This is a genomic window from Bacillus sp. FSL K6-2841 (genome assembly GCF_037976435.1).
GTDB lineage: Bacteria > Bacillota > Bacilli > Bacillales > Bacillaceae > Bacillus > Bacillus pumilus.
On the sequence record NZ_CP150266.1, the window covers coordinates 2,471,496 to 2,702,181 of the forward strand.

The following is a 230,686-nucleotide window of genomic DNA, read 5'->3' on the forward strand; positions in this document are numbered from 1 at the left end:
CAGGCACCGGTCCTCGTCATATCACATTCCATCCAACGAAACCTGTGGCATATGTGATGACAGAGCTAAGCTCAGAGGTGATTGTGCTTCGTTACTTTGAAGATGGTCATTTCGAAGAGATCCAAACGATCGCAACCATTCCAAGCGACTTTACAGAGAACAATCAAGGCAGTGCCATTCACGTCTCTTCAGACGGCCAATTTGTTTATGCAGGAAATCGCGGCCACGACAGCATTGCGATTTTTAAAGCAGACACTGGCGGCCAATTAAGTCTTGTCGAGATTGCTTCATCTGAAGGAAACTGGCCTAGAGACTTTGTTCTTGATCCAACTGAAGAATTCCTCGTTGGTTCAAACCAAGAATCTAGCAACCTAGTGTTATACAAACGCGACAAAGAAACAGGACGACTCACTGTCTTACAATCAGACATCTCAGTCCCTCATCCAGTTTGCGTGAAATTTTTAGGATAATGAAAAAAAGCCTCCAACTGTGGAGGCTTTTCTTTATGCAGACGGCATCCCGCCATCTTCAAGTTTTTGATCAATCAGAGACGTATCGGTTTTTTCACCGAACCATTTTGACAGCCTGTCCTTCGCTTTTCCTTTCACATCATCATCAATGTAGACCGCTACTTGAATCAGAGCAAATGTGATCGCGCCTAAATCATCTGTATAGCCGACACCAATCAATGTATCGGGAATAAGGTCAATTGGAAGGATAAAGTATCCGAGCGCCCCAATAATAAGGGTTTTTGCTTTGACAGGTACTTCAGGTTTTTGCAATGTATAGTAAAGTAATAGCACAGCATAGACAAGAGAGACACCAGCTTTTTGTGCCGTCTTTTTTAACTTTTCCCAAAAGGCATGATCATTAAAATGCTTTTTCGAACGCTTCAATAGTTCTTTTTTCTCAGAACGATTCATCATATCGCCTCCATCTACAGCATAGCCCTTTTCCCTTCGTTATACAAGATATCTGCCATTTCGACAAAACAAAAAGCAGCAGAAAGCTGCTGCATTCTACTGCTCTTTGTAAAACTTTTCGATTGCCTTATCGATGTACACCCATCCTTTATAAGACACATGAATCGTATCTTTAAAGAAATAAGGATCGTACTCATGCTTAGTCAAATCTGCAACTTCATACCCATTATCGCGAATTTGACGATTGATTTTCTCATAATACTCTGTGCGCCCCTCTTTTGGGAAACCAGTATAATCATACCATTTCCCGTTAACAGGAATCGTCACAAACAAAGGCTTCGCCCCTGCCTGTTTTAAAATATCCAGCATGATTTGAAAATCTTTGTACTCTGGTGATTCCGCATAAGAGTGATCTTCACGGGAATCCTTCATCTTTTTCATGATCGGTTTCAGCTTGCGGTCAAACAGTTTTTGATTAATATAAAACGGGTTGTCCCCTGCTCTTTTCGCACCAAAAACGCTCGCTTCTTTTTCAAGCTCAGTCCATGTTTTTCCTTTGACTGAAGGAGATGGTTGAAGCTTACGTTCATGTCCCGATCCAATGGTATAGTACATGTCTTTCTTTTGAAGCATGCCATAATACATTTTGGCAATAGGAGAAATCGCGCCATAAGCGAATTTGTTCTCAGAAAGCTCTGCTTTAAAAAGCTCTGTGATGACCATGTCGTTCTTTACTGCTTTAAACGTCATGATTCTCTTGATCAGTTCTTTTTTCACAGCTGGATCAATTTCTTTATTATAAGCGAGATTAAGCGCTTGAAGCGCTGAATAGTTCGGTGCAAAGTGATTCTCGTCTGATCCCCACTTTACAAACCACTGCGGAGACACGATAAATACAAGCTTCTTCCCTTTTAGTTCATCCATATGCGCTGCAAAGTTCATCGCATGAATTAATGATTGCGATCCACCTTTTCCAATAAGATAAGGTGTAAACCCTTGAGGATTCTCATGAAAGAAATTTGAAGGGTGATATGGATCAAAACGTGATAGTTCAGAAGATCCATAGATCGGCAAATAAGTTGGATCTTTTAGCATTTCATCTTGTAAATAAAGCCCTTGGAACATCCCCGGATCTAATTCTGTGGCTGACTTTTGTAATTTGTCTTTTGGGATCAGATGTGAGAGCCATGCATTTGGTACAAGAAGAACACCAATGAATAGAACAGCCGCTAAAATAAGCGGCCCAAAAAAACGCTTTTTCATTACTTCATCTCTGCCAGCTGCTCAGCAATGTGATTCGGTGTATCCCACACATCACGATCAAACTCTGTAATCGGAACAGTAATTCCAAGTTGACTTTCGATAGCCATAAGTAATTCAACTGTACCAAATGAATCTAGAAGACCTTCGTCAAAAATTGCAATCTCTGGATTTTCTTTTACAACGTCGTCCTGACAAACCTCTGCAATAATACCGTATACTTGATTTTTAAATTCCATAATTTTCTACTCCCTTAATCATTAATGATGAAATGGTTTTCCTGAAAAAATGTAAAATCCGAAACAAATCACATGGAATGTAATAATGATCGACACAACCATTGTGACCTTGTTATCCGGCCACCACTTGTGTTTTTTATTCCATTTCTCAAATAAATTGTAACCGGACATCACAACTGCGTGATATAGTCCGTAAATAATATATTGAAGTGCTAGACCATGCCAAGCACCCATCAATAGAAAGAGGACAAAGTACCCAATATTTGATACAGCCATACGGTTCTTGATCCACTTCTTTTTTGTCATAAAGAACACAAATCTCATAAACACGTAGTCTCTGAACCAGAAAGACAGGGACATGTGCCAGCGATTCCAGAAGTCTTTAATATTCCGGCTGATAAACGGTTTGTTAAAGTTTTCTGGTGATTTAATGCCCATGATATAACTCACACCAACAGCGAACGCTGTATAACCAGCAAAGTCAAAGAACAAATACATACTGTACGCATACATATACGTTAACTGTTGAACAAAGTGACTGCTGCTAATGTGATGAATATTCATCAGAATATACGTGTGAATCAAATAACCAATAATGAACTTATATAAGAAGCCGATAAAAATTTTATGAATACCCGCGTATAAAAGATCACTGTACGCTTCCTTTTCAGGCGGCGTATCCATATCCTTTTCAAACCGGCGGTAACGATCAATCGGACCTGATGAAATCGTCGGGAAAAAGACAATGAAATAGACCAAACGATGAATCGGAATTTTCTTCTTAATCAAGCCGTCTCTTGTCTCGATAATTAACTGAACACCTTTAAATGTTAAGTACGAGATCCCTAAAAAGCTCAACCAGTTCATTGGCGGCGGTTGATGCGGCTGATGAGTTAAAAAGAACGGTAAAACCTTTGATAGTACAAGCGGCAAAATCGATGCAACCACTGCCATATAGAAGACAGACGCCCTGTTCGCTTTCAACCGGTACGAAAGGTACAACCGGATGATCAAGACTTGCCACACTGTAAATAAGAAGAGAAGCAGCGCGCCATGTGCATCCTTTGAGAAAATAAGAGCGAGTGCCACAACCGTTGCAAACATGTTGTAGCCCTGCATTCTTTTGCCGCGTAGACCAAGAATGATCGTCGGCAAAAGAAGAACACCAATTAGAATGAAGAAAAAGAATGAACTAAATGGAATCATAGAAGAACCTCTTTCGCGATTCTTTTACGGTCAACCTTCCCATTTGGCGTCATGTATAGCTGCTCAAGATAGACAAACTTTCTTGGAATCATGTACGCAGGCAGTGAATCCGCCATTTCTTTCTTAATTGCACTTGTCAGCTGATATTCTTTTTCAAAAGAATGCGCTGCAGGAACAATGGCTGCAATCAAGTACTCCACATGACCGTTTGGCTGGAACGGCACAATCACACAAGCATTGACATACGTTGTCTCGCTCACATGATATTCAATTTCTTCAAGCTCCATCCGGTATCCGTGCAGCTTTATTTGATAGTCCAGACGACCGTGGCACGTAATCAAACCATCCTGCGCCACACCTGCGTCACCTGTGCGGTATGCAGGGCGCCCTTCGTATTCAAAAAATACTTTCTCCGTTAAAGCTTGTTCACCTAAGTAGCCTCTCGTGACGCTTGGCCCCACGATGACAATTTCCCCTTTTTCACCATCAGGAAGGCTCTTGCCTTCTTCATCTAAAATGACGATATCTGTATCAGGCTTCGCATAGCCAACTGGTAAGGAATCGTGCTGATCAAGAATGGCCTGCGTGACTTCAATCGATGTAATCGCAACAGTTGCTTCAGTCGGACCATACGTATTAAAGACCTGCGCCTTTGGAAAACGCTCAAGGAGTGCACTTGCTACAGATACAGGAAGTGCCTCTCCGCAGAACAAGAAAACTTTCAACTCTGGTAAAAGCTCCCCTGTAAAGGAAGGATCCATTAAGCACATTTGCACAAAGGAAGGTGTTGATGTCCACACTTCAACGTCAGATTGACCAAGTGCTGCAAACATATCCTTCGGCTTATTCACAAGATCTTTCACTAAACAGTAAAGCGTGCCGCCTGATTGAAGCGCTGGATACAAATCCATCACTGATAAGTCAAAAGAAAACGGTGCTTGATTTAAGAACGTGCGCCCCTCACCAATTGGGAAGTCTCTACACATCCACTCTGTAAAGCTTTCTAAATTATTGGCTGTTACCTGAACGCCTTTCGGTTTTCCGGTACTGCCAGACGTATAAATGATGTAAAACACATCATCCTGTTGAACCCACTGCGATGATGGCGGTGCTTCTTTTTCAAGAGCTAAAAGCGATGCCGCACTTTTCACCTCAATGTGTTCTTCTACATCTAGTACATTCTGCTCATTTGCACAAATCAATAGACTGGCTTTTGAGCTTTCAATAATTGAGACGATACGCTCTGCAGGGATTGAAATGTCGACCGGAATGTATGGTCTACCTGATTTCACACTGCCTAAAAAAGAAATCAGCATCTCTGGCTCCATATGACCGTATACAATGACAGGTGCACTATCTGTAGCGACCGAATCGATTGCACCAGCCATTTGGTCTGATAGATGCCAAAGCTCATCATATGTGATCGAAGCATGTTGAGAAACAAATGCTGGCTGTGTTGGTTTCGTTTGTTGGTATTCATGAATCGTGTGTAATAGTTTCATAGTTTAATCTCCAATTAAAAATCGTTGTAAATGAATGATCCCGTATTTGCTGTATGGAATCCGTAAATAAAGAACAATAATAGCAAAATAAGTAAGTAAAAGCTTGTATATCCTATCCATTTTACAGACTTATTTTCTGATAGCTTTTTGAATAGCATATTGATAACCTCTTTTCTTTTGACACTTATAGAGACGCATGGATCATCAAAAGAGTTTCATATCAAACCATAAAATTTTTAAGAAAATGCTAAAAAATGTCGAACCTTAGAACGTCTCTTTTGCGCAAAGCTGTCTTATTGTAACAAAGATTTAATGTATTTGAAATGAAATTCGATCTTAAATTTGCCTTAAAATTGCTGAAAGCTGTCGAATAAACACAAAAGCCACCTAGTTTACCTAGATGGCTTTGATTTCAATTACTTCTTATATTTATTGACTTCGAACATGAGTATGTTTTTGAACACCACATAATCCTTTTTACTTTCAAAGGGACCTTTATTGTTGTCATGCTCGTCAATTTCATAAAACCCTGGTCCTTCTCCTGCATCACGCTTTTTGTACCATGATAGGAAAGCGTTGACTTCTTTCATGGAGAGGTCATACTCTTTCTGTAAGCCATTGACCATTGTGATGATGAGGAGAGCATCGCCATCTTCATTTGTTGCATCGTCTTTAGGCGGTGTGGTTGGTTCTTGGTCTTTGTCTCCTGGATTTGTAGAATCATCTTTTGGTGGTGTTGTCGGTTCTGAATCTTTGTCACCGGGTGTGTTTGATGGAAGTTCCAAGTCTTTTAAAGAAATAGAGATAACTGATTTATAGTTTTTATCAGCAATATCAGTATAATTCAAGTTTATATTATATTTACGTCCTCCTATTACATATAACATATCCCCTATAATAACTGATGAAGCACCAACACGTATATCATTGTTAGGTACAACTACTTTCACCATTTCTTCTTTTTCAGCATTATAGACATACAATCTATTAGATGAAATGCCTGGTAAAATCATATTATCTTTATAAGTAACTCCACTCAGATATACTTTTTTAAATCCTTCTTTTTTTGCAGACCAACTATCATTAGAAACATCAAATTCAAAAATTTCACTATTATTGTTTTCTCCAATAATATAGAACTTCCCTTTCAAAACTAGACCAATTGCTCTTTGTGTTTTAAATGATGGTGAAGCTTCCTTTTTCCATTTGTTTTCTGTTAGATCATAACTAAAAAATTCATTGCCACCTAATACATAAATTTTATCTCCCATAACACCAACTTGAACATTATAAGCACCTTTAGAAGGACTTTCAAAAGGAATATCAGTTAAAACTTCCCACTCGTCTTTTTTTGTATCGTACACTTCAAATTTATTGAAGGAATTTTGGTGATTTCCTGCTAGAACATAAATTTTAGACCCCACAACAACAGATGCTGCTCCCCCTCTCCCACTAGGCATATCTTTCCTTTTCGTCCATTGGTTAGTAGAAGGGTCATATTCTACTGTTTCATTAAGAGCATTATAGCCACCAATTACGTATATTTTCCCATCTACAGCATTAGCTACAGCTCCAACTCTTGCTGTTGGCAAATCAGCTAATTGATTCCATTCATCCTTAGCCGCATGTACCATTTGAATTGACTGCGTGAATGAAAGGATTACTAGTAACATCATGACGATCCATTTTTTCAAAAATAACACTCCCTTTTCATTATCTTACTTCTTCATTATCGGAGCGTTTTTTTATTTTTATAGAATAATTGATCTTTTTAAAGAGAAATTAATAGAAAAAAGCATCGGAAAAGTGACTTACTAAAGAGTCGCTTAAATAATAGGTTCAATCAAAAACTGTCTAAGTCTATAATCAAAGAACAATAAAAAAACCCATGATTTCATGAGTTTCTCATCAGTCCATTATTAGAAAATCCGTTAAAAGGCAAGCGGGTTCTCCGTTTTCATCTAGCCCCCAAAGCTTGGATACATCCCGTCACCGAAGCCTGTGGTAAACATGGCAATGTCCACCTTGTCATGAAAACGGGTGACGAGCCAGTCCCATGTGTGCTTGTAGTTTTGCTCAAGCGCTTCTGCAAATTCCTCGTAAAGATAAAAAACATTGTCCTCTTTATATCGCTTATCCTCATAAGCTTGAAGATATAGTGCTGCCTCCGCATCCATGAAACAGCCCATTCCCGTATTCACACCGTAACCGAAAAACTCGTCTTCTTTCAAATTTTTGAGATCCTGTCCTACTCTTGTGGCAAGCTCCCATTTTATTGCTTGCTCGTTTGGAAACTTGATCATTGCATAGGCTACTCGTTCGTCTCCGCTTTCCAAACGCTTAACTACCAGTATAATAGGATATTTTCCTAGAGTAACTTTCCTCGTAAACGATTGGTCCCCTTCTGAATCAAAAGGATCACAGGCAACGATATGACCGCCCGTGATCTCGATATAGCCTAACTGTTTAGCAAATAATTGATGACCCTCTTGACTGCTTGTCTCTCTATTTCTATATAACAGGTGTGTTGGATTGATGTTGTACAAGTGATCATTCCTTTCATTGTTTTTCTGGGGTGTTTGGCATTATGTATTTCCCCCCCATTTAATCCATCAATAAAAAAGCTGTAACGAGTTAAGCTTCATCTCCATTCTCGTCCATAATGCAAGTTCTTACTTAAAACTCAATTCATCTTCTCCTTCTACTATACACCTTACTTTTTTTAGTTGGCGAAAGAATATTCTCTCTTTTGCATATTTACCGCTTTACAATGCCTTTTTCATTAGGAAGGTTAATTTAAAAATGCCCTTCCAATGGAGGGCTGTGCTATTAACTATTTTCTTTTGAGTATTTCTTAATCAATGCTTCGCTAATCCTGCTTACGATATAGATCGCAACCGCTAAAATCAGCATCAATGGAAACATGCTTAAACGATCATTTGCAACATATACAATGATCCCCACAATGATAGCCACTACGATTGCCGTTAAAAAATGCTTCACCGCCATCTCACTCCTTTGTATAAATCATATACATTTTATTACACAAAAGGTTTAATTGAAATTATTTCCATAAAATCAGTAAGTTTCATTTGTCCGCTCTTAAAGTAGATTGCTATCCCCCTTATGTTGTTCGCACAATCTCCATATGTTAAAATCAACTAAAATATCTATTTAATGGATCGATCAGGAAGTCATTAAGTGTCACAGCAAAGCACGCCATCCAAAATGTTATTAATTACTTTACCCGGCGCTATTATTGCCCTTGTGATGATCTTAGGGAAAATTGATACACCTGTAACAAATGTTTTATTTTATCTTGTGGCTTTTAGTGTGATGGGTTTAGTTGTTTCAAGCTTAGTAAAAGACTACAGAAAAAAGAAAAATTAACTCCTCATCTTGGGAGCTGTCGTTTATGCAGCTCCCTTTCTTTATGTGGACGCTTAATTGCTTCGAGTACTAACAGAAAGTAAAGGAGAACGGAATGAAAACCCTTGATGTCATTGAGTTGAAGAATGGAATTGACCAAACGCTGAACAAGTTGAAGCAGCAATCACATAATGTTAAGTCCCTAGAAAAACAAATCAATCAAATCATCTCTTTAGATGGCGCATTAAAGGGAGAAGCTGGACAAGCGATAAAAGATTTTTATATGGAGTGTCACATTCCCTTTTTGCAATTCTTTCAGATCATCATTGACGAATACAGCGGCGAACTAAAAAAGACAAAACAGGCACTCCATGCTTTTGAATCAAACCCGAATGGTTTTATCTCTCAATCATTCATTGAACACGAGCTTGACGAAGGGTTAAAAAAAGCGGAACGGACCATTTCTGATATCTTATCAGATGTGAATCAAGCCCTGAGCAGGATCAGCCATATTGAGCATTTGCCTCATGTAGACGAATCTGCTTTCCAACAAAGCTATCAAAAAGCATGGCTTGAGACGTCCAAAACCATTGGACTACTTCATGCATTTGACAGAGAACAAACAAGTGCTTTAAATGAAACAAAAAGTTCCCTTCACATAATGAAGCAATACATAGATACTTTAAGCAAGATGTTCACTGGCCCGAAAATTGAAATTACTAGTTATCAAAAAGGCTCTATCTTCAAAGATGGAAAAGAAGAAAAAATCAGCAGCAACATCAGCGGATTGAATGAAAAAATAGACAACCCTAAAGAAAACCCAATGATGATCATGCTGAAGAAGCTGAATGATAAAGAGCGATCAAATGTGGATACGATTTTAAATAGGAAACCGTCTAATAAAATCAATCAAGACGCCGTGTTCGTAAATGGAAAAGTATATAATACAAATGAAAAGATTGACTTCGCAAATGCCAAAACAGTTGACGTTATTCGAGATGGAATGCTCTATCGGTTACGAATATCGGATCAAAACAAAGTGAAGATTGAAAGCATCACAAAGATTTCCGACTTGAAACAAACCTCAAACATCTTAAATACAGCGGTTGAATTTACAGGAATAAATGATGCCATTCGAGTCATCACAGGGAGAGACCCTGTCACAGGTGACAAAGTCGCTGACATGGACCGTCTAGTATCAAGCTTGTACATGATACCAGGAGCTAAAATCGCTAAAGTTGGAAAATACGTATTTAAAGTAACGAAAGGAGAGAAAGTAGCCAAGAAGATTGTCAAAACACCTTCCTTCGGCAAACACTCCGTACCAAAAGGTCCGTATCGTGAAGTAAATGGTTTCCCTGTAAAAGTAAAACCAGGCGCTCAAGAAAAACATATTCCTGATGCACCTAACTATAAACAGGAGATAGCTAATGGAAAGAAAAAAAGCATCTTTTACGGGGACAATAAAAAAGCACAAGAATTGCTTGATAAATATGCTGGTAAAGGAGAAATGATGGAAAACGGTAGAGAAGTTGTCAATTTCGGTCAAAAAATAGGACAGACCTATGACTTAAAAACTGGGAAATATATAGAGACTACAAGAGGTACTATACATTATTCAAAAAACGGTGCTCATATAGTCCCTTCAAAACCATTAGAATGAATGAAAAGGATGATTAACTATGGAATATAACTCTTTAATTAAAACATTAGATGAAAATGGAGGGAAAGAACTTATATTAGATTGGAAAAATGGATTAAAGATCGTTGGTAAACCAGACACACTATATGAATCAGATAATGGTTTAGAAGACGATGATGTAAATTATACAGAATACTATGCTGTTGCTTTTAGGGTAATAGAAGTTTTGACCCAGCCTACTCATAATGAAAGCAGTATATATGATTGGATTAGTACAGGAAAAAGCTCATTAGTAGAAATTTCTCTTTATAAAGAGCCACCAAATGCAGTATATTTAGCAGACGGTCAAAAATTATGGGAAATGGACAGTGATAATTAACAAAGGAAAGCCCCTCCAAATTGGAAGGGCTTTTCGTTTGTTTTTGCTTCACCTCAATATATTTAGTAGTAACCCTACATATAAACCCATTTTCAATTTATACATTTTTGATTTTGATCCATTTACGTTCGTAGTCATTGAAGAAGCTAATCAAAAATCAGCCACCCATCTTGATAGCTTCTTTGATACAAAAATAGGGAACGGAAATACTTAAAAACAAGTTCGCCCCCAATCCGCTCCCAAAACCTTAATTTGAAGCGATAAACAACCTTATGTTCCAAGAAACAAAAAAGCCTGAAATCCTTTCATATCAAGGATTTCAGGCTTTTAATTTAGTACGTCCCAGGAGAGATTCGAACTCCCGACCGACGCCTTAGAAGGGCGTTGCTCTATCCAGCTGAGCTACTGGGACATGTTGTTATGTAGTGTTTTTTTGGTGAGTACCTCACCGACAAGATTTATTATATTACTATTGTTCTTTAAAGTCAACGGTTTTTCGAAAGTTTTTTCATAAGGGGCAAATGCTGCACCCTTATGAAATACCTTCCAATGTGACAGTGTTTTCGAGGTCTTGTATGGCCTCACCTTCGTCTGTGAAAAACTGTACGTTCGCTTCGCTTCCATCTAGTGTCAGTATAGCATAGCTGCGCTCTTTACGCACTCTTGGTAGATGCACGCTGCCTGGGTTAATGAGCAGTTTTCCTCTTAGCAGCTCACTGCCTGGGATGTGCGAGTGGCCAAAGCAGATAATGTCTGCGCCTAGCTCTTCTGCACGGTAGTAGACTTGAAGCAAGGATTGTTTGATGCCATGCAGATGTCCGTGAGTGAGAAATAGTTTTCCGCCTCCATCAAGTGGGAGCAGGAGCTCTTCTTCAAAATCGCCCATAAAGTCACAATTTCCTTTGACGACTTTGTATCCTTCGAGTGCTGGGTGGTTCGTGTCGAGTTCTGAATCTCCGCAGTGAATCATCATGTCCACTTCAGCTGCATGCCGTTTGGCAATGGTTTGAAGTTCATCTGTGAGTCCATGACTGTCACTAATGATGAGTATCTTCATGGCTTCATTCCCCCTTATTCATTTGCGTCTAGCAGTGATGAAAGCTTTTGAAGCGCGACCGCTCGATGGCTGATCTTGTTTTTCTCCTCTGGTGATAATTCGGCCATCGTCTGGTCTTTGTCTTTGACGATGAAAATCGGGTCATATCCGAAGCCGTTTTCGCCGATTGGTTCCTCTGCGATAAAGCCTTCTACTGATCCTTCTACCGTTTTTGTTTCTTTACCCGGTATGCTGACAGCTAGGGCACATCTGAATCTAGCTGTGCGGTCTTCTTTTTCAATGCCTTGAAGTTCGCTCAGCACTTTTTCTACATTCTCAGCATCATTTTTATGTTCACCAGCGTATCTGGCTGAATAGACGCCAGGTTTTCCGCCAAGATAATCAATCGACAAACCGGAATCGTCTGCAATGACCATTTCACCCGCTTTGGCTTGAATCGCCTCGGCTTTGATAATGGCATTTTCTTCAAAGGTATGTCCCGTTTCTTCAATTTCTTCAGTAAAGCCGATGTCTACTAGTGTTTTGACCGTGAATCCTTTTGGCTCAAGAATGGCTTTGAATTCTTTCGCTTTGCCCGCATTGTGCGTTGCAATGATGGCTGTTTTCATCCTGATCAAACCCTTCTTTTTATTCGATGACTTCTCCTGTCACTGCTTTTTGCTTTTCAATTAATTCTTTGATGCCCTTTTCGGCTAAATCAAGCAGTCCGTTTAGCTGCTCTCTTGAGAATGTCGCTTCTTCGCCTGTCCCTTGAAGTTCAACAAAGCGTCCAGCGCCTGTCATGATGACATTCATATCTACTTCAGCTGAAGAATCTTCTTCATAATTTAAATCTAACAGAAGACCCTGCTGAGAATCAATTCCGACGGATATCGCCGCTAAATAATCAGTGATCGGGTTTTGTTTGATGACACCTTCTGCTCGAAGCTTTTGAATCGCAAGCGTCATGGCAACAAAAGCACCTGTAATGGATGCTGTGCGTGTGCCGCCGTCTGCTTGAATGACATCACAGTCAATCCAAATCGTGCGTTCGCCAAGCTTTTCTAAGTCAACGACTGCACGGAGTGCTCGTCCAATTAATCGCTGAATTTCCATTGTACGTCCTGTCACTTTTCCTTTAGATGATTCTCTAATGGTTCTTTGAGCAGTTGCTCTTGGAAGCATGCTATATTCTGCTGTAATCCAGCCTTTTCCTTCTCCTCTTAAAAAAGGAGGTACGCGGTCTTCGATGGATGCGTTACAAATCACCTTCGTATTTCCCGCTGAGATTAAGACAGAGCCTTCTGGATGCGTAATGTAGCCTGCCTCTATTTCAATTTTTCTTAATTCGTCATAGTGTCTTTCATCTAATCTCATGATTTACCTCCGTTACAATATACATTCCGCGCGTATGCCAGCGGGGTTCTCCTACTAACTTTGACAACCTCGGCTCGTTCTAATCGCTTGGAATAAAAAAGAGGCAGCGAATATGCATGCCTCTTTTTCTCCATTATATCAATGTGTGCCGTTAAAAACTACCTGTATTCACTTGTTCTGGTCGTGAAACCGGCTTTGTCAGCTCTGTTCCTTTTTCGTTCACAAGCTCAGCCTTGCCGTTTACCTTAACGGATACGCTTTTGACGTCAGGCAGCTCTGTTAATGTGAGCACAATGCTATCAAGAACTTTTTGTGAAATCACCTTTTTCTTTTCATCTGCGCTGCCGAAAATGGATTCGTTGAAATCAAGTGTCACATGTCCGTCTTTTACTTTCGGGATATCATTCAGCTTTACATCTTGATCAAAATCTGTGAGCAAATGGCTTTTTTTGCTTGGGCCAGAGACGAGCTCATGAATGGCTGCTGTAATTTGATCATCCTCATCTTTTGGCGCTCTTTTGGTCACTGGAACATAGTACGTCTGTTCATCAGATTCAGCTAAGTAATACACCGTCACTGGCTTTGTCGATGTCATATCAGCGGCAGCCTCATGCTGAATATTAATACCGTCTTCTCTGCTTAAATCCTCTGAAATTGGTGTGCCATTCACAGGCATTTCTTTTAGTTCATGACCATTCATTTTCAATTTGACTTTGGCAACGGAATCAAACTGCGTTAACGTCCAAGTGACCGATTGCAGGATGCGCTGTTCATCTTCTTTTTTATAGTTTTTGAATTCATTTGAAAAATCCACTACGGCCGTTCCGTCTTTAATGTCGACTGAGACACTCGTGTCGGCCGGCAAAACAGCCCGGAATCCATTTGGCATAAGGTTAGAAATCGGTCCTCCGTCCACGAGGTATTCAAGGGTTTGTTTGGCACTTCCTTCATTTTTCGGCAGCGGAATGGATTGAGAGACGACATACCCGTTTTTATCAATTAAATATAATTCTCTCATGACTGTATCTGCCTTCTTCTCTTCTTTTCCTTCTTTCGCTGTTTGTTTATCTTCTTTATTATCTTTCACATATGTGACGTTTTGTGGCGGGTCAATCTCTGTTTTCGCTTGGTCTGTTTGAAACAATCCGCATCCTGACAAAAGCATGGCTGACGCGATACACGTCACAGCTGCTGTAGATCCTTTTTTCAGCATACTTCACCCTCCTCTAGTAGTTTGTACTACTATGTATACGAGCTCCCTCTGCGGATTAGACCCTTTTCATAAAAAAATAACCCACCTCAAGAAGAAGCGGGTTATTGCTGATAGACGTGTTCGAGTGAAACGGTTTCGACTTTCCCTGGCAGGTAGCCAAACCAGTCACGAGCGATGTTTTCAAAATTTTGCTGCTGCCCTGTTGTATAAAATGTATGGACAGGTGCTTCTTGAGACGTGTTTAACAGCCCTTTATAGGAAAGAATTGTACTCGCTTCCCTAGCGGTCTCATCCCCTGATGAAATGATGCTCACATCACTGCCCATAAAGCGCTGAATCGACTCTTTTAAAATCGGGTAGTGCGTGCAGCCAAGAATAAGTGTATCGATTCCTGTTTCTTTCATCGGTTCAAGGGAATCTTTCACCACTTCATCTGCTGTTTGATCTAAAAATGTACCGCTTTCCACAAATGGGACAAGCAGCGGACATGCCAGACTTTGAACCGCTAGTCCTGCTTTTAGAGATAGCAGAGCTTCTTTGTATGCCTCGCTTTTAATCGTATTGGCCGTACCAATGACACCAATCTGCTGATTGTTTGTCACCTTGATGGCTGTGCGGGCACCGGGCTGAATCACGCCAATGACCGGAATATCAAGCGTTGCTTTGATTTCATCTAGTGCGATCGCCGTCGCTGTGTTGCATGCGATGACGAGCATTTTAATATGATGATGTCTTAATAAGTAGTGTGCCATTTCCCAAGTATATTGAAGAACCTCTTCTTCTTTTCGAGGGCCATACGGGCACCGTTTTGTATCGCCTACGTAAATGATTTTTTCTTTTGGCAGTTGTCTCATGATTTCCTTTGCAACGGTTAAACCGCCGACGCCGGAATCAATGACGCCGATTGGTTGATCCAACAAAATCGCCTCATTTTCTTTTCATTTGCTGCTGTAGTTTCGTTAAGGATTGATTGAAAGCGATGGCTTCTTCTTCTGAGAAAGCCCCTAGAAGTTCACTGACGTATTCTTGGCGTTTAACAATCACTTCTTGAATGATCCGCTCGCCTTCAGGCAATAAATGAATGCGAACCACGCGGCGGTCAGAAGGATCTTTTACTCGTTCGACAAGTTCACTTTTTTCCATTCGATCAATTAAGTCGGTGGTTGTACTGCAAGCCAAATACATCTTTTGTGATAGCTCACCTATTGTCATATCTCCGAATTCATAAAGCCACTGAAGCCCTACAAATTGAGGAGGTGTAATCGTATATTGATTCAGGATTTCTCTGCCTTTTTGCTTAATAATTGCCGCAATATGGCGCAATGATTTTTCAATCTCTGCTACATGGTCGAACTCATTCGTTTCCATTTCATTGATACCTCACTATAGCATCTCACTTTGATTAAAACGTACATTCCTATTTTCCTCGTTTTTCAGAGAAAATGCAAGAAGAGACTCATGGAAACCATATAGAAATAACCGGTTCCTCCCTGGTGTGGAAGGAAAACCGGCTGACTTTAGAGCTCTAGCTCACCCATACGCAGAAGCTCGACTACGGCCTGTGAACGACCTTTGACTCCTAGCTTTTGCATGGCATTCGAAATATGATTTCGAACAGTCTTTTCGCTAATAAAAAGCTCGCTTGCAATTTCTTTTGTTGTTTTATCTTGGACGAGCAATTCGAATACTTCTCTTTCTCTTTTGGTTAATAGCGGCTTGGATTGAAACTCTTTCTCCTTCAAGTATTGTAACCCTCCTTGCTAAGGTGAGAGCTCTAGTCTCTATAGAATGGGATTCTGTATAGTCGAGATATCATATGCCGGCTGCCCGAGGTAGGTGACGTTAAAATCGAGAATTCCCGCATATGAGCGTCCATTTTGTGCGCTTTTATCCGCACAAAAAAAGGACGAGTCTCCTACCCGAGACATCGTCCTTTTCATACACGTATTTAAAAGATAGAAATGGCACCTGTTAACAAAGCGATCAATGTTGTAAAAAGGGCAGTTAACACGGTCCATAGCAGGGCGTACCTTTGCAAATCGCCAATATCTTTGTTCAGCATACTGACAAGAAGGAGCGTTGAAGCCACAAGAGGGCTCAGCAAGTGGACAGGCTGTCCGATAATAGAAGCGCGCGCAATCTCCACCGGATCAATCCCGTATGCTGCACCCGCTTCAGCTAAGATTGGCAGCACACCGAAATAATAAGCATCATTTGAAAGAACAAATGTAAATGGCATACTCGTTAAAGCGACAATGAGTGGAAAGAATGAGCTGTAGGAATCCGGAATCATGTAAATGACCAAATTAGCAATGGACTCCACCATTTTTGTTCCCGAAAAAATTCCTGTGAAAATTCCAGCTGCAAACACAAGAGTAATAACCGTTAAGGCATTTCCTGCGTGCGATAAAATTCTCTCGCGCTGATCTTCAACCTTTGGATAGTTGATCATGAGCGCGATGACAAATCCAATTAAGAAGAGAACTGGAATCGGTACGATATCTAAAACAAGTGTCGCCATCACCGCAATTGTCAAAAAGAAGTTTACCCAAATGAGGTTTGGTCTTTTCATGTCTTCGACGCCATCTTCAATTGACGCTGCCAATTCAGGGGAGATCGAAATCTCTTCTTTGTACTGAATCTCTGCGATCCCAATTCGTTTCCGCTCTTTTTTCCCGAGCACATAGGCAGTAAAAAGAATGAATAGACCGCCAGCTACCATCGTTGGAATTAATGGAATAAAAAATTCAGCTGCATCCAAGCCAAGTGCAGCAATTGCACGAGTAGCAGGACCACCCCATGGGGTCATACCGCTCATAATGCCTAATGATAATAATGAAATCGTCCCTAAAATCAGCGGGTTCATCCCAATTCTTAAGAAAAGTGGCAGCAAAGCTGATACGGTAATCATGTACGTTGTCGTCCCATCCCCATCTAATGCAACAAGCATGGACAAAATCGCTACCCCAAACGCAATTTTGACAGGATCCCCTTTCACAATACGTAAAATGAGTTTAATCAGTGGATCAAACAGACCTGCATCCAGCATGACACCAAAGAATAAAATGGCAAATAATAATAAAGCAGCAGACGGTGCAACCGTTTTGAGTCCATCAAGCATCATATCCCCTAATCCACTGTAAAACCCACCGATCAATGCAAAAATGATCGGCACAACGGTTAATGCCACCACCGGATGCATACGTTTTGTCATAATAAGAAATGTAAAAGTTACGACCATTAAGAGTCCTAAAATAGCTAGCACTTTATATCCCTCCATCCTCTTCTTTGCGCAGTCAGCAAGCGCCCCTTTGCACTTGCGACCTAAATGTTAGCGCTTTCTATTTCAAGGATATAATAGCTCTTTTTATAATGAAAATATTGATTTTTTCGTATATTCTATAAATTTCTTTTATAATCAACCTTGCTGGCTTCTTAAAAACTCTATGAATGCTTTCACAACAGATAAATGAAGGGAGTCTGGCTGGTACATAAGCCATGTATCTCTTAAAACAGGCTGGCCATCTTTATACGAAAGACCTTTTACAAATAGCTCATCACTTGGTCTGAGGCAAATTTCTGGTACAATGGCGTAGCCTAAACCGTGCTTGACCATCTCTTTTGATGTATCCTGGCGGTCTGTCTCCATCGTCACAAGCGGAGGCATGGTAAACGTTTCCTGCCACCATCTGTTAATCAATCGTTTTAATGAACTATCTGTATGATAGTCAATGAGCGGAAGCTTTGGGAGGTCCTTTAGCTGGATTTCTGATTTTGAAATGATACAAAGCCGCTCTTTATCAAGCAAAAACCGCTCTCCATTCCAATCGTAATCCCCTCTTAAAATCCCTAAATGGACACTTGATGTGCCTAATAAATCCATGACTTTCGTGCTCCAGCCTGTATTCACCATGAATTGAACATGTGGATACTGCTTAGAAAATTCTCTTAAAATTTCCGGCAGCTTATACTGAGCAAAGTTGCTTGAGACCCCTAACCGGATTGTCCCTTTGACCTTTTTTTGCATGTTGAGCATGCCATCTTTTGTTTGCTGAAGCTGTTTGAGCATGTCATTTGCATATGCAGCCAAGTACTCGCCTTCTGACGTAAATTCAATCCCTCGTTTTCTTTTAAAGAAAAGCTTCATATCAAACTCCTCTTCAAGCTGCTTCAACCGATAGCTTAAGGCAGGCTGAGAGACAAATAATTTTTCCGCCGCTTTTGTGATGTTCTTTTCTTCATAGAGCACCTTTAAAAACCGCCAGTCTTTCTCATCCATTGTGTGCCCTCCTTTTTCACTAGTTATAAAAAATTTTTATTGATTCCTCTTAAAATAATGTATTTAACTTATTTCTTATTATACTTTACCATTTTGATTAGATAAACAGTTCATTAAAAATTGAGGGTGAGAGCAATGAGAAAAGTTCCAATCACAATTATGCGAGGCGGTACAAGCAAAGGGGTATTCATTCAAGCAAACGATGCACCCTATGAACACGATGAGCTCGAGGCATTTCTTTTAGACATTATGGGCAGTCCTGACCGGCTGCAGGTCGATGGGATCGGCGGCGGTAATTCTTTAACAAGTAAAGTAGCCATTATTGATAAAGCCACACGTCCAGATGTGGATGTGAACTATACGTTTGCACAAGTCAGCATCAATGAGAGATATGTCGACTTTAAAGGGAACTGCGGGAATATCTCATCAGCGGTTGGACCATATGCCATCATTAAAGGACTTGTTCAAGCGGTTGAGCCCATTACGACTGTACGTATCCTCAATACCAACACCAATAAAGTCATTGTAGTAGAGGTTGAGGTTGAAAACGGCGAAGTGAAATTTGAGGGAGATGTAGAAATTCCAGGAGTAAAAGGGACAGGATCTCCCATCTATCTATCATTTGAAAAACCTGAAGGCGCTGTAACAGGTAAAACCTTTCCGACAGGGAACCGCATGGATACGATTCAGACAAAATTCGGAGAGATTCCGATCTCGATCGTTGACATCGCAAATCCCATTGCCTTTGTCCGAGCGAAGGATCTTCATTTAAAAGGAACCGAATTGCCTGAGGAATTTTCAGACGCATTACTGGATGATTTAGAAGAGATTCGTTCCATCGCTGCTGAAATGTGTCACTTTGCGCCAAAAGACATGGCAACATTACAGTCACCAGCCGTTCCGAAGCTTGCGATTATTAGCGAACCTGCTGATTATGTCGATACAAATGGAGTGATGAGACGAGCAGCCGATATGGACATCATCGTACGCATGCTATCAATGCAAAGACCACACCAAGCGCTTGCCATTACCGGCTCTGTCTGTGTGTCAGCCAGCTATTTTATGGAACAAACACTCCCTGCACAGCTTTATGATGGACAACATGATACGCTTCGAATCGGGCATCCTGCCGGAATTATGAAAACAGACATTGACGTGTCTCAAAACAGAGTCAAAGTCATTCGAACCGCAAGAGAAATTCTAGACGGGGTTGTCTTTACGAAACAAGATTATATTGTGCAGCCTCGTATAAAAAGAGAAGCCTGAAGCAGACGAGAACATCGTCTGCTTTGATATTGTTGACAAAGGGCTAAAATGATGTTTATTTTAGTCCTTTGTCTTCTTTTCAGCGTGATAGAAAACCTTTGCAGTCTAGGAAGGACGAGTAGCGGAGCGAATGAAACATTCGTGAGCACCGGCGCGCAGACCTGACAACGAATGCGAGGGTTTGTCTACACGCTGGAAGCAGACGAGAAGACGTCTGCTTTTTTTAATGTTGAAGCGGGGCATCAATATCTCCCGCAGAATGAGCTTTGATCTGTCCTTTATCATCTTTTAGCTGAAGATGACCAAAGCGGTTAACACCGCTGCAAATGCCTTCTTTCCATGTTTGTTTTTCACGATCTAACGAAATGCGAAGCGGCTTATTGAGTCGATATAACCGTTTGTTATAGAGGGCAGTGAGTGCTTCAAACCCTTCATTCTTCCAGCGTGTATGATATTTTTCAAAAGCCGTGGCAAGGTCCTTCACAAGCTGATCGGCTTTTACCTCTGTCAGTTCAGATAAGCAAATGGTTTTGTACGGGACATGCTCCGGCTTCGTTTCTACATTGATACCGACACCAATATAAATGGCGCTGCGGTCTGCTTCTATTAATGTGCCGGATACCTTTGCTTCATTAATGAGAATATCATTCGGCCATTTGATCGCCAGCTGATCGTCCGCTCTTATGAGTGGTTTCAGCACATCATAGATTGCTAGTGCTGTCAGCGGAGCGATCGTTGATTGAGTGGAGAGTTCTTCTGGCGGCATGACTGTCATGGTTACCGCCACATTCCCTAAAGGCGTTTCCCATGGCCTGCCTAGTCTGCCTCTTCCTGCTGTCTGCTGGCGTGCATAGATAGCAAATGAGGGCTTTTCTCCTTGCTGCATGAGCCTTTTCGCTTCATTATTTGTACTATCAATGGTGTCATATTGAAAAATCTTCATGTGTTCTCCTCTTGTTTTTTCTTGATATGATGCTTTTATTATAACAAAATGAAGTGTGCACGTTGATAAGGCAGCATGCTACTCATTTCGCTGCGCCTGAAATGTCTTTTTTTCTTCTTCAGTAAATGGGACAGATGTGCCTGTATCTTTACTAATTTGCACCATCGTGACTGACCCTGTAAAGCATGGTTCCTGCCGCTCATTTTCTCCTAAGTAATGAAGAATGAGTGAGCTTGAGCCTACCTTTTCCGGCTTGACATACACACGAAGCCTCTCTCCAATCTCTACCTGCTTGATGTAATCACATTGCAGATTAGCGACGACTGTCATGGTCTCTCTCACACGTTTCATCCGTTTATCAACAATACCTGTTTTTTGAAAAAAGGCAATGCGCGCCTCTTCAAAATACACAAAAGGGGTGACATTGTTCATATGGCCAAACATATCCGTTTCTGAAAAACGAACAGTGGTTTCGACATAAAATCGAAAGGATGCCCTCCACTCTTCAAACGGCTCTTCAATATATGACGGCAATCTCACTTGATCATCTCCTTATTTGGAAACAAAACGCCTCTCCCGTATTGGAAGAGGCGTTTGTTTATATGTTGCATCCAGCCTCTTAAACACTCATCATGATTGGCAAAGAGGACTGAATGTGATGTTATTCTGCGTGATCACTTCCGAAGAAGTTACGGAATGCTTGTAAAGTTGTATCTCGGTTAAGTGCAGCAATTGACGTTGTCAGCGGGATTCCTTTCGGACAAGACTGCACACAGTTTTGGGAGTTCCCGCAGTTCGCAAGACCACCGTCTCCCATAATTTCTTCTAAACGGTCAGACTTATTCATCGCACCTGTCGGATGTGCGTTAAATAAACGAACTTGCGAAAGCGGTGCAGGGCCCATAAAGGAAGACTTATCATTCACGTTTGGACAAGCTTCAAGGCAGACACCACATGTCATACATTTCGAAAGCTCGTATGCCCATTGACGTTTTTTCTCAGGCATTCTTGGTCCAGGACCAAGGTCATACGTGCCATCGATCGGTACCCATGCTTTCACTTTTTTCAAGGAATTGAACATCCGGCTTCTATCAACCTGCAAGTCTCTCACAACCGGGAATGTCTTCATCGGCTGAAGACGAATCGGCTGGTCTAACTTGTCAATCAAGGCTGTACATGACTGGCGCGGTTTTCCATTAATGACCATAGAACAAGCTCCGCACACCTCTTCAAGACAGTTCATATCCCAGTTGATTGCCGTTGTTTTTTCCCCTTGTTTATTGACCGGGTTCCGTCTAATTTCCATGAGTGCGGAAATGACGTTCATATTTGGGCGGTAAGGAATTTCAAATTCTTCATCATAAGGCTTTCCATCTGCTGTATCTTGACGTGTGATTATGAATTGAATCGTGTTTTTTTCACTCATCTTATTTCTCCACCTTTTTCTTCGAGTAATCTCGTTTACGAGGTGCAATTAACGATACATCGACGTCCTCATAGTGGAATGCTGGCTTTTGATTTTTTCCTTTGAACGTAGCCATCGTTGTTTTTAGGAACTCTTCATCGTTTCTCTCTGGGAAGTCCGGTTTATAGTGTGCGCCTCGGCTTTCATTCCTGTTGTAAGCCCCGATCGTAATGACTCTTGCCAGTTGAAGCATGTTGTCAAGCTGACGTGTGAAGGCAGCGCCTTGGTTGCTCCATGAAGCTGTATCATTGATGTTGATCTTTTTGTAGCGCTCCATTAGTTCTTCGATCTTCTGATCTGTTTTTAAGAGTTTGTCATTGTAACGAACGACTGTGACGTTATCCGTCATCCATTCTCCAAGCTCTTTATGAAGCACGTACGCATTTTCTGTTCCGTCCATGCTCAGGATGTTGTCCCATTTCTCCTGCTCTTTCTTCACAGCGCTGTCAAATGTTGCAGAAGATAGGTCTTCCGCAGACTTTTCAAGACCGCTAATGTACTTCACAGCATTCGGTCCAGCGACCATTCCGCCGTAAATGGCAGAAAGCAGTGAGTTTGCTCCAAGTCTGTTTCCGCCGTGCATAGAGTAATCACATTCTCCGGCAGCAAATAGACCTTTGATATTTGTCATTTGATCATAATCAACCCATAATCCGCCCATTGAGTAATGAACAGCAGGGAAAATTTTCATTGGAAGCTTACGCGGGTCATCACCCATGAATTTTTCATAGATTTCAATGATACCGCCAAGTTTAATATCAAGTTCTTTTGGATCTTTATGAGAAAGATCGAGATATACCATGTTCTCTCCGTTGATGCCAAGCTTTTGCTCGACACATACGTCGAAAATTTCACGTGTAGCGATATCACGCGGTACAAGGTTTCCGTATGCTGGATATTTTTCTTCCAGGAAGTACCAAGGCTTCCCGTCTTTATATGTCCAAACACGTCCGCCTTCACCACGAGCCGATTCACTCATGAGACGAAGCTTGTCATCTCCAGGGATCGCTGTTGGGTGAATTTGAATGAATTCTCCATTTGCGTAATGAGCCCCTTGCTGATAGACGATGGATGCAGCAGATCCAGTGTTAATCATGGAGTTCGTTGATTTTCCGAACACGATTCCAGGACCTCCTGTTGCCATGATCACTGCATCTGAACGGAAGGATTCAATTTCCATTGTCGTCAAGTTCTGCGCGACAATGCCTCGGCATACTTCCTCGTCATCTAACACAGCGCCAAGGAATTCCCAGCCTTCATTTTTCGTGACAAGTCCTGCTACTTCATAGCGGCGAACCTGCTCATCAAGTGCATATAATAGCTGCTGACCTGTTGTAGCTCCAGCAAATGCTGTACGGTGGTGCTGTGTTCCCCCGAAGCGGCGGAAGTCCAATAATCCCTCTGGTGTTCTGTTAAACATTACACCCATCCGATCAAGTAAATGGATAATGGACGGCGCTGCTTCACACATTGCCTTTACTGGCGGCTGGTTGGCTAAGAAGTCTCCGCCATACACCGTGTCATCAAAATGTTCATAAGGTGAATCCCCTTCACCTTTTGTATTCACCGCTCCGTTGATTCCGCCCTGTGCACATACAGAATGCGAACGTTTTACAGGTACGATTGAAAATAGTTTAACAGCTGTTCCCGCTTCTGCTGCTTTAATAGTTGCCATGAGACCAGCTAAGCCGCCTCCGACAACGATGATGCTAGAATTACTCATTGTAGCCCCTCTCCCTCTTCTACTAATCTATTTCCTCTTAAACAAAAGCGAAAATTGCTCTTAGCCCTACATATGAAAGCGCTATAAATATACCTAATGTCACATATGTGGAGATTCTTTGTGAGCGTGGTGAAACAGTAATTCCCCAGCTGACAGCAAATGACCACAAGCCATTAGCAAAGTGGAAAATAGTAGATAAAACGCCGACAATATAGAAGCCTAGCATAAATGGAGAGCTTAAAATATTCGCCATCATGTCATAGTTCACTTCAGCTCCAAGCTGAGCTTGAATTCGTGTTTCCCATACATGCCAAGTCACAAAAATCAATGTGATGATACCTGAAATCCTTTGCAGTCTGAACAACCAGTTTCTTAAGTAACTGAAGCGAGACGTGTTGTTTTGTGCCGTAAAGGCTATGTACACCCCATAAACAGCATGATAGATCAGTGGTAAGAAAATCACGAACAGCTCAAGTGCATATCTGAATGGAAGCTGTTCCATAAAGTGTGCAGCTTTGTTAAACGCCTCTGGTCCATTCGTCGCAAAGTGGTTCACCACTAAGTGCTGAATTAAAAATAGACCGACCGGAATGACGCCAAGCAAAGAATGCAATCTCCGATAAAAAAATTCTTTGTTCCCCGACATTACTTTACCCCCTAGTAAAAAGTGCAATTGCTGAAAATTGTCTTACCCCCGCTTCTTTCAATTGTAAGCACTTTATTCAAATTTATTGACAATTTCATTTTACTCCTATGTCAAAAAAGCGTCAAGAAACCGCGTACATAAATTAAAATTTTCCGAAATTTAAAAGTTTTAAATCAAAATTCGTTTTACTACAATAAGAATTTCTTAGACTTCAGGGAAAACTCTGTCATCATATGCTCACATAAGCTATAATAAATTGTTGAAAGAGGGGAGCCGTACAATGAATAAATTCGAATCTAACTTAGAACAGCTAAAAGAAATTGAAGTCAATGGATTTGCCTACGAGCTGATACGCGAAGTTCTGCTGCCTGATATTCTTGGTCAGGATCATTCATCTATGATGTATTTTGCGGGTAAGCTGCTTGCTCGTAAATTTCCTCAAGAGTCATGGGAGAAGATCCCCGAATTTTTCCATGATGCCGGATGGGGAACTCTCACGATGGTCCATTCGAAAAAACAGGAAATTGAGTTTGAGCTCGAAGGTCCACTTGTATCAAATCGACTCACCTATCAAAAGGAGCCATGCTTTCAGATGGAAGCAGGTTTTATTGCTGAACAAATCCAGCTTCTCAACGAGTACGTGGCTGAATCTTATGAACAAGTGAAAAAGCGTGCTGATAAAGTCATTTTAACCGTTAAATGGGATTTAAGAGACCCAAGCTAACTCTCTTTATGAAAGGCGCAGACTTCAGGTCACGCCTTTTTTTGTTTGCCTTCTTCTATCATAGCATACTTAGTGAATGGGTTTGCGGCGGTTTCGAATATAAAAAAGAGGTGCACTCTTTCATGAGATACACCTCCCGCCTTTTTAAGAATGCGCAGCTACCTTTGATAAATCAAACGCATCATGCAATGCTTCAACTGCTTTGACCATATCGTCTCGGCCAACCACTGTTGAGACTTTAATTTCAGACGTACTGACCATTTTCACTTGGATGTCTTTTTCTGCTAACACAGCAAACATTTCAGCGGCTACGCCTGGATTTGAAACCATACCAGATCCAACGATGGATACTTTGGCTAATTTGCTTTCTGTCTCGATCTGTTCGTAGCCGAGTGCTCCTTTATATTCTTCTAACACTTCAACTGTTTTAGACAAATCATCCGTTTTCACAGAGAAAGAGATCGACGTCTGATTGGTGCTTGTGACAGACTGAATGATGATATCGACATTGATATTTTGCTTCGCAAGTGTCGTAAAGATGGTCGACAATGTGGTAAGACCGCTTGAAAGACCGCACACCGTCACGCGTGTAATTTGATCCTCAAACGCAATGCCTCTGACGACTAAATTTTGTTCCATGGATGATTCCTCCTCAATTAACGTACCCGATTCATTTTCAATACTAGAACGGACTTCTAGCGGGACTTGATAATTTTTCGCAAATTCGACAGCTCTCGGATGCAAGACACCAGCTCCTAAATTAGCCAGCTCTAGCATCTCATCATATGAAATACCTGCAAGTTTCCGCGCGGCCGGTACATAACGCGGATCTGTCGTAAACACACCTGGTACATCTGTGTAAATATCACATTTATCCGCTTTTAGTGCAGCAGCAAGTGCCACAGCTGTTGTATCTGATCCACCGCGTCCAAGCGTTGTGATATGCAAATCATCTGCAATTCCTTGGAAGCCAGCCACAACAACCACTTTCCCAGCACTTAATTCCTCTTTTATTCTTGATTCATCAATATCGACGATTCTTGCGTTACCATGTACTTGCTCTGTTTTCATACCAGCCTGCCAGCCTGTAAAGGAAATGGCATCATAGCCTTTTGCTTGCAGCGCCATCGTTAATAAGGAAATGGTCACTTGCTCTCCAGTTGCGAGCAGCATATCCATTTCTCTTTTGCTCGGATGATCTGTGAGTTCTTTCGCTAGGTCTACTAGAACATCCGTTGATTTACCCATTGCCGACACAACCACAACCACATCATGTCCGGCCTCGCGTTCAGCGATGACCCTTTCTGCAGCATTGCGAATTTTTTCTGTCGATCCAACAGACGTTCCGCCAAATTTTTGTACAATTAGTCCCATGTCAACCACCCTTTTTCAAAAGATCACGTGTGAGAGAAGAGGCAAGAAGCGGCTTTGGAGACTGCCTGCTCACTGCAAATAAAAAAAGCAATGAGAGAACAGATCTCCCATTGCTTTATAATCATCATCAAACGATGCAAACAATGAGATAGCCCTCCAAGAAATAAATTCTTGACAGCCCTACATTTCTTCAATGTACAGCCAGCGAATAAAATGAGTGGATTTTATTCACTTCGGCGACGCTCCCCTTTCAGCCCTCTTCCTAGATCCCATCGATCTCTGAAGGCTTACTCTTGAAGTTCGCACCTCTATCTTCAACAAACAACACGTTCATTTATTAAATTTAGTCACAATCTTAACAGACTTTTGGAAAAAGTACAATCTATTTTTTTAAAGCTTCCATTAAAAGCTCGGCCGTTTGTTTTGGGATGCCAGCCTCCTGAAAATCTTGGATAGAGGCTTCTTTCATCTTTTTGACAGAGCCAAAATGTTTAAGAAGCTGTTTTTTACGCTTTTCTCCGATACCTGGCACATCGTCTAAAATAGATTGAAATGCATTTTTTCCTCGCAGCTGCCGGTGAAAGCTAATCGCGAACCGGTGCACTTCATCTTGAATGCGCTGCAATAAATAGAAGGCCTGGCTATTCCGCTCCAGTGCAACAATTTCCAGTGTATCGCCCATCATCAGATTCGACGTCCTGTGCTTTTCATCTTTTACTAGACCTGCTACTGGAACAGACAGATTCAATTCATTTTCAAGCACATCTATCGCTGCATTGATCTGTCCCTTTCCTCCGTCAATTAAAATCAAATCTGGCAGCGGAAGCTCATCCTTTAACACGCGGGTATATCGCCTTCTAATGACTTCACGCATCGATGCATAATCATCTGGACCTGTGACGGTTTTAATTTTGTATTTTCGGTATTCCTTTTTATACGGCTTCCCGTCCTGAAAGACGACCATGGCAGAAACCGGGTCTGCACCTTGAATATTCGAGTTATCAAATGCCTCAATCCGGTAAGGCATATAAATATTCAGCGCATCTCCAAGCTGCTTCACTGCACCAATGGACCGCTCTTCATCACGCTCAATGAGCGAAAATTTTTCTTTCAAGGCGATTTTAGCATTTTGATGGGCAAGTAAAAGCAAATCCTTTTTCTTTCCTTTTTTCGGCTGATGAACGTTCGTCTCAAGCAATTGTTCAATCATCTCTTGATCTACGCTATCTGGCACCAAAATTTCCTTCGGCAGAAAGTGATTGTTCTTTTCATAAAATTGCCCCATAAAGGTGAGAAACTCTTCCTCAGGGTCTTGATACATAGGAAACAGGCTGACATCGCGTTCAATCAATTTTCCTTGCCTGATGAAGAAGACTTGGACACACATCCAGCCCTTGTCATAGGCATATGCAAAAACATCTCGATCTGATAAATCGCTCATCGTCATTTTCTGCTTTTCCATCGTAGAGTCGATATATGCGATTTGATCTCTCAATTCTTTTGCGCGTTCGAATTCTAATTGTTCGGCGGCTTCTTCCATCTTTTCGGTAAGTTCCTTTTTGATTTGCTGATGTCCTCCGTTTAGAAACCTTATGATTTCGTCCACGAGCTGCTTATTCGTTTCTTCAGAAATGTCATACACGCATGGCGCGAGACATTGTCCAAGATGATAATATAAACAGACGCGATCAGGGAGGGTGGCACATTTTCTGAGAGGATATAAACGGTCGAGCAGCTTTTTCGTTTCACGTGCTGCCTGTACATTCGGGTATGGTCCGAAATATTTCCCTTTGTCCTTTTTCACATGACGGGTGACGATCAATTTAGGATGTCGTTCATTCGTAATTTTAATAAAAGGATACGTTTTGTCATCCTTGAGCATGACATTGTATTTTGGGTCGTATTTTTTGATTAAATTTAGCTCTAAAATGAGTGCCTCGATATTAGAAGAGGTGACAATGTATTCAAAGTCCTCAATTTCACTGACAAGACGCTGCGTTTTGGCGTCATGAGATCCAGTGAAATAAGAGCGTACTCTATTTTTTAAGACCTTTGCCTTCCCCACATAAATGACTGTATTTTGTCGATCTTTCATTAAATAGCAGCCTGGTTGATCTGGCAAGACCGATAGCTTTTCTTTGATCAGTTTGTTCATATTTTCATCCGTCCTTGTTTTCCTCTTTCACTCCTTCTAGTGTATCACGAACATTTGTTTTATACCATATTGAAAGAAAAGCGGCTCTCGTCTTTACGAGAACCGCTTCAGTGAGTATGCCGCTCGGGCATAGACAGGTTTATAGATGTTTGTTAACAAGCTCAGCAAGTGCTTCTTTTGGTTTGAAACCAACAGAAGTTTCTACCACTTCACCGTCTTTTAAAACAAGAAGTGTTGGGATACTCATTACGCCGTATTTACCAGCAGTTTCTTGGTTATCATCTACATCAATTTTTACAATTTTCATTTTATCGCCCATTTCTTGATCAAGTTCTTCAAGAACTGGAGCAATCATTTTACAAGGTCCGCACCATGGTGCCCAAAAGTCCGCAAGAACAACACCTTCTGCAGTTTCTTGTGAAAATGTTGCGTCAGTAGCTTTTACGATTGCCATTATTCATTCCTCCAATGTAAATTATGCTTTTTAGTATAGCATCTACCAATGTGACTTGCGAATGAAATGCTTACGAATCATTTTTTATGAAATGAATTAAAAAACAAACCGTATAATCGCACCAATGACAACAATTGCACCGATAATCATGAGAATCGTTCTAAGCATATAAATAACTCCCTTTCCGCTTCGTTTACAATGTATGATGCCCCAACATCCTTCTCATCAAACATCTAAATATGCGATCAAGCCAGATCGATCGTGATCATCACCACAGACATTGGCGGCAGATCTATGGTCAACTCACCCGGTTTTACAGCAAATTGCTGAAAGTCTGCTGGCTGGACAGCATGAGGATCATCAAATGTGTTGTGCGCATTCATGCGATCTGCTGTCAGCACACGGCCCGTAACTTTCGTTTTTGCATCCAAACCTTCAATGGCAAGGGATACTTCGTTTTGTTCATGCGGATTCAGGTGACAAAAGCTAATATGCATCTTATCGGACGAACGCGAAGCTGACACACTAACCTGAGGTATTTTTTCACCGCTTCGTTCATAAGGTGTTGACACGAATTCCACTTCAAGTGCTTCCTCCTCTTGATGCACTTGAAACATGTGAAACACATGATAAGTAGGCGTCAGAAGCATCTTTTCGTCTTTCGTTAACACCATTGCTTGCAGCACATTGACCGTCTGGGCAATATTCGCCATATGAATCCGCTGGCAATGACGATGAAAGATATGAAAATGAAGGGCACAAACAAGTGCGTCTCTTAGTGTGTTTTGCTGATACAAAAATCCTGGATTCGTACCTGGTTCTGGGTCATACCATGTTCCCCATTCATCAATGATCATCCCGATTCGCTTGTCTGGATCATAACGATCCATAACCTCTCCATGATCCACGACAAGCCGTTCCATCTCATAGGCTTTTTTCAATGTGATAAACCATTCATCTTCATCAAATTCAGTCGCTGACCCTTTCTTCTCCCACGTACCAGGTACGGTGTAGTAATGCAAACTGAGTCCATCCATCCAAGGTGCGGCCCGCTCCATTAATACTTTTGTCCAATTCACATCATTTGAATTGGCGCCGCATGCAATTTTGTATATGGTCTGACCTGCAAACTCTCTTACATACGTTTGATAACGTTTATATAGATCTGCATAGTATTCAGGCGTCATATTCCCGCCGCATCCCCAGCTTTCGTTGCCTACACCAACATAGGTCAGGTCCCAAGGTTCTTGTTTTCCATTTTGAATGCGCCAATCAGACATAGGTGTTCCCTTTGGAAATGTGATGTACTCGACCCAGTCTGCTAATTCTTGAACAGTCCCACTTCCCACATTTCCGCAAATATAAGGCTCACATTCAAGCAGCTCACACAATTTCATAAACTCATGCGTACCAAATGCATTGGATTCAACGGTACCACCCCAATGAGTGTTCACCATCGGCTTTCGTTCGCTCATATCTCCCACACCATTTGCCCAATGATACTCGTCTGCGAAGCAGCCGCCCGGCCACCTAAGCACCGGAATATGTAGTGCTTGAAGGGCTTTTAGCACATCGGTACGAATCCCCTCAATATGATCAATCTCAGAATCTTTTCCGACCCAAATCCCGTCATAAATCCCTCTTCCTAAATGCTCTTGAAAATGTCCATAGATGTGTTTAGAAATACGTCCGATCACGTCATTGACTTTTACTGTCCCCTTCACTTGTCAACCGCTCCTTTGTGTATTGATTACATACAAAAAAACCCAGAATACCTAGGCATTCTGAGTGTATGAGCGTTACGAGTGGATATTCATCTTTTTTAACTCTTCATTCAAAAGCGGTACCACTTCGAACAAATCACCGACGATTCCGTAATCGGCAATTTTGAAGATCTCGGCTTCTGGGTCTTTGTTAATCGCCACAATGACTTTACTGTTAGACATTCCGGCTAAATGCTGAATCGCCCCTGATATCCCGCATGCAATATAGAGATCAGGTGTGACGACCTTGCCTGTTTGCCCAATTTGCAGGGCATAATCACAGTAGTCTGCGTCACAGGCGCCACGCGAGGCACCGACTGCTGCGCCCAGCGTCTCAGCGAGTTCATTCAGCGGTTCAAACCCTTCCTTACTCTTGACCCCGCGTCCCCCGGCAACAATGACCTTTGCTTCAGATAAATCTACACCTTCTGACGTTTTTTTAATGACTTCCTTCACGATCGTTCGCAGGTTCTGAATATCGACAGAAACCGGGGTAATGTCTCCGCTTCGTGAGGCATCCCGCTCAAGAGGTGCCACGTTGTTTGGGCGTATGGTTGCCAAAAGCAGACGATCTGTTGAAATCACTTTTTCGAAGGCTTTTCCAGAGTAAATCGGTCTTGTGAAAACAAGATGTTCTCCGGTAACGCTTACATCAATTGCATCTGAAATTAGACCAGTTTGCAAGCGTGCAGCTATTTTCGGCGACAAGTCTTTTCCAATAGACGTATGTCCAAAGAGGACCGCATCTGGGTCAACCTGATCTAATATGGCTTGAAGTGCCTGCGTAAAACCATCTGACGTATAATATGAAAGGTGCGGATGCTCCACAATCATGACATGATCCGCTCCATAGTAAAGCAGTTCATTCGCTTGGTCTTTGACGTCATCCCCTATTAACACGCCAATGACTTCACCGCCATCTGCCACTTGATGAGCGGCAGCAATGGCTTCAAATGTCACATTTCTTAATTTACCGTCACGACTTTCTCCAAGTACAACAACTTTTTTACTCATCTTTCAAGTTCCCCCTTGTTCTCGTGATATCGTAAAGTGGATGTTTAGATGACCTTTGCTTCATTTCTTAGTAAATCTGTCAGTTCTTTGACTTGATCCTGAAGCTCACCGCTCAGCACCTTGCCACCCTCTTTTTTCTCCGGTAAGAAACGTTCAATTGTTTTGATTTTATATGGGACATCATCTTCATCGAGATCTAAATCATCAAGTTCCAACTCTTCTAAAGGCTTTTTCTTTGCCTTCATAATGCCAGGTAATGATGGATAGCGAGGCTCATTGAGACCTTGCTGCGCAGTGACGACAAGCGGAAGCTCAGCAGAAATGACTTCCACATCACCTTCTGCATCTCGTTCAATCGAAGCAGAGCCGCCGTCAATTTGAATACTTGTGATGGTTGTGACATATGAAAACCCAAGTAATTCAGCAAGACGCGGGGCAACCTGACCAGAGCCCCCGTCAATTGCCACATTCCCTGCTAAGATCAAGGAAGCCTCTTTGTCTTTTAAATAATGGTAAAGAATCGTAGAAGCTGAATATTGATCCCACTCTTCTAAGTCGTCTTCCACATTTAATAAAACGGCTTGATCGCAGCCCATAGCAAGCGCTGTTCTCAGCTGCTTTTCCGCATCCTCACTGCCAACTGTCACAACGGTCACTTCTCCCCCGTGCTCGTCGCGAAGCTGGATCGCTTCTTCTATGGCGTACTCGTCATAAGGATTAATAATGAACTCTGCCCCATCTTCTTGAATTGCACCAGACTGGATGGAAATCTTCTCTTCCGTGTCAAACGTACGCTTCATCAAAACAAATATATTCATTCATTTCTCCCCCTTGTGTCGTTTGAATCCCTTATTCCCCTTTAAAATTCGGTTTGCGTTTTTCAATAAAGGCTTGGATGCCTTCTTTGGCGTCATTCGATTGGAAAATTTCACCGAACTTTTTGGCTTCTAGCTTCATACCGCCATCATATGAATACAATTTTGTCGCATTCAATAAATCCAGCACATACTCGAGTGATTTTGGACTTTTCGTTGCAAATTTTGATGCAAGTGTTTTGGCAGCTTCGAGCGCCTCTTCCTCTGTTTCTGCCAGCTTTGACACAAGTCCACAGGCGAATGCTTCTTCACCTGTAATCGGTTCAGCTGTACCCATCATTTCTAGCGCTTTAGCAGAACCAACATAGCGCGGCAGGCGCTGCGTACCGCCGAATCCTGGAATGATACCTAGGTTTAGTTCAGGCAGTCCAAGCTTCGCATCTTTTGTTGCGATCCGGATATCACAAGACATAGCAAGCTCAAGACCCCCGCCTAATGCAGCTCCGTGAATTGAAGCAATGACCGGTTTTGGACATTGTTCAATCCGCTCAAAGACCTGCTGCCCTCTGTCTGCAAGGCTTGAATAGTCAGACTCTTCCTGTAACGTCGTAAATTCCTTAATATCAGCACCTGCTGAGAAAAATCTTCCTTCTCCGTGGATCACAATGGCTCTTACTTCTTCATTTTGTTCGAGCTGTTCAAACATGTCATTAAGCTCGGTGAGCAGCTGAGAAGATAAGGCGTTTGCTGGTGGATGCTGAATCGTGATAAGTGCTGTCTGCCTTTCATGATGTAAGCTGAGTATCTTTTCCATGTCAATCATCCTTTTTCAAAATGTCTTTAAGATTGATGTATTCCGTTTAAGAGTAGATCACGTACGTTTTCTGCGAGTGCAGGAAGATCATATTTTTGATCATTCATGACCCATGTTGTAGCGGTTTCATCAATCGTCCCAAATACCATTTGTCTCGCTAAGCGGACATCTAGATTTTGTCTAAATTCTCCTGTTTTCTTTCCTTCTGCTAAAATGGATTCGAGCATATTTAAATACCCTTTCAGCACCTCATTGATTTTTTGCCGCAGCTCAAGGTTTGACTGCCTGAGTTCAAGCTGTGTCACAAGAGCCAAATGATGATTTTGCGCAAGCATACGAAAATGCTCCTCAATGAGTAGTAGAAGCTTTTCTTTCGCCGACGGTTTCTTTTGAATATCTGTTTCCATCCGTTCGATGAATTGTCCCATTTTTTCTTTGAACAATGAAATCAAAATATCCTCTTTATTTTTGAAATAAAGATAAATGGTTCCGTCTGCTACCCCTGCTTGTTTCGCAATCTTTGACACTTGTGATTGGTGATAGCCATTCTCTGCAATCACCACAACTGCTGCATCAATAATTTGCATGTACTTCGGTCTTTTCTGCTTCAATGTGCTTCGTCCCTTTCTGGATTGAATGAGTATTCATTCATAACTTTATGTTAAAAAGAAACGGGCGATTTGTCAAGTAATCTTCTTCTTTCTTTTCCACCTTTAGCATAACAGACCAGACGGTCAACATTCAAATCATCCGGCCGGTAGACCGGATGATGCAGCCGTTATGTTTTCGGTTGATCGGCAGGCGTTTCAGATGATGAAGCGTGCTTTCTTTTCTCTTCTTCAATTAATACTCTGCGCAAAATCTTCCCGACGGCTGTTTTAGGCAGTGACTCTTTAAATTCATACACGCGCGGTACTTTAAATGAGGCAATTCTCGTCCTGACAAAGCGATCAAGTTCGTCCTCTGTTAAGTAGGCATTCTTTTTCGGTACAATAAATGCTTTCACTGTTTCTCCTCTGTACGGATCTGGAATACCTGCGACGACGACTTCTTGTACAAGCTCATGCTCATAAAGAGCTTCTTCGACTTCTCTTGGGTAAATATTATAGCCGCTCGCAATGATGACATCTTTTTTCCGGTCGACGATATAGAAAAAACCGTCCTCATCCATATACCCTATATCTCCGGTGAAAAACCAGCCATCTCGTAATACAGCCTCTGTCTCCTCTGGCTGATTCCAGTATCCTTTCATGATCTGAGGGCCTTTAACAATAATTTCTCCATGCTCATATGGTTCTTTCAGGCCTCCGGTTTCCTCGCAATAAATACCGGCATCTGTATTAGGCCAAGGACAGCCAATGCTGCCTGTTTTGTTCGCTCCCCATAAAAAGTTAGAATGAGTCACAGGTGAGGTTTCTGAAAGTCCATACCCCTCCACTAAGCGTCCTCCGGTTAATTTTTCAAAGCTTTGTTTGACTTCAAGAGGAAGTGCCGCTGAGCCGCTTAGACATGCAGTGATGGACGACAGGTCATACTTTTCAATGTTCGGATGATGCAGCAAGGCGATATACATGGTTGGTGCGCCTGGAAATAGCGTCGGCTTCTGTTTTTCAATGGTTTTGAGGGTATCAGCGACATCAAAGCGTGGAAGAAGAATCATTTGATGTCCTTCTTTGACAGCAAGATTTAAGACGGTCGTCATTCCGTAGACATGAAAAAACGGAATGATGCCGAGGATGCGTTCTTTCCCCCTGTTTGTTTTATACATCCAGGAAGCGCACATTTCAGTATTCGCTAAAATATTTTCATGTGTGAGCATGACCCCTTTTGGTAAACCGGTCGTTCCGCCTGTATATTGCAAAACAGCGATATCCTCTTTCGGATCAAAGGCAAGTGCGGGTATCTGCTGTTCACCTTCCGATTCTTTCATAATCTGCACGAAGTGATGAATGGTGTCATTTTTCTCGACTTGGATGACCATTTTATTTTTTCTTCTTTGCACAATAGGAAACAGTATGTTTTTCGGGAATGGTAAATAATCTTGTAGTTTGGTAACGATTAAGTGCTCCACACTTGTCAGCGCTTTCATTTTATAAGCCTTTGGATACAACAGATCAAGCGTGATCAGCACTTTGGCGCCGCTGTCTTCCATTTGGTATGCCAGTTCTTTCTCCGTATAAAGCGGGTTTGTTTGAACAACGATGCCGCCTGCTATTAAAACAGCATAATAAGAAATGACCGATTGAGGACAGTTCGGCAGCATGATCGCTACTCTGTCGCCTTTTTTCACGCCAATTTTCATCAGATGACTGGCTAGTTTCAATACGTCTTCTTGCAGCTGTTCATAGGTGATGTTCTTTCCTAGAAAATGAATGGCTGTATGCTCAGGTGCAGCCTCTGCGGAGCTGAATAAGTAAGATTGTAATGTTTCATTTGGGATGGTGAGTTCGTGGGGAATTTGATTCGGGTAATGCAGAAGCCAACGTTTATCTGACTGCATAAAAACCCTCCTTCCTGAACTTTCGTACTATTATATTATAGCAAACTTTTCCTTAGGGCAGTTTGCTTTTTTCTAATAGAGCTTGGTTCAATTGCACATGTTTACTTTTTCGCCGGTGTTTCGATAGAAGCTCTTTTTCCTTCATGATGCCACTGTTCATATAAACCGCCGATGGCACGAAATGATTCGTTCACTCTATCCACGATCTGTTGATGGATACTCGGATCATTCGGTAAATGCGTCTGGATGTTGTCGACTTGATGCTTTTTCATCATGTCGATGTAAACCGTGAGAAAAATGGTATCTTCTAAAATCCAGTAAATGACTTCATCTGCCACTTTTGTTCTTTTATGCAGCATTTGAATTCCTCGTTCATATTGAATGAGGATATAACCACTCGAATCGATTTGAATATAGGGACTCAAATCATCAAAAAATCCTGACGTTTGAAATGGACGTGCCATATATGGTTCGTATATGTCTCTTGGAAGGGATGTCATTTGAAGACAAGTATCAATGCGCTTGATCAGTTCGTCTTGTTGCAGAATGTGCTTCATGTCATTCGCCGCCTTTGATGAGATAAAAGCTGCCAAGGGATTCCCTGACAGCTTTCTAACGTTGTTTTTTTCATTTCACAGGAACAGATAAACGGCACCAATGACTGCAAAAGTGCAGGCAACTACGATTAATACTTTTGCTAGCTTTTCCATGTCGTCTCCTTAAATGCCGGCTGCGACTACGTAAGACAGCCCAACTGAAATGATGAGTGAAATAAACCCGACCGCTCTATTATCATTTTCAATCTCTTTGTCTACTTTAAAACGCGGTGTTAAAAATTCAAAAATGAAATAGCTGACAAGCAGCATCACAAAGCCGTATACGCCCCATCCAACCATTTGAAGAAGGGAATTGTGCTGTGCGATTGAATGCTGAAACACATTCGCAATCCCAAAGATCTTCCCGCCTGTTGCCATGGCAACAGCTAAGTTCCCCCGCTGGATCTCTTCCCAGTTCTTATAAGAAGTGACGAGTTCAAAAATGGTTAGAAATAAGACGAGACATAGGACGGCCACACTATAATAGGCGGCAATTTCCACAAGTTCATTTTCCCAAAAGGCTTTCATGCGTTTTCTCCTTTTTACTTTAATTCGACGATGGTGACGCCTGATCCTCCCTCACCTTGTTCGCCAAAACGAGCATTTTTCACACTTCGGTGCTGTTTCAATAATTCCTGAACCCCTTTTCTAAGGGCGCCAGTTCCTTTACCGTGAATAATAGACACGCGAGGATAACCAGCTAATACAGCATCATCTAAATATTTTTCGACTCTGCTTAAGGCATTTTCATAACGCTCGCCTCTTAAATCGAGTTCAAGCGAGACATGATAATCTTTCCCTTTGACTGCCGTGATGGCTTTTTCTTGCTTAAATTCAGGTGCTGATTTGATAAATTCCATGTCTTTTTCTTTTACCTTCATTTTTAGAATGCCCATTTGGACACTCCATTCTTTGTCGCCTGTTTGTTCAAGCAGTGTTCCTTTTTGTCCGAAGGTAAGCACTTTGACTTCGTCGCCTGACTTCAGCTGTCTTACTGCTTTTTTCGCTGGCTCTGGCTTCTTCTTCCTGTCAAACTCAGGAACAGCTTCTTCAAGACGCTTTCGCGCATCGATGAGTTCATGCTCTTTGAATGAGCGGTGTTCACTTTTTATCGAACGGAGCTCTTGAATGATATCTTCTGCTTCTTTTGATGCTTGATCAATTTTCTCTTTCGCTTTCTGTTCAGCTTCTTCAAGCAGTTTGTCTTTTTGCTCATTCCATTCAAGAATTTGTCTTTGCAATTCTTTATGAAGCTTTTCTGCTTCTTTTCTATAGACTTCTGTCTCATGCAGTTCTTCTTCTGCTTGTTTCTTGCTATCTTCTAATGAAGCAATCATTTGGTCTACTTCATTATGCTCTGCATGCATATCCGCTTTTGCCCGGTCTATGAGGTGATCTGGCAAACCAAGACGCTTTGAAATTTCAAATGCGTTACTTCGACCAGGCACACCGATGAGCAGGCGGTACGTTGGTGATAAGGTTTCGATATCAAACTCCACGCTTGCATTCGTGACGCCTTCCCGGTTATACCCATATGCCTTCAGCTCGGGGTAATGAGTCGTTGCAATGACACGTGCATTTGTTTGATGCACTTCATCTAATATGCTCATCGCAAGTGCCGCACCTTCAGCTGGGTCTGTTCCTGCCCCTAATTCATCAAATAAAACGAGAGAGTTAGAAGTCAAATGCTTTAAGATATCGACAATATTGACCATATGAGATGAGAACGTACTCAAGCTTTGTTCGATGGATTGTTCGTCTCCAATATCAGCAAAAACTTGGTCGAACACAGCCACTTCAGAGCCTTCTTCAACTGGAATATGGAGGCCCGCCTGTGTCATCAGCGTCAATAGACCCAGCGTTTTTAAGGTAACGGTCTTTCCCCCTGTATTTGGTCCAGTGATCACGATTGTTGAAAAATCTTTACCGAGCTCAATATCATTTGCGACAACTTGATCCCGAGGCAATAGAGGATGTCTTGCTCGTTTTAAATAGATTTCTCCTTGATCATTCACAGCAGGTTTTGTGGCTTTTTCTGCCTTTGCATATTTAGCTTTAGCAAAAATAAAATCTAGCGTTTGCAGCTCCTTTACATTGTGAAGCAGTTCCCCAATGTGCTCTGACACACTCTCTGTCAGCATTTGCAGGATCTTTTCAACCTCTTGCTTCTCTTTTAAACGGGTTTGCTGCAAGGTGTTATTTACATCCACGACCACTTGCGGCTCAATAAAAAGGGTTGCCCCTGATGAAGACTGGTCATGAACAATGCCGCCGTAATTCGAGCGGTACTCTTGTTTCACAGGAATAACAAACCGGTCATTACGAATGGTGACAATTGTGTCTGACAGCATTTTCGAAGCCGATTGTGAACGAATCATCGCTTCTAATTTATCACGGACCTTTGATTCTAGTGAGCGTAATTGAATGCGCAATGAACGAAGTGCTGGGGTTGCATGATCAAGCACTTCTCCATTATCACCAATACAGCTTTCGATTTCTTTTCTGATTTCAGGCAGTAATATGAGCGTCTCAGCATATGTATGAAGGCGCGGTATGTCTACTCCATCATCATACATGGACGTGAGAAAGTGCTTCATATTTTTCACCGCATATAATAGTCCTGCGATTTCCATCAGCTCAGAAGGGCTTAATGTACTTCCGATTTCTGCCCGTTTCACTGCGCGTCTAATATCTGTTAACCCGCCAAATGGCGCTGACCCCTTTAAACGGATCACATCTTGCGCTTCTGCTACCTCTTCCAGCAAATGCTGAATGGTTTCTATATCCGTCAGAGGTGTTAAATCCTGCGCTCTTTCTTTTCCTAATGTGGATGCGGTATAAGACATCACTTTTTCTTTTACTTTATGAAATTCTAATGATGCTAACACTTTTTGTTGCAGCATGGTCCAGCCTCCTAACGACTACCTGTCACGCGTTAAAAACTTTTTGATCTCGTTTAGAGTAAAAGTATTCACGACATTTGCTTTTGGTGTCCAGCCCTTTCTTGCAGCTGTTACACCGACTTCCATATGTTCCAGCATGGCGATGTTGTGCGCATCTGTATTGATCATGATGTTCACACCCGCTTCATTTGCTTTGATTAAATGCTCTGTTTTCAAATCAAGTCTTGACGGATTGCTGTTGAGTTCAAGTGCAGTGCCTGTTTTCTTCGCAAGTTCTATGAGCTGATCTATATTTAAGGCATAGCCATCCCGTCTGCCGATCAAACGGCCTGTTGGATGTGCAATTAAATCGACATGCTGATTACGCAAGGCATTTTCAAGGCGTTCCATAATGACTTCTTCCGGCTGAGAGAAGCTAGAATGAATAGACGCAATGACAAAATCCATGTCTTTTAAAAAGTCATCATCATAATCTAACGATCCATCCGGCAGGATATCCATTTCGACCCCTTTGAAAATGTGAAAATGCTCGAATTCCTGATTAAGCTTATCAATTTCTTTTGCTTGCAGACGCAAACGTTCTTTTGTTAAGCCGTTTGCTACTTTTAAATATTGCGAGTGGTCTGTAATCGCCATGTATTCATAGCCTTTTGCGATACATGCTTCCGCCATTTCACGAATAGAGAAGGCTCCGTCACTCCATGTCGAGTGCATATGAAGGTCGCCTTTGATATCTTTCAGTTCTACAAACTGCATACTTTCTTTATACGTATCAATCTCTGCTCCGGTTTCACGAATTTCTGGAGGAATGAGCGGAAGTTGAAAATGTGCATAAAAAGCGCTTTCGTCTTCAAACGTTTTTACATCTCCAGTTTCAATCGTTTCCACACCATATTCGCTAATGCGCTCTCCGCGTTCCTTTGCAAGCTGACGCATTCGAATATTGTGATCTTTTGAGCCAGTGAAATGGTGCAGCGTAGTTGCGAATTGGTCTTCTGTCACAAGCCGGAAGTCGACACTGATCTCAAAATCAAGGGCAAGCACAACAGATACCTTCGTATCACCGCTTGCGATCAGATCTTTCACATCATCAAGTGCAACGAGCTGCTCTCTGACTTGCTCAGGATTGTCTGTTGCAATGATATAATCTAAATCTTTGACGGTTTCGCGAGCACGTCTTAAGCTGCCGGCTCTTGAAAAACGGATGATACCTTTCATCTCTTCAAGCGCGTGATCAATCCGCTCTGCCACATCTAATGCAAATCCAATTGGCAGTCGTTCCGGCTGCTTTCCTGCTTCCTCAAGAGCTGCGAGAATCTTTTCTTCTGTTTTTTTGCCGAAGCCAGCAAGCGCTTGTACCTTTTCCGTTTCGCATGCTTCTTTTAGAGACTGTGCATCATGGACGCCAAGCTCTTGGTAAAGCTTAGCGATCTTCTTCCCGCCGAGTCCTGGCAATTTCAAAAGCGGGACAAGTCCTTCAGGCACTTCCTTTTTTAATTGTTCGAGGGTTTCTGATTGTCCTTTTTCGATATACTCAGTTATCACAGCAAAGGTTCCTTTTCCAATGCCGGGTAATGCTAATAGATCATCTATTTGAGAAAGGCTGCGGTCATCTTGTTCCAGTGCCGCTGCTGCTTTACGAAAGGCAGAAATTTTAAAAGGATTATCTCCTTTTAGCTCCATATATACTGCAATTGTTTCAAGAAGTTTGATAATATCTTTTTTATTCATCTCTCATCCTCCAGCCGCTTTGGCATCTTCCTTTATAAATATACAAACTTTTCCTTCATCCTACAACTTTCTGTCATGGAATGAGAAAAAACTTCTCCAAGAAAGGAGAAGTTTTTAAACTCCATACGTCGTCCATAAGTCTTTGACAAGACCGGACAGATAAGGGGTGTTGCTTACGATCGCATCTGCTAATATGGATTTACTCAACATTGTTTGCAGTGCATCGACTGGAAGTAATGCAGCGACAAACAAAAGAATAAAAACAAATAGATAGGTTTCAAGAAATCCTAAAACACCGCCAAGCAGTTTGTTGACCTGCTTAATCACAGGTATACTTGCAATGGTTGTGAGCAATCCGCCAATGATGGCGAGCAGGATTTTGGTCAAGATAAACAGAATGATAAACGCAATGGTATTATAATAAGCTGTTTCTAGATTCCCACTAAAGAAAGCGAGCTGCGCTTGACCGCCGCTAAAATTAGGTGCTGGAATCCACGTAAGCTGTGGTGCAAGTGACTGATAAAACATGGAAGCCACTAAGATAGAAACAACAAAGCTGATCAATTTAATAAATTGAAGAATAAACCCGCGTTTTAGACCGACAAGCGTTCCCATAAGAAGCAAAAACAAAATGATGATATCGATCACGGTAATTTCATTCCTTTTCTCTAAGCTGATTCTCTAGTTTTTCGTATTGCTCTTTTAATTTCAAGTAGTCGTGGACGACATTGACTGCTGTCAGTACAGCTAATTTGTTTATATCAAGGTATGGGTTTTTTTCATTTATTTCTCTCATTTTATCATCAACAATTGAAGCAACGTGTCGCATATGCATCTTCGTTTCTTGACCGATGATCGTAAAGGACTGTCCGTAAATCTCAACTGTTGTTTTTGTTGTTTTCGTTTTACCGCCGTCAGACAACGTTTCTCCTCCATTCCACGAGAATCCTAGTCTCTATCATAACATGTTTAGACATTGAATGGAAAGACGAGCCCTTCCCTGTTATGGTACACTTTAGAAATCAATGATATCAAGGTAAAAAGGAGTTATCCACTGTGCCACAATCCGTCTTAAAAGCAACATCAGAAGACCTTAAAAAGATGAAGAGCGCGTATGCGCACCACTTAACTGATACGTTACCACCAGGCGCCCTTTTTCAAGCAAAGGTTCCTGGCTGTACGATTACAGCCTATCGATCTGGAAAAGTGCTGTTTCAAGGTCAAAAGGCAGAAGCTGAAGCCAGTCAATTCAGCCATTTACAAACTGCTGATCCGAAAAGTCCAAAAGCACCTGCTGTCACAAAATATAGTCCGCCGTCAGGGATTGCTTCTATGTCCGTCATCGGTTCAGATGAAGTAGGAACAGGTGATTATTTTGGACCGATAACGGTCTGTGCCGCCTATGTTGATTCAAGCAAGCTTGCTCTCATGAAAGAGCTTGGCGTAAAAGACTCAAAAGGCCTAAAAGACCCGCAAATTATCAACATTGCCAAAGATCTCATCAAAACCATTCCGTTCAGCCTTCTTGTACTCCGAAATGAAAAGTATAATGCGATGCAGGAAAAGGGCATGAGCCAAGGAAAAATGAAGGCGCTCCTTCACAACCAAGTCATCACCTCTGTGCTGGAGAAATTAGATGGGAAACAGCCTGAAGCTATTTTAATTGACCAATTTGCAGAACCGGGTATTTATTTCAAGCATCTTGCTGGAAAAAAAATTATTCGGGAACGGACGTACTTTAGCACAAAAGCAGAAGGCATTCATTTGTCAGTTGCTGCGGCTTCCATTATTGCAAGGTACGCTTTTTTAATTGAAATGGATAAGTTATCTAAAGCAGCAGGGTTTGACATTCCAAAAGGAGCCGGCCCTCATGTAGACAAGGCGGCTGCAAAGCTCATCAAGCTGCACGGCGAAGAGGCTTTACGTCAATTTACAAAACTGCATTTTGCCAACACACAAAAAGCAAAAAAATGGTTATAAAAAAGAGCTAGGCCCATATGGCCTTAGCTCTTTTTTCTTTAACCGCGCAAGACGGCTTGATACGTATCTTCTAATGCTTTCAATACTTTCGTATGAACTGCGGTGACTTCTTCCTCTGTCAAAGTTTGTTCCGGATTTAAATATTGGAGAGAGAATGCAACAGATTTCTTGCCTTCTTCCATGTGTTCACCTTCATACACGTCAAAGACGGATAGATCAGTCAGTAAATCCCCGCCTGCCTCATAGATGACACGCTCCAGCTGTCCGCTTGAGATATGCTGATCTACAACAAGTGCAATATCTCTTGTCACAGCAGGGAATCTCGGAATCGCTGTATATTTCATATCCTTCGATTCCGACGTCATCACATCTGTTAAATCAAACTCGAAGACATATGTTTCTTTTAAATCTAATTCCTTTTCAACGACTGGATGAAGTGCAGCAACAAACCCAATGACTTTTCCATTTAAATGAACATCTGCTGTCCGACCTGGGTGAAGACCTTCACGCTCTGCTTGAACATATGTGATTTGGTCTGATACACCAAGCTTTTCAAATAGACCTTCTGCAATTCCTTTCGCTACATAAAAATCGACAGCTTTTTTCTCGACCTGCCAAAGATTTTTATGCCATAAACCTGTCAGCGCACCAGCGACATGTTCTTTTTCCACCGGTTTTGCCCCTTCAGCTTCTGCTAAGAACACAGAACCCGTTTCATAAAAACCAAAGGAATCAGCTTGTCTTGCCAAGTTATATGCAACTGAATCAAGTAAGTTTGGCAGAAGACTTTGTCTGAGCACACTTCGTTCCTCACTCATTGGCAGGGAAAGTCTTGTTTTATAAGCTGGATTCAATGCAAAGGCAGTAGACTTATGCTGATTTGTCAATGAATACGTGATCGCTTGAGAAAGACCTGCGCCTTCTAAGAAACGTCTCACCTTTCTGCGTTTCACTTGATATGGCGTGAGACCGCCAACTGTACCAGCTGTCGCAGGTAGTGTAGATGGAATATTATCGTAGCCGTATAATCTCGCAACTTCTTCAATGAGATCTTCTTCAATCGTGATATCCATTCTGCGAGAAGGAACCGTTACGACAAGAACGTCATTTGATTCGCCTACTGTAAAGCCCAGTTTGTTGAAAATTTGAATCATATCTTCTTTTGAAATGCTCATGCCAAGCACCTTGTTCACACGCTCAGTAGATACGTGGATGACATTCATATTTATTTCAAGGTGGTTTTCCTCCACAGTCCCGCTTAGCACTTCACCACCAGCATAGATGCTGATCAATTGCGCCGCTCTTTCGGCTGCAGATTTCGTACGCTGCGGATCAAGTCCTTTTTCAAATCGTGTGCTTGATTCACTGCGAAGCCCTAAGTCTCTAGATGCTTGACGGACTGTTTGACCGTTGAAATATGCCGCTTCTAAAAGAATTGTTGTCGTTTCATCACGCACCTCTGATTCAAGACCGCCCATGACGCCTGCGACAGCGTGCGCTTTCGTTCCGTTAGTGATCACAAGATGCTTTGATGAAAGTGTACGCTCTTGCTCATCAAGTGTTTGAATGCTTTCGCTATCAGTCGCTTTACGTACGACCACTTGCTTTGAACCAAAGCGGTCATAATCAAAGGCATGAAGCGGTTGACCGTATTCAAGCAGTACAAAGTTCGTAATATCGACGACGTTGTTAATTGGGCGAATGCCTGCATTCATCAATCTTGTTTGAATCCAAAGCGGTGCTGGTCCAATCTTTACATTTTTAATGACCTTCGCTGCATAAAGTGGATTCGCTTCTTGATCTTCAATTTTCACCGAAATATAGTCTGCTGCTTTTTCTGAAGACGTGTCATGTGCTGTATCAGGAAGTTTGGTGTCTTTCCCTAAGATGGCTGCAACCTCATAGGCGACACCTAGCATATTCAGAGCATCCGCACGGTTTGGTGTTAAGCCAAGCTCAAGTACTGCATCGTCTAATTGAAGTGCCTGAAGGGCATCATCCCCGGGTTTGACGTCATTTGGGAAAACAAAAATACCTTCTGCATATTCCTTTGGTACGAGTTTGCTTTCGACACCTAATTCTTGCAGAGAACAAATCATGCCATGAGACTCTTCGCCGCGCAGCTTTGCTTTTTTAATTTTAAAGTTCCCAGGAAGGACTGCGCCAACCGTTGCGACAGCCACATATTGACCTTTATCCACATTCGGAGCCCCGCAAATAATTTGAACCGGTTCGTCTTCTCCGATATCCACGAGACATTTATTTAACTTGTCGGCATTCGGGTGCTGTTCTCGCTCCACGACGTGTCCAACGACAACTCCTTTAATGCCTTCGCCTTTATATTCAACGGCTTCCACTTCAATTCCGCTTCTTGTGATTTTCTCTGCTAATTCATCCGGCTGAATGCCTTCTAAATCGACATAGTCTTCTAACCATTTATATGAAACAAACATGTTGATTTCCTCCTCTTAGTCCTGCTTGAATTGCTTTGTGAATCTAATATCATTTGTGTAGAAATGGCGAATATCATCAATGCCGTATTTGAGCATTGCAATCCGTTCAACACCCATTCCAAAAGCAAAGCCTTGGTAAGTTTCTGGATCAAATCCGCTCATTTTCAAAACATTTGGATGAACCATCCCAGCTCCTAAAATTTCAATCCAGCCTGTTCCTTTACATACAGAACAGCCTTTTCCTCCGCATTTAAAGCAGGACACATCCACTTCAACAGATGGTTCTGTGAATGGGAAAAAGCTTGGACGCAGTCTAATTTCACGATCTTCACCAAACATTTTTCTTGCGACTGTCTCAAGCGTACCTTTTAGATCACTCATGCTAATATTGTGATCGACAACAAGCCCTTCAATCTGCATGAATTGATGTGAATGAGTCGCGTCATCGCTGTCTCGTCTATATACTTTCCCAGGGCAGATGATCTTCACAGGACCTTGTCCTTTATATTTTTCAAGTGTACGTGCTTGAACTGGTGACGTTTGTGTTCTGAGCAGTGTATCCTCGGTAATATAGAAGCTGTCCTGCATATCACGTGCCGGATGCTCCTTTGGAAGATTCAGCGCCTCAAAGTTATAATAATCCGTTTCTACCTCAGGACCTTCCTCAACGGTATAGCCCATGCCAATAAATAAATCTTCAATATCTTCGACAACAATCGTTAATGGATGTCTTGCCCCTATTTTGATTGGGCTTGCTGGCAATGTAACATCGATCGTTTGAGACGCAAGTTTCTTCTTCACTTCTTCTTTTTCCAGCTGCTCATTTTTTTCAGCAATGGCACCAGCAATCTGCTCTCTCACTTCGTTTGCGAGTGCGCCCATTTTTGGTCTTTCTTCTGCGGAGAGCTTGCCCATTCCGCGGAGTACTTCTGTGATCGGTCCTTTTTTCCCTAAATATTGAACACGAATGTCATTGACTTCTTTGAGCGAGCTAGCTGCTTCAACCTTCGCTATCGCTTCTAATTCAAGCTGTTTTAACGTTTCTTGCATGAGTGTAATCCTCCTTTTGATATACAAAACCGCCTGGATAAACGGCTGTTTGATCGTTTGAAGACAATAAAAAAACCCGTCCCCTCTAGAAAAGAAGGGACGAGTTGTGGTCGCGGTACCACCCTTGTTAAGCACAAATATATGTGCGAATAAGCTTCATTGACATAACGGAATCAAACGAATCCGGTTCACCTTTACGCAAAGCTTGCGGTCCCGGTGACAACTCCAGAGGTGAATTCCTGTTTCAGCATTCCTTAAATGCACTTTCAGTCTACGATGCATTCTCCCTATAAGGCTGCTCCTTGAAACAATCTTCCTCTATCATGGTTTTTAAAATATTAGTTTCATTATAGTGAAAATGAGCGCATGTTGCAACACTATCCACGCAAATGATAAACAAGTACAGCCGCTGCAACAGCCACATTTAATGATTCTGCCTGGCCATACATTGGCACATATAAATTGTGGTCTGTCATTTGCAGAATCTCTGGGTTTATACCCGCTCCTTCATTGCCAACAATCAATGCAAACGGACCTTCTGCCGTTACGCTTCTATACGCTTTCGCATTGTTTAGCGCACTTCCGTATACAGGAATGTCTTGCTCCTTACATGCTGGTATGATCTGCTGAAGGCTTTGCTTTAAAATTGGCAGGTGGAAATGCGACCCTTGTGCGGAACGGAGCGTTTTTCCGTTATACGCATCAACTGTTCCATCGCCTAAGATCACAGCATCAAGACCAGCGGCATCTGCTGTCCGAATGAGTGTGCCTAAATTCCCTGGGTCCTGCACTGCATCTAACAGAAGAAGTCGTTCATACTTCTTTTCTTCAAATACAGGAACTGTACAAACTGCCGCGATGTGCTGAGGCGTTTCCGTTTCGGTCATGGCAGAAAAGGCTTCCTCGCTCAGTTCATAAAGCTCAATGTCAGGATCGATATGAGAAGGAAGCTTATCAGGCGATGTGACCATTAATTCTTTCACAACCCCGCTCTTCAATGCTTCTTCTACTAAGTGGATTCCCTCCACGAGAAACAGCCCCGTTTTCATTCGTTCTTTTTTTGTATGGAGCTTTTTCCACTGTTTAATGTTTGTATTTTTTGCTGATTCTATATATTTCAAGCGACTTTAACTCCTTTAAATATCATGAATTTATTATATCTCATGCACACTACATAATAAACCGTTCTTTGAGACAGAATAGGGCTATTACCATCAAAAAAGGAGTGTGGGCAATGGATTTTAATTTAAGAGGCGCAGTCATTCAAAACATCACTGGCCATAATCAAGAGCAGCTTGAGCATACGATTTTAGATGCCATTCAAAGCGGTGAGGAAAAAATGCTGCCAGGTCTTGGCGTGTTGTTCGAAGTGCTATGGCAAGAAGCATCAGAAAACGAGAAAAACGAGATTCTTGAAACATTAGAGCAAGGCTTAAAGCCTCATCAGCAGCAATAAAAGAAGCCGGTTTGCTATCATAAGCAAACCGGCTTTTTCATTTAGCCAGTGATCGGTGTTTCCATCCGAAGCGCTGGATCACGCCAAATGTCGACCCACTTTTTAATTGCAAACACAATAATCACAAATCCTAAGATCAGCATAATGATCGACAGCACCGCATTCAGCACGCTGTAACCTGATGCCTCGGGATTAAGATATACATTTGCTACCATCCAATAGCCCGCATAATTCACTGTCACATATAAGTAAGCAAGTGGAATTAAACAAGTCAGCATATATCGCCTTTTATCTGCAATTTTTAATACAACGGTTGCTCCGATAATAAGACCGACCGATGCCATTAATTGGTTTGACACCCCAAACAGCGCCCAAATCGACCCGATGTCTCCAGAGTAAAGCAAGTACCCCCACATAAAACAAGCAAGCGCACTTGCGAACACCGACCCAGGGACCCAGTCATTTCGTTTAAGCGGTTTATAAGCTTCACCAAAGAAGTCTTGAATTAAATAGCGTGCCACACGTGTCCCTGCATCAATAGCGGTTAAAATAAAGACGGCTTCAAACATAATGACGAATTGGAAGAAATAAGACGCCAAATGACCAAAGAACGGAATTCCCGTAAAGATATACGCCATTCCTACAGCTAATGTCACAGCTCCACCTGTTCTTCCTTCTAAATCAAGACCAATTTCCTTACTCAGCTGCGGAAGGTTCTCGACACTCATCCCAAGTGTTCTGAACACTTCTGGCGTACTGTTGATCGCAAAATAATCGCCTGGATGAAGAGCCGTAGCGGCAATTAACGCCATAATTCCAACTAGACATTCTACTAGCATTGCGCCAAACGCGACAGGCTTCATATCACTCCAGCGGTCAAGCATCTTAGGCGTTGTCCCAGATCCAACAAATGCGTGGAAACCAGATATGGCACCGCAAGCAATGGTAATTGAAATAAAAGGCCAGACAGGACCAGCTAAAACAGGACCTCCTCCATTCACAAACTCCGTAAAGGCTGGGAATTGAATCGTTGGATTGACGACAAAGATTCCAGCAATCAAGGCGATAAAAACACCTATTTTCATAAAGCTGCTTAAATAGTCCCTCGGTGCGAGCAGCAGCCATACCGGCAATGCCGCAGCAAAAAAAGCATAGATCGGCAGAGCAAGGGCAAGCGTTTTTGTATCAAGTGTTAAAAGATCGCCAAGTGCCGTGCCTTGAATATTCGGCCCAAGGAATACACCAACCATCAGCAAAATAAATCCCGCAGTTGTGGCTAGTTTTAAATTGCCTGTCTTTTTATAATAAAGACCAACTCCCATCGCAATTGGAATCGTGATTCCGACTGCAAATGTCCCCCAAGGGTTACGTTCTAATGCATGAAGCACCACCATAGACAAACCTGCCATTGTGATCGTAATGATAAACAGCATCGCAAGCCCTGTACAAAATCCTGCGACAGGTCCTAGCTCTTCCTTCGCTACCTCTGATAACGATTTCCCCTTTTTTCGCATCGACGCAAATAAGACGACAAGATCATGTACAGCTCCGCCAATCACTGCGCCAATTAACAGCCACAGGAGACCCGGTAAATACCCGAATTGTGCAGCTAAAATCGGCCCCACTAACGGACCGGCAGCTGCAATCGCAGCAAAGTGATGCCCAAATGTGACCCATTTATTAGTTGGTACATAATCTTTCCCGTCCTCTAATGTGTGAGCAGGTGTAAAATGATCGTCTGTCACCTTTAAGACATTGACCATCATAAATGTGCCATAAAGACGATAGGCAATCGCTAAAATACACATAGATGCTATGACAATTGTAACCGCATTCATTTAACCATCCCCTTTGCACAAACAATTTGTTACAAATATAACATAAATTGATTGATTTTTCTTTCTTTTAAAACCAAGTTGACAAATGTGAATAATATGTTTATTCTTGAGGTAGCTTCACCTACTTCCATAAACTCTCTTTTGACAGGGCATTCTTTAGGCTCTGTCCTTTTTATTGCTTTCATCTTACAAAAATAAAAGCCAGATCACATGTGCCTTATTCACTAGAATATTTTTTCTTCTTCTGTCAAAAACAGTTCTTTTGACGTAATGATAAAACAGCGTTCATTTCCTGGGAAATTCAAAGAAATAAAAAAAGCCCTTCCCCTATACTGAGGAAAGGCATTCTTTCTTAAGAACCGTACGTGATTTGTTCAACCGTTTTTTGATCAAGTCTTTTGATCACTTCTGTTAAAAGCTTCACTGCATTTTCATAATCATCTCGGTGAATCATCGCTGCATGGGTATGAATATATCTGCTTGGTATCCCGATCGATAGTGATGGCACACCATGACCAGTTAAATGGATGCCGCCAGCATCTGTCCCGCCGCCAGGCATGGAGTCATATTGGTAAGGGATGTTCAATTCATCCGCTGTTTGGACAACAAAATCTCGAAGCCCTTTATGAGATACCATCGAAGCATCAAATACAACAATCGTTGGCCCTTTGCCAAGTTTGCTTGTTGCTTCTTTTTCAGTAATGCCCGGCGTGTCTCCTGCTACACCAACATCAATGGCAAACCCTATATCAGGCTGGATTGTAGCCGCTGCTGTTTTGGCCCCGCGCAGGCCAACTTCCTCTTGTACAGTTGCAACACTGTAAGCAATATTCTCATGCTGAGTATTGTGTAAGTTCTTCATGACATCAATCGCTACTGCACAGCCGATACGGTTGTCCCATGCTTTTGCAAGGAGCATTTTTTCATCATTCATCACTGTAAACTCAAAATAAGGGACGATTTGATCTCCAGGCAGAACGCCCCATTCCATTGCCTGTTCTTTGCTTGATGCACCGATATCAATAAACATATCTGTAATCTCAATCGATTTTTTTCGAGCTTCAGGTGACAAGACGTGCGGCGGCTTTGAGCCAATCACACCTGTAATGTCTCCCTTTTTCGTTACAATGGTCACACGCTGCGCGAGCATGACCTGTGACCACCATCCGCCGACAGTTTGGAAGCGAATGTAGCCCTTGTCATCAATTTTTGTCACCATGAATCCTACTTCATCTAAGTGACCAGCGAGCATAATTTTAGGTCCGTTTGCGTTTCCTTCCTTTTTAGCGATTAAGCTGCCAAGGCGGTCACTAGAGACTTCATCTGCATATGATTCTATGTATGTCTGCATGACTTTTTTGACATCACGTTCATTTCCTGGAATCCCTTTTGCATCCGTTAGGTCTTTCAGCATAGTTAATGTTTGATCTAGCTTTGTCATTCCATATATCCTCCTTTATCTTCATGGTGCATTCTTATTATACAAAACCTCTTTCGTTCAATACGATCTTTTTATGAATATTTTTTCGTTTTCCGAAATATTTTTTAAAAAAAAGTTGAAACCTTTTGCCCTTTTCATTCGTAGTACATCAGATAACGGTATTGGAGGTGCATCCTGTCATGTTTGTAATCCTCATTAGACTAGCTCTTGTTGCACTGCTTGTCTACATCTTCTACATGGCGGTAAAATTCTTCTCAAACCCGAGAAGAAAGCTGAAACAAGCACAATTAAAAGAAGGCTTTTATTTTATGGACGAACAGCAAAATGCACGTAAAAATTTTAATTTCGTCTATAAAGGTGTCTTGTTTGAAGGGGAAAAGCATGTTCCTTCTAAGGATCATCCTCTGTTTGTCCACTCCATTTACGTTTGGACGGAGTCACCTGAGAAGCTAAGTGAATTTACATTAGAAGACTTTGAAAAATTGGAGGAAAACATCATCGAACGTTATCCTCAAACAAAAATTGATTGGGATCAGCCCATTAAAAAAATCAAACAAAAAAAAGGAGCAGACACGCCGTCTTGATGGCGTCTGCTCCTTTTTCAGATGAACTTGATATATCCTAATATGATCAACTGCACCATGATTAACACTGGCATGCCAATTTGAAAGGCAGGATGTTTTGTTTTATGACGAAAATACTGCATCCCTAGATACGATCCAGCAGCCCCAAAAAGCACGGCAGCACTCCATAAGTGCGCCTCTGAAATTCTCCATTTATGCGCTTTTGCCCGGCGCTTGTCCTCTCCCATGAGAAAGAAACCATAGCCATTTACCAAGATCAGCAGCACAATCAACGCGATATTCATTCATTTCACCTCACATGATGAGCAAAAAAGATCACCCCTCAACGGAATGATCTTTCATATGACTTACTTGTCTAGTTGTGCTTTTGCAGCATCAGCAAGCTGATTGAATGCACTTAGGTCATTCACAGCAAGGTCAGCAAGCATTTTGCGGTTTACTTCGATACCAGAAAGCTTTAGGCCATGCATTAAACGGCTGTAAGAAAGACCGTTCATACGAGCTGCAGCATTGATACGAGTGATCCATAGTTTACGGAAGTCACGTTTTTTCTGACGACGGTCACGGAAAGCGTAGTTTCCAGATTTCATCACCTGTTGGTTTGCTACTTTATATAATCTATGTTTTGAACCGAAATAACCTTTTGCTAATTTAAGAACCTTTTTACGACGCTGACGCGACACAGTTCCGCCTTTTACTCTTGGCATTGTAATTCCCTCCTATGATTCCTATTCCAGATTACTTGATGTTTGCAAGTTGTTGTTTAATACGTTTGAAATCTCCAGCACTTACGATTGCGCTCTTACGCAATTTACGCTTTTGCTTTGTAGATTTGTTAGCGAACAAGTGACTTGTGTACGCATGAGAACGTTTAAGTTTACCAGAACCTGTTTTTTTGAAACGTTTAGCAGATCCGCGGTGAGTTTTCATTTTTGGCATTGGATGTTTCCTCCCTCTGTTACTTTACTTTTCGACTTTTGGTGCAAGCATGAGGAACATGCTACGTCCGTCCATCTTAGGTTTTGTTTCTACTGTTGCTACTTCAGCGCAAGCTTCAGAGAAACGGTCTAACACGCGCTGTCCGATTTCTTTATGCGTAATCGCACGGCCTTTAAAGCGGATAGAAGCTTTCACTTTATCGCCCTTTTCAAGGAATTTGATTGCATTGCGGAGCTTCGTGTTAAAATCATGTTCATCGATTGTCGGGCTCAACCGAACTTCTTTTAAGCTAATGATTTTTTGATTCTTACGTGCCTCTTTATCCTTCTTCTGCTGTTCGAATCGGAACTTACCGTAGTCCATGATTCGGCAAACAGGTGGTTTTGCATTTGCAGCAACTAACACAAGGTCAAGATTGGCTTTCGTAGCAATTTCCAGAGCTTCCTGGCGGGTTTTAATCCCCAGCTGATCGCCATTTTGTCCGATCAAACGAACTTCACGCGCACGAATACCTTCATTAACTAATTGATCTTTGCTAATAGTGAGCCACCTCCATGAGATTTTGAATTGAGTTCACAATTCATTTTGACCATTTCGTTGTATGTTTTACAGGCAAACAAAAAGTGTGGGCATATAAAACACCCACACTGCGAACATTTGCATGAAAAAATAAATGTACGGTCAACCTGTCAACTACAAACACGTGTCAATCAGGTGAGAAGCGGGTGCTTCTGCTTGTGATATCTATTCAATTCGTTAATTATTCTACACAATTTTCATTCGTCCGTCAAGTAACCGAACTCTTGAAACAACTTTTTCATCTTAGCATGATTAAACGAATAGGGCAAGGCTTTTTCAAAACAATGACGCCATCAAAGAATGAATTGCATAAAGATTGGGATGACAATGACGGTCACAACTCCTACGACCACAACGGCGATACTTGCCATGGCCGCCTCCACTTCACCCATCTCAATCCCAACAGAGACGCCAAGTGCATGTCCTGATGTACCGAGTGCAAGCCCTTTTGCCACTGGATTTTTAATTCGAAACCATTTTAAGAAGAAAGCACCTAGTGCATACACGATGACTGCATTAAATATGACCGCAAAGGCTGTGATATCTGCAATTCCGCCAATATCCTTTGCAATCGGAAGAGCAATCGCAGTCGTCGCTGCCTGCGGGAGCATACTTTTCATTACCGCTGCATCAAGATGAATTCCTTTTGCTACGACATACACAATTGTAATGGAACAAAGTGATCCTACAAAAATAGCGGATAAAATCTGCCACCAATATTTTTTTAGCAATGCACGCTGCTTATAAAGCGGGATAGCGAAAGCAATGGTCGCGGGCTCTAAGAAAAACTTAATAATCTTGCCGCCCTCATTATAATCTGCATAGGAAAAACCGCCAATTTTTAAAAATAAAATACCTAACACCATGGCCACAAAAAGTGGTGTAAATAAGAAGAAGCCTTTTGATTTTTTAAATAAGAATGTACCGATTCCAAAGGCGACTAATGAGACGACTATACCAAAATAAGGACTCATCGTACTTGTACCCATCCTGCATCTCTCCTTTAATGCGTACTTGAAGCTGGTTTATTAGAATGAGAAGGAGTCGATTTGCTCTCCTTTGTCTCTTTACGTTTCTGTGGTTTTTCTGATAATTGCAAGAGAAGCTGCGAGAATAGCCCTGTCGCTGCAAGTAACATAATCGTTGCAATGATGATGACACCAACGACTTGCACACCTACTTCTTGCATGACACCTAGTGATTGAATAACCGAGATACCAGAGGGAACAAATAGAAAGCTAATGAGCCCTGTCAATGATGTACCTAATTGCTCCACTTGCTCCAGTTTGACGATTTTCGTTGTCAGCAAAACAAATAATAGAACTAGACCAATCACAGATGCAGGCATCGGAATTGGTAAATACATTGAAATGAGATTAGAAACGAACATTACGGTTGCAAAGATAAATGCTTGAGATAGAAATCCATATACTTTAGTGGCACTCATGCCCCTTCACCTCTTTCTTCGACTGCCCTCAGTATAAGGCATGAAATAAATGAATGAAGCGTTTACAATCAAACTCGCCAGATTCAATGAATGAAATGCAGAAAACGAGTATTGAAATACAAATAAAAAAAGCCGTCCTATTCTAGCAGGAGCGACTTCTTTAGTTCCTTGGCGTAAGTACGGCTGACTGGAATAATCGACCCGTCTGTCATATGCAGATTATACGTCGAATTAAACCACGGCTGTACTTCTTTCATATGAGAGGTGTTCACGATATAGCTTCGATGAACCCTCATAAAGTAAGCCTCAGGGAGTTTCTTTTCAATGACCACAAGCGGTTCTGTGACCTCGTACATGTGATCCTTTGTTTTCACAACCTTTTTCCCCTCACTAAGCCCTACATACATGATCTCTTCTACTTGCAGAATGACAATTGAATCATCGACTGAGATGGCTAATTTTTGCTGATGGGGAATTTTCTCATCTGACAGCTGATGGTCTTGCGTCTCAACAGACTTCCACTTTTTAAACTTTTGGATCGTCTGCAATAGCCGTTCTTCATCAAATGGTTTTGTTAAATAATCAAGCGCACTGACCTCAAACGCCTTTAGCGCATATTGATCAAAGGCTGTGGCAAAAACAATCGCTGGCGGATCTGACATCCGGTTGAGTCTTTTGGCAATATCAAATCCATTTTCACCTGATAAATCAATGTCTAAAAAGAGCAGGTCCGGCTTATGATCCACCATCCGGTCAAAAGCAGATTCTATATTTTCTGCTTCCTCTATTTGAACATCCTCTTTCGTTCTGCGTAATAAGTATTTTAATTCGTCTCTTGCTAACACTTCATCATCTACGATTAATACGTTTATCAACGAAAATCATCCTTTTTTACATAGTCCATTGGAATGCGGAATGAGATGTCAGTGCCTTGGCCGCTATGAATAGATAGAGCGGCTTGTCTGCCAAAAATCCCTCTTAACCGCTGATCTAAATTGAAAAGAGCGGTACCTGTTCCTTCTTTGGATTCAACAGGTGCTTTTAATAGCTGAGCCATCTTGTCATTCTCGATTCCTTGTCCATTATCCGTCACTTTCATATTGACATGCCCATCTTTCATCACAGCGGATACGATGACTTCACAGCTCGTTTGATGTTTAGGAAAAGCGTGTCTCACTGCATTTTCAACAAGTACCTGAAGCACAAATGGCGGAATCATCACCTGCTCAAGCTCCTTTTCAATTTGAAAGGTCACGTGGTATTTATTTGGAAACCTTGCTTGTTCAAGTGACAAATATGCTTCTACATGCTGCATTTCTTTATGAAGTGGAATAAGCAGCTGGCGGGCGCCTTGCAAATTGGATCGAAAATAAATACTCAGCTGCAGCAGCAGTTTCCTAGCCATCTCTACATTCGTTCTGCACAAGACAGAGATGGTATTAATGGCATTAAATAAAAAGTGCGGATTCACTTGCGCTTGAAGCGCTTTGATCTCTGCATCTTTTAGCAGGCGGCTTTGGGTTTCTGCCTCTCCAAGCTCAAGCTGTGTGGAAAACAGCATCGCCAAGCCTTCTGCAAGCTCCTCCTCTACCCTGCTTAATCCGACCGGAGAATTAAAATACATTTTTAACGTTCCGATCGTTTGACCATTAGAGGTGAGGGGCAGCACAATCGCCGCTTGGAGCGGGCAATGGGTGACTGAACAATTGATTTCGTCTTTCGAATGCGCCTTCATAATTTTGCCGCTCATCAATACTTGTTTCGACAGTCCTGTAATCAGGCTTTTCGATGGAATATGATGATCCGTCCCATCTCCAACATGCGCTAAAATCTTTTCTGTATCGGTTAAGGAGACCGCATCTGTTTCTGTTAATCGATGAATGATCTCCGCCACACTTTTACATGACTGTTCATTTAACCCTTGACGGAAGAAAGGCAGCGTTTGATCGGCGATTGAAAATACACGGTGTGTCTGCATCGCCTTTGCCTGCTCTTCTTGCCGAATGACTGACTGTAAAATCGATAAAAAGATAAAGCTGCCAATTCCATTCACAAAAATCATCGGCAAAGCAATGATACTTACAAGCCCCCAAGCATCAGCAAATGGCTTTGCAAATAGAAGGATAATGATCATCTGCAAGGATTCCATTGCCACACCAAAAAGTGCGGCTTGGCGAGGTGTCACCATTCGATTCTTCCGCTTAAACCTGCTGCCGACATAGCCTGCAATCACACCGGCTAAAATCGAAGAAATCGCACAGCTGAGTGCCGTGCTTCCTCCTAATGAATAGCGATGAATCCCAGCTAAAAGCCCTGCGCCAATGCCAACAAATGGCCCTCCTATTAATCCGCCCATTTCGATCCCCATAATTCTCGTATTGGCAATCGAACTTGATGAGCCGAGATGATAGGAAAACTCATGATTCATGACCATCTGCTGTTGGATTTCAATTCCTGTGTAATTGCTGATAATACTAAAAGAAGCAAAAATAAAGACAAGGACTGCCTTTTTTCGAAACCCTTCATTATGAAGTAATAGATTGCGAAAACCCTTCACATGGGCAAGCACAAACCCTAAAATAACGATGATCCCAACACGCTCGATCATCATAATAATTAAATGAAGCAAACCTGCCACCTCAATTGATGTATGTATTATTTACTGTCTTTCTATTTTATCATGTGCGGTCAATGTTCAAATATCTCTCAAATCTTTTCTTTATTGCTCTCATCTTCTATTGTAAAATGAACTTGAGCCGTCACTTGCAATTGAAGGTAACACATACATAACAAGGGAGAAGATCATGAAAGCCGTATTTTTCGATTTAGATGATACTTTGCTTTGGGATGAAAAAAGCATTCACACCACTTTTCAGGAAACATGCCGCGAAGCGGAAAAGAAATATGGACTGAATCCAGAAACATTTGAACAGATTGTTCGTGAAGAAGCAAGAAAGCTGTATTCGTCCTATGAAACATATGATTATACTGTCATGATCGGAATTAATCCTTTCGAAGGACTGTGGTCCAATTTTAGTGAACCGATTAGCGAAGGCTTTCAAAAATTGAATGCCCTTGCTCCAGAGTACCGCAAGAACGCTTGGACCAATGGCTTAAAAGAAGCAGGAATTGACGATGAGGCATTTGGACAATATTTGGCTGATTTCTTTGCAGCCGAGCGGAGAAAACGCCCCTTTGTCTATGAAGAAACGTACCCTGTTTTAGACCGCCTGAAAGGCAGCTATGAATTGCTCCTTTTAACAAACGGAGATCCTAGTCTTCAAAAAGAAAAACTGGCCGGTGTTCCTGAGCTTGCACCTTATTTTAATGAAATTGTGATTTCAGGAGATTACGGAAAAGGCAAACCTGACCCTGGCATCTTTGAGCACTGCCTTCAGCTGTTAAATCTAACAAAAGACGATGTGATCATGGTTGGAGACAATCCAAAAACAGATATTCTTGGGGCATCTCGCGCTGGTATTCAAACCATTTGGATCAATCGACATGGTAAAAAGAATGAAACAGATGTAACGCCAGATTATGAAATCAAAGACTTACATGAATTGTTTGATATATTAAAATAGAACAAATGAAAAAACACCCTTCTCCTGACGAGATTGGGTGTTTTTTGTGGGCTCAAACTACACAATTCCTGCTAGACTTTGCGCTTGCTTGTCTAAACTGCGGGCTGCTTCTCCTATATTGATAAATTCCTCGTTTGCCTGCTTCACAAGATCACGATTTGTAAACACCGTTGTTTTGGCCCGGCTCGTTCCGCTGCTGACCTTCTCTACTTCCGCATGAATCGCCTTTACATATTGATCTACTTTGACGATCGCTTCTTTTGAATTAGTTGCAAGCTTTCGAATTTCTGCCGCCACTACACTAAAGCCATTTCCATAGGAACCTGCGTGGGCTGCTTCGATCGCCGCATTTAATGCAAGGAGCTGGGTTTGTGAAGAAATGCTGTTAATCGTTGTAGCGATGGAGCTGATGGACTCTACCTGCTCTGTTAATCCTTTTAGTAAGCTCATATTTTGATCTGTTTCGTTTGCTATATGATCAAAGGAGACATTGACTTTTTGACTATGCTGGATGCCCACTTCTGCTCGCTCCATTAATTTTGCAGACATCTCCTTTAAATCGTCTACGACCTGTTTCATCGTGTTTTCTCTCTCTGTTATGTCTGTTGCGACTTTCACAACACCCACTATGTTTCCCTCTTCATTACGGACAGGTGTATAGGTTGCTTCAAGCCATAAGCTGTCACCATTCTTCGTCATCCGCTGCACCTTTTCCTGAAAGACTTGCCCCTCTTTCAAACGCTTCCAAAACATTTGATAGCTTGCGTGCTCTGCAATATGACGAGGACAAAACTGTCTATGTTTTAAACCAATCATCTCTTGCTTTGAATATCCCATGGCTTTTGCAAAAATATCATTGACCCATAGGACTTCTCCTGTCACATCAAATTCAATCATCGCCAGTGAGTGTTCCAATGCACGAAGTACTGCTGATCGCTCCAATACTTGTGATGATAAAGTGTTTGTTGTTTGCATCATCGCTTTCATTCCCCCAATCTAACTCGAACCAATAGTACATACTTACCCATACTTTCGTACTATCTAAACGTATCATTCAAGGGACTGGATCACCAGTGGAGGATTTTTCCCAAGAAAAAGCCAGTGATCTAAAGAGAAAGATCACTGACTGCTTCGTTTGAAAAAGATTATTTTTTCGCTTCTGCCACTGCATGTTTCACAAAGGCTTCAAGATCCATCGTTTCTGAATCTTGCTCTCCGTATTTTCTAACATTGACAGCGCCATTTTCTGCTTCTTGATCTCCGACGACGAGCATGTACGGGATCTTTTGCATTTGCGATTCTCTAATTTTGTATCCGATTTTTTCATCACGGCTGTCAAGCTCTACACGAAGACCTTCAAGCTGCAAACGTTCTTGTACTTTTTTCGCATAGTCTAAATGGACAGACGGTGAAACCGGGATGACTTGGAATTGTACAGGTGCCAGCCAAGTTGGAAGGGCTCCTTTGTATTCTTCAATTAAGAAGGCTACAAAACGCTCCATTGTAGAAACAACACCTCTATGAATCACGACTGGACGATGGTGCTTGCCATCTTCTCCGATATATGTGAGATCAAAGCGCTCTGGAAGTAAGAAATCAAGCTGTACAGTAGACAATGTCTCTTCTTTTCCAAGAGCTGTCTTCACTTGAACGTCAAGCTTCGGACCATAAAATGCCGCTTCGCCTTCTGCCTCATAATAGTCATGACCAAGCTCGTCCATTGCATCCTTTAGCATCGATTGCGCTTTATTCCACATGGCATCATCGTCGAAATACTTCTCAGTATCTTCTGGATCACGGTAAGATAAGCGGAATGTGTAGTCATTCAAGCCAAAGTCTTGATACACTTCTTCAATTAGGCGAACTGTACGAATGAATTCGTCTTTGATTTGATCTGGACGAACAAAAATATGTGCATCGTTTAATGTCATACCTCGAACACGTTGAAGGCCGGATAAAGCACCTGACATTTCATAACGGTGCATTGTACCAAGCTCTGCAATACGAATTGGCAATTCGCGATAGCTATGCGGCTCGTTTTTGTAAATCATCATATGGTGCGGACAGTTCATCGGACGAAGAACAAGATCTTCGTTGTCCATTTCCATCACAGGGAACATGTCTTCTTGATAATGCGCCCAGTGCCCTGAAGTTTTATACAATTCAACATTTGCAAGAACTGGTGTATACACATGCTCATAACCAAGGCGTACTTCTTTATCAACAATGTAACGCTCAATAACGCGGCGGATCGTTGCGCCTTTTGGCAGCCAAAGCGGTAGACCTTGACCTACCTTTTGAGAGTTCGCAAACAGTTTCAACTCTTTTCCTAGTTTACGATGATCTCGTTCTTTCGCTTCTTCAAGCAGACGTAAATGCTCATTTAGATCATCTTTGCTGAAGAAAGCTGTACCGTAAATACGCTGAAGCATTTGATTGTTGCTGTCACCTCTCCAGTATGCACCTGCAAGGCTTAACAGCTTAAACTCTTTGATTTTTCCTGTTGATGGCAAGTGAATGCCGCGGCAGAGGTCAAAGAATTCACCCTGCTCATAAATCGTAACAGCTTCACCTTCTGGAATCGCCTCTAACAGCTCAAGCTTTAATTGATCACCAATCGCTTCAAAGCGTTTTTTCGCTTCTTCTCTTGATACTTCAATTCGCTCGATTGGCAGATTGCTGTTAATGATTTTTTTCATTTCTTTTTCAATCTTTGGTAAATCTTCCGGTGTGATGGCAACATCGATGTCCACATCGTAGTAGAAGCCATTTTCAATCACAGGACCTACGCCAAACTGAACGTGATGCTCTTTTCCATACAGGCGTTTGATTGCCTGTGCTAGCAAATGAGCTGTGCTGTGGCGCATAATGTCGAGCGCTTCATCACTTTTATCTGTAATGATCTCAATTGTTCCACTTTCTAATAGCGGCGTACGCAGATCTATTTCTTTGCCGTTCAATTTACCGGCAAGCGCTTTTTTCTTTAGGCCTGGGCTAATTGATGCCGCGATGTCTTCTGTTGTAGCTGTTTTGTCAAACTCCTTGACTGCTCCATCTGGAAATGTAAGTTGAATTTGTTCTGACATCTCTGGTCACTCCTTTTTTTGGCAATATAAAAACCCCGCCCCCTGGAAAGGGACGAGGTTGAATAAAACGGAATCGTGGTTCCACCCTTTTTCCCGTATTTGCAGCTTACTTTTTCATAAGCAAACACGGCTTGTGGTTCGATAACGGGAATTCCCGTCAGCCATTACTAAAACGTTCACAGCTGATGTTCAAAGGTGGTAAAGCAAATGGTCCTCTGCTAGGAAGCTTTCAGCCGCGGCTTCCCTCTCTTTAAGCGGGTGTTCATTTGTTCATGTCCTTATCAATACGGTCTCTGTATGAAGTTACACCGTATTATAAAACGTTTTTTCGTGAAAATCAAGAAAGCTTTTCACTTTTCTGTTCCAAATGGTCATGGACAAATTGAACATTGTGTTCTTGAAATGAATGAGCCGGGAATACCTCAACCCTTTCTTGAAAAATATTTTGAATGGTCTGTACCATCGAGTGACCTGTATCATTTGTAAACAGGTCAATCTTTTGGGGCGCTATGGATACGAGTGGTGCAATCAGCTGCGAATCAATATACATTGGATGCTCTCTTACAAACTGTCTGTCTATGTATTGTTTTTGATCACGCTCAGAAGCGTACCGAAATTCCCAAATCATCAGGCGATCCTGATGCACAACATGTACTTTTTCGAGCTTTGGTTCTTTTGCCATCACATAGTCTCGAAGCGATTGAATGAAGTTTTGATATTCTTGTTCCATTTTGTATTCTTCAATGGAGACTTCAACATAGTTCTTCAGCCTCCTGTCATACTCTGACAGTCTGAATGTCATAAATGAACCAATTGAAAAAATACCTTGCTGTAAAGAAATCGTCTCAAGCTCCTTTGTTAACAGGGCTTCTCTTGACGGTTCTTGATGAATGCCGGGAATATCATCTAAATCCCCATTCATGATGCTGTGGGCGATGGAAAGAATTTGGTGCTGCTCTTCAGGATCTTTAAATAAATACGTGTTTTCAAGAATGCTGCGCATGCGCTCATTTTCTTTGCATTCCAAAAAAAAGTGAACCAGTAATGGCCGCACAATAGGCTCAAGTCCTTCTTTTGATTCCTTCGCCTCTATGAGAAGCCGGTCTTTCCCTTGTTGAATTGACATGTGATGCCGACTGTCCAAGTGTTCAGCAAGATGTAAAAAAGCGGCGGTATCATATTCATCTTCAAAGATTATTTCAAGCATGTTTGTCCCCCCTAACGACATCTGTTACATATATATGGGGAGAACATAAAAAATAGACGCCTAAAATAAATCAGGCCTCTTTCTTTTTAAAATAAGTGGAACTGAGATAAAGATCAGATAAATCAAACAAACGATTGCTAAGGCGGCATAATTGCCGCTGACAAAGCTTGATCCAAGGACATTTAATGCCACTGTACCCGGTATTAACCCTAAAAAGGTAGCTGCCGTAAATGCACGATAATTCGCACGTGAAGCTGCTGCCGCATAGCTGACAAAGTCAAAATGGATTGGGGCAATACGCAATAACAAAATGTAAAGAAAGCCATGCTCCTGAATGCGGGATGTCACCGCTCTCAGCTTCCGGCTACTTGATTCTGTTTCCTTCTTTTTGGAGCGAAAGGTTGTGGCAAGCAGGAAGGAGCCTGTTGCCCCGGCGGTAGCACCGACGAGAGCATAAATCGTCCCAAGAACACTTCCAAAGGCCAAACCCGCTGCCAGCGAAAAGACCGTAAGTGGGACGAGAACAAACGGGCGAAAAAGAGATAAGAAAAGAAAAACAAAGGGGGCCAGCAATCCAAATTGAAGCACCCAATTCTTCACATCTTTCGGTGCCAGCTGAAGATGCTGTTTGTTCAGCCACCAAAGTAAAACAGCGAGACCTGCAATCACGAGAAAAAGCAGCCATTTTCTTTTGTTCATTTCATTTGCTCCTCCTTCACGTGATAGACGTTTTTATAAATGACGGCGGTTTTCTCCTTCGAGCAAGACTGCCTCTGCTAAATAGAGAATCCGTTCCATTAAACGAGCGGCTTTGACCTCTTCTTTTTCCCCGCGCTGTGAGTACGTAAAGTGATGCTTCAGTTCACTTGGTGAGAAATTAGAAGAGAAGAAAGTCGGCAGCTGCTCTGCCATACGGTATTGTAAAATCGTTCCGAGCAGTTCATCACGAACCCAGCTTGTCATCGACTCTGCCCCAATATCATCAAGCATTAGAATAGGGGTGGATTTGACCATGTTCAATTTTGATTCTAATGTATGATCGGCTAACGAATTTTTTAACTCTCTCACAAATTCAGGCACGTACACAAGGAGAGATGGATATTCCTTCTCCGCTAACTGCTGCGCAATGGCTGCCAGAATATACGTTTTTCCTACTCCAAACTTCCCGTGTAAATATAAGCCCTTCCCTTTGCCCGTCTCATCATAGCTTTGCAGAAATTGTCCTACTTTTTGAATGACTTCCTGTCTTCCCACAACGTTCAGATCAGCAAACGTTGCTTGAAGAACATTTTGCGGAATGTACATGCTTTTCATGAGCTCTTGCTGTTTTTTCTGTCTATCGAGCCGCAGCTTGACTGGACAAGGGGAATATTCAATATCAATACTCTGACCTTTGATCACAAGCTTCGGGTGATAACCGTCTAAAATCGCATTGACGTTCTCTTCATCTAAGCAATATGAACAGCCCTTCGACTGCTGCACATATTCAAAAAGCCGGTTCAAGCTGCGATTGATCATGTCTTCGTGTATGTCTTCTTGGTGCTCCTGTAAAAAGGCTTTTACGTTTTCATCAGATAACACACTCTCTTTAATCTGATTGTATCTCACACGAAAATCTACGCGCCCTTTTAGCTGTTCAAATGAACGACCGATCGGTTTCATCCTCATCTCACCTCATCTTAATGTGCATTGTACTTTTTCATATTTTTAAACTGATCTAACAGTTTTTCTTTTTCTCGTTCGAGGTCTTCTGTCGATAGGCTGTCTGTTTGTTCTTTTGCCGGCTGTTCTTTCGTTTCAGTTTCTTTCATCCAGTCAGGAAGCTTCTCTTCACGGACAACTTTCCCTGATCCGTACGTGCTGCGCTGCTTTTTCTGCTGCGCCCACTCTGTCATTTGCCTGTTCTCTTCTTTGGCAATTTTCATGGCAGCCGCTACGGTTTTAATTTTCTTTCTCACCCAATGAGCGGCAATTTTTTGCATATATGTTTTCGACAGCTTCATATCTGTTTTCAGTAATGTATAGTAGATCAAAACGTTCATGACACCTGGCTCCAGCTGCTGCTCAAGCATAATATCTTCGACAATTCTTAAGTCGGCATATGTTGGCTCAATGCCGTCAGCCATATCTTTTAGCAGCTCCCTAGGCGAAATATGATCAAGCTTTTCAATCAATTTTGCATCTGGCGTATCTAATACCGGCGCTTTTGAAGCATCTTGACGCAAGTGTCTCGGCTGTTTTTGATCAATGAGTTTTGGCTGCTCGCCTCTGTATTCAATTTGGTACCAGTCTCTTGCTGCTTTTCTCAGTTCTTCTGTTGAGATCATTTGATCAGAACCGCAGGCACCTGCTACAATATTTTGCATTTGAAGCGGGGTGATGCCGTATACAACCGCTAACTTCTTAATGGTTTCTTTCACCTGCTTAGTCAAAGCCTTTCTTGGAATCATCATATCAGACATGCCTGCTAACAATAGATCGAAATCAAAGGAATCGTCTGAGAGCGGAGCAGGCTGACTCGATCCAACGGTCACATATTCATAGCCTTGATCAAGTGATGACGCCTGATTGATTTCTTCTGTCATCCTGCGTTCACCTGGCTGCAATACGTGAAAGACTTCTTCAAACGACCGCGAGATGTTCCTTGCCTCTGCTGGAACACCAGGATAAGAGAAATAATCACGAAGCTGCATATATTTCGCTTTCTCTACACGATGGTACAGCAGGACATTCAGCATACCATCTTGGAAAAACTCATCTGGTCTTAGCGGCGGTACAAGCTCATATGTAAACAGTCTGCCTTCTTCCGTTTCCTGTTCATATGTGCGCAGTAAACCAATCGCTTCAAGCTTTAAACGTTCCTCAAAAATATCATTCAAATTCGTTTGCAGCATGACCATGAGCTGCCGATGAGGTGCGGGTTTCCCCCACATACGATTTTGTTCCAGCTCTCCCCACAGCGTCATATATAAGCTGAAAGCGGACATGCCTATAAGCGGCTGATATAAAAGAGTGATGAGCTGTCTATCGATGTCACCGAGCAATGAAGCGCTTTTGACGACATACGGATCGACGGCTAGCACTTCCTTCCAATGCTCTGTCATATGCTGATCCTCCCCATGAATTGCAATTGTTTCTATTGTACACCCTTTTTACGTTTTACGCTTTACGCAGGAAAAAGAGCGTGAAGAATCTTCAGCTCTTTTTTAGCGTTCTTTCTTTAATAAATCTTTTAATTCATCAATAAAGACATTGATATCTTTAAACTGCCGGTAAACGGAGGCAAACCTGACGTAAGACACTTCATCAATTTTTGCCAGCTCGTCCATCACCATTTCACCTACAAGCTCACTTTTCACTTCTGACATACCTTGATTACGCAGTTCTTTTTCGATATTAAAGCAGACATCCTCCAGCTGCTTTAAAGCAACTGGACGCTTTTCACACGCTTTAATGAGTCCTCTCAGCATCTTTTCGCGGCTGAACTCTTCACGAATTCCTTCTTTTTTCACCACAATCAGTGGTAATTCTTCTAATTTCTCAAACGTCGTAAAGCGATATTGGCAGCTTTCGCACTCTCTTCTACGACGGATGGATTTCCCTTCATCTACTGGTCTTGAATCAAGCACCCTTGTACCAAGGTGCTGACATGTGGGACATTTCATTTCATCAGCTCCGATCTATTCTTGGAAGTTGTTTGTCTAGTTCATCATAAAGGGAAAAAACCGTTTTCTCACTATAGCCAAAATCTGTTGGCAGTGCTGTTTCTGTTGTCACATTAAAATCGACAGCTGTTTCAAAAGGACGAATTGAAATGACAGTCGCTACGAGAAAGGCTTTTTTCGGCATTGTGATGTTGGCGCTGATTTCACCTCGTTCTGCTGAAACAGATGTCACTTGATAGGAAGCGTGCCCGGAAAGCATGGCTTCCAGCGCTTGAAAAACTTGCGCATTCGTCGATTTGTAGTAATGGCTTTTCAGTTCTGATAGTGGATGCTCGTCAGATGTTTCTGTATGGTTTGACATGAACCGTTTGAACTTTTGCCCTAAAGTCATATACGTATCCCCTTTGCCATAATACCTCTTCTTTATTTTATAAAAAAAACCTTTGTTTTCCTAGAACAAAAGTATAGGCAAGTTGGGGAATGTTGGATTTTCTCTATCAAACAAATATAAAAAGGAGCATAACACAAAGGCATTTCAATGCTTTTGGCCAGCTCCCATTGCGATCTTTTTTTATGTTTACAGTGCTTTGGCTTGTGCCTGTTTCACTTGTACAGGTCCCATGCCTCGAGGAATTTCAATGTTTTCTCTTGTTTCAGCGCCTAATTCATCTCCGATATGATCTGCTGCAATATTCGGATCTAGGTCGCCGCAAGTATAAACATCTATGCTCGCATAACCATGTTCAGGAAAGCTGTGAATTGTCAGATGAGATTCAGAAATAATGACAACTCCACTTACTCCTTGAGGTGCAAATTTGTGAAAAGCAACCTCTCTTACTTCAGCTCCTGATTTCAAAGCTGCATTTACAAACGTTTTTTCAATAAAATCCATGTCGTTCAGTTTATCACAGTCGCATCCCCATAACTCGGAGATAACGTGACGTCCGATTGTTTCCATCATGGACCCCCCTTAAACAAGAATGAAAGAGTGAAGTTCTAAGCAGCCGGACCGGACATATACCACGGGGGAAAGTTAGTCCAAAGAGGTCCTAACCCTTTAAGTATACCCGAATGAGTCTGCGAACAAGAAGTTCACGAAAAATAGTATACTTTGTTTAGACCCATTTTGCAAGCTGTGTTTTCAATGGGATTTTCTCTCATTTCTTGAAAAGGGACGTTCGTCTTCTTCATTTCAAACAGCAGAAAGCTCTTTCATCTGCGATCCGACAAACTTCACAAGATCCACCACTCTGCATGAATAACCCCATTCATTGTCATACCATGCAAGAACTTTTACTTTTCTATCCCCCATCACCATCGTTGTCAGTCCATCTACGACAGCTGAATAAGGGTTCGTATTAAAGTCTGTAGAAACAAGCGGCTCATCCGTGTAATCTAAAATACCGGATAGAGAAGTTTTTGATGCATTTGAGAAGGCTGCATTGACTTCTTCTGCTGTGACATCTTTTTTCAAGTCAACGACAAGATCAACCATCGATACGTTGGAGACTGGCACGCGCAGTGCAAGTCCATGCAATTTCCCTTTCATGTGCGGCAGCACTAAAGAAAGCGCTTTAGCGGCACCCGTCGTAGTTGGAATAATGGACTGGGCACATGCTCTTGCCCGGCGCAAATCCTTATGCGGGTTATCGATATTTTTTTGATCATTTGTATACGCATGAACCGTTGTCATTAAACCGTTGTCGATGCCGAATTCATCATCTAACAATTTGACAACTGGTGCTAAACAGTTTGTTGTACAAGATGCGTTTGAAATAACGACGTGCTTTTCAGGATCAAGATCATCCTCATTGACACCCATTACTATTGTAACGTCTTCATTTTTACCTGGAGCTGTAAGTACGACCTTTTTCGCTCCGGCATCTATATGGCCCATCGCTTGATCTTTTGAATTGAATTTTCCTGTTGCTTCTATGACGATATCAATCCCAAGCTCTCCCCACGGAAGCTGCTTTGGGTCTCTGTTATTGAGCAAAAGAACTCTTTTCCCATTTACAATCAGGGCGTCATCTTCTGCTGTCACATCGCATTCGTAACGTCCATGATTTGTGTCATATTTAATTAAATGTGCTAGCGTTTCGGCAGGATAGCTTGCGTTCACCGCTACAATTTGAATTTGATCATCAAGCATTGCTTTTCTGAAGACCATGCGTCCAATTCTGCCAAATCCATTGATCGCTGCTTTTACCTTCATGAACAGGTCACTCCTCTATTATGTGTTATACTCAATAAATTTATTTATGAAATTAGTATATCACATTAGAATGTAATTGCCAGTATATAAACGTATATTTTCTAAAAAGGGCTGTTCTTTTCAAAGGAAATCAGAATAAAGCATAAAAAAAGAAGAGTACGTGTATGTACTCTTACTTATCTGTATGTTCCCATTCATTTAATATGTTCTGTAATTGCTTTCTGATAAAAGCGAGATCTTGTGTATTTTCAATCACCCGGTCTGCTTTCTTACATTTTTCCTCAAGAGGGTGCTGAGAGTGAATCCGATTCAGTGCTTCTTCCGCACTAAGGTCGTTTCGATTCATGAGTCGTGATAGCTGTAATTCTGGTGTTGTATATACCACAATAATCCGATCGACAAGACTTTCCAGCTGACTCTCAAATAAAAGCGGGATATCCAGGACAACAAATGTTTCTTGGCTGTCGATTCCTTCATCACGCTGCCTGAGCATTTCCTTTCGCACTTCTGGATGAACGATTGCATTTAGCTGCTTTCTTTTCTCTTCATTAGAGAAGATAATGGCTCCCAGCTGCTGCCGGTCCAGCTCTCCATTTGGGAGGAGGACACCCTCACCAAAGGTTTGAACGATATGATGAAGGGCGGGTGTTCCTTTGGCGACCGCTTCTTTTGCAATCACATCTGCGTCCACAACCCGTATGCCATGCTCTTTTATCATCTGCGAGACTGTGCTTTTTCCGCTAGCAATCCCGCCTGTTAATCCAATGACAAGCGTCAATTGATTTCCTCCTTTTACAGCTTCCAAACCCCAATTAATATGAGCAGAAGCCCTGGTAAACATGCGAGTTTATCGATCCAGCGCCAATTTGCCAAGTAATGACCGGCTCGGAGCCCGATACATACAAAAAGTGAGCTCATCACTGCGACCGTGATACTCATGACAATGGGAGAAAAGCCTAGAATCGCTGCGCCAATCCCTGCGCCAAATGCATCAATGGATAAAGCAATTCCAAGAAGTAACGCTTCTATTCCATTAATCGTCCCAGATCGGTCAATATCTGCACTTGTCGGCTTTCTTAAAATGTGAATGACAAGCCCAAGCGATTGGACTTCCACATTAAGCAATGTCTTTTCATGAAGAAGCAAATCGCGCTCTTTCGCTGGTTTATAAAATTGATACAGGACCCAAAGACCAATGGCAATTAAAATGCCTCCCCCCAGTTTATCGGTCACTGAGACAGGGAGAAATGTCGTCAGCAGGCTGCCAATCAGCATAGAAATGAGCAGCACAATCCCTGAGCAGCATGCAATAATGACGATGGCTTTAAATGGGATTCTCATTTTGCGAAGACCATACGTAAAACCTACAGAAAAGCTGTCAATGCTGACTGCAATAGCTAAAAACAGGAGCGAAATCGAAATCATACCTGAACTCTTCCTTTCTGTTCATGCAACGATGATCAAGAGTCTCTAGGCGTTCTTAGACTCTTCTCCACTATATGAAGAGCAGGTGGGCTGTGTGTCAGTCTACACCTTGCTGAAAAATGAATGTTTTTTATCGTATGCATCGCAAAAAGGAAGCATGCCCATGGTTAAGCTTTATTGGGGACGTTTTTGGCAGGTCACACAAAAGTGCGTGCCGCGCCCTCCGACTACTGTTTTCTCAATAATGCTTCCGCATGTTTGGCAAGGCTCTCCCCGCCGGTCATACACAAGAAGCTGCAGCTGAAATGTGCCAATATCTCCTTGTGAGTTGATATAAGAACGAATCGTACTTCCGCCCGCATCTACCGCCACTTGAAGCGTATCGATGATCTGTTTGTGAAGCACTTTGCAGGATTCCAGGCTGAGCTGATTCGCTTTCGTTTCTGGATGAATCCCTGATTTAAACAGGACCTCATCTACGTAAATGTTACCAAGTCCTACGACAATCTTTTGATCAAGCAGCGCTGTTTTGACCACGCGGGTTGTTTTTTTCAATTGCTCCCATAAATACTCAGGAGTGAACTGTTTATCAAATGGTTCATATCCTAGCTGTGATAGCGGGAGTTCCTTTTCCTCTTCACCCGGCTGAAATAAGTGCATTGTGCCAAATTTACGCACATCATGGTACCGAAGCTCCGTCCCATCTGTAAACGTAAAGACAACGTGTACGTGTTTATCATAAGGCTCATGCGCTTCATGTACACGGTATTTCCCTTCCATTCTTAAATGGGAGACCATCACATAATGTTCTAAATGAAAGAGGAGGAACTTCCCTCTTCTTTCAATGGTTTGTATGGTTTCTCCTACCATTCTTCTTGCGAACTCTTCCGGCTCCCCAGGACGTTTGATGATGTTTGGCCATTTGATATCGACCGTTTCAATCGTCTTTCCTTCGACTAACCGCTTGAGAGTGCGCCGGACGGTTTCAACTTCTGGTAATTCCGGCATGCTCCTCGCTCCTTTTTCTCTCTATGATTTATTTCGCATCGTACCAAGATGGACCTGAAGCAAAATCAACTTTTAGTGGCACATCAAGCTGAAGTGCATTTTCCATGACTTCAGGAACAATCTTTTCAAGGATCGCAATTTCTTCTTTTGGCGCTTCGAAGATCAATTCATCGTGCACCTGTAATAAAAGATTTGTTTGCAGGTTTTCTTCTTTGAGCCTTCGCGCCATATCAATCATCGCCTTTTTAATAATATCGGCGGCGCTGCCTTGGATTGGTGTGTTCATGGCTGTTCGTTCTGCAAAGCTTTTAATATTAAAATTACGGCTTGTGATGTCCGGGATATATCGTCTGCGTTTAAGAAGCGTCGTGACGTAGCCTTTTTGTTTCGCTTCCTGGACGATTTCTTCCATATAGGTTTTCACGCCTTTAAAGCTTGTTAAATAGCGCTCGATAAATGCGGCTGCTTCTTTTCTTGTGATCCCAAGGTTTTGAGAAAGTCCATAGTCGCTGATTCCATATACAATACCGAAGTTTACTGCCTTGGCTTGTCTTCTCATAGCGGAAGTCACTTCTTCTTCTGAGACATGGAACACATCCATCGCTGTTTTCGTGTGAATGTCCATGTCCCTCGTAAATGCTTCGATCAAATTTTCATCTTGTGAAATATGAGCAAGTACACGCAGCTCGATTTGTGAATAGTCAGCTGCAAACATGAGCCAGCCTTCTTTTGAAGGAACGAATGCTTGACGAATCTTCCGTCCTTCTTCTAAACGAATCGGGATGTTTTGAAGATTTGGATCTGTTGAGCTTAATCTTCCTGTTTGCGTGAGTGCTTGATTAAATCTTGTATGCACTTTATGGGTATCCTTACGCGTAACTTTCATTAACCCTTCTACATAGGTCGATTGCAGCTTTCCAATTTGTCTGTAGTGCAGAATGGACCGAATGATTTCATGCTTATCTTCAAGCTTTTCAAGCACATCTGCAGACGTCGAGTAGCCTGTTTTTGTCTTCTTAATAACTGGGAGACCTAATTTTTCAAAAAGGATGACACCAAGCTGTTTAGGAGAATTGATGTTAAACGTTTCTCCTGCTAAGCGGTGAATGGTTTCTTCATATTCTTTGAGCTTTTTCGTTAATTCCTCACCCATTTTCTCTAGGCGTTTTATATCTACCTTTACTCCAAGAGATTCCATTTCACCTAAGATGAGTGCTAGCGGCAGCTCTAAATCTTCATATAGTTCATGCTGATCATTTTTTTCTAATGCTTCTAGTGTTAAATCATGCAAGGCTGAGATCGCCGCTGCCTTTCGTCCAAGATGTTCTTTCAGTTCATCTTCAGGTGGAATCGCCTGTTTTGCTCCTTTTCCGTATACTTTTTCATCAGAAAGAGCGATATTCAGACCATACTCCTTCGCTACACTTGCGACGTCTTCGTATGATTTCTGCGGGTTGACGACGTAGGAAGCGAGCAGAACATCATTGTCGACACCTTTTAGGTCTACATCATGCCATCTGAGAGCGACAACTGCTCTTTTTGAATCAAAGACCCATTTTTTCTTCGTTTCATCCTGTACCCATTCTTTAAATGCATCTGATTGAAGTGCATCTTCTTTCGTCATAAAAAACGCACCATTTTCATTATGGATCGCAAAACCGATCAAATCCGCTTCGTGATAATTATCTCCAAGCTGTTCTACCACAAGGGCTGCATGATCTGTCAGCATGTCGCCTCCTGCAGCTGTCATTTTCTTCACTTCTAAAGCATCTACTTCAACCTGTTCATCTGTTTCTGGTGCTTCTCCTAGACGCTCTAGCAGCGTTTGAAAGCCTAGTTCTTTATAAAGAGAAATCACTTGATCCATGTGTGGACCTTCGTAGGCGAGATCTTTGCTCGACACATCGATAGGTGCTTCTACGAGAATGGTTGCCAGCTCTTTACTCATGACTGCTTGCTCTTTATATTCTTCAAGCTTTTCTTTGAGCTTTTTCCCGCTCACTTCATCAATATGTTCAAGCAGGTTCTCGACTGTTTCAAACTGCTTTAACAATTTAATGGCTGTTTTTTCGCCTACACCTGGGACGCCTGGGATATTATCTGATGAATCTCCCATCAGCCCTTTCATATCAATGATTTGATCTGGTCGCAGACCATATTTTTCTTCAATATGAGCAGGTGTATAGTATTCTACTTCTGTGATGCCTTTTTTCGTAATAGCCACTGTCGTATGATCAGTTGAGAGCTGTGTTAAGTCTTTATCTCCTGAGAAGATTTTGACTTCAAAGCCGTCTTTTTCTGCCTCGACAGCCAATGTACCGATAATATCATCTGCCTCATATTGAGGAAGCTCGTACCTTTTCACCTGATAGGCATCTAATAGTTCACGGATGAACGGCATTTGTTCTGATAGCTCTGGCGGGGTTTTTTGTCTTCCGCCTTTATATTCTTTAAATGTCTCATGGCGGAATGTTGTTTTTCCCGCATCAAATGCGACGAGCATATGAGTTGGCTTCTCGTCCTCCAGCATTTTCATTAAGATCATCGCAAACCCATAAATAGCATTTGTATGTACGCCTTTATCATTTGATAATAGCGGCAAAGCAAAAAAGGCTCGATATGCGAGACTGTTTCCATCCACTAACACTAATTTCTTTTTGTCTGTCATGTTTTAATCCTCCATCGGCTGAGCCATCTCAGCCGTCTCTTTCACACATTGTATCTTCATTTTATCAAAGTTTATTTTGAAAAGAAAATAGTCGAGCCTGCATAAAAAAGGGACGAAAACAACAAGTGTTTTCGTCCTTCCAAAATTGGCTCCTTGGATGAAGGGGTTCCTATTCATCCTATCAATGAATGTTTAACAAAACATGAATTCATTGTAAAGATCATGTAAATTTTAACGTGACTTTCCTTTTTTCTCTATGTCTATTTCAGGCTCACTGTAAAAGTCGTTCCTTTACCTTGTTTGCTGCGGACAGAAATTGTTCCTTCATGCGCCTCCACAAGGTGTTTGACAATGGCAAGGCCAAGACCTGTACCGCCTGAATTCCTGCTTCTATCTTTATCAATTCGATAAAATCTCTCAAATATTCTTGGAATCTCACTTTTCTTCATGCCGATTCCTGTATCTGCTACATCAAATTCATAGGCACCTTTTCGCGGTCTTGCTGTGATGGTGACACTACCTCCCTCTGGTGTATAGGTAAGGGCATTATTAACGAGATTGAGGAAGATTTGCTTTAACCTTAGCGGATCTGCCATGACATAGACCGGTTCTTTTGGGACACGTACATGTAGTTGAATGCCTTTTTCTGTAGCCTTTTGACTTAACAGCACTTGAATCTCTTGGATGATTTCTGTCGCATTGGCTTCTTGAATATTCAGCTTGAATTGCTGCTGCTCAATTTTAGAAAGATCAAGTAAGTCTTGAATCAATGTTTCTAGACGGACACTCTCCTTTAAAATAATAGAAAGGAATTCTGTCAGTGCTTCTTTGTCATCAATTGCGCCATCAAGAAGGGTTTCAGAAAATCCTTTAATCGACGTAATCGGTGTTTTTAACTCATGAGACACATTGGCGACAAAGTCTTTTCGCATCTGCTCCAGCTGCTTCGTTTCTGTCACGTCATGAAACACGAGGACAATTCCTTTCCATTCATCGTCTGCACTTAAAATGGGTACACCATCCACTTGGAAGTAGCGGCGTTCAATGTCAACGGCTAGACGTAAAAACTTCCGCACCTTCGTTTCTGTCATGAAAATTTCGTCAATTAATTCGATAATCTCTTCATGGGTAAACGCTTCGTGATACAGCTTGTGCATGTAAATGTGCTTTTGTACCTTAAACTGCTTGCGGAAGGTTCGATTGACGAGGTGGATATACCCCATCTTATCAATCAATATAATCCCCGCTCCAATATTTTCAATGACCGTTTGCAGCCGGTCTCTCTGCATTTCACCGGCACTTGTCATTTCTTGAAGACTTCCCGCCAAACGCTTCATGGAAGTATTCAGTTCACTTGTTTCAATCATCAGCTCTTCGTAATTATTCGTATCATAGTTCCCGCGTTCTAGCTGTTTGGCTACCTTTGTCGCATAATCAATTGGTTTCACATATTTCATCGACATGCGGTACCCGAAGAAAACAATGATGATGATCGCCGAGCCAAGACAAAAGGCTAAGGCAAGCCAAAGCTGGCCGTCAATTTCATTTAAAGGCTCGTATGACGCATGGAGAAATAAATAACCCGCCGGTTCGTTTTGTTTTAAGATCGGGACAGCATAATGGAACAGCGCATCTTTCTCATCGTCAATAACGATCCCTTTTGTTTGGAGACGTTCATTGTTCAGTGTGTTTTGAATGATGGCCTTTTGTTCTGCTTGACCCGTTGTATGTATGATATTCCCCTTTAAATCCACAATCGACGCATTCATATCAAAATGCTGCTTTGCCTGGTTGAGGACCTCTTTGTTTTGCTTCGCCTTTAGATCATCACCATTCATAGAAGACAGGAGAAAGCTCGATTCCTTTTCCATTCGTTCCGTTAATTTTGTTTCATAGAAAACATGGAACATGTGATCCAAAAAAAGACCAAGTGCCACAAACACAATAAAAAGGAGAAAAATGAGTCCCGAAAACAGACGGGTTCTAATTTTACTCATTTGGCTTTGGCTCCTCCAATTTGTAGCCTAAGCCGCGAATCGTTTTAATGTATGTTGGTTTTTTCGTGTTCTTTTCAATTTTGTCCCGCAAGTGGCTAATATGAACATCCACAATACGAGTGTCACCTGCAAAGTCATAATTCCAAACGGCACTTAGCAATAAATCACGCGTGAGGACACGTCCTTTATGCTTCGCCAAATAAAGCAGCAGTTCAAATTCTTTTGGCGTCAGCTCTAGACGTTCTTCCTGGAAATAGACCTCGTAGTGTTCTGGTAAAATACGCAGTTCACCAATTTTGATTTGATCTGCAATCATCTCTTCCTTCTCCTCTTGTGTGGGGGCAGGCTGAGATTGCTGTGCTCTTCTCAAGATGGCTTTTACCCGAGCACCTACTTCTCTAGGACTGAATGGCTTTGTCATGTAATCATCGGCCCCAAGCTCAAGACCTAGCACCTTATCAAATTCATCGTCCTTTGCTGTCAGCATTAAAATAGGGAACATCATTTTTTGCATTCTCAGTTGTTTGCACACTTCAATGCCGTCCATCTTCGGAAGCATTAAATCTAATACAATGAGATCAGGTTGTTCACTTGCTGCTTTTTCAAGCGCTTCTTCCCCGTCTCTTGCTGTGACGACATCATAGCCCGCTCTTTCAAGGTTATAGCTTAGAAGTGTTACAATCGATTCTTCATCATCCACAACTAATATTTTTTTATTCATGTTGTGCCTCCAATTAGTGATTTCCCCTGCATCCTTTTTTGTATCTTATGTGAAAAGCGAGAAGTCATGCTTTCTCTTTCATTTTAACGAAAGCTTAACAAGAGAACAATTTAAAATTTCGACAAGATTTGTTTTGTAAACAAAAAGAAGACTCCTCATCAGAGAAGCCTTCTTTTTTATTCATACTAAGACAATACTTTCATGACATTCTTAACAGATTCAACAGAACGGTCAAGCTGACTTCTTTCTTCTTCTGTCAGCTCAAGCTCGATGATCTGCTCAAGGCCATTTCCACCTACGATTGTTGGTACACCTAGGTAAATGCCTTCGTAGCCATATTCACCTTCAAGGTAAGCAATCGTTGGCATGACGCGTCGCTGATCTTTAAGGATCGCCTCAACCATTTCGACTAGTGAAGCAGCAGGAGCATAATATGCACTACCGTTACCTAATAGGTTGACGATTTCGCCGCCGCCTTTTCTTGTTCTTTCAACAATTGCATCAATTCGCTCTTTAGGAATCAATGTTTCAAGCGGGATACCGCCTGCATAAGAGTAACGAACAAGAGGAACCATGTCATCGCCATGTCCGCCAAGCACAAAGCCCGTCACGTCTTTAACAGATAGGTTTAATTCTTGAGCTACGAACGTACGGAAACGTGCTGTATCAAGAATGCCCGATTGTCCAATGACTTTTTCTTTTGGTAATCCTGATTCTTTATAAACTGCATACGTCATTGCATCAACAGGGTTTGTTAATACAACAATGATGGCTTCTGGAGAATATTTAACGATTTCGCGTGTCACGCTGCGCATGATTTTTTCATTTGTTGACACGAGATCGTCACGGCTCATTCCCGGCTTTCTTGCAATTCCCGCCGTAATGACCACGACATCAGAACCGGCTGTATCTTCGTAGTTAGAAGTTCCTGTAATGTTTGCATCGAAGCCTTGAACAGGACTTGCTTCCAGCATATCAAGTGCTTTCCCTTTTGTTGGGTTCTCAAGCTGCGGGATATCGACTAATACGACGTCCGCTAATTCTTTTTGAGCCGTTAGAAATGCTGTAGTTGCTCCAGTAAAGCCCGCTCCGATAACAGATACTTTTTTACGCTTGTTTGCCATTTCCTTTTTCCCCTTTAACTTTAAAGTTTAAGAATCAAGACAAGTTTTTGATGAGCTCGTCAGCAAACTCAGAACATTTCACTTCTGTTGCGCCATCCATTAATCTAGCAAAATCGTAAGTGACGACTTTTGATGCAATTGTATTTTCAACAGATTGAATCACTAGATCAGCTGCTTCCTGCCAGCCTAGGTGCTCAAGTAAAAGCACGCCTGATAGAAGAACAGAAGATGGGTTCACTTTATCAAGACCAGCATATTTAGGTGCTGTTCCGTGAGTCGCTTCAAAAATAGCGTGTCCTGTTTCGTAGTTGATGTTCGCACCTGGTGCGATACCAATTCCACCAACTTGTGCTGCAAGAGCATCAGAGATGTAATCTCCGTTTAAGTTCATTGTTGCAACAACATCGAACTCAGCTGGACGAGTTAGGATTTGTTGAAGGAAAATATCTGCAATGCTGTCTTTGACAATAATTTTGCCAGCAGCTTCTGCTTCACTTTGCGCTTTGTTTGCCGCATCTTTTCCATCTTGTTCTACAATACGATCATATTGTGCCCATGTAAAGACCTTGTCGCCAAACTCTTTTTCAGCCACTTCGTAGCCCCAGTTTTTGAAGGCACCTTCTGTAAATTTCATGATGTTTCCTTTGTGAACAAGCGTCACAGACTTACGGCCTTGGTCAATTGCATATTGGATAGCCGCTCTGACAAGGCGAGAAGTTCCTTCTTCAGAAACTGGCTTGATTCCGATACCTGATGTTTCTGGGAAACGGATTTTGTTAACACCTAATTCGTTTTTCAAGAAGTCAATTAACTTCTTCACTTCGTCTGATCCTTTTGCATACTCAATGCCAGCATAGATATCTTCTGTATTCTCACGGAAGATGACCATATCTGTGTCTTCTGGACGTTTCACAGGAGACGGTACGCCTTTGAACCAGCGAACTGGACGTAAGCATGTGAATAGATCAAGCTCTTGTCTAAGTGCCACGTTTAATGAACGGATTCCTCCGCCGATTGGTGTTGTCAGTGGTCCTTTGATCGCGATTAAGTATTCACGAATGTCTTCAAGTGTTTGCTCAGGAAGCCATTCTCCAGTTTTATTGTAAGCTTTCTCACCGGCATATACTTCTTTCCAAGTGATTTGCTTTTCTCCTTTATATGCTTTTTCTACAGCTGCTTCAAGTACTCTTGATGCTGCTTTCCAAATGTCAGGACCGATTCCGTCCCCTTCGATAAACGGGATGATTGGATTATTTGGTACATTCAATACGCCGCCAGTAACTGTAATTTTTTCGCCTTGTGACAATGATATTACCTCCCAGGTTATGTAGTGAATATTTGAAACTTCTTGGCTTGATGTCTGCAAGCGAAGAAGTTTTTCACGTGATTCGTTTTTTGTTGATATAGAGGCTGATTGGCCTTCCCGAGATCAGCCCCTGCTTATTCTATAAACATTAGTCTCTTTCACTGATCGGAACAAACGTTTGAAGATCAGGTCCAATATAGTCAGCTCTTGGACGGATGAGACGGTTGTTGTCATACTGCTCTAGAATGTGAGCAATCCATCCAGAGAATCGGCTGATCACGAAAATTGGTGTAAACAAGTCATGATCAATCCCAAGACTGTGATATACAGATGCAGAATAAAAATCAACATTTGGTGGAAGATTTTTCTCTGATGTCACGATTTCCTCTGCGCGAACAGACATTTCATACCATTTCGGTTCGCCAGTCAGGTTTGTTAAACGCTGGCTCATTTCTTTTAGATGCTTTGCACGCGGGTCACCTTGACGGTATACGCGGTGGCCAAAGCCCATAATTTTTTCTTTCTTCTCTAGCTTACCATGAATATAGGAATCTACGTTTTCAACTTCACCAATTTCTGAAAGCATCTTCATCACGCCTTCGTTGGCTCCGCCATGAAGTGGTCCTTTCAGCGCACCGATAGCCGCTGTTACACCAGAGTAGATATCTGATAGTGTAGCAACACATACACGTGCTGTAAATGTCGATGCATTTAATTCGTGATCCGCATGTAGAATGAGTGCCTTATCAATTGCCTCAATTTCTACTGGTGACGGCTCTTCGCCATTTAGCATATACAAGAAGTTTGCAGCATAGCTGTATTCTTCTTTTGGCTGTACAGGCTCAAGTCCCTTACGAATACGTGAAAATGCAGCGACTAGTCCAGAAATTTTCGCCTGTAAGCGAATGGCTTTTCTGTAATTCGCTTCTTTGTCCATAATCTCTGATTCGTTATCAAGTAATCCTAGTAAGGATACCGCTGTACGAATCGCAGACATTGGATGAACCCCATCCAGCGAATACGATTTAAAGTGCTCAATGATTTCTTGCGGAATGTGAGCATTTTCGTTGAGCTGCTGTTTTAACTCACTCAGCTCTTGCTCATTCGGCAGCTTTAAGTGCCATAACAGGTAGACAATTTCTTCGAATGTAGCTTTTTCAGTTAAATCATCGATATTGTACCCTACATAAGTAAGAGTATCATCAATAATTGAGCTTACGGATGAAGTTGTTGCCACAATACCTTCAAGACCTCTTGTTGCTGTCATGTTCAATCTCCCCTTTTTAAAAAGATTCCCCTTCGTTGCAGAATTCTCGCTTTTTGAAAGCGCTATCCAATCCGAATAAGACGGCAGGTTCAGAAAAGAAAATGCTTACATTTACCTATACGGTTAGAGCGCTTTTAGCCTCATATCTCTTGTGTGATCAATGAGTTCAAAATTAAGCCTATTCCCATTATAAACAATAATCAGACATTTGTTAAATGTTTAACTATAATTTTTTTTGATATTTTTTTTTCCAGTCTTCCATATAAGGCATGGAATAAAGGGATTTTGCTTCTTTTATTATATTTAATTATGTTTTTTTGCAAAAGCTCACACAAGAAAAAAATAAAAAAGAAAGTGGCATGAACCACTCTCTTTTCAACCGCTGAAAAATTTCACAGCCTGCATCGCTAAATAAGCAATTCCTGCTCCGATCAGCGGACCGACAGCTACACCTTTAAATAAGCTGACTGCCAAAATCGTCCCGAACACAAGCGCTGCCGTGATATGCGGATCATTTTCGAGTAGCACAATACCGTTTTTTGCAATTAATGCTACTAATATACCCGCTCCAAGTGCAATCCAAGCGTAAGAAGATTTCACGGCTTCTCCAAGCTGCTTAAATCCAATATCACCTGTTGCAATAGGGACAAGCACAGCAATTGTAATAACGGTGACCCCCCAATTGATGCCTTTTGATTGGAGAACTGGGAAAATTTTTTGATCCAAACCAATCAGCTTAATCCCAATGAGCACAGAAACCGCTAAAATTAATGAATTGTTTTTTGCAATAAGTGCAATAACGAGTAAAAGAACCAAAAATAAATTTGCTTGAGTAAACATACGCCGCCCCTTCCTTTCTTTTTATTGCGACCTTTTCATATTACTAATCTTTTTGAATAAAATGAAGTATCGGACATGCTTGTTTTTTGGAGGGGATTGTGTGAATCACACCTATATGGCCATTTTTCTACGAAGTTTGATGATGATCAGCATTGCTGTATTTGCGGTTGTCTTTTTATATCACTCTTTTCCTTTTCTATATCCTTTTTGGATTGCACTTATTGTATCCTGCCTCATCCACCCTGCCGTATGCAAAATAGAAGAGATCACCGGAATGCCAAGAGGATTTGTTGTAATCATTGTATTACTGCTCTTTTTATTAGTAGCCGCCGGTTTCATCACACTCTTAGTAGCAGAAATCATTTCAGGAAGTGCTTATTTGGCAAAGGTTCTGCCTGGTCACCTTGATCAAATGATTGGGATTGTTGAACGGTTTTTTACTGATAAAATCCTGCCTTTGTACCATGATGTAACCGCCCAATTTAATACGCTTCAAGCAGGGCAAAAGGAATCGATTTTGGGACAAATCCAAGCACTGGGCGATGAAGCTGCCGCCAAAATAGGGACTTTTCTTTCAAAAACACTCGAGCTCATCCCAGCTTTTTTAGGTCTTTTGCCTGATGCAGCCGCAACCCTTTTGTTTTCTGCACTAGCAACTTTTTTTATCACGAAAGATTGGTTTACATTAAAAAAATATGGTTCTCGTATCTTTCCCGCAAAATGGATGCAGCATACACGAGCCATTTTATCTGAAATCAAAAAAGCCATTACCGGTTTTATGAAGGCGCAGCTTTTGCTTGTTGCAATGACCATCGGCCTTGTCATCATTGGTCTGATCATCTTAAAAGTCGAGCACGCCCTTGTCATTGCTTTATGTATTGGGTTTGTCGATTTACTTCCTTATATCGGGAGCGGCACTGTTTTTCTGCCATGGATCATTTACTCTGCCATGACAGGAAACCTTTCCCTCGCCATCGGGCTCGGCATTTTGTATATTGTCGTGCTCATTCAAAGACAAATTTCAGAGCCAAAAGTCTTGAGCAAATCCATTGGTCTTAATCCTTTAGCCACACTTGTGGCGCTATTTGTCGGGTTAAAATGGCTCGGTTTCCTCGGACTCGTCATTGGCCCTGCTTCCCTTGTCGTGTGGCAAGCATTTCGTAATGCAGGTGTTTTCAGAGATATCTATCAATACATTCGGTACGGCATGCAAAAGTAAAAGAGACCTTCAGTTCAAGGTCTCTTTAGCGAATAATCGTATAGCGACTGCGATTAGACATGTTCCTGAGCCAACGTTCAAAGAGCGGCTTGATTTGCTTTCTCGTCATCGGAATGAGCAGCAGCGCACCGATGATATCTGATAAGAAGCCGGGAATGAGCAGGAGCAGACCACCGATAAGAATGCAAAAACCATCGACAATCGTTACCCCTGGCATTTTGCCATATTGTAAATCTCTTTGCACTTTTTGAAATGCTTCGATTCCTTGTTTTCTTGCAAAATAAGCACCTAGTGCACTCGTGAGTACGATCATCAGCATCGTTGGCAAAATGCCAATGATTTTACTTGATATTAAAAATAAACTGATTTCCACTGCAGGGAACAGAATCAATAATAGTAGCAAATATTTTTTCAACCATATCACCTCATGGGGTATCTTTCACCCGAAAGCTGTTTTACTTTTTTAGTGTAACATAAAAAAAGAGAGGAGTCAGACAACTCCCCTCGTGTGTATGATTTAAAGGACGCTTGCACGGCCTTTGTAGATCGCTCCGCGTGCCGGATCTACTGTAATCTCTTCGCCTTCTTTTAGCAATGTTGTTGCACCATCAAGACCTACAATTACTGGAATGCCAAGGCTGAGTCCAACGACTGCTGCATGGCTTGTTAAGCCGCCTTCTTCAGTGATCAGGGCTGATGCTTTCTCTAAAGCACCCATCATATCACGGTCTGTACAGTTTGCGACAAGAATCGCACCATCGTACATTTTTTCATCTGCTTCTTTTCCGCTTTGTGCAATAACAACCGGTCCAAATGCAGATTTACGGCCAATTCCTTGACCTTTCGCAATGATGTCACCGACAACATAGACTTTCATTAAGTTTGTTGTACCTGTTTCACCAACTGGCACACCAGCTGTAATGACGATTAAATCGCCGTGTCTCACGTAGCCTGTTTCAATCGATTTCTCGACTGCATTCTCAAGCATTTCATCAGTAGACGTCGTTTTTGATCCGCTCTTTGCAAATACACCGAATACAAGAGATAGCTTTCTTGCAACTGATTCGTTTGCTGTGACCGCTACGATTGGTGCTTTTGGTCTATATTTTGAAATCATTCTCGCTGTATGACCGCTTTCTGTAGGTGTCACAATCGCTGCAACGTCAAGCTTCATCGCTGTATGCGCAACAGATTGACCGATGGCATCTGTAATGCTGACTTCTACTTCTTCGCTTCTGCGAGAAAGAATGGCTTTATAGTTGAGTGCATCTTCTGAGCGTGATGCAATGTTATGCATCGTTTGTACAGCTTCCACTGGATACGTTCCTGCTGCTGTTTCACCAGAAAGCATAATCGCATCTGTGCCATCAAAAATGGCATTTGCCACGTCACTTGCTTCCGCACGAGTTGGACGAGGATTACGCTGCATGCTGTCAAGCATCTGGGTCGCTGTGATGACTGGTTTGCCTAAGCGATTGCATTTTTTGATCAGCATTTTTTGTACAAGCGGTACTTCTTCTGCCGGGATCTCTACACCAAGATCTCCACGCGCAACCATCAAACCGTCTGATACCTCAAGGATTTCATCGATGTTATCAACACCCTCTTGGTTTTCAATCTTAGGGATGATTTGAATGTCAGCCGCGTTATTCTTTTCGAGAAGCTCACGAATTTCAAGAACATCAGAAGCTCGTCTCACAAAAGAAGCTGCGATGAAATCGACGCCTTGTTCAACTCCGAACAGAATATCATTGGCATCCTTTTCTGTAATACCTGGCAGGTTCACACTTACACCTGGTACGTTAACACCTTTTTTGTTTTTGAGCGTGCCTGTATTCATGACCTTTGTGACGATTTCTTTACGGTCCATGTTCAGTTCTTTGACTTCTAAACCAATAAGACCATCATCTAAAAGGATTGTTGAACCCACTTCTACATCATGAATCAAATCTTCATATGTCACACTAATTTTTTCCGTATTTCCAACAATGTCTTCCATACTTACGATAAGATCTGCACCAGCGACTAGCTCAATTGAGCCGTTTTCGACTGTACGTGTACGGATCTCTGGACCTTTTGTATCAAGAAGGATCGCAATGTCCTTGCCTAATGTTTTACCTGCTTTACGAATGTTTTCAATGCGTGCACCATGCTCTTCAAAATCTCCATGAGAGAAGTTTAGTCTGGCTACATTCATTCCTGCTTCAATCAATTCAGTCAGCTTTTCAATGGTTTCACTTGCTGGACCGATTGTACAAACGATTTTTGTCTTTCTCATTACTGTTCCTCCTAAGGTCTTCTCGTTTTATATAGAGAGCTCTTGTGAAAGTCGGTACATGTTTTGATCGACTGTATGTTTTTTATCTAAGATATCTAAAATATCGTGGTGAACGAGGTCGTTGCTTTGAATACCCACACAGCGTCCGCCTTTTCCTTCAAGAAGAAGTTCTACTGCATATGCTCCTAAACGGCTTGCGAGTACTCGGTCAAACGCACTTGGAGAACCTCCGCGCTGAATATGTCCTAAGACAGATACACGGGTTTCAAGGCTTGTCTCCTCTTCAATCCGCTTACCAAATTCAACACCGCTGCCTACGCCTTCTGCGACGATGATGATACTGTGCTTCTTGCCGCGCTCGTGCCCTCTTCTTAACCTCGCGATAATTTCATCCATGTCATAGTCTGCTTCTGGAATCAAAATAGATTCGGCTCCGCCTGCAAGACCTGACCAAAGAGCAATATCACCAGCATGTCTTCCCATTACTTCCACTACGTATGTACGTTCATGAGATGTGGCTGTATCACGAATTTTATCAATGGCGTCAATGACTGTATTCAGTGCTGTATCAAAGCCAATAGTGAAATCAGTACCTGGAATATCGTTGTCGATTGTACCCGGGACACCTACACATGGAAAACCAAGCTCAGTTAATTTCTTTGCTCCCATGAATGAACCGTCTCCGCCGATCACAACAAGTCCTTCAATACCGAATTTTTTTAAGTTTTCAATGCCTTTTTCACGACCTTCAACTGTCTTGAATTCAGGGCATCTTGCCGTGTAAAGTTTTGTTCCTCCACGATGAATAATATCGCCAACTGAACCTATTTCAAGTTTCTCAATTTTACCGTTAATTAGACCTGAATATCCATTATAAATACCGTAAACTTCAACATTATGGTAAATCGCTTTCCTTACAACTGCGCGCACAGCTGCATTCATTCCTGGGGAATCCCCACCGCTCGTTAAAACTCCTATACGCTTCATCTTTTTCACCTCAGAGACCATATATGAATTAAACATACCATTTCCACTGCTTGAAAACAATCATGAGCAAAACAGGATGTTTTCAATTTGTATTTCTAAAACCGTACTTATTATACAATTAAATAAACCGTTTTTAAACAAAAGTTAAGAAAGTATGAAAGCAATTCTTTCAAAAACGAGGAAGATCATCCCCTCTAAAGCCTACCATATCAAGGTTTTCAGACGTTTCAAATTTTATGAAAACAAATGAAAATTATTTTCAAATAGCGCTTACACGAGGAAGGTTTTCATGAAAAAAGATGAAAAAAAATAAACGCCAGCCAAAAAGGCTGTACGTTTATTTAGTTTACCCCAATATATTGATTTTCAACCGATACTTTCCCGATTGCTTTGTATTTTTGATATCTTTGTTCGACTAGTTCTTCAGGTGTTAGATTGAGCAAAGATGTTAGTGACTGTTTTAATATTTTTTCAATGTAGGCTGCTTGTTGTTTCACGTCTCGGTGTGCTCCACCTTGCACTTCTTTAATAACATCATCTATAATATCTAATTCTTTTAGGTCTGGAGCCGTAATTTTCATTGATTCTGCAGCTTTTTTCGCAAGTGATGAGTCCTTCCAGAGCAGTGCTGCTGCACCTTCAGGTGAAATAACTGAATACGTTGAATTCTCTAGCATGTATAGGTGGTTTCCTACGCCTAAGCCTAGTGCGCCGCCACTTCCGCCTTCTCCAATGACAATACAGACAACCGGTACACGAAGTCCTGCCATTTCGAATAGGTTTTTCGCAATTGCTTCACTTTGCCCGCGTTCTTCAGCTGCTTTACCAGGATAAGCTCCTTTTGTATCAATAAAGCAAATGATCGGACGATTAAATTTATCTGCTTGTTTCATCAAGCGCAGCGCTTTACGGTAGCCTTCTGGATGAGGCATTCCGAAATTACGGCGCAAGTTTTCTTTTGTATCTTTACCGCGCTGGTGGCCAATCACCGTGACAGGAAGCCCTTTAAACGTGGCAATTCCTCCAACGATCGCTTCATCATCGCCATAAAAACGGTCACCGTGACACTCGAAAAAGTTGTCAAACAGCTCTTGAATGTAATCGAGAGTTGTTGGACGCATCGCATGACGAGCAATCTGTACTCTGTCCCATGGCTTTAAATTTGTATAAATGTCTGCTTCAAGTTTGCTCAGACGTGTTTCAAGACGCTCAATTTCTGCACTTAAATCCATTTCTGAGTTTTGTGTGAACTTTTTCAGTTCATCAATTTTCGCTCGAAGTTCAATGACAGGTTTTTCAAATTCTAGTTCTCCAGCCACTCTCGTTCACCTCCTGTGCTGTGTAACGCTAAGATTCGGCCTAGTGTTTCTTTCATCTCTGCACGATGAATGACAGCATCCAGCTGTCCATGCTTTAACAAAAATTCAGCCGTTTGGAAGTCCTCTGGCAGGTCTTCACGAATTGTTTGTTCTATGATTCTACGACCTGCAAACCCAATTAAAGCACCCGGTTCTGCAAAGTTGTAATCACCAAGAGACGCGAAGCTAGCTGATACACCGCCAGTTGTTGGGTTCGTCATCACAGAGATAATCAAACCTTGGTCCTCGCTGAACAGTTTTAATGCTGAGCTTGTTTTTGCCATCTGCATAAGACTGAGGATCCCCTCTTGCATTCTCGCTCCGCCTGATGCAGTAAAGATGATAAATGGCACCTTGTCCGCTTTTGCTTTCTCGATCGCAAGTGTGATCTTTTCACCAACAACCGAGCCCATGCTGCCCATACGGAATGTGGCATCCATGACAGCGATCACAGCACGCTTGCCTTCAATTTCACCTTGACCTGTGACAATGGCTTCATTCAAAGATGTTTTTTCTCTGTCTTTCTCAAGCTTTTCTTCGTAGCCTGGGAATCCGAGCGGGTTTTCTGAGATCAGGTGCCCGTTAAATTCTTCAAATGTGCCTTCGTCAACAAGGCTGTCAATACGCTGTTTTGCATTCATTTGCAAATGTCTGCCGCAATTCATGCAAACACGTAAATTTTTATCTAGTTCTTTGGTGAGCATTATTTTTTTACATTGCGGACATTTGGTCATGATGCCTTCAGGCACATCTTGACTTGCCTGTTCAGAGGGTACAGATGCATATTTTTTCTTTTTACTGAAAATATTTTTGATTGACAAATGACTACCTCCCTTTTTGAAGGGTTTTTTCTTTACACGCACATCCACTATTATAGGACATGTCATAACTGTACCGAAACTATTGTACTTTTTTTGTCAAACGCTGTCATCCTTCATTCAATTTTTTCAGTGGGGAATTGATGAGAAATGAGTATGTGTTTGGGGCGCTGAGCAGTTGATATAGGTGAATTGTGAACGTCTACAAAAAAATATCATTCCGGATGAAAAAATTTTCGCATATGAGAGGAAATGGTGCACGTCTTTCCTCCAATTTCAGAAAGAACGTGCACACTTTTCCAATTGATTATTCGCCGATAATCGTTAATTTTCTTGTTTTTTCAGCGACTTCTTCTGGGTCGACTTGGATTCTTGCAACACCAGTTTCCATTGCTGCTTTTGCTACCGCTTTTGCTACCGCTGGTGCTACACGTGCATCAAATGGTTCAGGGATGACGTATTCAGCTGACAATTTATCATCTGAAACAAGAGAAGCAATTGCTTCTACGGCTGCAATTTTCATTTCTTCGTTAATGTGGGTTGCTCGTACATCTAATGCTCCGCGGAAAATTCCTGGGAATGCCAGTACGTTGTTTACTTGGTTCGGGAAGTCAGAACGGCCAGTTCCTACAACACTTGCGCCTGCTGCATGTGCATCTTCTGGCATGATCTCTGGATTAGGATTCGCCATTGCGAAGATGACAGGATCTTTTGCCATTTTGCCAACCATTTCTTTTGTTAGAGCGCCTGCTGCTGAGACCCCGATGAAAACGTCAGCGCCTTCAATCACTTCTTCTAATGAACCTTCTTTACGGTCTTGGTTCGTGAATTTAGCCACTTCATTTTTCACTGCATTCATACCGTTCGGGCGGCCTTCATAAATTGCGCCTTTTGTATCACACATGATAATATCACGTACACCGAAATGATATAGAAGCTTGATAATCGCAATTCCCGCTGCTCCAGCGCCGTTTGCCACCACTTTGATAGAGGACATTGATTTTCCAGACAGTTTCAGCGCATTTACAAGTCCTGCTACTGTCACAATCGCTGTTCCGTGCTGATCATCATGGAACACTGGAATGTTTGTCTCTTTTTTCAAGCGCTCTTCGATAATAAAGCAGTTTGGAGCTGCAATATCTTCAAGGTTGACACCGCCAAACGTTGGCTCAAGAAGCTTTACTGTTTCAACGATTTTGTCTACATCGTTTGTCGCAAGTGCGATTGGGAAGGCATCAACGCCAGCGAAGCTTTTGAATAGTACAGCTTTTCCTTCCATTACTGGAAGAGAAGCTTCTGCACCAATATTTCCAAGCCCTAAAACAGCGCTTCCGTCTGTGACAACAGCGACCATATTGCCTTTCATTGTATAATCATACACTTTGCTTGTGTCGTCATAAATATCTTTACATGGTTCTGCAACACCAGGTGAGTAAGCCAAGCTCAAGTCTTTCGCATTTTTCACTTGTACTTTTGATTTTGATTCAAGTTTGCCTTGATTCTCTTTGTGCATATGTAATGCTTCTTCTCTTAATGACATGTGATGAACACTCCTTCAAGTGGAAAATGATTTAATGAATTGCTAAGTTGATAAGCACATACTGGCAGTTTTAAATACACAGAATCTTTAAAATGATAACACAATAGGTGAATTTGTAAAACATATTCAGGCGATTTGTCATCATTTAATCACAACGTTTTGTTCACCAAGCAGCTCTTTTAACTGGAAAATGACAGCATGATCTGCATGAACTTTGTATGCATCTGGAAGTCTCACTGTCTTTTTTTGCTTCTCATAATACAAATAGACATCTGCTTCTCCACTGTGCATCGAGATCACCCGCTTTACTTGCTCTAGCAGCTCCTGCGTATGATTTTCTTCTTTCACCCGAATGTAGACAGACTCTTTTCTTTGTGTGCCCATCTCTTCAAGCAGAACGGCTTCTTGCACGATGATCTGGCTGCTGTCATTTCTGACATCTATTCTGCCTTCAACATAAAGCATGGCGCCCTCCTCAAGTAAGGGGGACAGCTTTCTAAATTGCTCTGGAAAGACGACGCCTTCCATTTCTCCCGTTTCATCCCCAAATGTGACAAATGCCATCGATTGTCCATTTTTTGTTCGAATCGATTTCACCTTTGTCAAAAGACCACCCATTGAGACCTTTCGCTTTATATAGGAAGAAAGTCTGATGATTTCCACTGCACCATTCTCTCTTAAGCGATCTCGGTACGCTTGTACAGGATGATTTGATAAATATAGTCCAAGTGCCTCTTTTTCAAATTGCAGAAGATCGACAAGCGGCAATTCTTCTATCTCTGCATATTTTGGCTTAATAGAGAAGGTTGTATCCCCCAGAAAGTCAAGCTGATCATCTGGATTTAAAAATGACACGTGGTCTAATGCAATATCTATTGATGCCAATAACGAAGCACGATTTGGATAAAGCTCATCCATCGCCCCTGAAAAAATGAGCGCTTCAATCGTTTTTCGGTTGACACTCTTTGCTGATACTCTTGCGCAAAAATCAAATAAATCTTCAAACGGCTTTTCCTGTCTTGCCCTGTATATATCCTTTACAGCTGACACTCCGACATTTTTGATCGCTCTTAAGCTGTAGCGGATCTCCCCTTTTTCAACCGTAAATGGAAATTCACTCTTATTAATAGAAGGCTTCAACACAGATATCCCTTTTTCCTTTGCCTCATAGAAATATTGAGCAACTTTGTCATCATTTCCAATCACACTCGTTAAAAGTCCGCACATAAAATATAACGGATAATGCGCTTTTAAGTAAGCAAGCTGAAAGCCAATCATGCTATATGCAACAGCATGGCTTCTATTAAAACCATAGTTTGCAAATTTGACGATTAAGTCATAAACGTCATTTGCAATGTTAACAGGATACTCCTTTTTTAGGCATCCTTCAACAAAATGGCTCCGCTCTTCATCAAGAACCTTTTTATCCTTCTTTGAAACTGCTCTTCTTAATAGATCTGCCTCGCCAAGCTGAAATCCTGCCATCTTCGCTGCAATCAGCATGATTTGCTCCTGATAGACGATGACTCCATATGTGTCTTTTAAAATGTCATACAAATCAGGATGCGGGTAAGAGACCTTGACTCTGCCGTGCTTTCGGTCGATAAAGAGCGGGATATTCTCCATTGGACCTGGACGGTAGAGGGCATTGACTGCCACAATGTCTTCTAAACTAGAGGGCTTCAAGCGTCTCAGCACCTGACGCATTCCTTGTGATTCAAGCTGGAAAATCCCAGTTGTATCCCCCGCTGATAACAATTCAAATGTTTTCTGATCTTCATATGAAATGTCACTAAAGTTAATGTGGACGTTTTCCTGTCTTTCAATCTGGTTTTTAATGGATTCAATTAAGGTTAAGTTTCTAAGTCCTAAGAAATCCATCTTTAAAAGTCCGAGATCTTCTAAATAATTCATCGCATACTGCGTTAAATACACACCATCATGGCCGTCTTGAATCGGAACGACCTCTGTCAGAGGCTCCTCGCTCAGCACAACGCCAGCTGCATGTGTCGAGGTATGTCTTGGCAAGCCTTCCACCTTTAAAGCAGTTTGAAAGACTTGCCTGAGCTCTTCGGACTGCTGGAGCATTGTTTTTAATTCAGGAGATGCAGTGAGCGCTTCTTTCAGCGTCGTTCCTGGCTTTGACGGAATCAGCTTTGCAAGACGATCCGCTGCCTTTGAATCAATCCCCATCACACGTCCTACATCTCTTAAAGCTGCTTTTGCTGCAAGTGTTCCAAACGTGACAATTTGCGCCACATGCATGTCTCCGTATTTGTCTTTTACATAAGAAATGATTTCATCTCTTCTCGTATCAGGGAAATCTATATCAATATCAGGCATACTGATTCGCTCAGGATTTAAGAAACGTTCAAATAACAAACCGTGACGGAGCGGATCAACATCCGTAATAAACAGTACATAGGCAACAAGTGATCCTGCTGCCGATCCTCGGCCCGGTCCTGTGACAATGCCTTGGTCATGGGCATACTTCATAAAATCCCACACGATGAGAAAATAATCACTGAAATTCATTTTTTGGATAATGCTCAGTTCGTACTCAAGTCTTTTCACATACGCTTCATTTGAAGCAATCTTTCTTTGCTTCATCCCTTCCGCACACACTTTGCGTAAAAACTGATCTGCTGTTGATTGATCAGGGGTCGGATAGGATGGGAGTTTTGTCTGCCCAAGATTTAAATCAACTTCACAGCGGTCTGCGATCTCCACCGTTCTTGTGAGCAGCTCCGTATCCTGCGTATACCATTCCTTCATTTCTTCAAAGGTTCTGAAATGCTTTTCTGCTTGGTCTTCCTCAACCTCAGGCAGCTGCTGCCCTGCTTTAATCGCCTTTAAACACGTATAGGCCGTTTTGTCTTCCATGTTGATGTAGTGGACATCTCCTGTCGCAACAAGAGGAATGTCCGCACTTTTTGAGACATCCCTCAGTTTACCTGTAAGCGATTCGTCTTGCTGAAATGGCTGAAGTGCGATGTACACATGTCCCTCACCGAAAATATGTTTCAATTGTTTCGCCGCATCATGCGCCTCTTCTATCTGATCGTGCTGAAGCAGCGTTTCAATGTAGCCAGAAACGCCTGGTGTGATGGCAATGAGCCCGCGGTGATAGCTTTTCAGCCATTTCTCTTTCAGTCCAGCTTTTGATTTTGATTTCAGCACACTGCTGATTTTGATCAAGTTTTGGTAGCCTTCATTGTTTTTGGCAAGGAGCACCAAGGGATAAGCCTCTGTCTCTTGTTCATCTATGAAGACAGAAGCTGTTAAACCGATGACCGGCTTGATGCCATGTTTTTTACATTCCTTATAAAATTCAACCGTTCCATACATCACATGGTCATCGGTAAGAGCGAGCGCCTTGCAGCCAAGTTCTTTTGCTTTCAGCACAAGCTCCTTTACTTTTGCTGCACTGCTTAATAAGCTGTATCCACTGTGGACCTGAAGATGAACATAAGACATGCTTAATCCACTCCTTTCGTCTAAAGTCATTCTTTCATTATAAAACGCGATGCGATGAGAAACAAATGTTCTTTCTTTTCTGTCCGTTCATACTTGTCCCGCACGCACCATATATTGAATAGAGTGAGGTGGACAAAATGGATGTGAAGGAAGCTTTTATTCCAAATTTTATTAGCTGTTATTTTATTGCGCTTGGAGTCATTTTGGGTGGTGCCATTATCGGCGGTGTTGGTGCTTATTTGTCTGGTCAGCCGCCTTTATCCATTATTACGAGTCTTGCCAATCGATTAAAGATTTGGGCGCTTGTCGCAGCCATCGGCGGAACGTTTGATGCTGTTTATAGCTTTGAACGAGGCATTTTTGAAGGGAACACGCGTGATATTTTCAAGCAGATTTTATTAATTGTCTCTGCCATGGGCGGTGCGCAAACGGGTTATCTTATTATCACGTGGCTCACACAGGAGCATGTGTCATCATGAGGGTGCCGGAGCTTTACAAACGTCCAGGCTGGCAGCGTTTTTTTGCGGGGATGATGTTTGGTGCGATTGTGAGCTGGCTCATTTTCCTCTTTACATACGGAACCTTTCAGGAAAAGCAGGTGACACTGCTGAGAAGCCAGCAGCACCATATGGACAGTCTGAAAGAACAAATCACACTCTATCGGGAAGATTTGCATAAGTTAAATGAGGATAATAAGAAGCGACTGCTGATCCAAAGCGTAGATGTCCATCTCGTCAATCGTGAGCAGTATAAAATCCCAGAGCCAGACACGCTAAAATTTGAAGATCAGGTCAAGGAGGATATCTCAGAGGTTATTACAAAGGATATTGAAAGTGTCTATAAAACAAAGGAATTATTAAAACGCACGGTCGAAAACAAAGAATATACCATTCGGGAAAAGGCATACCGCGCCAAAGTGACAGAGCTGACAATTTATACGAAGCTTTCACTTGAAGTGCGCATTTCATTTGCTGAATAAATGATCATGTGGAATTTTTATGAATTTCTGCCCTCAATGATCGCTTTTCCCCCTTAATTTTTATACACTAAAAGTAGAACGAGATCTACAATAGAAAGAGGTGAGGACAATGGAGGTTTATAGCTATCGTCAAATGGCACGAGACAAAGCAAGCCGGATCAAGGACGGCATGTGCGCTTATGCTGAGACAGAAATGATGGCTCATTTAATTAAAAAAGAATTAAAGCATCAAAATCTCCAAGCCTATGAAGATTCAACTGACATCGGCTGCTGGTTTATCCCTGTATGCAAGTAACCCTTTTCTCCATGACAAAAAAAGAGAGAGGGGACTTGAAGCCCCCCTCTCTCATGATGATGATTTACATACTTCTTCTAAATCACGCAAAATCTCATCTGCCACGGCCCAATCATAAATAGATGCACCAGCTGCAAGCGGGTGGCCGCCGCCATGATATTTTTTCGCAATGGTATTAATGACGACGCCTTTCGAACGGAATCTAACACGAATCTGATCATTTTCTTCCACAAAAAAGACCCATGCCTTAATCCCTGCAATATTTCCAAGTGTTCCAACAAGCTGTGAGGCTTGCTGCGCTGTCGTTTGGAACGATTCCAAAATATCCTGCTTAATGAAAACAGAAGCGACTCCATTCTCTGACAAAGAAATATGTTGAAAAATATAGCCATTTAATTTCACGACATTCAGATCCGTCTCATACAATTGATTGAAAAGGTCTGAAGATGAAAATGGATATTCAATCAGTTCTCCTGCATATTTGAGCGTCTTTTTCGTCGTGTTTGGGAAAAGGAAGCGGCCTGTGTCTCCTACAATGCCGGCATAAATGAGTTCAGCCGCCTTTGTATTCAGCTGATATCCTTCTTCTTTCCCCTCTAAATACAATTCATAAATCATTTCGCTCACAGAGCTTGCCTCTGTATCCACCCAAAGTAAATCACCATAAGGATCTTCATTTGGATGATGGTCAATTTTCATCAGCTTATCGCCCATTGAATAGCGCTGATCGTCAATTCTTGCTTGATTGGCTGTATCGCAGACAATGACAAGGGCATCTTTGTACACGTCATCCGGTACTTCATCAAGTTCATATAAAAATGAAAGGGATGGCTCCGGGGTTCCTGTCGCATAAATATTTTTTTCTGGATAGGTGGCACGCAAGATTTCCGTAAGGCCGCACTGCGATCCATACGCATCAGGATCTGGTCTTACATGTCTATGAATGATGATGGTGTCATATAATGATATGGTTCTAATCAGTTCTTTTTTCATAAAAACTCCTTCTTATCCGATACTCTTTTTATTATTAAATCATAATCTATCCTGACGGAAAAGTGAGGAATAGACAATTTATTCTAGTAAGCAAGCCTATTTACGTTTAAAATAGGGTTGTAACCACTTACAATGGAGGCTTGGCACATGCTTGTTTTGATTGTGTTTATTATTTGTTCTGCCATGTTTTATTTATACTACAAAGCAAAGAATGTCCGTACGAACCGCCCAGTCGAAAAGAAATTCTGGTCGGCGAAATCCAGTATGGCACTTGGCTGCTTTGTCCTGCTCTTCGGTGTGAATCAATTATTTTTAAACCGCTCGTCACTCGCATTTGTCATTGGATTTATTTTTGTTGCTGTCGGTATCGGCAGTACGTGGGCTGGATATAAAGCCTACAAGCATTACCTTCCGCTCTTTTTAAAGGAAGGCGAAAAAGATCACGCATAATAGGAGAGAAGGGCTAAAATGATGTTTATTTTAGCCCTTTGTCTTTTTCAGCAGATTATCCTCTCTCCATGAGCTGCACCATCAGCATGGCTTTACCGACGATATTCGATTGATGATAAACTTCCACTTCCAGCTTTCCAAACTTGCGTCCTACTTCTAAAATATTTGGCTTGATCTGTATCGTGGATTCCATTTGAACCGGTTTTAAGAAGTAGACAGAGAGACTTTCGACAATTAGCTCCCCTTTTTTATGAGACTTTAAGAAGCGATTGGCGGATTCAATTAAAATTTGCGTGAACACACCATATGAAATGTTTCCGAGCTGGTTTGTCATTTGTGGTGTGACCTCATATTGATACACTGCATCTGCCTTTGGTTTTTCTGTATCGGTCTCTTTAAACCCTCTTGAGACGACATCATCCAGTTTTTCTCCGACCTGCGGCTGCTTTTGAATCATTTGAAGCGCCTTCAGCACGTCCTGACGGCTGATCATTCCAATCAGTTTCGCATAATCATCTACAACTGGCAGCACCTCAATGCCTTCCCATACCATCATTTGAGCAGCAGAAGCGACAGAGGTTTTGCCAATGACTGTCAGTGGGTTTTTCGTCATCACCTTTTCAATCGGTGTGGAGCGGTCATGACCTGCGATATCCTTTGAGGTGAGAATGCCGTGAATCTTCATTTGGTCGTCTGCGACTGGAAAGCGGCCGTGGCCAGTTTCATAATTTTTTTCATACCATTTTTCAAGCTTATCCTCTGGTGATAGATACACCGTTCGTTCTATCGGCGTTAAAATATCTTCCACAAGTACAATCTCTTTTTTTATGAGTTGGTCATAAATGGCCCGGTTAATGAGAGCTGCTACGGTAAATGTATCGTAGCTTGTCGATAAGATCGGCAGTTCAAGCTCATCTGCGAGCTGAATGATTTCATCATCTGTTGAGAATCCGCCTGTAACAAGTACAGCCGCCCCTGCCTCTAATGCTTGTCTGTGGGCATTGATCCGGTTTCCGACAATCAGCAGGTTTCCAGCTGCCGTATAGCGCATCATCGCATCAAGCTCCATCGCCCCGATGACAAATTTGTTTAATGTTTTATGTAAGCCCGCTCGTCCTCCAAGCACCTGTCCGTCAATCACATTGACCACTTCTGCATATGTCAGTTTTTCAATATTTTCTTTTTTCTTCTGTTCAATTCGAATGGTGCCGACTCGTTCAATGGTACTCACGAACCCTTTATTTTCAGCATCCTTAATAGCCCGGTAAGCCGTGCCTTCACTTACTTTCATTTCTTTCGCAATACGCCGGACAGAAATTTTCTCTCCGACATCTAATGAATCAATATACGATAAAATTTGTTCATGCTTTGTCGCCAATCCCGTTCACCCTTTTTGTTTTCAGCGTTTTCATCTAACTTTCATTATAAGGGCAGGAGGCTTTTAATAGCAATTTGTCTTTTTTCAGCACGATACATGTAAATAAAAAAAGCCGGCATTTGAGTGCCGACTTTTTGCTATGTTGATTAAATCTCGATCGATTCTCCGCTGTTTAACACATGACCGACGCCGCCATGCAGGCTGTCTGCAAATGCATGTGGGTCCTGCTCAATCGGCGGGAATGTGCTGTAATGAACTGGCACGACTTGCTTCGCCCGAAGCCATTCGGCTGCGATTCTTGCATCGTCCGGTCCCATCGTGAAGTTATCACCGATCGGAAGGAATGCAAGCTCAATATGATTCAGCTCACCGATCAGCTTCATATCTGAAAAGAGTGCAGTGTCTCCGGCATGATAAATCGTTTTGCCCTCTGCAGTAAATAAAATACCTGATGGCATGCCTGTATACGTAATCGTTTTTGCATCTTCATCAATGATAGCAGAACCATGGAACGCTTGAGTGAGCTTCACTTTACCAAATTCAAACTCACGTCCGCCCCCAATCGATAGCGGGTGCGTTTTCACACCTTGCCAGCTTAAATAAGTGGCAAGCTCGAATGGCGCAATAACGAGCGCATCATTGTTTTTAGCGATTTCAATGGTGTCACCGACGTGATCTCCATGCCCGTGGGTCAGCAAAATGGCATCCGCTTTGACATCTTGCGGTTTGATATCTGTGTGCTTATTTCCATTTAAAAATGGATCAATCCAAATATGGTATCCGTTTGTTTCAATGTGTACGACTGAATGTCCGTGATATGTAGCTTTCATGTGAGTATATCCACCTTTCGAATTTGATCTCATTTCATCTATTCCCTGTATAAAAAACTGAAAAACTTAATGCCTGTGAATGACGTTAAGACCACCTGTTGCTTCAATAACAGTTCCTGTAATCAGATCAGAGCGGTCATCGCATAAAAAGGAAATGATGCGCCCGATATCTTCTCCAGTACCAGATCTGCCAATCGGCGTTTCGTCATCTTTCATCTGGCGTGCTTCTTCTATTGTCGATTCTTTCATGTCTCCAACGATTTTGCCTGGACAAACCATATTGGCCGTGATGCCGTTTTCGGCTTCTTCTATCGCAATGGTTTTCGTCAGTGACGCGAGCCCCACTTTTGCTGCTCCGAAGGCTGATCTGTGCATCCATCCCGGCGCATGGTCTGCACCTTGGAAGCCATATGTGACAATTCGGCCGAAGCCTTGCTTTCTCATCATTGGGATAACCATACGGAACAAATGGAACACAGCAGATAGGTTGCCTTCCATCATTTGATACCATTCATCTTCGGAATAATCCGCTAGTTTTTTTCGTTCAAAAATATAAGGTCCAGCATTGTTAATCAAGGCATCGATTCGCCCAAATCGCTCGGCTGCCAGCTCGACCATGTTCTTTAAATCTTCTTTGTTTGTCACATCACCTTGGACAAATTGAAGCTTTTCTTCATATTCCTGCAATTCTTCTTTCATCTGCCGTACAGCTTCATCATCACTTCGATAATTGACTGTCACAGAATACCCCATATTCAGTAAAGACTCGGTGACTTTCCTGCCAAGTCCCTTAGAACCCGCTGTTATTAATGCGTGTCGCACACAATCTCCTCCTAAAGCAAAGGTTGCAAGTTCACATGTTTCTTATCTTTACTTTACTATAAACCTGCATCTGGCGCACTTATGAACCCTTTCTGTTATTTCTATTTAGAATGAAAAAATGATGGGTGATTCATCCACTTTTGGATATCCCACGAGCCATGAATATCAAGAAGCAGCGAAACAAAACGATAACATTCTCTCACCTCATGAAGCTGGTGAGGAAGCGGGCAAATCTCTTCATAGCCCAATTGAACATCGTGTGCAGCTTCTTTCGTCAAAAGGTATTCCAATGCAATAAAATCAAACGCAGCTGGTCCAAACACAATATATTCCGTATCCACTAGACTCGTCACTTGATCATCTTTTTCAATATATTGCGATGGATCTAAATCAATTAAAATAAGACTGGCTGAACAGGAGGATTGAGGTGATCCAGCTTTTGCTGCACCATTTCTCCATAGCACTGAAATTCAGGCTGATCAGCATAATAGCGGCTTACAAGTTTGGAGACAGCCTTTTTTAAAAGAGCATGAAATCCTCTCAAATGTCTCGTTTCTGCACCGTATACTGCACCGAAAGAGTTTGTTCGATATGAATGAAGAAGCGCTAGTTTCCTCCCGTAATCTTTATAGAAATGTGATGAGCGCCCCTCAAAAGATGTTAAAGGGATCCCTTCAATTTATTCCATGACATCATCATGTTTCCCTGCCTTCTTCACTTTACGAACAACTTTCGGAATATGAAAGGAATTCGTCAGAGCCAGCTTTTCATTGATTTGATCGAGATATTCTTGTCCTATATGAGCATTTACTCCATAGATTATGTCGATCCCATATTCAAACTCACTTTCTACTTTTGTCATTTTAGGAGATTTCACGACATATTCCGTTTTGTCTTGTAAGGAGATCAGCCACACATCATTAGCCCGTCCGTCGTACTGTTCTCCTAACGTTTCAACTGATACGATGGGCTGGTCAAACAAAGCCTGAAGCGTTCTCTTCATGAACTGCTGTCACTCCCTCTTCAGCTTAACACTGGTATGATTTCAACTTCTCCAATGATGATCAATCTCCTTTTCCCAAGACAAAAAACCATCCGTATCAACGAATGGTTTTGGTCAGTTACGCTAGGCAGGCTTTTGCTTTTTCTAAAGCGAGCTGAATTTGTTTAAATCCAGTTCCACCTGCGCTAGTTCTTTTTTCAACAGCAACATAAGGATCAAGAACGGTGTAAATGTCTTCTTCAAAAAGAGTGCTCGCTTCTGTAAATGTCTCAAACGGAAGATCACTTAAGTAGATGCCTTTTTGAATGCATGTATACACGAGCTTGCCAACGATTTCGTGTGCTTCACGGAATGGCATGCCTTTTTTCGCAAGGTAGTCTGCCACTTCGGTCGCATTTGAGAAATCTTCTTTCGTTGCTTTTTTCATGACATCTTCGTTCACTGTCATTGTTTGAATCATGCCTGTGAAGATTTGCAGGCTGCCAGCGATGGTTTTCACTGTATCAAACATGCCTTCTTTATCTTCTTGCAAGTCTTTGTTATACGTAAGCGGCAAGCCTTTCATAATCGTGAGAAGCCCCATCAGGTTGCCATACACACGGCCTGTTTTCCCGCGGATTAATTCAGCCATATCCGGGTTTTTCTTCTGCGGCATCATGCTGCTGCCTGTTGCATAAGTGTCATCAAGCTCAATGAATTTGAATTCTTGAGAGCACCATAAAATGATTTCCTCACAAAGACGTGAGAGATGCATCATCACAAGGCTGCTATTAGACAAAAACTCTAAAATGAAATCCCGATCACTTACGCCATCAAGGCTGTTTTCGTAAATATGATCAAAGCCAAGCAGCTCTGCTGTATATTCACGATCAATTGGGAATGTCGTTCCTGCTAACGCTCCGCATCCAAGTGGAGACACGTTAATTCGCTTCAAAGAATCTTGAAAACGCGCTTTGTCACGTTCTAGCATCCAGAAATAGGCGAGCATATGATGCGCAAAGGAAATAGGCTGTGCACGCTGCAAGTGCGTATACCCTGGAAAAATCGTTTCAACGTGCTGTTCTGCTTTTTCCACAAGCACTGTTTGAAAGGAAGAGATCAGTTCAATGATATGCTCTACTTGGTTATTCAAATATAAATGCATATCGGTGGCAACCTGATCATTCCGGCTTCTCGCTGTGTGCAATTTGCCGCCAAGCGGACCAATCTCATCAATGAGCATTTTTTCAAGGTTTAAATGGATGTCCTCATAATCCACTGAGAATTCGAGTTCATCTGCCTCTGCCTTTTTCATGAGCGTATTCAGTCCATCTTTAATGGCAGCGGCCTCCTCATCATCTAGGATACCGCATGTATTCAGCATACTTGCATGAGCAAGGGAGCCGGTCAGATCTTCTTTGACTAATTGTTTGTCGAAATGAATGGACGCGCCAAACTCATCGACCCATTTTTCAGGTGTTTTTTGAAATCGGCCTCCCCAAAGCTTTTTCATGCTTTAACCTGCTCCTTTTTATTCACGATGCTGTTTACTTTTGTTGGTAAGCCCCAAAGGTTAATAAATCCTACCGCTGCATCATGATCGAATTCATCTGCTTTTGTGTAAGTTGCTAGATTTTCATCATAAAGTGAATATGGTGATTTACGTCCTTCAACAATCGCATGACCTTTAAATAGTTTCACACGTACGACACCTGTTACGTTCTGTTGTGTTTCTTGTAAGAAAGCATCTAGTGCTCCTTTAAGTGGTGAGAACCATAATCCGTTGTATATTAATTCAGCCATTTTTTGTTCAACGATTGGCTTAAAGTGTGCAACTTCCTTCACTAGCGTTAAGTCTTCAAGCTCTTTATGCGCTTTTAGAAGTGTGACAGCACCTGGGCATTCGTACACTTCACGAGATTTAATGCCAACAAGACGGTTTTCAACGTGGTCGATTCTGCCAACCCCATGCTGACCAGCGACTTCATTTAAATGAAGAATGAGATCAGATAAGGAATACTGAATACCATCAATAGCTGTTGGTTTTCCTTTTTCAAACGTGATTTCAATGATCTCAGGTGTGTCAGGTGTTTTCTCAAGTGGCGTCGTTAAATCATACGCTCCTTCTGGCGGTGCAGCCCAAGGATCTTCTAAAATGCCGCACTCGTTACTTCTGCCCCAAAGGTTTTGGTCGATTGAATATGGGCTGTCTAAGTTAATTGGAATTGGAATACCGTGCTTTTGAGCATAGTCGATTTCTTCATCACGAGACCATTTCCATTCACGCACTGGTGCAAGAACTTCTAGGTCTGGATTCAATGCTTTAATGGAGACTTCAAAACGGACTTGGTCGTTTCCTTTTCCAGTACATCCGTGCGCAACCGCTACTGCATTTTCTTTTTCTGCGACTTCCACTAATTTTTTCGCAATAAGCGGACGAGATAATGCAGATACTAGCGGATATTTTCCTTCATACATCGTGTGTGCTTGTAAGGCAGTTAGTGCAAATTCCTCTGCGAACTCTTCTTTTGTGTCAATCATGTAAGACTGAACCGCTCCGACTTGAAGTGCTTTTTGTTGAACGAATGCTAAGTCTTTTCCCTCACCTACGTCTAGGCAGCAAGCTACGACTTCGTACCCTTGCTCTTGTAACCATTTAACTGCAACAGAGGTATCAAGACCTCCGGAATATGCTAATACGACTTTTTTATTTTGTGACATGATTGAAAAGCTCCTCTCACTTGTTTTGATTCTGTGAATGTTTTTTGCATAAAAATAAGTTTTAATTTATAAACATGCATTTAGTATGTATACACTGTAACAAGGAAAAATTGTTTTTTCAACCCCTTTATGAAAAAAACTCCGCCAAATTTTCTTGGCAGAGTCATTTTGGGCTATTTTTGATCCTTTTCAAGCTCTCGTAAGACGTGAGGAAGCTCTGGAATGATGAGTTTTGTCATGGCTAAACGAACAGCTCCAGTAGAACCTGGTGTGGCAAAGACGGCTTTTTGATTGACGATCCCAGCCGCGGCACGGGACAAGATAGCGGCTGAACCAATGTCTTCTGTATAGCTCAGCATGCGGAAGATTTCGCCAAAGCCAGGCAGCTCCTTCGAGAAAAGCGGGGTGATCGCTTCAATGGTGACATCCCTTGCGGCAATTCCTGTGCCCCCGTTTAACAAGACGGCATCTATTTTTGGTTCGCCTGTTCCCTCTAGTACAGCGTCTTGGATCGCTCCAATGTCATCTTTTACAATATCGTATGCAAGAATGAGATGTCCCTGTTCTTTAAGCAAATCAATCATTAGACGGCCGCTTTTATCTGTTTCTTTCGTTCTTGTGTCACTGACCGTAATGACTTTCACATAAAGCCTCGCTTTCGCCTCACGTTTATGTTCTGTCACGCTCATTTTTCGCACCGCTCCTTTCATATTGCCTCACATTATAGCATGCTGATTTCAATAGAAAAAAGCCCTTTTCCGCTGAGGAAAAGAGCTTCAAAAGGATGTTACGCTAAACGCATAACGTCTCTTGCAATCATAACTTCTTCGTTCGTTGGAATCACGATTACTTTTACAGGAGAGTGCGGGTAGCTGATGAATGCTTCTTCGCCTCTCATGTTGTTAAGAGAAGGATCCCAGTAAACGCCCATGAATTCAAGACCACGAAGGACACGCGCTCTAACTTCTGAACTGTTTTCACCGATTCCAGCTGTGAAGATGATCGCATCTACGCCATTCATTCTCGCTGCATAAGAACCGATGTATTTATGAATACGGCTTGCAAAAATATCAAGAGCTACTTCTGCACGGTCGTTTCCTTCTTCTGTTGCTTCTTCGATATCACGAAGATCACTTGATAGACCAGACACACCTAAAAGACCACTCTTCTTATTCAAAGTAGAAAGTACTTCTTCAGCTGTATGTCCTGTTTTCTCCATAATAAATGGAATAAGAGCAGGGTCAATGTTACCTGAACGTGTACCCATCGCAACACCCGCAAGCGGCGTGAAGCCCATTGAAGTATCAATTGATCTTCCGCCTTCAACTGCTGCGATACTCGCACCATTTCCAAGGTGACAAGAGATCAAACGAAGTTCTTCAAGAGGACGACCTAATAGCTCTGATGCACGCTCTGTTACGAACTTATGGCTTGTCCCGTGGAATCCGTATTTACGAATACCAAAGTTTTTGTAGTAGTCGTACGGAAGGCTGTATAGGTAAGACTGCTCTGGCATTGTTTGGTGGAAAGCTGTATCGAACACAGCAATCGCTGGTACGTCAGGCAGAATTTGTTTGAATGCTTTGATTCCTACAACGTTTGCAGGGTTGTGCAGTGGTGCTAGCTCTGAAAGCTGATCAATGTCATTAATGACTTCATCTGTTAAAAGAACAGAGTCGCTGAATTTCTCTCCGCCGTGAACAACACGGTGTCCTACGCCATCAATTTCATTAAAGTCTTTGATGATGTTAAATTCAATTAGTTTTTCAAGCAGCATTTTAACCGCTACTGCATGATCTGGAATATCTGTGACTTCTGTTTTCTTTTCTCCATCTACAGAAATCGTGAAGATACTGTTGTCCATTCCGATTCTTTCAACAAGACCTTTTGTTAAAACGGTTTCTTCTGGCATGTCGAACAATTGGAATTTAAGAGATGAGCTTCCTGCGTTGATTGCGATAATTTTAGACATTCTTGTCGCTCCTTTTACTCAGTTGTTATATAAGGTTTCACGTTTTTTCCGGTGCTATATTCAACCTGTATGACGGGTCTTTTATAGTTTAACGATAAGTCCGAAAAATATCTGACTTTTTCATTTAAACATTGAAAACTTTGCATTTCAAGTGCACCTTTGAACTGTTACCGCTTACATCGATAAGTCGTTATTTTCTGAATAATAAAAAAGCCAGACATCACTCTGGCTATTCTTTCGTTTCTTTTTCTTCTATAAACCATTGGTCTAATTTTCTCATGACACCCACCATTGATTCTTTTTGTGAGAAAGACGGCAGATTGGCAAACAGCATCCGTTTTGGTGCTTCGAGCCCTTCCTTTTTCTTTTGCATCACAAACAAGCTTTTGGCGTGCTTTTTGTCTTTGAACATGGAAACCGGCAACTGAATTAATGCATTCATATATGCCTGATCTTTGATAAAGTCCTTTAATTGCACGCTTTCTTTTCCTTCAAACAAATCGTTTGGAATGATGAAGAACAAGAAGCCGCCTTCTTTTGTATAACGAAGGCTTTGTTCAATAAATAAATAATGCGCAAAGGCATGTCCTTCTTTTGCCTTTAATTCATAGTCTGCTGCACGTTCATCATTTGGATAATAACCAACTGGCAGACTGCATACAGTGACATCTACTGGAGAGATCAAAAGCGGCTCAAGGCTGTCTTGATGGAAAAGCTCGACTTCCTTCTCTTCCAAATTCGCCTGTGCCCATGCAATTTTAATGAGGACATCATCAATTTCAGACGCAAAGCCGCGCTTTGTTTCTGCAGTCAGATTATTTAAGACAGCAAGCAATAAGTTCCCTGTTCCTGCTGCTGGATCAAAGACAACTAGCTCTTTTTGACCTTCTAAAAATTTATTCACCAAATAGCTGACAAACAGCCCGATCGTATCTGGGGTCATCTGACGATTTGGATGGGAAATATCCTTTTGTCCTTTCAATACGGCGAGCTGAAACGCTTTACGAATCTGCTCATGATCATAAGAGGCAAAATCTGCTTTCTCTATTACATCCTTTAGTAAACCGTCTCGATCATTTGCTTGGAAAAAGGCTTCTCCTGCTTCAGCCAATGCCTCAATATAGGAAATACTTTGTGCCTTTTTTAATCGAATAGAAGCTGTATCGAGCAGCTCAAAAATCGTACTTACTTGATCTTTCTGCAATGCTTTTCTCTCCTCGCTTTGTTAAAAGCTATATGTTCTCATTGAAAAGAGCCCCAGTATGAAGCCGGAGCTCTTGTCGATGCTGCTTTTATAACAGTGATTTTGCAGCTTCAATGGCTTTTTCATAATTTGGGTGATTCGTTGCTTCGCTTACGTATTCAGTGTAAACCACTTTCCCATTAGGGTCTAATACGAAAACTGCACGCGCCAATAAACGCAATTCTTTCATATATACACCGAATGCTTCACCAAATGACATATCTTTGTGATCAGATAATGTTTCGACATTTTCAATTCCGTTTGCTCCGCACCAGCGTGCTTGTGCAAATGGAAGGTCTGCACTAATTGTATAAATATTGACCGGACCTAAACCGGCTGCCTCTTCATTGAAACGTCTTGTTTGTGCGTCACACACACCTGTATCAATAGAAGGAATCACTGAGATGATCGTCACTTTTCCTGTTAAATCTGAAAGTGAAACTTCCCCTAGTGAATTCGTTAATACCGTGAAATCTGGAGCCTGCTCGCCTACTTTTACTTCATTTCCTACAAGCGTGACAGAACTCCCTTTAAATGTGATCGATGCCAAAATAATTCCTCCCTTATCAAATGTATGGTTCTATCATAGTAGAGAAAGCAAAAAACTGCAAAGCCTAATCGTCGCTTTTGAAAAAAAAGTTAACTGCAGCGCAGCTAACTTTTTAAAGGTCTATGTCATCTAGTTTTCGTTCTTTATGACGGTTCTCCCGTTCATCCTTCTTAAACATGTGCTGAAGACGTTCAATTGCTTGAGGAGCAGAATCCAATATTTTATCAAGCAGATGTGTATGTTCATCCAAATGAAGCATTCGAACGCCATTTGTTCCGACAATTAAGAAGGCGATTGGTGTAATAGACACACCTCCGCCGCTTCCTCCGCCAAATGGGAGTCTCGGTTCTTTTCGTTCTTGATCATCAGAACGTTTTTCTTTCTTTTGGTTCCCGTTAAATTCACTACCGCCGGCTGCAAATCCAAAACCAACCTTTGACACAGTAAGAATGACACTGCCATCAGGGGTTTCGACTGGATCGCCGATGATCGTATTCACATCTATCATTTCTTTTAAGTTTTCCATCGCTGTCTTCATAAGACCTTGGATTGGATGATCTGCCATTTTCGGGTTCCTCCTTAAACAGATGATTCATTCTTCGTTGCTTGAAGAGAGGCACTTTTTCTCGCCTTTCTTCCTTTTAACCAATGGACAAGTAAACGAATGGCTGCAAGCATAGCATGTCCAATACGAAAATAAGCTATACATGTAAACTGGGTCTGTGACACATTGTGTTGAAAGGCAGGAATAACTTCATATACCGGTTTATGCTTAAAGGTGAGATGCTCCTGCATAAAGGCGAGCAATGCTCCTTTGACTGACCACACCCCGCCGGCTGCTACACCTGTTAAAGCGGCGTCATGAAAACCGATCCATGTTGACCAGTGAAACGATACAACCCTCATGTGAATGAAGAATTTACGCATGATCCGGTTTAAATCGACGATCTCTTTTGTGATGCGCTCCATTTGATGAAGGATTTGCTTCATATCACGCTTTCCCACTTTTTTATGTATGGATTCTTTTTCGTGACTAGGGGTTTTGGCGCTCGCCATCTTCTTTTCACGTATATCAATCGTTTGATCTTCTGGATTGATCCTCACCATCGGAATGTCTTTTTTGAGTCTGATGATTCCATATAAAGTGATGATCTTCAGTGCAAGGTGGTCATTGTCATTTGCATGTGAATAATCCAGTGAAATGGTCACTTTCATGAAGATCAATAAGATCCCAAGGAACAAAAAAGCTGCGATCCAAACGTAAAGCACTGTGCTCACTTCCTCTATAACAAATGATGCTTCCTCTACGATTATGGCTCTCATTCTGGATTTTATACCCAATCATAAAAAAAGAGTTTGACCGGTACCCGGCCAAACTCCTCTGATTATACGTTTGCTTCTGTTTTTTCATATAGGTGTTCATGGACGACCACCGTATCGGCAAAGTAATCATGAACCCCTTGCTTTTTCGGTGTGAACCCAACAACAGCATAGAGTACAAAAAGCGTATTAATATAGCGTCCCACAATCTCTCTAAAGAAAATGACATCCCATGCCAGTTTCTTCTCAGGCTGAAGTGAGACCACTTTGATCCCAAACACCATTTTTCCAAGCGTTTGTTGAAAGATTTTCGTCATGATGGCGAAATAAAGCAGGAATACAATCGTCGTTGTGACAGAGAATGGAGAAAACCATCCTCCTCCTTTGGACCAGCCAAACAGACTAAAGATTGGAGAAACCGTCAAATGGTTGACACCCCAGACGACGAGCCAATCAAGAATAAACGCCCAAAACCTAATCCAAAATCCTGCAAACGCCTGTGCTTCAATCATTGCACGTTTCGCAAGAGCCGGATTCGATTCTTCTTGGCTTCGGCTTTCGGTTACTTCATCGAATGTAGAATCCATCTATGATCCCTCCTTTATTTTGAATAGAGATACATCGGTTTAGACCCATTTGAGCCAGCCAGTGTTTCTTTTAGATTGAGAAAATCAATTTCACTTTTAAAGAGTTTGCTTGCGCTCATATTGAAGAGAGAGTTCCAGCCGAAGCTTTGAGAATAGCTGATCACTGTCGCTCCTTTTAACCCTTTTTCATTTTTCTTCATTGCTTTGATTGCATCTTCATAATATCCAAGCTCATCAACTAATCCGTTCGATTTTGCCTGTGTTCCGTCATAGACCCGGCCGTCAGCAATTTTCTTCACGTCTTGTTTTGACATGCCGCGTCCTTCAGAGATCACTTTGACAAATCCTTCATACGAGTTATCAACCATGCTTTGCATGATGTCTCGCTCATCTTTTGTCATATCACGATTTGGTGACATGATGTCTTTGAATTTTCCGCTCTTAATTGTTTCGTATTTAATACCTAAATTATCTGCCAGCTTTGAATAATTCAAACTTTGCATGATCACACCTAACGACCCTGTTAATGTTTCAGGTGAAGCAAAGATTTTCTTGGCTGGAGTTGATACATAGTAGCCGCCAGACGCTGCCATTGAGCCCATGGAGACGTAAATCGGCTTCTTCGCTTTTTTCACTTCTTCTAATTTTTTATGTATTTCTGCACTTTCATAGACACCGCCGCCAGGAGAGTTAACGCGCAGCAGTACACCTTTTACTGAAGCATCATCTTTCGCTTTTTCTAGTTCCTTGAGGAATGCACGATGATCATAACCTTCTCCGCCTAACAGACTTGATGCGCCGCCATTATCTTGAATGGTTCCATTAATCTCAAGAACCGCAATTTTTCCAGCACCGCTTCCATCCTCTAGTACCTTCTCTTCTATTTCATCCCCAAATTGATAGCTCATTTTATTGTCATTGAAGCTTTCATACAAAGCGGTCGTGACACTAATCACAATTGAAAATCCGAAAACTCCAAGTGCAATGATTAACGCTACCCATCTTTTCGCATTCATCTTTTTCTCCTCCTTTTTGTCTCTCTTCATTGATACGAATATTCACATGAAATGTTTCACAGGAATTGTGGTTTTTTTACATTTCATTTCATCATATGATAGCACCTCTCTTAATTCACGATCAACTTTACATCGTCTGCCAAGTAATACGCATGACGAAAAATTGGCTTTTTTCTCCTCTCTCTGCACCTAATAGGCTAGAGCTTCACCACAACGAAACACCTAAACCACTCTTTCATGAGAAAACAGCTATTCAATTATGCTCAAATTCTGCCCTTTTCAAATCCCTTACATTGACTCATTTCTCAAAATGAATGCCATTATCACGGAGGTTTTTCTAATATTTTTACTTTCATATGAAAAAAGTGTAAAATGTGAACAAGGCTTCATATGTAAGCCCTTTATTACTTTAAATCTACTTTTGACAACGAAGGGGAGAACGTCAATGACAGACAATCGTCGCAATGTATTTTTCTTTTACAAAAAAGATCATGAATTGGATGGACACATTTCTTCTCTGGAGAAGCTCGCTACCGATCAAGGCTTTCAAGTCGTCAAGCGTGCAGAGGATGCCCATATTATTGCTTCAATTGGCGGAGATGGCACATTTCTTCAAGCAGTCCGTAAAACGAACTTCCGGGATGACTGCTTATATGTAGGGGTATCAAAAACAGAGAATTCGCATTTATACTGCGATTTTTCATTAGAACATTTTGATAAAATGATTGATGCCATGAACACTGAACAGATTGAAGTGAGAAAATATCCGATCATTGATGTAAGCGTTGACAGTACAAACCAGTTCCATTGCTTAAACGAACTGTCGATCCGCTCAAGCATTATTAAGACATTTGTGATCGATGTGTATATAGATGATTTCCACTTTGAAACATTTAGAGGAGACGGAATGATTATTTCTACTCCGACTGGCTCAACAGCCTACAACAAATCGGTAAACGGTGCAGTGGTTGACCCGATGCTCCCTTGTATGCAAGTCACAGAGCTCGCTTCGCTAAACAACAACTCGTACCGTACACTCGGTGCTCCTTTCATCTTAAGCAGTGACCGCAAGCTAACACTGAAGGTTGTGCAGGACGGAAACGACCATCCGATTATCGGGCTTGATAACGAAGCACTTGGCACAAAACACGTCAAACAAATCGACATCGGCCTTTCAGGAAAAGTCATTAAAACGGTGAAATTAAAAGACAACTCCTACTGGGAAAAAGTAAAACGCAGATTCCTTTAATCAAAAAGCTCCTTTATGGGGCTTTTGTTTTCTTTTCAGCGTGATAGAAAACCTTTGAAGTCTAGGAAGAGTGAGCACCGGAACGGAGCGAATTTGACATTCGTGAGTACCGGAGCGCAAATCTGACACCGAATGCGAGGGTTTGTCTACACGCTGAAAGCTCCTTTACGGGGGTTTTTTTCGTGTCTTTTCATTCACGGTCATGATTATGGTATGATGTCACAAGTATGAATGTACGAAAAGGAGAACACGATGACATTACAACAATTTGATCAATATCCATTAAGCGATGATTTAAAACAAGCGCTAAAAGCACTTCACTTCCATACACCTACACCTGTTCAGCACGAGACATTATCCGTTGCTTTTTCAAAGCAGGATCTGATCGTCAAATCTCAAACAGGCAGCGGCAAGACGGCAGCCTATGGTTTGCCGATTTGTGAAATGGTCGATTGGGCTGAAAATAAACCTCAAGCCCTCATCCTCGTTCCAACGCGAGAACTCGCCATGCAGGTCAAACAGGATCTCACAAGCCTTGGACGATTAAAACGAATTAAAGCCGCAGCCATTTATGGAAAAGCCCCTTTTCAAGCTCAAAAAGTAGAGCTTGCACAAAAAAACCACATTGTGTGCGGAACACCGGGGCGAGTCTTGGATCACCTTGAGAAAGGTACTCTTTCCTTAGAAAACCTTAAATTTTTTGTATTAGATGAAGCGGATGAAATGCTGAACATGGGGTTTATTGATCAAGTCTCTTCTATTATTCAGTATCTGCCGCCAAAGCGCATGTCAATGCTGTTTTCAGCGACCATGTCTGATGAGATGAAGAAATTAAGTGAACAGTTTTTACATTCACCAAAAGTAATTGAAATTGCACGGGAAGAAACGTCTGTACCACAAATCACTCACACCGTGATTGAAACGGAGGAAGAAGCGAAATTCTCTCTTCTTCAGCGTACGATCGTGATTGAAAATCCAGATAGCTGCATTATTTTCTGTAATACACAGGACCGAGTGAACGAACTCACAATGAAGCTGGATGAATGGGATGTGCCTTGCGACAAAATTCATGGAGGCATGAGACAAGAAGACCGCTTCGCTGTCATGGATGAATTCAAAAACGGTGAGTTCCGTTATTTGATCGCAACCGATATAGCAGCCCGGGGTATTGATGTCAGTGATATGACACATGTGATTCATTATGACCTTCCCTATGAAAAAGAGCGCTATATTCACCGAACAGGAAGAACGGGCAGAGCGGGAAAAAGCGGAAAAACCATTGCGTTTATGACGAGAAATGCAAAGCCTCTGATTGATGAATTAAAAGAGGAAGCAGGTATTGATTTCAAGACGCAGCCATACCCAACAAAGGAAGACGCAGAGCAGCATGTAGAAAGCTTTGAAGAAAAGATTGAAACGCCGATTCAAAAGGAAAATAAACAGGCAGGCGTTGAAAAGGATATTATGAAGCTTTATTTTAACGGCGGGAAGAAAAAGAAGCTGCGGGCTGTTGATTTCGTTGGGACCATTGCCAAAATAGAAGGCGTTGCCTTTGATGACATTGGGATTATTACCATTCAAGATACGAAAACATACGTCGATATTTTAAACGGCAAAGGCCCTCTTGTGCTGAACGCCATACGCCACACAACCATTAAAGGCAAGCAGTTAAAAGTTCATGAAGCACGTCAATAAAAAGTGAAGGCTAAGCGCCTTTACTTTTTTATTTAAAATAAAATAAGCTTACAACCCTTGAACCATCAGCCTTTCCTGCGTCCAACATGACAAATGTCATATTGAATACATGATGGGTGCTACTATGAGCATGACACCTTTCCATCTATACTTTGAAGTAGAAAGAAACGGAAAGGACTTGAACGTTCATGACGACTTCAACAAACACACAGCAGCAAGCCACTTTAAGAAAACAAGTTGGCCAATTCTCTGGTGCTAATTCAAAAAAAAGTATCACTCAACTCTTTAATACATTCATTCCATTTTTGGGGCTTTGGTTTCTTGCCTATTATAGCCTGAACATCTCCTACCTTTTAACCCTCTTCTTTGCGGTTATTGCAGCTGGTTTTTTAGTACGTGTCTTTATTATTTTTCACGACTGCTGCCATCAATCCTTTTTCAAACAGAAGCCACTGAATCACCTGTTCGGTTTTGTAACGGGCGTACTCACCCTTTTCCCTTATCTTCAATGGCAAAGAGATCATTCAATTCACCATGCCACAAGCAGTAATCTAGACAAACGAGGTACTGGCGACATTTGGCTCCTGACAGTCAAAGAATATCAAGAAGCATCAGCTTGGACGAAATTCCGCTACAGATTTTATCGTAATCCTTTTGTGATGTTTATTTTAGGACCGATCTTTGTTTTTCTCTTAAAAAACCGTTTCAACGTCAAAAATGCTCGTAAAAAAGAGCGCTGGAACACGTATTTCACAAACGTGAGCATCATTGCGCTAGCAGCTGCAACGTGTCTACTTTTTGGCTGGCAGGAGTTCCTGCTTGTCCAAGGTCCAATCTTCCTGATCTCAGGATCAATCGGTGTATGGCTGTTTTATGTGCAGCATACATTTGAGGATTCTTACTTTGAAGAAGATGAACATTGGAATTATGTGCAGGCAGCTGTAGAAGGCAGTTCTTTTTACAAATTGCCAAAGCTTCTTCAGTGGTTAACAGGCAATATCGGCTATCACCATGTCCACCATTTAAGCCCGAGGGTACCAAATTATCACTTGGAGCATGCACATGATCATAGTGAGCCGCTTCAAAATGTTCCAACCATCACTTTAAAAACAAGTATCGAATCAATGAAATTTAGACTTTGGGATGAAGAAACGAAAGCATTCGTTACCTTTAAAGAAGCACGGCAATCTAAGAAGATGCCCGCACCTGTCATTAAAGGAGACATTCTGAAGAAAAATGCATAATTGGTGCAAGCTCTTTCTTACACTAGAAGGAGCTTGTTGCCATTTACAGGATGCAACCATATGTTGAATTTGATAAAGTAAGGAAAAGAACGAAAACGGAAAAGGTGACACACGGATGAAAAAACAGTTTAAAATTCAAAAATTGCATGGGATTTCTCCCTATATATGGGCCATTTTTTTCATCCTGCCCTTCTATTTTATTTTAAAGACGCCTACGACTTTAGGTATTGTCATTGGCATTATTTTGAATGTGGTTTTTTTCGGAGTGTATCGTTTTGCCTTTGTCGCAAAAGGATGGGCTTTATATGTACTCGGTCTTTTATTGATTGCGATTTCTACAGGCTATGTGATGCTCTACAGCTATATTTATTTCGCTTTTTGCATCGCCTATTTCAATGGGCACATTAAAAGAAAAGTCCCTTTTTATATTTTATACTATATTCATCTAGGGAGCGCCGCCGTAGCAGTGAACTTTAGCTTGATTTTAAAAAAGGGATGGTTTCTCACACAAATTCCTTTTGTTGTGATCACACTCATTAGTGCCATTCTCCTTCCTCTCAGCATTCGAAGCCGAAAAGAACGTGAACGCCTTGAAGAGAAATTAGAAAATGCCAATGAACGGATCGCCGATCTTGTAAAGCTTGAAGAAAGGCAGCGCATCGCACGTGATCTGCATGACACCCTTGGACAAAAGCTTTCTCTCATTGGCTTAAAAAGTGATCTTGCCCGTAAACTCGTCTATAAAGATCCTGAACAAGCTCGCGCCGAACTGAAAAGCGTCCAGCAGACAGCCAGAACGTCTCTTAATGAAGTCCGCAAGATTGTTTCTTCCATGAAAGGCATTCGAATCAAAGATGAACTGTCGAACATCGAGCAAATTCTCGAAGCAGCGGGGATTGAATTGATTTATGATGAAAAGGAAGCGCCAAAACGCATCTCTCTTCTTAACGAAAACATTGTGAGCATGTGCATCAAAGAGGCCGTGACAAATGTCGTCAAACATAGTGATGCGACCGTTTGCAAAATCACCATTCATCAAAAATCAAAGGAAGCTATCATCACAGTCGAGGATGACGGGACATTTAAAGGCGATGATCCACTCTCTCCAATGAAGGGGCATGGCCTTTTAGGAATTAGAGAAAGATTGGAATTTGCAAATGGGCGCCTGCGTATTGAGACAAAGGACGGAACAAAGCTGATCATGAGCATTCCAAATGATTCAGCAGCAAAAGACAAGGAGGGGATGAAATGATCAACATTTTTATCGCAGAAGATCAGCAAATGCTGCTCGGTGCGCTCGGTTCACTTCTTGATTTAGAAGACGATATGACGGTTGTTGGAAAAGGTACGAACGGCCAGGACGCCATCGATTTTGCCAAAAAACACCCTGTTGATATTTGCTTAATGGATATTGAAATGCCAGGAAAAACGGGACTTGATGCAGCGGAAGAGCTCAAAGGAACAGATGTAAAAATCATCATTTTAACGACCTTTGCCCGCTCTGGTTATTTCCAAAGGGCGCTCAAAGCTGGCGTCAGCGGCTATATGCTGAAAGATAGTCCAAGTGAAGATCTGGCAAGTGCCATTCGCAGTGTGATGAAAGGGAAAAAGGTGTACGCCCCTGAATTAATGGAAGACTTATATAGTGACGAAAACCCTTTAACAGATCGAGAGAAATCCGTACTTGAACTCGTCGCCGACGGCAAAAACACAAAAGAAATTGCTAAGGAGCTCAGCATTAAAAGCGGCACTGTCCGAAACTACATTTCCATTATTTTAGATAAGCTAGAAGTGAAAAACCGCATTGAAGCCATTACACGCTCAAAAGAAAAAGGCTGGTTTAAATAAGAAAAAAGATCAGGACACATGCTGCCTTGATCTTTTTTTCTACCAAAAATCTCCTCTCCTATTTTTTATCACCAACGATCAAAATGTAATTGACAACAGACCGCCCTTCTATGATATGATATCCAAGTGATAATAATTATCATTATCACTCATACAATCAAATACCCGGCTTATGTGCCGATTTCAAAGGAGTCTACATTCATGAAGAAAATATTGTTCCCTCTGATGCTCATCTTTGTAATTGCATTGAGCGCATGTGGCAATAGCAGCAGCTCTTCCTCAAATACAGGAAATCAATCAACATCATCAGACAAAATTACATACGAATCTGAAAATGGCCCTGTGAAGCTGCCAGCGCACCCAAAACGTGTCGTTGTACTTGGTTCCTACACAGGTAATGTCATGTCACTTGGTGTGAACCTGGTCGGCGTCGACTCTTGGTCAAAAAAGAACCCTCGCTTCCAAAAAGAATTAAAAAATGTGGAAGAAGTGTCAGATGCCAATGTCGAAAAAATCATGAAGCTAAAGCCTGATGTCATCATTGGCTTAAGCAACACAAAAAATGTAGAAAAACTTAAAAAAATCGCACCAACCGTCTTGTTTACGTATAACAAAGTCGATTACCTTCAGCAGCATATTGAAATTGGAAAAGTATTAAACAAAGAAAAAGAAGCCAAAGCATGGGTAAAAGATTTTAAAGAACGCGCAGCTGAAGCAGGAAAAGAAATTAAAGCAAAAATCGGTAAGGATGCGACCGTTTCTGTATTTGAAAGCGGCACAAAAGATCTTTACGTGTTTGGAGATGCATGGGGCCGCGGCACAGAAATTCTCTACCAAGCAATGAAACTAAAAATGCCTGAAAAAGTAAAAGAAAAAGCATTAAAAGCTGGCTACTATGCCGTTTCACAGGAGGTCATTCCTGAATTTGCTGGAGACTATATGATCATTAGTAAAAACAGCGAAATGGACAATTCCTATCAAAACAGTGAAATTTACAAGTCCATCCCAGCTGTGAAAAAACATCGTGTGTATGAGGCAAATGCAGAAGAATTCTATTTTAATGACCCCCTCACACTCGAATATCAACTATCATTCTTTAAAAAGCACTTCTTAGGTAAATAAACTGAAGCAAGGGAGCCCTTCCCTTGCTTTTTTCTTGTCTGCTTCTAGCGGCAGCGTCTTTTTTCCGCTACAATTACATACAAGCGAATACAAAAAGTGTGGTGCTGGTTTTGTTTAAAATTTTACTGATTGAGGACGATACAACCCTCTTCCAAGAAATCAAAGAACGTCTAGTGAACTGGTCCTATGATGTATATGGGATTCACGATTTTCAACAGGTGATGCTGGAATTCACTTCTGTTCAGCCTGATCTCGTCATTATTGATATACAGCTTCCAAAATACGATGGTTTTCACTGGTGCCGGATGATTCGGCATCATTCAAATGTACCGATCATCTTCCTCTCCTCTCGTGACCATCCTGCTGATATGGTCATGTCAATGCAGCTCGGTGCCGATGATTTTGTACAAAAGCCCTTTCACTTTGACGTGCTCATTGCCAAAGTCAGTGCCGTTCTTCGCAGAGTGCATGATTATAATGCAGAACCTGCCAGCTTAAAGGTATGGTGCGGCGCTACGATTGATTTAGAAAAAAACACCGTGACAAATGATCACGGTGAAGTGGAATTAACGAAAAATGAACTGTTTATTCTCAAGGAATTGATTCAGCATAAAAATCATATTGTCAGCCGGGAATCACTCATTCAAGCATTGTGGGAGGATGAACGGTTTGTCAGTGACAATACACTTACTGTGAACGTCAATCGCCTTAGAAAAAAACTAGATGAGATCTCCCTTGGTACCTACATTGAGACAAAAGTAGGCCAAGGTTATCTTGCAAAAGAAAAGGATGATCAATGATGCTGCAAGCATTTTTAAAAGAACGAAGAAGCTGGATTCTGTTCTTTCTTAGTTTGCAGCTCCTCATTCTGTTTGTTGCTTTTTTGGATACGACCATTCCAATGGCGTCTCTTTTTTATATTGTATTATTATCTACGTTTTTCATGAGCGTCTTTCTCTTTTTCCGATACCGTAAAGAAACGGCGTATTATGAGCGTCTGAAAGAATGGGATGATCATATTGATCATCAAATGCGGCTTACTCCATCTTCCCCATTTGAGCAGCTTGTACATGATGCGACGTCTGAGCAAATTGACCGCTACCGGAAAATGGCGGTAGAACAACAAATCGCCCTTGAAGAAGAGAAAGATGAATTGCTCTCATGGATACATGAAGTGAAAACACCTCTCACAGCGATGCACTTAATGATTGACCGCTTAACAGAGCAGCCGCTGAAATCGAATATGACGTACGAATGGCTCAGAATTCATTTATTACTCGATGCCCAGCTGCACCGAAGCAGAATACGTCATATCGAAAATGATTTATTTATTGAACAGCTGGACCTGCAAAGCATCCTAGCAAAGGAAATCAAAGCGCTCCAATCATGGTGCATGCAAAAAGGGATAGGGTTTGAACTCACGCTAGAAGCACGTCACGTATTAAGTGATGCAAAATGGCTATCCTTTATGATCAGACAGGTGCTTACAAATGCAGTCAAGTATAGTCATTCGTCTGATATTGCCATTGAAAGCAAGCAAATCAATGAGCAAGTGATGCTGACGATCACAGATCAAGGCAGAGGAATAGATCCAAGAGACCTGTCTCGTATTTTTGAAAAAGGCTTTACCTCAACGAGACATCACAATGACACCGCCTCAACAGGAATGGGGCTTTATTTAACGAAAAAAGGAGCAGACGCTCTTCATATCAAAATCGAGGTCAACTCCACGATAGATCAAGGCACAACCTTCACCTTCATCTTTCCGAAAAAGAATGATTTTGTGCATATTGCGAGCATGTGACAAAATAGACCAATCAAAATCTCTTCGCATTTGGTTCCCAAGCAAGTGCGAAGAGATTTCATTCTTTTATTTAAAAAATGCTCTCTGCCTCTTGACGCATAACATCTCCCATCTTTCTACGTCTATAAATACTTAAAATCATCCCAACAGCCATCAATTCTAACAGAATATGAGAACCGCCATAGCTCATGAAAGGCATGGCCAATCCAGAAAAAAGCAGCAAGCCGAAATTATTAGCAATGCTTAAAATTAATTTTGCTGCAAACACAGCTGCAAAACCTGTCATCAGCATTTTTCCATAAGCCATTTTTACGCGTTTTGTTGTATGAAAGAGTCGGTAAATAAAAATGACAAACAACATGAGTACAACGGCTCCTGCTAGCCAGCCAAATGAAAAAATGACATATGTAAACATCCAATCAGTGTGAACCTCCGACATTGCAGAAGGAATGACATGAAGTCCGTTTGGGCTAAATTCATGGACTGTGTAAAGGTGCCTACCTGCTTGTAAATGAAAAAATAATTCAAACATTAGATATAAACCACCTGCTGCTGCCAGCGGAATGATTTGTCTTAAACGTGCACTAGACACATACATCATCGTTAGGCACATGACAAAACAGATGACAGTTGCAGGAAGAAAACCGATTGTACTGATTAACATAACTGGTAAAGCCATCAATCCTACTCCAAGCCAAGCTTTAAAACCATTCTCCCAATTCCATGAATGAAAAATACCTGCTAAAGATACAGTCACAAGAAATGGTACGACCTCTGTCAAATTGATTGAGATATCGCTTAATCTTAAAAACAGAACACCGTTTACTCTTATGCCAAAAATCATCGTCAGAAGCACCATTCCAAGCGTTCCTATGTATAAATGCCAAGAGTATGACAATAAGCGCCGGTAATCGAAGGAAAATAAAACAAACATAAGCACTAGTCCAACTAAATAATAGGTGAGACTTTTATAAAAAATATTCATATCTTGAAGATTTGTAAACCCTGAATGAAACTGCAAAAAGTACATGACAAGCAGCCCAAAAGAACAGGCGGCTAACACAAGAAAAATCATTTTAAAATCCATTTGAGTTTTATGTGTTTCATGAAGTTGCGCTCCAAGAATGGCCGCTTCCCCAATTTGTTCTAGCGCTTGATCCACCGCCTCTTCTTCAGACATCCCAGCATTCATCGCTTCCTCTTTTAGCGTATATAAATGATCCATAAGTTCAAGCTTGATTTCCGAATGGACATCTTTATTTTTGACTCGTTTACATACATTCTTCATATACTTTTCAAACTTTTTCTCTAATCCCATGCGATTTTCTCTCCATTCAACACGCCATCCACTGCATTTTTGAAAACATCCCATTCTTCTTTCTTTTCCTTCATAAATGCTTTTCCTTGTTCATTTATTTTGTAATATTTTCTTTTCCGGTTGCCATTCCCTTCGCCCCAGTAAGAGATAATGAATTCTTTCCCCTCTAAGTTGTGCAAAATAGGATAGATTGTTCCTTCTTTAAAGCTGAAAATACCTTCCGACTTCTCCTCCAATGCTTTGATCATTTCATATCCATACATTGGCTTTTCACTTAACAAGCTTAATATTAGGGTAGCTGTACTTCCCTTTAAAAGCTCTTTACTTACTTTCATTTCTGGTCACTCCCAATACATAGATTTACTATGCATATATTTAATATGCATATCATACATGATTAAAATGACCATGTAAACTCCTAAACGTCTTAATACCAAGAAAAATCCAAGAAGATTGATACATTACAATGAAAAACAGATAAAATGAATGTGTGAGAATCAGAAACAAACTTAAACAAAACATGTGAACTGTTTTAAAAAACAAGCATGTGACAACAATGTCACATGCTCGTCTGTTTTGTTCGCCAAATCGAAGGAAGTGCGGCGGGCTTCTTTTTATACTAGAGATATCAATTAAATAGAAAAGGGGATCGACAAATGAACATTTTAGAAGCTCGCAAAGTATATAAAAGCTACGGAAATAAATTCAACAAACAAGAGGTGCTGAGTGGCATTGATTTGACCATTGAAGCTGGAGAATTCGTCAGCATCATGGGGCCATCGGGCTCGGGGAAAACAACTCTTTTGAACGTATTGTCCTCTATTGATCATGTGTCCAGCGGATCCATTCGTATCGCAGATGCTGAGATGACACAAATGAAGGATCAGCAGCTTGCAGAATTCAGAAAAAAGCAGCTTGGCTTTGTTTTTCAGGATTATAACTTACTTGATACACTCACGGTCAAAGAGAACATCCTCTTGCCCTTATCCATCTCCAAAACGCCGAAAAAAGAAGCTTTTGAACGTTTTCAACAGCTTGCTGAGGACATGGGTATCTATGAACTAAGAGACAAATATCCAAACGAACTCTCTGGCGGACAAAAGCAGCGGACATCAGCGGTTCGTGCCTTCATTCATGAGCCGAGTCTTATTTTCGCAGATGAACCTACCGGAGCGCTTGATTCAAAATCTGCATCTGATTTACTCAATAAGCTGCAAGATTTCAATCGAAAAAGAAAAGCGACCATTGTCATGGTGACACATGATCCTGTCGCAGCGAGCTATTCAAGACGCGTCATTTTTATCAAGGACGGGCAGATTTATACTCAGTTGAATAAAGGTGCTTTAGAGAGAAAGATGTTTTTCGAGGATATTATGAAAACGCAAGGTGTTTTAGGCGGTGTGAAGCATGAACATTAATCAGCTCATCTTCCGTAACTTGAAGAAAAATTTTAAAAATTACTATTTATATGTGTTTGCTCTCATGTTTAGTGTGGCGCTTTACTTTTCTTTTGTCACCTTGCAGTATTCACCAGCACTTGATGATGTAAAAGGGTCCATTAAGGGCGGTGCGGCGATCAAAGCCGCTTCTGTACTGCTCATCGCCATTGTTGGGATCTTCCTGTTATATGCGAACAGCATTTTTATTAAACGCAGAGGGAGAGAAATAGGCCTCCTGCAGCTCATTGGCATGACGAAACAAAAAATTGCCAAACTGCTTAATGCAGAAAATTTTATTCTATACGTATTCTCCATGGCTGTTGGCATCATAGCTGGATTTATCGGTTCCAAACTCATGCTGATGGTGCTATTTAAAGTATCCGGCGTCAGCGCCATCGCCAATCTGCACTTTTCAGGCATGGCCCTTTTGCAGACACTGATCGTCTTTTTCATCATCTATGGATTAATCATGTTAAGAAATAGATGGTTTATTAATAGACAGACCATTTTATCTTTGTTTAGAACTACGTCTTCTACAGAGCAGCGTGTGAAAAAAATCTCTGTGTTTGAAATTATCATTGGGGTTCTAGGTATTGTCTTGATCAGCTCAGGCTATTATATTTCTTCTCAGCTTTTTACCGGCTCATATACGTCCATGCTTGAGTTATTGTTAGCCATGATCTATATTCTAGCCTCTGTCATTATTGGTACCTTTCTTTTCTATAAAGGTTCTGTTTCATTCATTGCCAATATCGTACGTAAAAGAAAAAATGGCTATCTCGCCATTCATGAAGTCCTGTCTCTCTCATCTATTATGTTTCGGTTAAAATCAAATGCACTGCTTTTAACGATTATTACAACTGTATCTGCACTTGCCATCGGGTTGTTATCTTTAAGCTACATTTCCTATTACTCAGCAGAAAAAACCGCTGAACAACAGATTCCATCCCATTTCGTCATGGGCTCAGAGAAAGAAGCCGATACCTTCACTCGTGCACTTTCTGACAAACATATTGCGTATGAAACAAAACAGTTCAAGGTCATTCAAGCGAAGTTTGACGCAAAGAAGATCATGGATTCAGAGATAAAAAATATGAATAATGATCCAGGCGTCTTAACACTGGCTGTGATCAGTGAGAAAAACGCACCAAATATTCATGTGGAAAGCAACGAAGTCATCTTAAGCGGCTACAGTGATATATTGAAGAAATTCATGCCGATTCAAAACTCAGGTGATGTGAAACTACTTATCAAGAAACCCCTTGATTTAAAGGTCATTGATATGAAGAAAGATTACCTCATCTCTTACAAATTCACTTCTGGTGGTCTGCCTGTTGCCGTCGTCAGTCAAAGTGTCTTTGAGCAGCTTGACCAGCAGAAAGATCTTAAGCTGCAACTTGAGAATAACCAATATAATGCGGTCAATATAAAAGATGATCAAAACCTTGAACAAGCGAATGATGTGTTTACCTCTTTAAAACTAGGTGACAACAGCATGTCTCAATTAGCTTCAGCTCAGCAGCAAAAGCAAACAATAGGACTGATGATGTTTGTGGTTGGATTTCTAGGTCTAAGCTTCCTTGTCACATCAGGCTGTATTTTATACTTCAAACAGATGAATGAAAGTGAAGAAGAACAAAGCTCTTACACGATCTTACGTAAGCTTGGCTTTACAGAGAAAGACCTATTAAAAGGCATCCGACTCAAACAACTGTTTAACTTTGGGATTCCGCTCATCATTGGATTGCTGCACAGCTACTTTGCTGTACAGTCAGGCTGGTTTTTATTCGGCGGTGAATTGTGGACTCCAATGCTCATCGTCATGTCGATTTATACGGTTTTATATTCTATCTTTGGATTCCTGTCTGTCCAATATTATAAAAAGGTCATTAAAGAATCCTTGTAATCTAATCCCCATAGGCAGCTGCCTATGGGGATTGTTTGTTTATGATGGAGTTGATTCAAACTTGTGCGATAGAATATGATCTCTTGCCGCATAAGCTTTCCGTTTGACCTCTTCTAGGTTCACACCGACAAGTTTTCCGTTTCGTTTCACTGCTTTTCCAGCCACATAAACAGAATCAACATTTGAAGGGTGTGCCGTTTGTACAACCGCTCCAGCCGGATCTGTCATCGGCAGAAGATTCATGCTTGTCCGGTCGATTAGGATGAAATCAGCTTCTTTTCCAGGTGTGAGCGAGCCAATTTTATGATCAAGCTGTAATGCACGAGCCCCATTGATCGTCGCAGCCTCAAGCATTTGTTGAGCAGAAATTCCAAGTTCAGGCCCCGGCATGATTCCCTCCATCAGCAATGCTTGATTTTGGAGCGCGCGCTCTGCCTGAAGTCCGAATTTCATTTGAGCAAACAAATCTCCGCCTGTCGCTGTAACCACGTCTACACCGAGCGTTGGAAGAACACCTTGTTCAATCGCAAGTCCTGTCACAGGATAACCGTGACCCATCATCATTTCAATTTCAGGTGTAATGGATATGGAGCTTCCGCTGTCTGCCAGCATCTTCATTTGATCTGCATCGATTGCATTGATATGCACCATGTTGAGGTCAGGTCCAAGTAACCCTGCTTTGTGAAGCCGCTCAATCGAACGATCCTCCGCTCCCCAGTTCCCAAAGCCAATATGCATACTGCATAGAGCATCTAGAGACCGGGCTGTCTCAATTTCAAATACTGAAGTTTCCCATGAAGAAAACTCTGGTCCACGAATCGCAAGCCCCATTGTCAAAAGCTGATCTGACGATTGAAAATGCGTTTTTTTCACGCGTGCTGCGTCCTCCATATTGGTGAGCGTGCTCTCCCTATCCCAATACTCAGCATCTCCAGAGGAACCGAAAGCAAAAACAGCTCGAATGCCCGCATCCTTTAATCCTCCGATGAGCTCTTCTGTATGATCCATTGAATTGATCATCGTCCAGTCTAAACATGTGGTCACTCCTGCATCTAATGCCTCTAATGCCCCTAAATAATTCGCGATTCGATCATCGGATGGGCGTCTCATCGCACCATAGTTTCCGTAATAGATTTTGCTCAAATATGTCTGCAAAGACCAATCTGTGCCTATGCCTCGAATGACTGACTGCCACACATGACGATGTGTATCCACAAGCCCTGGCATGATCACCATATCGGACGCATCGACAATGTCAGCATCATTTGCTTCAATGAAAGGTCCAACCTCTAAAATGTGTGTCCCTGCAATTAATAAATCTCCTTTTTCTAAAAAACCTAAAGTTGGATCAAGTGTTAAAAGCGCCGCATCTTTAAACAATGTTTTCTTCATCCATATCCCCCTTTTCAAATGACGAGGAAGAGTTCTCCCACCCTCACTGTCATTTTAAAACATAAAAGGATCCAATTAGAAGAAAAGTGACTTCACTAACTGTTTTATGAGCTGATTTTTCTGAAATAGTTATAGATTCGTTTTAATTTGACGTCATGTTTTCCTTTTGGGCTTTCCATCATGCCGAACTCAAAGAACTTCACAGGTTTGATTCCGACATATTGTAAGAGGGCTCGTTTCATTAACACCTTGTGTGCATTTTGCAAAAAGAAGAGAGGGTAGTTGGTTGGCCCTTGCATCGTCGATACACAAACAGCACTTTTTCCTTTTAACAGTCCTTCTGGAAGCAGCCCGCCTGTTTGACGATAAGCAAAATTCGCAGCAAACATGCGGTCAATAAAGCCAAGCAGCATGGCTGGCGGTCTTCCCCACCAAATAGGATATACGAACACGATTTTGTCCGCCCATTTGATCTTCTCCTGATACACCCGAATGTCAGGGTCCTTATGCATGTCACGCCTTTTTTTCTCTTTATTAAAAATCAGCACAGGGTCAAATTCTTCTTTGTATAAATCGATGATTTTCACTTCATGAACTAGTGGATTTTCTTCACTGCCTTTCATGATTTCTTTTAAGAAAGCACCATTTAAACTATTGTGATGGGGGTGAGTATAAATAATGAGTACATTCATGTATGAGCTCCTTTTATTATCATTTGATAACTAAATGATATACCCCTGTTGGATAGTTGTCAAATGATAATTGTTTTTTGATAATAATTTTGGTATGTTACGTAGGAGGTGATAAACATGAAACATCCCCATTTCTTCAAGGAATTCGTAGCATTTGCTTCTACTTTTTCAGAACTAAAACATGACCTAATGTACAAAGTCAAACCAGCTAACTTAACGACCTTACAATACTTGATACTAGAGCAGCTAGCTGTCAGCGAGCCGCTTACGCCAAGTGAAATTGCCGACTGTCAGCACATGTCTCTTCCGAATGTCAGCAGAGAACTGAAAAAACTACACGAGAAACAATTCATTGATAAAGAAGAAGACCGTGATGACAAACGAAAACACGTCATTAAGCTATCTGACAAAGGCCGTACTTGTATGAATGAAGCCTTCCAACATATCGAAGGGGTGCTATTAGACAGCCTATCTTCCTCCGATATAGAACAAATGGATGATATCGTACAAGCTCTCCGCCTTTTAAATCAAACGATTTTCAAAAAAGAACCTAAAAAAGCATGAGCGTATCGCTCATGCAAAGAAAATACAAAAAAGCGCAGGCCTCTCATCTGCCCAAACGCTCCTCTCTATTTTCTCTATGTACCTTTATACAATCAATTGATACGCAATGTATAACGCGACAAGCCAGATCATGACCGCTGAAGCTTTATTGATACGGTTCATCCACTTGCCGTTTGTATCTAACTTCCCTAGCATCTTCCCTAAAAGAGCGAGCCCAATAAACCATAACCAGGACACGATGATACAAGCGAGTGTAAATGCCCATTTTTCTGCCCCGCTATATTGAAGCGAATTTGTGCCAATCACGCCAATGGTATCAAGAATGGCGTGGGGATTTAAAAGTGAAACTGAACAGGCAAAGAGAATTTGTTTTCTCGCAGGCATGAATTCCTGCTTCTCTTTAGCATCTGTTGATGAGCTTGTGTTCCATACGGACCATCCCATATAAACTAAAAAACAAAATCCAATGAGATAAAGACACATTTGTAGCATAGGAATGGTGAACACCACAACAGAAACCCCAATGACAGCTAACGCAATTAAAAGTGTGTCACAAAGAGCAGCAGTAATCACGACAGGTAAAGCCTGATATAATCGCGGCTGAAGGGCTCCTTGCTGAAACACAAATACATTTTGTGCGCCTAATGGTAAAATGAGGCCAAAGGCAAGCACAATTCCATGAATGATGGCAATGAACATCTTCTAACATTCTCCTTTTCCAGCAATTCCTACACATTTTAACATAAAACATCATGATCGCTTCCAGCAGATTTGTTTTTCCATAAAAAAAGCGCTGGATGCTTTCATCCAAACGCTTTTCGTTTATTCATCATGATCCTTTTCGTGCAAGCTCTCTTTCTCTCAGCTCGACACGACGGATTTTCGCTGACGGTGTTTTTGGCAGTTCGTCAATGAATTCAATTTCTCTTGGGTATTTGTAAGGTGCTGTTGTGTTTTTCACATGAGTTTGCAGCTCTTTGATCAGCTCATCACTTTGCGCTGATTCATCACGCAGGACAACATATGCCTTCACGATGGATCCTCTGATTTCATCTGGACTCGCCACAACCGCACATTCTTTAACTGCTGGGTGTTTAATCAGTGCATCTTCTACTTCAAACGGCCCAATGGTATAGCCTGAGCTGACGATGATATCATCTCTGCGGCTTTCAAACCAAAAGTACCCATCTTCATCCTTTTTCGCACGGTCACCGGTAATAAAGTAATTCCCGCGGCGCTGCGTCTTTGTACGCTCTTCATCTTTGTAGTATTCCTTAAATAAAGCCGGCGTTTCGAGATGGACCGCAATGTCACCAACTTCTCCAGGAGCGCACACGCTGCCGTCCTCATCAATGATCTCGACTTCGTTGCCAGGTGTGGGTTTCCCCATACTGCCAGGCTTGATGTCCATTCCTTTTAGCACCCCTACGAGCAGTGTGCTTTCTGTTTGGCCATAGCCGTCTCGTACTTCTATATCGAAATGCTTTTTGAATGTATCAATGACTTCACGGTTGAGCGGCTCTCCCGCAGACACGGCACTATGTAGCTTTGGAAGCTCGTACTGACTTAAGTCATCTACTTTCGCCATAAATCGGTATTCTGTCGGCGTACAGCATAGGACATTGATTTCATTTTTTTGAAGCAGCTCTAAGTACGTATTTGGATTGAACTTCCCTCCGTATACAAAGCCTTCTGCCCCGCTTCCTAACACAGATAAGAGAGGGCTCCATACCCATTTTTGCCAGCCTGGTCCTGCTGTCGCCCATACTTTATCCCCTTCATTAATGGAGAGCCATGCTTTGGCAGCAGTGCGTAAATGTGCATATGCCCAGCCATGTGTATGAACAACCCCTTTTGGGTTGCCTGTTGTACCAGATGTATAGGATAAGAACGCCATATCTGTACGTGTTGTCGGAGCCATTTGCAGCTCGCTTGATTGCTCTTCCTTTTGCGCAAGAATGTTTGTCCACCCATGATCGTTTTCACCGATTGAGAATGTTTTAAAATCGTTTGGCTGGTTGGTTCCGTCGAACGATTGAATGAATGAAGAGTAAACGATCGCTCCCTTTGCTTCTGCATGTTCAATTCGGTAATCTAAGTCTTTTGCACGCAGCATTTCTGAACAAGGAATGACGACCATTCCTGTTTTCAAGATCGCTAAATAAATGCTATATGCTTCTAGCATGCGCGGCACCATCACAATGATTTTATCGCCTTTTTTAAAGCCTGCATTTAATAATACATGACCAATTTTATTTGCTTCTTCCACTAAAGATGCATACGTCACATGTGCTTCGTAGCCATTTCCATCCTGCCAGTGCAGGGCCTTTTTCTCCTTGTCATGACTGAACGCTTCAATCTCACTGACTAAGTTATATTGTTCTGGTGCAATTAAGTCTTCTCTTTTCATGGTACAGCTCCTTTTAGCCTCTTTCTATGAAACGAAACATGTTTCAATTTACCTATTCTAACACTCATAACTGAAAAATGCTTGGATTAGGACCTACTCCTAGTATTATGCCATAATTTTTTCATTCCGTCTTCTTTTTTGTAAATATTCAAACTATTTTTATGTACAAATAGAAAAGAGCGGGAATGATCCCGCTCCTAAGCCATAGCTTTTTAATTGTGTGTCTTAGAAAGATCCGCCACCCATATGTTGTTGAGCGTAAGATACAAGACGCTTAGTGATTTCTCCACCAACTGATCCGTTAGCACGAGAAGTTGTTTCTGCACCAAGGTTTACTCCGAATTCAGAAGCGATTTCGTACTTCATTTGGTCGATTGCTTGTGCAGCGCCTGGTACTAGTAATTGGTTAGAACTGCTTTGTCTGTTTTGTTGAGCCATGTGTTCTCACCTCCTTGTGAATATAGAATGTGTAGAAACACATGACTTCATGCGATTGTTTTTATGGTAATTATTATGAAATTTTTATTTTAGAATAAATCAGCGAATTCGTCTGCCGCTTTCTTCTCTTTTGTGACGATGATCGTTTCGATTTGCTCCACTGCCTCATCGAGCATTGGCTCGAAATCAGCAAAGCTTTCGTATCGTTCTACTTTCTCAAGCTTTGGTTTTGTTTTAGGAGATGGCGGCGTAAAGATTGTGCAGCAGTCCTCGAAAGGCTGAATGCTTGTCTCGTATGTGCCAATTCGTCTCGCTTCATCAATAATGTCATTCTTATCAACCGCAATGAGCGGGCGAATGATTGGTGTATTGGTTACATGGTTAATGGCATACATGCTTTCAAGTGTTTGACTTGCGACTTGTCCAAGGCTTTCACCCGTAATAATCGCAAGAGCATCACGCTTCTCTCTTATTTTATCTGCAATTTTCAGCATCATTCTCCTTGTTGATGTCATCGTATAGTTTTCAGGTACTTGTTTGTGGATCAGCTCTTGAATTTTTGTAAAAGGGACAATGTGAAGCTTCACTTCGCCTCCATATGCAGCTAAGCATTCTGTCAGGTCAATGACCTTTTGCTTGGCACGTTCACTTGTATATGGGGGACTAAAGAAATGGACAGCCTCAATTTGAATCCCGCGTTTCATCGCTTGATAGCCGGCAACTGGGCTGTCAAAGCCGCCTGAAAGCATGAGCATCGCTCTTCCACTTGAACCAACCGGCAGTCCGCCTGCACCTTTGACATCTTTGAATGTAATATATGTCGCATGTTCCCTTATTTCAATACGCAAATGCACATCCGGCTGTTTGACATTGACCGTTAAGTTTTCTGTATTCCTCAGCACATGTCCGCCAATTTCGCGGTTCATTTCATTTGAATCAAGTTCAAATTGTTTATAAGAGCGTTTCGTTGAGACCTTAAATGTATTTCCTTGTTCATATACTTCCTGTACAGCTGTGAGTGCCGCTTCTTTGATGGCATCGAGATTTGTCTCACATTTCACCGCAAGACTAAAGCTTTGAATGCCAAATACACCTTTAAGCTGTTCTGAAATCGGTTCAGGGTCTTCTCCGTTCAGCATAATCGTAATGCGGTCTCTATCAGATGCATACTTTAATGCTGCAAAGTCTTTCAATACAAACCGGATATGCTGCCTTAGTTTTTCAATAAATTTCTTTCTATTTTTCCCTTTTGTTGAAATTTCACCAAAACGGACTAAAATATGATCATATTTCATGTTGTTATCTCATTCCTTTTAATTTTTTCACACTTTGTGCGATCGATGTGATGATTTGCGGTGCTAGCTCTGGTCCTTGTCCATACGTCAAGCTGATTCTCATACTGCTTTTTGCCACTTCTTCCGGTTTCCCCATCGCTAGGAGAACTTGGCTTGGCTCCTTTTTCTTAGCTGAGCAGGCAGAGGTTGTCGAAACATATATCCCTTCTTTTTCAAGCATATGGAGAAGGACCTCGATCTGAATACCTGGCACTGAAAAATTCACAATATGCGGCGCACTTTGCGTCAGCGGTGTGTTGATGACAATACCTTCTATTTCTCCAAGCTGCTTTAGCAGCTGCATTTTTATGTTGAGCATTTCATCATGATGTTTTTTCAGCAGCTCGAATGATTGTTTCATGGCTTTTGCTAGGCTGACAGCACCAGCAGGGTTTTCAGTACCTGAACGCAGGCCTAATTCCTGCTCTCCTCCTGTGATAAAAGGGGCAAGCACTACACCTTTTTTTAAAAAGAGCGCTCCTGTGCCTTTTAAGCCATGAATTTTATGACCAGATATCGTCAAAAGATCCACATCCAGTTGTTTATCAAGTGCTACTCTGCACATCCCCTGCACCCCATCGACATGAAAAAGGGCATTTTCAGCATGCTCACGAATCATGCCAGCAGCTTCTACAATCGGCTGGATGGCACCCGTTTCGTTATTAACGTGCATCATACTGACAAGAACTGTATCAGGGCGAAGCACTTCTTTTAAATGATTCATATCTGCATGACCATGCTCATTTACTTGAATATAGGAGATATCAAAACCAAATAAAGCCTTCAGCTGTTCAAACGATTCGATGACAGAGGGATGTTCAACGGCTGTTGTCACAATATGTTTCCCCCGGTTCATTTTGGCGAGAGCTGCTCCTTTAATGGCAATGTTGTTCGCTTCTGTTGCACCAGAAGTAAAGATAATCTCATATTGTTTCAAGCCTGTATAGTGAAGCATTTGTTTTCTCGTTTCATTTAGCAGCCGGCTTGCATCAATTCCTAGCTGATGAAGCGATGACGGATTACCAAAAAAACGTTCACTCACTTGCTGATATACTTGTAAAACCTCTGGGTAAGGCTTGGTTGTTGCACTATTATCAAGATAGATCATATTGTAACTCCTTACAAAAAACTTAAAAAATAAATGCATTTATATGTTACCATAATGAAGTCAGACATAGAATTTTCTGAAAATGGCAGTTGACAACTTTTCATTTTCACTATATCATCCATAGTGCCATTGGCACATAAACATTTTAATTGTCAGAATATTTTAATTTGGCACACTACACTGATTAAGGAGGAACTATTTTGAAAAATAGTTTAAGTATAAAGGAGACGCTAGCCATTGGCCTAATGCTTTTTGCATTATTCTTTGGCGCAGGAAATATGATTTTCCCACCTGTTCTTGGACAATATGCGGGTGAGAATGTATGGCTTGCCATCGGTGGATTTTTACTCACAGGAGTAGGTCTTCCGCTTCTTGGAGTGATTGCAGTCGCCCTTACAGGTACCGGTGCAAAAGGCCTTGCAGATAAAGCACACCCAAAATTCGGGACCATCTTTACCGTTATTTTGTATTTATCTATCGGGCCATTTTTCGCTATTCCACGAACTGGTACGGTTTCGTATGAGATAGGATTAGCTCCATTTCTTTCAGGTGCCCAATCCACTTCATGGGTACCACTATTCATCTTTACTGTAGTATTTTTCACTATTTCATACTTGCTTGCTTTAAATCCTTCAAAGCTGGTTGATCGAATTGGTAAAATTTTGACACCGATCTTATTAACTGTAATTGCTATTATTGTCATTAAAGCCATTGCTACGCCAATGGGAATGATCGGTGCTCCTGATGCAACCTATAAAGCAAACCCGCTCTTTACTGGATTTTTAGAAGGCTATAAAACAATGGATGCTCTTGCTTCTATCGTATTTGGAATCGTCGTGGTGACAGCTGTTAAGGACAGAGGCATCACAGAGCGTAAATCTCTTGCAGCAGCTTGTATTAAAGCAGGACTCGTGGCAGCTGTTGGGCTGGCACTCGTATACATTTCACTTGCTTATGTGGGTGCTTCAAGTCCCGATGCGACGGGAATGGTTGGAGCAAATGATGGCGGCAAACTGCTTTCACTTTCTGCAAACTTTTTATTCGGTTCTGCTGGTAACATTGTTCTTGGCGCAGCCATTTTATTCGCTTGTTTAACGACTAGTGTTGGACTTATTTCATCTTGTGGAGAATATTTTTCAAAGCTCTTCCCTAGCCTGTCTTATCGCACAGTCGTTCTGATCGTATCTTTATTTAGTACACTGGTTGCAAACCTTGGACTGGCACAAATTATCTCTCTATCTGTTCCAGTTCTTGTAACGATCTATCCACTAGCCATTGTCATTATTTTATTGTCATTCCTTGATCGCTGGATTAACGGAAGAAGACTCATTTATATCGTATCTCTTATCTTTACTGGTTTCTTCGCCATCATTGATGGATTATTAGCTGCCGAAGTTAATCTAGGCGGCTTGCCTGGCATCTTGAAATCAATTGTTCCGTTTTACGATTTAGGCATTGGCTGGATCATACCAGCTGTTATCGGTGCTGTGGTTGGTTTACTTATTTCGATGTTTACCAGCCCGCCAAAGCAGCTTGTCTCATAATCATCGCAAGCTAAAACATCCCCTTCCAAAGAAGAAGGGGATGTTTTTTTATTGTTCTTCATATACTAAAATAGAAAAATTCATGACTTTTGTACGTAAACACATGTTGACATCAGGCGTACATCCTTTATAATTAGTGATTGTTAATGATGAACGGTTACCTAGCAACTAATTAACAGAATATTTCAACATAATAATGGAGGCTTTAAATGCAATGAAGGCAACTTTGTCGACGAAAGATACGGTTATCATAGGTTTTATGCTGTTTGCTCTATTCTTCGGCGCCGGTAATATGATTTATCCACCAGAGCTTGGGCAATATGCTGGGCAAAATGTGTGGAAAGCAATGGGCGGATTTTTATTAACAGGTGTCGGTTTACCTCTTCTAGGGATTATTGCAATCGCTCTGACAGGTCGAGATGCGAAAGGATTAGCTGATAAAGCTCACCCAGCTTTTGGAACAGCGTTTACCGTCATTTTATATTTATCTATTGGGCCACTTTTCGCTATTCCTCGGACAGGAACGGTTTCATATGAAATTGGTGCATTACCCTTTTTAGCAGGTGTACCAGCTTGGCTCTCACTTCTTTTATTCACACTTGTCTTTTTTGGTATTACGTATTATCTTGCTCTAAATCCAACGAAGATTGTGGATCGTGTAGGGAAAGTATTAACACCAATTAAATTTACGATTATTTTTATCATTATTGTCAAAGCCATTTTAACGCCGATGGGCGTCATTGGCACACCTGATGTATCCTATAGCAATGGGTCATTTTTCAAAGGATTTTTAGAGGGCTATAAAACCATGGATGCTCTTGCTTCTATTGTGTTTGGGGTTGTTGTCATCAACGCCATTAAAGGACGCGGTGTGACAAGTAAAAAGGCACTGACTTCTGCTTGTATCAAAGCGGGTCTGATTGCAGCTTGCGGATTAACATTTGTTTATCTATCTCTTGCTTATTTAGGCGCTTCAAGTACACACGCCATTGGTTTTGTTGGAGATGGCAGTAAAATCTTGGCTCAGTCTTCTCAATTTTTATTTGGCAGTTTAGGAAATATTGTGTTGGGTGCTGCGATTACGGTTGCTTGTTTAACGACAAGTATCGGTCTCGTTACATCATGCGGAGAGTATTTCTCGAATTTATTACCTAAACTTTCTTATAAAATGGTCGTTACACTCGTGACATTATTCAGTTTTATTATTTCAAATTTTGGACTTACTCATATTATCGCTTTCTCTGTACCAGTTTTAACTGCCATATACCCGCTAGCGATTGTCATCATTGTTTTGTCGCTAGCAGATAAATGGATTGGTCAAAGAAGACCTGTATATGTCCTTACTTTGATTTTAACAGGCTGCGTCAGTTTGTTTGACGGCTTAGTAGCAGCGAAACTCCCGATTGGACCAGTGGAGGATCTCTTTCAAACGATATTACCTTTATATGATCTTGGTATTGGATGGGTTGTTCCTGCTATTTTCGGAGTGGTCATTGGGTTCATTCTTTCTCATTTCACTTCTTCTGCTTCCCAAAAGCGGGAGAAACAAGCATCTTAACAGAAAAAAGCTGAAGTCCTGTAAATGGACTTCAGCTTTTTTATTGATGCTGATACTCTTTTTCTTGCTGAGCTAACAGCTTTTGTACAGCGCCTGGTGATGCTTTTTCAACAGCCGCTGCTGCTATATCAAATGATCCGTTGTAATCATAGGCGTAAAATCTTCGTTCTGCCTCTTTTAATTGTTCTGAAAGAATATGGTTTTGACTTCTAAAACGATTGCCGTATTGAATGATTCGTTCAATTTGATCCACTTTACTGAGCATTTCTTCTGTCTCATCCACAACATTTTTGACTGTGTCAGAGGCATCTTTTAATTGCTGATTTACTGCCGGCATGTTGAGTGGCAGGTTTTCTAGCTGCTCGTGCACTTGATGAATCATCTCCTGTGCTTTTTCAGCGCTCTCTTTCATCTCAGCAGGTACACCTGGAATATTACTTTTATGCAGCTGGCGTACTGTATCTGTCAGCATCGTTTTAAGCTCAGCCAGTGTTTCTCTCGCTTGTAATTCTTCTTTTCTTAATGATTGAAGATGACCTTTAAATGTGTCATGCAATGCTTTTGCATCTTCGATGAAGGTCTCCAGCTGATTGATTTCATCCATTAATAATGAATATGCCACGTGATCACGATCAAGCTTCTCGCGGATTTGTTTCATCAGCTTTTCAATTTCTTCTATACGTTTTTCGAATGCTTTCTGTTGATCGAGTTCTCCTGCTGTCAGCTTGTAGCTTTCTTTCACAAGAGCCGTTTCTGCCTTTGTTTGTGTGTGATCTTGCTCGAGCTTTTCGAATGCTTCTGTGAGCTCAGGCATTCTGCTTTTGATTTCCTGACCTGCCTCTACTTCTGCCTCCAGCTGATCATAAAGCGTCTCAATCGCATCATCGATCATTTGCAAAATGCTTGATGCCTCTTCTAAATTGAGTTCATCAATGAGCAATTTTTCCGCTCTCGCAAGCTGTTTGTTTAAAGTCTCCAGCTCTTTCGTGATCTGGATGTGCTCCAGCTTGTAACCTTTTTCCGACATTTCCTGATATCCGTCTTTCAGCTTCGTCAGCTGACCTGGTACGGTTTGTTTGCAGTCTGCAATAAGCTTTGGTACATCATTGATATATAGTTGAAGCTGGTCGAGTCTGCGGTCTTGCTCAAGCAAAATTTTTCTTGCTTTCATGTAGTTTCCGTTTTCTGTTTCTTCCTCGTACTGCTTGATCCCTTCCCAGGCCTCATCTAAGTCCTGCTCCATTTTGTCATAAAGGGTGCCATATAAATGGCTGTACGCAAGCAGATTTTTTCGAACCGTTTGATATTGCTCCTTGACCTTTTCAATTTCCTTGCGATTTTGCTCCTCGCTTGTGACAAGGTCTGCAATTTCTTTTAAAATGTCTTCAATGTTCGAATCAGCAGCACTCAGCAAGTCCTCAATATGTGCAAGAACCTGCTTGGCTTTGGAGAATCGATATTTATCAGAATACTCTTCTGCGTCATATAATAGCTCCTCTACCTTTGGAAGATGGGCTGTCACGATATCGTCCCACTCTGCACGCCATCTTTCAAAAAATTGCTCTGTTTCTCCGGTCATTTTTAAGTGTTTGATTTTTGAAATTTCTTCTACAATTGATCTGTTTAAAATTTCAATTTTCCATGCTTCCAATCGGTCAATCTCTTTATATATATTTTTTCTGAGGAAATAACCGACTGAAAACAAAGCAAGCAAAATGACAATTAAACCGATGATAAACTCCATAATGAGCCCCCTTGTTGTGATCTAAGTGATGTCAGGGTAAAAGTGTCCCGAGTAGACCTGAGAACCCTTTCGTGTCCGCTTTGCATTTGTCTTTTTATAAACAGGATCGTATGTTTTCCAATACCATCCATTCACGGTTTTATGTATGTTTTTCAAGAAAGTATTTGAGCGCTTTCTATCATTTGATCACACGTATCCATGTGACCTGCTTTTATGTATGCGGAAGCTGTCGTTTTCATTGTTATTATGATACCATGTAACCAGCATTTTTGGTCATGATTTTTCATTATTTTCGCTGATAAACATGACGTTTTTCAAAATATCGACAAGAGGTGACGACATGCTGAAGCAAGATGCACATCTACATACACCGTTTTGCCCGCACGGCTCGCTTGATTCATTTCATTCTTATATTGAAAAAGCCATCAAAAAGGGATTTGATTCCATAACCTTTACCGAGCATGCCCCTCTGCCTCCATCGTTCCATGATCCAACACCAGAGCAGGATAGTGCCATGAAGCTCCAAGAACTTGAATCGTATATAACGAAATTGGATCAGCTGAAACTGGAATACACAGGCCAATTAATAGTAAAAACTGGGCTTGAGGTTGACTATATCAAAGAGTATGAAGAGGAAACAAGTGCCTTTTTAGACTGCTATGGTCCAGAACTAGACGATAGCATTTTATCTGTTCACTTTCTTCCTGCTGGCGATGATTATATTTGCCTTGATTTTGACGAGAATGCCTTCCAGCAGCTAATAAGCCTCTATGGCACCATCGAACAGGTCTATCAGAGCTACTATGACCAAATTCATTCTTCTATTCTATCATCTTTAGGTCGTTATAAGCCAAATAGAATCGGTCATATCACCCTTGTGCAGAAATTCAAACAGCTTTTCCCATTTGAGATGACACCTGCACTTTGTCAAAAGGTCACCCTTTGTCTTGAAGAAACGGCAAAAAAAGGCATGTCCTTAGATTTTAATACATCAGGTCTTCGTAAAACATATGCCAGAAGTATCTATTTAGATCAATGGATGATTGATCTTGCAAAACAGAAAAAAATCCCGCTCATATTTGGGTCTGATGCCCATCAAGCGGAAGATCTCGGATATGCTTATGATCAATTCGAAGACATCATGAGTTTTAAATGAGAATCTAATGCCGGCTTTTTTGGTTCTAGTAAATGATGAAGAGAGCGGCTCAGTTCCTTAAAATACGTTTGATAGAAATAAGGCTCATTTGGATTTAGATAAAGCACCTCCATTAAATATTGCGTCTGTAAATAGGGCATCATGAGTAGTGATTTCAGCTGAATCATAAAAGATGAGATGGAGAGCTGCTCACAAATCACATGGGTGTTTTTTCCTTTTTCAATGATGAGCTGAAACAAATATTTTTCTTTCGTTAAATAGGTCGACATAATTTCTCTAATGAGCGTCGAATCAATCGTTACCTCTCGATAAACGAAACGGGTTAATTGACGGTGCTCGTGCTGATAAGATAAAATATCAAAAACCACATGTAGTAAACATTCTTTTGCATGACGAGTTTCCATGTGATGGATATGTGATTCAATCATGTGAATATAGCCTTCATAAAAATCGGATACGAGCTGCTCAAGCAGCCCTCCTTTTCCTTGAAAGTAATAAGAAATGTGGGCAACGTTGACGTTTGCTTCCTTCGCAATCTCACGGACAGAGGTTCCAGAAAATCCTTTTTGGTTAAAAAGTCTGATGGCAGCTTCAATAATACGGTCTTTTGTTTGCATGGTTGTTGATGTTTTCATCCGCTCACCCCTCTTCATGTGTACATACTTCAAGATGAAGGTGGAAGTTCCTTTTACAATTGCTCGACAAATCCCACATGCGAGACGCAAGTTATGTATTTTTGAGATAGAAAGTAGGAGATTTTCATGTTTCATGTCGAAAAACAGTCTGGCGATCCATCAAAAGACTATCAATTGCTCGTTAAACAGGTCGAAGCCATTACAGATGGTGAGCCTGATCTAATTGCCAACCTGGCAAATGCTGCGGCGCTATTGTATCATTCACTCCCAGAGGTTAATTGGGCAGGGTTTTATTTAGCTAAAGGCGGCGAGCTTGTGCTCGGACCGTTTAACGGACTGCCTGCATGTGTGCGTATCCCATCTGGAAAAGGTGTTTGCGGTACTGCGTTTGCAAAAGGTGAAGTCCAGCGTATCGCTGATGTTCACGCATTCCCTGGACATATCGCATGTGATGCAGCATCACAATCTGAAATTGTCGTTCCGCTCAAGGTAAATGGAGAGATCATTGGAGTACTCGACATTGACAGCCCTGTGAAAGACCGTTTCAGTGAAGTAGATGAAACCTACTTAATTCAATTTACCGAGGTACTCCAGAATGCGTTATCCGCCTCTACAAATGCGTAATCTTACAAAAAGCAGACATATTGTCTGCTTTTTTATTTTTCTTCGCAGACGCAAGGCACCGCCATTGCTTCTAAATAGGTTGACTTCTCCTATCCAGCGTCCTATAATAGAGTTTGTGTGAAATATGGCAGCCTTTTTGTTCGGCTTTTTTGTATCATTTTGTTCCTTCTATATGAAGGTGCATCTTGTAACTCCCTGCTGCTGGAGCGAGGATGCATGAAAACATAATGACGGAAAAGACAAAGAACAGACGGTTTTTATTTTTCACAAATAAAAACAAATAAGGAGGAGTCACATTATGGCTCGCTATACAGGTCCAAGTTGGAAGATTTCCCGCCGTTTAGGCATTTCATTAAGCGGAACAGGTAAGGAACTTGAAAAACGCCCTTACGCTCCAGGCCCACATGGTCCAGGACAACGCAAAAAACTATCTGAATACGGTTTACAATTACAAGAGAAGCAAAAGCTTCGTCACATGTACGGTGTCAACGAACGTCAATTCCGTACACTATTTGACAAAGCTGCTAAAATTCCTGGTAAACAAGGTGAAAACTTCATGATTCTTCTTGAAACTCGCCTTGACAACCTAGTATACCGTCTTGGCCTTGCTCGTACTCGCCGCCAAGCTCGTCAGTTAGTCAACCATGGTCACATCCTTGTTGATGGAAGCCGTGTAGACATCCCATCTTTCTCTGTGAAACCAGGTCAAACGATTGCTCTTCGTGAGAAATCTCAAAACCTTGCAGTTGTGAAAGAATCAGTTGAAGTGAACAGCTTCGTTCCTGAATACCTTACTTTCGATGCTGAAAAGCTTGAAGGAACTTTCACTCGTCTTCCAGAGCGTTCTGAATTAGCGCCTGAAATCAGCGAACAACTAATCGTTGAGTTCTACTCTCGTTAATTTCATGACTCTCCAAAGAGAGATCAAAAAAACCCTAGATCCCTTGATTATTCAAGGATTTCTAGGGTTTTTTGTTTGCTTTCTCCTATGAACAAATGAATTTAAAACATAGATAGAAAACAGACTATGCACAAGATGAGCACCAGGCAAAGCTTCTAAAAGCATCTCTACACATTTAAGTTAGTCTAACTTTTTAATAATAATAGAAGCGTTCACGTTTGTTTGGGTCCCTCCTGCTAAAGTTTGAAGAGTAACTGCTGCTGTGGAAGTATGGTTTACAAGAGTAAGCGTGTCACCTGCTGCTAGAGCGAGGATGGCCTGACCGTTGTTCTGTTGAGTACCAGCTCCTGAACCATAAACTGTGTTCGTCACAGGAGCTCCATTTACAAATAGAGTGAATTGATTTGGTTCTACACCAGAAACTGAAAAAGTAACCTCGTAGTTTCCTGGGTTGGTGACTATAATTTGAGAAGTTCCAGGGGCATGGGTAATACCAGCAGTAGTAATTCCAGTTGAGTCAAAAATCACTGGGGCCTCTAAAGCTACTGTTTCAGCACTTAGATTGTATACATATGCAAATTCAGCTAGCCCTGCACCTGTGACTCCTGTTGCTCCGGTATCTCCTGTGGCTCCGGTGGCTCCAGTGGCTCCAGTGACTCCAGTGGCTCCGGTATCTCCTGTGGCACCCGTTGCTCCGGTGGCTCCGGTATCTCCCGTGGCTCCTGTTGGACCAATTGCTCCGGTATCTCCCGTGGCTCCCGTTGCTCCAGTGACTCCAGTGGCTCCGGTATCTCCCGTGGCACCCGTTGCTCCGGTGGCTCCGGTATCTCCCGTGGCACCCGTTGCTCCAGTGACTCCAGTGGCTCCGGTATCTCCCGTGGCACCCGTTGCTCCGGTGGCTCCGGTATCTCCCGTGGCACCCGTTGCTCCAGTGACTCCAGTGGCTCCGGTATCTCCCGTGGCACCCGTGGCTCCGGTGGCTCCGGTATCTCCCGTGGCTCCTGTGGCTCCGGTGGCTCCGGTATCTCCCGTGGCTCCCGTTGCTCCAGTGACTCCAGTGGCTCCGGTATCTCCCGTGGCACCCGTTGCTCCGGTGGCTCCGGTATCTCCCGTGGCACCCGTTGCTCCAGTGACTCCAGTGGCTCCGGTATCTCCCGTGGCACCCGTGGCTCCGGTGGCTCCGGTATCTCCCGTGGCTCCTGTGGCTCCGGTGGCTCCGGTATCTCCCGTGGCTCCAGTGACTCCAGTGGCTCCGGTATCTCCCGTGGCTCCTGTTGGACCAATCGCTCCGATATCTCCTGTGGCACCCGTGGCTCCGGTGGCTCCGGTATCTCCAGTGGCTCCTGTTGGACCAATCGCTCCGGTATCTCCCGTGGCACCCGTTGCTCCCGTGGCTCCGGTATCTCCCGTGGCACCCGTTGCTCCCGTGGCTCCGATATCTCCTGTGGCACCCGTTGGACCGATCGCTCCGGTATCTCCCGTGGCTCCTGTTGGACCGATCGCTCCGGTATCTCCTGTGGCTCCTGTTGGACCAGTGGCTCCGGTGGCTCCTCGAATCCCTCGTAGTCCTCGTAGTCCTCGTAATCCTCGTCGTCCTACAATTACTTTTGTTTCACAAATGATGCAGCAGTTTGATTTTGATAGTTTCTGTTTACAACAAGGGCATTTTTTATACTTATCACAACCCATCAGTTGTTCATCTCCTTTATCATTATTCTTATGTTACATCAGTAAATAGGTGCGATTAAGTTGTGAAGATTTGATTGTATTTTGCGCTAAATTTGTCTATTGTTTTTTCATGATGACTAGCCAGTCTCAAGAAGCTATTCAAAACTATATAATCTATCATGAAAAAAAATCCCCTAGAATTCTAGAGGATTTTTTTGTTCCATGGTTCATCAAGTATTATTAAGCGTATAGCGATATTTTTTATTTTACCATCCAATTACTAATCAATTGATCTGTTGTCAGCACAGTCGCAAATTCATCATGGAGTGTGGCAAGTGAGAGCCGATGGATTGTTTCTGGGTCAAAATATGTACCAGTTTGATCTGTTAGCCCAAAGGCAGCTGTTGCGTCCGAAATCAGATACGTATCAAAGCCCAGGTTTCCGCTCATTCTTGTAGTTGTGGATACGCAGTGCGGTGTTGTTAATCCTGCGATCACGACTGAGTCAACATGGTTTGATCTTAGTTGTTCTTCCAAGTTCGTACCAATGAAACTGCTGTTCACTTTCTTTTGGATCACCGTTTCTTCCTCTAACGGTCTGGCAATATCTTTGAACAGATGTCCTTCATTTGCTGGATGAAACACAGAGTCTGGATTGTCGGCTGTATGCTGAATATGAATGACTTTCCAGCCTTTCTCTCTCCAAAACCTCAATAGGCGGCTGATATTTTCCTCTGCCTCTAGATTATTTCGTTCTCCCCATTTTTCATGCTCGAACGCCTTCTGTACATCTACAATGATTAAAGCTTTTTGACTCGTTTGCACAAACGCTCACCTCCGAAGATTCTTATTCACTACATGTAGTGTACGTAATGGTGATCCATTTGTACATGCCTTTACTGCTGTTTTGCCTGTTTTTGCATTAAAAAAATAAACCACACACTAGTGATGATATAATAGATACCGATAATCGATGTATAATTAGACATCACCTCGCCCATTTGAACTGATTTGACGAACTTCATCCAAATAAAATAGATAATGAGAAATGAGCATGGAAAATAGAGAAAGTATCCGAAGAAATATTGTTTGAGTCTGTGTGTCAACGTGTGGCCTCCTTATTCCCCTACACCAACTAGCTCCTGCCATATGGCGATGACATCAAAAAAGACAGCACAAGTCGCTGTCTTTTTCATGTTTTAATTCGTATTCTGTCCTCCGCCATTCAATCCTTCTTTCACATACCCTTTCACTTGGCTAGAGGTTAATAGACCGATATGTCCAACGCCGTGGATCAGGACATTTCTTGCGCCAATTAAACGAGAGAGGCTGTTGACAACAATCATATCTGCTGAGCTATAGACAGATGTGTAAAGAATTTTTTGATTTGGATCAGTGCCTGGTAATGCTCTGAGTGATACGAGTCCATTCGCTCCTCCAAGTGTGACGACGTTTTCAATTTTATCGCCGCCGTCTAGATTCTTAATATAGTATAACGTGTTCGCCCCGCCCATACTATGCGCCACAATATCTACTTTTTTGGCACCCGTTTTGTCTAGCACATCTTTGACGAATCTGGATAGACGAGGACCATTGTTGCGGTTATTACCTGTTTTGTCTATGAAATCGATAGCAAATAATTGGTTTCGATCCCAGCCTTGTGTAACCAAATAACTTTTAATCGAAGCGAAGTTATAAGACGCTCCTCCCATACCATGCACCATCACTACCGGATTATGCTCAGCCGCTTTGATTTCTTTCGGCTGGATGAAAGCCATTGAACCTAGCACTAAGGCAAGGGCAACAAGAATTTGCAAACTCTTTTTCTTAAATCGAATCACTTTCATTCCCCCTTATTCATCTTATTCGACTCTATTTTATACAAGAAAAATATGTCAGAAAAGTGAACAAGGCACTGTTTGTTGCTTTATTTCACAGAAAATAATTACTGAAAAAGCACCTTTGACTTTCTCAGCGCCAATGCCAAAAGACTAGACAAAGTCTCTATGAACAGTCTAATAGACTCTTAACTGAGCACCCGTCTCACATTTTAAATAAAAAAAGCAGCCGGTTATCACAGCCGGCTGCACATCGTTCTTATTTGTAATTCACAAGGAAGTATTTCTTTTTCCCTCTTCTTAAGACGGTAAATTGGTTTTCAATTCTATCTTCCGCTGAAAGGACGTAGTCTTTATCGGTTTGTCTCTCTCCGTTGATGGAAACTGCACCATTTGTGATGTCTTCACGTGCTTGACGTTTTGATGGTGACAGCTTCGATTCCACAAGGACATCGACAAGTGTCAACTCTTCTGTGCTGCTTTTCTCCATTGATGGAACATCTTTAAAGCCTACTTTGACTTCTTCGGCTGAAAGAGATTTAATCTCACCTTTAAATAGGGCATTTGAGATGTTGACTGCCTGTTCTAGTGATTCACGGCCATGTACGAGTGTTGTGACTTCCTCTGCTAGACGGCGCTGTGCTTCACGTTTTTCAGGTGCTGTTTGCACTTTTTCTTCGTAAGATGCGATCTCTTCTTTCGATAAGAACGTAAAGTATTTTAAGTATTTCACAACGTCACGGTCATCTGTGTTGATCCAGAATTGGTAGAACTCATATGGAGATGTTTTTTCTTTATCTAACCAAATGGCGCCGCCTTCTGTTTTACCAAACTTCGTGCCGTCTGCTTTCGTGACAAGCGGCATCGTTAAACCAAATGCTTTTGCCCCTTCTGCTTCAGACTTACGGATCAGCTCAAGTCCAGATGTAATATTTCCCCACTGGTCGCTTCCGCCAATTTGCAGTTTACAGTTTTCATTTCTGTAAAGGTTTAAAAAGTCTAAAGATTGCAGGATGACGTAGCTGAACTCTGTGTACGAAATACCTGTCTCAATCCGTGAGCTGACGATATCTTTTGCCAGCATGAAGTTCACACCGAAGTTCTTCCCAATATCACGAAGGAATGTGATCACATTCATTTGGCTGATCCAGTCGTAGTTATTCACGATAACGGCTGGGTTCTCGCCTGCTTCAAAATCAAGAAATTGAGAAAGCTGTCCTTTGATTTTATCTGACCACTGTTCGACGATTTCTGCTGGGTTTAGTGAACGTTCTGCTTTTTTGAAGCTAGGATCACCGATTAGTCCAGTTGCACCGCCAACAAGAGCAATCGGGTGATGACCTGCTTCCTGGAATCTGCGTAATGTTAAAATTGGCAATAGGTGACCAATGTGTAAGCTGTCCGCTGTTGGGTCAAAACCGGAGTATAGCTTGATTTTTTCTTCTGCTAATAATTTTGTTAAACCTTCTTCATCTGTTTGCTGCTGAATTAATCCTCTAAACGATAACTCTTCCATCAATTGACTCATATCTCATTCTCCTTTTTTACAATTCAACATAAAAAACGCCCCTTCGAATGAACGAAGGGACGATATATATCGCGGTACCACCCTGCTTAAAAGACAATACATCACGTCTTTTCACTTACACTGATAACGGACAGATCCGTTCTTTCACTAATCAGGACAGCGTGCATGCTCCTTTTCGTAAAAGCGGTTCGTGAGGGTAATTCGAATATCTCTTTGCACTGACTCGCACCAGCCGTCAGCTCTCTTGGACAGGGAAAGATGATTCTACTGAATCTCAGTCAAAACCTTTACATATTCAACTAATGTCATTTTAAACATATTTTTGATATCAAGTCAACTGATGAAAAAATTAATCTTCCATTGTCGATAGGTCGCCAGCCGGTAAATTCAGTTCCCACGCCTTTAGCACACGTCTCATAATTTTTCCGCTTCGCGTTTTAGGGAGTTTGTCTTTAAACTCGATTTCTCTCGGTGCCGCATGTGCAGCGAGTCCTTTTTTCACAAACGTACGAATCTCTTCTTTCAGCTCATCTGTCGGCTCATATCCGCTTCTAAGCGCAATGAATGCCTTAATAATTTCACCGCGGACCGGATCTGGTTTTCCAATGACACCAGCCTCTGCAATGGCCGGATGTTCAACCAGTTTGCTTTCCACCTCAAAAGGACCAACCCGCTCTCCTGATGTCATGATCACATCATCGACACGTCCCTGGAACCAAAAGTATCCGTCTTCGTCCATATAAGCTGAATCTCCTGAAACATACCAATCTCCCGGCATAAAGTAAGATTCATATTTTTCAGGATTGTTCCAGATCGTATGCATCATAGACGGCCAGCCTTTTTTGATGGCAAGGTTGCCCATCCGATATGGCGGAAGTTCATTTCCGGCATTATCCACAATCGCAGCTTCTACACCTGGAATCGGTTTCCCCATTGAACCTGGTTTAATGTCCATGCATGGATAATTACAAATCAGCTGTGCACCGGTTTCCGTCATCCACCAAGTGTCATGAATTCGTTTGCCAAATACAGCGTCTCCCCAGCGAATGACTTCTGGATTAAGAGGCTCACCTACACTTAACACATGACGAAGCGAGCTGAGATCATATTTTTGAATGAGGTCATCTCCTGCCCCCATTAGCATTCTAAAGGCGGTCGGTGCACTGTACCAAACGGTCACACCTAGTGATTCAATCGTTTCATACCACGTATCAGGGTTAAATCTGCCGCCTAAAATGACATTTGTTGCCCCGTTTAACCACGGTGAAAAAATGCCGTACACTGTGCCTGTTACCCAGCCCGGGTCAGCTGTACACCAGTAGACATCGTCTTCTTTCAGATCAAGCACCCATTTACCGGTCTGATCCTGCTGCACCATTGCACCATGGACATGTAGCACACCTTTTGGCGTACCTGTCGACCCTGACGTGTAATGAAGCAGAAAGCCGTCTTTTTCATCCATCCATTCGATTTCAAGATCCTTCGCCGCCTGGTCAAAGGCTTCTTCATAATGGATGGTCCGAACGCCATCGATATCTTCCTTTTCACCGCCGACAATAATGACAGATTCAAGTTTCGGAAGCTCTGCAAACGGAATTCGTTCAAGCAGATCTGGCGTTGTCACAATGACCTTCGCCTCGCTATTTTCTAAACGGTCTTTGACCGCACCTTCCATAAATGCCTCAAATAACGGGCCAACGATCGCACCAATTTTAACTGCGCCAAGCAGAAGAAAATAGAGCTCAGGGGATCTAGGCATAAAGATAAATACGCGATCTCCTTTTTGCACATGCGCCTTTTCTCTGAATAGATTGCCCGCTTTATTTGTGTTGATTTTCATATCTCTGAACGTATACTTTTCATCCCGCTGTGAATCTTTGTAATGAAGCGCCACCTTGTTCTTGCGAAACGAGTCCGCATGTCTGTCAATCGCTTCATAGGCTGCATTTATGTTTCCTGTTTCATACCATGAGAAGTTTTTTCTTGCTTCTTCCCATGAAAATTCTTTGTATGCCTGCTCATAATCATTTAAATGATAGTCCCCTTTTACTGATGGTAGCGTTTCCACTTTCATCAAACAGTCCCCCTTTGCATACGTTTACAATGACCATTATAGTATAGATGACTTTTTTTCTCAATTTTTAAAAAACTTATAGTGAAACCGTTTTAATTCTTGCAGGTTTTAAGATAAAATAGAGACGACTCACTAGAATTTGAGGCGGTGGATACGTGGAGCATCCTAAAACTTATTATTCAAAAATCATTGAGCGAGAAACAGGTTCCATCCTTATTGAAGGTCCGGTACCTGCATCAGAGCTTGCGAACTATACATTTCATGAAGGCCTAACGGCATTTCGCACGCCAGAGGAACAGAAACAGGCACTTGTTGAAATAGCAGATCTTCCAGAAGGACGTATTATCATTGCAAGAGTGGATGAGCTTGTTGTCGGCTATGTCACGTATTTATATCCTGATCCGCTTGAGCGCTGGTCAGAGGGCAACATGGACAATTTAATCGAGCTTGGCGCGATTGAGGTCGCTCCTCCATTTAGAGGCTGCTCACTTGGCAAGCATTTACTTGATGTGAGCATGATGGATGAGCAAATGGAGAATTATATCGTCATTACAACTGAATATTACTGGCATTGGGATTTAAAGGGGACAAAGAAAAACGTGTGGGAGTACCGCAAGATGATGGAGAAAATGATGAACGCAGGCGGTCTTGTTTGGTTTGCAACAGACGAGCCAGAGATCAGCTCACATCCAGCCAATTGTTTAATGGCCAGAATCGGGAAAAATGTGAGTCCTGATTCGATTGAGCGTTTCGATCGTCTTCGCTTCCATCAACGCTTTATGTATTAACGTTCAATTCGTTTTTTTGGCAAAGGGGATTGGTAAACAATGATGATTGAACAAATTATGGAGCGTGATGTGATCACGCTGCGAAAAACCGATACGATTGAAGAGGCTGTAAAAAAAATGAGTGCACATCACATCCGGCATATTCCGATCGTATCTGATCAAGGTTCTGTCATTGGGATGGTGACAGATCGAGATATTAAAAATGCCAGTCCAAGTATATTTGAAACAGAAAAAAGACAGCTCTTTATTCAGCGTCCTGTTGAGGAGATCATGGTATTAGAGACGATTACTGCTCATCCGCTTGATTTCGTTGAAGAGATTTCAAGTGTCTTTTTTGAGCACGGAATTGGTTGCCTTCCAGTGGTGAGACGCGGCAAGCTTGTAGGTATTATCACAAAGACTGATTTGCTTCGTACGTTTGTCAGACTGACAGGTGCAGATCAGCCTGGGTCACACTTAGAGGTTGAAGTGGACCAAATGACAGAAGGTCTTGCAGACATCACGGCCATTTTAAAGGAACAGCATATTCAAATGTTGAGTGTGCTTGTGTATCCGCATGCAAATGAATCGTCTAAAGTGCTCGTCTTCCGCCTTCAAACCATGCATGCAGATCATGTGACGAAGCTGATTCGCGCAAAAGGATATAAGGTGCTGTGGCCAATGGAGCAGACGATCAAATGAAGGAAGCGACCTTTGTTTTTTCACCCTCTTTTCAAACGTACCAGTTTCACCAAGACCATCCCTTCAATCAGCTTCGTGTCTACTTAACATATGACCTGCTTCAAAAAATGAAGGCGTTAACAGATGATGAGATCGTCGCACCGCGTATGGCGACCCTTGATGAATTAAAGCTCGTCCATACAGCCGATTATATTCAAGCTGTGCAGCGGGCTAGTGAAGGAAAGCTCTCTACAGCAGAGGGTGAGCGCTACGGTCTTGGCACGGAGGATACACCGATGTTTGCAGGTATGCATGAAGCAGCTTCTCTCCTTGTTGGCGGGACACTCACAGCCGTTGACCAAGTGATGATGGGACACACGCAGCATGCACTGAATCTTGGCGGTGGACTTCATCACGGGTTTAAAGGACGTGCATCCGGCTTCTGTATTTATAATGACAGCTCAGTGGCGATTCAATATATTCAAAAGACATACGGTGCAAGAATTTTGTATATTGATACGGATGCCCATCACGGAGATGGTGTACAATTCAGCTTTTATGACGACCCTGAGATTTGTACGGTCTCGATTCATGAAACGGGACGCTATTTGTTCCCTGGAACTGGACAAGTACAGGAAAGAGGTCACGATAAAGGCTATGGCTACGCCTACAATATTCCGCTTGATGCATTTACAGAAGACGAATCGTTCCTTGAAGCATACCGAACAGCAGTGACTGAAATTGCTGCTTTTTTTAAACCAGATGTGATTTTGACGCAAAATGGTGCAGATGCACATTACTATGATCCGTTAACCCATTTATCTGCTACCATGAAAATATATGAGGAAATTCCTAAACTTGCCCATGATTTAGCGCATCAATATTGTGATGGCAAATGGATCGCTGTCGGCGGAGGAGGATATGATATTTGGCGGGTCGTGCCAAGGGCATGGAGCCGAATTTGGCTTGAAATGAAAGGCATTATACCCCCTGATGAACTGCCTCAGGACTGGGTTCAGGCTTGGCATAAACAATCGCCCGTCACTCTGCCATCCACATGGGGAGATCCTGACGATTTATATCCACCGATCCCAAGAAAAGCTGAAATCACAGAAAAAAATGCTCAAACTGTAGAAAAAGCACTGATGCCCGTTAGAAGAGAAAAGAAAAATGCATAAGAAAAGCAGGCATTCACTGATGTGTAAGCCTGCTTTTTCGTTTTATTTTGTTGATTGTCTTTCTTCAATTCGGTGTGGAAGTTCCACAATTTGTTCATCCACTTGCTCTTTGTTCATCAGCTTCGTCAGCAGTCTCATTGCGACAGCGCCAATATCATACGTCGGCTGAACAACAGTTGTCAGCTGAGGACGCACCATGAGAGAAAGTCTCGTGTTATCAAAGCCAATCACTTCTAAATCCTCAGGAATCGATACGCCTCTATCTTGTGCTCCATGAATGACACCTAACGCCATTTCATCTGTAGCCGCAATAACAGCTGTCGGCTTATCAGACTGCTCAAGTAGATGAGCAAGTGATTCAATTCCAGAATCATAAGAGTAATCGCCTTCAGCGACGAGCGCATCGTCAAATGCGATGCCTGCTTCTTCAAGCGCACGTTTATAACCTGCAAGCTTTCTCATAGAGTTAATCGGTTCTGACATTGGGCCAGATACGAAGGCAATTCGCTTATGTCCTTTTTCAACTAAAAGTTGTACTGAATCATAAATCGCTTGCTCATAGTTGATGTTGACAGATGGTGTTTGAGCCTGCTCTTCAACAGATGCTGCAAGAACAATTGGCACAGGAGAGCGCTTAAATTCTTCAACAAGCACATCTGTGATGTTTCCGCCCATAAAGACAATCCCATCTACTTGTTTACCTAGCATAGTATTTAATAGATGAAGCTCTTTATCGGTATTTTGATCTGAGTTGCTCAAAATGATGTTGTACTTATACATTGTGGCGATATCTTCAATTCCGCGAGCAAGCTCCGAATAGAAGATACTAGAAATATCAGGGATGATGACCCCGACCGTTGTTGTTTTTTTACTTGCAAGGCCTCGTGCCACAGCATTCGGACGGTAGCCAAGACGATCAATCGCTTCAAGTACCTTTTTTCTTGTTGTTGGTTTTACATTCGGATTCCCATTCACTACTCGTGATACCGTTGCCATACTTACATTTGCTTCTCTTGCTACATCATATATTGTAACATTATTCACATAAATCACTCCTTCAAATACACTTCATATCTATAGCATTCACCAATTGGATAGAGACATGTCAGATACGAGGAAAATAATATCCTATTTGTCATTAAAACGATGAAAAGAGACACATAATTTTTCAATCTACATCAAAATGACATTCTTTTATGAAATTATACACGTTTTTTCATCATATGAAAACGTTCCCTTTCTTTTTATAACTAAATTAAACAAACTTTAATGAGCTTGTTACCTGTAAATTGAATCATATTTCATGAAAAACCGTCGAGAACGTTAGCTATGACAATGATCTTAGCAGATTGTATTGAATTTTAAAAATGAAAACATTGTGAACAAGCACGTTTGAGGCTTGCAATGTGCTCTTTTCCTTTCATTCCCAATCTTTATCCTATTTACTCCATAGAAAAACCGCCGGGCAGTCATCCGGCGGCTTTTCTATCTATGATTATGCGTGAATGTTAACAAGTGGTCTTAACGCATCTAACCATTTTTCGAATTGTGGAATGTCCATTTGCTGTGCTGAGTCAGATAGAGCAACAGATGGATCTGGATGCACTTCTGCCATGACACCGTCTGCTCCAATCGCAAGAGCTGCTTTCGCTGTTGGAAGGAGAAGATCTCTACGTCCAGTTGAGTGCGTCACATCAACGAAGACTGGTAAATGTGTCTCTTGTTTCAAGATTGGCACAGCAGAAATATCTAGTGTATTTCTTGTCGCTGTTTCGTATGTGCGGATACCGCGCTCGCAAAGGATGATTTGATCATTTCCTTGGGCGATGATGTATTCAGCTGCATTGATGAATTCTGAAATCGTCGCTGCAAGACCGCGTTTTAAAAGAACAGGTTTTTTCACAGATCCAGCTTCTTTTAAAAGTTCGAAGTTTTGCATGTTTCGTGCACCGATTTGGATAACATCGATATGCTCAATCGCTTCTTCAATGTGAGCAGGATTGACGATTTCACTAATGACAGCAAGACCGTATTCATCCGCTACACGCTTTAGAATTTTTAGACCATCTACACCAAGTCCTTGGAAGTCGTATGGACTTGTGCGAGGTTTAAATGCTCCTCCGCGAAGAAGTTTTAGTCCTTGCTGTTTCGCTGCTGCCGCCACTTCTGCGACTTGCTCGTAGCTTTCAACAGCACATGGTCCAACGATGAAGCGCTGTTTCCCATCTCCGATCGCTTCTCCATTTATATTTACGATTGTATTTTCTGGTTTTTTCTTACGAGAAACAAGAAGTGCTTTGCTGTGATCATCTTCTTGAAGTTCTAGACCTGCTTTGAAAATCTCTTTGAAAATATGCTGAATCGTTGAGTTTTCGAATGGTCCATCATTTTCTTCAAGAATTTGGTTTAGCATTGTGCGCTCTCTGACAGGATCATAACGGTTGACACCTTGCGCTTCTTTCGCTTTTCCAATTTCTTTTACAATGTTTCCTCTTTCATTGATCAGTTTTAAAATTTGGAGATTTAGTTCATCTGCTTGCTGTCTCAATTGTTCTAGTTCATTGTTGCTCATTTTTGTCATCCTTTCCTCTGCCCGCTCTCGCTTTTTATTATTTCATTCTCTCATGATAGGGTTTATTATAAACAAAGATTTCGGAATTGTCACGAAAATTTTCTTTATTACCCAAACGCTTTTAAGTGATAAAGTATTATGTGTAAGATTATAGCATAGTTTTGATTGAAGTAAACCTTTTTTTATAAAAAAAACGTCAGCAATTGCTGACGTTTCTTTTACACATTATGTTCAAGCGCTTCTTTTGTAATGCTTGAGTGAGATGCATGCCATTTTACTTTTCCACCGCTAAAGACGAGTGCCTGAGGACTTTCGTGCTTTACCCCCGACTTTTCTGTCACATAGGATGAAAGCTCCCTTGTGTTTTGAATTTGCAAGAAATAAGTTGGCACGTCTTCATGTGCAGACGCAAATGCTTCAAACTCTTGAAAAGCCGCTTGACTGATCGGACATGTCAAACTGTGCTTAAAAAAGACAAAGGTCCCATCTTGATTCGTTAGTTGATCAAACTGTTCTTCTGTTTCAATGAGTTGTTTTGACATGATGTTCTCCTTCTTCACTCTGTGCAGTAAGAGTTAGCCTTTAGTCGATTGTTCTACTTTTTCTTTGACATCTTTTATGCCATCTTCAATTTCTGATTTCGCTTCTTGTGCTCGTACTTTTGCTTCATCTGCTACATCTGATGCTTCACTTGCTAGGTCAGCTGCCGCATCTTCTGCTTCACTTTTCACATGATTAGCTTTTCCAGCTGCACGCTCTTTTATGTCTTTCACTTTGTCTAAAATTTGGTTTGACTGTTCTGCCACCAGTTGGGACAATTCAGACGTTTTATCTTTCGCAATCGTCACATATTCAGTGCCTCTTTCTTTTGCATCTGTTGTGAGTCGATCTGTTTTTTCTTTTAAAACATTCGCTTGGGTGTTCAAATCATCGCGAAGCTCTTTCCCTGACTTCGGTGCTAAAAATAAGGCTGTTGTTGCACCCACAATGCCACCAATAAGTGTTCCGATCAAAAAGTCTTTGCTATTGATTCCGTCTTTGCTCATGATTATTCCTCCTATGCGAAAATGGTTTATTTTTGGTGTTTTCGTTGTTTCCACTTTTTATAAATTTCAAGTGCTGCGTTACTCCAGCTTACCACATCCGTGACTTTTTCTTGATTTCGTTCAACGGATGAAGAAACCGCACCAGCTGCCTGCTTTATGCTTGAATTAAATTGGTTAATCGAGCCGCCAATTCCCTGCACCGCATCCACAACTGTGTTGAGTTTTGCCGATTTGTCTTGGATATCTTCAGCAAGCTGATTCGTCTTATGTAGCAACTGTGCTGTCTCTGTGGTGATCCCTTGCATCTGACCTTCAAGACCTTCTAAAGTTGATGCGACATTCTTTAATGTCAGCTGTAAGGATTTTAATGTTTTGGACAAGTAGATGACAAGAATGAGGAAAGCAATTGCGATCAGTGCAACGCTTAGATATAGAATAATAATCATCTGATACCTCCTTTGCTGCGGGCATATTCAATTCAATACCCTCTCGTTGTATCATTCAAACATCGCCTAGAATGACCGTTTGAATAATAATTCTACACTTATTCGCCGATTCCTGTCCACAGCGAACGAAAAAATGCGGCAGATGTTGACACAATTAGCCCCTTTGTCACATTTTATTCAAAATAAAAAAAGTGCCGATCAAAACGGCACTTTTCGTTTAAGTATTTATACAGCGACTTTTTCATAAGCACGCAAATATTTTTGAATGTCTCCTGCTCCCATAAAGATCAGAATCGCATCTTCGTGCGCTTTCAGCACAGATGTGTCTTCTTCTGCAATCAATTGGGCCTGCGGAATTTTTTCTCGTAAATCTTCAATGCTCAGCTTCCCAATGTTTTCACGGGCTGAACCGAAAATATCGCATAGGTATACATAGTCCGCTTTCTTTAGACTGTCAGCAAATTCACTTAAGAATTGCTGTGTACGAGTGAACGTATGAGGCTGGAAAACAGCCACAATCTCACGGTCTGGATACTTTTGGCGTGCTGCTTCAATTGTGACTTCAATCTCCGTTGGGTGATGGGCATAGTCGTCAATTAAAACCTGCTCACCGACTACTTTTTCATTAAAGCGGCGTTTGACTCCGCCAAATGTCGTTAGTGCCCCTTTGATGAGCTCTACATCAATGGCTTCATAGTGACATAATGCAATGACAGCTAATGAATTAAGGACATTATGATTTCCATAGGCAGGAATGTAGAAGGTATCATAAAACGTATTGCGCACGAACACATCAAATGTAGTACCTTCCGTGTTTTTTACAACATTGCGTGCTTGGAAATCATTTTCTTCATTGAAACCGTAGTACACAACAGGTACCTTCGCTTGAATCTTAGGCAGATGCTCGTCATCACCGCAAGCGATAATGGCTTTTTTCACTTGAAGCGCCATGTTTTGAAACGCATCAAACACGTCGTCAATGTCCGAGAAATAATCAGGATGGTCAAAATCAATATTGGTCATGATCGCATAGTCTGGATGATAGCTGAGGAAGTGTCTGCGGTATTCGCATGCTTCAAATACAAAATACTCGCTGTTTTCTTTCCCCATACCAGATCCATCACCGATTAAGTATGAAGTTGGTTTCGCTGATTGCATCACATGGGCAAGCAGTCCTGTTGTTGACGTTTTACCATGAGCACCAGTAATCGCAACGTTTGTGAATGAATCCATGTATTCTCCAAGGAATTTATGGTAACGAATGACAGGAATCCCTTCAGAAAGGGCACGTTCAATCTCAGGGTGTGTATCAGGAAATGCATTACCTGCAATGACGGTCATCCCTGGCTGAATATTATCTGGGTCAAAAGGAAGAATTTTAATATTTCGTTCTTCTAATGCTTTTTGTGTAAAGATATGTTTTTCGATATCCGATCCTTGGACAGTATACCCAGTATCATGAAGAATTTGGGCCAGTGGACTCATACCTGTCCCTTTTATTCCAACAAAATGATAAACAGTCATAATTGCACCTCCAACAAACGTCTATCTGACTTACAGTATATGACGCTCATTTCAATTTGCAACTTGTGATTTTCGCCTCTAGCGGGTCACAGATCGCAGCTCCAAATAAAGATTTTTTCCGATCTTCCTATTCTAATCAATATTAACTATGATTAGTATCCGACAACTTTCCTATTTCTAACACCTGCTTTCGCTCATTTTACATAAAAAAGCGTTTTGACAGGCATGCGAAAAGCGTCCAATTCCAAAATTGCACCTATGTGCTATCATACCATGTTTATGAAAAAAATGAAGTGATTTTGTTTAGATCAGCTGTTCTAAGTCACTCAGTGTCATAAGGACTTCCCTTGGCTTACTGCCTTTTGCACCAGAGATCATGCCCTCGCGTTCCATCATGTCGATCAATCTGGCTGCACGATTGTAGCCAATTCTAAATCTTCTCTGCAAACTCGATGTACTAGCGCTATTTTGCTCAATGGCAAAACGGCAGGCATCCATAAACAATTCGTCTTCATCTGTAATCGCAGAGCCTTGGAGCATTAATTCCTCCTGTTCGAAAAGGAATACTGGCTTACGCTGTTTTCTAACATGTGCCACTACTTGATCGATCTCGCGGTCTGATACAAAGTTTCCTTGCAGCCTCGTCGGCTTGCCAGAGCCATTTTCTAAGAAGAGCATGTCTCCTTTTCCGAGAAGCTTTTCTGCACCTGCCATGTCGATGATCGTTCTAGAATCTACCTGACTTGAGACAGAGAAAGCAATTCTTGTTGGAATATTGGCTTTAATCAGACCTGTGATGACATCAACAGAAGGTCTTTGTGTGGCAATCAATAAGTGAATGCCGCACGCCCTTGCTTTTTGCGCAATTCGGCAAATGCTTTCTTCGACTTCGTTTGGTGCGACCATCATTAAATCAGCGAGCTCATCGATCACCACGACAAGATAAGGTAGTTTTTCACCCATTTGTTTTTCTTTGACAAGCTCATTAAATCGTTTGATTTCTCTCACACCAGAATGCGCAAACAGTTCGTAGCGTCTTTCCATTTCATCCACTACCCATTTCAGAGCAGCTGTCGCTGTCTTGGCATCGGTAATAACAGGACTCACAAGATGCGGAATATGATTATAAGGCGCTAATTCGACCATTTTAGGGTCAATTAACAGCATTTTCACTTCATCTGGTGACGCTTTAAACATTAAGCTCACTAAAATGGTATTGATGCAGACACTTTTTCCTGAACCGGTTGCTCCAGCAATTAAGCCATGCGGCATTTTTTGCAGATCAACGACAACAGGCTGTCCTGAGATATCTAATCCGAGTGCTGCTGTTAAAGGAGATGGATTGTCTCTAAACGCACTGCTTCTGATCATCTCTCGTAAGAAAACCATTTTACTGTGAAGGTTCGGCACTTCGATCCCAATCGTGTTCTTTCCTGGAATCGGTGCTTCAATTCGAATATCCTTTGCGGACAAACTGAGTTTAATATCATCTGACAGGTTCGTGATTTTGTTCACTTTGACACCTGGTTCTGGATGTACTTCAAACCTCGTCACAGAAGGGCCTTGCGTGACATGAACGACACTTGCTCTGACATTGAAATTTTTCAGCGTGGCATTGAGCAGCTCTGCCCGCTCTTTCACCCATGTCCCGTCCTCTTCTTTTTGAGCTGGAGGTACGTCTAATAGGGCGAGGCTTGGAAACACATAACCTTGGGCATCTGCTGCTTTCTTTTGTCCTTGCACACGCTGATCACTTTTTAACATCATGACGTTAAAAGGAACCGTTGAGGTTTGTCCGCTTGCACGCTCTGTCTGAGGAGATGTCTGTTTCGGTTTTTCTTCCATCACTTCATGCAATTGTTCTGGCTTTTCTTGCTGCTCTATGACAGGTTCTACTCGTTCAGCAGCGGTCTGTTCGTCTGCTGCTTGTTCTATTGGCATCACTTGATCTTCTACTATTTCCGCTTCTTCTAACATTTGATCTTCTTGCAGATCATGCTCGGCAGCTGGCTCAGTTTCTTCCAATGCTGCCGCTGGCACTTCTTCTTGATGGTCTTTGGTGGAATCAGTTTCTATTTCCTCGACCGGTTCTGCTGAGATGTCGTCTAGTACCTCTACTTTTTCTGCCGGCATGTCTACTTCCATTTCAATTGCTGGATGCGTATCTTCCGCTGTTTCGAATGTCAACGGTTCTATTTCCTTTGTATGATCGACAAACTGTTCTACTGGCTCATCTTTTATTTCTTCGTCTTCACTGGAAACATCCTGTATCAGCTCAGACTCTACCGGCGGTTCGTGATACACTTCGGCTTGCTGATTATGTAAGTCAGCTTCAATATGGTCTTGAGACTCAGAAAAGACTGGCTCTTTTTCCTCTGTTTGAATGAAAGACTCGTCATTTAAACGCTCCATCGTCGATTGAACGTGATCCTGATAAGCGAGTTCCTCTTGCAAAGTAAGCGGGGTCACGTCTGTTTGCATGTCCACTCTTTCTTCTGCTGGGGCTGGGGCTGGAACTGTTTCTTCCATACGATTTTCTTTCCGTATTGACGGAATGTTCATTTGCTGTCTGACATTTCGTTCACGCTCTGCCTCTTCTGATAACAGGGTGACTCGCTGCGCTGTTTCTACTGCTTTCATTTGAACAGAAGATGATTCTTCTTTCGTCTCTGTTCGTTTCGGACGCATATCCTGATGATAGCCATAGATTGGTGACGGAATTTGCTCTGGTTTGAATGGCTTTTTATGAATGTCAGGCTGCACCGTTTGTTTTGACTCATAGGTCTTCTGCTTGGCCTTTGGGTGGCCTTGCTTCGGGCGTCTTCTTTCCTGCTTTACTCCGTCTCGCTGAGGTTCATCTGGAACGAGCGGAAAGCGGAAGTTTCCTGCTGGATATTCATAATAGACTTTTGTATCTTCAATTTTTTTATATTCTTTATGCTGTTCAAAAACTGGTTGCTTTGGTGCAACTGGACCTTCCTCAGGTCTCACAGCTTTTTCTTCTTTCTTTTCTTCTCCTAAAAATACACTAAAAAATTTATCTAACCAACTCATCATTTATCACTCACTTTAACTCCCCTTACGTTTTCTTGGGCGATTTTTAGTATACCATTGCTTTTTCATGCAGAAAAGCGAGAAAAGTGCCGCTCCTTGCTATTTGTACTGTCTGTAGATGAAAAAAAGTCACTAAGTACGTACTTAGTGACTTTTGGTATAACACATTCTTCGCTCTGATGTGCCCGTTTATGGGAGGTTATGCTTGAAAGGGTTCGCCAGCTTGATGGCTTCCCTCTAGAACAAGAATCCCTTTTTCAGCAGGCGCGTCTGGAAGATCTAGTTCTTTTGCTGAACAAATCATACCGCTTGATGGAACACCTCTTAGCTCAGCATCTTTGATGATTAAACCGCTTGGCATCACTGCCCCAACCTTCGCAACCACGACATATTGCCCTTGATCAACGTTTGGTGCACCGCACACGATTTGTAATGTTTCATCGCCAACATCCACTTGGCAAATGTTTAATTTATCTGCATTCGGATGCTTTTCTTTTTCCTTTACATAACCGACAACAAATTTTGGTGATAGATCGACAGTCAACGTTTCACTGACACCGTTGCGGTTTAAAATTTCGTTGATATCTTGAACAAGTGTTTCAGAAAGCGGTACAGATCCGTTTTCTTCAATTTTCATGTAAGTAGATGCATTGAAGATATTAAAGCCTGTTGTTTCTTTTGTTTCTTGATTGAAGATTCTTACGACATCTCCAAACGTCTCATGACCTACTTCTTCTCTCGTCACATCTTTCAAGGAAATAAGGAGTGTGTCGCCTACACCTTCTGCATTATAAAAAACGTTCATTCTTCAAAATTCCCTTCTACTGCTGTTTTGGTCTGCTTTTAGCAAGAATAAAGATCGGTTCAAGTTTGCCCTCATCATATAAAAATGACAATGCGGTAATCGGAACCGTGCCGCTGGCGAAGAAGCTCATCGACATCTGTCCTAAAATATCATAGCCTGATTCATTGCGAACATCTGCAATGATGAATACATCTTGATGGGGGACAGAAATGGCCATCTGTCCTTCTATTTTTTGCGCATACTCTTGTAAAATCGATTCATTTAAAAGTCTGCTGGCATCATATCCGTCATTTGCACGGAAGAAATAAAACCGGTTGCCTGCCACTTCATCCATTTTCACCACAGTTTCAAGTGAGCGGACATTGAAGCTTGCAGTTTCCCTAATTCGTTCTTTTGTCCAGTTTTCCTTTTGAAGCATCTTTTCATCAATTAATCTGTAGGTGCTTCCAAGGTCAAGTGCATAGTAGATTCTCGTTTCAGCTGTATGCTCATCAAAAACGAGCGGAATGCCATCACTTGATGTCTCCGGAAAGGATGTGGATCGAATGACCGGATAAATTTGCTTTTCTTTTCCTGAGATGTGCTGCGCTTCGCCTTTCATGGCACTTAGCGCCTCTTTCACATAATAAACGATCTCATCCAATGTTTCATCAGGCTTTACTTCCCACTTTGCAATGATTGGCGGGAGCTCTAGTGTGATTCCTTTACCTGTTTGTTTATCTTCAATACGAAGCGTATCTTTTTCTCGGTCAAACTGGTGTAACCAGCTGTCATTTGTCAGACGACTTTTGAGTTCGTTCGCAAGCTGTCTTGATGTCATTTTTGCCATGATTTAGACTCTCCTTTCATTATTTAGAAAGAGAATCTGTTAAAAATGCTTCAATCTCTTCCTTCGTTTTACGATCCTTGCTGACAAAGCGGTTAATCTCTTGTCCATTTTTAAATACTAAAAAGCTTGGAATGCCGTAAATTTCCCACTCTGCGCAAGTGTCAATAAATTGATCTCTATCCACATAGAAGTACTCAAATTCTGGGTAGTTTGCTTCAAGCTCTGGCAAGAATGGTTCGATAAAGGTGCAGTCCGGGCACCAGTCCGCTGAAAATAGCAATACTGTTAAGTCTTCTTGAATCACTTTTTGTAATTCTTCATTTGATTCAATTTTTTTCATGTTTCATTCCTCCAGTTTGTATGGTTAAATCTCCGAATTGTATATAGCCTTTCTTTCTCATCCATTCTGATACTACCAAACTAATCACTGCTGGGCCAACGATATGCAAAAGAGCGATCGCCAGAAAAACGGATGGATGAAATCCCATAACGGTCAGTGTCATGAGCTGTCCAACGAGGCCGCTCGTTCCCATTCCTGCCCCTGCCGCATTATTGACCATCCCAAAGCCAATGATACCAATTGGCGCGAGAATGAGGCCCGCTATCGTCGGCGGAATAAGGATAAGGGGATTTTTCACAATGTTCGGCAGCTGCAATTTTGATGTGCCAATACCGACAGCGGCAAGACCGCCAAAACGATTTTCTCTAAAGCCCGCAGCGGCAAAGCCGACCATTTGAGCGCAGCAGCCGATTGTTGCAGCACCAGCAGCAAGACCGTTTAAGTCAAGCATGAGCGCAAGCGCAGCACTTGAAATCGGTGAGCTGAGGGCAAGTCCAACAATGGTTGCGACTAGCATGCCCATGATCAGCGGACTTTGGTCAGTCCCCCACATGATGAGCCTGCCAAGCCCTGTCATCATGGCTTCAATCCCAGGACCGATCAAAGCAGCGGTGGAAAAACCAGTGATGATGGTAACAAGCGGTGTCAAAATGATATCAATTTTTGTCTCACCACTGACCAGCTTACCGATTTCCACACCAATTAATGCTGCGGCAAAGCTTCCAGCAGGTCCACCAAGCTCTGCTCCTGCAGCACCTGAGACAACACTTGCAAAAATGATCAGAGGAGATGCCTGTAACCGGTACGCAACGGCTACACCGATCGCTGGTCCCATGAGCCCCATGGCGAGTGTTCCCATTTTGATGATGAGCGGAAGTGATAACAGACCGCCTGCTGTTTTTAAAATCAGACCTACTACTAGTGTAGCAAATAGACCTAAAGCCATATAAGAGAGTGCATCAATGAAGTACACTTTTGGCGAAAGGGAGATTCCCTTTCTTTTCAAATAAGTCATCAACGTCGTCTTCCTGCTTTCTCATAGGAAAGACGAAGAGGCCTGTCCTTCCCATTATATGTAGTATTCTTACGATGAAAAATAGTCTCTACCATGAATATCATAATCATATTTTTTTTGCTTTATCAAGCACTTCTTGTGTAACATGAAAAGAAACAGGGCAAACCTTTACTAAGTTTGTACAAAAGGAGGAGATTGTTATGCAACTAACCGTCTATTTAGCAGGAGAAATTCATAGCCAGTGGCGCGATGAAATCAAGGAGAAAAGCCAATCATTGAAACTGCCAGTAACATTTGTTGGTCCAATGGAGAATCATGACCGCTCCGATCACATTGGTGAGGACATTTTAGGTGAGCAGCCAAATGCCATTTTCAAAGATGATGCTGCTTCTGATTTGAATAATTTCCGTACTGAGATCCTATTAAACAAAGCAGACATCGTCATTGCCCGCTTTGGTGAGAAATATAAACAGTGGAACACGGCAATGGATGCATCTGCTGCCATCGCTAAAGGGAAACCTCTCATTTTGATCCGTCCAAAAGAACTGCACCATCCGTTAAAGGAACTATCAAATAAAGCGAATATCACTGTGGAAACCGTGAACCAAGCGATCAAAGCATTATCTTACGTGTTTGAACAGCAATAAAAAAAGGCTGCTCTCTTGAAAGAGGCAGCCTTTTGTTTACATTTAAACTTGTTGATATATAGAATCCACTGTACTTTGATCACAGTTTTTCACAAGACGGACGATTAATTCTTTTGCCGCTGCATAATCATCCACATGCAATACTGAATGACTTGTGTGAATGTAGCGAGCACACACTCCAATGACAGCAGAAGGCACGCCTTGGTTTGAAATATGCACACGTCCAGCGTCCGTACCACCTGGTGATACGAAGTATTGGTATGGAATACTGTTTGACTCAGCCGTATCGAGCACAAAGTCTCTCATCCCGCGGTGCGTAATCATGGTTCGATCAAAAATACGCAGAAGTGCACCTTTGCCAAGCTGGCCGAATTGTGTTTTGTCACCTGTCACATCGTTTGCAGGGCTTGCATCTAAAGCAAAGAACAGATCTGGCTGAATCATATTCGCAGCTGCTTCTGCCCCTCTAAGCCCTACTTCTTCCTGAACCGTTGCACCTGAATACAGATGACAGGAAAGTGGTTCGTCTTTTATTTCTTTTAATAATTCAATCGCAAGTCCGCAGCCATAGCGGTTATCCCAAGCTTTTGCTAGGATCTTTTTAGGATTCGCCATAGGGGTAAAGACTGTTGCAGGCACGATTTGCTGTCCTGGGCGAATGCCAAGTTCTTTTGCCTCTTCTTCACTGTCTGCCCCAATATCAATGAGCATGTCTGATGGTTTCACAGGTTTGCTTTTTTGTTCTGGAGTCAGAAGATGAGGCGGTGTACTAGAGACGACACCAGGAATTGGCCCGTGATCGGTATGAACGTCGACACGCTGTGCCAGCATGACTTGACTCCACCAGCCGCCGAGTGTTTGGAAGCGTATCATCCCATTCTTCGTAATGGATGAAACCATGAATCCCACTTCATCCATATGACCAGCCACCATGATTTTAGGTGCGTTCTCTGGTCCCTTGCGTACCCCAAACACACCGCCAAGACGATCCTGAATGAGTTCGTCAGAATATTTCTCAAGTTCCTTTTTCATAAAAGCACGCACATGGTGTTCATTACCTGGGGTGCCTTGTAATTCTGTTAAATTTCGGAAAAGCGACAACGTTTCTTCATTCATTCTACGATTTACCTCGTTTCTATGTAATGACCATATATATTCCTATAAAAATAACACTCACTTTATACTATAAGAATTCTTTCGGTTTTCCAAGTATCTCTCCAGAAATTTTGAATATGCTTTCAACTATTCGGATTCCTTAACATCAATGGACAAGTTTTGTATAATGGAAAAAACAGCAATACGGAGGTGCAGCACGTTGAAGTTAAAACATGTTCTGATTGGTGCGAGTATTGGCGTAGCCGCTGCAATTGTTGCAAAGAAAGTATTTTTCCCTACGTATATCTCGTCTGAAAAAGCATTAAAAATTGTGAAATCCGCTTTTAAACAGCGCGGCCCGATTGATGGCTCTTGGATTTATACTGTACCAGAACCGTATACCGTAAATGGTGAAACGATTGATGTGTACAAATCTGGCATTACTCGCTCAGCCTTTGGGGAGCTTGAACAGTACGAAGTCATGATTGATGCCAAAACAGGCATGATTGTGGATGTCATTGATTCTGTGGCTTGATAAAGAAAGCTTCGCAAAGGTGTGTCCTTGCGAAGCTTCTTTTTTATATGGCTTTGATTTTTTTGTACACAGGATGCCACATAGCGTCCTGTACAGCCTGAATAAGGTCCTCAGGCGTTTCCTCTGCAATTCCTTCATCAATCGCTGCTTGCGCCACACGGACAGCTACTGTCGCTGAAACGGTTCGAAGCTGATCAACACTCGGCAGCATCGCTGCACCCGGCTTTCCGACATTGACCATGCTGGCAATCGCTTCAGCACTCGCAACAAACATGCTGTCTGTCATGAGGCGTGCTTTAGACACAATCGTTCCAAGACCAAGCCCTGGGAACACTAGAGCATTATTCGCTTGCCCAATTTCATATGTGACGCCGCCATATTCGACAGGATCAAATGGGCTTCCTGTTGTCACGAGGGCGCGTCCTTCTGTCCACTCAATGAGATCTTCTGGCTTTGCTTCTGAAAGAGGTGTTGGGTTCGACATCGGTAAAATCGCTGGGCGCTCTACGTGCGACGCCATTTCTTTTACAATTTCCTCTGTAAATGCTCCCCCTACTGTCGAGGTGCCAATTAAGATCGTTGGTTTTGCCTGTTTGACGACCTCTAATAAATCAATGGAATGCTTAGGGCCATTACGGGCATAATCCTTTACTTCGTCAGAACGTCTTGCATATGGCTTTTGAAATGGCTGAATATCAGGCGAATCATCTGTAAGCAATCCTGTTTTATCAATACACCAGAAATGATCATATGATTCCTCTTCTTTGACTCCGTCTCTGACGATCGCATCACGGATCTGCTCCGCTATGCCAATCCCTGCAGTACCCGCTCCGAAAATGATGATTCGGTGGTCTTTCAGCGGAACCTTTGAAGCTTTTGCACATGCCAGAACCGCAGCAAGTGAAACAGCTCCAGTCCCTTGAATGTCATCATTAAATGTACAAATTCGTTCCTTATATTTTTCCAATATAGCTCGTGCATTTTTTGTCCCAAAGTCTTCCCAGTGTAGGAGTGCATTTGGAAAGGTTGCGCGGGCAAGCTCTACATATTGATCGATGAACTGATCATAACGCTCTCCTCGAACGCGAGAATGCTGATTTCCAACATAAAGCGGATCATTCAAGAGACTTTCTTGGTTCGTCCCCGCATCAAGCACAACGGCCAGTACGCGGCTAGGATCAATGCCTGCTGCAGCTGTATAAACAGCAAGTTTCCCGACTGAAATGGCAATACCGCCAACACCCCAGTCTCCAATACCTAAAATGCCTTCTGCATCTGTCGCAACGATTAAGTCAATGGATTCATCCACACCGTAAGAGGCAAATATCTCTTCCATGCCTTCCAAGTCATCAATTGATAAATAAAGCCCTCTTGGCTTTCGATACTCGTGGCTATAACGCTGAATGGCTGTTCCAACCGTCGGTGTATAGACAATCGGCAGCATCTCTGCCAAGTGCTCATTTAGTAATTTGTAAAAAAGCACTTCGTTTCTGTCGTGAAGTGATGTTAAATACACATTTTTTCCAAGCTCATCCGGCTGTGCCTTGAACTGCTCATACGCACGCTTTGCCTGATCCTCTAATGTTAAAACTTTAGGCGGTAGAAACCCCTTTAAACCAAGCTCTTCCCGCTCTTCTTTCGTAAATGCAACCCCTTTGTTTAAATAAGGGACGGACATGACTTCCATCCCTCTTAATGGTGTTTCAATGACATCACCATGTACACGATAAGATTGGTTCACCTGCACTCTTCCTTTCACAAGTTCATTTTGTCGTTATTTTGTGTGAAAGGCGAAAAAACATGCAGATGATCTTTTATCTTCCTGTTTCTCTTTTAACTTCATGTGCGATTTGCCCATCTTCATCCCACTTAACAGCGCGGTAAATCGCATCATGATAAAACAAGTACCACGCATTTTTTTCTTCTGCAAATGCCTGCCATTTTTGCTTAGCTGGAATCGAGGTCATTGGATAATCATCATAAGCCAAGACCCATAATGGATTTTTATGAGCGTGCGTTGGCATGATGTCAGCTAAATGAATCGCTGTTTCGCCCTGACTTGTGAGCGTTAAGATGCTATGGCCATTGCTATGACCGCCTGTATGATGCAGCTCAATGCCTTCTACTACTTCGATGCTTTCTTCAAATGGCACCACTTGATCTGCGATTGGCTCCCAGTTTTCTTTCCAATATGTATTTCTTGAACGGATGTTAGGTGCCCTCATTTCATCCCATTCAATTTTGGATGTGATGATTTTTGCTTGCGGAAAAACAGACACGAGTTTTTCTCCTTCACGTTTTGTTAATCCGCTTGCATGATCGAAGTGAAGATGCGTCATTAAGACGTAATCAATATCTGCTGTTTGCAGACCGAGTGCCGCGAGTGACTCTTCCAATTTCGTCTCTTCTGTTACGCCGTAATTGCGTTTTTGTTTATCCGTCAGCTTACCTGATCCGATGCCGGAATCCACTAAAAAATGGAGACCATTCCACCGTATGAGGATCGGGTCACACCGCAGTTCAATTTGATTGCGATCGTTCACCGGGTATTTTTTTGACCATAACGGCTTTGGCACCACACCAAACATCGCACCGCCGTCCATGTGTGTATCTCCCCCGTTTAACCAAAACAGTTCCATGTCACCTATTTTCATTGTCTCCATTGCTGTCATCCCTCCTTTTTCTATCGTAGCAAATACAGCTGAAAATCGCATGCATCAATCTTTTCATGAAAAAAGCTGACTGCAATTTTTTTGCAGCCAGCTTGATGTCACTTGTTATTCTGGAAATTTCACTTCTGATCGATAGATAGGTTGTCCCATAGACGAGAATTTCTCTTCGTATTCCGTCATCACATTTCCTTCTAGTCCGTCCTTATGTAAATCTAAGCTTACATACGTTAAAAGAAGTCCATATGCAGAAAAGCTCTTTAAGGAATATTCAAATAACCCGCGGTTATCTGTTTTGAAATGCAACTCACCGCTTGGACGGAGAATATGTTCATATCGCTCTAAAAAGGCTTTAAACGTCAATCTGCGCTTTTCATGCCTTGCTTTTGGCCACGGGTCAGAGAAATTCAAATACACCCGGTCAATCTCATTTTCCGCAAACACATCTGTCAGCGTTTCCGCATTAATGTTCAAAAGCTTTACATTTTCAACATCTGTCTCTTTGATTTTATCTACTGCTGTCACAATGACACTTTTAAATAATTCAATGCCAATATAGTTGATATCAGGATGAAGCTTGCCCATTCCAGCGATAAAGCTCCCTTTTCCTGTGCCAACTTCGATATGGATTGGATGATCATTTCCAAACAGCTCATGCCATTTCCCTTTATATTGCTCGGGGCTAGCTAAGGCAATATGAGCATTTTCAGCTAAGTAATCATCAGCCCATGGTTTATGTCGCATTCTCAATTTGATACACCTCTATTTTCTTTACATTTTATCAAGATACCATGAAACATAAAGACCCGCAAGACGGCATCTTTATGCGCATACGAAAAAGACCAGCCCTTCGCTTGAGCTGGTCTGCCGCATGTATAAATTGGGCGCTGAATGCACAGTTTAACCACATAAATGACACGCAGAAAAGGAGCATACGTATGGGATTAAACCGTCAACATCAGCTTCAATTAATCAAAGATATTTTAACCGATCACCAGCTGGATTGCTGCGGGACTGTTGCAGAATATGAACAGGTGGGACGCGTGATTCAATTAATGCTGGCAAAAGAAGACCTTGATGCCGATATTCGTCAATTATTAACAGATATTTATGATTACAGCCAAAAGGGCACCTCTGTCAGTTCAATTGATGCACATATTGAGGCGCATCAATCGCATTTGTCAGAGTGGGTCGAGAATATTCCTCTCTCTTAATGAATGTTTAACCGCTGTAAAAGTGCGCTCAGCTCCGCTTGCACTTCTTGCTGCGCTTTTTCATTCCCTTTTCTTTTATGCCACACGACAAACGATACAGTTTCAGCGAGGACGTACCAAGCCATACGTTTTCGCAAATTGTCCGTCAGCGGGGCACCGTACATTGAGAGCCAGCTTTCCCAGTTCTCTTCTTCAACATAATGGTATAAAAGTGGTCCAAGATCAATGGCTGGGTCAGCAATCATCGCCCCATCCCAATCGATCAAGTAAAGCTGGTTTTCATCTGTCAGCAGCCAATTATTATGATTGAGGTCACAATGACACACGACCTTGTCTTCAAATTGAACTGCCTCCACATGCTTCTCTAAGTACTGGATGGCACGTGTGATGTCCGAAGAATCAATTTGCTCTTTTAATATGGACTGTTTTAAATGCTTCAGAATGGATGCTGGGTCTAGAGAGTGCTTCTCTAATCGTTTCAGCATATCAAGCAATTCTTTCGATGTATGAATTTTTCTTAGCTGCTCTGCGACAGGACGGTCATTCATGTCCTTTGGCTTCAGCTCTCTGCCGCTCAGCCAGTGCTGCGCAGTGATGACATCCCCATTTTCCATCCGTTTTGTCCAGACAAGCTTCGGCACAATGCCTTCAGCTGACAAAACCGCAAGAAACGGTGACGTATTGCGTTTTAAAAATAGCTTTTGGTCATTGTGTGTTGCGAAGTACGCATCTCCCGTAGCGCCTCCAGCAGGAGAGATGTGCCATTCGCTACCTAATATTTGTCCCAACCAGTTCATATCAATTTTCAACCCATCATTTCTTAAAATATTTTAAATCGTGCTTTTTTAGTCGACAAAATTCAGCCGATTGAAGGTCAATAGGCTGTTTCTTTTTTTATTTATATGATCATAAAAACAAAAAGGACAGCTATTGAGAATGAGATGCTAAACAATAGCCGTCCTATAGATTTTATCGTTACCTTCTTATACTCGTCAAGCAAAACTAGAAAATCAGGACAAGAACCTTATGACTAGGACATTCATGAGACATGGTTTAAGCACGTAATTTTAAAGAGCGATCACTCGCCTTCACAAAAACAGGCGTTGCACCGATCACTTCTCCATCTGCATGAAATAAGATTTTTCCGTCTGCCTCCAAGTACGCTTCCTCGTGCTGAAACAGGGTAACCCCCTTCATTCCAAGGTGCTTACGAAACACCATCGCACTTAGAAACAAGAGCACTTTGAATGGATTCAAATCTGTGACAACGAGCGTTTGAAAGCCTGGCTGTCTCGCGCTCGCTTCTGGTGCTGCTTCCAGCCCGCCTCCGTAATAGGGGTGATTACAAACAATCACAAACCACACTTGGCGAAAGACCTTTTTCTCGTTTTCAATAAACAGTGCAAGGTCGAACGGCTTAAAGGACCATAAAGAATGGAGAAATGACAGCGGGTAGATGATAAACCCCAGCCCCAGCCGTTTCAGCCACTTCCCCCCTCTAAAATGCACTGTTTTCCTTAGCACATGCGCATCAAACCCGGCACCGATATGATTGAGAAAGAGAACGGATTGCGCGCTTTCTGCGTGATCTTGAAAGGAGCCGAGAGAAAATGTTTTGGTCAGCATTCTCTTTTGCTTTCTCACTTCTTTTAGGACATCTTGACGATGGATGCCAAGACCCTTCGCCGCATCATTCCAATGACCGGCGGGAACAAAGCTTAGCTGCACATGTTCCATTTCCTTTAAGCCATTCAGGACTTCATGAATGGTTCCGTCACCGCCAATGACAATCAGGCGCTTCAGCCTGTCATCTTGCATGGCGCTAATTTGTCTTGCCAATACTTCTGCATGACCTTCATGCTGGGTGAGAAACGATCGATATGAGATTTCCACCTTTTGTAGTTCTTTCTCTATGCTCCTCCATGTACGAAGTCCTTTTCCATGTCCTGCTGCTGGATTAACGATAAAGTACCATTCATTCATATATTAGCTCCACTCAGGTCTCGTTTTTCGTGACCATCCATTATGCCTTTAATCGAGCCATTCCTGCCTTCTTTTGCTGTCTGATTCACCATAAGCAAGCAATGCCTTTGTCGCCTTAAATTGCTGATGCTTTGTCGGCGCGGTATTTTTCCGCTGCTTTTCAAACCAATCTTCCGCCTTCTTCTTATCGACAACCTCCATCCCGTATGGAACTTCCGGTAAGTCAATATAAGAGGTACGGCTGATCAGGATTTTTTTCACAGGAAGATCGACTCCGCTTTGCTGTAAAATCTTTGACACGACGGTGCCAGAGCGTAGAAGGCCTGCACAAGGATTCAAAACGGACTGAACCGCTTTCCCATTCGCCCGCTTTTCCCAAAAACGTTCCTTCGTTCCGATATATACGCTGTCAGGCTCTGCCTCTAAGAAGGATAAACAAATCACTTCCAGCGGCGTAATGAGAACTGGACATAATTCCATCTCTGCTTTTTGAATGAGCAGCACCGGTTTGTACATCACAAAATATGAATCCGGAAGCTGTCTAGCAAGCATGCGCAGCTTTTCATCATACCGAATATGATGAGAAACAGTCGAAATGTGGGAAATCGTCGAGCTCGCCCATTTTAATTGAACATCATATAGATGATCTTTAAAAAAATGAATGAGCTTCGTTTCATCTGTAGGAACGTTTGTAAAGACACCTTGCTCTATATCTGTTGGCTCGTTAAAAAGACTCAGGTCCCGTTCCTTCTTCATATCGGCTGCTTTCGGCTTTCTCTTTAAGGAGAATTTCTTTCTCTTTTCCTCCTCTTGTTCAGGCACTTGTTCAGAGATTTGGTCAAATGAATGCTGCGTCTTCTCTTTAGAAGCTTTTTTTAACTCGTCCCACCTTTGCTTTTTCAAGCGAATGAATTGATTGATGTAGTGATGCGGGTCTTGTTCATATCGTGATATATAATCTTGAATTTTAATAATTTGCGCCATCTGCTGCTCACTCCAACTTTTAGAATCATTTATGTAGTGCAAATTGTTTGATTGCGTGATAACGCGGGGTTTCACTCGGACGTATTTCATATAAAGTCATATAAGAAACCTCTATCACGTATGGCTCTTTGCGTAAAGGCGCTTGTTCTGCAAAAGAGTGATCCGCGTTCCATTTGCGTGCAATCGTCATATGCGGATGAAACGGTCTCTTTTCAACAGGATGTCCTGCTGACAATACGGCTTTTTTCACCTTTTCTCTTAATTGCATGAGCGGTTCACTTTCAACAGGTTTTGCAAAAAAGACTCTCGGGCGCTCCTTTGTGCCAAACTGTCCGACCTCATTCAGCTCGATTGAAAATGCAGCAGCTTCCTTTGAGAGGATCTCAAGCAGCTCGATGATCTTCTTTAAGCGGTCATCTGGAATGGCCCCTAAAAAGATCAAGGTCACATGATAATCATGAGGTGCTGTCCATTTTTGAAAAGACAGTCCGCTTCTTTGATCAATGTCTTTTTTGATTTGATGCGCAAGCTGTTCAGGGATATGAATCCCAATAAAATAATGACGGTTTTCTGACACAATATCACCTGTCCTTTTTTAACAAACTTTACGAATCCCCATTGATGATAGTATAACTAAAGAAATGCGGAATGAGAAGAAAGGGTGTCACATGATGAAGGTTGCACAAAATATAGCTGAGCTAATTGGCGATACACCACTTGTTCAATTACAGAGGCTTCAGCCAGACAATGCAGCAGCTGTTTATTTAAAGCTGGAATCGTTCAATCCTAGCGGCAGTGTGAAGGACCGCGCTGCTTACAATATGATCGTCGAGGCTGAAAGACAAGGGAAGCTGACAAAAGGAGCGACCATTATTGAACCGACGAGTGGGAATACAGGGATTGGTTTAGCCATGAACGCAGCAGCTAGAGGGTATCAAGCCATCCTTGTGATGCCTGATACGATGACAAAGGAACGAATCAATATTTTGAAGGCTTACGGGGCGGAGGTCATTTTAACCCCAGGAGAAGAAAAAATGCCAGGCTGTATTCGTAAAGCAGAGGAACTGGCAGCTCAAATTCCTCATAGCTTTATCCCGATGCAATTTGATAATAGAGCGAATCCAGATGCACATAGAGGCACAACGGCTGTTGAAATCATAGAAGCTGTCAAGCAACTTGGAAAGCCCCTTGGAGCCTTTGTCGCAACAGCAGGAACTGGCGGAACCATTACAGGCACTGGTGAGGAATTAAAGAAAGCATTCCCTCATTTGACCATACGTGTGGCAGAGCCGAAGGGGTCTCCAGTCTTATCTGGCGGGAAACCTGGCAAACATAAACTCGTTGGCACGAGCCCGGGATTTATTCCCCATATTTTAAACGAGCATGTCTATGATGAGATCGTGCAAGTAAGCGATGAAGATGCGTACACAATCACACGTCAGCTTGCCCGGCTTGAAGGAATTTTAGTTGGTCCATCATCTGGTGCAGCCTGCTATGCTGCAATTGAAACAGCCAAGCAATTGCCGTCAAATCAAATTGTGATCTGTATGACAGCAGATACAGGCGAACGATACTTATCAAGTGATGTTTTTCAAGATTAAAAAAGGAACAGGGCAATGAATCCCTGTTCCTTTTTCTTCGTTTTGCGGTTAGGACGATTTAGCAGTGTTTATCACAGTCTGCTCCCCTGTGATGAGTAAAGCCTGTTCATCAGTAAGCGGGCATAAATCGAGCGTCTGCTCATACTTCTTTAGGATTTGCTGCGCAGCATCGCCTAAATAGGTATTGTGCACATGCGGTACTGGATAGCGGCTTACCTCATTGAAGCCTTGATAGGATGAAAGCTCTGGTGCCTTCTGCCACTCATCCATCAAGGAGATATATTCAATGCTTGGCGCCATGATGATACTCCCTGCGGATTCGCCGATGTACAGCTTACCTTTATTGATTTCTTCTTTCAGCACGTCATCGAGACCGTGCTTTCTCAATTCCTGCAGCAAATAAAAAGTATTGCCTCCTGATACGTACACCACATCATTTTGTTTCATCATCTTTGCGATTTCTTCGGTAGACTGCTCAGCTATCTGAACGATTTCTAGCTGCATACAGAGTTGATGAAAGGCTTCTTTCGCTGCATCCACATAGTGTGTGACTTCTTCCACGGCACTGGCTGTTGGGAAAAATGTCACACGTTTTCCTTTTAACGATTCACCCGTAAAATCAGACAAGAGAGAATAGCTGTCTTTGAATGAAGAGCATAAGAACATTTTTTTCACTGTGAATCCCTCTTCTCTTTTCCTATTTTGCCAATTCATACATGGCTTGTGCATATAGTGCGGTTGCTCTTAGTAGATCGTCGATTTCGATATATTCATCCTTCTGATGTGCACAATCTGGTCTGCCAGGGAAGAGAGGACCAAAGGCAACACCCGCTTCTAAAGATCTCGCATACGTTCCCCCACCAATCGCAATCAGATGAGCATGATTTCCAGTTTGTTCCTCATATACCCGCTGCAATGTTTTCACAAGCGGATGATCTTTTGAGACGTGATGCGGAGGGCTGTCGTCAAATTTCAGAAGGGTAGCCCCTTTGATGCCTTCGATCCCTTTTTTAACGTCCTTGCCGTCTGCTGTCACTGGATAGCGGACGTTTAATCCTAGCTTCGCTTCTTCGCCTTGTGTATAGCGGATTGTGCCAACATTTAAAGTTAAATCTCCGCTAATGTCATCTTTGCAAGCAATTCCTAGCTTTTTCCCTCTTGTATCCTGATCAAATAAAGCATTGATTTGAGAGGTAAACGCAAGCCCATCTTCATCTAATTCTTGTCCACTTAGGAAATTGGCCATATGAATGCCCGCATTGATGCCATGCGCAGGCTCCATGGCATGAACTGATTCACCTTTTAATGTGAAATGCTGTCCATCCGCTGCATTCTTTACCTCACCTAATAATTGATTATCGGCAAGATAAGCTTCAAAAGCTGTTTTTAATGATTCAGCATCGTGTTCTTGTGCCGCTGTCACAGTGGCAGCTGCCTCATCCGGCACCATATTCAGCCGCATACCCGATGTGAATTGCTTGAGTGTATAGCGCTGATGTTGTTCTGTATGTTGATATGTAAATGACACAATGGCATCAATGATCCCTTTTTCAGCATGAATAATCGGAAAATCAGCATCTGGCGCAAATCCAATTTGCGGCATCGCCTCATGCTTGAAATAATGGTCCACACATCGCCAATCACTTTCTTCATCTGTTCCAATGATCATTCGAATCTTTTTTGACAGCTTCATCCCTGTATCTTTTAACATCTTCAGTGCATAGAAAGCCGCCATAGTTGGCCCTTTATCATCAATGGCGCCTCGTGCAAATATTTTATTTTCTCTTATATCTGCTGAAAATGGCGGGGTTGTCCAGCCGTCACCAGCAGGCACAACGTCCACATGGCAGAGCACACCTACAATGTCTTCGCCTTCTCCATATTCAATATGACCTGCATAGCCATCCACATTCTTGACTGTGAAGCCTTCGTCTTCCCCTTTTTTCAGCATATACTGAAGGGCCTGATCGACTTTTTCACCAAATGGCTTTCCTTCTTTTCCACCTTCTTCATCAAGGACACTTTCAATTTGTAAAAAAGATTGTGTGTCCTCAATCAAATCGTCTTTTTTTCGTATGACTTCAGCTTCCCAATTCATTTTTTCCATTCCTCCTTGAAAAAAGGTTGCATTCCACCCATAAAACGAATATTATATTAATTGTTTTGTATTAATGTTCGTAAATGGAGGATTTTATGTTTCAGTTAAAAGAAAACCAAACCAACATAAAGAGAGAATTAATCGCTGGTATGACGACATTCTTTACCATGGTCTATATTGTTGCCGTTAACCCAGGAATTCTTTCAAAAGCAGGCATTCCTTTTGACCAAGTCTTCACTGCAACAATTATCGCTGCTGTCGTCGGTACACTCTGGATGGCATTATTTGCAAACTATCCGATTGCGATTGCGCCAGGTATGGGGCTGAATGTCTATTTCACCTTTACAGTTGTCGGTGGTGGCGGCATCAGCTATCAAACAGCATTCAGTGCGGTATTTGTTGCTGGTATACTCTTTATTATTTTATCGTTAACATCCCTTAGAAAACAACTGATTCAAGCCATTCCAGATAATTTAAAATACGGCATTACAGCCGGAATCGGGCTTTTTATTGCCTTTATCGGCCTCCGTCAGTCTGGAATTATCGCAGCTGACCCGGAAAATCTAGTGAAGCTTGGCAACTTAAGCTCGCCTGTTGTCATTTTAACGCTTGTCGGCTTAATGATCTCTGTTATTTTAATGGTACTTCAAATCAATGGCGCTCTGTTTATCGGCATGTTAGCGACGACATTGATTGCCCTTGTAACAGGACAGCTTCATTTCCCTAAAATGCTGATGGACATCCCTGCACTGCCAGAAGGTATGCTGATTACAAATCCATTCGCTGCCTTTGGTGATGTATTCTCTCATCATTTATATGCGGTCGTCTTTTCCTTCTTACTAGTAACGATTTTTGATACAACGGGCACAATGATCGGAGTGGCTGAACAAGCAGGACTCATGAAAAAAGGCCAGCTGCCAAAGGTACGAAGAGCCCTGCTCGCTGACTCTGCTGCAACGACGATTGGTTCTATGTTTGGAACAAGCCCAACGACAGCTTATATCGAATCATCATCTGGGGTTGCTGCTGGCGGAAGAACCGGGCTAACGTCTTTAACGGTCGCTGCACTGTTTATTGTGGCATTGTTTTTCGGCCCGCTCGTTCAGGCTATTTCTTCTTTACCATCCATCACATCACCTGTTCTCATCATTGTCGGGTGCTTGATGATGAACTCCGTGTCACGCATTCGCTGGAATGAGCTAGACGAAGCATTTCCTGCTTTTCTTGTGATTCTTTCCATGCCGCTGACATCTAGTATTTCAACCGGAATTTCACTTGGATTCATTTCATATCCACTTGTGAAACTGGCAAAAGGGAAATGGAGAGAAGTACATGTTCTTGTCCTTATCTTTGCCATTTTATTTTTCATTCAGCTCTTTTTCTTAGAAGGATAACAGAAACAAAAAAGGCACATTCTAACAAGGGATGTGTCTTTTTGAAATCAGTGAATTTTTATTTTGTAAATTTTCTGTGTTTCATTTTTGGACGTTTGAATGTAACAGCATTCTCTAAATCCCTTACTCCCATTGGGTTGTAACCGAATTCAAAACATGGTATATACCATATTTCGATTCATGAAGACAAGTTAAAAAACACGTAAAGTTGACTTTTTGGTGGAACTAGATGCATAATAACGTGTATAATAGAATAAAACATTAAGAAACACGAACATTTACCATTGTTGCATGTCCTTATTTCGCAGTTTTAGTGTAGTAAGTTGTGGTTAGTCAAGTCCATCCGATCTTATTGATAGGGAGTGGTTTTTTGAAACCTTCAACAAACCGTATGATGACTCGAATAAAATCAGTCTATATGTTCATTCAAGAGAAAGGTCTTGTGACGACACAAGAGCTGGTTGATGAATTCGGGATCACACCTAGAACCATTCAAAGAGACTTAAACGTGCTTGCCTATAACGATCTTGTTCATAGTCCAAGCAGGGGCAAATGGGAAACAACAAGAAAAAAAGTAAAAATATCATCTTAAGCGTATAATGAACTGTCCATATAACAAAAAGAACCGGCCTATCGCCGGTTCTTTTCTTTTGTTCCACATCTATGGTCGATTGATTAAGCTGTCTAATTCTTCATCCGTCAATTCACGGTACTCCCCAGGCGCTAGATCTTCATCTAATGAGACAGCCCCCATCGAGCGTCTTTTTAAAAAGATGACTTCATTTCCCACTGCTTGCGCCATCAGCTTCACTTGATGGTACTTTCCTTCAGTAATTGTTAAACGGATGCGTGTATCTTCACTTTCATTCGTATCTACTTCAACCTTCGCCGGCTTCGTGCGGTAATCATCTAAAATCACAACACCCTCTTCAAGACGCTTGATGTCTTGATCTCCTAATGGATATTTCAAATGAACCTCGTACGTTTTTGGCACATGCTTTTTTGGAGAAAGTAATTGATGTGCAAGCTGTCCATCATTTGTGAGGAGGAGAAGACCGACTGTATCCTTATCCAGTCTGCCCACAGGAAATGGCTCCCTTGCGATATCCTCCGGCTCAAGTAAATCGACGACCGTTTCATCCCGCAGATCTTCTGTTGCTGAGATGACCCCATCTGGTTTGTTCATCATTAAGTAAATGAATTCTTTATACTCTACACGCTCTCCGTGTACGAGCACTTCATCATTCGATGGATCAACATGATCTTTCACCTGCTTCGCCAGTTCCCCATTCACGGTGACTGCCCGTGCCTTGACCAGCTTCTTTACATCTTTTCTTGAACCAAAGCCGCTGCTAGCAAGCAATTTATCAAGCCTCATGAAACTCCACCTCTTCTTAACTCTTTTTTCTTAAAAATTTCGGCATACGGCTGCCGAGTACACGCTCAAGTAATCCTACCTTATAAGATAGGAACAGATACACACCGCCACCAGTGATCATTGAAATCAAAATGACGATACCCGCATTAACAATTCCACCTTCATACGAAATCACTTGGCTCACAAGCTGACATGTCACATACGCCACTACAGCCATAATCGCAGTTAAAATACCAATGAGAATAAATCGTTTGAAAATCCTGCGGAACGAATAGCCTGCATGGCGCTTAATCATGATAAACATATACAAGATGGACGCACTATAGCCTAACGCAGTCGCAAGCACAGAACCATTTCCTTGTAGCCAGCTGATTAGCGGAATGTTCAGAACCGTTTTAATAATGATCCCTAACAACAGACTGACAATGGCAAATTTTTGCTTGTTAATTCCCTGCAAAATCGCTGCATTAATGGTGAATAAAGAAAACAATAACGCAACAGGTGCGTACCAGAACAAAATTGACATCCCAATCTCAGGATGAACAGACGGATAGAAAAACCAATAAACCGGTCCAGCCAATGCCGAAATACCAAATGAAGCAGGCAGCACGAAAAATAAGATGACCTGCATTGTCTGATCAATTTGTCTATTGAGCAGCTTGTAGTTACGAGCTGTAAATGATTCCGTAATCGTTGGAATCAAGGTTAAGCCAAACGCTGTTGCAAGCGACACAGGAATCATCACGAGCTTCGGTAAATATAACGTCACAATAGACAATACCGCTGTACTAATATCCTGATGTCCTGATGCAATCATGGCTCTGTTAATCGTATTTGTATCAATATAAGAATAAATTGGAATCGCCAGTCCAACAAACACATACGGTGCCGCATAGCTAAACAGCTCTGTAAACATTTGCTTATAAGATAAGTCGGAGGAAGCACCTGTATTCGGCTGCATCGATAAGAGCCGATCCTTGCGCTTCAGCCAATATAAATAAAGCGTGAATAACCCGCCAAATGCGCCGATAAGTGCTGCAAATGTTGCATAACCGACAGCAATGACAAGACCGCCGTCAAGCACTTTTAAAATAATAAACGTTGCCGTTAATAGGAAGATGATTCTGACAAGCTGCTCAATGACTTGAGAAACAGCTGTCGGTCCCATCATAGAGTGCCCTTGGAAGTACCCTCGCACAAGACTCATAATAGGTACAACCAAAAGACCTAAACTGACCATCCGAATTACATATACTACTTGATCGACAGTCAAACCACCTGTTTCATTCGATCCGCCAAGCTGAATCTTGGCAAAAATCGGTGCGGTTAAATATAAAATAGAAAAGGCGATAATCCCGGTGACAAGCATGACCGACATACCCGCCCTGAACATTTTTCTTGTTGTCTCATAATCGCCAATTGCATTATATTTAGAAACAAATTTTGATACCGCTGTTGGGAAACCAAGCGTAGCAATACTTAAAAAGATCGTATACTGATTGTATCCATATTGAAATAGCGCTCCACCAGTAGCTCCAACCATTGCGCTAAATGGAATTAAGTAAATCATACCAAGAATACGAGAGAGATAAGTCCCTATCGTTAAAACCAACGTACCACGAAGCAGTTTATTAGACATGCGCTTAACCACCATTTTTCTAATGAATATTCAACTCAACTATTTTACCACATCATTTCGATGCACAGGTAACAAATCCAATACAGAAGGCACAAAACCAATCAATTCATATTTCAGCCTTACCAAATTTTCGTTATAATAGATGAATGACTGAAAGCAGAAAGAGGAATGTAACATGAAACATTATGATGTCATTGTCATTGGCGGTGGACCTTCTGGACTGATGGCCGCGATTGCATCAGCAGAGCACGGTGCAACTGTTCTGTTAATTGACAAAGGAACCAAACTTGGCAGAAAGCTCGCCATTTCTGGCGGTGGACGCTGTAACGTCACCAATCGCCTTCCAGTAGAAGAAATCATCAAGCATATTCCCGGAAACGGCCGTTTTTTATATAGTGCATTTTCTGAGTTCAATAACGAGGATATTATTTCGTTTTTTGAAAACCTCGGCATTGAACTTAAAGAAGAAGACCATGGACGTATGTTCCCTGTCTCAAACAAAGCACAATCTGTTGTGGATGCCCTTTTAGACAGGCTCCGCAACCTCAATGTGACCATTCGAACGAATGAGAAGATTAAAACAGTTCTGTATCAAGACGGACAAGCAGCCGGAATTGTTACAAATAATGATGAAAAAATTTCAAGTCATGCCGTTGTGATTGCTGTTGGCGGAAAAAGTGTGCCTCATACTGGTTCTACTGGTGACGGCTACGCATGGGCAGAAGCTGCTGGTCATACGATTACAGAGCTCTTCCCAACAGAAGTACCGGTCACATCAGATGAGCGTTTTATAAAAGAAAAAGTGCTCCAAGGGCTTTCTTTAAGAAGTGTGGCTGTCAGTGTTTTAAATAAAAAAGGGAAACCCGTCGTCACACATGTCATGGATATGATCTTTACACACTTTGGCTTATCCGGCCCAGCTGTTCTTAGATGCAGCGGATTTGTGGTGAAAGAATTAAAAAAACAGCCGACTGTCCGTCTGCAAATAGACTTATATCCAAAACTTAATGATGAGGAGCTTTTCCAAAAGCTACATCGAGACTTAAAAGAAGAACCGAAAAAGGCCATTAAAAATGTTCTGAAGTCTTGGATGCAAGAACGCTATTTATTGTTTTTGTTAGAAAGAAATGGTATTGATCCGCAAGACACATTTTCTGGTCTTGCTAAGGACAAACTGCGCGCATTCGTCCATGATTGCAAACATTTTATCGTTCATGCGAACGGGACCCTCTCTTTGGACAAAGCGTTTGTTACAGGAGGCGGCGTTTCTGTGAAAGAAATTGAACCAAAAAAAATGGCATCTAAAAAAATGCCCGGTCTTTATTTCTGCGGAGAAATTCTAGACATTCATGGTTATACAGGCGGATACAATATCACCTCAGCACTTGTAACTGGCAGGCTTGCCGGTATGAATGCTGCACTTGAAGCAAAGGAGAGATTTTCATGATAAGACGTGCACTTCCGATTATCCTAGCAGTTGTGATTAGTTTGACAGCCGCTGTCTTCTTAAAACTGTCTATTACCCCGTTAAAAATCGCCATTGTGTTGGCGTTTACCATCTTCGCTGTTTGTTTAAAAGAATACGTCTACCGGCTTCGCAAACGAATTGAAGAAAAATCATCTTCACAATATCGATAGTTGATTAATGGAAGCAAAACATGTTACGGTAAAGTAGAGGTCGAGTGAGAAACTCGACTCTTTTTGTTTGAAAATAGTTGAGATAGGGGATATTAAACAAAATCCTCTGCTTAAACGTGTAGAACAACAGGAGAGTGAGATGGTGTGAAAAACGTATCAAGTGTATTTTGGATTGTGATTGCGATCACATTTGTTGCCGTTATGTGGGGAGCTTTTTCTCCAGATACATTACAAAATGTCACAGATCAGATTCAAACTTACATTACAAACGACTTTGGCTGGTATTATTTGATAGTGATTTCACTACTTGTCGGCTTTTGTCTATTCTTTATTTTTAGTCCAATCGGAAAAATTACGTTAGGAAAACCAGGTGAAGAGCCTGAATTTGGCCTTTTTTCTTGGTTTGCGATGCTATTTAGTGCCGGTATGGGAATTGGTCTTGTCTTTTATGGGGCCGCTGAACCAATCAGTCACTATGCAATTCAATCACCAACAGGTGAGACTGAAACGGCACAAGCCTTCCGCGATTCCCTTCGTTATACATTTTTCCACTGGGGACTTCATGCATGGGCCATTTATGCGATTGTCGCATTATGCATCGCATACTTTAAATTTAGAAAAGATGCGCCTGGATTAATTAGTTCCACCTTATACCCAGTATTCGGAAACAGAATTCATGGATGGATTGGAAAAACGATCGATTGTATCGCAGTGTTTGCAACAGTAGTTGGCGTAGCAACAAGTTTAGGGCTAGGTGCCGCACAAATTAATGGTGGATTAACCTATCTATTCGGCATTCCAAATAACTTTTTGACTCAGCTCATTATTATTGCGATCGTGACTGTTCTGTTCTTGATCTCTGCTTGGAGCGGAATTGGTAAAGGTATTAAATATTTAAGTAATGCTAATATGATATTTGCTGCTATACTCATGATCTTTTTACTCTTTGCTGGACCAACTGTTTTTATTTTAAATTCATTTACAGATTCGATCGGACAATACTTATCGAATATTGTACAAATGAGCTTTAGATTATCACCAAATGATCCAGAAAAGAGAGAATGGATTAATGGTTGGACGATCTTTTATTGGGCATGGTGGATCTCTTGGTCTCCATTCGTCGGTATTTTCATTGCTAGAGTTTCGCGCGGAAGAACCATTCGAGAATTTTTAATTGGTGTCTTAGTGGCTCCTTCAATCCTCGTGTTCCTATGGTTCTCTATCTTCGGAGTATCAGCTATGGATTTACAACAAAAAAATATTATAGATGTAGCTGGTATGCCGACTGAAACGATGCTGTTTGGTGTTTTAAATCAATACCCGCTTGCCATGATTACGTCAATTTTGGCACTTATTTTAATTGCTGTATTCTTTATCACATCAGCAGATTCAGCCACATTTGTTCTGGGAATGCAGACAACCTATGGCTCATTAAATCCTGCGAATAGTGTAAAGATCAGCTGGGGCATTATCCAATCAGCTGTTGCGGCAGTGCTATTATTTTCAGGCGGCCTTCAAGCCTTGCAAAATACAGCAAAACTCGCCGCCTTGCCGTTCTCCATTGTCATTATATTGATGGTTGTGTCACTGTACAAATCATTAAATGCTGAACGAAGAGCAATCAAACAAGCTAACAAAGTCAATAAACCAAGAAGTCCAAGAGTAAAAAAAGCATAAACGTGTATGAAAAAAGCCGTTCCTCATGTGAACGGCTTTTTTCTATACAAACAATTTAAGATTGTCATGCTCTTCCACAGTCCTTTAAAATAATAGGATAAAATGATTCACAACATGGAGGTTTATATGACGCTGCCTACATTCAAGTACAACCCAGATCCAGTTTCGTTAAACGTAATCAAAAAAGAGCCTACGACATGTCCTGTTTGCGAGAAAGAAAGAGAATATGTGTATCATGGTCCATTTTATTCTGTTGAAGATGTGAAAGGAATTTGCCCTTGGTGCATTAAAGATGGTTCAGCCGCTAAGAAATACGATGGCATGTTTCAAGACGATGCAAGCTGTGACGACGTTGAGCAAGAGGAATATATAGATGAACTGATCTATAGAACACCAGGTTATCGCGGCTGGCAGCAGGAATATTGGTTAAGCCATTGCGGAGATTTTTGCGCGATCGTCCAGTATGTCGGATGGAAAGAGATAGAACATTTAGAGGAAGAACTCACAGAAGATATTGAAGACATTTGCAGCGGCGGAGGATTAACGAAAGAGAACCTAAAACAATGGCTCGTCAACGGCGGAGATCTGCAAGGCTACCTCTTTCAATGTGTTCACTGCAACAAGCATCGTTTATATATTGACGCTAGTTAAACAAAGTAAAAGAACCCTTCAAACAGGTACTTTTTTGTGGCCATCTATTTTTTATATAAAATGAGGGCAGAAAAACAGTAGAGCTGTTCTCCTCCTTGCTCACAGATCACCGCTACATTGTACTTGATGTCAATGATTTGATCGTCATCCATTCCTTTTAAAAAAAGATTGATTTCACTCTGCAAATCTTTTTCGTGCTCTTCATCAAATACAGCTACCTTTAGCACATATGCCACTCTCCCTTCTCTCGCTACTCTATTTTTATGCACATTAGGGCGGGCATATGAACAAAAAAAGCCTTTCATCTGTGAGATGAAAGGACTTCTGTTTACAGCTTCGGTTTTGTTTCTCCTGTCCAAGCAAGCATTCCACCAACGACATTGGTCGCTTGATAGCCTTGGTCTTCTAGGAAATAGCAGACATTTTCACTACGTTTACCAGAGCGGCAAATAATATAATACTCCTGCGTTTGATCGAATGCATCCAGTTTCTCGGGGATATCTCCCATTCGAATATGGACCGCTTCTGGAATCATTCCTTCTGCTACTTCCTCGTCCTCACGCACATCAACAAGCTGAATCGCTTCTTCTTGCTCTAGCTTTTGTTTTAATTCTTCTATTGAGATTTCTTTTACTGACACGGCGCTCATCTCTCCTTTTAATCACGGTGACACCATTATAGCAAATGAACCGCATCACTGTGTATTCACCCGCTTCGATTGAAGGAAAGACGGCAGGCGTTTCTTCACTTCGGCAGTCTGCTGCTCACTTTCAAACTCTACTTTTTTGAATACTTGATAGGCCAGCCACATATGGCCATAGGCGAGTATACTCACACTAAAGAACGGCACAATTCCCGGCAAATAAGCAAAGAGAACAAACAGCAGAGCCGAGAAAACGAGCATACAGAGTGTATATTGCAAATATGAGATACCGAGCAAAAGAGAGAATTTCAGATAGAGACGTTTTTTCCAATCATAATGAGCCAGCAGCGGAAAAATATAAAACAAGCTCACAACAAAGAGAAAACCAAAGATATAAATGGCAAAACGAAGCACATGCAAAAACCAGCTCGTTGGATAAATAAACGCAAGGTCTACATATATAATCGTTCCTATGATCAGTAGCGCCACTCCAATCAAGTTAGAGCGTACAAACTCCTCACGGTACACCTTCCAAAAAGTCCGGAAAACGCTCACTTGCTCATGCCCTTGTATCCACTTTCTCATCACCGAAAATAACGCAGTGGTCGCAGGCATCAATCCAAAGATCCCAAGCCCCAGCATGGTGAACAGCAGCCATAGCAAATTCGTATAGGCGAGTCTCATCACCCACTCACACATTCGCAGCATTCTGCTCATTGAACCATCATGATCCATCTCTTTCCCCTCCTCTCTTTCTTATGACACCGTCTCTTTATGAAGCAACTCTTCTATGTCAATTGGACGCTTCTCTGCAACAGACCGCCACATGCCTTCCCCAAGTGCAATTGAATAAGCACCAGCCTCTGCTCCTGCCGAAATATCATAGTGAATTAAAGGATCTTTCCCGATAAATAAATCGGCCAAAAGCAGAGGATCTCCGCCGCCATGTCCTCCTGGCTGCTTCACGACTTCAATTGTCTCTTTTGCCCCAAACATCGGATAATAAGAAATCGTCTGTTCTGGGAATTGAAAAGGAATTCTGGATGGCACATGAAACTCATTTGTTTCAATACGCCCCTTCGTCCCATTAATAGCAAGCCGGTATCCTTCGTAGGGTGCTGAGAATTGAATCGAGTAACTGAAGAGGGCCCCTTGGTCATATGCCACTGATGCCACATATGTATCCTCAATGTTAATTTCCTCATCAAAAATACAGGCGTCTGGGCGGTAATTGGCGTATTGCTGCGTTTGACTCTGACCCGATTCGATATGATCGTCCTCGACCTTTGAGCTTACTACTCTTGGATTCCATCTTGCTTCATAATGACATGTATCCTTCACATGACATGTTCCGCAATACCTGTTTTCTTCTCCCTGCAAAGGATTCCAAGGACTTTTATCTCCGTAATAATTCAGCGCCCCATAGGCAAATACTTGCTTCGGCTTTTGATTGATCCACCAATTGACCAAATCAAAATGATGCGTCGATTTATGAATGGATAGTCCGCCAGAGAATTGCCGCGTGCGGTTCCATCTTTTGAAATAACTAGCGCCATGATACGTATCAATGAGCCAGCTCAATTCAACAGATGTGACCCTCCCAATCTTTCCTTCTAAAATGAGTTCTTTGATCTTTCGGTGAAATGGATTGTAGCGATAATTGAAAGTGACTGTGACCTTTCCTTTACTTTCCTTTTCTTTTTCCATTACTTTTTTGGCGTCTTTTGCTGTTGTAACCATCGGCTTTTCAGTGATGACATCGAGGTCATGGTCAAGTGCTTGCAAAATATAGGTGACATGTGTGTCATCCCTGCCTGCCACAATGACGATATCTGGCTTTGCTTCCTTCACCATTTGATCAAATGCCTCTTCATGAAAAAACGAGACGCCCCGCAGCGATGGAAAACGCTCCTGACAAAGTGTATACCGATGATGATCTATATCTAAAAGCCCTGTAATCCTGTATTGCTCATTGAAATCCTCTGTGAGCGGTTTAATAAACATATTGAACGCACGCTGACTGAGTCCGCAAATTACGACCCGTTTCACAGTCCCCACCCCTATTTCTATCGATTTTCACGAAGCTGTTTCATGAGAGACAGCGCCTCTTTGGACTTGTCTGCATACACGGGAATAAAAGCGACCATATCTCGATGTAAACGAAAGGTATAGCCATTTAGCTTTTTCGTGCCTTTATGAACTTGAACCGCATAATCGACCGTGTTCCCTGTCCTTTGATCCTCGGTCGTATATGGCCCTGCCGCTTGACCATCTATACCCATCTCTTCAAGCAATTGAAAGCTTTCAGGATCATCATACGTTCGAAACATTTCTTCCGGGACAAGCATGATGTCCCCCTCTTTTGCGGTAATTTCAACAAGAAGTTTTTCAGGAATCGCCGGAAAGATGTGGACGCTATACGTTTCTTGTTCCGTTTGAAAAGCCTTCTCGACTAATTGATCCTTCATCCCCTTTGACATATCAGAAAAAATCAGAACATCGATACCGTTTGTTTTCCCATGACAGGCTGACAAACAAAAGGCAGCGATGAAGCTGATCAACCATGCCGCAGCCCTTTTTTGCCTCTTCATGCCTTTTGAAAAACAGGCAGCTTCTCTAGCTCAGTTAACGCCATAATAAAAGCGCCTGCCCCGTGCAAGTCATTTGTGCTTCTTTCTCTACCGACGTAGTAATCATAAAATCCAGCGGATGTTCCGATACATATATCATTGATGGTAAAATCACCGTTTTCTGTCACAACCGTCTTATGCTGAATTAAGCCTTGGTAAGCTTTCACCACATGATCTGTGTAGCGGGGGCTGACATACCCTTCGTTCATGGCTTTTGCCATGGCGTACATGAATAAACACGATCCAGAGCTTTCAAGCCAATTGTCGCTATGAGTCCCTTTATCAATGATTTGATGCCAGAGACCTGTGTCTTGATCCTGGTACCTAGCTACACTCTCCAGCATGTCTGTCAGCGTTTCCTTCCACACCTTTCGCCCCTCATGCTGCTTTGGCAGATCCTCGATCATGTCTGCTAATGCAAGGACATACCAGCCGAATGATCTTGCCCAAAACTCGGGAGAACAGCCTGTCTTTTGATCAGCCCATGGCATCACTTTTCGTTCGTCCCACGCGTGATAATACAAACCTGTTTTTTCATCTTTTGTATGCTTTCTCATGAGATGCTCTTGCTGGATCACCATATCCACCAGTTCCTCTTCACCTTTCAGCTTTGCATACTTTAAAGCAAAAGGTCCTCCCATGTAGAGACCATCCAGCCACATTTGATAAGCATAATTGTCTTTATGCCAAAATCCGCCCTCAGATGTGCGATTCAATGTGCGATAAAGCCCGCGGAGCTTCTCTGCTGCCAGCACATACCGCTTCTCTCCTGTTCGTTCATAAAGAGGGAATAAAATGAGCCCTGCTTGGATCGCATCAAGCTCATCTCTTCGAAATAGCAGGTTTCCATACTCATCAATGAGCGAATCTGCGTAGCTTTTCACATAATTGAAATACGTCTCGTTCCCTGTTGACTCATATAACTTCATCACACCGCAAAGAAAAACGCCTTGATGATAATGCCATCTTCCAGCTGGAGGCAGCTCAATCGGTGTATGCGCTTTCATAATTGTTTGTGCTAATTTCTCTGCATGCTCAAGTGGTGATCCCTTTTTAGTCGATAATGTCATTTTTCTTCATCTCCTTTTTAGTAAATACCTTCTTCCCCAAATTTCTTCGCTAAACGGTTCGCCAGCATGACCAAAATGAGTCCAACCGCTGCTTTAAATAAACCAACAGCTGTACTATAGCTGAATTGCCCTTGCTTAAGACCAGCTGTATAAACATACGTATCAAAGATTTCTGCTACTTCCCGGTTCGTTGCATTGAGTAATAAATAGACATGCTCAAAGCCAAGCTCTAATGTGTCACCTATTTTCAAAATAAGCAGAACGACAATCACACTTTTAATGGCAGGAAGCGTGATGTGCCACATTTGTCTCAGTCTGCCGGCTCCATCCATTTTCGCTGCTTCATATAGCTGCGGATCTACCGCTGTAATCGCCGCTAGGTAAATGATCGTCGACCACCCTGCTTCCCGCCAGATCACTTGTAAAATGTACATCGGCCTGAACCATTCCTGACTAAGAAGGAAGTTAATCTTTTCCCCTCCAAAGAAAGCAATTAATTCATTGATTAACCCGCCATCTACTGTTAACAAAACAAAGGATAAGGACACGACAATCACCCATGACATGAAGTGAGGAATGTATATCATCGTCTGCACAAATTTCTTAAACAATGCCAATCTGACCTCGTTTAAAAGCAGGGCCAATAAGATCGGAATTGGAAAGAAAATCACAACATTCATGGCAAATAAAATCAGTGTATTTTTTAATAAGATGAAAAATGTTGGTTCTGTAAACAAACGAATAAAGTGTTTGAAGCCAACCCACTCACTGCCGAGAATACCGAGAAACGGCTGGTAATCTTGAAAGGCAATGATCAGCCCCCACATCGGCACATATTTAAAGACAAGAAAATAAATGAGCCCTGGCAAAATCATGAGATACAAAAACTTTTGACTAAGCATTTGATCAAGTAAGCGCTTTCTTCTTTCTTTTTTCAAAGCTGCCGCAGGCACACCCTTGGCAGTGACATCCTCTGTTTTCATAGATAAAGCCTCCCCTCATGCTGATGCATGTGTTAACTGTATCTTAAGGATGAAAAATCCGTCTACAATCATATCATCAGATCATATTTACTTAGGGGAAGCTACTCAAAACGTTACATAAAACATGAGAAAATGATCCTAATCTCAGAAAATGATTATTGACAAACCTACCAAATTTTTGGATTAATAAATAAAGAGGAAAAGATTGTTCCGTTTGAAATGGGGGGTTTTATGAAAAGAAGGCAATATAAATTTTATTACAAGCTCGTCACGTTTTTTTTCATGCTTAGTACGATTCCTGTCATCATTGTCGGTATTTTTTCTTATCAGCATTCACAAAAAACAGCACTCGAAAATATCTCAAATGAAAAGCTGGACAGCGTTAAACAAACGCAATCCAATATTGAGCATATTTTAAAGACTGTTGATCATTCTCTCACTCACTATGTCAGTTCGCCGCCTCTCCTTCAAACACTGGCAGAACCTTTAAATCCAGACCAATTCCAGCTTTATAATCAAGTACAGCAGGAACTCAACTACCTGCAAACCTTTGACACCGATCTGTCCAATATTACACTCGTCAGTAAAATGGAAGACTGGTACATGAACAATTCGGGGCTTTATCATGTCACAAGCGGAGACCAAGAGGAAGCGCTCACCTCTTACCTCAATATTCCGAGTCATTCCAGCTGGGCACTTGAAGAGAATAATCCACTTGTTGCGACAAAAGAAGGAAAGGCCTCCTTTTGCAAATACAATGTGAACTTAATCAAACAACTCCCTATGAACAGTGTCCAGAAAAAAGGGATCGCTGTCGCCAGCATTCCGAGCTGTACGATTGCTGACAATATGCCGGACTTCTCTCAATCTGACAGTATGTTTGTCATTGATACTAACGGAAAAGTGCTGTTACATAACCGCCAAGAACAAATTGGTGAATCCCTGAAAAATCAAGAGTTCGTCAAGCATGTCCTATCACGTGAAGAACGATCAGGTCAATTTAACATGAAGATCGAGGAACTAAACTATCAAATTACGTTTCAAAAATCAGACTATAACGAATGGACGTACCTATCCTTTGTTTCTATTCCAGAACTTAAGGCACAAACGAAATCAATTGGGTGGATCACCTTTATTATCTGCTTTGTTTTGTTAGCGCTTTCATTGTTATTTTCATGGTTTGGGTCCAGACACTTTTATAAACCAATCCGCTTGTTATACGAGTCCTTTGCACGCAATGAATCCTTTTTGCAAAAGCAGCCTTTTCAAAATGAATTTGAGTTGATTGAGTCGAGTATTAAACAAATGAAGGATCAAAACAATGATTTAGAGGAACGTATTGAGCAACAAGTCACGCACCTTCAGCAATACTTTATGGTGCGGCTATTGCTCGGAAAGCTGACAGAAGAAGAGATTAACAACCGGTTCCAAAGTTTAGGATTCCCTCAGGACTGGTCTCACTTATCCATGCTTGTGACCCAAATTGATACGCTAAAAGGAACACCTTATGAAAAAAAGGATGCTGACTTACTTTTATTTGCGATCAATGGACTCATTGAGCAGATTATTCCGCAAGAGGAGCATCTGCAGCCAACAGTTGTCAATCAGCATCAAACGACGATTATCCTAAATCACTCAAAGTCAGATGAAGAGTTTACTGAATATTTAAACCAATTAGCAGAAACGATTCAGCTGCGTATCGAGGAAGAGCTCGGTTTATCGATCAGCATCGGGATCAGCCGCCAGTTTCAGGAGCTTACGATGGCAAAACAGGCTTACATTGAAGGAAAAGAGGCCTTAAAATACAGGCTCAAAGCAGAGAAAAAGTCCATTATCTTATATGAACATATCCAGCAAGGAAAAACGTTTAAAACCCATTTTCCAAAGCAGCTGCAGCATGATTTATTTGATGCGATGAAAGCAGGTGATCAAGGGAAGGCAGATCACTATTTACATGTGCTCCTGCAATCCATTTTCTCTAAAAATGCAGGACCGCACGAGTACCATATCGCCCTCGCCCGTTTTTTAAACAATTTGATTGAGCTGATGCATTTGCTTGGCATTGAATTATTTGAGGTCGAAGACAATAAAATGCTGTATGATACGATTTTTGAATTTAAAACATTTGAAGATACCGAAGCATGGCTAAAACATGAGATCATTCGGCCGATTATTGACCAGCTAGGTGCACGCGAGGAATCACAATACAAAAACATCTCAGAAAAGATCATTCATATCATTCATCAAGAATTCGACTCAGATCTCACATTGGATGAAATCGCTACACGCCTGCATTACAACCCAAATTATTTAAGCAGTATCTTTAGAAAGGAAATGGATATTTCCTTTAGTGAATATCTCTCATCCTACAGACACCATGTCGCCAAAAACTGGCTCGTGGAGACCGATATGTCCGTCAAAGAAATTTCGGAAAAGCTGAAATATAAAAACCCGCAAAACTTCATCCGTTCCTTCAAAAAACTAGAAGGCACGACCCCCGGCAAATACCGCGACCAGAAAAAAGGCATATAAGACAAAAAGTCCCGCTCTCATAGGAAGCGGGACTTTTTTATTTAAATTGTTCATTTAAAATGCTGTCTTCCAGCACTGAAAGCGGCTCTCCGTACACGCGTTCAATATGAGCTGCTCCCCAGTCACATAGCGCATTCAGAATTCTTTCGAGCGACTGACCGTATTCACTTAATTCATATTCCACTTTAGGCGGTACTTGCTCATACACGATTCGGTTAATCACCCCATCACTTTCAAGCTCTCTCAGCTGTTGTGTAAGCATTTTTTGTGTGATGTTTGGCATGAGCCGCTTCAATTCACTTGTACGTTTTTTCCCATGTGTTAAATGACATAAAATCACGCACTTCCACTTCCCGCCAATGACCTCAAGAGTCGCTTCCACGGAGATATTATATTTTTTCTTTTCCATTAAATCCTCACTCCTCTTTATACGAATAGGCACTTTTTAGTACCTATATTACAAAAAAGTACGTACTTTTTTTTTCGTCATCTATGTTAGATAATAACTCTTGCCGATCGGCTTCGTCTATCAAAATGTCATCACAGAAGGATGTGAACTGATTCATGAAGAAAAAACAAAACCACTTTGCCCTTCTCGCACTAGCTATTAGTGCTTTTGCTATAGGAACCACTGAGTTTATTAGTGTCGGTCTTTTGCCGATGATTTCAGAGGACTTTGGAGTGAGCGTCAGTCAGGCTGGCTGGACCGTCTCTTTATATGCACTTGGGGTGACATTCGGCGCGCCTATTTTGACTTCTTTGACTTCAACGATGAAAAGGAAAACATTGCTTTTGCTCATTATGCTCGTCTTTTTGATTGGAAATACACTTGCCACGATGGCTCCGACCTTTTCAGTCCTATTAATCGGACGGGTCATTTCAGCCCTATCCCATGGAATCTTTATGTCCATCGGTTCTACAATTGCTGCAAGCCTTGTAGTGAAAGAAAAACGGGCAAGCGCGATTGCCTTTATGTTCACTGGTTTAACAGTAGCGACTGTGACAGGTGTGCCATTTGGGACATTTCTTGGTCATGAGCTCGGCTGGCGGACATCATTTGGTGTGATTGTGATCATTGGTCTAATCGCACTAATATCTAACTATTTTCTTGTTCCATCTCAATTAAAGCAAGGCGTGAAAACATCATTTAAGGATCAAGCTGTTTTATTAAAAACAAAAAGAATCTTGCTTCTATTTGTCATTACAGCAACAGGATACGGAGGAACCTTTGTCGTCTTTACGTATTTATCTCCTCTTTTACAGCATGTGACAGGCCTTGCGCCAGGGGCGGTGGCATTGATCCTGCTTTTATACGGAATCACGATCGCAGCTGGAAATGTCATTGGCGGAAAGGCTGCTAATGAGCAGCCAATGAAAGCACTCATTTACATGTTTATCATCCAAAGCATCATTTTGTTTATCCTTAGCTGGACTGCTGGATTTACAGTGCTAGGCATTGCAACTGTCATGCTGATGGGACTTTTTGCTTTCATGAATGTCCCTGGATTGCAAGTAGCTGTCGTTGACTTTGCAGAAAGATACACACCAGGAGCAGTCGACGTCGCTTCCGCTATGAATATTGCTGCCTTTAATGCTGGTATCGCCATCGGCTCATTTTTAGGCGGCATCGTGACAGATACCCTTGGGCTTGTGCATACAGGCTGGGTCGGCGGTATCATGGTCCTTATCGCAGCCATTCTCACGATGATTAGTTTTCGAATGGAACAACAAGAACAAAATCAAACCATCTAAGGAGTGTTCAATATGAATCATTTACAATGTACAAAAACATTAAACAATGGAGTCCACATGCCCGGATTTGGTCTTGGGGTATTCAAGGTTGAAGATGGCGCAGAATTAATAGACGCCGTCAAAACAGCCATTCAAATAGGCTATCGCAGTATTGATACAGCGGCTATTTATGGCAATGAGGAAGGGGTTGGACGAGGCATACAACTTGGTCTTGCAGAAACAGGACTGCGCCGCGAAGACCTCTTTGTGACATCAAAAGTGTGGAATGCCGATTTAGGATATGAATCCACTCTAAAAGCATATGAGGAAAGTTTGAAAAAACTTCAGCTTGACTACCTTGATCTATATTTAATCCATTGGCCGGTTGAGGGCAAATATAAAGACGCTTGGCGTGCGCTGGAAACCTTGTATCGAGAAGGAAAGGTTAGAGCCATTGGTGTGAGCAACTTCCAGCCGCATCATCTAGACGAACTATTAAAAGATGCAGACATCATACCAGCTATCAATCAAGTGGAGTTTCACCCAAAGCTTACGCAGGAAACTCTCTATACGTATTTGAACTCTCGCGGCATTCAAATGGAATCTTGGTCACCGCTCATGCAGGGTGAACTGCTGCATCATCCGGTGATCAAAGAACTCTCGGACACATACGGCAAAACACCTGCTCAAATTATTTTGCGCTGGGATGTGCAAAAAGGCGTTATCACCATCCCAAAATCAACGAAAGCGCATCGTTTAAAAGAAAATGCAGACATATTTGATTTTGCCTTATCAGATGAGGATATGAAACGCCTGTCTGATTTAAATGAAAACAAACGTATCGGACCAGACCCAGACAACTTTGACTTTTAATGAAAACACCCCCGCTTTTTAACTGTGCGGGGGTGTTTATGTTGATTATTTTGATTTTTTAAAGGAAGCTTCATATTCTTCAATGATTTTATTGCCACCATTTGATTTCCACTTCTCTACATCTTTCTTAAATTGATCTTCACTGATGTCTCCAAGAATGAACTTATAGGTCGCATCATCGATGATTTTTTTCAATTCATTTCCTCGTTCTGAGGCTGTTTCTGAATACAGGCTTTCAGCAGGGTTGGCGACGATGATCTTTTGATTGTCTTCTTCCAGCTCTTCATATTTTGTACGAACCGCATCCCCTTTATTTTTCAAGTACCGTTTATCAATGCCTACTAGACTGACAAGCGGCTGTACATCTGTCTGCCAGCTTTTCACTTGGCTTTCTTCCCTCACAAATGTATTTCCTTCCTCTTTCTTATAATGCTCACCATCTATACCGTACGTCATGAGACCATAGACATCTTCTTCCGCAATGCGATCAAAGAAGGCCAAAATTCGCTTTAATTCTGCCTCTGATTTCACGCTTGTTTTAGGGAATGCGAAGATGCCATTATGACCACCTGATGCCCACACCCGTTCTTTGCCATCTGGGCCTTTGATTCGGTTTAAAATATCGACTTTCATGTTTTTATCTGTCGCATCATCTCTCAAGTTCACAGCATCAACCATATTTCCAACATAGATCCCTGCTTTTCCTTGTGAGAATAATTCCTGCTGCTGTGTTTTGCTTGTTACAGGGAAGTCTTTGTTGATATAGCCATTATCACGCAGTTTCTTCATATATTTCATCGTATTCATATACTCATCTGTCATAAATTCTGGCGTGAATTTGCCGTTTTCTTCTTTCCAGTCTGTTGGCATTCCCTCATATGAACCAAGTGTTTTAAATGCTCCATAAATCAAATCGTTCCGATCCGTAAAGCCAATTGTATCCGCTTTTCCGTTTTGATTCGGATCTTTTTCAGTAAAGGCTTTCGCTACCTTATAAAGATCATCCAACGTTTTTGGTGTATCCAAATTTAAATTTTCAAGCCAATCCTTTCGAATGACAATTCCTTGTCTTGAAAGTGGTCTCTCTCTATAAATGCCATAAAGCTTACCGTCTATAGAGGCGTTTTTATTAATCAGTTTGTTCATCTTACTTAAATTTGGATAATCCTTTAAGTACGGACCGACTTCCCAGAACATACCTGATCTGAATGCATTAATAGCAGACGAATTCTTAATGTCTTGAATCGTCACAATCTGCGGCAGATTCCCTGCAGCAAGGGCAGAATTTAACCGGTCTTCCTTCACAGCATCAGGCACCCACGTAATATCAAGTTCTGTATTTGTGAGCTTCTCAATCTCCTTTAAAACCGAATCTTTCGGCGGCTGCTGGTGATACAAAATGGCCATCCATGTCAGTTTCACTTTTTTGTCTAAATCAACTTTTTCATCCGATGAACTTCCTTTGCTTGAACATGCGGATAAAATACCGCTTGCTGCAAATAACAGAACAAACGCAATCAGCCATACTTTCTTTCTCCCCATAAGATCCCTCCGTTGTTCCTTCTTTTTAACCTTTTACAGAACCTAGTAATGCCCCTTTGTTGAAATGCTTTTGAATAAATGGATAAACAAGCAGAACGGGAATGGTGGCTACCACAATGACAGCCATTTTAATCGTTTGGTCTGGCGGTGGTGTGGATGATCCCATCTCCGACATATCTCCTTGCATTCCGCTCGAAACAATGACAATCTGCCTTAGAAGCACCTGAATCGGCCATTTCACTGAATCATTTAAATACAGGATGGCGGTCATGTACGTATTCCAATACGTCACGGCATAAAAAAGTGAAATGGTCGCAATGGCAGGCAAAGAAAGTGGCAGCACAATTTTAAAGAAAATCCCTAAATCGTTACAGCCATCCATCTTCGCTGATTCCTCAAGGCTTGCCGGAATGTTTTGAAAGAAGTTTTTCAAAATAATCAAATTGAACGCATTGATCGCAACCGGTAGAATTAGTGACCAATAGGTATCAAGCAGACCAAGAGTTTTCACCACAATAAACGTCGGAATCATCCCACCGCTAAACAGCATCGTGAAGACAACGAGAAACATCAATGTTCTCCGGCCTTTTAGCTCCTGACGAGACAGCCCATATGCCATGAGTGAAGACAAAAACATGCTGACAACTGTTCCAACGAGTGTCACAAGAATGGACACAATAAGGCTGCGGTACACAATATCCGTTGAGAAAATATACCGATAGGCCTCTAAAGAAAACGTGGTCGGGAACAAGATAAATTTCTTCGTGATGACCTCTTCTACTGTAGCAAAAGAGGCAGCAATGACATGGATGAACGGAAGCACACATATTAATGCGAACATGAGTAGAAAAGAGTAATTAAATAAGTTGAACAATCGGTCTTTAATAGAACGATCTATGTTCATCACACCCTTCCTTTGAAAGCGTTATCATTTTATCTAAAAATGAGCTGCAGCCTGTGACGATATCGTGATTAAAATGTAACAAACGGGGGAAGAAAGCGTCTATAATCATCTTGACAGACCAACTGGATCGATCCTGTCAGTCGTGCTTTTATGCTCATGAAACAAAAGAATAAGATCATCAGCTAATGACATGATTATGCCCTATGCCTGATCATTTTCTTCAAGGATTTCCGTCGTATTCACATCGGGTATGTAGCCTAACTCCTGCTTCGTGTTTTCCATAGACCAAGGCTTTTCTTCGTTTTCTGATACGGCATAATATGTGCCAAAGGGAACGGCCGTTTCAATCGCTGCCTTTATCATCCCTGCTAGATCTTCATGTGAAAGAAGTGTTCGTTTTGTTCGATCTTTCTCGTGTAATGCCTCCATCTCATCCGTCACAACCGTTCCAATCCGTAAATTGATAACAGACATTCCCGTTTGATCATGGAACAAACGACCTAGCTGTTCAGAAGCAAATTTTAAAATGCCATAGACATTTTGAGTCGCAGGTACATCGTCTGTTGTAATATGTCTTCCTAGTAAGGAGCGTCCATCTTTTTCATAACGATCGGTCACGTGATTGCTGCTTGCAAAAATGACTTTTCGAATGCCGAGTCTTGCAGCTGATCGAAACATAGAATAAGAGCTCCTCCAAAAAATATCACTCATTTTTTCAAACTCCTCACGATTCATCACATCATACGTCATCTCCATGTTTAAAAGGTGTATGATAACATCTGTATCTCGCGGAATTGCCTTATATAATTCCTGTTCATTCGTTGCATCTGCCAAAATGACTCCTTTTTCACAGCCCGTTTGATCAATGATGATGATCTCGTACTCAGAAGAGAGCTCTTTTGTTAAAATACGGCCGATCACACCACACCCGCCAATGATCGTGATCTTTTTCATCGGTCTCCTCCTTTCTAATGACGTAGTATGTCCCAGCCTTTATAGATTACAGCCATTTTTTTAAGAATCGAGTGGCCTCGTGACGCATAGCGGCTGTTTCAAAATGACCTGCATGAAGACCAACAAGCTGATAACGTTCTTTTAATGAAGCCGCTTGATATGCTTGACTCAATCCCTTTTGAATACGTGCTACGCCTTCAGCGGGGGTGAGTGGATCAAGTTTTCCAACTAAGCTTAAATGCGGCCTTGGAAAAATCATTTCCTGAATATCAGCTGCCGTAAAGTGCTTTGCTAAGCTTGGTACATAGTAATAAAAGCCATGCCTGTCTAAATTGTTCGTTTCAATTAATGTGTGGTGATCGACCTGTGCGCAAAGATCAATACACACACTGACCCTCTCATCAAGCGCAGCCGTCCACCAGGAAAGAAGCCCGCCCATGGACATTCCAAAAACAGCTAACCGGTCCGGCAGCACATCAGGTCGAGATAGTACATAATCAATGGCACACATGCTTTCATACAGCATCATGCCCCACATCACTTTCCCTGTTAAAAGCATTTCCTTAAAAATTTCACTTTCGGTTCTTCCTCTTCTCTCACCAAATCCTGCATGATCAATAGCCAGGACACTATAGCCTTTTGAGGTGAACTCTTTCGCATATGAAGGCTCTTGCAAATAATGAGCACCCTTGATGAGCTCTTCCTTCCCATCGACGTAGTTCCCGCCATGAGAGTGCTGAAACAGCACAACGGGTCTTTTTTTCACTGTATCCTTCGGCTTCACAAAATAAGCGGGCACTTCCTCCACACCATGGATTGAAAGAATGAGTGTTTCGACTACATACGATTCACGATCCTCAATCTTTAACGTATATGCCTCGACGCGATGGCGTTCTGGCATTTCTCCTAATAGACTGAGCAGTTGTTCTCGTTTGTTTCCCTTTTCCATTGACATCACTCCTCCTTTTGTTGATCATCTGTTAACATACGAGATCGATAGTCCAATCACCTTGTTTTCGACAAAATTATGTCCCGGGAAATAAAGAACACCCACCGGTTCATACCGATGGGTGTCATCATTAATTCGCAACAATATTGACAAGCTTCCCAGGAACCGCAATCACTTTGCGAATGGTTTTCCCTTCAAGCTGTTCTTTTACACGTGCATCATTTTTCGCAAGCTCTTCTAACTGTTCTTTTGTTGCATCAGCAGGGACAGTTAATTTTGCTTTCACTTTTCCATTCAACTGTACGACAATTTCTACTTCATCGTCGACAAGCTTTGACTCGTCATATTGCGGCCATGCTTCATAAGAAATAGACCCTTCATGACCAAGCTTATTCCAAAGCTCTTCCGCTACATGCGGAGCAATTGGAGAAAGAAGTTTCACAAAGCCTTCTGCATATTCTTTCGGCAGTGTATCAGCCTTGTAGGCATCATTGATAAACACCATTAATTGTGAAATCCCTGTATTGAAGCGCAGACCTTCATAATGGTCTGTTACCTTCATCACGGTTTCATGATAGCTGCGTTCTAATGCGCCTCCAGTTTGCTCTGTTATTTTATCACTGATTGTGCCATCTTCGTTTGTGAATAGACGCCATACACGATCAAGGAAGCGGCGAGCACCATCAAGTCCTGTTTCAGACCAAGCGATTGATGCATCTAAAGGTCCCATGAACATTTCATAAAGGCGCAATGTATCCGCACCATGAGATTCTACGATATCATCTGGATTGACAACATTTCCTTTTGATTTACTCATTTTTTCATTATTTTCCCCAAGAATCATTCCTTGGTTGAACAATTTCATGAAAGGTTCTTTTGTCGGAACAACGCCGATATCATACAAGAACTTATGCCAGAAGCGCGCATATAGAAGATGAAGTACAGCATGTTCTGCTCCGCCAATATATACATCAACAGGGAGCCATTTCTTCAGCTTTTCAGGAGATGCAAGCTCTTCTGAGTTATGCGGGTCAATATAACGTAAGAAATACCAGCAGCTGCCTGCCCATTGCGGCATTGTATTGGTTTCACGGCGTCCTTTTTTACCTGTAACAGGATCGACAACCTCAACCCAATCTTTGATATTGGCTAAAGGTGATTCACCTGTACCACTTGGCTTAATCTCAGTCGTCTTAGGCAAAATCAATGGAAGCTCTTCCTCAGAAACAGCTGAAGACGTTCCGTCCTCCCAATGAATAATTGGAATTGGCTCACCCCAATAACGCTGGCGGCTAAATAGCCAGTCTCTTAAACGATAAGTGACTTTCTTTTCGCCTTTTTGATGTTCTTCCAGCCATGCAATGGCTTTTTCAATCGCTTCTTCTTTTCCTAATCCATCGAGGAAATCAGAGTTAATGTGTTTTCCATCACCTGTGTAAGCTTCTTTTTCAATGTCTCCGCCTTCGACAACTTCCTTGATTGGAAGATCAAATGTTTTGGCGAATTCATAGTCACGCTCATCATGGGCAGGTACCGCCATAATCGCGCCTGTTCCATAAGTAGCCAGCACGTAATCTGCAATCCAGATCGGCATCTTTTCACCATTTAATGGATTGATGGCATAAGCGCCTGTGAAAGTACCCGTCTTCGTTTTTGCAAGATCCGTCCGCTCTAAGTCGCTCTTAGATTGAATTTCTTTCATATATGCTTCGACTGCTTCTTTTTGAGCAGCTGTTGTAATTTTTTCAACAAGTGCATGTTCTGGTGCAAGTACCGCATAGGTCGCACCAAACAATGTATCAGGACGCGTTGTGAATACAGTAAACTGTTCATCATGTCCTTCTACTTCGAAATGAACATGTGCACCTTCTGAACGTCCGATCCAGTTACGCTGCATGTCCTTAATGCTTTCAGGCCAATCAATATCTTCTAAATCTTCTAACAGCCTGTCCGCATATGCCGTAATCTTTAGCATCCATTGCTTCATTGGACGTCTTTCAACTGGATGCCCTCCGCGTTCACTTTTTCCATCAATGACTTCTTCATTTGCAAGGACTGTGCCAAGCGCCGGACACCAGTTCACTGGTACTTCATCGATATACGCCAATCCCTTTTCGTACAACTTCAAGAAAATCCATTGTGTCCATTTATAATAATTCGGATCAGTCGTGTTGATTTCTCGATCCCAATCATACGAGAACCCTAGTGATTGAATTTGGCGGCGGAAGTTATTGATGTTCTCTTCTGTAAAGACCGCGGGATCATTCCCTGTATCTAGTGCATACTGTTCTGCTGGAAGACCAAATGCGTCCCATCCCATTGGATGAAGAACATCATATCCCTGCATACGTTTCATGCGTGATAAAATATCCGTTGCTGTGTAGCCCTCAGGGTGCCCGACATGAAGTCCTGCTCCTGATGGGTATGGAAACATATCAAGTGCATAGAACTTTGGTTTATCTTCCGAGTCAGATGTGGCGAATGTTTTATGTGTCAGCCAATAATCCTGCCACTTCTTTTCAATTTCCCGATGCTGAAAACTCAATGTGAAAACCTCCTTTAATATGTACGGCTGTATCTGCTCAGATGACCACTGCAAGAATTCAGATTTTTCTAAAATCAACAAAAAACCCTCATCCCTGGAAAGGGACGAGAGATTTTTTGGTTCCCGCGGTACCACCCTTGTTAGCGTAACTTTCTGTTTGTACGCTCACTTAATATCTTTAACGCAGACATGCGACAGAAGCTTTAACGCAACTGCAACTCTGAGGCGAGTTCAGAAGCAGATTTGATTGACTTTCACCAGCCGTCAATTCTCTAAAGACAAATACTGCTTTCCTACTACTCCTCTTCACTGTTCTTATCGTAACCGTCATCTAAGTAGTATTTTATAGAATTATGATCATAAGTGCAAGCAGGTTTGTATACAATGGGAATGTACCCTAGATCAGGGTAAAGTAGAGGAAATTATTCGTGTGGAGATCGGTTATGACGGTTGGAGTCTGCATTCTGTGAATGCTGTTCTCTTACAAAATCAAAGCTTCGCAGAACTGCTTCTCCTCCGTAACCTGAAATAATTGATAAGATGACCAAGTGCAGACTAGAATCGGGATTTGAGGATAAGACAAGCAGTGTAGCGGCAATCATCCCAACGAGCCAATCTTCAATAAACCCTAAATAAATAAACTTTTTTGTCATTCTGGGCTTCTCTAGCCTGCCTTTTTTCTTTACGTGACCGAGAATGCCCATGACCCCTCCAATGGCGCAAGCAATAATGACTTGTTGCAGCATTTTCATCACCTTCCTAAAGCCCTTAGAATAGTAAAGCGACTTCAGGCTGTCCAGCCCCCTGTAATGCCATTCTGCTGTTCCGTCATAATCCATGTAAAAGGTCTATTCTCTCTAACGAAGAAAAAAAGCTTGTTTCTTCCATTATATGTGAATGACCCAAAACAATCTTGATGCATTGGAATCATTTTTGCCTAATCCATATTAACTATTTTTGTCATTTTATGAATTATGAGCAATTGATTCCTTCTTTTTCTAAAGAAAAGTCTCCTTACTTACTATATTCTAATGGAGGACAAACTATGATGACAAATTTAACAAAGCCATTGCAATCGTTGAAACAGAACATATGTTATGTTACGTTAGTAAGGAGTATCTTTGGTTGAAAAGACAACCATTTGATATGTCTCATAGCAGCAACAAAGGAGGGTAATATGGTCAGCTCGAACATCTTCGGCTTACAAAAACAGCTTGAACTTATAAAAAAAGCGCTAGATCATGCGCGGATCGGTGTTATCATTACAGACCCTTCTTTAGAAGATAACCCTATCGTTTATGTGAATCATGGTTTTACACACATGACTGGATACAAACCAGATGAGATTCTCGGGCGTAATTGTCGATTCCTTCAAGGGAAAGACACAGATCAAGAACAGATCGATTTAATACGTCATGGAATACAGAATAAAACACCTATTACCACACAGCTAAAAAATTATAAAAAAGACGGTACTTTTTTTTGGAATGAACTCAATATAGATCCACTATACATTGAACAAGATGATAAAACTTTTTTCATTGGCTTTCAAAAAGATATTACGAAACAGAAAGAATATGAACAGCTCCTAGAAGATTCCTTACAGGAAGTCACCTCTCTTTCGACGCCAATCGTCCCAATCAAAAATGGTGTATCTGCTCTGCCTCTCATTGGAAAACTATCTGAAGAACGCTTTGATGCCATTGTTGCGAAGTTAACTTGTATATTAGATGATTCAAAGGATGATTATTTAATTGTTGACCTTTCTGGTTTAATCGATGTTGATGATTCCGTTGCAGCACGTATTTTCAAGCTGCACCATCTTCTCAATTTAACTGGAACCGAACTGATCATCACAGGGATCAAACCGCAGCTTGCCATGAAAATGAAAGACTTGGATACAGATTTCCAGGATACAATCACTTATTTGACGGTTAAGGAAGCTATCAAAGGATTACCATTAGCTGAAAACCCTGTGTAAAACAGGGCTTTTTTAGTTAAAACACCCCCTAAAAATGGAAATATGAGGTATAATTGGTGTAATGAAAGATATAGGGGGGCTTCTAGATGATGATGTTACTCATCATAGGTCTTTTATGTGTTTGTTTTGCCATCGGATATGCCGTCAATTTCTTATTACTCAAACACCAAAACGCGCAGATCTTTTCAAAGAAACTATTTTATCCTTTCTTAATCTTAGGTCTCATCTTTTCCATTATGTCATTACCGTTTGCTGCCACAGATGCACCGAAAGCACAAGCAGATCCATCTTCAGAACAGCTGTTAAAGGATCAAAAGCAGCTCACATCTGACATAACGCGCTTAAAAGCTGATAAAGAGGAACTTACCGCTTCTTTAGAGGACGTAACAAAGGATAAAGAAGAGCTAGCGAAAAAGCTAGAAACCATCACCTCAGAAAAAGAAACAGTCAAAAAGCAAGAAAAGACTATTCAAGCGCTTGAAGAGAAAATAGACAAGCTTGCCTCAAGCAACGAAACGCTCAAAAAAGAGAACAAGAAAAGTAGCAGCGATACAGAGTCTTCTACCGTTCAGCGCTCCGCTCCTAAAGATGAAGGAAAAAGTACAGGCGGTCATGAATCACAGAAGGAAACAAAAAAAGAATCCGCAGCCTGTAACATCAAAGGTAGTGTCAACGGTATTTATCACACACCGAGCAGCAGATACTACTCTAGAACCAAAAATGTAACCAAAATGTTTTGCTCCGTAGAAGAAGCAGAGCGTGCAGGGTACCGGGCACCTAAGCAATAGCCATGTGTCACGAAAAAAAGAACCTCCTGTCAGCCCCATAGGGTGTCTTAGGAGGTTCTTTTATTAGATTTCTCTTCTTAATGCTGATAATACATTCGTTTTTGTTGCTTTACGTGCTGGGTTGAGCCCTGAAAGGATCGCTACCCCTGCACTAATCACTGTTGCCGTAATCACAAGGCTGAGTGGAATGTAGGAGAAGGTGATCGAGAATTGATCACTTGCCCCTCCCTCTGACATGGACGTCAAAATAGCTGGAATGATTAAATTGACAGCGAAACTAATGATATATGAGATGATAATACCGATGATCGACCCAATCACCCCAATATAAGCACTTTCCATGAGGAACATTCGCTTAATAATGGATGGATTCGCGCCAATGGCTTTCATAATCCCAATTTCTTGTGTCCTCTCTGTTACAGCCATTGTCATCGTATTGAAAATCCCGATCGCAGAAATAATGACCGCAATACATCCAACAAAAATAAGTCCAATTTTGAAGACTGTAAAGAACATATCCATTCCTTCGAGCTGATTCGTCACAGAGATGACTTGGTATCCCTCATCTGTCAGCTTATTCGTAAGCGCACCAACATTGTCGAATTTATCTGCATAGACAGAGGTCATTTTCTCGACATTTCCTGCTTCAGGAGATAGATCGAGTATTTGACCAAATTCTTTTTCATACGCATTCGGAATGAGAATTTTATGATCCTCTTGCCACTCCAGATTTGGCTTTTTCATGACACCTACTACGCGGAAATCAAATGTTTTTTCTTTGACAACTTCATTTTCTTCATTTAATTTTGGCACTTTGATTTGGATCACTTTATTTAAAATATCCTTCGTGTAGCCTTTAGGCTCTTTTGGCATTTCTTCACCATTTGATGTCTGATTTAATTCTTTTTCATAGGCTTCGCGTTCTTTTTTTGTCCACAGTTGTTCAGCCATATGATACCCGACCACAATTTCGTTCGCTGATGTTGGGACTTTACCTCGGTCTAGCTCAAGCCCTGCTTCTTTTTCTTCTTTCATATCGGTCAAAGCAACCTGCGTTTCACCTGAGCGGTCATCGAGCTCGATCTTTACCGATGGAGTGAGCGCCGTTCTTGAAACGACAGATTTCACATGATCATATTTCTTTAAATCATCTGTATTGACGTCACCTTTTTCCTTGCCTAACACTTTCACTTCTGTGATGATTTGCTGTTTCATGATTTCATCTTGCGCTGATTTTTGCAGACCAAAACCGACAGATGCTAAAACGATTAAGAAAGAGCATGCCATTGTCGTCGCAAGAATGGTCATAAACACACGCAATCTATTTTTCTTCATGTTTCTTCTAATGAATTTGACCTGATCTCTAAATTTCAATGGATTGTTCCCCTTTCTTTAATACACCATCATGGAGCTGGAACGTTGTATCTGCGATGGAGGCCACTTCATCGTCATGTGTAATGATGACAAATGTGATTCCTTTTTCACGATTGAGCTGCTGGATAAAGGCTAAGATTTCTCCTTCGGTTTCTGAATCTAAACTGCCTGTTGGTTCATCCGCTAAAATAATAGATGGATTTAAAATCAAGGCTCTTGCAATACTCACACGCTGCTGCTGCCCGCCCGACAACTCATTCGGATAATGCCCTGCATGATGTTCTAGACCTACTCGTTTCAGCATTTCTTTTACTTTCGCCTTTCGTTCAGACGGCTTTACACCTTTTAAAGTGAGCGGAAGTTCAACATTCTCATACGTCGTTAAGCTCCCGATCAATTGAAAGCTTTGAAAGATAAAACCAAAGTGATCTAAGCGGAAGTCCGCCCATTCTTTTTCATTAAATCCAGTCACATCGGTACCATCAATGACAATTTGTCCGCTCGTTGGCGTAATATATCCTGAAATTAAATTCAATAGGGTAGATTTCCCCGAGCCACTTCGCCCCACTATACAAGCAATGTCGCCTCTTTTGATGGACAGGTCAATCCCTTTCAGCACAGGAATCTCATTCTCTCTGCCCTTTTTACCAATTTTAAACACATGATCTAACGCTTGAATCTGAATCATCTCTACTCCCCTGCTCTCTGTTTATCTTTTTCGATATATTAAGAAATAACTTGTTAATGCACCTACTACGCCGCCGATGATCATGCCAACAATATAACCCAATATGGAAGTGTCAGAAGAAAATCCAACCCATCCAAATCCTAGAACACCGAAGACAATGACCAAAATCTGAATCGGTCTATCCATTTTTGAGTAAAGGAAGAAACGACCATTTCGTTCAATAGGATGCTTCATAAAGCTAAACAAACCAATGAGATAAAATACAATCATCATCACAATAGGTATAATGAATTCTTCACCAGTGAACCAAAGTGGATATTTATCTATATCTCGAAATTGAAAACGGTCTGTTATATAAGTAATTGGGGCGATAGGCATAATAAAGTATTCATAACTGACATCGACCCAATGCCTATTCGTTCTTAAAATAAAATCTAAATGAAACATCGGAAGCCAAATTAATAAATATGGCAATATCGCTGTACTGAATGTAACAATGGCTTGACTAATTGCGCTTCCTGTTAACGCACCTGCTGCAAGACACAAACTATAAATCATTAAGGTTGATACGAGTGCAATGAAGTAACCACTATTAAAGTCAAACGTCTCTTTTGGTTGAGTGCCTAATATGAGTAAGTAAGTGAGAAAATATGACAACACATGAACAAGCGTTATGATTCCGGCACCTAAGAAAAACTTTGTATGATAAATGGTACTTCTGCTAAACGGCAAGGATAAAGTAAAATCAATTTGTCCTTTATTTCTTTCATATCCCAGCTGGATAATCGCAAAAAGCAAGCCCATAAGCCATGAGAGGGCGATAAAAATATCAGAACTGAAATTATAATAAAAGTATTGATCTCCGATTGTACATGTGGGGTCGTTTACACAAGTTTGAAAGGACGAGTATCCCAGTAAAAAGGATAATGGCGTCGTAAAGACTGCAACCAGCATCACTAAAATAAATGTCAGCTCTGATTGCTTCCACTCTTTATATAATAATTGCCGCTTTACCATCTCCGTTTCCCTCCAAACTTTGCAATGAATACTTCTTCTAAATTCACAGGCAGTTCATGCCATACTTTTGGCTGCAGCGACTTCAAGTACTCTTTAGCCTCTACATCGGTTTTAAGAACAAGCGCTGTATAAAAAATGCCCGCTTGATCTAATATAGCAACACCATTTTTTCGTATACTCAAGTTCATATCTTCTTCAAAAGCCATCTGGATTTTGACATAATCATTCTTTAATTCATCAAGATCCATGACACTTGTGAGTTGATTTCCTTCTAAAAACCCGATTCGGTTACACATACGCTCAATATCCTCTAATCGGTGCGATGTGATGAGAATCGACGTTTCACGTTCCGCTACCTCGTCGATCATGAGCTGAAGAACATCATTTCTTGTGACGGCATCAATACCATCTGTCGGTTCATCTAACAGAATCACGGCTGGCTTGATCGCAAAGCTTAAAATTAATGACAGCTGTTTTTTTAACCCTGTCGATAGTTCGCGGTATTTTACTTTTTCCGGAATTTCATAGCGATTCACAAGCTCATTGGCATATGTCACGTCAAACTTCGGATAAATATGCTTTAACAGCTGGACAAGCTGTCCGTAATTGTATCTGTCAAAGTAGGGATTGACGACTGGCATATACACAATATTTTGCTTCACTAACGGGTGGTCTTTCACAAGCACATCTTTAAAATAAATCTCTCCTTCATCCGGAAGAAGAATTTGCTGAATTAAGCGGAGAAGTGTTGTTTTACCAGAGCCATTCCTGCCAAGCAAACCAAAGATCTCACCTTCGCCTAATTTGAAGGAAACGTTACTGAGTACTTCACGTCCGTTTAATGTCTTCGATACATTTCTAACCTCAATCAACTTTTTTTCCTCCCTCAAGACTTGAGCCGATCTCTTCTATCCATTCCTTCAGTTGTTGAATATCAATACCGGCATAATGAGCTTCTATAATGAGTTGTCTTAATTGCTCCTTCATCTCCAATACCTTCCCTTCATTCAGCTTTAACTGAGCCTCTTCTGTTACATACGTACCGCGGCCTCTTAGTGTTTCAATAATCCCTTCCCGCTCAAGCTCCTTATATGCTTTACTGACGGTGTTTGGATTGGCGATGATAATAGTGGCGAGCTCTCTGACAGAGGGCAGTTTGTCACCAGGTTTCATTACACCTTTTAGACATAAAATTTTGAGTTGCTCAATGATTTGTTCATATATTGGCGCAGCGCTTCGTGGATCTATTTGAATCATGATGGCTCCCTCTTTCCTCATTCATGCTTTTGCAGTCCTATTGCTTGTTCATGCCCTTGCATTAAAGGGATTGAATTAAGTATCAAATCTTTTTGAACTTCAAAACCAATGAAAACGAGAACGAAAAAAAATGTACATGCTAACAAAACAGCCAGCACCATCCACTTTAAATTGATTGGTTTTTTTTCTTTTTTCATGGTTGAACACCTTTCTTCACTTTTTAAGTGTCTTTAGTGTATTAGTTGATGTAGTACACTTAATACAATATAGACACTCAAATAAAAAGTCAATAGCCTTTCAAAAAATAAAAAACAGACCCTTAAAAAAGGATCTGTTCATCATTCGTTGTCGTAAGAAATACCTAAAATCATTTGATTTTGTAAGCTTTGAATTTGAACACGTGCTCTGTCTAACCGCTCTCTTTGCTGGTCATTGGCGACATCCTTTAATTTTTCTAATTCGTTCACCGCATCTTCCAGCATAAGCTGCGCCTTAGAAAATTCATCCTCATTATAATGCTCTTGACGTAAGTTCAAATCAAATTGCTCATTTGCAAACTCAAGGGTTTCAGTACTTTTTTGGATAAATTCATCGATTGACTGCCTTGTTGCCATCCTGCATTCCCTCCATTTCATCATCGCTCCCGCCTATTTTGCCCACGTAAAGCTTTTTCACTAAAGAAAATGTTGGACAGATTCAATTGTCCTCCTTCATGATTTTTGTTAAACTTTAAGGATGCCTATTATTACGCAAGGAGGTTACTGACTTGGATCAGCATAACCCTTTTTTATATTCAAACAGCGAAAAACGCTATCACACATGGAACTATCATTTGCGAGAACACTTTGGCCATAAAGTATTTAAAGTGGCCTTAGATGGCGGCTTTGACTGCCCAAACCGTGATGGTACTGTAGCCCATGGAGGCTGTACATTTTGCAGTGCCGCAGGATCTGGTGACTTTGCAGGAAACCGGGCGGATGATCTCGTCACTCAATTTAACGAAATCAAAGACCGGATGCATACAAAATGGAAAGACGGAAAATATATGGCGTATTTTCAGGCGTATACAAACACACACGCCCCGCTTCCTGTTTTAAAGGAAAAATTTGAAACCGTGATGAATTTGGATGGTGTGGTTGGTTTATCAATTGCGACAAGACCTGACTGCCTGCCAGATGACGTGGTGGAGTATTTAGCTGAATTAAATGAGCGCACTTATCTTTGGGTAGAGCTTGGTCTTCAAACGGTTCATGAACGGACAGCGATGCTTATTAACCGTGCCCATGATTATGAATGCTACGTAGAAGGTGTAGAAAAACTGCGAAAACACGGCATTCGTGTCTGCTCGCATATTATCAACGGCTTGCCTCTTGAAAACCGTGACATGATGATGGAGACCGCAAAAGCTGTAGCTGATTTAGATGTGCAAGGAATTAAAATTCATTTGCTTCACCTTTTAAAAGGAACCCCAATGGTCAAGCAATACGAAAAAGGCAAATTGGAGTTTCTCAGCCAGGAGGAATATGTACAGCTTGTTTGTGATCAGCTGGAGATCCTGCCGCCAGAAATGATTATTCATCGTATTACAGGCGATGGCCCGATTGAATTAATGGTTGGTCCAATGTGGAGTGTAAACAAGTGGGAAGTATTAAATGCCATTAATGCTGAGCTTGAAAGACGTAACAGCTACCAAGGCAAGCGTTTCGTCAGATTGGAAGAAGCAGCAAAATGATCTTGAAACGCATGCTCCCTTTTAGTAAAGAGCTATTAGAACGGGCTTGTCAAAAAGGTGATGTCGTCATTGATGCAACGATGGGAAATGGCCACGATACACTCTATTTAGCTGATCTTGTCGGTCATGATGGACAAGTTTTCGCATTCGACGTACAAGAAGAAGCCATAGAGCAAACACGCAAAAGGCTTGGCGAGGGATATCCTTATGTTCATCTGATTCACGATGGTCATGAAAAACTGGCTCATCACCTGCCAAGAGATGTTTATGAACATATCTCAGGTGCGGTGTTTAACCTTGGGTACTTGCCCGGAGGCGATAAAGCTGTCACTACTCAGGCTCATACAACCATTGAAGCCATTGAGCAGCTCCTCAACTGGCTTAAACCCGGAGGTCTGATCGTCCTTGTGATCTATCATGGACACCCTGAAGGGAAAAGAGAAAAAGAAGTGCTTCTCGACTATTGCAGATCACTTCCTCATGAAGAGGTACAAGTTTTATCATATCAATACATGAATATTCAAAACGACCCGCCTTTTGTGGTCGCCATTGAAAAAAAGCTCAAATCCTAATGGATTTGAGCTTTTTTATGAGGATTTCATCCAAGGCATTTTCTGATAGGTCCGGTAAGCTCTTCCGTTGATATAGAAAAAGAACGATGTTTTCCCGCTTGATCTGATCAGCCGTTTTGCCAGCTTATTCATCTCTTTTTGGGCTGTTACTTTTTCATCGGACAAATAGACTGCCAATAATCCTCTGTTAATCAATTTGTGAAAGTTTTCGTGCGGAATGCCTTTCAGCTGCTCATCCGCTTTTTCAATAAAATGCTGAAGTCTATCCATCATCTCATGATGAGAAGCATAGTAGGAGCAAAAGTTCAGATCTCCCCCAAGCCTATCTTCTTCTTGGTCAATTAAATAATCAAGTAAAATGTGCAGACCTTGAATATAAGGGAAATAGCTTTCGTAAATTTGCTTCGCCTGCTTTTCTGTAAAGTTCGGCTGCAGCGCGTACGCCACAAGACAGAAAATCCCTAACGTTGATCCTGCACAAGCTGAAAATTCATACCATTCCATCTTAGGTAAATCCTTTTCATATTGGCGGAACCACGATTCTAGCCGTGGCACACGCTCATGAGGAACGACGTGTTTATGTACTTGCAAATCACTGTAGTAATCGCACAGCGTGTGTAAATATGGCTGAATGATCGGATAATGCTTAAGGCGCGTCAGTACGTCTTGACATGTGCGGACAAGCGCGTGTAAATACCCATGATCCTCTTGATCATCACGGAATTGGTAGTAAGGTTTGAGCTCAGCATGAATATCAAGCGCATCTCTCATTGCTTGATGCAGCATATGAAAATCTTTTGGATCAAGCGACGTACTGCGGTCACATAGGTTATCTAAGTAATCACTGATGGTTTGATACGCCACAATGAATTCAATACACGTTTCTTTCTCCTCACCTGCTAGAAGAGATAAAATGCCTCCGCCTTCGCAGTGAAAGGTTTTACTTGATATGCTCGCTAATGCCTGCGTACGCAGTTCTTCATTTTCAATCATTTCTGCATGAGCCCGCCACTTTTTCAGCTCCTGATGCACAAGCGGAAAAATATCTTTATACACCTTGGTCATCAGTGCAAAAGGACGCTCTGGTACTGACAAATCAATCCACCCCTAACTTAAAGCTCACTATCAAATATATTGATCTGTAAAGGCTCTTGCTGCCTTAAACACATCTTCTCTTTCCGGTTCATTAAAAATTTCGTGATACAGGTCTTCCCATTCACGATATGACTTATTGGTTGATTCAATGCCATTGAACCATTTGATCACCCTCGTTTTATCGACAATCTTATCATCGCCCGCCTGCATTAAAAGGAGCGGAATCGATTTAAAGACATTCGTTGGCTGCATGGCCGCATCAATATTTTTGATCAGCTCTCGGTACCAGCGAACCGACACCTTTGTTACGTAAAGGGAATCATTTGAGTCTGCCTCAATCACAGCCTGATTTCGTGTGGCAAGTTCAATCGACAGTCCTGACTCGACTTTAAAGGACGGTGCCAGCACATTTAGACCTTTTGATGCAAAATCCATTAGCTTCTTTGGTTTAAATTGCAGACCTAAACAAGGTGATGATAAAATAAGGCCATCAATCTTCGTATGGGTATACTGCTTGACCCACTCAATTGAAACGAGTCCGCCCATACTGTGACCAAGTAAAAAAGTAGGAAGCCTGAATGATTTCGCATGTTCGATCCATTCATCTACTGTATCAATGTATTCTTGAAACGAACGAATGTGGCCGCGCGCACGTGTCGATGTCCCTTGCCCAGGCAGGTCACCCATGACGACGTGATAGCCGGCATTTCGCCACATTTCGATCAGCCATTTATAGCGGCCGTGATATTCGCTCGCACCATGTACAATCACAATTGTACCAACTGGTCTTTCAGCATGCCAAGTCCACAAAGTAAACACCTCACAAATGTTGTATTAAGAAGGGAAGTCGAAAAAGTGATTTATCCATATCATCAGTTTACACCTGAGATTCACGAATCGGTCTTTGTCGCAGAAAACGCCACCATTACTGGAGATGTCACGATTGGAGAATATTCAAGCGTTTGGTTCCAAACGGTCATTAGAGGCGATGTCGCTCCTGTGAGAATTGGAAAAAACGTCAATATTCAAGATTTATCCTGTCTGCATCAAAGTCCTGGAAAAACACTTCTTATAGAAGATGGTGCTACCATTGGACACCAAGTCACATTACATAGCTCAATCATTCGAAAAAATGCCCTCATAGGTATGGGGTCTATCATTCTCGATGGTGCAGAAATTGGCGAAGGTGCCTTTATCGGTGCAGGTAGTCTTGTCCCTCAAGGAAAGGTTATTCCAAAAGGGTCACTCGCTTTCGGCCGTCCAGCCAAGGTCGTCCGTCAATTAACAGATGAAGATATCCAAGACATGGACAGAATCCGTAGAGAATATGTAGAAAAAGGACAATACTATCGTTCCCTTATATCCCGTTAACATCATACGCGTATCTTCACTTTATCATGTTTTTTTCAGGATATTAAGCAATAACTATGAACCGCTTGTTATTTTACCCTTTTCCACTGCTTTCTATCATGACAAAAAAGGTTTTCAGCTCTGTGCTGAAAACCTTTTTTATTAACTAAAGATGACTTCTTTCGGTTGGTGATTCAACTGCTCTGGATCAATGCTGCGCTCTACATAAATGCTGTGCCAAATCATAAAGATAAGGACGGTCCAAATTTTACGGCTATGATCTGCTTTACCAGCACAATGCTCATTTAATAAATCAAGCACATACTCTTTGTTAATGTATTCATCTGTTTGACTGTTTTTGATGATGTCTTTCGCCCAAGCATTCATCTCATTTTTCAGCCAATGACGAATTGGCACAGGGAAACCAAGCTTTTTACGGTTTAACACGTGGTCAGGCACAATGCCTTCTGCTGCTTTACGCAATAAATATTTCGTTGTGCCATCTTTTGTTTTCAGCTCTTCTGGAATTTTAGAAGCCGCTTCAAAAACGACCTTATCAAGGAATGGAACACGAAGCTCAAGAGAATTCGCCATCGTCATCTTGTCTGCTTTCAATAAGATGTCTCCGCGCATCCACGTATGGATATCAACATATTGCATTTTGTTAATATCACTGTAGCCTGCGCTTTCCTCAAAGTATGTCTTCGTTACGTCACGATACGTGATGCTTGGATCATAATGCTTTAAGAGGTTTTTCTTCACTGGCTCTTCAAAGATTTTCGCATTACCGATATAACGTTCCTCTAATGGCGTACAGCCGCGAACGATAAAGCTCTTCCCTTTCATTCCTTCTGGCATTAAACGAGCCAGACGAAGAAGAAGCTTTTTCAGCATAGATGGAACAGATTCAAATGGTTTAAGAGAAAGAGGCTCACGGTAAATATTATATCCACCGAACAGCTCGTCCGCTCCTTCACCTGAAAGAACTACCGTCACTTGTTTCTTCGCTTCTTTTGCCACGAAATACAATGGAATCGCCGCCGGATCAGCTAATGGATCGTCTAAATGCCAGACAATCTTCGGAAGCTCATTCATATATTCCTCTGGAGTAATAACGGCGCTGAAGTTTTGTAAGCCTAGCTTATCAGCTGTTTCCTTCGCAACATCAACTTCACTAAAGCCATCCTGCTGGAATCCAACAGAGAATGTCTTTAGCTCAGGGTGCAATTCCTTTGCGACAGACACGATGAAGGAAGAATCAATACCACCTGACAGGAATGAACCAACAGGTACATCACTTCTCATGTGAACTTTCACAGAATCATAGATGGCATCACGTACTTCTTCAATTAACTTCTGTTCTTGTGTTTGCTCAGGTTTGAATTGAACTTTCCAGTATGTCTTAAATTCGATCTCCTGTCCTGGGCGTAAAATAAACTGATGACCAGGCTCAACTTTATGCACCTTTTGATCAAGCGTATTTGGCTCAGGAACGAATTGGAACGACATGTACTGCTGCAATGAAGTCTCATCAAATAAAATGTTCTCGTTCACAGCCATCAAGCTTTTACGCTCAGACGCAAAGTACACTTGCTCTTCCATTTGTGTAAAATAAAGCGGTTTAATGCCAAAAGGATCTCTTGCGCCATATAATTGCTGCACTTCTTTATCCCAAATTAAAAAGGCAAACATCCCGCGAAGCTTAGAAGCCGCCTCTTCTTTATAATGACGGTATGTGGCAAGCAGTACTTCCGTATCAGAATCTGTGCTGAACGTATAGCCTTTTTTCACAAGCTCTTCCTTCAGCTCCACATAGTTATAAATTTCTCCGTTAAAAATAATCCAATACTTTTCATCTTCATAAGAAAGCGGCTGCTTTCCATGCTCAACATCTATAATACTTAAACGTCTAAATCCAAATCCTACATGCTCATCATGAAAGTAACCCTCATCATCCGGACCACGGTGAACGATGAGACGATTCATTTGTTTAATTAACTCTTCCTGCTCAGTAGTTTCGGACAATGGACGGTGATTAAACACACCAACAAACCCACACATATTATTGCCTCCACGTTATGTTATTTCTTAAAAGTAGACCTATAATTAGACAGTTATTTGTCCGATTTTGTTTCACATTTTTTCGCTTTTTGTAGAATTTTTTTTAATCAAAAGGAAAACCGCTTAAAATAAGCGGTTTTATATGTTGTTATTGTCCTAATGCTTCTTTACGAAGTGTATCGGCCTTATCCGTTTTTTCCCACGGAAGATCTAAATCATGACGGCCGAAATGTCCGTATGCAGCTGTTTGTTTGTAGATCGGACGACGCAGGTCAAGCATTTTAATAATGCCAGCTGGACGAAGATCAAAGTTCGCACGAACCACTTCAATTAATTTTTCTTCAGAAGCTTTTCCTGTTCCGAAAGTATCAATTGAAATCGAGACAGGCTGTGCAACACCAATTGCATAAGCAAGTTGTACTTCACAAGAATCAGCAAGGCCTGCAGCTACGATGTTTTTCGCTACGTAACGAGCAGCGTATGCCGCTGAACGGTCAACCTTTGTAGCGTCCTTCCCAGAGAAAGCACCGCCGCCATGACGAGCGTATCCGCCATACGTATCAACGATGATTTTACGTCCAGTTAAACCAGCATCCCCTTGAGGTCCACCGATCACGAAACGACCAGTTGGGTTAATAAAGTATTTTGTCTGTTCATCAATTAGTTCACTTGGAACGACAGGGTTGATGACATGCTCTTTTAAGTCGCTTTGAATTTGTTCAAGCGTCACTTCTGGTGCATGCTGTGTAGAAATAACCACTGTATCAATACGAACAGGTTTATTTTGATCATCATATTCTACTGTTACTTGGGTTTTTCCATCTGGACGTAGATAAGCAAGTGTTTGATCCTTGCGAACTTCAGTTAAACGAAGAGATAATTTATGTGCTAGTGAAATCGGTAGCGGCATAAGTTCTTCGGTTTCGTTGTTGGCAAAACCAAACATCAATCCTTGGTCACCTGCACCGATCGCATCAAGTTCTTCTTCAGTCATTGTGCCTTCACGTGCTTCAAGCGCTTTGTCTACACCTTGCGCAATATCAGCAGACTGTTCATCAATGGATGTGAGCACTGCACATGTTTCCGCATCAAAACCATATTTCGCACGTGTGTAGCCAATTTCCTTAATCGTGTCACGCACCGTCTTTGGAATATCGACATAAGTAGACGTTGTAATTTCTCCGCTTACTAATACGAGACCCGTTGTAACAGAAGTTTCACAGGCAACACGTGCATTTGGATCTTTCTTTAAAATTTCATCCAAAATGCTGTCTGAAATTTGATCACAGATTTTATCCGGATGTCCTTCCGTCACTGATTCTGAAGTAAATAAACGACGATTTTGACTCATAATGGCTATTTCCTCCTGTACAAGACCACATCATCCCAAGATGAGGTCTCCAATATGATACGGAACTCGTTCCCTCTTATATTTGAAAACGTTTCTATTAGAGATGTTATTGGCAATTTGTTCATATGATATCCCAAAAATAAAAAAACCATTTCCTTCATTGCGAGGAAAGGGTCTGAGATCGCATGCCTTTCACTCTTATCGCTCAAGGTGTTCTTGTACCTTGCATCAGGTTAGCACCTTGGTTTCTCAGCATATTCATGCCTTTTCATAAGAAACCGGTTGCTGGGCTTCATCGGGCCTGTCCCTCCACCAACTCGGGATAAGAGTATCCGTTCAATAAGATATCTTATCTTAAACACTTGCGTCATGTCAATGCTTCATCAGAATTATCTTCCCTTTTTTTCACCTCAATATTAGCATCACCAAAAAGCATATTTTCATAGCAGAAATGAAAAAACACACACAAAAATATTTAAATAGTATAGACTATTATTATGAATGTGTTATACTAATCGAAACAAAACAAATTCAACGGTAAAGGAAGGGTTTTTTTATGAACTCAGTGGATTTAAAAGAAGATTTGCAGTCATTGCTCTCATTAGAAAATACGCACCAAAATTTATCTGTTCCGAAACTTGTTGAAAAGATTTTGGCACGTGATGAAGGCGTTTTAACATCAACAGGAGCTGTCCGTGCTACAACGGGTGCCTACACAGGACGTTCGCCTAAAGATAAATTTATCGTGAAAGAAGAAAGCTCTGAACATAAAATTGATTGGGGTCAAGTCAACCAGCCGATTTCTAAAGAAGCATTTGACCGTTTATATACAAAGGTTGTGTCATACTTAAAAGAACGTGATGAACTATTCGTCTTTGAAGGATTTGCCGGCGCAGATGAAAGATACCGTATGCCAATTACAGTGGTAAACGAATTTGCATGGCACAATCTCTTTGCAAAACAGCTATTCATCAGACCTGACGGATCAACACCTTCTTCAAACGAAAAACCTTTCACCATCTTATCTGCACCGCATTTTAAAGCAGATCCTGAAACAGATGGCACAAACTCTGAAACGTTTATTATCGTTTCTTTTGAAAAACGCACCATTCTGATCGGTGGAACAGAATATGCTGGAGAGATGAAAAAGTCCATTTTCTCTGTCATGAACTACCTGCTTCCTGAGCAAGATATTTTATCTATGCACTGCTCAGCAAACGTTGGTCAAGAAGGCGATGTCGCACTATTCTTCGGCCTTTCAGGTACTGGGAAAACGACGCTTTCTGCAAGCGCAAGCCGCAAGCTGATCGGTGATGATGAACATGGCTGGTCTGGCTCAGGAGTCTTCAATATTGAGGGCGGATGCTATGCGAAATGTGTGAACTTAAGCGAAGAAAAAGAACCGCAAATCTACAAAGCCATCAGCTTCGGATCAGTTCTTGAAAATGTTGTACTTGATGAAGAAACACGTGAAGCGGATTATGATGACACATTCTTTACTGAAAACACACGAGCTGCTTACCCAATCGAAATGATTGATAACATCGTGAAGCCAAGTATCGCAGGACACCCATCTGCCATTGTCTTCTTAACAGCTGATGCATTTGGCGTTTTACCTCCAATCAGCCGTTTAACAAAAGAACAGGCGATGTACCATTTCTTGAGCGGTTACACAAGTAAATTAGCTGGAACTGAGCGCGGTGTCACATCACCAGAAACGACATTCTCTACTTGCTTCGGTTCACCATTCTTGCCCCTTCCAGCTCATGTCTATGCTGAAATGCTTGGCAAGAAAATTGATGAGCACGGCGCAAAAGTATTCCTTGTGAATACAGGCTGGACTGGCGGAGGCTATGGTACAGGCAAACGTATGAACCTAGCGCATACAAGAGCAATGGTGCAAGCAGCGATCGAAGGTGACCTCGACAACGCCGAAATGATCACTGATGACATCTTTGGATTACACATCCCGCTTCATATTCCTGGCGTACCAGATGAAGTGCTTCAACCTTCTAAAACATGGGATGACCAAGAGGCTTATCAAGAAAAAGCACACTTCCTTGCCAATGAATTTAAAAAGAACTTCCAAAAATTCAGCCACGCAGCAAGTGACATTGAAGCCAAAGGCGGACCACTCGTATAATCAAATGACAAAAGCTGAGGGGAATCATTCCCTCAGCTTTTTTGGTTAGTTTGTTGAATGCAATGAAACGAGTCGGTAAGTGACCTTTGTCACATTTTCTGTAAGCTCCAGCTTTTCAACGTGTGCTGTCCCTGTTTTTTCTCCGTCTTTCGTTTTACGCACCTCAAGCGGAATATTTAATGGATAAATGCGGTATCCTTCCTTCATGAGTTCAAATACATTCTCTTCAATTCTTGTCTCTTTTCCCTTCGTGACAATCATTGTATTAAATTCAACAGGCATTCCCATATTGAAAATCCCCCTACTTTCTAAATTTCGTTATACTGCTTATTTTACCACATTTCCGCTTTTCCGGCTGTGCATCCACGTCGTCAGCCTTCTGACAATTTCCCGATTATGCTGTGGCGGAAAATAATGGTTGTATCCATGAAAATACCAAGTCTCCACTGACTTTCCGTGCTGGCGCAGCGCATCTTCTAATAAATACGCATGCTCAATGGATACATTCTGATCCTCTTCTCCGTGGATGATGAGAACAGGCGCTTCAATTTTGTCCACATCGTTTAAAGGCGTTCTATCCTCATAAGCCTCTGGCACCTTGTGCGGGGGACCGCCAATCACACGTTTCATCATCCTTCTCATATCCACACGTTCTTCATAGGTGAGTTTCATATCACTGACACCTCCCCATGTCACAAATGAAGCCGCCTCTTGCTTCATTTCGACAGCGGTCCAAATGCCCATAATACCTCCGCGTGAAAAACCAAAGATATGAATACGATCCTGCTTCACCTTTTTGTGATGCTTTAACAATTGAAAGGCAGCAAAAGCATCTTTCCGGTCCTCTCCAGCAAAGTCTTCGTTCCCTTCGCCTCCTTGATTTCCTCTGTAAAAGGGCGCAAATACAACAAATCCCTGTGCGGCAAATTGCACAATCCGGCCTGGTCTCACCATTCCCACATTTTTTATGCCGCCTCTTAAATACAAAAAGCCGTCATAACGACCTTCTTCGGCCGGTTCAGCGAGCAGCCCTTTGATCCGAAGTCCATCTGCCTCATAGGTCACTGTAAATAAGTGAATATGCGGATGGGGGGACGGAAACCTTCTTTTTTCCACAATCACTTGATTTCTCTCCTTTTCATCTGTTCTTACGTCAATTGCTTGATGATTGCTTCTGCGACAAGCTGACCCGATTTAGTCACCATTGGCGTGCCTCCGCCTGGATGACTTGTTCCTCCAACAAACCAAAGTCCTTCAATGTCCTTTGACTGATTATTGATACGGAAGAACGCCTGCTTGAACGAGTTGGAAGACATACCATAAATGGCTCCATGATATGCGCCTGTTTTCTGCTGCAGATCAAGCGGAGTTTGAATCGCTTCATATTCGGCCACCTTATCTAAATCAAAGAGGCCCTTTTCCTTTAATTTTGTTTTCACATGCTGCGAGTATGTCTCCCTTAGCATGTCCCAATCTTGCTCTTTTGTCACATAAGGCGCATTCGCCAGGACAAACAAGTTGCTTCTTCCCGGTCCTCCGCTTAAAGCTGGTTCTGAATGACCTGAATAACATATGTAAAGTGTCGGATCCTGAGGCAGTTGTTTTTTCTGAAAAATATCCTTGAATTCTTGCTCATAATTCTCTGGGAAAAACACATTGTGATGGGACAGCTGTTCATAGACCTTAGGTACACCTAATAAGAGAACAAAGCCAGATAATGACGGTTCAATGGCAGCAAGCTTTTGATTTAAAAAGCTTGGGCGGTCTTTTTCATCAATCAGATGGCGGTAGACAGTAAGCGCATCCGCTCCTGCAATGACATGATCAGCTTCATACATCTGGTGAGCCGTTTCTACTCCTTTGATTCGCCGGTCCTTCACATGAATCTTGTTGACTTGTTCATTCAGGTGAATCTGTACACCTAATTCCTTTGCCAAAGTCTCAAATGCTTCAACTAAACGATATGTACCGCCCTTTATGCCATAAATTCCTTTCTCCCCTTCTAAATACGCCATCATATTAAAAATAGCCGGTGCCTCATAGGGAGAAGAGCCGATGTATGTCGCATACCGTCCAAACATCGCCAATGTATGCGGATGACGGAAATATTGTCGCAGCAAGCGTTGAACGGTTGTAAACGGTTTGACAGAGAGAAGTGCTTTCACGAGCTTTACATCCACCTTATCCTTCCACGTCAATAACAAACGATTTAAAAACTGATCCTCAGCCTGTTCAAAAAGCATCTTTGATTCCTGTAAAAATGCACGGTATTGCTTTGCATCTTCAGGACTGAATGCTGCAATTTGTGATTCCATCTGCTCAATATTCGGTGTAAATTCAACCGTATGTCCATCTGAAAAAACATTTTTGGTCAGGGGAGAGATCGGATAAAATGTGACGTAATCCTCCATCCGTCTATGACAGGAAGCAAATACTTCCTCAAAGTATGACTTCATTGTAATGGTACTCGGTCCTAGATCAAAAGAATAACCAGCCTCCTGATGGCGCTGCAATTTCCCGCCTAAAGCCGCTTCTTTTTCTAATATGGTGACCTGAACCCCGCGTGACTGTAAGCGGATCGCTGCTGATAATCCGCCAAGCCCGCCGCCGATGATGATCACTTTTTTCATTCGTACCTTCTCCCTTTCCATTCATACCCTTCTTTTTTCAGACCGATTTTCATAGAAGAAAAGCCAATGGCGATCAGACTCAAAATGCTGACCGGTAATAAAAAGGCCATTGCAGATGTTCTTCCGTTCTCAATATCAATTGCCGCTTTGATCGACACACCTAGTCCATAACAAAGAATCGCTAAGCATATACTCAGCACATCCAGCTTTAGCAAAGCCACCATCAAGCAAATGACAGGAGCCAAATAAAGCAGGGTGTATAAACAAAAGACACTGCTTAACAAAGCAATGCTTCGATTGACACCTGGGAATAAATTTTTCCGGTAGCCTTCCCAAACCTCTTGTCCACTCTCATACATTCTCATATACACAAATGGATGAATGCTTGCTAGTGTGAACGGAAAGCCTTGTTCCTTCACCCGTTTAGCCAATGCCATATCATCCACTAGCGAATCCTTAATCGCTTCATGCCCGCCGATGTCGTGATAGCAATTCTTTTCAATGGCAATAAAGCCTCCATGTGCAGCGGCAAAAGCAGGATTCTTTGATTTTCTGACCCACTTCACAGGCAGATGACAGCCAATGGTAAACATCATCATGGGAACGACAAGATGCTCAAAAAATGTACCTGTTTTTTGTTCGGGGAAGCCTGACAGCATGCCCGTTTTTTGCGTGCATAACTGCTCGTACACAGCTTCAATTGCTCCCCGTTTCAACCGGACATCCGCATCTAAAAATAACAGCCAATCAGAAGCCGTTGCCTCAGCAAGCTGAGAACAAGCGTATGATTTCCCTAGCCAGCCTTGCTTTAACATCCGGCCTGACTGCACACGAATCCATGGATATGTTTGTGAGAAGCGCTCCACAATCGCTCTTGTCTGATCTGTCGAATGATCATCAAGTACAACAACCTCTTTCGGATAAAGACGTTGATCAACGATCGACTGAAGACAGGCTTCTATCCGTTTCTCCTCATTTCTAGCCGGAATCAGTATCGATAACGAAATACGTTCATCTGGCGAAAAGGAAGCGGGCTTTAACACGGGAAACTGCTTCATATTCCATATCGTAAATAGAAACTGACAAAGCAGCAGCACACTGATCACAGTTAAGAAGAACGCCATGTTCTCACCCACTTTTTAAAAGAATCAAACGCATCACTTGTTGACTGACTTGTCCTTGTGATCTGTTTAAATTCTTCGTTTATTGAAAAATCAGGATCTGCAATGATCTGTGATTGATGTCTGTTTAACTGCGTTTCAAGCAGATCGCCAAGCATACGCGTCATATCCTTGCTTCGCAGGGAGCTTCCAGATACGATGGCATCATCACCGAACACAACAGAAACTATCGGCTTTTGATATTGATTAAATGTATACTGCAAGGTTACAGGCTTCACCACGACTTGTTCAAATTGTCTCACTAAAAAAGAAGCCCCGCCTTCCAGTTCAAGCGGTCTCACGTCCTGATGCATAATTTTCCCCTGTGGAAAAAGCCATACCGCTCCGCCGTTCTGCATGTTCTCTTTTGCTGTCATTAAAGCTTGCTTCACGCTTCTCAAATTCTCTTTATGAACCGGAAACGCCCCAAGCTTACGGAAAAAAGTATATTGCTTCAGCTGCTTCTCTTCCATCATCATGTAGTGATTAAGCTCAGACGCTTTTTCTGTTAAAAGAAAAATGATTAGTCCATCCCACCATGAGCTATGATTGGCGAGATAAAGAACAGGCAGGTTTCCCTTCGGGTCCACCGAGCCTTTCATCATGACACAGCGGAAATGCTTATGGAGTAAATATCGCTCAAGATAAAGTGAAAATAGACGTCTAAACGATCGGCTTTTGTCGCTTTCTTTCAAATCGAACCCTTCCTTCACACAAAATGACAATGATCAGTGCTAAATAAAAAATGACATCGAGTCCGCCCTTTAATGCCAAAAGACCAAAAAAGAACACCATCGCCTGATAAATACGGCTCGTCCAGCTGAGTGCCTTTTGATCAATTGAGACAAGCGGGAAAAGAAATGAAAGACCTGCTCCAATCATACCCCAGCTTACAAAATTCTCAAAAGGAATACCATAAAACCCACCGCCGTCATACCATACCCAAAACCTCCGCTCAGCTGCTACTGGATCTAATATGAGGTCAAGCAACACAATCCATATCCCCGTTTCGACGGCTCGTCTCCACTTTGACTGCTGACTGGATAAAAAAAGGCTGTTTAAAAACACGCCAACCCAAGCAAACGCAATAGTTAACGGCACCCCCGCCACTAGAAAGCCTAGCGTCGGATAATAGTCATAGGCCCCAAACGGAAATCCCGTTGTGATCCCTATCCACTCCACCGTAAATGTAAGCACTCCGACAATGGCTGCCCTTTTGATGACAAACCCCCATGAGCCATAAATCTGTCGTCCAATCTCGATGACGCAGCAAGCATACAGTACAAGAAAGATTCCGTTTGCAAACTGAAGCCATGCTGGCACTTCAAAAAAGACCATTAAGATCAGACCTACTACATACCATCCAACAAATACCCAACTCAATCTATACACGAAACCGCTCCTTTATTTCTGCCAAATTCAAGAAAGCCTTCATGCCTCTAGTATAGAAAAAAAGACGCGTTCTATAAATAAACAATGCGCTTCTTATTTTCGTCTAGGCACTCACCAAAAATCCCTTTTCACATACTTTAATAGTGATCTAGAACAAAGGAGGCGAATTACTCTTGAATCGTTCCATCAAAGTCAGACTGGCATTCATCGTCGTCGTCCTGCTCTTTATTCCATTTGTCGCCTGTAAAAAAGAACAAGAGCAGACCGTACAAGTAGCCGAGGTGACCCATTCGGTCTTTTATGCTCCGTTATATGTCGCCTTATCAAAGGATTTCTTCAAAGAAGAAGGCCTAGAGGTTGAACTAAAAACTACTTGGGGCGGCGATAAAACGATGACAGCTCTCTTATCAGGCGGTGCTGATATCGCCTTGACCGGGTCTGAATCCTCTATCTATGTAGAGGCTCAAGACACAAAGGATTCTGTCATGAACTTTGCACAGCTGACACAAACAGACGGCACATTTCTTGTTTCAAGGGAGAAAGTAAACCAGTTCTCTTGGGATCAATTGAAAGGAAAAGACTTCTTAGGACAGCGGAAAGGCGGCATGCCGCAAATGGTCGGTGAATATGTCTTGAAAAAAGAAGGCATTGATGTAAAAAAGGATCTTCGTATGATTCAAAATATTGATTTTGCCAACATTTCAGGTGCGTTCTCCTCTGGAACTGGCGATTTTGTGCAGTTATTCGAACCGACCGCTTCCTTACTTGAAAAAGAAGGCAAAGGGTACATTACCGCCTCCTTTGGAGAAGCTTCTGGCAAGGTGCCATATACCACCTTCATGGCAAAGAAGAGTTACTTAGAGGAAAACAAAGAGACCGCCGAAGCCTTCACCCGAGCCATTTACAAAGCGCAGAAATGGGTAGAAACCAAGCAGCCTGAGGAGATCGCAAAGGCCATTCAATCTCATTTTCCTGATACAGATCTTGATGTCTTATCAACTGCCATCAAACGCTACAAACAACAAGATTCCTATGCAACAGATCCTTTTCTAAATGAAGAGGAATGGAACAAATTGCAGGAAATCATGAAGGAGAGCGGAGAATTGCCGGAATTTATCCCGTACAAACAACTTGTCGATTCATCCATTGCAAAGAAGGTCACAGATCACAAATAGAATAGGAGGTAGCACATGTCTTTCCTTCAAATTGACCATGTGACCCATACGTACTTCTCTTTAAAAGAAAAAACAACGGCTATACAGCACATCAATATGGAGATAGACCAAGGTGAATTCATCTCATTTATTGGTCCCAGCGGATGCGGGAAAACCACCTTGCTGTCTATCATCGCAGGAATTACACCGCCCTCTGAAGGTCGAATTTTAATCGAAGGAAAAGAACCAAATCAACAGGAGCATCAAATCGGCTACATGCTCCAGCAAGATTATTTATTTCCTTGGAAGACCATCAAGGAAAATGTGATTCTCGGGTTAAAAATTGCGAAACAAGATTCACATGAGTCCGTCTCAGCTGCCCTTGATTTACTGCCAAAGCTTGGACTGCATGAAGTCGAGGAAAAATATCCGAAGGAGCTGTCTGGCGGAATGAGGCAGCGTGCGGCTCTCGCCCGAACACTTGCAGTTGATCCCGGTCTGCTTTTACTAGATGAGCCATTTTCAGCCCTAGACTACCAAACCAAACTCACATTAGAAGATCTCGTCTTTCACACATTAAAAGACTATCAAAAAACAGCAGTCCTTGTGACACATGACATCGGTGAAGCCATTGCAATGAGTGACCGCATTTTCTTATTCTCAAAGCATCCAGGCTCTATCCAGCGAATCTTTACCGTTCCAGACGACATAAGGGCTCTCTCTCCTTTTGAAGCGAGACAGACCCCGCATTTCCAAGAGCTCTTTCAAACGATTTGGAAGGAGCTGAAAACAGTTGAAACACAGTGACCTTTTACATGAAGCCTATCGCAAAAAATACCGAATGGAAAAACGGATCACACGTATCTATCAGCTCATCATATTCGCCAGCTTCTTTTCGCTTTGGGAGCTTGCCAGTCATTTCAGATTCATTGATCCGCTCATTTTCAGTTCACCATCTGCGGTCTGCCATTTGTTTGTGCAAAAAATTCAAGATGGTTCTTTAATGAATCATATGAGTATTACATTATTTGAAACGGTGCTCGGTTTTCTACTTGGTACCTTTTGCGGCATTTTGCTCGCTGCCGCCTTATGGTGGTCTACTCGATTAGCAAACGTTCTTGACCCTTATTTAGTCATTTTAAATGCCATGCCGAAAGTTGCCCTCGCCCCCATTTTAATTGTTGCCCTTGGACCTGGTATGATCAGCATCGTCGCCATGGGTGCGATCATTAGTGTGATCATTACGACGATCGTCATTTACACTGCCTTTCAAGAGGTCGATGAGAATTATTTAAAGGTGATGAAAACCTTTGGCGCGAACAAAAGCGTCGTCTTTCGTGAGGTCATTTTGCCAGCTAGTATTCCAACAATGATTTCTGCCATCAAAGTGAATGTCGGTCTTTCTTGGGTTGGAGTCATTGTAGGGGAATTTCTTGTATCCTCAAAAGGGCTCGGCTACATGATTATTTACGGCTTTCAAGTCTTCAACTTTACACTCGTGTTCTTAAGTCTTTTCATTATTGCTGTGTTTGCGACCATCATGTACCAGCTTGTGGAATGGCTCGAACGCCGTTTTCTCCAAAAATAAAAAAAGCACAGGGAGATCTCCCTGCGCTTTTTTTAACGAATCAAACCGTTCTTTTCTAAATAAGCAAGACTTTGTCTTAACACATCATCTTTCATAATAAAACTGAAATTCTTATTTTTTGCGATGGATCTTGGCAAGTCTGCGAAAAGAACAGGTCCTTTTGTTTCAAAATACGTGTCTTGCTTCACTAGCCTTTCAATATCAGCGAAATAAATATTTTTTACGATGACCTTTTCTCTGCCTAGCACCTGATATTGGCCAATATACGTTAATTCACGAACAACAGCACCCGTCTCTTCTTGAATCTCACGTATAGCGGCTTGATCCGCTTCTTCATTTGGCTCAACTTTCCCTCCTGGAAACTCATAGCCCCGATCCTCATGTTCAGTGAGCAGCCATTTCCCCTGGTAACGGCATATGGCCCAGACATGCTTTGGATGACTTGAAAAAGGCTTCTCTTCAAAGGAGAGCTTGACCGTATTATGATAATAGTCTTTAAATACATGCATGTGAAATCCCTCATATCCTGTCCTTGCTTCTTGTAAAACATCATACCACAGATCACATTTCTCTGAAGAATTTTTATCAAAAGTGAAACAAACGAGTGGTTTCATTTCGTCTGTATTTAATATAAGGTATTGTTGCTAAAACCTTTTTATCATCCCCAACTTCACCCTATTTTAATCATGAAACCTTTTATCCCTTGATGACGTAAATCAATGAGTGTTTGTCCTATTACGACGAGGAGGAAAACAGCATGAGGATAACAAATGGGTCAAAACAAGAGAAAGACCAAGCGCTTACACCCAGTAAAATCAAAAAAGAAGACGCACCTCATGAGGTGATCAACAAACACCTCATCAAAGGGCAAAAGCTAGATTTAACAAAAAACAATCCAAATATAGACCAAATTCAAATCGGGCTTGGCTGGGATTTGGCTGGCCAGCCAATTGATTTAGATACGCAAGTGTTTCTCTTAAATGAAGAGGACAAACTGTTGTCTCCAAGCCATCTGATCTATTATCATCAGCAGCAAAGCTTAGACGGAGCTGTTCGCCAACTTGGTGATCATCAAGTTGGCGGCGGGTATCGAGACAATGAAATGATCATTATGCAATTAAGCAGAGTCTCTCCTGATATTCATAAAATCGTTGTTACAGCTACGATACATGATGCACACGAGCGCAAGCATCATTTTGGACAAGTGACGAACGCTTACGTGCATCTGACTGATCAAATCTCACAACAAGAGATTTGTACCTTTCAATTAACAGAAGATTATTCGTATTGTACCTCCATCATTTGCGCTCAACTCATAAGAGATGAGGAAGAATGGAAAATCATCGCAACCGGGCAAGGAACTACGCTAGATTTAAATGATTTATGCCGCATCTACGGATTCACATCTTGACGCAGAAAGGAGCCGGCACCAATGGGATTTCATTTCACCACAATAGAAGAACTTACTTTACAAGCAGAAGGTAGCGGAATCTTTTTTGCGAAAAAAGGCGCAATGATTGCCGATCAAGGTACGTTTCAATACCGCAAACGACTCCTCGGAACAAACAAAGGAAATATGGTCAGTCAAGTATTTAACCATATCAGCAGGAAATTGACAGGTGAAAACCTTGAAGTGATGGAGGTCAGTGGACAAGGTACTTGTTATTTAGCTGATTCCAGCGAGCACGTGACAGTGATTAATCTTGAGCCGAGCGGTCCTTGGCAGCATGTAAGTGTAGAAAGTGAGGATTTACTTGCCTTTACTGAGGAATGTCATTACGGCGTGACACCAGTAGGCGTAGGGATTTTATCACAGAAAGGACTGTTTACATCAAAGCTCTCCTATCAAGGCCACGGGGCGCAGGTCGCCATTAAAACAAATGGAAACCCGCTCATTTTAAAAGCCCCTTGCCGTGTAGATCCTGACGCCATTGTCGCTTGGACTGGTAAAGCACCGAAGGTCAAATTAGATGTGAACTGGAAGACCCTCATCGGACAAACATCTGGTGAATCCTACTTATTTGAGTTCCAAGAACAAGACCAAATTGTCATTATCCAGCCATCTGAGCGGACATCCGGCTTACGGGTTGGTTTAGATGATAACCGTTACAAGCCTCAGAGCCAGAGCTCCTCTCATGAATTCACGAATTCACAGACATCTCAGCAAGAGAATAGAAGCGGGCTTAGTGACCTGATCGGAGGCATCTTACAACCGCGAAAATAAAAGCATGTAGAAAATCTCTACATGCTTTTTCAATTCATTAATCCATTTGTTTCAATAAAGTTCTTTGTCTCTTCATTTCCGAGCTCGAAAATCATTGAGTATATCTCTTTTCTTTTTCGATCCATTTCATCATTCGGACTGTCATAATGATATTCAAGATACGGAACATGCGCTCGAAAGAAGCCTTTCCAATCTGTCATATACTGTTCATCAAAATAGTCTCTCAGCTGCAAAATTTGATCATCGTCTGCTTCTATTTGAAATTGCCAAGCCGCAGCATCTCTATGCTGCGATATCGATCCATCCTGTACAGATACATAATATGTGTGTCTCGTCATCTGATTCATCCTTTTTCCTTTAGTATGACCAGATATGAAGAAATTACGGCTTCTTGCGCAATTTATTTTTTAACATGTCCAACACATCAATAAACAACTGTGGAATGGGAATTCCGAGGGCATTGGCTGTCGAGACGATTTGGTAAGATTCATAAATAATATAAAAGATGATCGCTAAATCCTTAATCATCCCATTTGTCTTCAGCATGACATCGAAGAAATGCGCCATGGATATTAGAGAGACCGTCACAATCTTTCGAACAAGCCGCGTAGAAAAACGTTTCATTGTGAGCTGTCCTGTCAAAGATTCTCTTAGGCTTGAACAAATTAATTCAATGGCCATGAGTGTTACTAATATCATCAGTAAATATCCTGCTCCACCAAACAGAAAGCCCATCGCTGACAAACTGACTGTAAACAACGAAAAGATGCCTAAATCCTTGCTCACTTGGCATCAACATCCTTTCAAAGTGGAACTCCTTACCTCAATAGTATATGCCAGATCTTCGCAATAGCTTGGACGACAAAAAATAAAGGCGTCGCCTTTTCAATCAGACAGAGTGATGACAAGAAAAAAAGCCGCCTTGTGTGGCGGCTTCCATCTTTAGACTCTCACATCAATAAAGCGAGCGTCTGAATCCTTTGGCTGAACAGCTTGAGGCTGCTGCTGAACTTGATCCAGCATGACCATGGCTTGTGCTGTATTCGTAGCAAGCTGTGAATTCAACAAACTAATATTAAGTGTTTTTTGAATGCTCGCGACTTGCTGACTCATCATTCCTGCAATAGAAGACATCTTCTCCCCTCCCTTCTCTTTTCTCTTCGGCTGAAAGCCCTATGATTTCAATGGGCTGTCTGTCACGATTCCAACAAAAAAGGAATGTCGATCTCTTAACGATCGACATTCCTTCCACATACGTATTATCCTAAAAATGCTTTAAGCATCCAGTTGTGTTTTTCGATAGATTGATGAATCGCAAGTAACATATCACCTGTTGTTTCATCGCCAACTTCTCCAGCCAGCTCCATTCCTTGTTTTAATTCCTCAGCGATATTGGAGAAATCATCATATAGATTTTTCACCATTTGCTCCGCTGATTCATTACCTTCAGCTTCTTGAATGCTAGAAATTTCTAAGCATTCTTTCATTGTTGCAACAGGCTGTCCATTTAAAGCAAGCATACGCTCAGCCAAATCATCAATGTATGTCGCTGTTTCTGTATAAAGTTCCTCAAATTTCTCATGGAGTGTAAAGAAGTCTTTTCCCTTTACGTACCAGTGATAGTTATGTAATTTTACGTAAAGCACAGTCCAATCTGCTACTTGTTTATTGACGACGTGTAATAATTTTTCAGACATGTTTATTCCTCCTTATGTAATTGCGTTTAGTATGAGAATACCCTTTTCCTATTATACTGAAACCTGCGATGAATTTCTTCTATTTTGGCTGCATGAAATATATGTTAATATGGAAATAAGGAGGGAGTTAGATGCTGCTACTTGGGATTATCAGCTTTATCATTATCTCAATCGTTGTCTTTTTATCGCTGTGGACAACATCGAAGGCTTATGAATATAAGCATAAAATCGATACACCACAGGATGCTGAACCAAACCAACGTCCTAACCCGAAATAAAATGCCACTTAATGATGTGAAGTTTCTTCTTCAGTAGATGAACTCTCTTTTTTCACATCACCTACTTGAATGTTCGTCTTTGGCATATTATGCTGCTGTTTAGCTGTCACATGGACTTGTATGATATAAAGGCCATCTTTTTTAAAGGCTGTATGCAATTCATATACACCTTTATTCTCTTTCTTTGGCTGAATCATCTGGCTGTTATCCTTATCGCCATCTTTCCACACTTCAAATTGAACTTCGTCTGCATCATCGACAGGCGTATCACCATATGTGACAGCTGCTTTTACTATAACGCTTTCATTTTTCTCCACTTGTTCAGGTCCTGTAAGCTTCACTTCTAATAGCTCAGGTACCTCCCCTTTTTCACTATTTGCTGCAGAGTTCCCACATGCACTTAGTAACAAGAGCATCAATATCATTCCCAACATTTTTCGCATCCCGAGTTCCCCCTTCTTTTACTGACATGTCCATTTTAACAAATATCCCCTATTTTGACATCTCATGATCGAATACAAAAAAAACCGGACATCATCATGTCCGGTTTATGATTGATTAACCAAATACTTTGAGAAGCTCTTCTTGATCTTGAGAAAGCCAGAAACGCATCAAACGTTTTGCCCCTTCAAGGTCATGAAGCTTCGCTTGACCGCATTGCTCTTCGTTTGCCGCAGGAATTTCTGTTACTTCAACTGCATCCTTGAATGTTGCATCAAGAAGCTCAACGATTTCTTTTGGAGTTGGTGCACCACTGACCACTAAATAGTAGCCTGTCTGACAGCCCATTGGAGATATATCAATGATATCAAAATGGTCGTATTTCTCTGAGTGTGTTCTAATGTTAAACGCAAGTAAATGCTCTAATGTATGAATCGTATCAGGTTTCATCGCTTGCTTGTTTGGCTGACAAAAACGAATATCAAATTTATTGACTTCTCCATCTGATCCCACTTTATGAACGCCACAATGACGAACGTATGGCGCTTTTACAGCATTATGATCAAGTTCAAAGCTTTCTACTGAAGGCATAATCACCACTCCTATAATTGCAATTTCCTATATTATAACATATTTCTCCGACCAGTTTAGTTTATAAAACTTTCCTTCCTTGTCCTTTTTTCTTATACTGTGAAAGACAGACAAGGAGGAACCTTTATGAAACAAATTTTTATCGGCATCATACGCTTTTATCAAAAATGTATTTCCCCTCTTACACCGCCTAGCTGCCGGTTTTACCCAACATGCTCAAACTATGGGCTAGAAGCGATCAAAACGCATGGCGCTTTAAAAGGCGGCTGGCTCACCATCAAACGGATATTAAAATGTCATCCGCTCCATCCTGGAGGCATCGATCCTGTCCCGCCGAAAAAGGAAACATAACTTACTTTTTTTCATATCCGTTGACGACTACGTCAAGCTTGCCAGTTCCAGGATCAATTACAAGACCGTGCACAGGCACATTTGATGGGAGAAGCGGGTGATTTTTCACAACGGACACACTGTCCTTCACGCTCTCTTCAACCGAACTAAAGCTTTTGAGCCACTGTTTAAAATCGATTCCTGAGTATTCCAGTACTTCAATCCGTTTTTCTGGGATACCACGCTCAATGGCTTTGTTTAAAAGTGTCTGGCTGTCTATTTTGCTCATACCGCAATCATGATGCCCGATGACATAAACCTCGTCAGCATTTAATTCGTAAACAGCCACTAAAATGCTTCGCATAATACTTCCAAATGGATGAGAAACAAGAGCCCCAGCACTTTTAACGATCTTGATATCTCCATTTTTCATGTTCATTGCACGTGGAAGCAGCTCGACAAGCCTTGTATCCATACATGACAGAATGACAGCTTTTTTCTGTGGAAACTTCGTTGTTGTAAATTCTTCGTATTTCTTTTCTTCAATAAATTGTTGATTATATTCGATGATTTCTTCTAAAAGTTTCATACGTTGTCCATTCCTTTATCTTTTTTTAAAAATAAATATAGCACAATGTGAGAAATTTCGTCACGTTTTGCAGCACATTTTTTTAAAAGGAAACATCTGCTGATGAAATTTTTTTATTTTCCTCTTTTCAAATCGTAATTATTACGATACAATAACTCAGGACATTAAATCGTAATCATTTCTATCTAATAGATTGAGAGGAGACATTTTCCACATGAAAAAAATCTTTTATATGTTAACAGCTGCTTTATTTGCGATCGGTCTTGCCGCTTGCTCAAGCAGTGCGGGGACAAATGCTTCAAAAGGAAAAGCAGACGGAAAGCTGACCGTTTACACCACCATTTTCCCGATTCAAGATTTCACTGAAAAAATTGGCGGTTCTCATGTTCATGCGCAAAGCGTGTACCCTGCCAATGCAGATGCACACAGCTTTGAACCAAGTTCAAAAACGATGGTTGAAATGGCTGAAGGAGACGCCTTCATCTACAGCGGCACAGGCGCTGAAGCATTCGCTGACAAAACCGCTTCTACGTTAAAAGACCAAGGCG

Annotated in this window: 234 protein-coding genes, 1 tRNA gene, 2 riboswitches and 3 other annotated features (2 of these 240 only partly in view); of the genes, 61 read left to right on the top strand and 174 right to left on the bottom strand. The window is 41.8% G+C overall.

Annotated features, from left to right (window positions below):
* Positions 1 to 470: the final stretch of a lactonase family protein gene (locus MHH68_RS12580; RefSeq protein ID WP_339163361.1), read on the top strand. The gene continues 574 nt to the left of window position 1, outside the view; only the last 470 of its 1,044 coding nucleotides appear in the window; its start codon lies off the left edge, out of view; the stop codon is at positions 468 to 470.
* A 33-nt stretch (positions 471 to 503) separates the two neighbouring features.
* Here MHH68_RS12580 and MHH68_RS12585 read toward each other — a convergent pair whose 3' ends face one another.
* From MHH68_RS12585 to MHH68_RS12625, 9 genes are all read right to left on the bottom strand, one after another.
* Entirely contained in the window at positions 504 to 923 is a 420-nt protein-coding gene (locus MHH68_RS12585) for a YkvA family protein (protein ID WP_058014514.1), read from the bottom strand.
* A gap of 96 nt (positions 924 to 1,019) precedes the next feature.
* Positions 1,020 to 2,186, bottom strand: coding sequence for a D-alanyl-lipoteichoic acid biosynthesis protein DltD (dltD, locus tag MHH68_RS12590; RefSeq protein WP_058014513.1), 1,167 nt, complete (start codon positions 2,184 to 2,186; stop codon positions 1,020 to 1,022).
* Positions 2,186 to 2,422: a D-alanine--poly(phosphoribitol) ligase subunit 2 gene (dltC, locus tag MHH68_RS12595; protein WP_003216498.1), complete on the bottom strand. Its 237-nt coding sequence runs from the start codon at positions 2,420 to 2,422 to the stop codon at positions 2,186 to 2,188. Before dltC ends, dltD begins: the two co-directional genes overlap by 1 nt.
* Positions 2,423 to 2,443: 21 nt before the next feature.
* Positions 2,444 to 3,628, bottom strand: coding sequence for a D-alanyl-lipoteichoic acid biosynthesis protein DltB (gene dltB / locus MHH68_RS12600; RefSeq protein ID WP_058014512.1), 1,185 nt, complete (start codon positions 3,626 to 3,628; stop codon positions 2,444 to 2,446).
* The gene (dltA, locus tag MHH68_RS12605) at positions 3,625 to 5,130 is read right to left on the bottom strand and encodes a D-alanine--poly(phosphoribitol) ligase subunit DltA (protein ID WP_339163366.1); all 1,506 of its coding nucleotides are present in this window, start codon (positions 5,128 to 5,130) and stop codon (positions 3,625 to 3,627) included. Before dltA ends, dltB begins: the two co-directional genes overlap by 4 nt.
* 14 nt (positions 5,131 to 5,144) lie before the next feature.
* On the bottom strand, positions 5,145 to 5,294 hold the full coding sequence (locus MHH68_RS12610; RefSeq protein ID WP_024427820.1) for a teichoic acid D-Ala incorporation-associated protein DltX: 150 nt from the start codon (positions 5,292 to 5,294) through the stop codon (positions 5,145 to 5,147).
* Between the two features lie 252 nt (positions 5,295 to 5,546).
* Positions 5,547 to 6,824, bottom strand: a complete 1,278-nt coding sequence (locus MHH68_RS12615; protein WP_339163368.1) for a kelch repeat-containing protein — start codon at positions 6,822 to 6,824, stop codon at positions 5,547 to 5,549.
* Between the two features lie 267 nt (positions 6,825 to 7,091).
* Positions 7,092 to 7,676, bottom strand: a complete 585-nt coding sequence (locus tag MHH68_RS12620) for a DUF4241 domain-containing protein (protein ID WP_339163371.1) — start codon at positions 7,674 to 7,676, stop codon at positions 7,092 to 7,094.
* A gap of 283 nt (positions 7,677 to 7,959) precedes the next feature.
* Positions 7,960 to 8,139, bottom strand: coding sequence for a hypothetical protein (locus MHH68_RS12625; RefSeq protein WP_339163374.1), 180 nt, complete (start codon positions 8,137 to 8,139; stop codon positions 7,960 to 7,962).
* Between the two features lie 192 nt (positions 8,140 to 8,331).
* Here MHH68_RS12625 and MHH68_RS12630 point away from each other — a divergent pair, with 192 nt between their 5' ends.
* From MHH68_RS12630 to MHH68_RS12640, 3 genes are all read left to right on the top strand, one after another.
* A complete protein-coding gene (locus MHH68_RS12630; RefSeq protein WP_019744112.1) occupies positions 8,332 to 8,520 on the top strand; it encodes a hypothetical protein in 189 nt (62 codons plus the stop codon).
* 94 nt (positions 8,521 to 8,614) lie between these two features.
* Positions 8,615 to 10,162, top strand: coding sequence for a T7SS effector LXG polymorphic toxin (locus MHH68_RS12635; protein ID WP_339163378.1), 1,548 nt, complete (start codon positions 8,615 to 8,617; stop codon positions 10,160 to 10,162).
* 19 nt (positions 10,163 to 10,181) lie between these two features.
* A complete protein-coding gene (locus tag MHH68_RS12640; protein ID WP_061408861.1) occupies positions 10,182 to 10,520 on the top strand; it encodes a hypothetical protein in 339 nt (112 codons plus the stop codon).
* 338 nt (positions 10,521 to 10,858) lie between these two features.
* Here the strand turns inward: MHH68_RS12640 and MHH68_RS12645 are convergent.
* From MHH68_RS12645 to MHH68_RS12690, 10 genes are all read right to left on the bottom strand, one after another.
* Positions 10,859 to 10,932, bottom strand: a tRNA-Arg gene (locus MHH68_RS12645).
* 120 nt (positions 10,933 to 11,052) lie between these two features.
* Positions 11,053 to 11,577 carry a metallophosphoesterase gene (locus MHH68_RS12650; protein WP_058014506.1) on the bottom strand — a complete coding sequence of 175 codons (525 nt, stop codon included), beginning with the start codon at positions 11,575 to 11,577 and terminating at the stop codon, positions 11,053 to 11,055.
* 14 nt (positions 11,578 to 11,591) lie between these two features.
* Positions 11,592 to 12,194 (bottom strand): XTP/dITP diphosphatase, encoded by a 603-nt coding sequence (locus MHH68_RS12655; protein WP_339163384.1) that lies wholly within the window; start codon positions 12,192 to 12,194, stop codon positions 11,592 to 11,594.
* A 10-nt stretch (positions 12,195 to 12,204) separates the two neighbouring features.
* Positions 12,205 to 12,933, bottom strand: a complete 729-nt coding sequence (rph, locus tag MHH68_RS12660) for a ribonuclease PH (RefSeq protein ID WP_058014504.1) — start codon at positions 12,931 to 12,933, stop codon at positions 12,205 to 12,207.
* 151 nt (positions 12,934 to 13,084) lie between these two features.
* On the bottom strand, positions 13,085 to 14,146 hold the full coding sequence (locus tag MHH68_RS12665; protein ID WP_306010980.1) for a GerMN domain-containing protein: 1,062 nt from the start codon (positions 14,144 to 14,146) through the stop codon (positions 13,085 to 13,087).
* A 101-nt stretch (positions 14,147 to 14,247) separates the two neighbouring features.
* Positions 14,248 to 15,066, bottom strand: a complete 819-nt coding sequence (gene racE, locus MHH68_RS12670) for a glutamate racemase (protein WP_012010811.1) — start codon at positions 15,064 to 15,066, stop codon at positions 14,248 to 14,250.
* A gap of 7 nt (positions 15,067 to 15,073) precedes the next feature.
* Positions 15,074 to 15,514, bottom strand: coding sequence for a MarR family transcriptional regulator (locus tag MHH68_RS12675; protein ID WP_339163392.1), 441 nt, complete (start codon positions 15,512 to 15,514; stop codon positions 15,074 to 15,076).
* A 149-nt stretch (positions 15,515 to 15,663) separates the two neighbouring features.
* Positions 15,664 to 15,888, bottom strand: a complete 225-nt coding sequence (gene gerE, locus MHH68_RS12680; RefSeq protein ID WP_003184172.1) for a spore germination transcription factor GerE — start codon at positions 15,886 to 15,888, stop codon at positions 15,664 to 15,666.
* A gap of 206 nt (positions 15,889 to 16,094) precedes the next feature.
* The gene (locus MHH68_RS12685) at positions 16,095 to 17,411 is read right to left on the bottom strand and encodes a citrate:proton symporter (RefSeq protein ID WP_058015134.1); all 1,317 of its coding nucleotides are present in this window, start codon (positions 17,409 to 17,411) and stop codon (positions 16,095 to 16,097) included.
* A gap of 153 nt (positions 17,412 to 17,564) precedes the next feature.
* The gene (locus tag MHH68_RS12690) at positions 17,565 to 18,425 is read right to left on the bottom strand and encodes a LysR family transcriptional regulator (RefSeq protein ID WP_061409004.1); all 861 of its coding nucleotides are present in this window, start codon (positions 18,423 to 18,425) and stop codon (positions 17,565 to 17,567) included.
* 135 nt (positions 18,426 to 18,560) lie between these two features.
* Between MHH68_RS12690 and MHH68_RS12695 the strand changes: the two genes are divergently transcribed.
* Complete coding sequence (locus MHH68_RS12695; RefSeq protein ID WP_339163397.1) at positions 18,561 to 19,691, top strand: PrpF domain-containing protein; 1,131 nt, start codon at positions 18,561 to 18,563, stop codon at positions 19,689 to 19,691.
* 223 nt (positions 19,692 to 19,914) lie between these two features.
* Here MHH68_RS12695 and MHH68_RS12700 read toward each other — a convergent pair whose 3' ends face one another.
* The 5 genes from MHH68_RS12700 to MHH68_RS12720 form a co-directional block, all read right to left on the bottom strand.
* A complete protein-coding gene (locus tag MHH68_RS12700; RefSeq protein WP_339163400.1) occupies positions 19,915 to 20,634 on the bottom strand; it encodes a biotin--[acetyl-CoA-carboxylase] ligase in 720 nt (239 codons plus the stop codon).
* 78 nt (positions 20,635 to 20,712) lie between these two features.
* Positions 20,713 to 21,174, bottom strand: coding sequence for a thioesterase family protein (locus MHH68_RS12705; RefSeq protein WP_268496768.1), 462 nt, complete (start codon positions 21,172 to 21,174; stop codon positions 20,713 to 20,715).
* Between the two features lie 121 nt (positions 21,175 to 21,295).
* Positions 21,296 to 22,060 carry a succinate dehydrogenase iron-sulfur subunit gene (gene sdhB, locus MHH68_RS12710; protein ID WP_058015129.1) on the bottom strand — a complete coding sequence of 255 codons (765 nt, stop codon included), beginning with the start codon at positions 22,058 to 22,060 and terminating at the stop codon, positions 21,296 to 21,298.
* Position 22,061: 1 nt separating this feature from the next.
* Positions 22,062 to 23,822 (bottom strand): succinate dehydrogenase flavoprotein subunit, encoded by a 1,761-nt coding sequence (gene sdhA / locus MHH68_RS12715; RefSeq protein ID WP_339163402.1) that lies wholly within the window; start codon positions 23,820 to 23,822, stop codon positions 22,062 to 22,064.
* A 37-nt stretch (positions 23,823 to 23,859) separates the two neighbouring features.
* The gene (locus tag MHH68_RS12720) at positions 23,860 to 24,468 is read right to left on the bottom strand and encodes a succinate dehydrogenase cytochrome b558 subunit (protein WP_058015127.1); all 609 of its coding nucleotides are present in this window, start codon (positions 24,466 to 24,468) and stop codon (positions 23,860 to 23,862) included.
* Positions 24,469 to 24,748: 280 nt separating this feature from the next.
* Between MHH68_RS12720 and MHH68_RS12725 the strand changes: the two genes are divergently transcribed.
* Positions 24,749 to 25,192: a YslB family protein gene (locus MHH68_RS12725; protein WP_058015126.1), complete on the top strand. Its 444-nt coding sequence runs from the start codon at positions 24,749 to 24,751 to the stop codon at positions 25,190 to 25,192.
* 144 nt (positions 25,193 to 25,336) lie between these two features.
* Here MHH68_RS12725 and MHH68_RS12730 read toward each other — a convergent pair whose 3' ends face one another.
* The 15 genes from MHH68_RS12730 to zapA form a co-directional block, all read right to left on the bottom strand.
* Positions 25,337 to 26,566 (bottom strand): aspartate kinase, encoded by a 1,230-nt coding sequence (locus MHH68_RS12730; RefSeq protein WP_061409010.1) that lies wholly within the window; start codon positions 26,564 to 26,566, stop codon positions 25,337 to 25,339.
* 141 nt (positions 26,567 to 26,707) lie between these two features.
* Positions 26,708 to 26,885, bottom strand: a riboswitch (Lysine riboswitch).
* 63 nt (positions 26,886 to 26,948) lie between these two features.
* Complete coding sequence (uvrC, locus tag MHH68_RS12735; RefSeq protein ID WP_339163405.1) at positions 26,949 to 28,721, bottom strand: excinuclease ABC subunit UvrC; 1,773 nt, start codon at positions 28,719 to 28,721, stop codon at positions 26,949 to 26,951.
* Between the two features lie 139 nt (positions 28,722 to 28,860).
* Complete coding sequence (trxA, locus tag MHH68_RS12740) at positions 28,861 to 29,175, bottom strand: thioredoxin (RefSeq protein ID WP_007501629.1); 315 nt, start codon at positions 29,173 to 29,175, stop codon at positions 28,861 to 28,863.
* A gap of 245 nt (positions 29,176 to 29,420) precedes the next feature.
* A complete protein-coding gene (locus tag MHH68_RS12745; RefSeq protein WP_268496764.1) occupies positions 29,421 to 30,899 on the bottom strand; it encodes an alpha-N-arabinofuranosidase in 1,479 nt (492 codons plus the stop codon).
* 75 nt (positions 30,900 to 30,974) lie between these two features.
* Positions 30,975 to 31,952: an electron transfer flavoprotein subunit alpha/FixB family protein gene (locus MHH68_RS12750; RefSeq protein WP_058015122.1), complete on the bottom strand. Its 978-nt coding sequence runs from the start codon at positions 31,950 to 31,952 to the stop codon at positions 30,975 to 30,977.
* Between the two features lie 44 nt (positions 31,953 to 31,996).
* Entirely contained in the window at positions 31,997 to 32,770 is a 774-nt protein-coding gene (locus MHH68_RS12755) for an electron transfer flavoprotein subunit beta/FixA family protein (RefSeq protein WP_012010823.1), read from the bottom strand.
* A gap of 31 nt (positions 32,771 to 32,801) precedes the next feature.
* Positions 32,802 to 33,581: an enoyl-CoA hydratase gene (locus MHH68_RS12760; protein WP_058015121.1), complete on the bottom strand. Its 780-nt coding sequence runs from the start codon at positions 33,579 to 33,581 to the stop codon at positions 32,802 to 32,804.
* 26 nt (positions 33,582 to 33,607) lie between these two features.
* A complete protein-coding gene (locus MHH68_RS12765; protein WP_003216590.1) occupies positions 33,608 to 34,192 on the bottom strand; it encodes a TetR/AcrR family transcriptional regulator in 585 nt (194 codons plus the stop codon).
* A 167-nt stretch (positions 34,193 to 34,359) separates the two neighbouring features.
* A complete protein-coding gene (locus MHH68_RS12770; protein ID WP_180310400.1) occupies positions 34,360 to 36,081 on the bottom strand; it encodes an AMP-binding protein in 1,722 nt (573 codons plus the stop codon).
* 101 nt (positions 36,082 to 36,182) lie between these two features.
* The gene (locus tag MHH68_RS12775) at positions 36,183 to 36,638 is read right to left on the bottom strand and encodes an immunity 63 family protein (RefSeq protein ID WP_058015119.1); all 456 of its coding nucleotides are present in this window, start codon (positions 36,636 to 36,638) and stop codon (positions 36,183 to 36,185) included.
* Positions 36,639 to 36,800: 162 nt separating this feature from the next.
* On the bottom strand, positions 36,801 to 37,205 hold the full coding sequence (locus tag MHH68_RS12780) for a DUF350 domain-containing protein (protein WP_007501637.1): 405 nt from the start codon (positions 37,203 to 37,205) through the stop codon (positions 36,801 to 36,803).
* A 14-nt stretch (positions 37,206 to 37,219) separates the two neighbouring features.
* Positions 37,220 to 39,577, bottom strand: a complete 2,358-nt coding sequence (locus MHH68_RS12785) for an endonuclease MutS2 (protein WP_058015141.1) — start codon at positions 39,575 to 39,577, stop codon at positions 37,220 to 37,222.
* A 21-nt stretch (positions 39,578 to 39,598) separates the two neighbouring features.
* A complete protein-coding gene (polX, locus tag MHH68_RS12790; protein WP_339163411.1) occupies positions 39,599 to 41,311 on the bottom strand; it encodes a DNA polymerase/3'-5' exonuclease PolX in 1,713 nt (570 codons plus the stop codon).
* 114 nt (positions 41,312 to 41,425) lie between these two features.
* The gene (locus MHH68_RS12795; protein ID WP_003216761.1) at positions 41,426 to 41,959 is read right to left on the bottom strand and encodes a CvpA family protein; all 534 of its coding nucleotides are present in this window, start codon (positions 41,957 to 41,959) and stop codon (positions 41,426 to 41,428) included.
* A gap of 7 nt (positions 41,960 to 41,966) precedes the next feature.
* Complete coding sequence (gene zapA, locus MHH68_RS12800; protein ID WP_058015117.1) at positions 41,967 to 42,233, bottom strand: cell division protein ZapA; 267 nt, start codon at positions 42,231 to 42,233, stop codon at positions 41,967 to 41,969.
* A gap of 134 nt (positions 42,234 to 42,367) precedes the next feature.
* Between zapA and rnhC the strand changes: the two genes are divergently transcribed.
* The gene (gene rnhC / locus MHH68_RS12805; RefSeq protein WP_081042328.1) at positions 42,368 to 43,291 is read left to right on the top strand and encodes a ribonuclease HIII; all 924 of its coding nucleotides are present in this window, start codon (positions 42,368 to 42,370) and stop codon (positions 43,289 to 43,291) included.
* 38 nt (positions 43,292 to 43,329) lie between these two features.
* On the opposite strand, the gene pheT is transcribed toward rnhC, so the two are convergent.
* From pheT to MHH68_RS12820, 3 genes are all read right to left on the bottom strand, one after another.
* Positions 43,330 to 45,744: a phenylalanine--tRNA ligase subunit beta gene (gene pheT, locus MHH68_RS12810; protein ID WP_339163414.1), complete on the bottom strand. Its 2,415-nt coding sequence runs from the start codon at positions 45,742 to 45,744 to the stop codon at positions 43,330 to 43,332.
* A 15-nt stretch (positions 45,745 to 45,759) separates the two neighbouring features.
* Positions 45,760 to 46,794, bottom strand: coding sequence for a phenylalanine--tRNA ligase subunit alpha (pheS, locus tag MHH68_RS12815; protein ID WP_044139943.1), 1,035 nt, complete (start codon positions 46,792 to 46,794; stop codon positions 45,760 to 45,762).
* Positions 46,795 to 47,171: 377 nt separating this feature from the next.
* Positions 47,172 to 47,915 (bottom strand): RNA methyltransferase, encoded by a 744-nt coding sequence (locus MHH68_RS12820; protein WP_061409025.1) that lies wholly within the window; start codon positions 47,913 to 47,915, stop codon positions 47,172 to 47,174.
* Between the two features lie 113 nt (positions 47,916 to 48,028).
* Between MHH68_RS12820 and sspI the strand changes: the two genes are divergently transcribed.
* Positions 48,029 to 48,250, top strand: coding sequence for a small acid-soluble spore protein SspI (sspI, locus tag MHH68_RS12825; RefSeq protein WP_003216243.1), 222 nt, complete (start codon positions 48,029 to 48,031; stop codon positions 48,248 to 48,250).
* Positions 48,251 to 48,291: 41 nt separating this feature from the next.
* Here sspI and cstA read toward each other — a convergent pair whose 3' ends face one another.
* Together cstA and MHH68_RS12835 are read right to left on the bottom strand one after the other, a co-directional pair.
* Complete coding sequence (gene cstA, locus MHH68_RS12830) at positions 48,292 to 50,088, bottom strand: carbon starvation protein CstA (protein ID WP_339163418.1); 1,797 nt, start codon at positions 50,086 to 50,088, stop codon at positions 48,292 to 48,294.
* A 352-nt stretch (positions 50,089 to 50,440) separates the two neighbouring features.
* Positions 50,441 to 51,529, bottom strand: a complete 1,089-nt coding sequence (locus tag MHH68_RS12835) for a M42 family metallopeptidase (protein ID WP_050943605.1) — start codon at positions 51,527 to 51,529, stop codon at positions 50,441 to 50,443.
* A gap of 179 nt (positions 51,530 to 51,708) precedes the next feature.
* Here MHH68_RS12835 and MHH68_RS12840 point away from each other — a divergent pair, with 179 nt between their 5' ends.
* A complete protein-coding gene (locus MHH68_RS12840) occupies positions 51,709 to 52,113 on the top strand; it encodes a hypothetical protein (protein WP_003216690.1) in 405 nt (134 codons plus the stop codon).
* A 17-nt stretch (positions 52,114 to 52,130) separates the two neighbouring features.
* On the opposite strand, the gene MHH68_RS12845 is transcribed toward MHH68_RS12840, so the two are convergent.
* From MHH68_RS12845 to MHH68_RS12880, 8 genes are all read right to left on the bottom strand, one after another.
* Positions 52,131 to 52,397, bottom strand: a complete 267-nt coding sequence (locus tag MHH68_RS12845) for a DUF1294 domain-containing protein (RefSeq protein WP_003216616.1) — start codon at positions 52,395 to 52,397, stop codon at positions 52,131 to 52,133.
* 63 nt (positions 52,398 to 52,460) lie between these two features.
* A complete protein-coding gene (gene rplT, locus MHH68_RS12850) occupies positions 52,461 to 52,820 on the bottom strand; it encodes a 50S ribosomal protein L20 (protein WP_003216409.1) in 360 nt (119 codons plus the stop codon).
* A 31-nt stretch (positions 52,821 to 52,851) separates the two neighbouring features.
* A complete protein-coding gene (gene rpmI / locus MHH68_RS12855; RefSeq protein WP_003216324.1) occupies positions 52,852 to 53,052 on the bottom strand; it encodes a 50S ribosomal protein L35 in 201 nt (66 codons plus the stop codon).
* Positions 53,053 to 53,076: 24 nt separating this feature from the next.
* Positions 53,077 to 53,592: a translation initiation factor IF-3 gene (infC, locus tag MHH68_RS12860; RefSeq protein WP_034620611.1), complete on the bottom strand. Its 516-nt coding sequence runs from the start codon at positions 53,590 to 53,592 to the stop codon at positions 53,077 to 53,079.
* 71 nt (positions 53,593 to 53,663) lie between these two features.
* Positions 53,664 to 53,795: a sequence feature (ribosomal protein L20 leader region), on the bottom strand.
* Between the two features lie 129 nt (positions 53,796 to 53,924).
* Positions 53,925 to 54,620 carry an antiholin-like protein LrgB gene (gene lrgB, locus MHH68_RS12865; protein ID WP_170966027.1) on the bottom strand — a complete coding sequence of 232 codons (696 nt, stop codon included), beginning with the start codon at positions 54,618 to 54,620 and terminating at the stop codon, positions 53,925 to 53,927.
* 14 nt (positions 54,621 to 54,634) lie between these two features.
* Positions 54,635 to 55,078: an antiholin-like murein hydrolase modulator LrgA gene (lrgA, locus tag MHH68_RS12870; protein ID WP_058015109.1), complete on the bottom strand. Its 444-nt coding sequence runs from the start codon at positions 55,076 to 55,078 to the stop codon at positions 54,635 to 54,637.
* A gap of 137 nt (positions 55,079 to 55,215) precedes the next feature.
* Positions 55,216 to 55,953 carry a LytTR family transcriptional regulator DNA-binding domain-containing protein gene (locus tag MHH68_RS12875; RefSeq protein ID WP_044139936.1) on the bottom strand — a complete coding sequence of 246 codons (738 nt, stop codon included), beginning with the start codon at positions 55,951 to 55,953 and terminating at the stop codon, positions 55,216 to 55,218.
* Positions 55,950 to 57,707, bottom strand: a complete 1,758-nt coding sequence (locus tag MHH68_RS12880; protein WP_058015108.1) for a sensor histidine kinase — start codon at positions 57,705 to 57,707, stop codon at positions 55,950 to 55,952. The genes MHH68_RS12875 and MHH68_RS12880 overlap by 4 nt, the downstream gene beginning before the upstream one ends.
* Positions 57,708 to 57,882: 175 nt before the next feature.
* Here MHH68_RS12880 and MHH68_RS12885 point away from each other — a divergent pair, with 175 nt between their 5' ends.
* Positions 57,883 to 58,662 carry an HAD family hydrolase gene (locus MHH68_RS12885; RefSeq protein WP_339163421.1) on the top strand — a complete coding sequence of 260 codons (780 nt, stop codon included), beginning with the start codon at positions 57,883 to 57,885 and terminating at the stop codon, positions 58,660 to 58,662.
* Between the two features lie 57 nt (positions 58,663 to 58,719).
* On the opposite strand, the gene MHH68_RS12890 is transcribed toward MHH68_RS12885, so the two are convergent.
* The 20 genes from MHH68_RS12890 to MHH68_RS12985 all read right to left on the bottom strand — a co-directional run bounded on the left by MHH68_RS12890 (position 58,720) and on the right by MHH68_RS12985 (position 81,191).
* The gene (locus tag MHH68_RS12890; RefSeq protein WP_339163424.1) at positions 58,720 to 59,640 is read right to left on the bottom strand and encodes a methyl-accepting chemotaxis protein; all 921 of its coding nucleotides are present in this window, start codon (positions 59,638 to 59,640) and stop codon (positions 58,720 to 58,722) included.
* Positions 59,641 to 59,807: 167 nt separating this feature from the next.
* Positions 59,808 to 61,748 carry a threonine--tRNA ligase gene (gene thrS / locus MHH68_RS12895; protein ID WP_058015105.1) on the bottom strand — a complete coding sequence of 647 codons (1,941 nt, stop codon included), beginning with the start codon at positions 61,746 to 61,748 and terminating at the stop codon, positions 59,808 to 59,810.
* Between the two features lie 337 nt (positions 61,749 to 62,085).
* On the bottom strand, positions 62,086 to 62,955 hold the full coding sequence (gene ytxC / locus MHH68_RS12900; RefSeq protein WP_058015104.1) for a putative sporulation protein YtxC: 870 nt from the start codon (positions 62,953 to 62,955) through the stop codon (positions 62,086 to 62,088).
* 60 nt (positions 62,956 to 63,015) lie between these two features.
* Positions 63,016 to 63,654, bottom strand: a complete 639-nt coding sequence (locus tag MHH68_RS12905; protein ID WP_061409046.1) for a TVP38/TMEM64 family protein — start codon at positions 63,652 to 63,654, stop codon at positions 63,016 to 63,018.
* Between the two features lie 33 nt (positions 63,655 to 63,687).
* Entirely contained in the window at positions 63,688 to 64,617 is a 930-nt protein-coding gene (dnaI, locus tag MHH68_RS12910; protein WP_061409050.1) for a primosomal protein DnaI, read from the bottom strand.
* A gap of 17 nt (positions 64,618 to 64,634) precedes the next feature.
* On the bottom strand, positions 64,635 to 66,059 hold the full coding sequence (locus MHH68_RS12915) for a replication initiation and membrane attachment family protein (RefSeq protein ID WP_058015101.1): 1,425 nt from the start codon (positions 66,057 to 66,059) through the stop codon (positions 64,635 to 64,637).
* 102 nt (positions 66,060 to 66,161) lie between these two features.
* Positions 66,162 to 66,620, bottom strand: a complete 459-nt coding sequence (gene nrdR, locus MHH68_RS12920) for a transcriptional regulator NrdR (protein WP_003216720.1) — start codon at positions 66,618 to 66,620, stop codon at positions 66,162 to 66,164.
* A gap of 4 nt (positions 66,621 to 66,624) precedes the next feature.
* The gene (locus MHH68_RS12925; RefSeq protein WP_061409053.1) at positions 66,625 to 67,011 is read right to left on the bottom strand and encodes a hypothetical protein; all 387 of its coding nucleotides are present in this window, start codon (positions 67,009 to 67,011) and stop codon (positions 66,625 to 66,627) included.
* A 186-nt stretch (positions 67,012 to 67,197) separates the two neighbouring features.
* Positions 67,198 to 67,578, bottom strand: a complete 381-nt coding sequence (gene speD, locus MHH68_RS12930; RefSeq protein WP_003216492.1) for an adenosylmethionine decarboxylase — start codon at positions 67,576 to 67,578, stop codon at positions 67,198 to 67,200.
* A 234-nt stretch (positions 67,579 to 67,812) separates the two neighbouring features.
* Complete coding sequence (locus MHH68_RS12935; RefSeq protein ID WP_061409055.1) at positions 67,813 to 68,835, bottom strand: glyceraldehyde-3-phosphate dehydrogenase; 1,023 nt, start codon at positions 68,833 to 68,835, stop codon at positions 67,813 to 67,815.
* A gap of 172 nt (positions 68,836 to 69,007) precedes the next feature.
* The gene (coaE, locus tag MHH68_RS12940) at positions 69,008 to 69,613 is read right to left on the bottom strand and encodes a dephospho-CoA kinase (protein WP_058015097.1); all 606 of its coding nucleotides are present in this window, start codon (positions 69,611 to 69,613) and stop codon (positions 69,008 to 69,010) included.
* 14 nt (positions 69,614 to 69,627) lie between these two features.
* Positions 69,628 to 70,260 (bottom strand): sporulation membrane protein YtaF, encoded by a 633-nt coding sequence (gene ytaF, locus MHH68_RS12945; RefSeq protein WP_058015096.1) that lies wholly within the window; start codon positions 70,258 to 70,260, stop codon positions 69,628 to 69,630.
* A 174-nt stretch (positions 70,261 to 70,434) separates the two neighbouring features.
* Complete coding sequence (mutM, locus tag MHH68_RS12950) at positions 70,435 to 71,268, bottom strand: DNA-formamidopyrimidine glycosylase (RefSeq protein ID WP_268496752.1); 834 nt, start codon at positions 71,266 to 71,268, stop codon at positions 70,435 to 70,437.
* 28 nt (positions 71,269 to 71,296) lie between these two features.
* Positions 71,297 to 73,936 (bottom strand): DNA polymerase I, encoded by a 2,640-nt coding sequence (gene polA / locus MHH68_RS12955; protein ID WP_268496751.1) that lies wholly within the window; start codon positions 73,934 to 73,936, stop codon positions 71,297 to 71,299.
* Between the two features lie 260 nt (positions 73,937 to 74,196).
* Positions 74,197 to 75,933: an ATP-binding protein gene (locus tag MHH68_RS12960; RefSeq protein ID WP_339163437.1), complete on the bottom strand. Its 1,737-nt coding sequence runs from the start codon at positions 75,931 to 75,933 to the stop codon at positions 74,197 to 74,199.
* The gene (locus MHH68_RS12965; protein WP_339163438.1) at positions 75,926 to 76,654 is read right to left on the bottom strand and encodes a response regulator transcription factor; all 729 of its coding nucleotides are present in this window, start codon (positions 76,652 to 76,654) and stop codon (positions 75,926 to 75,928) included. The genes MHH68_RS12960 and MHH68_RS12965 overlap by 8 nt, the downstream gene beginning before the upstream one ends.
* 185 nt (positions 76,655 to 76,839) lie before the next feature.
* On the bottom strand, positions 76,840 to 77,778 hold the full coding sequence (mdh, locus tag MHH68_RS12970; protein ID WP_007501693.1) for a malate dehydrogenase: 939 nt from the start codon (positions 77,776 to 77,778) through the stop codon (positions 76,840 to 76,842).
* Between the two features lie 34 nt (positions 77,779 to 77,812).
* Positions 77,813 to 79,084, bottom strand: coding sequence for an NADP-dependent isocitrate dehydrogenase (gene icd, locus MHH68_RS12975; protein WP_012010859.1), 1,272 nt, complete (start codon positions 79,082 to 79,084; stop codon positions 77,813 to 77,815).
* A gap of 148 nt (positions 79,085 to 79,232) precedes the next feature.
* Positions 79,233 to 80,351, bottom strand: coding sequence for a citrate synthase (citZ, locus tag MHH68_RS12980; protein WP_058015092.1), 1,119 nt, complete (start codon positions 80,349 to 80,351; stop codon positions 79,233 to 79,235).
* 375 nt (positions 80,352 to 80,726) lie between these two features.
* Positions 80,727 to 81,191 carry a DUF441 domain-containing protein gene (locus tag MHH68_RS12985; protein ID WP_034320955.1) on the bottom strand — a complete coding sequence of 155 codons (465 nt, stop codon included), beginning with the start codon at positions 81,189 to 81,191 and terminating at the stop codon, positions 80,727 to 80,729.
* Between the two features lie 100 nt (positions 81,192 to 81,291).
* Between MHH68_RS12985 and ytvI the strand changes: the two genes are divergently transcribed.
* Complete coding sequence (ytvI, locus tag MHH68_RS12990) at positions 81,292 to 82,410, top strand: sporulation integral membrane protein YtvI (RefSeq protein WP_058015091.1); 1,119 nt, start codon at positions 81,292 to 81,294, stop codon at positions 82,408 to 82,410.
* A 25-nt stretch (positions 82,411 to 82,435) separates the two neighbouring features.
* Here the strand turns inward: ytvI and MHH68_RS12995 are convergent, their stop codons facing one another.
* The 7 genes from MHH68_RS12995 to dnaE all read right to left on the bottom strand — a co-directional run bounded on the left by MHH68_RS12995 (position 82,436) and on the right by dnaE (position 92,868).
* Positions 82,436 to 82,825: an FxsA family protein gene (locus MHH68_RS12995; RefSeq protein WP_061409064.1), complete on the bottom strand. Its 390-nt coding sequence runs from the start codon at positions 82,823 to 82,825 to the stop codon at positions 82,436 to 82,438.
* Between the two features lie 102 nt (positions 82,826 to 82,927).
* Complete coding sequence (pyk, locus tag MHH68_RS13000; protein ID WP_058015089.1) at positions 82,928 to 84,688, bottom strand: pyruvate kinase; 1,761 nt, start codon at positions 84,686 to 84,688, stop codon at positions 82,928 to 82,930.
* A gap of 27 nt (positions 84,689 to 84,715) precedes the next feature.
* Entirely contained in the window at positions 84,716 to 85,675 is a 960-nt protein-coding gene (gene pfkA / locus MHH68_RS13005) for a 6-phosphofructokinase (RefSeq protein WP_058015138.1), read from the bottom strand.
* Positions 85,676 to 86,016: 341 nt separating this feature from the next.
* Positions 86,017 to 86,994, bottom strand: coding sequence for an acetyl-CoA carboxylase carboxyl transferase subunit alpha (gene accA / locus MHH68_RS13010; RefSeq protein ID WP_061409067.1), 978 nt, complete (start codon positions 86,992 to 86,994; stop codon positions 86,017 to 86,019).
* Entirely contained in the window at positions 86,979 to 87,854 is an 876-nt protein-coding gene (gene accD / locus MHH68_RS13015; RefSeq protein WP_012010866.1) for an acetyl-CoA carboxylase, carboxyltransferase subunit beta, read from the bottom strand. The genes accA and accD overlap by 16 nt, the downstream gene beginning before the upstream one ends.
* A gap of 304 nt (positions 87,855 to 88,158) precedes the next feature.
* Positions 88,159 to 89,391 (bottom strand): malic enzyme-like NAD(P)-binding protein, encoded by a 1,233-nt coding sequence (locus tag MHH68_RS13020; protein WP_058015087.1) that lies wholly within the window; start codon positions 89,389 to 89,391, stop codon positions 88,159 to 88,161.
* Positions 89,392 to 89,532: 141 nt separating this feature from the next.
* Positions 89,533 to 92,868 carry a DNA polymerase III subunit alpha gene (gene dnaE, locus MHH68_RS13025; protein ID WP_061409070.1) on the bottom strand — a complete coding sequence of 1,112 codons (3,336 nt, stop codon included), beginning with the start codon at positions 92,866 to 92,868 and terminating at the stop codon, positions 89,533 to 89,535.
* Between the two features lie 137 nt (positions 92,869 to 93,005).
* Here dnaE and MHH68_RS13030 point away from each other — a divergent pair, with 137 nt between their 5' ends.
* The 3 genes from MHH68_RS13030 to MHH68_RS13040 all read left to right on the top strand — a co-directional run bounded on the left by MHH68_RS13030 (position 93,006) and on the right by MHH68_RS13040 (position 94,142).
* Complete coding sequence (locus MHH68_RS13030; RefSeq protein WP_034661856.1) at positions 93,006 to 93,347, top strand: YtrH family sporulation protein; 342 nt, start codon at positions 93,006 to 93,008, stop codon at positions 93,345 to 93,347.
* Positions 93,344 to 93,847 (top strand): sporulation membrane protein YtrI, encoded by a 504-nt coding sequence (ytrI, locus tag MHH68_RS13035; RefSeq protein ID WP_003216226.1) that lies wholly within the window; start codon positions 93,344 to 93,346, stop codon positions 93,845 to 93,847. Before MHH68_RS13030 ends, ytrI begins: the two co-directional genes overlap by 4 nt.
* Positions 93,848 to 93,956: 109 nt before the next feature.
* The gene (locus MHH68_RS13040) at positions 93,957 to 94,142 is read left to right on the top strand and encodes a hypothetical protein (RefSeq protein ID WP_003216400.1); all 186 of its coding nucleotides are present in this window, start codon (positions 93,957 to 93,959) and stop codon (positions 94,140 to 94,142) included.
* 51 nt (positions 94,143 to 94,193) lie between these two features.
* Here MHH68_RS13040 and MHH68_RS13045 read toward each other — a convergent pair whose 3' ends face one another.
* The gene (locus MHH68_RS13045; RefSeq protein WP_003216520.1) at positions 94,194 to 95,135 is read right to left on the bottom strand and encodes a bifunctional oligoribonuclease/PAP phosphatase NrnA; all 942 of its coding nucleotides are present in this window, start codon (positions 95,133 to 95,135) and stop codon (positions 94,194 to 94,196) included.
* A 147-nt stretch (positions 95,136 to 95,282) separates the two neighbouring features.
* On the opposite strand from MHH68_RS13045, the gene MHH68_RS13050 reads away from it, so the two are divergent.
* Positions 95,283 to 95,585 carry a YtpI family protein gene (locus tag MHH68_RS13050; protein ID WP_003216665.1) on the top strand — a complete coding sequence of 101 codons (303 nt, stop codon included), beginning with the start codon at positions 95,283 to 95,285 and terminating at the stop codon, positions 95,583 to 95,585.
* A gap of 55 nt (positions 95,586 to 95,640) precedes the next feature.
* On the opposite strand, the gene MHH68_RS13055 is transcribed toward MHH68_RS13050, so the two are convergent.
* The 15 genes from MHH68_RS13055 to sppA form a co-directional block, all read right to left on the bottom strand.
* Positions 95,641 to 96,963 (bottom strand): CBS domain-containing protein, encoded by a 1,323-nt coding sequence (locus MHH68_RS13055; RefSeq protein ID WP_058015084.1) that lies wholly within the window; start codon positions 96,961 to 96,963, stop codon positions 95,641 to 95,643.
* 146 nt (positions 96,964 to 97,109) lie between these two features.
* Entirely contained in the window at positions 97,110 to 97,793 is a 684-nt protein-coding gene (locus MHH68_RS13060) for a metal-dependent hydrolase (RefSeq protein WP_144462564.1), read from the bottom strand.
* A 66-nt stretch (positions 97,794 to 97,859) separates the two neighbouring features.
* Complete coding sequence (locus tag MHH68_RS13065) at positions 97,860 to 98,615, bottom strand: SDR family oxidoreductase (protein WP_058015082.1); 756 nt, start codon at positions 98,613 to 98,615, stop codon at positions 97,860 to 97,862.
* A gap of 101 nt (positions 98,616 to 98,716) precedes the next feature.
* Entirely contained in the window at positions 98,717 to 99,079 is a 363-nt protein-coding gene (locus MHH68_RS13070) for a hypothetical protein (RefSeq protein WP_339163448.1), read from the bottom strand.
* Between the two features lie 215 nt (positions 99,080 to 99,294).
* Entirely contained in the window at positions 99,295 to 99,618 is a 324-nt protein-coding gene (locus tag MHH68_RS13075) for a hypothetical protein (RefSeq protein ID WP_244270755.1), read from the bottom strand.
* 118 nt (positions 99,619 to 99,736) lie between these two features.
* Complete coding sequence (gene argH, locus MHH68_RS13080) at positions 99,737 to 101,110, bottom strand: argininosuccinate lyase (protein ID WP_061409076.1); 1,374 nt, start codon at positions 101,108 to 101,110, stop codon at positions 99,737 to 99,739.
* Entirely contained in the window at positions 101,107 to 102,318 is a 1,212-nt protein-coding gene (locus MHH68_RS13085) for an argininosuccinate synthase (RefSeq protein ID WP_119125220.1), read from the bottom strand. Before MHH68_RS13085 ends, argH begins: the two co-directional genes overlap by 4 nt.
* Positions 102,319 to 102,491: 173 nt before the next feature.
* Entirely contained in the window at positions 102,492 to 103,007 is a 516-nt protein-coding gene (locus MHH68_RS13090) for a molybdenum cofactor biosynthesis protein B (protein WP_058015079.1), read from the bottom strand.
* A 98-nt stretch (positions 103,008 to 103,105) separates the two neighbouring features.
* Entirely contained in the window at positions 103,106 to 104,290 is a 1,185-nt protein-coding gene (locus MHH68_RS13095) for an acetate kinase (RefSeq protein ID WP_003216471.1), read from the bottom strand.
* Positions 104,291 to 104,519: 229 nt separating this feature from the next.
* Positions 104,520 to 105,494, bottom strand: coding sequence for a class I SAM-dependent methyltransferase (locus tag MHH68_RS13100; protein ID WP_058015078.1), 975 nt, complete (start codon positions 105,492 to 105,494; stop codon positions 104,520 to 104,522).
* 88 nt (positions 105,495 to 105,582) lie between these two features.
* Positions 105,583 to 106,083 (bottom strand): thiol peroxidase, encoded by a 501-nt coding sequence (gene tpx / locus MHH68_RS13105; protein WP_058015077.1) that lies wholly within the window; start codon positions 106,081 to 106,083, stop codon positions 105,583 to 105,585.
* A gap of 112 nt (positions 106,084 to 106,195) precedes the next feature.
* Positions 106,196 to 106,648 carry a GerW family sporulation protein gene (gene ytfJ / locus MHH68_RS13110; RefSeq protein WP_003216488.1) on the bottom strand — a complete coding sequence of 151 codons (453 nt, stop codon included), beginning with the start codon at positions 106,646 to 106,648 and terminating at the stop codon, positions 106,196 to 106,198.
* A gap of 14 nt (positions 106,649 to 106,662) precedes the next feature.
* Positions 106,663 to 107,370, bottom strand: a complete 708-nt coding sequence (locus MHH68_RS13115) for a DUF2953 domain-containing protein (protein ID WP_058015137.1) — start codon at positions 107,368 to 107,370, stop codon at positions 106,663 to 106,665.
* 98 nt (positions 107,371 to 107,468) lie between these two features.
* Positions 107,469 to 107,990 carry an RDD family protein gene (locus MHH68_RS13120; protein WP_061409079.1) on the bottom strand — a complete coding sequence of 174 codons (522 nt, stop codon included), beginning with the start codon at positions 107,988 to 107,990 and terminating at the stop codon, positions 107,469 to 107,471.
* Positions 107,991 to 108,004: 14 nt separating this feature from the next.
* The gene (gene sppA, locus MHH68_RS13125) at positions 108,005 to 109,006 is read right to left on the bottom strand and encodes a signal peptide peptidase SppA (protein ID WP_012010881.1); all 1,002 of its coding nucleotides are present in this window, start codon (positions 109,004 to 109,006) and stop codon (positions 108,005 to 108,007) included.
* A 445-nt stretch (positions 109,007 to 109,451) separates the two neighbouring features.
* On the opposite strand from sppA, the gene MHH68_RS13130 reads away from it, so the two are divergent.
* The 8 genes from MHH68_RS13130 to MHH68_RS13165 all read left to right on the top strand — a co-directional run bounded on the left by MHH68_RS13130 (position 109,452) and on the right by MHH68_RS13165 (position 117,968).
* Entirely contained in the window at positions 109,452 to 110,255 is an 804-nt protein-coding gene (locus MHH68_RS13130) for an NAD kinase (RefSeq protein WP_003216672.1), read from the top strand.
* Positions 110,256 to 110,507: 252 nt separating this feature from the next.
* Positions 110,508 to 111,950, top strand: coding sequence for a DEAD/DEAH box helicase (locus tag MHH68_RS13135; RefSeq protein ID WP_339163454.1), 1,443 nt, complete (start codon positions 110,508 to 110,510; stop codon positions 111,948 to 111,950).
* A gap of 188 nt (positions 111,951 to 112,138) precedes the next feature.
* Positions 112,139 to 113,194, top strand: a complete 1,056-nt coding sequence (locus MHH68_RS13140) for a fatty acid desaturase (RefSeq protein ID WP_058015074.1) — start codon at positions 112,139 to 112,141, stop codon at positions 113,192 to 113,194.
* A gap of 115 nt (positions 113,195 to 113,309) precedes the next feature.
* Positions 113,310 to 114,446, top strand: a complete 1,137-nt coding sequence (locus MHH68_RS13145) for a sensor histidine kinase (protein ID WP_058015073.1) — start codon at positions 113,310 to 113,312, stop codon at positions 114,444 to 114,446.
* A complete protein-coding gene (locus MHH68_RS13150; RefSeq protein WP_058015072.1) occupies positions 114,443 to 115,042 on the top strand; it encodes a response regulator transcription factor in 600 nt (199 codons plus the stop codon). The genes MHH68_RS13145 and MHH68_RS13150 overlap by 4 nt, the downstream gene beginning before the upstream one ends.
* Before the next feature lie 201 nt (positions 115,043 to 115,243).
* Positions 115,244 to 116,164, top strand: coding sequence for an iron-hydroxamate ABC transporter substrate-binding protein (locus tag MHH68_RS13155; protein ID WP_339163457.1), 921 nt, complete (start codon positions 115,244 to 115,246; stop codon positions 116,162 to 116,164).
* A 110-nt stretch (positions 116,165 to 116,274) separates the two neighbouring features.
* Positions 116,275 to 116,964 (top strand): response regulator transcription factor, encoded by a 690-nt coding sequence (locus MHH68_RS13160; protein ID WP_339165798.1) that lies wholly within the window; start codon positions 116,275 to 116,277, stop codon positions 116,962 to 116,964.
* The gene (locus tag MHH68_RS13165) at positions 116,964 to 117,968 is read left to right on the top strand and encodes a sensor histidine kinase (RefSeq protein ID WP_339163459.1); all 1,005 of its coding nucleotides are present in this window, start codon (positions 116,964 to 116,966) and stop codon (positions 117,966 to 117,968) included. Before MHH68_RS13160 ends, MHH68_RS13165 begins: the two co-directional genes overlap by 1 nt.
* 70 nt (positions 117,969 to 118,038) lie before the next feature.
* Here the strand turns inward: MHH68_RS13165 and MHH68_RS13170 are convergent, their stop codons facing one another.
* Together MHH68_RS13170 and MHH68_RS13175 are read right to left on the bottom strand one after the other, a co-directional pair.
* Positions 118,039 to 119,286, bottom strand: a complete 1,248-nt coding sequence (locus MHH68_RS13170) for an FtsW/RodA/SpoVE family cell cycle protein (protein ID WP_061409089.1) — start codon at positions 119,284 to 119,286, stop codon at positions 118,039 to 118,041.
* A complete protein-coding gene (locus MHH68_RS13175; protein ID WP_058015067.1) occupies positions 119,277 to 119,621 on the bottom strand; it encodes a PadR family transcriptional regulator in 345 nt (114 codons plus the stop codon). The genes MHH68_RS13170 and MHH68_RS13175 overlap by 10 nt, the downstream gene beginning before the upstream one ends.
* 321 nt (positions 119,622 to 119,942) lie before the next feature.
* Between MHH68_RS13175 and MHH68_RS13180 the strand changes: the two genes are divergently transcribed.
* Positions 119,943 to 120,704 (top strand): ABC transporter ATP-binding protein, encoded by a 762-nt coding sequence (locus MHH68_RS13180; protein ID WP_339163464.1) that lies wholly within the window; start codon positions 119,943 to 119,945, stop codon positions 120,702 to 120,704.
* Positions 120,694 to 122,631, top strand: a complete 1,938-nt coding sequence (locus MHH68_RS13185) for an ABC transporter permease (protein ID WP_339163466.1) — start codon at positions 120,694 to 120,696, stop codon at positions 122,629 to 122,631. Before MHH68_RS13180 ends, MHH68_RS13185 begins: the two co-directional genes overlap by 11 nt.
* Before the next feature lie 39 nt (positions 122,632 to 122,670).
* On the opposite strand, the gene MHH68_RS13190 is transcribed toward MHH68_RS13185, so the two are convergent.
* Both MHH68_RS13190 and MHH68_RS13195 read right to left on the bottom strand, forming a co-directional pair.
* Complete coding sequence (locus MHH68_RS13190) at positions 122,671 to 124,023, bottom strand: amidohydrolase family protein (protein WP_339163469.1); 1,353 nt, start codon at positions 124,021 to 124,023, stop codon at positions 122,671 to 122,673.
* A 104-nt stretch (positions 124,024 to 124,127) separates the two neighbouring features.
* Positions 124,128 to 124,715 (bottom strand): NAD(P)H-dependent oxidoreductase, encoded by a 588-nt coding sequence (locus MHH68_RS13195; RefSeq protein ID WP_058015064.1) that lies wholly within the window; start codon positions 124,713 to 124,715, stop codon positions 124,128 to 124,130.
* Positions 124,716 to 124,832: 117 nt separating this feature from the next.
* Here MHH68_RS13195 and MHH68_RS13200 point away from each other — a divergent pair, with 117 nt between their 5' ends.
* A complete protein-coding gene (locus MHH68_RS13200) occupies positions 124,833 to 125,279 on the top strand; it encodes a MarR family transcriptional regulator (RefSeq protein WP_268496744.1) in 447 nt (148 codons plus the stop codon).
* A gap of 84 nt (positions 125,280 to 125,363) precedes the next feature.
* On the opposite strand, the gene MHH68_RS13205 is transcribed toward MHH68_RS13200, so the two are convergent.
* From MHH68_RS13205 to MHH68_RS13225, 5 genes are all read right to left on the bottom strand, one after another.
* Positions 125,364 to 125,978 carry a LysE/ArgO family amino acid transporter gene (locus tag MHH68_RS13205; protein WP_061409100.1) on the bottom strand — a complete coding sequence of 205 codons (615 nt, stop codon included), beginning with the start codon at positions 125,976 to 125,978 and terminating at the stop codon, positions 125,364 to 125,366.
* Positions 125,979 to 126,108: 130 nt separating this feature from the next.
* Positions 126,109 to 127,689, bottom strand: coding sequence for an acyl--CoA ligase (locus tag MHH68_RS13210; RefSeq protein WP_061409103.1), 1,581 nt, complete (start codon positions 127,687 to 127,689; stop codon positions 126,109 to 126,111).
* 225 nt (positions 127,690 to 127,914) lie between these two features.
* A complete protein-coding gene (locus MHH68_RS13215) occupies positions 127,915 to 128,127 on the bottom strand; it encodes an alpha/beta-type small acid-soluble spore protein (RefSeq protein ID WP_024424829.1) in 213 nt (70 codons plus the stop codon).
* Between the two features lie 89 nt (positions 128,128 to 128,216).
* The gene (thiI, locus tag MHH68_RS13220) at positions 128,217 to 129,422 is read right to left on the bottom strand and encodes a tRNA uracil 4-sulfurtransferase ThiI (protein ID WP_339163472.1); all 1,206 of its coding nucleotides are present in this window, start codon (positions 129,420 to 129,422) and stop codon (positions 128,217 to 128,219) included.
* Positions 129,423 to 129,426: 4 nt separating this feature from the next.
* On the bottom strand, positions 129,427 to 130,569 hold the full coding sequence (locus tag MHH68_RS13225; RefSeq protein WP_339163475.1) for a cysteine desulfurase family protein: 1,143 nt from the start codon (positions 130,567 to 130,569) through the stop codon (positions 129,427 to 129,429).
* Positions 130,570 to 130,769: 200 nt separating this feature from the next.
* Between MHH68_RS13225 and brnQ (MHH68_RS13230) the strand changes: the two genes are divergently transcribed.
* Complete coding sequence (gene brnQ / locus MHH68_RS13230) at positions 130,770 to 132,113, top strand: branched-chain amino acid transport system II carrier protein (protein WP_061409113.1); 1,344 nt, start codon at positions 130,770 to 130,772, stop codon at positions 132,111 to 132,113.
* Between the two features lie 214 nt (positions 132,114 to 132,327).
* Positions 132,328 to 133,671 (top strand): branched-chain amino acid transport system II carrier protein, encoded by a 1,344-nt coding sequence (gene brnQ / locus MHH68_RS13235; RefSeq protein WP_339163478.1) that lies wholly within the window; start codon positions 132,328 to 132,330, stop codon positions 133,669 to 133,671.
* Between the two features lie 40 nt (positions 133,672 to 133,711).
* On the opposite strand, the gene ezrA is transcribed toward brnQ (MHH68_RS13235), so the two are convergent.
* Positions 133,712 to 135,415: a septation ring formation regulator EzrA gene (gene ezrA, locus MHH68_RS13240; protein WP_058015058.1), complete on the bottom strand. Its 1,704-nt coding sequence runs from the start codon at positions 135,413 to 135,415 to the stop codon at positions 133,712 to 133,714.
* A gap of 340 nt (positions 135,416 to 135,755) precedes the next feature.
* Between ezrA and hisJ the strand changes: the two genes are divergently transcribed.
* Positions 135,756 to 136,571, top strand: a complete 816-nt coding sequence (hisJ, locus tag MHH68_RS13245) for a histidinol-phosphatase HisJ (protein WP_061409119.1) — start codon at positions 135,756 to 135,758, stop codon at positions 136,569 to 136,571.
* Here hisJ and refZ read toward each other — a convergent pair.
* The gene (gene refZ, locus MHH68_RS13250) at positions 136,541 to 137,206 is read right to left on the bottom strand and encodes a forespore capture DNA-binding protein RefZ (RefSeq protein WP_061409122.1); all 666 of its coding nucleotides are present in this window, start codon (positions 137,204 to 137,206) and stop codon (positions 136,541 to 136,543) included. The genes hisJ and refZ overlap by 31 nt on opposite strands.
* A 126-nt stretch (positions 137,207 to 137,332) precedes the next feature.
* On the opposite strand from refZ, the gene MHH68_RS13255 reads away from it, so the two are divergent.
* Both MHH68_RS13255 and rpsD read left to right on the top strand, forming a co-directional pair.
* Positions 137,333 to 137,830 carry a GAF domain-containing protein gene (locus MHH68_RS13255; RefSeq protein ID WP_268466382.1) on the top strand — a complete coding sequence of 166 codons (498 nt, stop codon included), beginning with the start codon at positions 137,333 to 137,335 and terminating at the stop codon, positions 137,828 to 137,830.
* 298 nt (positions 137,831 to 138,128) lie between these two features.
* Positions 138,129 to 138,731, top strand: coding sequence for a 30S ribosomal protein S4 (gene rpsD / locus MHH68_RS13260; RefSeq protein ID WP_058015054.1), 603 nt, complete (start codon positions 138,129 to 138,131; stop codon positions 138,729 to 138,731).
* A gap of 180 nt (positions 138,732 to 138,911) precedes the next feature.
* Here the strand turns inward: rpsD and MHH68_RS13265 are convergent, their stop codons facing one another.
* The 6 genes from MHH68_RS13265 to acsA all read right to left on the bottom strand — a co-directional run bounded on the left by MHH68_RS13265 (position 138,912) and on the right by acsA (position 145,839).
* A complete protein-coding gene (locus MHH68_RS13265) occupies positions 138,912 to 140,420 on the bottom strand; it encodes a collagen-like protein (RefSeq protein WP_339163486.1) in 1,509 nt (502 codons plus the stop codon).
* 240 nt (positions 140,421 to 140,660) lie between these two features.
* Positions 140,661 to 141,224 (bottom strand): cysteine hydrolase family protein, encoded by a 564-nt coding sequence (locus MHH68_RS13270; protein ID WP_061409130.1) that lies wholly within the window; start codon positions 141,222 to 141,224, stop codon positions 140,661 to 140,663.
* A gap of 71 nt (positions 141,225 to 141,295) precedes the next feature.
* Positions 141,296 to 141,505 (bottom strand): hypothetical protein, encoded by a 210-nt coding sequence (locus tag MHH68_RS13275; RefSeq protein ID WP_061409133.1) that lies wholly within the window; start codon positions 141,503 to 141,505, stop codon positions 141,296 to 141,298.
* 93 nt (positions 141,506 to 141,598) lie between these two features.
* Positions 141,599 to 142,246 (bottom strand): triacylglycerol lipase, encoded by a 648-nt coding sequence (locus MHH68_RS13280; protein ID WP_058015050.1) that lies wholly within the window; start codon positions 142,244 to 142,246, stop codon positions 141,599 to 141,601.
* A 250-nt stretch (positions 142,247 to 142,496) separates the two neighbouring features.
* The gene (gene tyrS / locus MHH68_RS13285) at positions 142,497 to 143,765 is read right to left on the bottom strand and encodes a tyrosine--tRNA ligase (protein WP_058015049.1); all 1,269 of its coding nucleotides are present in this window, start codon (positions 143,763 to 143,765) and stop codon (positions 142,497 to 142,499) included.
* 52 nt (positions 143,766 to 143,817) lie between these two features.
* Positions 143,818 to 144,056: a binding site (T-box leader), on the bottom strand.
* A 58-nt stretch (positions 144,057 to 144,114) separates the two neighbouring features.
* Positions 144,115 to 145,839 (bottom strand): acetate--CoA ligase, encoded by a 1,725-nt coding sequence (gene acsA, locus MHH68_RS13290; protein WP_058015048.1) that lies wholly within the window; start codon positions 145,837 to 145,839, stop codon positions 144,115 to 144,117.
* Between the two features lie 155 nt (positions 145,840 to 145,994).
* Here acsA and MHH68_RS13295 point away from each other — a divergent pair, with 155 nt between their 5' ends.
* From MHH68_RS13295 to MHH68_RS13305, 3 genes are read left to right on the top strand one after another with little or no spacing between them, the layout of a single operon-like run.
* On the top strand, positions 145,995 to 146,627 hold the full coding sequence (locus MHH68_RS13295; RefSeq protein WP_012010911.1) for a GNAT family N-acetyltransferase: 633 nt from the start codon (positions 145,995 to 145,997) through the stop codon (positions 146,625 to 146,627).
* A 39-nt stretch (positions 146,628 to 146,666) separates the two neighbouring features.
* A complete protein-coding gene (locus tag MHH68_RS13300; RefSeq protein ID WP_061409135.1) occupies positions 146,667 to 147,308 on the top strand; it encodes a CBS and ACT domain-containing protein in 642 nt (213 codons plus the stop codon).
* On the top strand, positions 147,305 to 148,465 hold the full coding sequence (locus tag MHH68_RS13305) for an acetoin utilization protein AcuC (RefSeq protein WP_061409138.1): 1,161 nt from the start codon (positions 147,305 to 147,307) through the stop codon (positions 148,463 to 148,465). Before MHH68_RS13300 ends, MHH68_RS13305 begins: the two co-directional genes overlap by 4 nt.
* Positions 148,466 to 148,507: 42 nt before the next feature.
* On the opposite strand, the gene ccpA is transcribed toward MHH68_RS13305, so the two are convergent.
* The 11 genes from ccpA to MHH68_RS13360 all read right to left on the bottom strand — a co-directional run bounded on the left by ccpA (position 148,508) and on the right by MHH68_RS13360 (position 160,096).
* Complete coding sequence (gene ccpA, locus MHH68_RS13310) at positions 148,508 to 149,509, bottom strand: catabolite control protein A (RefSeq protein WP_061409141.1); 1,002 nt, start codon at positions 149,507 to 149,509, stop codon at positions 148,508 to 148,510.
* A 451-nt stretch (positions 149,510 to 149,960) separates the two neighbouring features.
* The gene (locus MHH68_RS13315) at positions 149,961 to 151,037 is read right to left on the bottom strand and encodes a bifunctional 3-deoxy-7-phosphoheptulonate synthase/chorismate mutase (RefSeq protein WP_058015046.1); all 1,077 of its coding nucleotides are present in this window, start codon (positions 151,035 to 151,037) and stop codon (positions 149,961 to 149,963) included.
* 218 nt (positions 151,038 to 151,255) lie between these two features.
* Positions 151,256 to 151,579, bottom strand: a complete 324-nt coding sequence (gene ytxJ, locus MHH68_RS13320) for a bacillithiol system redox-active protein YtxJ (protein WP_003217729.1) — start codon at positions 151,577 to 151,579, stop codon at positions 151,256 to 151,258.
* A 33-nt stretch (positions 151,580 to 151,612) separates the two neighbouring features.
* Complete coding sequence (locus MHH68_RS13325; protein WP_058015045.1) at positions 151,613 to 152,083, bottom strand: YtxH domain-containing protein; 471 nt, start codon at positions 152,081 to 152,083, stop codon at positions 151,613 to 151,615.
* A 26-nt stretch (positions 152,084 to 152,109) separates the two neighbouring features.
* The gene (locus tag MHH68_RS13330) at positions 152,110 to 152,529 is read right to left on the bottom strand and encodes a DUF948 domain-containing protein (RefSeq protein ID WP_058015044.1); all 420 of its coding nucleotides are present in this window, start codon (positions 152,527 to 152,529) and stop codon (positions 152,110 to 152,112) included.
* A gap of 225 nt (positions 152,530 to 152,754) precedes the next feature.
* Positions 152,755 to 154,053, bottom strand: coding sequence for a UDP-N-acetylmuramate--L-alanine ligase (gene murC / locus MHH68_RS13335; protein WP_058015043.1), 1,299 nt, complete (start codon positions 154,051 to 154,053; stop codon positions 152,755 to 152,757).
* Between the two features lie 303 nt (positions 154,054 to 154,356).
* Complete coding sequence (locus MHH68_RS13340; RefSeq protein ID WP_339163497.1) at positions 154,357 to 157,110, bottom strand: DNA translocase FtsK; 2,754 nt, start codon at positions 157,108 to 157,110, stop codon at positions 154,357 to 154,359.
* A gap of 196 nt (positions 157,111 to 157,306) precedes the next feature.
* Complete coding sequence (gene ytpR / locus MHH68_RS13345; protein WP_044142204.1) at positions 157,307 to 157,912, bottom strand: YtpR family tRNA-binding protein; 606 nt, start codon at positions 157,910 to 157,912, stop codon at positions 157,307 to 157,309.
* A gap of 16 nt (positions 157,913 to 157,928) precedes the next feature.
* Positions 157,929 to 158,741 (bottom strand): DUF1444 domain-containing protein, encoded by an 813-nt coding sequence (locus MHH68_RS13350; protein WP_144462546.1) that lies wholly within the window; start codon positions 158,739 to 158,741, stop codon positions 157,929 to 157,931.
* A gap of 19 nt (positions 158,742 to 158,760) precedes the next feature.
* Positions 158,761 to 159,081, bottom strand: coding sequence for a thioredoxin family protein (locus MHH68_RS13355; protein ID WP_003217665.1), 321 nt, complete (start codon positions 159,079 to 159,081; stop codon positions 158,761 to 158,763).
* On the bottom strand, positions 159,068 to 160,096 hold the full coding sequence (locus tag MHH68_RS13360) for a PTS sugar transporter subunit IIC (RefSeq protein ID WP_061409149.1): 1,029 nt from the start codon (positions 160,094 to 160,096) through the stop codon (positions 159,068 to 159,070). Before MHH68_RS13360 ends, MHH68_RS13355 begins: the two co-directional genes overlap by 14 nt.
* 200 nt (positions 160,097 to 160,296) lie before the next feature.
* Here MHH68_RS13360 and MHH68_RS13365 point away from each other — a divergent pair, with 200 nt between their 5' ends.
* Positions 160,297 to 160,743 (top strand): YtoQ family protein, encoded by a 447-nt coding sequence (locus MHH68_RS13365; RefSeq protein WP_058015040.1) that lies wholly within the window; start codon positions 160,297 to 160,299, stop codon positions 160,741 to 160,743.
* A gap of 42 nt (positions 160,744 to 160,785) precedes the next feature.
* Here the strand turns inward: MHH68_RS13365 and MHH68_RS13370 are convergent, their stop codons facing one another.
* Positions 160,786 to 161,859: a M42 family metallopeptidase gene (locus MHH68_RS13370; protein ID WP_144462542.1), complete on the bottom strand. Its 1,074-nt coding sequence runs from the start codon at positions 161,857 to 161,859 to the stop codon at positions 160,786 to 160,788.
* A 199-nt stretch (positions 161,860 to 162,058) separates the two neighbouring features.
* On the opposite strand from MHH68_RS13370, the gene MHH68_RS13375 reads away from it, so the two are divergent.
* Complete coding sequence (locus MHH68_RS13375) at positions 162,059 to 162,373, top strand: PepSY domain-containing protein (RefSeq protein WP_003217759.1); 315 nt, start codon at positions 162,059 to 162,061, stop codon at positions 162,371 to 162,373.
* 43 nt (positions 162,374 to 162,416) lie between these two features.
* Here the strand turns inward: MHH68_RS13375 and MHH68_RS13380 are convergent, their stop codons facing one another.
* From MHH68_RS13380 to trmB, 3 genes are all read right to left on the bottom strand, one after another.
* Positions 162,417 to 164,114 (bottom strand): NAD-dependent malic enzyme, encoded by a 1,698-nt coding sequence (locus MHH68_RS13380; RefSeq protein ID WP_339163502.1) that lies wholly within the window; start codon positions 164,112 to 164,114, stop codon positions 162,417 to 162,419.
* A gap of 73 nt (positions 164,115 to 164,187) precedes the next feature.
* Positions 164,188 to 165,036 (bottom strand): MBL fold metallo-hydrolase, encoded by an 849-nt coding sequence (locus tag MHH68_RS13385; protein ID WP_339163504.1) that lies wholly within the window; start codon positions 165,034 to 165,036, stop codon positions 164,188 to 164,190.
* A 114-nt stretch (positions 165,037 to 165,150) separates the two neighbouring features.
* Positions 165,151 to 165,792: a tRNA (guanosine(46)-N7)-methyltransferase TrmB gene (trmB, locus tag MHH68_RS13390; RefSeq protein WP_339163507.1), complete on the bottom strand. Its 642-nt coding sequence runs from the start codon at positions 165,790 to 165,792 to the stop codon at positions 165,151 to 165,153.
* A gap of 188 nt (positions 165,793 to 165,980) precedes the next feature.
* Here trmB and MHH68_RS13395 point away from each other — a divergent pair, with 188 nt between their 5' ends.
* Entirely contained in the window at positions 165,981 to 166,256 is a 276-nt protein-coding gene (locus MHH68_RS13395; RefSeq protein ID WP_061409164.1) for a YtzH-like family protein, read from the top strand.
* Here MHH68_RS13395 and MHH68_RS13400 read toward each other — a convergent pair.
* From MHH68_RS13400 to thpR, 4 genes are all read right to left on the bottom strand, one after another.
* Positions 166,253 to 167,053 (bottom strand): phosphotransferase family protein, encoded by an 801-nt coding sequence (locus tag MHH68_RS13400; RefSeq protein ID WP_186306825.1) that lies wholly within the window; start codon positions 167,051 to 167,053, stop codon positions 166,253 to 166,255. The two genes, MHH68_RS13395 and MHH68_RS13400, sit on opposite strands and share 4 nt — an antisense overlap.
* Positions 167,054 to 167,309: 256 nt before the next feature.
* Positions 167,310 to 168,239, bottom strand: a complete 930-nt coding sequence (locus tag MHH68_RS13405; RefSeq protein WP_339163510.1) for a YegS/Rv2252/BmrU family lipid kinase — start codon at positions 168,237 to 168,239, stop codon at positions 167,310 to 167,312.
* 48 nt (positions 168,240 to 168,287) lie between these two features.
* Positions 168,288 to 169,223, bottom strand: a complete 936-nt coding sequence (locus MHH68_RS13410) for a hypothetical protein (protein ID WP_058015033.1) — start codon at positions 169,221 to 169,223, stop codon at positions 168,288 to 168,290.
* Between the two features lie 25 nt (positions 169,224 to 169,248).
* A complete protein-coding gene (gene thpR / locus MHH68_RS13415) occupies positions 169,249 to 169,800 on the bottom strand; it encodes an RNA 2',3'-cyclic phosphodiesterase (RefSeq protein WP_339163514.1) in 552 nt (183 codons plus the stop codon).
* Between the two features lie 91 nt (positions 169,801 to 169,891).
* On the opposite strand from thpR, the gene cysK reads away from it, so the two are divergent.
* Positions 169,892 to 170,824 carry a cysteine synthase A gene (cysK, locus tag MHH68_RS13420; RefSeq protein WP_180310342.1) on the top strand — a complete coding sequence of 311 codons (933 nt, stop codon included), beginning with the start codon at positions 169,892 to 169,894 and terminating at the stop codon, positions 170,822 to 170,824.
* Positions 170,825 to 170,872: 48 nt separating this feature from the next.
* On the opposite strand, the gene MHH68_RS13425 is transcribed toward cysK, so the two are convergent.
* Together MHH68_RS13425 and pepV are read right to left on the bottom strand one after the other, a co-directional pair.
* Positions 170,873 to 171,499, bottom strand: a complete 627-nt coding sequence (locus MHH68_RS13425; protein WP_339163517.1) for a Type 1 glutamine amidotransferase-like domain-containing protein — start codon at positions 171,497 to 171,499, stop codon at positions 170,873 to 170,875.
* A gap of 22 nt (positions 171,500 to 171,521) precedes the next feature.
* Positions 171,522 to 172,922 carry a dipeptidase PepV gene (pepV, locus tag MHH68_RS13430; RefSeq protein ID WP_339163519.1) on the bottom strand — a complete coding sequence of 467 codons (1,401 nt, stop codon included), beginning with the start codon at positions 172,920 to 172,922 and terminating at the stop codon, positions 171,522 to 171,524.
* A gap of 95 nt (positions 172,923 to 173,017) precedes the next feature.
* On the opposite strand from pepV, the gene MHH68_RS13435 reads away from it, so the two are divergent.
* Both MHH68_RS13435 and MHH68_RS13440 read left to right on the top strand, forming a co-directional pair.
* On the top strand, positions 173,018 to 174,316 hold the full coding sequence (locus tag MHH68_RS13435) for an NCS2 family permease (protein WP_058015028.1): 1,299 nt from the start codon (positions 173,018 to 173,020) through the stop codon (positions 174,314 to 174,316).
* Between the two features lie 370 nt (positions 174,317 to 174,686).
* On the top strand, positions 174,687 to 174,908 hold the full coding sequence (locus MHH68_RS13440; protein WP_008356419.1) for a DeoR family transcriptional regulator: 222 nt from the start codon (positions 174,687 to 174,689) through the stop codon (positions 174,906 to 174,908).
* Between the two features lie 69 nt (positions 174,909 to 174,977).
* Here the strand turns inward: MHH68_RS13440 and MHH68_RS13445 are convergent, their stop codons facing one another.
* Both MHH68_RS13445 and MHH68_RS13450 read right to left on the bottom strand, forming a co-directional pair.
* Positions 174,978 to 175,694 (bottom strand): pseudouridine synthase, encoded by a 717-nt coding sequence (locus tag MHH68_RS13445; protein ID WP_268498395.1) that lies wholly within the window; start codon positions 175,692 to 175,694, stop codon positions 174,978 to 174,980.
* Between the two features lie 16 nt (positions 175,695 to 175,710).
* On the bottom strand, positions 175,711 to 177,333 hold the full coding sequence (locus MHH68_RS13450) for a polysaccharide biosynthesis protein (RefSeq protein ID WP_041815845.1): 1,623 nt from the start codon (positions 177,331 to 177,333) through the stop codon (positions 175,711 to 175,713).
* Between the two features lie 175 nt (positions 177,334 to 177,508).
* On the opposite strand from MHH68_RS13450, the gene MHH68_RS13455 reads away from it, so the two are divergent.
* The 4 genes from MHH68_RS13455 to MHH68_RS13470 all read left to right on the top strand — a co-directional run bounded on the left by MHH68_RS13455 (position 177,509) and on the right by MHH68_RS13470 (position 181,299).
* Complete coding sequence (locus MHH68_RS13455; protein WP_180310338.1) at positions 177,509 to 178,780, top strand: NAD(P)/FAD-dependent oxidoreductase; 1,272 nt, start codon at positions 177,509 to 177,511, stop codon at positions 178,778 to 178,780.
* Complete coding sequence (locus tag MHH68_RS13460; protein WP_339163526.1) at positions 178,777 to 178,971, top strand: hypothetical protein; 195 nt, start codon at positions 178,777 to 178,779, stop codon at positions 178,969 to 178,971. Before MHH68_RS13455 ends, MHH68_RS13460 begins: the two co-directional genes overlap by 4 nt.
* A gap of 144 nt (positions 178,972 to 179,115) precedes the next feature.
* A complete protein-coding gene (locus MHH68_RS13465; RefSeq protein ID WP_169056719.1) occupies positions 179,116 to 180,648 on the top strand; it encodes a BCCT family transporter in 1,533 nt (510 codons plus the stop codon).
* Positions 180,649 to 180,774: 126 nt separating this feature from the next.
* The gene (locus MHH68_RS13470; RefSeq protein WP_058015023.1) at positions 180,775 to 181,299 is read left to right on the top strand and encodes a CbrC family protein; all 525 of its coding nucleotides are present in this window, start codon (positions 180,775 to 180,777) and stop codon (positions 181,297 to 181,299) included.
* 44 nt (positions 181,300 to 181,343) lie between these two features.
* Here the strand turns inward: MHH68_RS13470 and MHH68_RS13475 are convergent, their stop codons facing one another.
* From MHH68_RS13475 to MHH68_RS13505, 7 genes are all read right to left on the bottom strand, one after another.
* Positions 181,344 to 181,526, bottom strand: a complete 183-nt coding sequence (locus MHH68_RS13475) for a sporulation protein Cse60 (RefSeq protein ID WP_003217582.1) — start codon at positions 181,524 to 181,526, stop codon at positions 181,344 to 181,346.
* A gap of 101 nt (positions 181,527 to 181,627) precedes the next feature.
* Positions 181,628 to 181,939, bottom strand: coding sequence for a rhodanese-like domain-containing protein (locus MHH68_RS13480; RefSeq protein ID WP_003217560.1), 312 nt, complete (start codon positions 181,937 to 181,939; stop codon positions 181,628 to 181,630).
* Between the two features lie 54 nt (positions 181,940 to 181,993).
* Positions 181,994 to 182,677 (bottom strand): YesL family protein, encoded by a 684-nt coding sequence (locus tag MHH68_RS13485; RefSeq protein ID WP_169056717.1) that lies wholly within the window; start codon positions 182,675 to 182,677, stop codon positions 181,994 to 181,996.
* 21 nt (positions 182,678 to 182,698) lie between these two features.
* Entirely contained in the window at positions 182,699 to 183,991 is a 1,293-nt protein-coding gene (locus MHH68_RS13490; protein ID WP_339163532.1) for a Gfo/Idh/MocA family oxidoreductase, read from the bottom strand.
* Between the two features lie 17 nt (positions 183,992 to 184,008).
* Positions 184,009 to 184,533, bottom strand: a complete 525-nt coding sequence (locus MHH68_RS13495; protein WP_339163535.1) for a lipoprotein YteS — start codon at positions 184,531 to 184,533, stop codon at positions 184,009 to 184,011.
* Positions 184,530 to 185,642 carry a glycoside hydrolase family 105 protein gene (locus MHH68_RS13500; protein WP_339163537.1) on the bottom strand — a complete coding sequence of 371 codons (1,113 nt, stop codon included), beginning with the start codon at positions 185,640 to 185,642 and terminating at the stop codon, positions 184,530 to 184,532. The genes MHH68_RS13495 and MHH68_RS13500 overlap by 4 nt, the downstream gene beginning before the upstream one ends.
* Positions 185,643 to 185,659: 17 nt before the next feature.
* Complete coding sequence (locus MHH68_RS13505; protein ID WP_339163538.1) at positions 185,660 to 186,625, bottom strand: sugar ABC transporter permease; 966 nt, start codon at positions 186,623 to 186,625, stop codon at positions 185,660 to 185,662.
* Between the two features lie 231 nt (positions 186,626 to 186,856).
* Between MHH68_RS13505 and MHH68_RS13510 the strand changes: the two genes are divergently transcribed.
* A complete protein-coding gene (locus tag MHH68_RS13510; RefSeq protein WP_268466421.1) occupies positions 186,857 to 189,157 on the top strand; it encodes a helix-turn-helix domain-containing protein in 2,301 nt (766 codons plus the stop codon).
* 37 nt (positions 189,158 to 189,194) lie between these two features.
* On the opposite strand, the gene MHH68_RS13515 is transcribed toward MHH68_RS13510, so the two are convergent.
* Positions 189,195 to 189,566, bottom strand: coding sequence for a winged helix-turn-helix transcriptional regulator (locus MHH68_RS13515; RefSeq protein WP_003217763.1), 372 nt, complete (start codon positions 189,564 to 189,566; stop codon positions 189,195 to 189,197).
* A 155-nt stretch (positions 189,567 to 189,721) separates the two neighbouring features.
* Between MHH68_RS13515 and MHH68_RS13520 the strand changes: the two genes are divergently transcribed.
* Complete coding sequence (locus MHH68_RS13520) at positions 189,722 to 190,909, top strand: MFS transporter (protein WP_339163541.1); 1,188 nt, start codon at positions 189,722 to 189,724, stop codon at positions 190,907 to 190,909.
* Positions 190,910 to 190,921: 12 nt separating this feature from the next.
* On the top strand, positions 190,922 to 191,761 hold the full coding sequence (locus MHH68_RS13525) for an aldo/keto reductase (protein ID WP_339163544.1): 840 nt from the start codon (positions 190,922 to 190,924) through the stop codon (positions 191,759 to 191,761).
* A 45-nt stretch (positions 191,762 to 191,806) separates the two neighbouring features.
* On the opposite strand, the gene MHH68_RS13530 is transcribed toward MHH68_RS13525, so the two are convergent.
* The 6 genes from MHH68_RS13530 to MHH68_RS13555 form a co-directional block, all read right to left on the bottom strand.
* Positions 191,807 to 193,303: an extracellular solute-binding protein gene (locus tag MHH68_RS13530; protein ID WP_339163546.1), complete on the bottom strand. Its 1,497-nt coding sequence runs from the start codon at positions 193,301 to 193,303 to the stop codon at positions 191,807 to 191,809.
* Positions 193,304 to 193,328: 25 nt separating this feature from the next.
* Positions 193,329 to 194,189 (bottom strand): carbohydrate ABC transporter permease, encoded by an 861-nt coding sequence (locus MHH68_RS13535; RefSeq protein WP_339165800.1) that lies wholly within the window; start codon positions 194,187 to 194,189, stop codon positions 193,329 to 193,331.
* A gap of 219 nt (positions 194,190 to 194,408) precedes the next feature.
* Positions 194,409 to 195,161 carry an NAD(P)-dependent oxidoreductase gene (locus tag MHH68_RS13540; RefSeq protein WP_339163548.1) on the bottom strand — a complete coding sequence of 251 codons (753 nt, stop codon included), beginning with the start codon at positions 195,159 to 195,161 and terminating at the stop codon, positions 194,409 to 194,411.
* A gap of 46 nt (positions 195,162 to 195,207) precedes the next feature.
* Positions 195,208 to 196,110: a dienelactone hydrolase family protein gene (locus MHH68_RS13545; RefSeq protein ID WP_339163550.1), complete on the bottom strand. Its 903-nt coding sequence runs from the start codon at positions 196,108 to 196,110 to the stop codon at positions 195,208 to 195,210.
* Between the two features lie 130 nt (positions 196,111 to 196,240).
* On the bottom strand, positions 196,241 to 198,655 hold the full coding sequence (leuS, locus tag MHH68_RS13550) for a leucine--tRNA ligase (RefSeq protein ID WP_339163552.1): 2,415 nt from the start codon (positions 198,653 to 198,655) through the stop codon (positions 196,241 to 196,243).
* Between the two features lie 97 nt (positions 198,656 to 198,752).
* Positions 198,753 to 198,974: a binding site (T-box leader), on the bottom strand.
* 103 nt (positions 198,975 to 199,077) lie between these two features.
* Positions 199,078 to 199,407: a DUF4257 domain-containing protein gene (locus tag MHH68_RS13555; RefSeq protein ID WP_223250657.1), complete on the bottom strand. Its 330-nt coding sequence runs from the start codon at positions 199,405 to 199,407 to the stop codon at positions 199,078 to 199,080.
* A 425-nt stretch (positions 199,408 to 199,832) separates the two neighbouring features.
* On the opposite strand from MHH68_RS13555, the gene MHH68_RS13560 reads away from it, so the two are divergent.
* Both MHH68_RS13560 and MHH68_RS13565 read left to right on the top strand, forming a co-directional pair.
* Positions 199,833 to 200,636, top strand: coding sequence for an STAS domain-containing protein (locus tag MHH68_RS13560; protein ID WP_058015010.1), 804 nt, complete (start codon positions 199,833 to 199,835; stop codon positions 200,634 to 200,636).
* 86 nt (positions 200,637 to 200,722) lie between these two features.
* Complete coding sequence (locus tag MHH68_RS13565) at positions 200,723 to 201,424, top strand: hypothetical protein (protein WP_339163556.1); 702 nt, start codon at positions 200,723 to 200,725, stop codon at positions 201,422 to 201,424.
* Between the two features lie 63 nt (positions 201,425 to 201,487).
* On the opposite strand, the gene MHH68_RS13570 is transcribed toward MHH68_RS13565, so the two are convergent.
* The 7 genes from MHH68_RS13570 to MHH68_RS13600 form a co-directional block, all read right to left on the bottom strand.
* Entirely contained in the window at positions 201,488 to 202,798 is a 1,311-nt protein-coding gene (locus MHH68_RS13570; RefSeq protein WP_339163559.1) for an FtsX-like permease family protein, read from the bottom strand.
* Positions 202,788 to 203,486, bottom strand: coding sequence for an ABC transporter ATP-binding protein (locus MHH68_RS13575; protein WP_095409340.1), 699 nt, complete (start codon positions 203,484 to 203,486; stop codon positions 202,788 to 202,790). Before MHH68_RS13575 ends, MHH68_RS13570 begins: the two co-directional genes overlap by 11 nt.
* Before the next feature lie 21 nt (positions 203,487 to 203,507).
* Complete coding sequence (locus MHH68_RS13580; RefSeq protein WP_339163562.1) at positions 203,508 to 204,503, bottom strand: ABC transporter permease subunit; 996 nt, start codon at positions 204,501 to 204,503, stop codon at positions 203,508 to 203,510.
* Complete coding sequence (locus MHH68_RS13585) at positions 204,497 to 205,375, bottom strand: ABC transporter ATP-binding protein (protein ID WP_041815864.1); 879 nt, start codon at positions 205,373 to 205,375, stop codon at positions 204,497 to 204,499. The genes MHH68_RS13580 and MHH68_RS13585 overlap by 7 nt, the downstream gene beginning before the upstream one ends.
* Positions 205,368 to 205,760, bottom strand: a complete 393-nt coding sequence (locus MHH68_RS13590) for a GntR family transcriptional regulator (RefSeq protein ID WP_044142160.1) — start codon at positions 205,758 to 205,760, stop codon at positions 205,368 to 205,370. The genes MHH68_RS13585 and MHH68_RS13590 overlap by 8 nt, the downstream gene beginning before the upstream one ends.
* A gap of 17 nt (positions 205,761 to 205,777) precedes the next feature.
* A complete protein-coding gene (locus MHH68_RS13595) occupies positions 205,778 to 205,957 on the bottom strand; it encodes a hypothetical protein (protein ID WP_012010969.1) in 180 nt (59 codons plus the stop codon).
* A gap of 141 nt (positions 205,958 to 206,098) precedes the next feature.
* Positions 206,099 to 206,374 carry a YtzC family protein gene (locus tag MHH68_RS13600; protein WP_034665376.1) on the bottom strand — a complete coding sequence of 92 codons (276 nt, stop codon included), beginning with the start codon at positions 206,372 to 206,374 and terminating at the stop codon, positions 206,099 to 206,101.
* Between the two features lie 152 nt (positions 206,375 to 206,526).
* Here MHH68_RS13600 and MHH68_RS13605 point away from each other — a divergent pair, with 152 nt between their 5' ends.
* On the top strand, positions 206,527 to 207,492 hold the full coding sequence (locus MHH68_RS13605) for a TIGR01212 family radical SAM protein (RefSeq protein WP_012010971.1): 966 nt from the start codon (positions 206,527 to 206,529) through the stop codon (positions 207,490 to 207,492).
* Positions 207,489 to 208,064 carry a class I SAM-dependent methyltransferase gene (locus tag MHH68_RS13610; RefSeq protein WP_339163566.1) on the top strand — a complete coding sequence of 192 codons (576 nt, stop codon included), beginning with the start codon at positions 207,489 to 207,491 and terminating at the stop codon, positions 208,062 to 208,064. The genes MHH68_RS13605 and MHH68_RS13610 overlap by 4 nt, the downstream gene beginning before the upstream one ends.
* 15 nt (positions 208,065 to 208,079) lie before the next feature.
* On the opposite strand, the gene MHH68_RS13615 is transcribed toward MHH68_RS13610, so the two are convergent.
* Both MHH68_RS13615 and MHH68_RS13620 read right to left on the bottom strand, forming a co-directional pair.
* A complete protein-coding gene (locus MHH68_RS13615) occupies positions 208,080 to 209,159 on the bottom strand; it encodes a tetraprenyl-beta-curcumene synthase family protein (protein ID WP_339163568.1) in 1,080 nt (359 codons plus the stop codon).
* A 30-nt stretch (positions 209,160 to 209,189) separates the two neighbouring features.
* Complete coding sequence (locus tag MHH68_RS13620; RefSeq protein WP_058015001.1) at positions 209,190 to 209,969, bottom strand: alpha/beta hydrolase; 780 nt, start codon at positions 209,967 to 209,969, stop codon at positions 209,190 to 209,192.
* Positions 209,970 to 210,014: 45 nt separating this feature from the next.
* Between MHH68_RS13620 and MHH68_RS13625 the strand changes: the two genes are divergently transcribed.
* On the top strand, positions 210,015 to 210,530 hold the full coding sequence (locus MHH68_RS13625) for a gamma carbonic anhydrase family protein (RefSeq protein ID WP_058015000.1): 516 nt from the start codon (positions 210,015 to 210,017) through the stop codon (positions 210,528 to 210,530).
* 141 nt (positions 210,531 to 210,671) lie between these two features.
* On the opposite strand, the gene asnB is transcribed toward MHH68_RS13625, so the two are convergent.
* On the bottom strand, positions 210,672 to 212,570 hold the full coding sequence (gene asnB, locus MHH68_RS13630; RefSeq protein WP_339163571.1) for an asparagine synthase (glutamine-hydrolyzing): 1,899 nt from the start codon (positions 212,568 to 212,570) through the stop codon (positions 210,672 to 210,674).
* Between the two features lie 148 nt (positions 212,571 to 212,718).
* On the bottom strand, positions 212,719 to 213,921 hold the full coding sequence (gene metK, locus MHH68_RS13635; protein ID WP_058014998.1) for a methionine adenosyltransferase: 1,203 nt from the start codon (positions 213,919 to 213,921) through the stop codon (positions 212,719 to 212,721).
* A 195-nt stretch (positions 213,922 to 214,116) separates the two neighbouring features.
* A riboswitch (SAM riboswitch) is annotated at positions 214,117 to 214,250 on the bottom strand.
* Between the two features lie 227 nt (positions 214,251 to 214,477).
* Here metK and pckA point away from each other — a divergent pair.
* Positions 214,478 to 216,064 carry a phosphoenolpyruvate carboxykinase (ATP) gene (gene pckA / locus MHH68_RS13640; protein ID WP_012010978.1) on the top strand — a complete coding sequence of 529 codons (1,587 nt, stop codon included), beginning with the start codon at positions 214,478 to 214,480 and terminating at the stop codon, positions 216,062 to 216,064.
* Between the two features lie 45 nt (positions 216,065 to 216,109).
* Here the strand turns inward: pckA and MHH68_RS13645 are convergent, their stop codons facing one another.
* From MHH68_RS13645 to MHH68_RS13670, 6 genes are read right to left on the bottom strand one after another with little or no spacing between them, the layout of a single operon-like run.
* Positions 216,110 to 216,352, bottom strand: coding sequence for a DUF2584 domain-containing protein (locus MHH68_RS13645; RefSeq protein WP_339163576.1), 243 nt, complete (start codon positions 216,350 to 216,352; stop codon positions 216,110 to 216,112).
* Positions 216,353 to 216,391: 39 nt separating this feature from the next.
* Positions 216,392 to 217,186, bottom strand: a complete 795-nt coding sequence (locus tag MHH68_RS13650) for a prolyl oligopeptidase family serine peptidase (protein WP_061409204.1) — start codon at positions 217,184 to 217,186, stop codon at positions 216,392 to 216,394.
* A 26-nt stretch (positions 217,187 to 217,212) separates the two neighbouring features.
* Positions 217,213 to 218,694, bottom strand: a complete 1,482-nt coding sequence (crtI, locus tag MHH68_RS13655) for a phytoene desaturase family protein (protein WP_339163579.1) — start codon at positions 218,692 to 218,694, stop codon at positions 217,213 to 217,215.
* Positions 218,691 to 219,818: a glycosyltransferase gene (locus MHH68_RS13660; protein ID WP_339163581.1), complete on the bottom strand. Its 1,128-nt coding sequence runs from the start codon at positions 219,816 to 219,818 to the stop codon at positions 218,691 to 218,693. Before MHH68_RS13660 ends, crtI begins: the two co-directional genes overlap by 4 nt.
* Positions 219,803 to 220,549: a lysophospholipid acyltransferase family protein gene (locus MHH68_RS13665; protein WP_339163584.1), complete on the bottom strand. Its 747-nt coding sequence runs from the start codon at positions 220,547 to 220,549 to the stop codon at positions 219,803 to 219,805. Before MHH68_RS13665 ends, MHH68_RS13660 begins: the two co-directional genes overlap by 16 nt.
* Positions 220,518 to 221,246 carry a carotenoid biosynthesis protein gene (locus MHH68_RS13670; protein ID WP_058014993.1) on the bottom strand — a complete coding sequence of 243 codons (729 nt, stop codon included), beginning with the start codon at positions 221,244 to 221,246 and terminating at the stop codon, positions 220,518 to 220,520. Before MHH68_RS13670 ends, MHH68_RS13665 begins: the two co-directional genes overlap by 32 nt.
* 173 nt (positions 221,247 to 221,419) lie before the next feature.
* On the opposite strand from MHH68_RS13670, the gene MHH68_RS13675 reads away from it, so the two are divergent.
* Genes MHH68_RS13675 through MHH68_RS13685 form a run of 3 tightly spaced genes read left to right on the top strand, consistent with a single transcriptional unit; the run spans position 221,420 to position 223,988 of the window.
* Positions 221,420 to 222,421 (top strand): ABC transporter substrate-binding protein, encoded by a 1,002-nt coding sequence (locus MHH68_RS13675; RefSeq protein ID WP_339163587.1) that lies wholly within the window; start codon positions 221,420 to 221,422, stop codon positions 222,419 to 222,421.
* Positions 222,422 to 222,436: 15 nt separating this feature from the next.
* A complete protein-coding gene (locus MHH68_RS13680; protein WP_058014991.1) occupies positions 222,437 to 223,207 on the top strand; it encodes an ABC transporter ATP-binding protein in 771 nt (256 codons plus the stop codon).
* A complete protein-coding gene (locus tag MHH68_RS13685) occupies positions 223,194 to 223,988 on the top strand; it encodes an ABC transporter permease (RefSeq protein WP_058014990.1) in 795 nt (264 codons plus the stop codon). Before MHH68_RS13680 ends, MHH68_RS13685 begins: the two co-directional genes overlap by 14 nt.
* 32 nt (positions 223,989 to 224,020) lie before the next feature.
* Here MHH68_RS13685 and ytkD read toward each other — a convergent pair whose 3' ends face one another.
* Positions 224,021 to 224,497: an RNA deprotection pyrophosphohydrolase gene (gene ytkD, locus MHH68_RS13690; RefSeq protein ID WP_034665337.1), complete on the bottom strand. Its 477-nt coding sequence runs from the start codon at positions 224,495 to 224,497 to the stop codon at positions 224,021 to 224,023.
* Between the two features lie 248 nt (positions 224,498 to 224,745).
* On the opposite strand from ytkD, the gene MHH68_RS13695 reads away from it, so the two are divergent.
* Both MHH68_RS13695 and MHH68_RS13700 read left to right on the top strand, forming a co-directional pair.
* Positions 224,746 to 225,399, top strand: a complete 654-nt coding sequence (locus MHH68_RS13695; RefSeq protein WP_339163592.1) for a TerD family protein — start codon at positions 224,746 to 224,748, stop codon at positions 225,397 to 225,399.
* A 21-nt stretch (positions 225,400 to 225,420) separates the two neighbouring features.
* Complete coding sequence (locus MHH68_RS13700; RefSeq protein WP_339163594.1) at positions 225,421 to 226,212, top strand: AIM24 family protein; 792 nt, start codon at positions 225,421 to 225,423, stop codon at positions 226,210 to 226,212.
* A 29-nt stretch (positions 226,213 to 226,241) separates the two neighbouring features.
* Here the strand turns inward: MHH68_RS13700 and MHH68_RS13705 are convergent, their stop codons facing one another.
* The 4 genes from MHH68_RS13705 to MHH68_RS13720 form a co-directional block, all read right to left on the bottom strand.
* Complete coding sequence (locus tag MHH68_RS13705; RefSeq protein ID WP_003217683.1) at positions 226,242 to 226,550, bottom strand: hypothetical protein; 309 nt, start codon at positions 226,548 to 226,550, stop codon at positions 226,242 to 226,244.
* Positions 226,551 to 226,593: 43 nt separating this feature from the next.
* On the bottom strand, positions 226,594 to 226,998 hold the full coding sequence (locus tag MHH68_RS13710; protein WP_003217754.1) for a phage holin family protein: 405 nt from the start codon (positions 226,996 to 226,998) through the stop codon (positions 226,594 to 226,596).
* Between the two features lie 156 nt (positions 226,999 to 227,154).
* Positions 227,155 to 227,346: a hypothetical protein gene (locus MHH68_RS13715; protein ID WP_003217712.1), complete on the bottom strand. Its 192-nt coding sequence runs from the start codon at positions 227,344 to 227,346 to the stop codon at positions 227,155 to 227,157.
* Positions 227,347 to 227,471: 125 nt separating this feature from the next.
* Complete coding sequence (locus tag MHH68_RS13720) at positions 227,472 to 227,909, bottom strand: Dps family protein (protein WP_058014987.1); 438 nt, start codon at positions 227,907 to 227,909, stop codon at positions 227,472 to 227,474.
* Positions 227,910 to 228,040: 131 nt separating this feature from the next.
* On the opposite strand from MHH68_RS13720, the gene ytzI reads away from it, so the two are divergent.
* Positions 228,041 to 228,187 carry a YtzI protein gene (gene ytzI / locus MHH68_RS13725; protein WP_041815877.1) on the top strand — a complete coding sequence of 49 codons (147 nt, stop codon included), beginning with the start codon at positions 228,041 to 228,043 and terminating at the stop codon, positions 228,185 to 228,187.
* 8 nt (positions 228,188 to 228,195) lie between these two features.
* On the opposite strand, the gene MHH68_RS13730 is transcribed toward ytzI, so the two are convergent.
* Positions 228,196 to 228,630, bottom strand: a complete 435-nt coding sequence (locus MHH68_RS13730) for a FixH family protein (RefSeq protein WP_061409231.1) — start codon at positions 228,628 to 228,630, stop codon at positions 228,196 to 228,198.
* 115 nt (positions 228,631 to 228,745) lie between these two features.
* Complete coding sequence (locus MHH68_RS13735; RefSeq protein WP_003217624.1) at positions 228,746 to 229,219, bottom strand: S-ribosylhomocysteine lyase; 474 nt, start codon at positions 229,217 to 229,219, stop codon at positions 228,746 to 228,748.
* A gap of 126 nt (positions 229,220 to 229,345) precedes the next feature.
* Between MHH68_RS13735 and yidD the strand changes: the two genes are divergently transcribed.
* On the top strand, positions 229,346 to 229,570 hold the full coding sequence (yidD, locus tag MHH68_RS13740; RefSeq protein ID WP_061409234.1) for a membrane protein insertion efficiency factor YidD: 225 nt from the start codon (positions 229,346 to 229,348) through the stop codon (positions 229,568 to 229,570).
* Between the two features lies 1 nt (position 229,571).
* On the opposite strand, the gene MHH68_RS13745 is transcribed toward yidD, so the two are convergent.
* Positions 229,572 to 230,138, bottom strand: a complete 567-nt coding sequence (locus MHH68_RS13745) for a carbonic anhydrase (RefSeq protein ID WP_061409236.1) — start codon at positions 230,136 to 230,138, stop codon at positions 229,572 to 229,574.
* A gap of 214 nt (positions 230,139 to 230,352) precedes the next feature.
* Between MHH68_RS13745 and MHH68_RS13750 the strand changes: the two genes are divergently transcribed.
* Positions 230,353 to 230,686: the 5' portion of a zinc ABC transporter substrate-binding protein gene (locus MHH68_RS13750; RefSeq protein WP_339163601.1), read on the top strand. The gene runs 644 nt beyond the window's last position; 334 of the gene's 978 nt are visible here — the first part of the coding sequence; its start codon is at positions 230,353 to 230,355; its stop codon lies off the right edge, out of view.

What these genes read in the sequence shown, in the direction of transcription:
- MHH68_RS12585 (WP_058014514.1), bottom strand. Translation starts at nt 923, where the DNA reads ATGAATCGTTCTGAGAAAAAAGAACTATTGAAGCGTTCGAAAAAGCAT.
- dltD (WP_058014513.1), bottom strand. Translation starts at nt 2,186, where the DNA reads ATGAAAAAGCGTTTTTTTGGGCCGCTTATTTTAGCGGCTGTTCTATTC.
- dltC (WP_003216498.1), bottom strand. Translation starts at nt 2,422, where the DNA reads ATGGAATTTAAAAATCAAGTATACGGTATTATTGCAGAGGTTTGTCAG.
- dltB (WP_058014512.1), bottom strand. Translation starts at nt 3,628, where the DNA reads ATGATTCCATTTAGTTCATTCTTTTTCTTCATTCTAATTGGTGTTCTT.
- dltA (WP_339163366.1), bottom strand. Translation starts at nt 5,130, where the DNA reads ATGAAACTATTACACACGATTCATGAATACCAACAAACGAAACCAACA.
- MHH68_RS12625 (WP_339163374.1), bottom strand. Translation starts at nt 8,139, where the DNA reads ATGGCGGTGAAGCATTTTTTAACGGCAATCGTAGTGGCTATCATTGTG.
- MHH68_RS12635 (WP_339163378.1), top strand. Translation starts at nt 8,615, where the DNA reads ATGAAAACCCTTGATGTCATTGAGTTGAAGAATGGAATTGACCAAACG.
- MHH68_RS12640 (WP_061408861.1), top strand. Translation starts at nt 10,182, where the DNA reads ATGGAATATAACTCTTTAATTAAAACATTAGATGAAAATGGAGGGAAA.
- MHH68_RS12650 (WP_058014506.1), bottom strand. Translation starts at nt 11,577, where the DNA reads ATGAAGATACTCATCATTAGTGACAGTCATGGACTCACAGATGAACTT.
- rph (WP_058014504.1), bottom strand. Translation starts at nt 12,933, where the DNA reads ATGAGATTAGATGAAAGACACTATGACGAATTAAGAAAAATTGAAATA.
- MHH68_RS12665 (WP_306010980.1), bottom strand. Translation starts at nt 14,146, where the DNA reads ATGCTGAAAAAAGGATCTACAGCAGCTGTGACGTGTATCGCGTCAGCC.
- MHH68_RS12675 (WP_339163392.1), bottom strand. Translation starts at nt 15,514, where the DNA reads ATGGAAACGAATGAGTTCGACCATGTAGCAGAGATTGAAAAATCATTG.
- MHH68_RS12690 (WP_061409004.1), bottom strand. Translation starts at nt 18,425, where the DNA reads ATGGATGAGAAAGACTGGCGGTTTTTAAAGGTGCTCTATGAAGAAAAG.
- MHH68_RS12695 (WP_339163397.1), top strand. Translation starts at nt 18,561, where the DNA reads ATGAGAAAAGTTCCAATCACAATTATGCGAGGCGGTACAAGCAAAGGG.
- MHH68_RS12700 (WP_339163400.1), bottom strand. Translation starts at nt 20,634, where the DNA reads ATGAAGATTTTTCAATATGACACCATTGATAGTACAAATAATGAAGCG.
- sdhB (WP_058015129.1), bottom strand. Translation starts at nt 22,060, where the DNA reads ATGAGTGAAAAAAACACGATTCAATTCATAATCACACGTCAAGATACA.
- sdhA (WP_339163402.1), bottom strand. Translation starts at nt 23,822, where the DNA reads ATGAGTAATTCTAGCATCATCGTTGTCGGAGGCGGCTTAGCTGGTCTC.
- MHH68_RS12720 (WP_058015127.1), bottom strand. Translation starts at nt 24,468, where the DNA reads ATGTCGGGGAACAAAGAATTTTTTTATCGGAGATTGCATTCTTTGCTT.
- MHH68_RS12725 (WP_058015126.1), top strand. Translation starts at nt 24,749, where the DNA reads ATGAATAAATTCGAATCTAACTTAGAACAGCTAAAAGAAATTGAAGTC.
- MHH68_RS12730 (WP_061409010.1), bottom strand. Translation starts at nt 26,566, where the DNA reads ATGGGACTAATTGTACAAAAATTTGGCGGAACGTCTGTTGGATCGACA.
- uvrC (WP_339163405.1), bottom strand. Translation starts at nt 28,721, where the DNA reads ATGAACAAACTGATCAAAGAAAAGCTATCGGTCTTGCCAGATCAACCA.
- trxA (WP_007501629.1), bottom strand. Translation starts at nt 29,175, where the DNA reads ATGGCAATCGTAAAAGCTACTGACGCAACATTTTCACAAGAAACTGCA.
- MHH68_RS12750 (WP_058015122.1), bottom strand. Translation starts at nt 31,952, where the DNA reads ATGAGTAAAAAAGTTGTTGTACTTGGAGAAAGTCGTGACGGTAAATTA.
- MHH68_RS12755 (WP_012010823.1), bottom strand. Translation starts at nt 32,770, where the DNA reads ATGAATATATTTGTTTTGATGAAGCGTACGTTTGACACGGAAGAGAAG.
- MHH68_RS12760 (WP_058015121.1), bottom strand. Translation starts at nt 33,581, where the DNA reads ATGGAAAAGATACTCAGCTTACATCATGAAAGGCAGACAGCACTTATC.
- MHH68_RS12770 (WP_180310400.1), bottom strand. Translation starts at nt 36,081, where the DNA reads ATGCAGTCAGATAAACGTTGGCTTCTGCATTACCCGAATCAAATTCCC.
- MHH68_RS12775 (WP_058015119.1), bottom strand. Translation starts at nt 36,638, where the DNA reads ATGAAGCACATTCTGCAACAAGACGAACTGATCAAGCGCATTGATACT.
- MHH68_RS12780 (WP_007501637.1), bottom strand. Translation starts at nt 37,205, where the DNA reads ATGAAAGCCTTTTGGGAAAATGAACTTGTGGAAATTGCCGCCTATTAT.
- polX (WP_339163411.1), bottom strand. Translation starts at nt 41,311, where the DNA reads ATGAATAAAAAAGATATTATCAAACTTCTTGAAACAATTGCAGTATAT.
- pheT (WP_339163414.1), bottom strand. Translation starts at nt 45,744, where the DNA reads ATGTTTGTTTCATATAAATGGTTAGAAGACTATGTCGATTTAGAAGGC.
- pheS (WP_044139943.1), bottom strand. Translation starts at nt 46,794, where the DNA reads ATGCAAGAAACGTTAAAACAGCTTGAATTAGAAGCGATAGCGAAGGTT.
- sspI (WP_003216243.1), top strand. Translation starts at nt 48,029, where the DNA reads ATGGATTTTAATTTAAGAGGCGCAGTCATTCAAAACATCACTGGCCAT.
- cstA (WP_339163418.1), bottom strand. Translation starts at nt 50,088, where the DNA reads ATGAATGCGGTTACAATTGTCATAGCATCTATGTGTATTTTAGCGATT.
- MHH68_RS12835 (WP_050943605.1), bottom strand. Translation starts at nt 51,529, where the DNA reads ATGACAAAGCTAGATCAAACATTAACTATGCTGAAAGACCTAACGGAT.
- MHH68_RS12840 (WP_003216690.1), top strand. Translation starts at nt 51,709, where the DNA reads ATGTTTGTAATCCTCATTAGACTAGCTCTTGTTGCACTGCTTGTCTAC.
- MHH68_RS12845 (WP_003216616.1), bottom strand. Translation starts at nt 52,397, where the DNA reads ATGAATATCGCGTTGATTGTGCTGCTGATCTTGGTAAATGGCTATGGT.
- rplT (WP_003216409.1), bottom strand. Translation starts at nt 52,820, where the DNA reads ATGCCAAGAGTAAAAGGCGGAACTGTGTCGCGTCAGCGTCGTAAAAAG.
- rpmI (WP_003216324.1), bottom strand. Translation starts at nt 53,052, where the DNA reads ATGCCAAAAATGAAAACTCACCGCGGATCTGCTAAACGTTTCAAAAAA.
- lrgB (WP_170966027.1), bottom strand. Translation starts at nt 54,620, where the DNA reads ATGGGTACAAGTACGATGAGTCCTTATTTTGGTATAGTCGTCTCATTA.
- lrgA (WP_058015109.1), bottom strand. Translation starts at nt 55,078, where the DNA reads ATGAGTGCCACTAAAGTATATGGATTTCTATCTCAAGCATTTATCTTT.
- MHH68_RS12885 (WP_339163421.1), top strand. Translation starts at nt 57,883, where the DNA reads ATGAAAGCCGTATTTTTCGATTTAGATGATACTTTGCTTTGGGATGAA.
- MHH68_RS12890 (WP_339163424.1), bottom strand. Translation starts at nt 59,640, where the DNA reads ATGATGCAAACAACAAACACTTTATCATCACAAGTATTGGAGCGATCA.
- thrS (WP_058015105.1), bottom strand. Translation starts at nt 61,748, where the DNA reads ATGTCAGAACAAATTCAACTTACATTTCCAGATGGAGCAGTCAAGGAG.
- ytxC (WP_058015104.1), bottom strand. Translation starts at nt 62,955, where the DNA reads ATGCTTGAAATAATCTTTGAAGATGAATATGATACCGCCGCTTTTTTA.
- MHH68_RS12905 (WP_061409046.1), bottom strand. Translation starts at nt 63,654, where the DNA reads ATGAACAAAAGAAAATGGCTGCTTTTTCTCGTGATTGCAGGTCTCGCT.
- dnaI (WP_061409050.1), bottom strand. Translation starts at nt 64,617, where the DNA reads ATGAAACCGATCGGTCGTTCATTTGAACAGCTAAAAGGGCGCGTAGAT.
- MHH68_RS12915 (WP_058015101.1), bottom strand. Translation starts at nt 66,059, where the DNA reads ATGACAGAGCATTGGAAGGAAGTGCTAGCCGTCGATCCGTATGTCGTC.
- nrdR (WP_003216720.1), bottom strand. Translation starts at nt 66,620, where the DNA reads ATGAAATGTCCCACATGTCAGCACCTTGGTACAAGGGTGCTTGATTCA.
- MHH68_RS12925 (WP_061409053.1), bottom strand. Translation starts at nt 67,011, where the DNA reads ATGACTTTAGGGCAAAAGTTCAAACGGTTCATGTCAAACCATACAGAA.
- speD (WP_003216492.1), bottom strand. Translation starts at nt 67,578, where the DNA reads ATGGAAACAATCGGACGTCACGTTATCTCCGAGTTATGGGGATGCGAC.
- MHH68_RS12935 (WP_061409055.1), bottom strand. Translation starts at nt 68,835, where the DNA reads ATGAAGGTAAAAGCAGCGATCAATGGATTTGGCAGAATTGGACGCATG.
- ytaF (WP_058015096.1), bottom strand. Translation starts at nt 70,260, where the DNA reads ATGATTTCGATTTCGCTCCTGTTTTTAGCTATTGCAGTCAGCATTGAC.
- mutM (WP_268496752.1), bottom strand. Translation starts at nt 71,268, where the DNA reads ATGCCGGAATTACCAGAAGTTGAAACCGTCCGGCGCACTCTCAAGCGG.
- polA (WP_268496751.1), bottom strand. Translation starts at nt 73,936, where the DNA reads ATGACAGACAAAAAGAAATTAGTGTTAGTGGATGGAAACAGTCTCGCA.
- MHH68_RS12960 (WP_339163437.1), bottom strand. Translation starts at nt 75,933, where the DNA reads ATGAGTAAAATTAGAACCCGTCTGTTTTCGGGACTCATTTTTCTCCTT.
- MHH68_RS12965 (WP_339163438.1), bottom strand. Translation starts at nt 76,654, where the DNA reads ATGAATAAAAAAATATTAGTTGTGGATGATGAAGAATCGATTGTAACA.
- mdh (WP_007501693.1), bottom strand. Translation starts at nt 77,778, where the DNA reads ATGGCAAACAAGCGTAAAAAAGTATCTGTTATCGGAGCGGGCTTTACT.
- citZ (WP_058015092.1), bottom strand. Translation starts at nt 80,351, where the DNA reads ATGACAGCAACAAGAGGTCTTGAAGGTATTGTGGCAACAACTTCATCC.
- MHH68_RS12985 (WP_034320955.1), bottom strand. Translation starts at nt 81,191, where the DNA reads ATGTTTACTCAAGCAAATTTATTTTTGGTTCTTTTACTCGTTATTGCA.
- pyk (WP_058015089.1), bottom strand. Translation starts at nt 84,688, where the DNA reads ATGAGAAAGACAAAAATCGTTTGTACAATCGGTCCAGCAAGTGAAACC.
- pfkA (WP_058015138.1), bottom strand. Translation starts at nt 85,675, where the DNA reads ATGAAGCGTATAGGAGTTTTAACGAGCGGTGGGGATTCCCCAGGAATG.
- MHH68_RS13020 (WP_058015087.1), bottom strand. Translation starts at nt 89,391, where the DNA reads ATGTCATTAAGAGAAGAAGCATTACATATGCACAAAGAGAATCAAGGC.
- dnaE (WP_061409070.1), bottom strand. Translation starts at nt 92,868, where the DNA reads ATGTCTTATGTTCATCTTCAGGTCCACAGTGGATACAGCTTATTAAGC.
- MHH68_RS13030 (WP_034661856.1), top strand. Translation starts at nt 93,006, where the DNA reads ATGGATGTGAAGGAAGCTTTTATTCCAAATTTTATTAGCTGTTATTTT.
- ytrI (WP_003216226.1), top strand. Translation starts at nt 93,344, where the DNA reads ATGAGGGTGCCGGAGCTTTACAAACGTCCAGGCTGGCAGCGTTTTTTT.
- MHH68_RS13040 (WP_003216400.1), top strand. Translation starts at nt 93,957, where the DNA reads ATGGAGGTTTATAGCTATCGTCAAATGGCACGAGACAAAGCAAGCCGG.
- MHH68_RS13045 (WP_003216520.1), bottom strand. Translation starts at nt 95,135, where the DNA reads ATGAAAAAAGAACTGATTAGAACCATATCATTATATGACACCATCATC.
- MHH68_RS13050 (WP_003216665.1), top strand. Translation starts at nt 95,283, where the DNA reads ATGCTTGTTTTGATTGTGTTTATTATTTGTTCTGCCATGTTTTATTTA.
- MHH68_RS13060 (WP_144462564.1), bottom strand. Translation starts at nt 97,793, where the DNA reads ATGAAAGCTACATATCACGGACATTCAGTCGTACACATTGAAACAAAC.
- MHH68_RS13075 (WP_244270755.1), bottom strand. Translation starts at nt 99,618, where the DNA reads ATGAAGAGAACGCTTCAGGCTTTGTTTGACCAGCCCATCGTATCAGTT.
- argH (WP_061409076.1), bottom strand. Translation starts at nt 101,110, where the DNA reads ATGAAAAAGCTTTGGGGAGGCCGATTTCAAAAAACACCTGAAAAATGG.
- MHH68_RS13085 (WP_119125220.1), bottom strand. Translation starts at nt 102,318, where the DNA reads ATGTCACAAAATAAAAAAGTCGTATTAGCATATTCCGGAGGTCTTGAT.
- MHH68_RS13090 (WP_058015079.1), bottom strand. Translation starts at nt 103,007, where the DNA reads ATGAGCGTGACAGAACATAAACGTGAGGCGAAAGCGAGGCTTTATGTG.
- MHH68_RS13095 (WP_003216471.1), bottom strand. Translation starts at nt 104,290, where the DNA reads ATGTCTAAAATTATCGCAATCAACGCAGGAAGCTCATCTCTTAAATTC.
- ytfJ (WP_003216488.1), bottom strand. Translation starts at nt 106,648, where the DNA reads ATGGCAGATCATCCAATCCAAGGTCTTATGAAGACAGCGATGGAAAAC.
- MHH68_RS13120 (WP_061409079.1), bottom strand. Translation starts at nt 107,990, where the DNA reads ATGGATTCTACATTCGATGAAGTAACCGAAAGCCGAAGCCAAGAAGAA.
- sppA (WP_012010881.1), bottom strand. Translation starts at nt 109,006, where the DNA reads ATGAATGCGAAAAGATGGGTAGCGTTAATCATTGCACTTGGAGTTTTC.
- MHH68_RS13130 (WP_003216672.1), top strand. Translation starts at nt 109,452, where the DNA reads ATGACAGACAATCGTCGCAATGTATTTTTCTTTTACAAAAAAGATCAT.
- MHH68_RS13135 (WP_339163454.1), top strand. Translation starts at nt 110,508, where the DNA reads ATGACATTACAACAATTTGATCAATATCCATTAAGCGATGATTTAAAA.
- MHH68_RS13140 (WP_058015074.1), top strand. Translation starts at nt 112,139, where the DNA reads ATGACGACTTCAACAAACACACAGCAGCAAGCCACTTTAAGAAAACAA.
- MHH68_RS13145 (WP_058015073.1), top strand. Translation starts at nt 113,310, where the DNA reads ATGAAAAAACAGTTTAAAATTCAAAAATTGCATGGGATTTCTCCCTAT.
- MHH68_RS13150 (WP_058015072.1), top strand. Translation starts at nt 114,443, where the DNA reads ATGATCAACATTTTTATCGCAGAAGATCAGCAAATGCTGCTCGGTGCG.
- MHH68_RS13155 (WP_339163457.1), top strand. Translation starts at nt 115,244, where the DNA reads ATGAAGAAAATATTGTTCCCTCTGATGCTCATCTTTGTAATTGCATTG.
- MHH68_RS13165 (WP_339163459.1), top strand. Translation starts at nt 116,964, where the DNA reads ATGCTGCAAGCATTTTTAAAAGAACGAAGAAGCTGGATTCTGTTCTTT.
- MHH68_RS13170 (WP_061409089.1), bottom strand. Translation starts at nt 119,286, where the DNA reads ATGGGATTAGAGAAAAAGTTTGAAAAGTATATGAAGAATGTATGTAAA.
- MHH68_RS13175 (WP_058015067.1), bottom strand. Translation starts at nt 119,621, where the DNA reads ATGAAAGTAAGTAAAGAGCTTTTAAAGGGAAGTACAGCTACCCTAATA.
- MHH68_RS13180 (WP_339163464.1), top strand. Translation starts at nt 119,943, where the DNA reads ATGAACATTTTAGAAGCTCGCAAAGTATATAAAAGCTACGGAAATAAA.
- MHH68_RS13185 (WP_339163466.1), top strand. Translation starts at nt 120,694, where the DNA reads ATGAACATTAATCAGCTCATCTTCCGTAACTTGAAGAAAAATTTTAAA.
- MHH68_RS13190 (WP_339163469.1), bottom strand. Translation starts at nt 124,023, where the DNA reads ATGAAGAAAACATTGTTTAAAGATGCGGCGCTTTTAACACTTGATCCA.
- MHH68_RS13195 (WP_058015064.1), bottom strand. Translation starts at nt 124,715, where the DNA reads ATGAATGTACTCATTATTTATACTCACCCCCATCACAATAGTTTAAAT.
- MHH68_RS13200 (WP_268496744.1), top strand. Translation starts at nt 124,833, where the DNA reads ATGAAACATCCCCATTTCTTCAAGGAATTCGTAGCATTTGCTTCTACT.
- MHH68_RS13205 (WP_061409100.1), bottom strand. Translation starts at nt 125,978, where the DNA reads ATGTTCATTGCCATCATTCATGGAATTGTGCTTGCCTTTGGCCTCATT.
- MHH68_RS13210 (WP_061409103.1), bottom strand. Translation starts at nt 127,689, where the DNA reads ATGAAAAGAGAAGACTTAATTGCACCAGAACAATATAACTTAGTCAGT.
- MHH68_RS13215 (WP_024424829.1), bottom strand. Translation starts at nt 128,127, where the DNA reads ATGGCTCAACAAAACAGACAAAGCAGTTCTAACCAATTACTAGTACCA.
- thiI (WP_339163472.1), bottom strand. Translation starts at nt 129,422, where the DNA reads ATGAAATATGATCATATTTTAGTCCGTTTTGGTGAAATTTCAACAAAA.
- MHH68_RS13225 (WP_339163475.1), bottom strand. Translation starts at nt 130,569, where the DNA reads ATGATCTATCTTGATAATAGTGCAACAACCAAGCCTTACCCAGAGGTT.
- brnQ (WP_339163478.1), top strand. Translation starts at nt 132,328, where the DNA reads ATGAAGGCAACTTTGTCGACGAAAGATACGGTTATCATAGGTTTTATG.
- ezrA (WP_058015058.1), bottom strand. Translation starts at nt 135,415, where the DNA reads ATGGAGTTTATCATCGGTTTAATTGTCATTTTGCTTGCTTTGTTTTCA.
- hisJ (WP_061409119.1), top strand. Translation starts at nt 135,756, where the DNA reads ATGCTGAAGCAAGATGCACATCTACATACACCGTTTTGCCCGCACGGC.
- refZ (WP_061409122.1), bottom strand. Translation starts at nt 137,206, where the DNA reads ATGAAAACATCAACAACCATGCAAACAAAAGACCGTATTATTGAAGCT.
- MHH68_RS13255 (WP_268466382.1), top strand. Translation starts at nt 137,333, where the DNA reads ATGTTTCATGTCGAAAAACAGTCTGGCGATCCATCAAAAGACTATCAA.
- rpsD (WP_058015054.1), top strand. Translation starts at nt 138,129, where the DNA reads ATGGCTCGCTATACAGGTCCAAGTTGGAAGATTTCCCGCCGTTTAGGC.
- MHH68_RS13265 (WP_339163486.1), bottom strand. Translation starts at nt 140,420, where the DNA reads ATGGGTTGTGATAAGTATAAAAAATGCCCTTGTTGTAAACAGAAACTA.
- MHH68_RS13280 (WP_058015050.1), bottom strand. Translation starts at nt 142,246, where the DNA reads ATGAAAGTGATTCGATTTAAGAAAAAGAGTTTGCAAATTCTTGTTGCC.
- tyrS (WP_058015049.1), bottom strand. Translation starts at nt 143,765, where the DNA reads ATGAGTCAATTGATGGAAGAGTTATCGTTTAGAGGATTAATTCAGCAG.
- acsA (WP_058015048.1), bottom strand. Translation starts at nt 145,839, where the DNA reads ATGAAAGTGGAAACGCTACCATCAGTAAAAGGGGACTATCATTTAAAT.
- MHH68_RS13300 (WP_061409135.1), top strand. Translation starts at nt 146,667, where the DNA reads ATGATGATTGAACAAATTATGGAGCGTGATGTGATCACGCTGCGAAAA.
- MHH68_RS13305 (WP_061409138.1), top strand. Translation starts at nt 147,305, where the DNA reads ATGAAGGAAGCGACCTTTGTTTTTTCACCCTCTTTTCAAACGTACCAG.
- MHH68_RS13315 (WP_058015046.1), bottom strand. Translation starts at nt 151,037, where the DNA reads ATGAGCAACAATGAACTAGAACAATTGAGACAGCAAGCAGATGAACTA.
- ytxJ (WP_003217729.1), bottom strand. Translation starts at nt 151,579, where the DNA reads ATGTCAAAACAACTCATTGAAACAGAAGAACAGTTTGATCAACTAACG.
- MHH68_RS13325 (WP_058015045.1), bottom strand. Translation starts at nt 152,083, where the DNA reads ATGAGCAAAGACGGAATCAATAGCAAAGACTTTTTGATCGGAACACTT.
- MHH68_RS13330 (WP_058015044.1), bottom strand. Translation starts at nt 152,529, where the DNA reads ATGATTATTATTCTATATCTAAGCGTTGCACTGATCGCAATTGCTTTC.
- murC (WP_058015043.1), bottom strand. Translation starts at nt 154,053, where the DNA reads ATGACTGTTTATCATTTTGTTGGAATAAAAGGGACAGGTATGAGTCCA.
- MHH68_RS13340 (WP_339163497.1), bottom strand. Translation starts at nt 157,110, where the DNA reads ATGATGAGTTGGTTAGATAAATTTTTTAGTGTATTTTTAGGAGAAGAA.
- ytpR (WP_044142204.1), bottom strand. Translation starts at nt 157,912, where the DNA reads ATGAACGTTTTTTATAATGCAGAAGGTGTAGGCGACACACTCCTTATT.
- MHH68_RS13350 (WP_144462546.1), bottom strand. Translation starts at nt 158,741, where the DNA reads ATGGCAAAAATGACATCAAGACAGCTTGCGAACGAACTCAAAAGTCGT.
- MHH68_RS13355 (WP_003217665.1), bottom strand. Translation starts at nt 159,081, where the DNA reads ATGAAAAAAATTGAATCAAATGAAGAATTACAAAAAGTGATTCAAGAA.
- MHH68_RS13360 (WP_061409149.1), bottom strand. Translation starts at nt 160,096, where the DNA reads ATGACTTATTTGAAAAGAAAGGGAATCTCCCTTTCGCCAAAAGTGTAC.
- MHH68_RS13365 (WP_058015040.1), top strand. Translation starts at nt 160,297, where the DNA reads ATGCAACTAACCGTCTATTTAGCAGGAGAAATTCATAGCCAGTGGCGC.
- MHH68_RS13370 (WP_144462542.1), bottom strand. Translation starts at nt 161,859, where the DNA reads ATGAATGAAGAAACGTTGTCGCTTTTCCGAAATTTAACAGAATTACAA.
- MHH68_RS13385 (WP_339163504.1), bottom strand. Translation starts at nt 165,036, where the DNA reads ATGGAGACAATGAAAATAGGTGACATGGAACTGTTTTGGTTAAACGGG.
- MHH68_RS13395 (WP_061409164.1), top strand. Translation starts at nt 165,981, where the DNA reads ATGGGATTAAACCGTCAACATCAGCTTCAATTAATCAAAGATATTTTA.
- MHH68_RS13400 (WP_186306825.1), bottom strand. Translation starts at nt 167,053, where the DNA reads ATGAACTGGTTGGGACAAATATTAGGTAGCGAATGGCACATCTCTCCT.
- MHH68_RS13405 (WP_339163510.1), bottom strand. Translation starts at nt 168,239, where the DNA reads ATGAATGAATGGTACTTTATCGTTAATCCAGCAGCAGGACATGGAAAA.
- MHH68_RS13410 (WP_058015033.1), bottom strand. Translation starts at nt 169,223, where the DNA reads ATGGCGCAAATTATTAAAATTCAAGATTATATATCACGATATGAACAA.
- cysK (WP_180310342.1), top strand. Translation starts at nt 169,892, where the DNA reads ATGATGAAGGTTGCACAAAATATAGCTGAGCTAATTGGCGATACACCA.
- pepV (WP_339163519.1), bottom strand. Translation starts at nt 172,922, where the DNA reads ATGAATTGGGAAGCTGAAGTCATACGAAAAAAAGACGATTTGATTGAG.
- MHH68_RS13435 (WP_058015028.1), top strand. Translation starts at nt 173,018, where the DNA reads ATGTTTCAGTTAAAAGAAAACCAAACCAACATAAAGAGAGAATTAATC.
- MHH68_RS13445 (WP_268498395.1), bottom strand. Translation starts at nt 175,694, where the DNA reads ATGAGGCTTGATAAATTGCTTGCTAGCAGCGGCTTTGGTTCAAGAAAA.
- MHH68_RS13450 (WP_041815845.1), bottom strand. Translation starts at nt 177,333, where the DNA reads ATGTCTAATAAACTGCTTCGTGGTACGTTGGTTTTAACGATAGGGACT.
- MHH68_RS13455 (WP_180310338.1), top strand. Translation starts at nt 177,509, where the DNA reads ATGAAACATTATGATGTCATTGTCATTGGCGGTGGACCTTCTGGACTG.
- MHH68_RS13460 (WP_339163526.1), top strand. Translation starts at nt 178,777, where the DNA reads ATGATAAGACGTGCACTTCCGATTATCCTAGCAGTTGTGATTAGTTTG.
- MHH68_RS13470 (WP_058015023.1), top strand. Translation starts at nt 180,775, where the DNA reads ATGACGCTGCCTACATTCAAGTACAACCCAGATCCAGTTTCGTTAAAC.
- MHH68_RS13485 (WP_169056717.1), bottom strand. Translation starts at nt 182,677, where the DNA reads ATGGATCATGATGGTTCAATGAGCAGAATGCTGCGAATGTGTGAGTGG.
- MHH68_RS13495 (WP_339163535.1), bottom strand. Translation starts at nt 184,533, where the DNA reads ATGAAGAGGCAAAAAAGGGCTGCGGCATGGTTGATCAGCTTCATCGCT.
- MHH68_RS13500 (WP_339163537.1), bottom strand. Translation starts at nt 185,642, where the DNA reads ATGACATTATCGACTAAAAAGGGATCACCACTTGAGCATGCAGAGAAA.
- MHH68_RS13505 (WP_339163538.1), bottom strand. Translation starts at nt 186,625, where the DNA reads ATGAAAACAGAGGATGTCACTGCCAAGGGTGTGCCTGCGGCAGCTTTG.
- MHH68_RS13510 (WP_268466421.1), top strand. Translation starts at nt 186,857, where the DNA reads ATGAAAAGAAGGCAATATAAATTTTATTACAAGCTCGTCACGTTTTTT.
- MHH68_RS13515 (WP_003217763.1), bottom strand. Translation starts at nt 189,566, where the DNA reads ATGGAAAAGAAAAAATATAATATCTCCGTGGAAGCGACTCTTGAGGTC.
- MHH68_RS13520 (WP_339163541.1), top strand. Translation starts at nt 189,722, where the DNA reads ATGAAGAAAAAACAAAACCACTTTGCCCTTCTCGCACTAGCTATTAGT.
- MHH68_RS13525 (WP_339163544.1), top strand. Translation starts at nt 190,922, where the DNA reads ATGAATCATTTACAATGTACAAAAACATTAAACAATGGAGTCCACATG.
- MHH68_RS13530 (WP_339163546.1), bottom strand. Translation starts at nt 193,303, where the DNA reads ATGGGGAGAAAGAAAGTATGGCTGATTGCGTTTGTTCTGTTATTTGCA.
- MHH68_RS13540 (WP_339163548.1), bottom strand. Translation starts at nt 195,161, where the DNA reads ATGAAAAAGATCACGATCATTGGCGGGTGTGGTGTGATCGGCCGTATT.
- MHH68_RS13545 (WP_339163550.1), bottom strand. Translation starts at nt 196,110, where the DNA reads ATGGAAAAGGGAAACAAACGAGAACAACTGCTCAGTCTATTAGGAGAA.
- MHH68_RS13555 (WP_223250657.1), bottom strand. Translation starts at nt 199,407, where the DNA reads ATGAAAATGCTGCAACAAGTCATTATTGCTTGCGCCATTGGAGGGGTC.
- MHH68_RS13560 (WP_058015010.1), top strand. Translation starts at nt 199,833, where the DNA reads ATGGTCAGCTCGAACATCTTCGGCTTACAAAAACAGCTTGAACTTATA.
- MHH68_RS13565 (WP_339163556.1), top strand. Translation starts at nt 200,723, where the DNA reads ATGATGATGTTACTCATCATAGGTCTTTTATGTGTTTGTTTTGCCATC.
- MHH68_RS13575 (WP_095409340.1), bottom strand. Translation starts at nt 203,486, where the DNA reads ATGATTCAGATTCAAGCGTTAGATCATGTGTTTAAAATTGGTAAAAAG.
- MHH68_RS13580 (WP_339163562.1), bottom strand. Translation starts at nt 204,503, where the DNA reads ATGGTAAAGCGGCAATTATTATATAAAGAGTGGAAGCAATCAGAGCTG.
- MHH68_RS13590 (WP_044142160.1), bottom strand. Translation starts at nt 205,760, where the DNA reads ATGATTCAAATAGATCCACGAAGCGCTGCGCCAATATATGAACAAATC.
- MHH68_RS13595 (WP_012010969.1), bottom strand. Translation starts at nt 205,957, where the DNA reads ATGAAAAAAGAAAAAAAACCAATCAATTTAAAGTGGATGGTGCTGGCT.
- MHH68_RS13600 (WP_034665376.1), bottom strand. Translation starts at nt 206,374, where the DNA reads ATGGCAACAAGGCAGTCAATCGATGAATTTATCCAAAAAAGTACTGAA.
- MHH68_RS13610 (WP_339163566.1), top strand. Translation starts at nt 207,489, where the DNA reads ATGATCTTGAAACGCATGCTCCCTTTTAGTAAAGAGCTATTAGAACGG.
- asnB (WP_339163571.1), bottom strand. Translation starts at nt 212,570, where the DNA reads ATGTGTGGGTTTGTTGGTGTGTTTAATCACCGTCCATTGTCCGAAACT.
- metK (WP_058014998.1), bottom strand. Translation starts at nt 213,921, where the DNA reads ATGAGTCAAAATCGTCGTTTATTTACTTCAGAATCAGTGACGGAAGGA.
- pckA (WP_012010978.1), top strand. Translation starts at nt 214,478, where the DNA reads ATGAACTCAGTGGATTTAAAAGAAGATTTGCAGTCATTGCTCTCATTA.
- MHH68_RS13645 (WP_339163576.1), bottom strand. Translation starts at nt 216,352, where the DNA reads ATGGGAATGCCTGTTGAATTTAATACAATGATTGTCACGAAGGGAAAA.
- crtI (WP_339163579.1), bottom strand. Translation starts at nt 218,694, where the DNA reads ATGAAAAAAGTGATCATCATCGGCGGCGGGCTTGGCGGATTATCAGCA.
- MHH68_RS13660 (WP_339163581.1), bottom strand. Translation starts at nt 219,818, where the DNA reads ATGGCGTTCTTCTTAACTGTGATCAGTGTGCTGCTGCTTTGTCAGTTT.
- MHH68_RS13680 (WP_058014991.1), top strand. Translation starts at nt 222,437, where the DNA reads ATGTCTTTCCTTCAAATTGACCATGTGACCCATACGTACTTCTCTTTA.
- ytkD (WP_034665337.1), bottom strand. Translation starts at nt 224,497, where the DNA reads ATGCATGTATTTAAAGACTATTATCATAATACGGTCAAGCTCTCCTTT.
- MHH68_RS13695 (WP_339163592.1), top strand. Translation starts at nt 224,746, where the DNA reads ATGAGGATAACAAATGGGTCAAAACAAGAGAAAGACCAAGCGCTTACA.
- MHH68_RS13700 (WP_339163594.1), top strand. Translation starts at nt 225,421, where the DNA reads ATGGGATTTCATTTCACCACAATAGAAGAACTTACTTTACAAGCAGAA.
- MHH68_RS13705 (WP_003217683.1), bottom strand. Translation starts at nt 226,550, where the DNA reads ATGACGAGACACACATATTATGTATCTGTACAGGATGGATCGATATCG.
- MHH68_RS13715 (WP_003217712.1), bottom strand. Translation starts at nt 227,346, where the DNA reads ATGTCTTCTATTGCAGGAATGATGAGTCAGCAAGTCGCGAGCATTCAA.
- MHH68_RS13720 (WP_058014987.1), bottom strand. Translation starts at nt 227,909, where the DNA reads ATGTCTGAAAAATTATTACACGTCGTCAATAAACAAGTAGCAGATTGG.
- ytzI (WP_041815877.1), top strand. Translation starts at nt 228,041, where the DNA reads ATGCTGCTACTTGGGATTATCAGCTTTATCATTATCTCAATCGTTGTC.
- MHH68_RS13730 (WP_061409231.1), bottom strand. Translation starts at nt 228,630, where the DNA reads ATGCGAAAAATGTTGGGAATGATATTGATGCTCTTGTTACTAAGTGCA.
- MHH68_RS13735 (WP_003217624.1), bottom strand. Translation starts at nt 229,219, where the DNA reads ATGCCTTCAGTAGAAAGCTTTGAACTTGATCATAATGCTGTAAAAGCG.
- yidD (WP_061409234.1), top strand. Translation starts at nt 229,346, where the DNA reads ATGAAACAAATTTTTATCGGCATCATACGCTTTTATCAAAAATGTATT.
- MHH68_RS13745 (WP_061409236.1), bottom strand. Translation starts at nt 230,138, where the DNA reads ATGAAACTTTTAGAAGAAATCATCGAATATAATCAACAATTTATTGAA.